This window comes from Desertihabitans brevis (assembly GCF_003327535.1).
In the GTDB taxonomy this organism is placed as follows: Bacteria; Actinomycetota; Actinomycetes; order Propionibacteriales; family Propionibacteriaceae; genus Desertihabitans; species Desertihabitans brevis.
In genome coordinates this window covers 401,035-624,235 of the sequence record NZ_QOUI01000001.1, presented here as the reverse complement: position 1 = coordinate 624,235, position 223,201 = coordinate 401,035, and the positions used below count along the sequence as shown (strand labels likewise).

Annotated in this window: 222 protein-coding genes, 4 tRNA genes and 2 pseudogenes (2 of these 228 running past the window's edge); 112 read left to right on the top strand and 116 right to left on the bottom strand. The window is 73.2% G+C overall.

Going from position 1 to position 223,201, the window contains the following annotated elements; all coding sequences use genetic code 11:
- Both DT076_RS02920 and DT076_RS02915 read right to left on the bottom strand, forming a co-directional pair.
- On the bottom strand, nucleotides 1–398 hold the beginning of the coding sequence (locus DT076_RS02920) for a glycosyltransferase (protein ID WP_114125087.1). 913 nt of this gene lie to the left of the window's left edge; 398 of the gene's 1,311 nt are visible here — the first part of the coding sequence; its start codon is at nucleotides 396–398; its stop codon lies off the left edge, out of view.
- 2 nt (nucleotides 399–400) lie between these two features.
- Entirely contained in the window at nucleotides 401–2,617 is a 2,217-nt protein-coding gene (locus tag DT076_RS02915) for a glycoside hydrolase domain-containing protein (RefSeq protein WP_114125086.1), read from the bottom strand.
- A 255-nt stretch (nucleotides 2,618–2,872) separates the two neighbouring features.
- Here DT076_RS02915 and DT076_RS02910 point away from each other — a divergent pair, with 255 nt between their 5' ends.
- A complete protein-coding gene (locus tag DT076_RS02910; protein WP_114125253.1) occupies nucleotides 2,873–4,885 on the top strand; it encodes an ATP-dependent DNA helicase in 2,013 nt (670 codons plus the stop codon).
- Between the two features lie 16 nt (nucleotides 4,886–4,901).
- Here the strand turns inward: DT076_RS02910 and DT076_RS02905 are convergent, their stop codons facing one another.
- A complete protein-coding gene (locus DT076_RS02905) occupies nucleotides 4,902–5,660 on the bottom strand; it encodes a hypothetical protein (RefSeq protein WP_114125085.1) in 759 nt (252 codons plus the stop codon).
- A gap of 39 nt (nucleotides 5,661–5,699) precedes the next feature.
- Nucleotides 5,700–6,518, bottom strand: a complete 819-nt coding sequence (gene lexA, locus DT076_RS02900; RefSeq protein ID WP_114125084.1) for a transcriptional repressor LexA — start codon at nucleotides 6,516–6,518, stop codon at nucleotides 5,700–5,702.
- A 290-nt stretch (nucleotides 6,519–6,808) separates the two neighbouring features.
- Here lexA and DT076_RS02895 point away from each other — a divergent pair, with 290 nt between their 5' ends.
- The 9 genes from DT076_RS02895 to DT076_RS02855 all read left to right on the top strand — a co-directional run bounded on the left by DT076_RS02895 (nucleotide 6,809) and on the right by DT076_RS02855 (nucleotide 16,337).
- Nucleotides 6,809–7,117 (top strand): hypothetical protein, encoded by a 309-nt coding sequence (locus DT076_RS02895; protein ID WP_114125083.1) that lies wholly within the window; start codon nucleotides 6,809–6,811, stop codon nucleotides 7,115–7,117.
- 140 nt (nucleotides 7,118–7,257) lie between these two features.
- Entirely contained in the window at nucleotides 7,258–7,731 is a 474-nt protein-coding gene (gene nrdR / locus DT076_RS02890; RefSeq protein WP_114125252.1) for a transcriptional regulator NrdR, read from the top strand.
- A gap of 141 nt (nucleotides 7,732–7,872) precedes the next feature.
- The gene (locus DT076_RS02885) at nucleotides 7,873–10,671 is read left to right on the top strand and encodes a vitamin B12-dependent ribonucleotide reductase (RefSeq protein WP_114125082.1); all 2,799 of its coding nucleotides are present in this window, start codon (nucleotides 7,873–7,875) and stop codon (nucleotides 10,669–10,671) included.
- The gene (locus DT076_RS02880) at nucleotides 10,671–11,099 is read left to right on the top strand and encodes a VOC family protein (RefSeq protein ID WP_114125251.1); all 429 of its coding nucleotides are present in this window, start codon (nucleotides 10,671–10,673) and stop codon (nucleotides 11,097–11,099) included. Before DT076_RS02885 ends, DT076_RS02880 begins: the two co-directional genes overlap by 1 nt.
- A gap of 76 nt (nucleotides 11,100–11,175) precedes the next feature.
- Nucleotides 11,176–13,008, top strand: a complete 1,833-nt coding sequence (locus DT076_RS02875) for a DUF2207 domain-containing protein (protein WP_114125081.1) — start codon at nucleotides 11,176–11,178, stop codon at nucleotides 13,006–13,008.
- Nucleotides 13,009–13,059: 51 nt separating this feature from the next.
- Nucleotides 13,060–14,043 (top strand): hydroxymethylglutaryl-CoA lyase, encoded by a 984-nt coding sequence (locus DT076_RS02870; protein ID WP_114125080.1) that lies wholly within the window; start codon nucleotides 13,060–13,062, stop codon nucleotides 14,041–14,043.
- A gap of 14 nt (nucleotides 14,044–14,057) precedes the next feature.
- Entirely contained in the window at nucleotides 14,058–14,990 is a 933-nt protein-coding gene (locus DT076_RS02865; protein WP_233493586.1) for a T3SS (YopN, CesT) and YbjN peptide-binding chaperone 1, read from the top strand.
- A 76-nt stretch (nucleotides 14,991–15,066) separates the two neighbouring features.
- Nucleotides 15,067–15,459: a hypothetical protein gene (locus DT076_RS02860; RefSeq protein WP_114125079.1), complete on the top strand. Its 393-nt coding sequence runs from the start codon at nucleotides 15,067–15,069 to the stop codon at nucleotides 15,457–15,459.
- On the top strand, nucleotides 15,456–16,337 hold the full coding sequence (locus DT076_RS02855; RefSeq protein ID WP_114125078.1) for a universal stress protein: 882 nt from the start codon (nucleotides 15,456–15,458) through the stop codon (nucleotides 16,335–16,337). Before DT076_RS02860 ends, DT076_RS02855 begins: the two co-directional genes overlap by 4 nt.
- Nucleotides 16,338–16,347: 10 nt before the next feature.
- Here the strand turns inward: DT076_RS02855 and DT076_RS02850 are convergent, their stop codons facing one another.
- Nucleotides 16,348–16,785 (bottom strand): hypothetical protein, encoded by a 438-nt coding sequence (locus tag DT076_RS02850; protein ID WP_114125077.1) that lies wholly within the window; start codon nucleotides 16,783–16,785, stop codon nucleotides 16,348–16,350.
- An 89-nt stretch (nucleotides 16,786–16,874) separates the two neighbouring features.
- Nucleotides 16,875–17,264 (bottom strand): VOC family protein, encoded by a 390-nt coding sequence (locus DT076_RS02845; RefSeq protein ID WP_114125249.1) that lies wholly within the window; start codon nucleotides 17,262–17,264, stop codon nucleotides 16,875–16,877.
- Between the two features lie 107 nt (nucleotides 17,265–17,371).
- Between DT076_RS02845 and hrpA the strand changes: the two genes are divergently transcribed.
- From hrpA to DT076_RS02830, 3 genes are all read left to right on the top strand, one after another.
- On the top strand, nucleotides 17,372–21,313 hold the full coding sequence (gene hrpA, locus DT076_RS02840) for an ATP-dependent RNA helicase HrpA (RefSeq protein WP_114125076.1): 3,942 nt from the start codon (nucleotides 17,372–17,374) through the stop codon (nucleotides 21,311–21,313).
- Between the two features lie 69 nt (nucleotides 21,314–21,382).
- Nucleotides 21,383–22,273: a PAC2 family protein gene (locus DT076_RS02835; protein ID WP_114125075.1), complete on the top strand. Its 891-nt coding sequence runs from the start codon at nucleotides 21,383–21,385 to the stop codon at nucleotides 22,271–22,273.
- Nucleotides 22,274–22,307: 34 nt separating this feature from the next.
- Nucleotides 22,308–23,183: an acyl-CoA thioesterase gene (locus DT076_RS02830; protein ID WP_114125074.1), complete on the top strand. Its 876-nt coding sequence runs from the start codon at nucleotides 22,308–22,310 to the stop codon at nucleotides 23,181–23,183.
- A gap of 70 nt (nucleotides 23,184–23,253) precedes the next feature.
- Here DT076_RS02830 and DT076_RS02825 read toward each other — a convergent pair whose 3' ends face one another.
- From DT076_RS02825 to DT076_RS02815, 3 genes are all read right to left on the bottom strand, one after another.
- Nucleotides 23,254–24,210 carry a sigma-70 family RNA polymerase sigma factor gene (locus DT076_RS02825; RefSeq protein ID WP_114125073.1) on the bottom strand — a complete coding sequence of 319 codons (957 nt, stop codon included), beginning with the start codon at nucleotides 24,208–24,210 and terminating at the stop codon, nucleotides 23,254–23,256.
- A 162-nt stretch (nucleotides 24,211–24,372) separates the two neighbouring features.
- Nucleotides 24,373–26,577, bottom strand: coding sequence for a S9 family peptidase (locus DT076_RS02820; RefSeq protein WP_114125072.1), 2,205 nt, complete (start codon nucleotides 26,575–26,577; stop codon nucleotides 24,373–24,375).
- A gap of 33 nt (nucleotides 26,578–26,610) precedes the next feature.
- Entirely contained in the window at nucleotides 26,611–27,438 is an 828-nt protein-coding gene (locus DT076_RS02815) for a thioesterase family protein (RefSeq protein WP_114125071.1), read from the bottom strand.
- Between the two features lie 89 nt (nucleotides 27,439–27,527).
- On the opposite strand from DT076_RS02815, the gene DT076_RS02810 reads away from it, so the two are divergent.
- From DT076_RS02810 to DT076_RS02800, 3 genes are all read left to right on the top strand, one after another.
- Nucleotides 27,528–29,009, top strand: coding sequence for a glutamate-cysteine ligase family protein (locus DT076_RS02810; protein WP_114125070.1), 1,482 nt, complete (start codon nucleotides 27,528–27,530; stop codon nucleotides 29,007–29,009).
- Nucleotides 29,010–29,390: a universal stress protein gene (locus tag DT076_RS02805; RefSeq protein ID WP_114125069.1), complete on the top strand. Its 381-nt coding sequence runs from the start codon at nucleotides 29,010–29,012 to the stop codon at nucleotides 29,388–29,390. It begins immediately after the preceding gene.
- A 195-nt stretch (nucleotides 29,391–29,585) separates the two neighbouring features.
- Nucleotides 29,586–30,956 carry an RNA polymerase sigma factor gene (locus tag DT076_RS02800; protein WP_114125068.1) on the top strand — a complete coding sequence of 457 codons (1,371 nt, stop codon included), beginning with the start codon at nucleotides 29,586–29,588 and terminating at the stop codon, nucleotides 30,954–30,956.
- 66 nt (nucleotides 30,957–31,022) lie between these two features.
- Here the strand turns inward: DT076_RS02800 and DT076_RS02795 are convergent, their stop codons facing one another.
- Both DT076_RS02795 and DT076_RS02790 read right to left on the bottom strand, forming a co-directional pair.
- Nucleotides 31,023–31,535: a DUF3817 domain-containing protein gene (locus tag DT076_RS02795; RefSeq protein ID WP_199538899.1), complete on the bottom strand. Its 513-nt coding sequence runs from the start codon at nucleotides 31,533–31,535 to the stop codon at nucleotides 31,023–31,025.
- A 96-nt stretch (nucleotides 31,536–31,631) separates the two neighbouring features.
- Complete coding sequence (locus DT076_RS02790) at nucleotides 31,632–31,817, bottom strand: DUF7455 domain-containing protein (protein ID WP_114125067.1); 186 nt, start codon at nucleotides 31,815–31,817, stop codon at nucleotides 31,632–31,634.
- 310 nt (nucleotides 31,818–32,127) lie between these two features.
- Between DT076_RS02790 and DT076_RS02785 the strand changes: the two genes are divergently transcribed.
- Nucleotides 32,128–34,212: a DNA gyrase/topoisomerase IV subunit B gene (locus tag DT076_RS02785; RefSeq protein WP_233493584.1), complete on the top strand. Its 2,085-nt coding sequence runs from the start codon at nucleotides 32,128–32,130 to the stop codon at nucleotides 34,210–34,212.
- Between the two features lie 136 nt (nucleotides 34,213–34,348).
- On the opposite strand, the gene DT076_RS02780 is transcribed toward DT076_RS02785, so the two are convergent.
- Nucleotides 34,349–34,858 carry a beta-class carbonic anhydrase gene (locus DT076_RS02780; RefSeq protein WP_114125247.1) on the bottom strand — a complete coding sequence of 170 codons (510 nt, stop codon included), beginning with the start codon at nucleotides 34,856–34,858 and terminating at the stop codon, nucleotides 34,349–34,351.
- 130 nt (nucleotides 34,859–34,988) lie between these two features.
- On the opposite strand from DT076_RS02780, the gene DT076_RS02775 reads away from it, so the two are divergent.
- Together DT076_RS02775 and DT076_RS02770 are read left to right on the top strand one after the other, a co-directional pair.
- Nucleotides 34,989–35,762 (top strand): copper homeostasis protein CutC, encoded by a 774-nt coding sequence (locus tag DT076_RS02775; protein WP_114125065.1) that lies wholly within the window; start codon nucleotides 34,989–34,991, stop codon nucleotides 35,760–35,762.
- Complete coding sequence (locus tag DT076_RS02770; protein ID WP_114125064.1) at nucleotides 35,759–36,646, top strand: ROK family protein; 888 nt, start codon at nucleotides 35,759–35,761, stop codon at nucleotides 36,644–36,646. Before DT076_RS02775 ends, DT076_RS02770 begins: the two co-directional genes overlap by 4 nt.
- 20 nt (nucleotides 36,647–36,666) lie before the next feature.
- Here the strand turns inward: DT076_RS02770 and DT076_RS02765 are convergent, their stop codons facing one another.
- Together DT076_RS02765 and DT076_RS02760 are read right to left on the bottom strand one after the other, a co-directional pair.
- Nucleotides 36,667–39,135, bottom strand: a complete 2,469-nt coding sequence (locus tag DT076_RS02765; protein ID WP_114125063.1) for a DNA gyrase/topoisomerase IV subunit A — start codon at nucleotides 39,133–39,135, stop codon at nucleotides 36,667–36,669.
- 107 nt (nucleotides 39,136–39,242) lie between these two features.
- Nucleotides 39,243–40,295: an App1 family protein gene (locus tag DT076_RS02760; protein ID WP_114125062.1), complete on the bottom strand. Its 1,053-nt coding sequence runs from the start codon at nucleotides 40,293–40,295 to the stop codon at nucleotides 39,243–39,245.
- Nucleotides 40,296–40,393: 98 nt separating this feature from the next.
- Between DT076_RS02760 and DT076_RS02755 the strand changes: the two genes are divergently transcribed.
- The 5 genes from DT076_RS02755 (at nucleotide 40,394) to DT076_RS02735 (ending at nucleotide 46,459) form a co-directional block, all read left to right on the top strand.
- Entirely contained in the window at nucleotides 40,394–43,042 is a 2,649-nt protein-coding gene (locus DT076_RS02755) for a GNAT family N-acetyltransferase (RefSeq protein ID WP_114125061.1), read from the top strand.
- 95 nt (nucleotides 43,043–43,137) lie between these two features.
- Nucleotides 43,138–43,731, top strand: coding sequence for a DUF5998 family protein (locus DT076_RS02750; RefSeq protein WP_325048346.1), 594 nt, complete (start codon nucleotides 43,138–43,140; stop codon nucleotides 43,729–43,731).
- Between the two features lie 2 nt (nucleotides 43,732–43,733).
- Nucleotides 43,734–44,885 carry an alkaline phosphatase family protein gene (locus DT076_RS02745; RefSeq protein ID WP_114125059.1) on the top strand — a complete coding sequence of 384 codons (1,152 nt, stop codon included), beginning with the start codon at nucleotides 43,734–43,736 and terminating at the stop codon, nucleotides 44,883–44,885.
- Nucleotides 44,886–44,897: 12 nt separating this feature from the next.
- Nucleotides 44,898–45,596 carry a thymidine kinase gene (locus DT076_RS02740; protein ID WP_114125058.1) on the top strand — a complete coding sequence of 233 codons (699 nt, stop codon included), beginning with the start codon at nucleotides 44,898–44,900 and terminating at the stop codon, nucleotides 45,594–45,596.
- A complete protein-coding gene (locus DT076_RS02735; protein WP_114125057.1) occupies nucleotides 45,596–46,459 on the top strand; it encodes a sulfurtransferase in 864 nt (287 codons plus the stop codon). The genes DT076_RS02740 and DT076_RS02735 overlap by 1 nt, the downstream gene beginning before the upstream one ends.
- 45 nt (nucleotides 46,460–46,504) lie before the next feature.
- Here the strand turns inward: DT076_RS02735 and sepH are convergent, their stop codons facing one another.
- Nucleotides 46,505–47,836: a septation protein SepH gene (sepH, locus tag DT076_RS02730; RefSeq protein ID WP_114125056.1), complete on the bottom strand. Its 1,332-nt coding sequence runs from the start codon at nucleotides 47,834–47,836 to the stop codon at nucleotides 46,505–46,507.
- A gap of 112 nt (nucleotides 47,837–47,948) precedes the next feature.
- On the opposite strand from sepH, the gene DT076_RS02725 reads away from it, so the two are divergent.
- The 6 genes from DT076_RS02725 (at nucleotide 47,949) to DT076_RS02700 (ending at nucleotide 51,965) form a co-directional block, all read left to right on the top strand.
- Nucleotides 47,949–49,073 carry a ferrochelatase gene (locus tag DT076_RS02725; protein ID WP_233493583.1) on the top strand — a complete coding sequence of 375 codons (1,125 nt, stop codon included), beginning with the start codon at nucleotides 47,949–47,951 and terminating at the stop codon, nucleotides 49,071–49,073.
- Nucleotides 49,074–49,210: 137 nt separating this feature from the next.
- Entirely contained in the window at nucleotides 49,211–49,510 is a 300-nt protein-coding gene (locus tag DT076_RS02720; RefSeq protein ID WP_114125055.1) for a DUF4193 domain-containing protein, read from the top strand.
- A gap of 118 nt (nucleotides 49,511–49,628) precedes the next feature.
- On the top strand, nucleotides 49,629–50,099 hold the full coding sequence (locus DT076_RS02715) for a DUF3093 family protein (protein ID WP_114125054.1): 471 nt from the start codon (nucleotides 49,629–49,631) through the stop codon (nucleotides 50,097–50,099).
- A 67-nt stretch (nucleotides 50,100–50,166) separates the two neighbouring features.
- Nucleotides 50,167–50,655, top strand: a complete 489-nt coding sequence (dut, locus tag DT076_RS02710) for a dUTP diphosphatase (RefSeq protein ID WP_199538930.1) — start codon at nucleotides 50,167–50,169, stop codon at nucleotides 50,653–50,655.
- On the top strand, nucleotides 50,652–51,458 hold the full coding sequence (locus tag DT076_RS02705; protein WP_114125052.1) for a DUF3710 domain-containing protein: 807 nt from the start codon (nucleotides 50,652–50,654) through the stop codon (nucleotides 51,456–51,458). The genes dut and DT076_RS02705 overlap by 4 nt, the downstream gene beginning before the upstream one ends.
- 174 nt (nucleotides 51,459–51,632) lie before the next feature.
- A complete protein-coding gene (locus DT076_RS02700) occupies nucleotides 51,633–51,965 on the top strand; it encodes an OB-fold nucleic acid binding domain-containing protein (protein ID WP_233493582.1) in 333 nt (110 codons plus the stop codon).
- A 46-nt stretch (nucleotides 51,966–52,011) separates the two neighbouring features.
- On the opposite strand, the gene DT076_RS02695 is transcribed toward DT076_RS02700, so the two are convergent.
- Both DT076_RS02695 and DT076_RS02690 read right to left on the bottom strand, forming a co-directional pair.
- Nucleotides 52,012–52,710, bottom strand: coding sequence for a potassium channel family protein (locus tag DT076_RS02695; RefSeq protein ID WP_114125050.1), 699 nt, complete (start codon nucleotides 52,708–52,710; stop codon nucleotides 52,012–52,014).
- Between the two features lie 40 nt (nucleotides 52,711–52,750).
- Nucleotides 52,751–53,398, bottom strand: a complete 648-nt coding sequence (locus tag DT076_RS02690) for a potassium channel family protein (RefSeq protein WP_199538929.1) — start codon at nucleotides 53,396–53,398, stop codon at nucleotides 52,751–52,753.
- Between the two features lie 161 nt (nucleotides 53,399–53,559).
- Between DT076_RS02690 and DT076_RS02685 the strand changes: the two genes are divergently transcribed.
- The 3 genes from DT076_RS02685 to DT076_RS02675 all read left to right on the top strand — a co-directional run bounded on the left by DT076_RS02685 (nucleotide 53,560) and on the right by DT076_RS02675 (nucleotide 59,757).
- Nucleotides 53,560–55,548, top strand: a complete 1,989-nt coding sequence (locus DT076_RS02685) for an APC family permease (protein ID WP_114125048.1) — start codon at nucleotides 53,560–53,562, stop codon at nucleotides 55,546–55,548.
- Nucleotides 55,545–56,723 carry a class I SAM-dependent RNA methyltransferase gene (locus DT076_RS02680; RefSeq protein ID WP_233493581.1) on the top strand — a complete coding sequence of 393 codons (1,179 nt, stop codon included), beginning with the start codon at nucleotides 55,545–55,547 and terminating at the stop codon, nucleotides 56,721–56,723. The genes DT076_RS02685 and DT076_RS02680 overlap by 4 nt, the downstream gene beginning before the upstream one ends.
- Nucleotides 56,724–56,808: 85 nt before the next feature.
- Nucleotides 56,809–59,757: an aconitate hydratase gene (locus tag DT076_RS02675; RefSeq protein WP_114125047.1), complete on the top strand. Its 2,949-nt coding sequence runs from the start codon at nucleotides 56,809–56,811 to the stop codon at nucleotides 59,755–59,757.
- A 242-nt stretch (nucleotides 59,758–59,999) separates the two neighbouring features.
- On the opposite strand, the gene DT076_RS02670 is transcribed toward DT076_RS02675, so the two are convergent.
- Nucleotides 60,000–60,302 carry a GIY-YIG nuclease family protein gene (locus DT076_RS02670; RefSeq protein WP_114125244.1) on the bottom strand — a complete coding sequence of 101 codons (303 nt, stop codon included), beginning with the start codon at nucleotides 60,300–60,302 and terminating at the stop codon, nucleotides 60,000–60,002.
- Nucleotides 60,303–60,562: 260 nt separating this feature from the next.
- Entirely contained in the window at nucleotides 60,563–60,991 is a 429-nt protein-coding gene (locus DT076_RS02665; protein WP_114125046.1) for an HIT family protein, read from the bottom strand.
- 98 nt (nucleotides 60,992–61,089) lie between these two features.
- Here DT076_RS02665 and aqpZ point away from each other — a divergent pair, with 98 nt between their 5' ends.
- Together aqpZ and DT076_RS02655 are read left to right on the top strand one after the other, a co-directional pair.
- Nucleotides 61,090–61,884, top strand: a complete 795-nt coding sequence (gene aqpZ / locus DT076_RS02660) for an aquaporin Z (protein WP_114125045.1) — start codon at nucleotides 61,090–61,092, stop codon at nucleotides 61,882–61,884.
- Between the two features lie 212 nt (nucleotides 61,885–62,096).
- Complete coding sequence (locus DT076_RS02655; RefSeq protein ID WP_114125044.1) at nucleotides 62,097–63,353, top strand: nucleoside permease; 1,257 nt, start codon at nucleotides 62,097–62,099, stop codon at nucleotides 63,351–63,353.
- 13 nt (nucleotides 63,354–63,366) lie between these two features.
- On the opposite strand, the gene DT076_RS02650 is transcribed toward DT076_RS02655, so the two are convergent.
- On the bottom strand, nucleotides 63,367–63,741 hold the full coding sequence (locus DT076_RS02650) for a hypothetical protein (RefSeq protein ID WP_114125043.1): 375 nt from the start codon (nucleotides 63,739–63,741) through the stop codon (nucleotides 63,367–63,369).
- 121 nt (nucleotides 63,742–63,862) lie between these two features.
- Here DT076_RS02650 and dxs point away from each other — a divergent pair, with 121 nt between their 5' ends.
- Both dxs and DT076_RS02640 read left to right on the top strand, forming a co-directional pair.
- On the top strand, nucleotides 63,863–65,773 hold the full coding sequence (gene dxs / locus DT076_RS02645) for a 1-deoxy-D-xylulose-5-phosphate synthase (RefSeq protein WP_114125042.1): 1,911 nt from the start codon (nucleotides 63,863–63,865) through the stop codon (nucleotides 65,771–65,773).
- A 147-nt stretch (nucleotides 65,774–65,920) separates the two neighbouring features.
- The gene (locus DT076_RS02640) at nucleotides 65,921–66,958 is read left to right on the top strand and encodes a DUF3048 domain-containing protein (RefSeq protein ID WP_114125041.1); all 1,038 of its coding nucleotides are present in this window, start codon (nucleotides 65,921–65,923) and stop codon (nucleotides 66,956–66,958) included.
- 18 nt (nucleotides 66,959–66,976) lie between these two features.
- Here DT076_RS02640 and DT076_RS02635 read toward each other — a convergent pair whose 3' ends face one another.
- Complete coding sequence (locus tag DT076_RS02635) at nucleotides 66,977–67,852, bottom strand: NAD-dependent protein deacetylase (protein ID WP_233493580.1); 876 nt, start codon at nucleotides 67,850–67,852, stop codon at nucleotides 66,977–66,979.
- Between the two features lie 124 nt (nucleotides 67,853–67,976).
- On the opposite strand from DT076_RS02635, the gene DT076_RS02630 reads away from it, so the two are divergent.
- Nucleotides 67,977–69,185: an MFS transporter gene (locus DT076_RS02630; protein WP_114125040.1), complete on the top strand. Its 1,209-nt coding sequence runs from the start codon at nucleotides 67,977–67,979 to the stop codon at nucleotides 69,183–69,185.
- Nucleotides 69,186–69,336: 151 nt separating this feature from the next.
- Here DT076_RS02630 and DT076_RS02625 read toward each other — a convergent pair whose 3' ends face one another.
- The 4 genes from DT076_RS02625 to DT076_RS02610 are packed head-to-tail and all read right to left on the bottom strand — an operon-like array spanning nucleotide 69,337 to nucleotide 74,667.
- On the bottom strand, nucleotides 69,337–71,478 hold the full coding sequence (locus DT076_RS02625) for a 3-hydroxyacyl-CoA dehydrogenase NAD-binding domain-containing protein (RefSeq protein ID WP_199538898.1): 2,142 nt from the start codon (nucleotides 71,476–71,478) through the stop codon (nucleotides 69,337–69,339).
- Nucleotides 71,475–72,680, bottom strand: coding sequence for a thiolase family protein (locus DT076_RS02620; protein WP_114125039.1), 1,206 nt, complete (start codon nucleotides 72,678–72,680; stop codon nucleotides 71,475–71,477). Before DT076_RS02620 ends, DT076_RS02625 begins: the two co-directional genes overlap by 4 nt.
- A 59-nt stretch (nucleotides 72,681–72,739) precedes the next feature.
- The gene (locus DT076_RS02615; RefSeq protein WP_114125038.1) at nucleotides 72,740–74,065 is read right to left on the bottom strand and encodes an HRDC domain-containing protein; all 1,326 of its coding nucleotides are present in this window, start codon (nucleotides 74,063–74,065) and stop codon (nucleotides 72,740–72,742) included.
- The gene (locus tag DT076_RS02610) at nucleotides 74,062–74,667 is read right to left on the bottom strand and encodes a DUF3000 domain-containing protein (RefSeq protein ID WP_114125037.1); all 606 of its coding nucleotides are present in this window, start codon (nucleotides 74,665–74,667) and stop codon (nucleotides 74,062–74,064) included. Before DT076_RS02610 ends, DT076_RS02615 begins: the two co-directional genes overlap by 4 nt.
- A 110-nt stretch (nucleotides 74,668–74,777) precedes the next feature.
- On the opposite strand from DT076_RS02610, the gene DT076_RS02605 reads away from it, so the two are divergent.
- Entirely contained in the window at nucleotides 74,778–75,458 is a 681-nt protein-coding gene (locus DT076_RS02605) for a TetR/AcrR family transcriptional regulator (protein WP_114125036.1), read from the top strand.
- Nucleotides 75,459–75,521: 63 nt separating this feature from the next.
- Here the strand turns inward: DT076_RS02605 and DT076_RS02600 are convergent, their stop codons facing one another.
- The 9 genes from DT076_RS02600 to glnT all read right to left on the bottom strand — a co-directional run bounded on the left by DT076_RS02600 (nucleotide 75,522) and on the right by glnT (nucleotide 84,581).
- On the bottom strand, nucleotides 75,522–76,505 hold the full coding sequence (locus tag DT076_RS02600) for an ABC transporter substrate-binding protein (protein ID WP_114125035.1): 984 nt from the start codon (nucleotides 76,503–76,505) through the stop codon (nucleotides 75,522–75,524).
- Between the two features lie 55 nt (nucleotides 76,506–76,560).
- Nucleotides 76,561–77,346 carry an ABC transporter ATP-binding protein gene (locus DT076_RS02595; protein WP_114125034.1) on the bottom strand — a complete coding sequence of 262 codons (786 nt, stop codon included), beginning with the start codon at nucleotides 77,344–77,346 and terminating at the stop codon, nucleotides 76,561–76,563.
- Between the two features lie 116 nt (nucleotides 77,347–77,462).
- Entirely contained in the window at nucleotides 77,463–78,266 is an 804-nt protein-coding gene (locus DT076_RS02590) for an ABC transporter permease (RefSeq protein ID WP_114125033.1), read from the bottom strand.
- Entirely contained in the window at nucleotides 78,263–79,096 is an 834-nt protein-coding gene (locus DT076_RS02585) for an ABC transporter permease (RefSeq protein WP_199538897.1), read from the bottom strand. Before DT076_RS02585 ends, DT076_RS02590 begins: the two co-directional genes overlap by 4 nt.
- Nucleotides 79,093–80,184 carry an FAD-dependent oxidoreductase gene (locus DT076_RS02580; RefSeq protein WP_114125032.1) on the bottom strand — a complete coding sequence of 364 codons (1,092 nt, stop codon included), beginning with the start codon at nucleotides 80,182–80,184 and terminating at the stop codon, nucleotides 79,093–79,095. Before DT076_RS02580 ends, DT076_RS02585 begins: the two co-directional genes overlap by 4 nt.
- Before the next feature lies 1 nt (nucleotide 80,185).
- Complete coding sequence (locus DT076_RS02575; RefSeq protein ID WP_114125031.1) at nucleotides 80,186–81,145, bottom strand: NAD(P)-dependent oxidoreductase; 960 nt, start codon at nucleotides 81,143–81,145, stop codon at nucleotides 80,186–80,188.
- 11 nt (nucleotides 81,146–81,156) lie between these two features.
- On the bottom strand, nucleotides 81,157–82,191 hold the full coding sequence (locus tag DT076_RS02570) for a D-2-hydroxyacid dehydrogenase (RefSeq protein ID WP_114125030.1): 1,035 nt from the start codon (nucleotides 82,189–82,191) through the stop codon (nucleotides 81,157–81,159).
- Between the two features lie 55 nt (nucleotides 82,192–82,246).
- Entirely contained in the window at nucleotides 82,247–83,206 is a 960-nt protein-coding gene (locus DT076_RS02565; RefSeq protein ID WP_114125029.1) for an alpha/beta fold hydrolase, read from the bottom strand.
- A gap of 37 nt (nucleotides 83,207–83,243) precedes the next feature.
- A complete protein-coding gene (gene glnT, locus DT076_RS02560; RefSeq protein ID WP_199538896.1) occupies nucleotides 83,244–84,581 on the bottom strand; it encodes a type III glutamate--ammonia ligase in 1,338 nt (445 codons plus the stop codon).
- 178 nt (nucleotides 84,582–84,759) lie between these two features.
- Here glnT and hemE point away from each other — a divergent pair, with 178 nt between their 5' ends.
- From hemE to DT076_RS02520, 7 genes are all read left to right on the top strand, one after another.
- On the top strand, nucleotides 84,760–85,863 hold the full coding sequence (gene hemE, locus DT076_RS02555) for a uroporphyrinogen decarboxylase (RefSeq protein WP_114125027.1): 1,104 nt from the start codon (nucleotides 84,760–84,762) through the stop codon (nucleotides 85,861–85,863).
- The gene (hemG, locus tag DT076_RS02550; RefSeq protein WP_114125026.1) at nucleotides 85,860–87,311 is read left to right on the top strand and encodes a protoporphyrinogen oxidase; all 1,452 of its coding nucleotides are present in this window, start codon (nucleotides 85,860–85,862) and stop codon (nucleotides 87,309–87,311) included. The genes hemE and hemG overlap by 4 nt, the downstream gene beginning before the upstream one ends.
- Nucleotides 87,312–87,622: 311 nt before the next feature.
- On the top strand, nucleotides 87,623–88,306 hold the full coding sequence (gene hemQ, locus DT076_RS02545; protein WP_325048345.1) for a hydrogen peroxide-dependent heme synthase: 684 nt from the start codon (nucleotides 87,623–87,625) through the stop codon (nucleotides 88,304–88,306).
- 114 nt (nucleotides 88,307–88,420) lie between these two features.
- The gene (gene msrB / locus DT076_RS02540; RefSeq protein ID WP_114125025.1) at nucleotides 88,421–88,873 is read left to right on the top strand and encodes a peptide-methionine (R)-S-oxide reductase MsrB; all 453 of its coding nucleotides are present in this window, start codon (nucleotides 88,421–88,423) and stop codon (nucleotides 88,871–88,873) included.
- 45 nt (nucleotides 88,874–88,918) lie between these two features.
- The gene (locus DT076_RS02535; RefSeq protein WP_232822032.1) at nucleotides 88,919–89,785 is read left to right on the top strand and encodes an ABC transporter permease; all 867 of its coding nucleotides are present in this window, start codon (nucleotides 88,919–88,921) and stop codon (nucleotides 89,783–89,785) included.
- A 49-nt stretch (nucleotides 89,786–89,834) separates the two neighbouring features.
- The gene (locus tag DT076_RS19800) at nucleotides 89,835–91,802 is read left to right on the top strand and encodes an ABC transporter ATP-binding protein (RefSeq protein WP_233493579.1); all 1,968 of its coding nucleotides are present in this window, start codon (nucleotides 89,835–89,837) and stop codon (nucleotides 91,800–91,802) included.
- 35 nt (nucleotides 91,803–91,837) lie between these two features.
- Nucleotides 91,838–92,764, top strand: a complete 927-nt coding sequence (locus tag DT076_RS02520; protein WP_114125023.1) for a PPK2 family polyphosphate kinase — start codon at nucleotides 91,838–91,840, stop codon at nucleotides 92,762–92,764.
- On the opposite strand, the gene DT076_RS02515 is transcribed toward DT076_RS02520, so the two are convergent.
- The 4 genes from DT076_RS02515 to DT076_RS02500 form a co-directional block, all read right to left on the bottom strand.
- On the bottom strand, nucleotides 92,745–93,551 hold the full coding sequence (locus DT076_RS02515) for a sirohydrochlorin chelatase (RefSeq protein WP_158548023.1): 807 nt from the start codon (nucleotides 93,549–93,551) through the stop codon (nucleotides 92,745–92,747). The genes DT076_RS02520 and DT076_RS02515 overlap by 20 nt on opposite strands.
- Before the next feature lie 112 nt (nucleotides 93,552–93,663).
- The gene (locus DT076_RS02510; protein WP_233493578.1) at nucleotides 93,664–94,662 is read right to left on the bottom strand and encodes a YihY/virulence factor BrkB family protein; all 999 of its coding nucleotides are present in this window, start codon (nucleotides 94,660–94,662) and stop codon (nucleotides 93,664–93,666) included.
- A 48-nt stretch (nucleotides 94,663–94,710) separates the two neighbouring features.
- Nucleotides 94,711–95,661, bottom strand: a complete 951-nt coding sequence (locus DT076_RS02505) for a zinc-dependent alcohol dehydrogenase (protein WP_147264038.1) — start codon at nucleotides 95,659–95,661, stop codon at nucleotides 94,711–94,713.
- A gap of 43 nt (nucleotides 95,662–95,704) precedes the next feature.
- Nucleotides 95,705–96,031, bottom strand: coding sequence for a DUF3140 domain-containing protein (locus DT076_RS02500; protein WP_114125020.1), 327 nt, complete (start codon nucleotides 96,029–96,031; stop codon nucleotides 95,705–95,707).
- An 85-nt stretch (nucleotides 96,032–96,116) separates the two neighbouring features.
- Between DT076_RS02500 and DT076_RS02495 the strand changes: the two genes are divergently transcribed.
- Both DT076_RS02495 and DT076_RS19280 read left to right on the top strand, forming a co-directional pair.
- A complete protein-coding gene (locus tag DT076_RS02495) occupies nucleotides 96,117–96,917 on the top strand; it encodes a GAF domain-containing protein (RefSeq protein ID WP_158548022.1) in 801 nt (266 codons plus the stop codon).
- A 58-nt stretch (nucleotides 96,918–96,975) separates the two neighbouring features.
- A complete protein-coding gene (locus tag DT076_RS19280) occupies nucleotides 96,976–97,128 on the top strand; it encodes a hypothetical protein (RefSeq protein ID WP_157973856.1) in 153 nt (50 codons plus the stop codon).
- Between the two features lie 4 nt (nucleotides 97,129–97,132).
- On the opposite strand, the gene DT076_RS02490 is transcribed toward DT076_RS19280, so the two are convergent.
- From DT076_RS02490 to DT076_RS02470, 5 genes are all read right to left on the bottom strand, one after another.
- Nucleotides 97,133–97,345, bottom strand: a complete 213-nt coding sequence (locus DT076_RS02490) for a helix-turn-helix domain-containing protein (protein ID WP_114125018.1) — start codon at nucleotides 97,343–97,345, stop codon at nucleotides 97,133–97,135.
- Nucleotides 97,345–97,836, bottom strand: coding sequence for a DUF2975 domain-containing protein (locus tag DT076_RS19275; RefSeq protein ID WP_158548021.1), 492 nt, complete (start codon nucleotides 97,834–97,836; stop codon nucleotides 97,345–97,347). Before DT076_RS19275 ends, DT076_RS02490 begins: the two co-directional genes overlap by 1 nt.
- Before the next feature lie 140 nt (nucleotides 97,837–97,976).
- Nucleotides 97,977–98,051 (bottom strand) — tRNA-Val (locus tag DT076_RS02480).
- A gap of 28 nt (nucleotides 98,052–98,079) precedes the next feature.
- Nucleotides 98,080–98,150, bottom strand: a tRNA-Cys gene (locus DT076_RS02475).
- A gap of 33 nt (nucleotides 98,151–98,183) precedes the next feature.
- A tRNA-Gly gene (locus DT076_RS02470) sits at nucleotides 98,184–98,256 on the bottom strand.
- A 111-nt stretch (nucleotides 98,257–98,367) separates the two neighbouring features.
- Between DT076_RS02470 and DT076_RS02465 the strand changes: the two genes are divergently transcribed.
- The 3 genes from DT076_RS02465 to DT076_RS02455 all read left to right on the top strand — a co-directional run bounded on the left by DT076_RS02465 (nucleotide 98,368) and on the right by DT076_RS02455 (nucleotide 100,474).
- Entirely contained in the window at nucleotides 98,368–99,243 is an 876-nt protein-coding gene (locus DT076_RS02465; RefSeq protein WP_158548020.1) for an aminotransferase class IV, read from the top strand.
- 59 nt (nucleotides 99,244–99,302) lie between these two features.
- Nucleotides 99,303–99,377 (top strand) — tRNA-Val (locus DT076_RS02460).
- 71 nt (nucleotides 99,378–99,448) lie between these two features.
- Nucleotides 99,449–100,474, top strand: coding sequence for a Gfo/Idh/MocA family protein (locus tag DT076_RS02455; RefSeq protein WP_114125016.1), 1,026 nt, complete (start codon nucleotides 99,449–99,451; stop codon nucleotides 100,472–100,474).
- A gap of 53 nt (nucleotides 100,475–100,527) precedes the next feature.
- On the opposite strand, the gene DT076_RS02450 is transcribed toward DT076_RS02455, so the two are convergent.
- Genes DT076_RS02450 through DT076_RS02440 form a run of 3 tightly spaced genes read right to left on the bottom strand, consistent with a single transcriptional unit; the run spans nucleotide 100,528 to nucleotide 102,080 of the window.
- Nucleotides 100,528–101,019, bottom strand: a complete 492-nt coding sequence (locus tag DT076_RS02450; RefSeq protein WP_114125015.1) for an SRPBCC family protein — start codon at nucleotides 101,017–101,019, stop codon at nucleotides 100,528–100,530.
- 28 nt (nucleotides 101,020–101,047) lie between these two features.
- Entirely contained in the window at nucleotides 101,048–101,692 is a 645-nt protein-coding gene (locus DT076_RS02445) for an SRPBCC domain-containing protein (RefSeq protein ID WP_199538895.1), read from the bottom strand.
- A gap of 1 nt (nucleotide 101,693) precedes the next feature.
- Entirely contained in the window at nucleotides 101,694–102,080 is a 387-nt protein-coding gene (locus DT076_RS02440; RefSeq protein ID WP_114125236.1) for an ArsR/SmtB family transcription factor, read from the bottom strand.
- A gap of 83 nt (nucleotides 102,081–102,163) precedes the next feature.
- On the opposite strand from DT076_RS02440, the gene DT076_RS02435 reads away from it, so the two are divergent.
- The 18 genes from DT076_RS02435 (at nucleotide 102,164) to melA (ending at nucleotide 120,030) form a co-directional block, all read left to right on the top strand.
- Nucleotides 102,164–103,366, top strand: coding sequence for a winged helix DNA-binding domain-containing protein (locus DT076_RS02435; protein ID WP_114125014.1), 1,203 nt, complete (start codon nucleotides 102,164–102,166; stop codon nucleotides 103,364–103,366).
- Between the two features lie 130 nt (nucleotides 103,367–103,496).
- Complete coding sequence (gene thrS / locus DT076_RS02430) at nucleotides 103,497–105,503, top strand: threonine--tRNA ligase (protein ID WP_114125013.1); 2,007 nt, start codon at nucleotides 103,497–103,499, stop codon at nucleotides 105,501–105,503.
- A gap of 17 nt (nucleotides 105,504–105,520) precedes the next feature.
- Nucleotides 105,521–106,021, top strand: a complete 501-nt coding sequence (locus tag DT076_RS02425; RefSeq protein ID WP_114125012.1) for a transporter substrate-binding domain-containing protein — start codon at nucleotides 105,521–105,523, stop codon at nucleotides 106,019–106,021.
- Complete coding sequence (locus DT076_RS02420; RefSeq protein ID WP_114125011.1) at nucleotides 106,018–107,007, top strand: cation diffusion facilitator family transporter; 990 nt, start codon at nucleotides 106,018–106,020, stop codon at nucleotides 107,005–107,007. Before DT076_RS02425 ends, DT076_RS02420 begins: the two co-directional genes overlap by 4 nt.
- A gap of 86 nt (nucleotides 107,008–107,093) precedes the next feature.
- On the top strand, nucleotides 107,094–107,660 hold the full coding sequence (locus DT076_RS02415; protein WP_114125010.1) for an HIT family protein: 567 nt from the start codon (nucleotides 107,094–107,096) through the stop codon (nucleotides 107,658–107,660).
- Complete coding sequence (gene pgsA, locus DT076_RS02410; RefSeq protein ID WP_114125009.1) at nucleotides 107,660–108,295, top strand: phosphatidylinositol phosphate synthase; 636 nt, start codon at nucleotides 107,660–107,662, stop codon at nucleotides 108,293–108,295. The genes DT076_RS02415 and pgsA overlap by 1 nt, the downstream gene beginning before the upstream one ends.
- Nucleotides 108,288–109,160 (top strand): phosphatidylinositol mannoside acyltransferase, encoded by an 873-nt coding sequence (locus DT076_RS02405; protein ID WP_114125008.1) that lies wholly within the window; start codon nucleotides 108,288–108,290, stop codon nucleotides 109,158–109,160. The genes pgsA and DT076_RS02405 overlap by 8 nt, the downstream gene beginning before the upstream one ends.
- Nucleotides 109,157–110,311 (top strand): glycosyltransferase family 4 protein, encoded by a 1,155-nt coding sequence (locus DT076_RS02400; protein ID WP_114125007.1) that lies wholly within the window; start codon nucleotides 109,157–109,159, stop codon nucleotides 110,309–110,311. The genes DT076_RS02405 and DT076_RS02400 overlap by 4 nt, the downstream gene beginning before the upstream one ends.
- Before the next feature lie 53 nt (nucleotides 110,312–110,364).
- Nucleotides 110,365–111,174, top strand: a complete 810-nt coding sequence (locus DT076_RS02395; protein WP_114125006.1) for a DUF881 domain-containing protein — start codon at nucleotides 110,365–110,367, stop codon at nucleotides 111,172–111,174.
- A gap of 7 nt (nucleotides 111,175–111,181) precedes the next feature.
- A complete protein-coding gene (locus tag DT076_RS02390) occupies nucleotides 111,182–111,514 on the top strand; it encodes a small basic family protein (RefSeq protein WP_114125005.1) in 333 nt (110 codons plus the stop codon).
- Nucleotides 111,507–112,430 carry a DUF881 domain-containing protein gene (locus DT076_RS02385; RefSeq protein ID WP_233493577.1) on the top strand — a complete coding sequence of 308 codons (924 nt, stop codon included), beginning with the start codon at nucleotides 111,507–111,509 and terminating at the stop codon, nucleotides 112,428–112,430. The genes DT076_RS02390 and DT076_RS02385 overlap by 8 nt, the downstream gene beginning before the upstream one ends.
- Before the next feature lie 149 nt (nucleotides 112,431–112,579).
- Nucleotides 112,580–112,966 (top strand): glycine cleavage system protein GcvH, encoded by a 387-nt coding sequence (gcvH, locus tag DT076_RS02380; RefSeq protein ID WP_114125004.1) that lies wholly within the window; start codon nucleotides 112,580–112,582, stop codon nucleotides 112,964–112,966.
- Nucleotides 112,967–112,971: 5 nt separating this feature from the next.
- A complete protein-coding gene (locus DT076_RS02375; protein WP_114125003.1) occupies nucleotides 112,972–113,493 on the top strand; it encodes an FHA domain-containing protein in 522 nt (173 codons plus the stop codon).
- A 19-nt stretch (nucleotides 113,494–113,512) separates the two neighbouring features.
- On the top strand, nucleotides 113,513–114,241 hold the full coding sequence (gene ftsR, locus DT076_RS02370; RefSeq protein WP_407642700.1) for a transcriptional regulator FtsR: 729 nt from the start codon (nucleotides 113,513–113,515) through the stop codon (nucleotides 114,239–114,241).
- A 59-nt stretch (nucleotides 114,242–114,300) separates the two neighbouring features.
- Nucleotides 114,301–114,801: a bifunctional nuclease family protein gene (locus DT076_RS02365; protein WP_114125001.1), complete on the top strand. Its 501-nt coding sequence runs from the start codon at nucleotides 114,301–114,303 to the stop codon at nucleotides 114,799–114,801.
- A gap of 133 nt (nucleotides 114,802–114,934) precedes the next feature.
- A complete protein-coding gene (locus DT076_RS02360; RefSeq protein ID WP_114125000.1) occupies nucleotides 114,935–115,516 on the top strand; it encodes a MerR family transcriptional regulator in 582 nt (193 codons plus the stop codon).
- 154 nt (nucleotides 115,517–115,670) lie between these two features.
- Nucleotides 115,671–118,616: an aminomethyl-transferring glycine dehydrogenase gene (gene gcvP, locus DT076_RS02355; RefSeq protein WP_114124999.1), complete on the top strand. Its 2,946-nt coding sequence runs from the start codon at nucleotides 115,671–115,673 to the stop codon at nucleotides 118,614–118,616.
- 28 nt (nucleotides 118,617–118,644) lie between these two features.
- Nucleotides 118,645–120,030, top strand: coding sequence for an alpha-galactosidase (gene melA, locus DT076_RS02350; protein ID WP_114124998.1), 1,386 nt, complete (start codon nucleotides 118,645–118,647; stop codon nucleotides 120,028–120,030).
- Between the two features lie 19 nt (nucleotides 120,031–120,049).
- Here the strand turns inward: melA and DT076_RS02345 are convergent, their stop codons facing one another.
- The 3 genes from DT076_RS02345 to soxR are packed head-to-tail and all read right to left on the bottom strand — an operon-like array spanning nucleotide 120,050 to nucleotide 123,051.
- Nucleotides 120,050–121,246 carry a YihY/virulence factor BrkB family protein gene (locus DT076_RS02345; RefSeq protein WP_114124997.1) on the bottom strand — a complete coding sequence of 399 codons (1,197 nt, stop codon included), beginning with the start codon at nucleotides 121,244–121,246 and terminating at the stop codon, nucleotides 120,050–120,052.
- 60 nt (nucleotides 121,247–121,306) lie between these two features.
- Entirely contained in the window at nucleotides 121,307–122,533 is a 1,227-nt protein-coding gene (locus DT076_RS02340) for a pyrophosphate--fructose-6-phosphate 1-phosphotransferase (protein ID WP_114124996.1), read from the bottom strand.
- Between the two features lie 44 nt (nucleotides 122,534–122,577).
- Nucleotides 122,578–123,051, bottom strand: coding sequence for a redox-sensitive transcriptional activator SoxR (gene soxR / locus DT076_RS02335; protein ID WP_407642696.1), 474 nt, complete (start codon nucleotides 123,049–123,051; stop codon nucleotides 122,578–122,580).
- A gap of 75 nt (nucleotides 123,052–123,126) precedes the next feature.
- Between soxR and DT076_RS02330 the strand changes: the two genes are divergently transcribed.
- Nucleotides 123,127–123,531, top strand: coding sequence for a pilus assembly protein TadE (locus DT076_RS02330; RefSeq protein WP_114124994.1), 405 nt, complete (start codon nucleotides 123,127–123,129; stop codon nucleotides 123,529–123,531).
- Here DT076_RS02330 and DT076_RS02325 read toward each other — a convergent pair.
- On the bottom strand, nucleotides 123,515–124,654 hold the full coding sequence (locus DT076_RS02325) for a MalY/PatB family protein (RefSeq protein WP_233493576.1): 1,140 nt from the start codon (nucleotides 124,652–124,654) through the stop codon (nucleotides 123,515–123,517). The genes DT076_RS02330 and DT076_RS02325 overlap by 17 nt on opposite strands.
- A gap of 73 nt (nucleotides 124,655–124,727) precedes the next feature.
- On the opposite strand from DT076_RS02325, the gene DT076_RS02320 reads away from it, so the two are divergent.
- The 7 genes from DT076_RS02320 (at nucleotide 124,728) to DT076_RS02285 (ending at nucleotide 132,890) form a co-directional block, all read left to right on the top strand.
- Nucleotides 124,728–125,348: an L-threonylcarbamoyladenylate synthase gene (locus DT076_RS02320; RefSeq protein ID WP_114125234.1), complete on the top strand. Its 621-nt coding sequence runs from the start codon at nucleotides 124,728–124,730 to the stop codon at nucleotides 125,346–125,348.
- Nucleotides 125,349–125,390: 42 nt separating this feature from the next.
- Complete coding sequence (locus DT076_RS02315) at nucleotides 125,391–127,457, top strand: M3 family metallopeptidase (RefSeq protein ID WP_233493575.1); 2,067 nt, start codon at nucleotides 125,391–125,393, stop codon at nucleotides 127,455–127,457.
- Between the two features lie 65 nt (nucleotides 127,458–127,522).
- Nucleotides 127,523–127,879 (top strand): PRC-barrel domain-containing protein, encoded by a 357-nt coding sequence (locus DT076_RS02310; RefSeq protein ID WP_114124992.1) that lies wholly within the window; start codon nucleotides 127,523–127,525, stop codon nucleotides 127,877–127,879.
- A gap of 70 nt (nucleotides 127,880–127,949) precedes the next feature.
- Nucleotides 127,950–129,386, top strand: coding sequence for a dihydrolipoyl dehydrogenase family protein (locus DT076_RS02305; protein WP_114124991.1), 1,437 nt, complete (start codon nucleotides 127,950–127,952; stop codon nucleotides 129,384–129,386).
- 144 nt (nucleotides 129,387–129,530) lie between these two features.
- Nucleotides 129,531–130,742, top strand: coding sequence for an arylsulfotransferase family protein (locus DT076_RS02295; protein WP_114124990.1), 1,212 nt, complete (start codon nucleotides 129,531–129,533; stop codon nucleotides 130,740–130,742).
- 67 nt (nucleotides 130,743–130,809) lie between these two features.
- The gene (locus DT076_RS02290; protein ID WP_114124989.1) at nucleotides 130,810–132,618 is read left to right on the top strand and encodes a gamma-glutamyltransferase family protein; all 1,809 of its coding nucleotides are present in this window, start codon (nucleotides 130,810–130,812) and stop codon (nucleotides 132,616–132,618) included.
- Between the two features lie 74 nt (nucleotides 132,619–132,692).
- Nucleotides 132,693–132,890 (top strand): hypothetical protein, encoded by a 198-nt coding sequence (locus DT076_RS02285; protein ID WP_114124988.1) that lies wholly within the window; start codon nucleotides 132,693–132,695, stop codon nucleotides 132,888–132,890.
- A gap of 3 nt (nucleotides 132,891–132,893) precedes the next feature.
- Here DT076_RS02285 and DT076_RS02280 read toward each other — a convergent pair whose 3' ends face one another.
- Together DT076_RS02280 and DT076_RS02275 are read right to left on the bottom strand one after the other, a co-directional pair.
- A complete protein-coding gene (locus tag DT076_RS02280; RefSeq protein WP_114124987.1) occupies nucleotides 132,894–133,112 on the bottom strand; it encodes a hypothetical protein in 219 nt (72 codons plus the stop codon).
- A 48-nt stretch (nucleotides 133,113–133,160) separates the two neighbouring features.
- Nucleotides 133,161–133,553: a VOC family protein gene (locus DT076_RS02275; RefSeq protein WP_114124986.1), complete on the bottom strand. Its 393-nt coding sequence runs from the start codon at nucleotides 133,551–133,553 to the stop codon at nucleotides 133,161–133,163.
- Between the two features lie 193 nt (nucleotides 133,554–133,746).
- On the opposite strand from DT076_RS02275, the gene DT076_RS02270 reads away from it, so the two are divergent.
- The gene (locus DT076_RS02270) at nucleotides 133,747–134,370 is read left to right on the top strand and encodes a hypothetical protein (RefSeq protein ID WP_147264036.1); all 624 of its coding nucleotides are present in this window, start codon (nucleotides 133,747–133,749) and stop codon (nucleotides 134,368–134,370) included.
- A gap of 115 nt (nucleotides 134,371–134,485) precedes the next feature.
- Here DT076_RS02270 and vapC read toward each other — a convergent pair whose 3' ends face one another.
- The 3 genes from vapC to DT076_RS02255 are packed head-to-tail and all read right to left on the bottom strand — an operon-like array spanning nucleotide 134,486 to nucleotide 135,654.
- Nucleotides 134,486–134,887, bottom strand: a complete 402-nt coding sequence (gene vapC / locus DT076_RS02265; RefSeq protein ID WP_158548019.1) for a type II toxin-antitoxin system VapC family toxin — start codon at nucleotides 134,885–134,887, stop codon at nucleotides 134,486–134,488.
- A complete protein-coding gene (locus tag DT076_RS02260) occupies nucleotides 134,884–135,093 on the bottom strand; it encodes a type II toxin-antitoxin system VapB family antitoxin (RefSeq protein WP_199538894.1) in 210 nt (69 codons plus the stop codon). The genes vapC and DT076_RS02260 overlap by 4 nt, the downstream gene beginning before the upstream one ends.
- A 30-nt stretch (nucleotides 135,094–135,123) precedes the next feature.
- On the bottom strand, nucleotides 135,124–135,654 hold the full coding sequence (locus DT076_RS02255) for a GNAT family N-acetyltransferase (RefSeq protein ID WP_199538893.1): 531 nt from the start codon (nucleotides 135,652–135,654) through the stop codon (nucleotides 135,124–135,126).
- A gap of 257 nt (nucleotides 135,655–135,911) precedes the next feature.
- Between DT076_RS02255 and DT076_RS02250 the strand changes: the two genes are divergently transcribed.
- Nucleotides 135,912–136,259, top strand: a complete 348-nt coding sequence (locus DT076_RS02250) for a nuclear transport factor 2 family protein (RefSeq protein WP_114124982.1) — start codon at nucleotides 135,912–135,914, stop codon at nucleotides 136,257–136,259.
- A 30-nt stretch (nucleotides 136,260–136,289) separates the two neighbouring features.
- Nucleotides 136,290–137,075, top strand: coding sequence for an SDR family oxidoreductase (locus DT076_RS02245; protein WP_114124981.1), 786 nt, complete (start codon nucleotides 136,290–136,292; stop codon nucleotides 137,073–137,075).
- Between the two features lie 133 nt (nucleotides 137,076–137,208).
- On the opposite strand, the gene DT076_RS02240 is transcribed toward DT076_RS02245, so the two are convergent.
- Genes DT076_RS02240 through DT076_RS02225 form a run of 4 tightly spaced genes read right to left on the bottom strand, consistent with a single transcriptional unit; the run spans nucleotide 137,209 to nucleotide 139,470 of the window.
- The gene (locus DT076_RS02240) at nucleotides 137,209–137,970 is read right to left on the bottom strand and encodes an ABC transporter permease (protein ID WP_114124980.1); all 762 of its coding nucleotides are present in this window, start codon (nucleotides 137,968–137,970) and stop codon (nucleotides 137,209–137,211) included.
- Nucleotides 137,967–138,770 (bottom strand): ABC transporter ATP-binding protein, encoded by an 804-nt coding sequence (locus tag DT076_RS02235; protein WP_114124979.1) that lies wholly within the window; start codon nucleotides 138,768–138,770, stop codon nucleotides 137,967–137,969. Before DT076_RS02235 ends, DT076_RS02240 begins: the two co-directional genes overlap by 4 nt.
- Nucleotides 138,767–139,132 carry a DUF1048 domain-containing protein gene (locus DT076_RS02230; RefSeq protein WP_199538892.1) on the bottom strand — a complete coding sequence of 122 codons (366 nt, stop codon included), beginning with the start codon at nucleotides 139,130–139,132 and terminating at the stop codon, nucleotides 138,767–138,769. The genes DT076_RS02235 and DT076_RS02230 overlap by 4 nt, the downstream gene beginning before the upstream one ends.
- Nucleotides 139,129–139,470 (bottom strand): PadR family transcriptional regulator, encoded by a 342-nt coding sequence (locus DT076_RS02225; RefSeq protein ID WP_114124978.1) that lies wholly within the window; start codon nucleotides 139,468–139,470, stop codon nucleotides 139,129–139,131. Before DT076_RS02225 ends, DT076_RS02230 begins: the two co-directional genes overlap by 4 nt.
- Before the next feature lie 347 nt (nucleotides 139,471–139,817).
- On the opposite strand from DT076_RS02225, the gene DT076_RS02220 reads away from it, so the two are divergent.
- Nucleotides 139,818–140,342, top strand: a complete 525-nt coding sequence (locus DT076_RS02220) for a DinB family protein (protein ID WP_233493574.1) — start codon at nucleotides 139,818–139,820, stop codon at nucleotides 140,340–140,342.
- Nucleotides 140,343–140,364: 22 nt separating this feature from the next.
- Here DT076_RS02220 and DT076_RS02215 read toward each other — a convergent pair whose 3' ends face one another.
- The 9 genes from DT076_RS02215 to DT076_RS02180 all read right to left on the bottom strand — a co-directional run bounded on the left by DT076_RS02215 (nucleotide 140,365) and on the right by DT076_RS02180 (nucleotide 146,094).
- The gene (locus DT076_RS02215; protein ID WP_114124977.1) at nucleotides 140,365–140,880 is read right to left on the bottom strand and encodes a putative immunity protein; all 516 of its coding nucleotides are present in this window, start codon (nucleotides 140,878–140,880) and stop codon (nucleotides 140,365–140,367) included.
- 19 nt (nucleotides 140,881–140,899) lie between these two features.
- The gene (locus tag DT076_RS02210) at nucleotides 140,900–141,304 is read right to left on the bottom strand and encodes a VOC family protein (RefSeq protein ID WP_114124976.1); all 405 of its coding nucleotides are present in this window, start codon (nucleotides 141,302–141,304) and stop codon (nucleotides 140,900–140,902) included.
- A complete protein-coding gene (locus DT076_RS02205; protein ID WP_199538891.1) occupies nucleotides 141,289–141,585 on the bottom strand; it encodes an ArsR/SmtB family transcription factor in 297 nt (98 codons plus the stop codon). The genes DT076_RS02210 and DT076_RS02205 overlap by 16 nt, the downstream gene beginning before the upstream one ends.
- A 47-nt stretch (nucleotides 141,586–141,632) precedes the next feature.
- A complete protein-coding gene (locus tag DT076_RS02200) occupies nucleotides 141,633–144,023 on the bottom strand; it encodes an ATP-binding cassette domain-containing protein (RefSeq protein WP_114124975.1) in 2,391 nt (796 codons plus the stop codon).
- 132 nt (nucleotides 144,024–144,155) lie between these two features.
- Nucleotides 144,156–144,608 carry a pyridoxamine 5'-phosphate oxidase family protein gene (locus DT076_RS02195; RefSeq protein ID WP_114124974.1) on the bottom strand — a complete coding sequence of 151 codons (453 nt, stop codon included), beginning with the start codon at nucleotides 144,606–144,608 and terminating at the stop codon, nucleotides 144,156–144,158.
- Nucleotides 144,605–145,039 carry a VOC family protein gene (locus tag DT076_RS02190; RefSeq protein WP_199538890.1) on the bottom strand — a complete coding sequence of 145 codons (435 nt, stop codon included), beginning with the start codon at nucleotides 145,037–145,039 and terminating at the stop codon, nucleotides 144,605–144,607. Before DT076_RS02190 ends, DT076_RS02195 begins: the two co-directional genes overlap by 4 nt.
- Nucleotides 145,040–145,049: 10 nt before the next feature.
- Nucleotides 145,050–145,493: a helix-turn-helix transcriptional regulator gene (locus DT076_RS02185; protein WP_114124972.1), complete on the bottom strand. Its 444-nt coding sequence runs from the start codon at nucleotides 145,491–145,493 to the stop codon at nucleotides 145,050–145,052.
- Between the two features lie 26 nt (nucleotides 145,494–145,519).
- Entirely contained in the window at nucleotides 145,520–145,669 is a 150-nt protein-coding gene (locus DT076_RS19270; RefSeq protein WP_158548018.1) for a hypothetical protein, read from the bottom strand.
- Nucleotides 145,666–146,094 carry a ChaB family protein gene (locus DT076_RS02180; protein WP_114124971.1) on the bottom strand — a complete coding sequence of 143 codons (429 nt, stop codon included), beginning with the start codon at nucleotides 146,092–146,094 and terminating at the stop codon, nucleotides 145,666–145,668. Before DT076_RS02180 ends, DT076_RS19270 begins: the two co-directional genes overlap by 4 nt.
- A gap of 133 nt (nucleotides 146,095–146,227) precedes the next feature.
- Here DT076_RS02180 and DT076_RS02175 point away from each other — a divergent pair, with 133 nt between their 5' ends.
- Both DT076_RS02175 and DT076_RS02170 read left to right on the top strand, forming a co-directional pair.
- Nucleotides 146,228–146,671, top strand: a complete 444-nt coding sequence (locus DT076_RS02175; RefSeq protein ID WP_114124970.1) for an SRPBCC domain-containing protein — start codon at nucleotides 146,228–146,230, stop codon at nucleotides 146,669–146,671.
- A complete protein-coding gene (locus DT076_RS02170; RefSeq protein WP_114124969.1) occupies nucleotides 146,668–147,693 on the top strand; it encodes a hypothetical protein in 1,026 nt (341 codons plus the stop codon). The genes DT076_RS02175 and DT076_RS02170 overlap by 4 nt, the downstream gene beginning before the upstream one ends.
- A gap of 53 nt (nucleotides 147,694–147,746) precedes the next feature.
- Here DT076_RS02170 and DT076_RS02165 read toward each other — a convergent pair whose 3' ends face one another.
- Genes DT076_RS02165 through lpdA form a run of 5 tightly spaced genes read right to left on the bottom strand, consistent with a single transcriptional unit; the run spans nucleotide 147,747 to nucleotide 151,308 of the window.
- Nucleotides 147,747–148,163 carry an NUDIX domain-containing protein gene (locus DT076_RS02165; RefSeq protein WP_114124968.1) on the bottom strand — a complete coding sequence of 139 codons (417 nt, stop codon included), beginning with the start codon at nucleotides 148,161–148,163 and terminating at the stop codon, nucleotides 147,747–147,749.
- Complete coding sequence (locus tag DT076_RS20210) at nucleotides 148,160–148,288, bottom strand: hypothetical protein (RefSeq protein ID WP_267896793.1); 129 nt, start codon at nucleotides 148,286–148,288, stop codon at nucleotides 148,160–148,162. Before DT076_RS20210 ends, DT076_RS02165 begins: the two co-directional genes overlap by 4 nt.
- On the bottom strand, nucleotides 148,285–148,872 hold the full coding sequence (locus tag DT076_RS02160) for an HhH-GPD-type base excision DNA repair protein (RefSeq protein ID WP_114124967.1): 588 nt from the start codon (nucleotides 148,870–148,872) through the stop codon (nucleotides 148,285–148,287). Before DT076_RS02160 ends, DT076_RS20210 begins: the two co-directional genes overlap by 4 nt.
- 41 nt (nucleotides 148,873–148,913) lie before the next feature.
- Nucleotides 148,914–149,909, bottom strand: coding sequence for a hypothetical protein (locus tag DT076_RS02155; protein ID WP_114124966.1), 996 nt, complete (start codon nucleotides 149,907–149,909; stop codon nucleotides 148,914–148,916).
- Between the two features lies 1 nt (nucleotide 149,910).
- On the bottom strand, nucleotides 149,911–151,308 hold the full coding sequence (gene lpdA, locus DT076_RS02150; RefSeq protein WP_114125229.1) for a dihydrolipoyl dehydrogenase: 1,398 nt from the start codon (nucleotides 151,306–151,308) through the stop codon (nucleotides 149,911–149,913).
- A 117-nt stretch (nucleotides 151,309–151,425) separates the two neighbouring features.
- On the opposite strand from lpdA, the gene DT076_RS02145 reads away from it, so the two are divergent.
- Nucleotides 151,426–152,952, top strand: coding sequence for a helix-turn-helix domain-containing protein (locus tag DT076_RS02145; protein ID WP_114125228.1), 1,527 nt, complete (start codon nucleotides 151,426–151,428; stop codon nucleotides 152,950–152,952).
- Nucleotides 152,953–153,075: 123 nt separating this feature from the next.
- Here the strand turns inward: DT076_RS02145 and DT076_RS02140 are convergent, their stop codons facing one another.
- Together DT076_RS02140 and pdxY are read right to left on the bottom strand one after the other, a co-directional pair.
- Nucleotides 153,076–154,386 carry an HNH endonuclease gene (locus DT076_RS02140; protein WP_114125227.1) on the bottom strand — a complete coding sequence of 437 codons (1,311 nt, stop codon included), beginning with the start codon at nucleotides 154,384–154,386 and terminating at the stop codon, nucleotides 153,076–153,078.
- Between the two features lie 220 nt (nucleotides 154,387–154,606).
- Nucleotides 154,607–155,482: a pyridoxal kinase PdxY gene (gene pdxY / locus DT076_RS02135; RefSeq protein ID WP_114124965.1), complete on the bottom strand. Its 876-nt coding sequence runs from the start codon at nucleotides 155,480–155,482 to the stop codon at nucleotides 154,607–154,609.
- Nucleotides 155,483–155,517: 35 nt separating this feature from the next.
- On the opposite strand from pdxY, the gene DT076_RS02130 reads away from it, so the two are divergent.
- The 4 genes from DT076_RS02130 to DT076_RS02115 all read left to right on the top strand — a co-directional run bounded on the left by DT076_RS02130 (nucleotide 155,518) and on the right by DT076_RS02115 (nucleotide 158,668).
- Nucleotides 155,518–155,973: a PGPGW domain-containing protein gene (locus DT076_RS02130; protein ID WP_114124964.1), complete on the top strand. Its 456-nt coding sequence runs from the start codon at nucleotides 155,518–155,520 to the stop codon at nucleotides 155,971–155,973.
- A gap of 5 nt (nucleotides 155,974–155,978) precedes the next feature.
- Nucleotides 155,979–156,761 carry a glycerophosphodiester phosphodiesterase gene (locus DT076_RS02125; RefSeq protein ID WP_233493573.1) on the top strand — a complete coding sequence of 261 codons (783 nt, stop codon included), beginning with the start codon at nucleotides 155,979–155,981 and terminating at the stop codon, nucleotides 156,759–156,761.
- Nucleotides 156,762–156,787: 26 nt separating this feature from the next.
- A complete protein-coding gene (locus DT076_RS02120; RefSeq protein ID WP_199538889.1) occupies nucleotides 156,788–158,158 on the top strand; it encodes an MFS transporter in 1,371 nt (456 codons plus the stop codon).
- 147 nt (nucleotides 158,159–158,305) lie between these two features.
- Nucleotides 158,306–158,668 carry an RNA polymerase-binding protein RbpA gene (locus DT076_RS02115; RefSeq protein WP_114124963.1) on the top strand — a complete coding sequence of 121 codons (363 nt, stop codon included), beginning with the start codon at nucleotides 158,306–158,308 and terminating at the stop codon, nucleotides 158,666–158,668.
- 54 nt (nucleotides 158,669–158,722) lie between these two features.
- On the opposite strand, the gene DT076_RS02110 is transcribed toward DT076_RS02115, so the two are convergent.
- Nucleotides 158,723–159,259 carry an FxsA family protein gene (locus DT076_RS02110; RefSeq protein WP_114124962.1) on the bottom strand — a complete coding sequence of 179 codons (537 nt, stop codon included), beginning with the start codon at nucleotides 159,257–159,259 and terminating at the stop codon, nucleotides 158,723–158,725.
- The gene (locus DT076_RS02105) at nucleotides 159,256–160,062 is read right to left on the bottom strand and encodes a polyprenol monophosphomannose synthase (protein ID WP_233493572.1); all 807 of its coding nucleotides are present in this window, start codon (nucleotides 160,060–160,062) and stop codon (nucleotides 159,256–159,258) included. Before DT076_RS02105 ends, DT076_RS02110 begins: the two co-directional genes overlap by 4 nt.
- Nucleotides 160,063–160,204: 142 nt before the next feature.
- Here DT076_RS02105 and DT076_RS02100 point away from each other — a divergent pair, with 142 nt between their 5' ends.
- A complete protein-coding gene (locus DT076_RS02100) occupies nucleotides 160,205–160,726 on the top strand; it encodes a glycine cleavage system protein R (protein ID WP_114125223.1) in 522 nt (173 codons plus the stop codon).
- Complete coding sequence (locus DT076_RS02095) at nucleotides 160,723–161,301, top strand: peptide deformylase (RefSeq protein ID WP_233493571.1); 579 nt, start codon at nucleotides 160,723–160,725, stop codon at nucleotides 161,299–161,301. Before DT076_RS02100 ends, DT076_RS02095 begins: the two co-directional genes overlap by 4 nt.
- On the opposite strand, the gene lnt is transcribed toward DT076_RS02095, so the two are convergent.
- Nucleotides 161,292–162,929, bottom strand: a complete 1,638-nt coding sequence (lnt, locus tag DT076_RS02090) for an apolipoprotein N-acyltransferase (protein WP_147264035.1) — start codon at nucleotides 162,927–162,929, stop codon at nucleotides 161,292–161,294. The two genes, DT076_RS02095 and lnt, sit on opposite strands and share 10 nt — an antisense overlap.
- Before the next feature lie 10 nt (nucleotides 162,930–162,939).
- Complete coding sequence (locus tag DT076_RS02085) at nucleotides 162,940–163,371, bottom strand: hotdog domain-containing protein (RefSeq protein ID WP_114124960.1); 432 nt, start codon at nucleotides 163,369–163,371, stop codon at nucleotides 162,940–162,942.
- Between the two features lie 154 nt (nucleotides 163,372–163,525).
- On the opposite strand from DT076_RS02085, the gene DT076_RS02080 reads away from it, so the two are divergent.
- Nucleotides 163,526–164,962 carry a KamA family radical SAM protein gene (locus DT076_RS02080; RefSeq protein WP_114124959.1) on the top strand — a complete coding sequence of 479 codons (1,437 nt, stop codon included), beginning with the start codon at nucleotides 163,526–163,528 and terminating at the stop codon, nucleotides 164,960–164,962.
- A 21-nt stretch (nucleotides 164,963–164,983) separates the two neighbouring features.
- Here DT076_RS02080 and DT076_RS02075 read toward each other — a convergent pair whose 3' ends face one another.
- Complete coding sequence (locus DT076_RS02075; RefSeq protein ID WP_114124958.1) at nucleotides 164,984–165,424, bottom strand: Lrp/AsnC family transcriptional regulator; 441 nt, start codon at nucleotides 165,422–165,424, stop codon at nucleotides 164,984–164,986.
- Nucleotides 165,425–165,487: 63 nt separating this feature from the next.
- Between DT076_RS02075 and DT076_RS02070 the strand changes: the two genes are divergently transcribed.
- Both DT076_RS02070 and DT076_RS02065 read left to right on the top strand, forming a co-directional pair.
- Nucleotides 165,488–166,453, top strand: a complete 966-nt coding sequence (locus tag DT076_RS02070) for a 5'-3' exonuclease (protein ID WP_233493570.1) — start codon at nucleotides 165,488–165,490, stop codon at nucleotides 166,451–166,453.
- 294 nt (nucleotides 166,454–166,747) lie between these two features.
- On the top strand, nucleotides 166,748–167,191 hold the full coding sequence (locus DT076_RS02065) for an HNH endonuclease (protein WP_114124956.1): 444 nt from the start codon (nucleotides 166,748–166,750) through the stop codon (nucleotides 167,189–167,191).
- A gap of 3 nt (nucleotides 167,192–167,194) precedes the next feature.
- On the opposite strand, the gene metW is transcribed toward DT076_RS02065, so the two are convergent.
- Together metW and metX are read right to left on the bottom strand one after the other, a co-directional pair.
- Nucleotides 167,195–167,845 (bottom strand): methionine biosynthesis protein MetW, encoded by a 651-nt coding sequence (gene metW / locus DT076_RS02060; protein WP_233493569.1) that lies wholly within the window; start codon nucleotides 167,843–167,845, stop codon nucleotides 167,195–167,197.
- A complete protein-coding gene (gene metX / locus DT076_RS02055; RefSeq protein ID WP_114124955.1) occupies nucleotides 167,842–169,011 on the bottom strand; it encodes a homoserine O-acetyltransferase MetX in 1,170 nt (389 codons plus the stop codon). Before metX ends, metW begins: the two co-directional genes overlap by 4 nt.
- 145 nt (nucleotides 169,012–169,156) lie before the next feature.
- Between metX and DT076_RS02050 the strand changes: the two genes are divergently transcribed.
- Nucleotides 169,157–170,206 carry a VIT1/CCC1 transporter family protein gene (locus tag DT076_RS02050; RefSeq protein WP_233493568.1) on the top strand — a complete coding sequence of 350 codons (1,050 nt, stop codon included), beginning with the start codon at nucleotides 169,157–169,159 and terminating at the stop codon, nucleotides 170,204–170,206.
- Between the two features lie 12 nt (nucleotides 170,207–170,218).
- Here the strand turns inward: DT076_RS02050 and DT076_RS02045 are convergent, their stop codons facing one another.
- Both DT076_RS02045 and DT076_RS02040 read right to left on the bottom strand, forming a co-directional pair.
- Nucleotides 170,219–170,695, bottom strand: coding sequence for a PPOX class F420-dependent oxidoreductase (locus DT076_RS02045; RefSeq protein WP_114124954.1), 477 nt, complete (start codon nucleotides 170,693–170,695; stop codon nucleotides 170,219–170,221).
- Nucleotides 170,692–171,939 (bottom strand): APC family permease, encoded by a 1,248-nt coding sequence (locus DT076_RS02040; protein ID WP_233493567.1) that lies wholly within the window; start codon nucleotides 171,937–171,939, stop codon nucleotides 170,692–170,694. Before DT076_RS02040 ends, DT076_RS02045 begins: the two co-directional genes overlap by 4 nt.
- 251 nt (nucleotides 171,940–172,190) lie before the next feature.
- Here DT076_RS02040 and DT076_RS02035 point away from each other — a divergent pair, with 251 nt between their 5' ends.
- Both DT076_RS02035 and DT076_RS02030 read left to right on the top strand, forming a co-directional pair.
- Nucleotides 172,191–173,492, top strand: a complete 1,302-nt coding sequence (locus DT076_RS02035; RefSeq protein WP_158548017.1) for an MFS transporter — start codon at nucleotides 172,191–172,193, stop codon at nucleotides 173,490–173,492.
- A gap of 55 nt (nucleotides 173,493–173,547) precedes the next feature.
- A complete protein-coding gene (locus tag DT076_RS02030) occupies nucleotides 173,548–174,462 on the top strand; it encodes an alpha/beta fold hydrolase (RefSeq protein WP_233493566.1) in 915 nt (304 codons plus the stop codon).
- 16 nt (nucleotides 174,463–174,478) lie between these two features.
- Here DT076_RS02030 and DT076_RS02025 read toward each other — a convergent pair whose 3' ends face one another.
- The 3 genes from DT076_RS02025 to DT076_RS02015 form a co-directional block, all read right to left on the bottom strand.
- Nucleotides 174,479–174,805, bottom strand: a complete 327-nt coding sequence (locus tag DT076_RS02025; protein ID WP_199538887.1) for a DoxX family protein — start codon at nucleotides 174,803–174,805, stop codon at nucleotides 174,479–174,481.
- A gap of 59 nt (nucleotides 174,806–174,864) precedes the next feature.
- Nucleotides 174,865–176,232, bottom strand: a complete 1,368-nt coding sequence (gene ilvA / locus DT076_RS02020; protein ID WP_233493565.1) for a threonine ammonia-lyase IlvA — start codon at nucleotides 176,230–176,232, stop codon at nucleotides 174,865–174,867.
- 143 nt (nucleotides 176,233–176,375) lie between these two features.
- The gene (locus DT076_RS02015; protein ID WP_147264034.1) at nucleotides 176,376–179,354 is read right to left on the bottom strand and encodes a S8 family serine peptidase; all 2,979 of its coding nucleotides are present in this window, start codon (nucleotides 179,352–179,354) and stop codon (nucleotides 176,376–176,378) included.
- Between the two features lie 144 nt (nucleotides 179,355–179,498).
- Between DT076_RS02015 and DT076_RS02010 the strand changes: the two genes are divergently transcribed.
- Complete coding sequence (locus DT076_RS02010) at nucleotides 179,499–179,984, top strand: SSI family serine proteinase inhibitor (protein ID WP_158548016.1); 486 nt, start codon at nucleotides 179,499–179,501, stop codon at nucleotides 179,982–179,984.
- A gap of 27 nt (nucleotides 179,985–180,011) precedes the next feature.
- On the opposite strand, the gene DT076_RS02005 is transcribed toward DT076_RS02010, so the two are convergent.
- The 6 genes from DT076_RS02005 to DT076_RS01980 all read right to left on the bottom strand — a co-directional run bounded on the left by DT076_RS02005 (nucleotide 180,012) and on the right by DT076_RS01980 (nucleotide 185,131).
- Nucleotides 180,012–181,094, bottom strand: a complete 1,083-nt coding sequence (locus DT076_RS02005) for a Gfo/Idh/MocA family protein (RefSeq protein WP_114124950.1) — start codon at nucleotides 181,092–181,094, stop codon at nucleotides 180,012–180,014.
- Complete coding sequence (locus DT076_RS02000; RefSeq protein WP_114124949.1) at nucleotides 181,091–182,281, bottom strand: Gfo/Idh/MocA family protein; 1,191 nt, start codon at nucleotides 182,279–182,281, stop codon at nucleotides 181,091–181,093. Before DT076_RS02000 ends, DT076_RS02005 begins: the two co-directional genes overlap by 4 nt.
- Nucleotides 182,282–182,359: 78 nt before the next feature.
- Nucleotides 182,360–182,953 (bottom strand): methyltransferase family protein, encoded by a 594-nt coding sequence (locus tag DT076_RS01995; protein WP_114124948.1) that lies wholly within the window; start codon nucleotides 182,951–182,953, stop codon nucleotides 182,360–182,362.
- Nucleotides 182,950–183,336, bottom strand: coding sequence for a hypothetical protein (locus DT076_RS01990; protein WP_114124947.1), 387 nt, complete (start codon nucleotides 183,334–183,336; stop codon nucleotides 182,950–182,952). The genes DT076_RS01995 and DT076_RS01990 overlap by 4 nt, the downstream gene beginning before the upstream one ends.
- A gap of 89 nt (nucleotides 183,337–183,425) precedes the next feature.
- A complete protein-coding gene (locus DT076_RS01985; RefSeq protein ID WP_114124946.1) occupies nucleotides 183,426–184,307 on the bottom strand; it encodes a DUF1206 domain-containing protein in 882 nt (293 codons plus the stop codon).
- The gene (locus DT076_RS01980) at nucleotides 184,304–185,131 is read right to left on the bottom strand and encodes a helix-turn-helix domain-containing protein (protein WP_114124945.1); all 828 of its coding nucleotides are present in this window, start codon (nucleotides 185,129–185,131) and stop codon (nucleotides 184,304–184,306) included. Before DT076_RS01980 ends, DT076_RS01985 begins: the two co-directional genes overlap by 4 nt.
- Nucleotides 185,132–185,231: 100 nt before the next feature.
- Between DT076_RS01980 and DT076_RS01975 the strand changes: the two genes are divergently transcribed.
- Nucleotides 185,232–185,999, top strand: coding sequence for an SDR family oxidoreductase (locus DT076_RS01975; RefSeq protein ID WP_114124944.1), 768 nt, complete (start codon nucleotides 185,232–185,234; stop codon nucleotides 185,997–185,999).
- A 70-nt stretch (nucleotides 186,000–186,069) separates the two neighbouring features.
- Here DT076_RS01975 and DT076_RS01970 read toward each other — a convergent pair whose 3' ends face one another.
- The 3 genes from DT076_RS01970 to DT076_RS19140 all read right to left on the bottom strand — a co-directional run bounded on the left by DT076_RS01970 (nucleotide 186,070) and on the right by DT076_RS19140 (nucleotide 188,664).
- Nucleotides 186,070–187,542 carry a DEAD/DEAH box helicase gene (locus DT076_RS01970; protein WP_114124943.1) on the bottom strand — a complete coding sequence of 491 codons (1,473 nt, stop codon included), beginning with the start codon at nucleotides 187,540–187,542 and terminating at the stop codon, nucleotides 186,070–186,072.
- A 97-nt stretch (nucleotides 187,543–187,639) separates the two neighbouring features.
- Nucleotides 187,640–188,275, bottom strand: coding sequence for a sialidase family protein (locus DT076_RS01965; protein ID WP_114124942.1), 636 nt, complete (start codon nucleotides 188,273–188,275; stop codon nucleotides 187,640–187,642).
- A 146-nt stretch (nucleotides 188,276–188,421) separates the two neighbouring features.
- Nucleotides 188,422–188,664 carry a hypothetical protein gene (locus DT076_RS19140; protein ID WP_147264032.1) on the bottom strand — a complete coding sequence of 81 codons (243 nt, stop codon included), beginning with the start codon at nucleotides 188,662–188,664 and terminating at the stop codon, nucleotides 188,422–188,424.
- 129 nt (nucleotides 188,665–188,793) lie between these two features.
- On the opposite strand from DT076_RS19140, the gene DT076_RS01955 reads away from it, so the two are divergent.
- Both DT076_RS01955 and DT076_RS01950 read left to right on the top strand, forming a co-directional pair.
- Nucleotides 188,794–189,789 (top strand): dihydrodipicolinate synthase family protein, encoded by a 996-nt coding sequence (locus DT076_RS01955; protein WP_114124940.1) that lies wholly within the window; start codon nucleotides 188,794–188,796, stop codon nucleotides 189,787–189,789.
- On the top strand, nucleotides 189,786–190,526 hold the full coding sequence (locus DT076_RS01950; protein WP_114124939.1) for a FadR/GntR family transcriptional regulator: 741 nt from the start codon (nucleotides 189,786–189,788) through the stop codon (nucleotides 190,524–190,526). The genes DT076_RS01955 and DT076_RS01950 overlap by 4 nt, the downstream gene beginning before the upstream one ends.
- A 30-nt stretch (nucleotides 190,527–190,556) precedes the next feature.
- Here the strand turns inward: DT076_RS01950 and DT076_RS20205 are convergent, their stop codons facing one another.
- From DT076_RS20205 to DT076_RS01940, 3 genes and pseudogenes are all read right to left on the bottom strand, one after another.
- Complete coding sequence (locus tag DT076_RS20205; RefSeq protein ID WP_267896792.1) at nucleotides 190,557–190,682, bottom strand: hypothetical protein; 126 nt, start codon at nucleotides 190,680–190,682, stop codon at nucleotides 190,557–190,559.
- 377 nt (nucleotides 190,683–191,059) lie between these two features.
- Nucleotides 191,060–191,389: pseudogene (locus DT076_RS20405) on the bottom strand (exo-alpha-sialidase); the annotation flags it as partial.
- 795 nt (nucleotides 191,390–192,184) lie between these two features.
- Nucleotides 192,185–193,021 carry a helix-turn-helix transcriptional regulator gene (locus tag DT076_RS01940; protein ID WP_199538922.1) on the bottom strand — a complete coding sequence of 279 codons (837 nt, stop codon included), beginning with the start codon at nucleotides 193,019–193,021 and terminating at the stop codon, nucleotides 192,185–192,187.
- 230 nt (nucleotides 193,022–193,251) lie between these two features.
- Here DT076_RS01940 and DT076_RS01935 point away from each other — a divergent pair, with 230 nt between their 5' ends.
- Nucleotides 193,252–194,196, top strand: coding sequence for an SDR family oxidoreductase (locus tag DT076_RS01935; protein ID WP_114124936.1), 945 nt, complete (start codon nucleotides 193,252–193,254; stop codon nucleotides 194,194–194,196).
- Here the strand turns inward: DT076_RS01935 and DT076_RS01930 are convergent.
- Nucleotides 194,183–195,793, bottom strand: coding sequence for a flavin monoamine oxidase family protein (locus tag DT076_RS01930; protein WP_114124935.1), 1,611 nt, complete (start codon nucleotides 195,791–195,793; stop codon nucleotides 194,183–194,185). The two genes, DT076_RS01935 and DT076_RS01930, sit on opposite strands and share 14 nt — an antisense overlap.
- A gap of 328 nt (nucleotides 195,794–196,121) precedes the next feature.
- On the opposite strand from DT076_RS01930, the gene DT076_RS01925 reads away from it, so the two are divergent.
- Nucleotides 196,122–196,760 (top strand): Rid family hydrolase, encoded by a 639-nt coding sequence (locus DT076_RS01925; RefSeq protein WP_114124934.1) that lies wholly within the window; start codon nucleotides 196,122–196,124, stop codon nucleotides 196,758–196,760.
- Nucleotides 196,761–196,836: 76 nt separating this feature from the next.
- Here the strand turns inward: DT076_RS01925 and DT076_RS01920 are convergent, their stop codons facing one another.
- The 4 genes from DT076_RS01920 to DT076_RS01905 all read right to left on the bottom strand — a co-directional run bounded on the left by DT076_RS01920 (nucleotide 196,837) and on the right by DT076_RS01905 (nucleotide 199,809).
- Nucleotides 196,837–197,235, bottom strand: coding sequence for a pyridoxamine 5'-phosphate oxidase family protein (locus DT076_RS01920; protein WP_114124933.1), 399 nt, complete (start codon nucleotides 197,233–197,235; stop codon nucleotides 196,837–196,839).
- 117 nt (nucleotides 197,236–197,352) lie between these two features.
- Nucleotides 197,353–198,183 (bottom strand): CPBP family intramembrane glutamic endopeptidase, encoded by an 831-nt coding sequence (locus tag DT076_RS01915; protein WP_114124932.1) that lies wholly within the window; start codon nucleotides 198,181–198,183, stop codon nucleotides 197,353–197,355.
- Nucleotides 198,180–199,181 (bottom strand): hypothetical protein, encoded by a 1,002-nt coding sequence (locus DT076_RS01910; protein WP_147264031.1) that lies wholly within the window; start codon nucleotides 199,179–199,181, stop codon nucleotides 198,180–198,182. Before DT076_RS01910 ends, DT076_RS01915 begins: the two co-directional genes overlap by 4 nt.
- Entirely contained in the window at nucleotides 199,174–199,809 is a 636-nt protein-coding gene (locus DT076_RS01905; protein WP_114124930.1) for a TetR/AcrR family transcriptional regulator, read from the bottom strand. The genes DT076_RS01910 and DT076_RS01905 overlap by 8 nt, the downstream gene beginning before the upstream one ends.
- A gap of 211 nt (nucleotides 199,810–200,020) precedes the next feature.
- On the opposite strand from DT076_RS01905, the gene DT076_RS01900 reads away from it, so the two are divergent.
- The 3 genes from DT076_RS01900 to DT076_RS01890 are packed head-to-tail and all read left to right on the top strand — an operon-like array spanning nucleotide 200,021 to nucleotide 203,350.
- Nucleotides 200,021–200,728: a hypothetical protein gene (locus tag DT076_RS01900; RefSeq protein WP_114124929.1), complete on the top strand. Its 708-nt coding sequence runs from the start codon at nucleotides 200,021–200,023 to the stop codon at nucleotides 200,726–200,728.
- 58 nt (nucleotides 200,729–200,786) lie between these two features.
- A complete protein-coding gene (locus tag DT076_RS01895) occupies nucleotides 200,787–202,721 on the top strand; it encodes a sensor histidine kinase (RefSeq protein ID WP_147264030.1) in 1,935 nt (644 codons plus the stop codon).
- A complete protein-coding gene (locus tag DT076_RS01890) occupies nucleotides 202,718–203,350 on the top strand; it encodes a response regulator transcription factor (RefSeq protein WP_114124927.1) in 633 nt (210 codons plus the stop codon). Before DT076_RS01895 ends, DT076_RS01890 begins: the two co-directional genes overlap by 4 nt.
- Nucleotides 203,351–203,384: 34 nt before the next feature.
- On the opposite strand, the gene DT076_RS01885 is transcribed toward DT076_RS01890, so the two are convergent.
- The 5 genes from DT076_RS01885 to DT076_RS01865 all read right to left on the bottom strand — a co-directional run bounded on the left by DT076_RS01885 (nucleotide 203,385) and on the right by DT076_RS01865 (nucleotide 208,141).
- Entirely contained in the window at nucleotides 203,385–204,614 is a 1,230-nt protein-coding gene (locus DT076_RS01885) for an RNA polymerase sigma factor (protein ID WP_114124926.1), read from the bottom strand.
- Entirely contained in the window at nucleotides 204,611–204,961 is a 351-nt protein-coding gene (locus tag DT076_RS01880; protein WP_233493564.1) for a YciI family protein, read from the bottom strand. The genes DT076_RS01885 and DT076_RS01880 overlap by 4 nt, the downstream gene beginning before the upstream one ends.
- A gap of 43 nt (nucleotides 204,962–205,004) precedes the next feature.
- Entirely contained in the window at nucleotides 205,005–205,610 is a 606-nt protein-coding gene (locus tag DT076_RS01875) for a dihydrofolate reductase family protein (RefSeq protein WP_114124925.1), read from the bottom strand.
- A gap of 57 nt (nucleotides 205,611–205,667) precedes the next feature.
- Nucleotides 205,668–206,519: a CPBP family intramembrane glutamic endopeptidase gene (locus DT076_RS01870; protein WP_158548014.1), complete on the bottom strand. Its 852-nt coding sequence runs from the start codon at nucleotides 206,517–206,519 to the stop codon at nucleotides 205,668–205,670.
- Between the two features lie 989 nt (nucleotides 206,520–207,508).
- Entirely contained in the window at nucleotides 207,509–208,141 is a 633-nt protein-coding gene (locus DT076_RS01865) for a TetR/AcrR family transcriptional regulator (RefSeq protein WP_114124923.1), read from the bottom strand.
- Nucleotides 208,142–208,192: 51 nt separating this feature from the next.
- On the opposite strand from DT076_RS01865, the gene DT076_RS01860 reads away from it, so the two are divergent.
- Nucleotides 208,193–208,693: an NAD(P)H-binding protein gene (locus DT076_RS01860; RefSeq protein ID WP_199538886.1), complete on the top strand. Its 501-nt coding sequence runs from the start codon at nucleotides 208,193–208,195 to the stop codon at nucleotides 208,691–208,693.
- A gap of 252 nt (nucleotides 208,694–208,945) precedes the next feature.
- On the opposite strand, the gene DT076_RS01855 is transcribed toward DT076_RS01860, so the two are convergent.
- The gene (locus DT076_RS01855; protein ID WP_199538885.1) at nucleotides 208,946–209,908 is read right to left on the bottom strand and encodes an NAD(P)-dependent alcohol dehydrogenase; all 963 of its coding nucleotides are present in this window, start codon (nucleotides 209,906–209,908) and stop codon (nucleotides 208,946–208,948) included.
- A gap of 160 nt (nucleotides 209,909–210,068) precedes the next feature.
- On the opposite strand from DT076_RS01855, the gene DT076_RS01850 reads away from it, so the two are divergent.
- Genes DT076_RS01850 through DT076_RS01830 form a run of 5 tightly spaced genes read left to right on the top strand, consistent with a single transcriptional unit; the run spans nucleotide 210,069 to nucleotide 213,187 of the window.
- Complete coding sequence (locus DT076_RS01850) at nucleotides 210,069–210,677, top strand: TetR/AcrR family transcriptional regulator (protein WP_114124922.1); 609 nt, start codon at nucleotides 210,069–210,071, stop codon at nucleotides 210,675–210,677.
- Between the two features lie 55 nt (nucleotides 210,678–210,732).
- Nucleotides 210,733–210,972: an NADPH-dependent FMN reductase family protein gene (locus tag DT076_RS01845; protein ID WP_114124921.1), complete on the top strand. Its 240-nt coding sequence runs from the start codon at nucleotides 210,733–210,735 to the stop codon at nucleotides 210,970–210,972.
- Between the two features lie 36 nt (nucleotides 210,973–211,008).
- Nucleotides 211,009–211,728 carry a helix-turn-helix domain-containing protein gene (locus tag DT076_RS01840; protein ID WP_114124920.1) on the top strand — a complete coding sequence of 240 codons (720 nt, stop codon included), beginning with the start codon at nucleotides 211,009–211,011 and terminating at the stop codon, nucleotides 211,726–211,728.
- Between the two features lie 57 nt (nucleotides 211,729–211,785).
- Entirely contained in the window at nucleotides 211,786–212,604 is an 819-nt protein-coding gene (locus tag DT076_RS01835) for an alpha/beta fold hydrolase (RefSeq protein WP_114124919.1), read from the top strand.
- A 1-nt stretch (nucleotide 212,605) separates the two neighbouring features.
- Nucleotides 212,606–213,187: a dihydrofolate reductase family protein gene (locus DT076_RS01830; RefSeq protein WP_114124918.1), complete on the top strand. Its 582-nt coding sequence runs from the start codon at nucleotides 212,606–212,608 to the stop codon at nucleotides 213,185–213,187.
- Between the two features lie 363 nt (nucleotides 213,188–213,550).
- On the opposite strand, the gene DT076_RS01825 is transcribed toward DT076_RS01830, so the two are convergent.
- The 4 genes and pseudogenes from DT076_RS01825 to DT076_RS01810 all read right to left on the bottom strand — a co-directional run bounded on the left by DT076_RS01825 (nucleotide 213,551) and on the right by DT076_RS01810 (nucleotide 221,248).
- Nucleotides 213,551–217,669 (bottom strand): dsDNA nuclease domain-containing protein, encoded by a 4,119-nt coding sequence (locus DT076_RS01825; protein WP_114124917.1) that lies wholly within the window; start codon nucleotides 217,667–217,669, stop codon nucleotides 213,551–213,553.
- Nucleotides 217,670–217,765: 96 nt separating this feature from the next.
- A pseudogene (locus tag DT076_RS01820) lies at nucleotides 217,766–219,012 on the bottom strand (IS256 family transposase).
- Between the two features lie 290 nt (nucleotides 219,013–219,302).
- A complete protein-coding gene (locus DT076_RS01815; RefSeq protein WP_114124916.1) occupies nucleotides 219,303–220,451 on the bottom strand; it encodes a DUF262 domain-containing protein in 1,149 nt (382 codons plus the stop codon).
- Nucleotides 220,448–221,248 carry an FRG domain-containing protein gene (locus tag DT076_RS01810; RefSeq protein ID WP_114124915.1) on the bottom strand — a complete coding sequence of 267 codons (801 nt, stop codon included), beginning with the start codon at nucleotides 221,246–221,248 and terminating at the stop codon, nucleotides 220,448–220,450. The genes DT076_RS01815 and DT076_RS01810 overlap by 4 nt, the downstream gene beginning before the upstream one ends.
- Before the next feature lie 266 nt (nucleotides 221,249–221,514).
- Between DT076_RS01810 and DT076_RS01805 the strand changes: the two genes are divergently transcribed.
- Complete coding sequence (locus DT076_RS01805; RefSeq protein WP_199538884.1) at nucleotides 221,515–222,588, top strand: tyrosine-type recombinase/integrase; 1,074 nt, start codon at nucleotides 221,515–221,517, stop codon at nucleotides 222,586–222,588.
- Nucleotides 222,589–222,608: 20 nt separating this feature from the next.
- Here the strand turns inward: DT076_RS01805 and DT076_RS01800 are convergent, their stop codons facing one another.
- On the bottom strand, nucleotides 222,609–223,061 hold the full coding sequence (locus DT076_RS01800; RefSeq protein ID WP_199538883.1) for a very short patch repair endonuclease: 453 nt from the start codon (nucleotides 223,059–223,061) through the stop codon (nucleotides 222,609–222,611).
- Between the two features lie 41 nt (nucleotides 223,062–223,102).
- Nucleotides 223,103–223,201 carry the 3' portion of a DNA cytosine methyltransferase gene (locus tag DT076_RS01795; protein ID WP_114124913.1) on the bottom strand. Its footprint extends 1,170 nt past the window's final position, so only the last 99 of its 1,269 coding nucleotides appear in the window; the start codon falls outside the window, past its right edge; its stop codon occupies nucleotides 223,103–223,105.

The following is a 223,201-nucleotide window of genomic DNA, read 5'->3' as shown; positions in this document are numbered from 1 at the left end:
GCGGCGTCGCTGACCGCCACCGTGTGCGGGCTGAGGTACAGCGACATCGCCACCGTCGGGACACCGTCGGTGAACAGCTCGACCAGCCGGCCGGTGAGCCCGGCCAGGTGCCGGCCGTCGGGCACCCGGTAGTCGCCGACGGGTTCGGGCCGCTCCACCGTGATCCCCGGGCTGTAGGGGCTGACGGTCTCCAGCGGCTTGAGCGGCAGTCCGCTGGCCTGCAGCCGGTCCAGCGTCCAGGTGACGATGCGGACATCGGTGAACCCGCGCTGCAGGGCCACCTCGGCCAGGCAGCGGGCCTCACCGGAGTGCCCGCAGATGACCGGGTCGGCGCGGACGACGAGGACGAGCCGGCGTCCGGCCGGGTCGCTGGGCAGGACGGGGACGGGAGCGGACACGGTCACCTCCGGGAGGGGTCGGGTGGGCGGGGGTCGGACGTCGAGGGCGGGCGGTGCTGCCGGCCCCAGCCACTCGGCTCGTGACCGAGGGTGAACACCAGCTCCGAGGCCTCCCGCAGCTCCGCCGCGCTGAGCCAGGCCCGCTCCAGCGGCCGGCCGTCGAGGGTGACCGACTGCACGTGGTCGACCCGTCCCGGGCGTGGCGGGGTGAGGCCGCGGGCGTGCACGGCGAGCTCGGAGTCCTCCAGCACGAGGCTGGCCGACGGCACGGCCGGCGGGTGCAGCAGGAACAGCGACTGCCCCGGTGCCGGGAACAGCCCGAGGGTGGCCCACACGTACCAGGCGCTCAGCCCGCCGGAGTCGTCGTTGCCGGGCAGCCCGCCGCGCCCCGTGCCGAACTGGGAACGCAGCACCTGCTGCACCACCTCCGCGGTGCGGTCGGGACGTCCGGCCCAGTGGTAGGCCCACGGGGCGTCGTAGTCGGGCTCGTTGTTCAGCCCCTCGAAGCGGCCCAGGGCGTAGCCGGCCTGCAGCTCGGCGCTGGTCGGCCCGACCCCGGGCTGACGCACCGGCGGCTGGCCGAACCCGAAGAAGCGGTCCAGCATCGCCACGAACGGCGTGTCACCGCCGGCCAGCTCGATCCGGGCCCGCATGTCGTGCAGCAGCCGGAAGGAGTAGTTCCAGCGGCCGCCCTCGTAGAAGGTGGAGTCGACCAGCAGCCCGGTGTCGGGGTCGAAGGCGTTGATCCAGCCGCCCGCCAGACCGGAGAGCTGCCGGGCCAGGGCGCGGTCGCCGACCCGGCGGGCCACCGCGGCGGTGGCGTGGTAGGCCATCGCCAGGTCGAGGGTGTGGCTGATCGGGTGGGCGACCTGGTGCAGCAGGTAGTCCTCGCCGTAGGTGCGGCGCAGCTCGGCCTCGAGGTGGACCAGCGCCCAGTCCCAGTCGATGCCGGGGACGTCGCGCTCGCAGAGGTCGGCCAGCAGCAGGTGCGCCAGGGCGCTGGCCTGCCGGGAGAACCGGTCGGCGCCCTTGGCCATCCGGTAGCCGATCGGCAGGTTGCCCTCCTCCTCGCAGACGGTGAGCAGGGAGACCGCGAGGTCGGTGGCGCGTTGGGGGAACAGCAGGGTCAGCAGCGGCAGCTGGGTGCGGTAGATGTCCCACATCGTGCAGACGTCGAAGACCCACGGCCCGTCCCCGGTCCAGCCCGGCGCCTCGTCGGGGGCGAAGCAGGGTTTGACCAGCGAGTGGTAGAGAGCGGTGGCCAGCACCGTCTCCTGCTCCGCGCTGACCGGCTCCACCTGCACCCGCCCGAGGTGGCTGCGCCAGGCGTCCTCGGTGGCCCGGCGGCGCCAGCCGAACGCGGTCACCCGCCGGCCGAGGTCGGCGTCGTGGTTGGCCCGGGCCTGCTCGCAGCCGCGCAGCGACCAGCCCATCCTCACCTCGACCACCTGGTCGGACCGGCTGGGCCCGCTCCACACCATCCCGAAGGGGCGCAACGTGGTCGGCCGGATCCCGTCCAGGTCGAGCCGGGTGCCACCGGGCATCAGCCGCCGGTCGTACCACAGCAGCTGCCGCCAGCCCGGGGCGTGCACCTGCACGTGGGTGGCCAGCGGGACGCCCTCGACGGTGATCTCGCCCTCGGCCACACCGGGGGCCAGCATCGCCAGGTGGGCGCGGAGCGGGACGGTCCGGCTGTGCGGCAGGGCCAGCCCGCCGATCGAGGCGTCGACCACGACCCGCGCGCGCTCCGAGGCCGGGAAGACGTAGCGGTGCACCGCCGACTTCGGACCGACGGTCAGCTCGCAGCGGATGCCCGAGCCCAGGGTGCCGGCCCAGTACCCGGGGCGGGCCACCTCGTCGCGGACCGGCCAGGTGGTGCCCAGGGCGTCCAGCGGCTCGAGCATGGGGGTCACCCGGAAGTAGTTGTAGTACTTGCGGATGGCGCCGGTCCCGGACTGCTGGAAGTGGGTGAACCCGCTGGCCACGACCTCGTCGTGGACGGTGCGCGGGACGCCCTCGGTGTTGAAGTCGTAGCGGCCGTAGCCGGTGGGGTAGGCGCCGGAGTAGGGGCACACCGAGACCATCCCGAAGGGGTGGGTGGCACCGGGGTGGGTGTTGCCGATCTGCGGCTTGGGCCACCACCAGGTGGCAGCCAGGCCCTCCGGCGGCGGCAGCCGGGTCGCCTCCGTGCCGATGAACGGGTCGACGGCGTCGTGCACCCTCGCCTCCTCCCGCCGTGGTCGGTCGTCGTCCTCGACGCTAGGTCGGCCACGTTGCAGCGGTGTGTCCGCCGGAGGTCCACCCGGTGACGTCCCGCGTCCCGGCGGCACGCTGTGGAGAACCCGCCCGTGCCTGGCTGGGCCGGATACGGTGAACGGGTGCCTCCCACCTCCACGACGTCCGCCGGTCACCGCGACGTGCTGCAGGCCGCGGTCGGGGGCATCGGCGGCACCGCGCGTCCCGGCCAGCAGCAGATGGCCGACGCCATCGCCTCGACCCTGCGCACCGGCCAGCACCTGCTCGTGCAGGCCGGTACCGGCACCGGTAAGTCGCTGGGCTACCTCGCGCCGGTGCTGGCCCACCTCACCGAGCACCCCGAGGAGCGGGTGGTCATCGCCACCGCCACGCTGGCCCTGCAGACCCAGCTCGCGCACAAGGACATCCCGGCCGCCCTGGACGCGGTGGAGCAGGTCACCGGACGCCGGCCCCGCCACGCCGTCCTCAAGGGACGCTCCAACCACGCCTGCCTGCTGCGGGTGCGCGACGGCGTCGTCGACGAGCAGGAGGCGCTGGTCACCGGCTCCGACCTGATGGCGATGGTCCAGGACGCGCCGTCCGGCAGCGGGCCCACCGGGGCGGAGACCGTCCCGGTCACCGGCGGCACGGGCTCGGGCGGCTCGGCCGTCGGCGCCCAGGTGGTGGCGCTGCGGGAGTGGGCCGAGCAGCAGGCCGAGCAGGGCGGCCTGGCCGACCGCGACGACGCGCCGAGCCACAGCCCGCGGGCCTGGGCGCAGGTGTCGGTGCCGGTCCGGGAGTGCCTGGGAGCCGCACGCTGCCCGTGGGGCGAGGTCTGCTTCGTGGAGAAGTCGCGGGAGCGGGCGCGGGAGGCCGACCTGGTGGTCACCAACCACGCCCTGCTGGCGATCGACGCCATGCACGGCGGCACCGCCATCCCCGAGTACTCCGCGGTGGTCATCGACGAGGCCCACGAGCTGGTGGCCCGGGTCACCGGGGCGGCCTCCGGCGAGCTCAGCCCGGCGCAGGTGGAGCGGGTGGCCAAGCGGTGCCTGACCTGGCTGGACGACGACCTGGGCGGGGAGTTCCTCGACAGCGCCGACACCCTGCGGATCGCCCTCGACGCGGCGGTGCCGGAACGGATCACCGATCCCGGGCACGGCTGCGTCGACGCCTGCCGCCGGGTCCGCGACGTGGCCCGTCGGGTGGTCTCGGTGCTGGGCAAGGGCGGCCAGGGCGCGTCGCAGGCCACCGACGAGCCGGAGAAGCGGCAGGCCGCCGCGGTCGCCCAGGAGGTGTTCGACCTCGCCGAGCGGATGGCCGCGCTGGCCGAGGCCGACGTGGTCTGGGTGGTCGACCGCGAGCGCGCCGGCCGCGAGCTCCGGGTGGCGCCGCTCAGCGTGGCCGGGCTGATGCGCAGCCACGTGCTCAGCCAGCACCCCACCGTGCTCACCTCGGCCACCCTGCAGCTCGGCGGCAGCTTCGACGCCACCGCCGGCTCGGTCGGGCTCTGGCCGGGGGAGCGCACCGACGACCCCGACCCCGGAGAGCCGGCCGAGGACGCCCTGAGCTGGCGCGGGATCGACGTCGGCTCGCCGTTCGACTACCGGCGCCAGGGCATCCTCTACCTGGCCCGCCACCTGCCACCGCCGCGGCGGGACGGGATCAGCGAGGAGACCCTGGCGGAGGTGGCCGAGCTGGTCTGGGCGGCCGGCGGACGCACGCTGGGGCTGTTCGCCTCCCAGCGCTCGGCCGAGGTGGCCGCCGACCACGTCCGGCGCCAGCTCAAGGACCACACCGTCCTCTGCCAGGGCGAGGCGAACCTGCCCGAGCTCACCCGTCGCTTCGTCGAGGAGCCGGCCACCAGCCTGTTCGGCACCGTGTCGCTGTGGCAGGGCATCGACGTGCCCGGCGACACGTGTGAGCTGGTGATCATCGACAAGCTGCCGTTCCCGCGCCCCGACGACCCGCTGATGCAGGCCCGCCAGCAGGCGGTCACCGAGCGCGGCGGCAACGGCTTCATGCAGGTCGCCGCCACCCACGCCGCGCTGCTGATGGCCCAGGGGGCGGGACGGCTGATCCGCCGGGCCAGCGACCGCGGGGTGGTCGCCGTCCTCGACCCGCGGCTGGTCACCGCCCGCTACGGCAGCTTCCTGCGCTCGTCGATGCCGCCGATGTGGTCGACCACCGACCGCGAGGTGGCCGTGCAGGCGCTGCGGCGGCTGCAGGAGGCCCGGGGCGAGCAGGCCTGACCGGTCGCACCCCGGGTCAGTCCCGCACCGGCTCGTCCCAGGGCGCGGTGCAGAAGAGCACCGACCACGGGCTGCAGCCGATCCCGCGCTCCGGGAGCACCGTGCGGGTGGTGACCACCGCCACCCAGTCCTGGCCGGGTTCCAGGTCCTCCAGCGCGAAGGTCTCCCCGGCCGTGCCGTCGGCGCCGGCGGTGCGCAGCTGGTAGCACCGGTCGTCGGCCACCGCCGCCGCCGGGACCCACAGCGTCTCGACCTCCGGCAGGTCCGCCTCCGACCGCTTCCGCAGCGCGACGCAGCCGTCGGGCAGCGGCGAGGAGGTGGGCTCGCCGAAGTCGGCCGCGGCCAGCCGGGCCACCAGGGCGTCGGCCGCGGCCCGGTCGGCCACTGGGTGGAGGTCGATGCTGCGCACCGAGCAGGTCTGGGTGTGCTCCTGCACGATCCAGCCCGCGTCGCGGGTGCCGAGCTGGCACTCCAGCGCGAGGTGGCTGTGGCGCGGCGGTGGCCCGCCTGCGGCCGCCACCGCCGCCCGCTGGCGGTCGCGCAGCGCCCTCACCTCCGGCTCGGCGACCGCTCGGCCGTCGCGCACCTCGGCGGCGACCTCACGGGCGAGTCGGGCCTGCCGGACCGAGCCGACCACCCCGTTGCCCACGTAGGCCAGCACCGGCAGGGCGAGCAGGACGGCCAGCACGACGAGCACCACCCGGAGCACCCGTGCCCAGCGCGATCGCGGCGCCGGGACGGACGGGTGGGCGGACAGCTGGTCGGGGCTGGGCACGGGGCGACGCTAGCCGCTCGCCGGGCCAACCCGGGCGGCTCAGACCCGGCGCAGCACCGTGACGACCTTGCCGAGCACGGTCGCCTCGTTGCCGTCGATCGGCTCGTAGGCCGGGTTGTGGGGCAGCAGCCACACCTGGCCCGGCGTGCGCTTGAAGGTCTTGACCGTGGCCTCCTCGCCGATCAGGGCGGCCACGATGTCACCGTTCTGGGCGTCGGGCTGCTGCCGGACGACCACCCAGTCGCCGTCGCAGATGGCGGCGTCGACCATCGAGTCACCGCGCACCTCGAGCATGAAGAGGGTCCCGTCGCCGACCAGCTGCTTGGGCAGCGGGAAGACGTCCTCCACGACCTCCTCGGCCAGGATCGGGCCACCGGCCGCGATCCGCCCGACCACCGGCACCGGCACGGCGGCGGGGAAGGCGTCCGACACGCCGGTCTCGTCCCCGGCGTTGGCCAGCACCGGCGCCTCGTCCGGTGCGGTGCCCACCGACGGCCCGCCGGGCAGCAGCACCTCCATCGCGCGGGGACGGTTCGGGTCGCGCCTCAGGTAGCCCTTGGCCTCGAGCACCTTGAGCTGGTGGCTGCCGCTGGAGGAGCTGGCCAGACCGACCGCGTCGCACACCTCCCGGATGCTCGGCGGGTAGCCGCGGCGCTCCACCGACTCCTTGATCACCTCGAGGATCCGGCGCTGGCGGGGGGTGAGGCCGTGGACGTCCTCCGGGCCGTCGGGCAGGGACGTGACGGTGGCCCCGGACTCGGCCAGCTGGGCGGCCACCATCTCGGCGCTGGGACGTCCGCGTCGACGTCCGCCGGGGCGGGTGCTGGGGACGGGCGGCTCATCGGTGCTGCGGACCATGGAGCAGACGCTACGGCTCCTGCGCGCACCAATCAAACACCTGTTCGACCTCGGCGCGTCGCGCTGCGCGGTCGTCCCGACGGCGCCCGGCAGGGCCAAGAGCCGGGCTCGGGACGTCGTCGCGCGAGAACTGTCAGTGCCTCCTGGTGGAGTTCTCGACGTCGGCCGACGGACCGACCGGTGGGCCTGCGAACACGTGTTCGAACACGCCGGGCGAGGTCGTTGGCACACACGTTCGAATCGAGTAGACAGGGGTATCGAACATGGGTTCGACGCACCGAGGAGGCAGCATGAGCACCACCATCGTGACCGCCGGTCCGCTGACGGAGTCCGCGCTGCGGGTCGCCCCGCCGGTCCGCCGGCGCCGGGTGCGTCCGCAGAGCCGGGTCCGTCCCACCGGGGCCGGTGCGCCGGAGCTGCGCACCCCGGCCCGGGCGCCGCGGGCCTGCCGGGTGTCGGCGCCGGCCCCGGCTACGGCCACCGGGAGCGACTGGCACCTGACCGCCCGTGGGGTGGCCGTGGTCACCGCGCTCACCCTGGCGACCTTCGTGCTCGCGGTGGTGGCGATGGTGGGTCGCTTCCTGGTGGTGACCGGCTGACTCTGCGCCGGGGTGACGACCGGCAGGATGTCCGGGCTTGATCTAGGGGCGAGATCGCCCTAAGGTCACTACATGTAGTGGTCACACGGATGTGATTCCGCTACAGGTAGATCCAGGCCGTCGATCCCGGGGGAGTGGTCGTGCACTGTCCGTACTGTCGCAACACCGACTCCCGGGTGCTCGACTCCCGGGTGAGCGATGACGGCACCAGCATCCGGCGCCGTCGCCAGTGCCCCGAGTGCGGGCGTCGGTTCACCACCGTCGAGCGGATGCAGATGATGGTGGTCAAGCGCTCCGGCGTGGTCGAGCCGTTCAATCGCGACAAGGTCGTCAGCGGGGTGCGCAAGGCCTGCAAGGGCCGACCGGTCAGCGAGGACGCGCTGGCCCAGCTGGCCCAGACCGTGGAGGAGACGCTGCGGGCCGCGGGGAACCCCGAGGTCCCCGCCGACGAGGTCGGCCTGGCCATCCTGCAGCCGCTGCGCGAGCTCGACCCGGTGGCCTACCTCCGCTTCGCCAGCGTCTACCAGAAGTACGAGTCCGTCGACGACTTCGAGGCCGCGATCAGCGAGCTGCGCGGCGCGCCGACGGCTGCCGGGCCCGTCCAGGGGCCCTGACCGGGACACGGGTCGGGGCGCCCCGCGTCGAGCAACGCCCCGACCCGTCGGTCCGCCGCTGCCCGCGGCCGCAGGCGCCCGCCTCCACCACCTGGGGAGGGCCCCGTTGTCCCACCGTCCGACGGCGCCGAGAATGGGCGGGTGACCGACACCAGCCGTCCGACCACGACCACCGGCCTCCGGGTGCCGAGGGTGTTCTCCACCGAGGGTGTGCACCCCTACGACGAGGTGACCTGGGAGCTGCGCGACGTCGTCCAGACGAACTGGCGCACGGGCGAGACGGTCTTCGAGCAGCACGGCGTCGAGTTCCCCGACTTCTGGAGCGTCAACGCCGCGACCATCGTCACCACCAAGTACTTCCGCGGGGCGGTGGGCACCGAGCAGCGCGAGCACAGCCTGCGTCAGCTGCTGGACCGGGTGGTCGACCGCTACGCCGCCGCCGGTCTGGAGCACGGCTACTTCGCCGGCGAGGCCGACGCGGCGGTGTTCGGCGACGAGCTGCGCTGGCTGCTGCTGCACCAGTACTTCAGCTTCAACTCACCGGTCTGGTTCAACGTCGGCACCAGCTCCCCGCAGCAGGTGAGTGCCTGCTTCATCCTGTCGGTCGACGACACCATGGACTCGATCCTCAACTGGTACCGGGAGGAGGGGCTGATCTTCAAGGGCGGCTCCGGGGCCGGGCTCAACCTGTCCCGGATCCGGTCCTCGAAGGAGCGGCTCAGCTCCGGCGGCACCGCCTCGGGGCCGGTCTCCTTCATGCGCGGGGCCGACGCCTCGGCCGGCACCATCAAGTCCGGCGGGGCCACCCGGCGGGCGGCGAAGATGGTGGTGCTCGACGTCGACCACCCCGACATCGCCGACTTCGTCGCCACCAAGGCGCGCGAGGAGCAGAAGATCCGCGCGTTGCGCGACGCCGGCTTCGACATGGACCTCGGCGGTGCCGACATCACCAGCGTCCAGTACCAGAACGCCAACAACTCGGTCCGGGTCAGCGACGCCTTCATGCGCGCGGTCGAGGAGGACGGCACCTTCGACCTCACCGCCCGCACCGACGGCCGCACCCTGGAGACGGTCCGGGCCCGCGAGCTCTTCGCCTCGATCGCGCAGGCGGCCTGGGAGTGCGCCGACCCGGGCCTGCAGTACGACGACACCATCAACCGCTGGCACACCAACCCCGAGAGCGGGCGGATCACCGCGTCCAACCCCTGCTCGGAGTACCTCAGCCTGGACGACAGCTCGTGCAACCTCGCCAGCCTCAACCTGCTGGCGTTCCTGCGCCCGGACGGCACCGTCGACACCGGGTCCTTCGTCGCAGCGGTCGAGCTGGTCACCACGGCGATGGACATCTCGATCTGCTTCGCCGACTTCCCGACCGAGGCGATCGGGCGGAACACCCGCGACTTCCGCCAGCTCGGGCTGGGCTATGCCAACCTCGGCGCCCTGCTGATGGCCAGCGGGCACGGCTACGACAGCGACGGCGGGCGCGCACTGGCCGCCAGTCTCACCGCGCTGATGACCGGGGCGGCCTACCGGCGCTCGGCCGAGCTGGCCCGGGTGGTCGGGCCCTATGCGGGCTACGCCCGCAACGCCGAGGCGCACCAGCGGGTGATGGGCCAGCACCGCGATGCCTGCACCGCCCTGACGACGCTGTCCGACGTCGACGGCGCGGTGCACGATCGGGCCGGGCGGGAGTGGGCGCAGGTGCTCGCCCTGGGGGCCGAGCACGGCTTCCGCAACGCCCAGGCCACCGTGCTCGCCCCGACCGGGACGATCGGCTTCATGATGGACTGCGACACCACCGGGGTGGAGCCGGACTTCTCGCTGGTGAAGTTCAAGAAGCTCGTCGGCGGCGGCTCGATGCAGATCGTCAACGCCACCGTGCCGCGGGCGCTGCGCACCCTGGGCTACGACGAGGAGACGGTCGAGGCCGTCGTGGCGCACGTCGCCGAGCACGGCCACGTGGTCGACGCCGCCGGGCTGGCCCCGGAGCACCACGAGGTCTTCGACTGCGCCATGGGCGTCCGGGCGATCGCGCCGATGGGGCACGTGCGGATGATGGCGGCCGTCCAGCCATTCCTCTCCGGCGGGATCTCCAAGACGGTGAACCTGCCCGAGGACGCCACCGTCGACGACATCGCCGAGGTGTTCACCGAGGGCTGGCGGCTGGGGCTGAAGGCTCTGGCGGTCTACCGCGACAACTGCAAGGTGGGCCAGCCGCTGACCACCGGCACGCCGACGGTGCGCACCGCCGACCCCGAGCCGACGCCGGAGACGCCGGCCGAGGTGCGCCCGGTGCGCCGGCGGCTGCCGAAGTCGCGGGCCAGCCGCACCACCTCGTTCTCCGTCGGCGGCGCCGAGGGCTACATGACCGCCGGCAGCTACGACGACGGCGGGCTGGGCGAGATCTTCCTCAAGCTCGGCAAGCAGGGCTCCACCCTGGCCGGGGTGATGGACGCCTTCTCGATCGCGGTCTCGATCGGGCTGCAGTACGGCGTCCCGCTGGAGACCTTCGTGCAGAAGTTCACCAACCTGAAGTTCGAGCCGGCCGGGATGACCGACGACCCGGACATCCGGATGGCGCAGTCGATCATGGACTACATCTTCCGCCGGCTCGCCCTGGACCACCTGAGCACCGAGCAGCGCACCGAGCTCGGCATCCACACCGCGCGGGAGCGGGCGCGCCATGTCGAGACCGGCTCCTACGACCCGCCGGTCGAGGAGCTGGCCGCCGATGCCGCACCCGAGCCGGCAGCACCGGCTCCCACCCCGGCTCCGGCGAGGCCCGACCCCTCCGCCGCGCACACCACCACCGAGCTGGTCGAGTCGCTGTCGGGCCGGACGGTCGACGCGCCGTTGTGCTACGTCTGCGGCACCAAGATGCGGCCCAGCGGCTCCTGCTACGTGTGCGAGGGCTGCGGCTCCACCAGCGGGTGCAGCTGATGGAGCAGCGGCTGAGCCTGGTCACCCTCGCCGTGGACGACCTCGAGGCGGTGCGCCGGTTCTGGGTCGAGGGCATCGGCTGGCAGCCGATGACCGACGAGCCGGGGGAGGTGGTGATGTTCCAGGTGGGTGAGCACCTGCTGCTCTCGCTCTGGGACGTCGGCCACTTCACCGCCGAGGTCGGCCCACCGGTCCGCGGGCCGGGGGCGTTCCCGATCACGCTGGCGCACAACCTCGGCAGCCCGGAGGAGGTGGACGCGGTGCTCGCCCTGGCCGAGCGGGCCGGCGCCCGCACCACCGCGGCCGAGCACCGCGACTGGGGTGGCTACTCCGGCTACTTCGTCGACCCGGCGGGGTTCTCCTGGGAGATCGCCTGGGCCCCGGGGGAGATCGGCGCGCTGGTGGTGCCGCCTGGCCGGCCCGGCTGAGCGGACCGCCGGACGGGGGCGAGGATGGTGACAGCAGTCATCGCGGAGCGGCCCCCGAGCGAGGTTGAATGACCCCATGCGCGCCACCCGGTCGACCGTCCTCATGCTGCTCGCCGCCGTGCTGCTGCTCCTGCTGCCGACCGCCTCGGCCCGGGCCGAGTCGGACGGGGACTGGAGCTACCCGCGCTACGACGTCACCGCCGAGCTCGCCGAGGACGGCACCGCGCAGGTCACCCTCGACTTCGACTACGACCTCGGCAGCGACCCCGGCCACGGGCCGCTGCTCGGCCAGGCCGTCCGCACCGAGGTGCAGGGCGACCCCGACCACTACCGCAGCCTGCCGATCACCGACGTCACCGCCACCCGCGACGGCCGGCCCGAGCCGGTGCAGACCGAGACCGACGGCGGCGTGCTGCAGCTGCGGATCGGCGACGAGGACGTCGAGCTGGAGGGTCTGCACACCTACACCGTGACCTTCACCCAGCGCGGCCTGGTCAACCCCGAGGCCGCCGGGTCGGGGCTGGACGAGCTGGCCTGGAACGTCCTGGTCGACCAGTCCCTGCCCGTGCAGGACGTCACCGTCACCGTCACCGGGCCCGACGACGTCCAGCAGGTCGCCTGCTTCGCCGGGGACGCCGGCAGCCGCACGCCCTGCGCCACCAGCAGCGCCGACGGCCCCATCGCCACCTTCGGCCACCCCGCGGTCGAGGAGGGCCAGGGCCTCACCACGGTCGCCGGCTGGCCCGCCGGCACCTTCACCGCGGAGCCGATCCTCATCCCGCGCCGCCACCTCGGCAACCTCTTCCCGCTCACCCCGGTCACCGGCGTCCTCGGCTCGCTGGTGGCCGTCCTCGGCGTGGTCGGCCTGGTGCTGCTGGGCCGCCGTGGCGCCGACGAGCGCTACGCCGACCTCACCCCGGGCCTGATGCCGGTGGGCGGCGAGCCCGTGCGCACCACCCGCGGCCGCAGCGGCGCCCCGGTGGCGGTCCGCTTCACCCCGCCCGAGGACGCCCGGCCCGGGCAGATCGGCACCCTGCTCGACGAGGTCGCCCACGACCGCGACGTCACCGCCACCATCGTCGACCTCGCCGTCCGCGGCCACCTGGTGATCGAGGACGTCGCCGCCGAGGCGGAGAAGCCGCCGAAGGGCCCCGACCGCTGGCGGCTGCGCCGGCTGGACGCCGACCGGTCCGGGTTGCAGCGCTACGAGCAGGACCTGCTGGACGGCCTGTTCGCCGACGGGTCGCCGGTGCTGCTGTCCGACCTGGGCGCCTCCTTCGCCACCCTCAAGGCCAAGGCCCAGCGCGACCTGTACCGCGACGTCACCGAACGCGGCTGGTTCCACGGCGACCCCAGCCGGGTCCGGGCCACCTGGGTCGGGTGGGGCATCCTCGTCGCGGTCGCCGGGGCGGTGCTCAGCCTGGTGCTCGCCTTCGCCGTGTCCTGGGGGCTGGTCCCGCTGGCGCTGGTACCGCTGGGCATCGCGCTCGCGGTGCTGTCGGTGCGCATGCCGACCCGGACCGCCGAGGGCTCGGCGGTGCTGGAGCAGGCCCGGGGGTTCAAGCTGTACCTCGGCACCGCGGAGGCCGACCAGATCCGCCTGGAGGAGGGTGAGGACATCTTCTCCCGCTACCTGCCGCACGCCATCGCCTTCGGCGTCGCCGAGCACTGGGCCGGCGTCTTCCGCGAGCTGGCCGAGCGTGGTGTGGTGCTGCCCGACCCGGTCTGGTACGTCGGCGGCTACCACGGCAGCCTGCTGCTGGCCCCCTCCTTCGCCAGCGACCTGGCCTCCTTCTCCGCCGACACCAGCGCGGCGATGACCGCCGCCTCCACCGCCTCCTCCGGCGGCAGCGGGTTCAGCGCCGGCGTGGGCGGCGGAGTGGGTGGCGGTAGCGCCGGCGGGTGGTGAGCGGCCCCACCACACCCCGACGCCGCTGCCGGCGGTCGTAGGGTCGGGACCATGGAGCCGTTCCCCGACCCGTACCCGGGCCCGGCCACGCCGCCGGAGGTGCGGGTGTACGAGGTCGGGCCGCGCGACGGCCTCCAGGCCGAGCGCGCCGTCCTCACCCCGGAGGTCAAGATCGCCTTCGTCCGCCGGCTGCACGCCGCCGGACTGCCCACCATCGAGGCGACCAGCTTCGTCTCGCCGCGCTGGGTGCCCCAGCTGGCCGACGCCGAGCAGGTGCTGGCCGGGCTGGGCGACCTGGACGGCCTCCGGCTGCCGGTGCTGGTGCCGAACGTCCGCGGGCTGGAGCGCGCGCTGGCCGCCGGCGCCCGTGAGGTCGCCGTCGTCGTCTCGGCCACCGACAGCTTCGCCCGGGCCAACCTCGGCACCGACCGGGAGACCGCGCTCGGCCGCGCCGCCGACGTCGTGCGGGGCGCCCGCGCGGCCGGGCTGGCCGTCCGCGGTTATGTCTCGATGTGCTTCGGCGACCCCGACGAGGGCCGCGTCCCGGTCGCCGAGGTGGTGCCGGTGGTGCACCGGCTGCTCGAGCTGGGCTGCGCCACGGTCAGCCTCGGCGACACGATCGGCGTCGCCACCCCGGCCCACGTGCGTGCCCTGCTCACCGCGCTGGCCGGCACCACGGACCGGCTCGCGCTGCACGGCCACGACACCTACGGCCAGGCGCTGGCCAACGTGGCCGAGGCGCTCGAGCACGGTGTGGTCGAGCTCGACGCCTCCGCCGGCGGTCTCGGCGGCTGCCCCTACGCCCGCTCCGCCACCGGCAACCTCGCCACCGAGGACCTGCTCTGGATGCTCGGCGGCCTCGGCGTGCGCACCGGTGTGGACCTGGGCGCCGTCGCCTCGACCAGCCTCTGGATGGCCCGCCACCTCGGTCGACCCAGCCCGTCGCGGGTGGTCACCGCCCTCGCCGGTGGTGCGCTACGTTCGCCTGCAGACGCCGATCCGGCGCCCGCCCCCGAGCCGCGACCGAGCACCTGAGGAGACGAGGACGCGTGTCCGAGTACGCAGACTTCGACCTTGACCGCAGCACCGACGACTCCTGGGTCGAGTTCGAGGCCCGCCTCGCCGAGGTGGTGTCGATGATCGACGACACCGCCGACTTCACCCTGGGCTGCGTGGCCGTCGACGACGAGGCGGTGCCCTTCGTCCGCTTCCACAGCCTCGACCGCGACACCCTGCTCGCCGAGGCGGCCAGCAACGCCGGGGTGGGGGAGAAGTACCAGCTCGGGCCGGCCGAGCTGGAGCGGATGGCGGCGCTGGGCTGGCAGGACCCGGTGGCCGAGCCCGAGCACCCCGGGCAGCCGGTCACCGGCAACTTCTGGACCACCGGGGAGCAGGAGCGCTCCGCCGAGCTCGCCGCCCTGGCCGTGCGGACGCTGCGCAAGGTGTACGGCGTCCAGCACCCGGTCTTCCTGGCCCCCGACCAGCTGGCCGAGATCCTCACCCCGCAGGCCCAGCAGGAGGCGGCCAGCGAGTTCGACGCCGAGGACGTCGTCGCCGTCATCCCGGCCGGTGCGGAGCACCTCAAGGCCATGGTCGAGGCCGAGCTGACCGAGATGTTCGGCCACACCCCGCTGCACGACGCCGAGGGTGACATCGCCATCCGGGTCGGCTCGACGATGCTCTTCCTGCGGCTGGTCAACGAGGCCCGCGAGGTGCTGGTGTTCGCCTCGCTGGTGCACGAGGTGGAGGGCCGCTCCCGCGCGGTGGAGGTGCTCAACGACCTCAACTCCGACACCCGGATGGTGAAGTTCCAGCTGGTCCGCGACCGGGTCTTCGTCACCTGCACCGTGCCCGCGCACCCCTTCGTGCCCGCGCACCTGCACCAGGCGGTCACCCTGATGGCCGACGTCGCCGACGGCATCGACGACGAGCTGGCCGACAAGCTGCGCGGGCGCACCACCTTCGGTCCCGACGGCCTCTGATCCGCCGGGGCACCGGCCGCCGGCGGCACCCGCGAGCCTCTTCCTCGATCCGGCGCAGCGCGTCTAGGTTGACCCCATGAGCGCGCACAGCCCACGCCTCGCGCCACCACCGGACCTGCTCGCCGAGCAGCTGTCCCGGGTGGCCGACCAGCTGGCCGAGCAGACGGCGCTGCTGCGGCGGATCAGCCAGCAGCTCGACCGGCTCGGCGCTCCGGTGCCACCGGCGCCGTCCCCACTGCCACCCGTCGTCGCCGGCGCACCCGCCCCGACCGGCGTCCCGCAGCCCGCCCCGGGCCCCGTCGGCCCGACCGCCGTCGCGCCGGCACCGGGCCCGGCCGTCCCGGGCGGTCCCGGCCCGGCGCCCCGACCGCCCGCCCCGCAGGCGGCCGTCCCCTCGATCGATCCCGAGCACCCCGTCCGGGGAGTGCCCCGACCCCCGGCCCGGCCGGGTGCAGGAGGTCCGCGATGAACCGCACAGCCCGTGTCGTGGTCGGCGTCGACGGCTCCGACGACGGCCAGCGCGCCCTGGTCTACGCCTGCCGTGCGGCCCGCGCCCGCGAGGCCGAGCTGCTGGTGGCCCACGCCGTCGACGACGCCGTGCTGGCCGGCGCCTGGGGTGTGGTCTACGACCCGACGCTGCTGCAGCAGGCGGGGGAGACGATCGTGGCCGAGGCGGTCGAGTTCGCCCAGGGGATGGGCGTGCCGGCCGACCGGATCCGCTCCGAGGTCGTCATGGGCAACCCGTCGGGGGTGCTGAGCAAGCTCTCGGAGGAGGCCGACCTGGTGGTCGTGGGCCGGCGCTCGGTCCGCGGCCTGGAGCGGCTGTTCGTCGGCTCCACCAGCGTCGGCGTGGCCGCCAGCGCCACCTGCCCGGTGATCATGGTCTCGGCCGCCACCCACGTCGAGCACACCGGCTCCCTCGGCCGGATCGGGGTCGGCATCGAGCCCAACCCCAAGGCCTCCGTCGCGCTCACCCTCGCCTTCGAGGAGGCCGAGCGGCGGGGTGCGCACCTGGAGGTGGTGCACGCCTGGCAGCCGCCCACCGTCGGCCTGTTCGCCCGCAGCCCGCGCCCGGAGAAGCTGGAGGAGAGCCGCCGCGCCGACGCCGCCCGCGTGCACGAGCTGGTCGCGCCGCTGGCCGCCGCGCACCCCGGCGTCTCCTACAGCGTGACCGAGACGAACGCGCACCCGGTGGACCTGCTGGTGGAGCGCTCGGCCGAGCTCGACCTGCTCTGGCTCGGCGTGCACGAGGGCATGACGGTGGGCGCGGTGGTGCGCGGCGTGATGGCGCACAGCCGGTGCCCGGTCGCCCTGGTGCGCGTCTGCGCCGGCGACCGGAAGGACTGAGCCGGACGCCCTACTCGGCCGGCCGGGCCTCGTGGCCCGGCTCGCCGGGGGTGCGCTCGTCCTCCTTCATCTGCGCCTCGTAGAGGTGGCGCCGCCCGCCGGCCAGGGTGTCGCGGGCCTCCTTCTCCAGCTCGCGGAACAGCGACCAGTACCCGTCGTCGTAGTCCTCGACGATCTGGAAGGTCCAGCGGCCGGCGATGACGTTGCGCCCCACCAGCTCCCGGCGCAGCTTCTCCGCCAGCTCGGTGTGGCCGGCCCGCTCGAGCCCGTCCACCGCCCCCTGCAGACCGATGTCGGCCTTCCCGGTCAGCTGGTGGAAGCTGTAGAGGTGGCCCCGGGCCCGGTCGACGGTCTCCAGCGCCTCCGACAGCGCGCCGAGGGCCTCGATCGTCTGCTGGTCGAGCCCGGCAGGGGGCTGGTGGTCACGGTCACGTCCGTCGCTGCTCATGGCGCCATCCTCACCCGACCGGCCCGCGCACCCGCCACCGGGGTCGCCGGCGACGTCCACGGAGGGGGACGACCGGCGGGTGACGGCCCTCAGCCGGCGGGATAGAGGCAGAAGGGGTGGCCCTCGGGGTCGGCCAGCACCAGGTGGTCGTCGTGGTGGGCGAGCACCGAGGCCCCGAGCCCGACCAGCCGGTCCGCCTCGGCGGCGGTGTCGGCGGCGACCAGGTCGAGGTGCAGCCCGGGACCCCCCGCCGGCTCCCGGTCCTCGACACGCTGGCACCACAGCCGCGGGCCGCCGTCGGACGGCTCGACCAGCACGGTCGGGTCGTCCTCGGTGCTGGTGACACCGGTCGAGCGCAGCCGGGCCAGCTCGGCCTCGTCGTAGGGCGCGACGGCGTAGCCGTCCAGCGCGCCTGCCCAGAAGTGGGCCAGCCGGGCCGGGTGGACGGAGTCGAGGACGACGTCGCGCAGACGGGCCACACCGGCCATCATCGCCCGTCGCCGCCGAGGGCGCCACCGTCCCGGCGCTCCCGCCCCGGCGTCGGCGGCCCGCAGCCCCGCGCCGCGTGATCTAGGCTGGGTCGGCCATGTCCCGACCGCCCCGCCGACGCCCGCGCCGCACCGACGTCATCCCGCGGGAGCCGGCCCCGCTGCCCGAGGGCCTCTCGCTGGAGCTGCCGCCGGAGCTGCCGATCACCGCGATGGCGGGCGAGATCCGCGACGCGCTGGCCGACCACCAGGTGGTCGTGGTGGCCGGGGAGACCGGTTCGGGCAAGACCACGCAGCTGCCCAAGCTGTGCCTGGCGATGGGACGCCGTGCGATCGGGCACACCCAGCCCCGCCGGATCGCGGCCCGCAGCGTCGCCGAGCGGGTGGCCGAGGAGATGGGCACCGGGCTGGGCGAGGTGGTCGGCTACCAGGTGCGCTTCACCCGCCGGTCCTCCCAGGAGACCCGGCTGAAGGTGATGACCGACGGCATCCTGCTGGCCGAGATCGGCCACGACCGGATGCTGCGCCGCTACGACACGATCATCATCGACGAGGCCCACGAGCGCAGCCTCAACATCGACTTCCTGCTGGGCTTCCTCAAGCAGCTGCTGCCCAAGCGGCCCGACCTCAAGGTGGTCGTCACCTCCGCCACCATCGACACCGAGCGGTTCGCCGAGCACTTCGCCGACGCCGACGGCACCCCGGCGCCGGTCGTCGAGGTGTCGGGGCGCACCTACCCGGTGGAGGTGCGCTACCGCCCGCTGCGCGCCGAGGACCGCGACCCCGAGCCCGAGGACGAGGACGGGGAGGCCGCACCGAGCACGGGCGAGGACGACCAGGACCAGGTCGACGGCGTCGTCGCGGCGGTGCGCGAGCTGCAGGCCGAGAGCGACCTGACCGGCGGCGACATCCTCGTCTTCCTCTCCGGGGAGCGGGAGATCCGCGACACCGCCGACGCGCTGGAGGCCCTCGACCTGCCCCACACCGAGGTGCTGCCGCTGTACGCCCGGCTGTCGGCGGCCGAGCAGCACCGGGTCTTCGCCCCGCACACCGGACGCCGGGTGGTGCTGGCCACCAACGTGGCCGAGACCTCGCTGACCGTCCCCGGCATCCGCTACGTGGTCGACACCGGCACCGCGCGGATCTCGCGCTGGTCGGCCCGCAGCAAGGTGCAGCGGCTGCCGATCGAGCCGATCTCGCAGGCCTCGGCCAACCAGCGCGCCGGCCGCTGCGGCCGGGTCGCGCCCGGCATCTGCATCCGGCTCTACTCCGAGCGCGACCTCGCCGCCCGCCCGGAGTTCACCGAGCCGGAGATCCTGCGCACCAACCTCGCCTCGGTGATCCTGCAGATGGCCTCGGCCCGGCTCGGCGACATCACCGACTTCCCCTTCGTCGAGGCCCCGGTCGCCAGCCAGGTCGCCGACGGCGTCCGGCTGCTCACCGAGCTCGGGGCCATCGAGGAGGGCCGCGGCGAGGGCGTCCGGCTGACCCGGGTCGGCCAGCGGCTGGCCCGCCTGCCGCTGGACCCGCGGCTGGGCCGGATGCTGCTCGGCGCGGAGGACCGCGGCTGCCTGCGCGAGGTGCTGGTCATCGTCGCGGGGCTGTCCATCCAGGACCCCCGCGAGCGGCCTGCCGAGCACCGCGAGGCCGCCGACGCCCTGCACCGCCGGTTCTGGACGCCGACCGGGGCCGACGGCGCCGACGCCGGGGCGGGCGAGGACGAGCCCGACCCGGTGCGCTCGGACTTCCTGGCCTGGCTGCACCTGTGGAACTACCTGCGCCGCCGGCGCCAGGAGCTGTCGGGCAACGCGTTCCGCCGGATGTGCCGCGACGAGCACCTCAACTTCCTGCGCATCCGCGAGTGGCAGGACCTGCACGCCCAGCTGCGCGAGATCTGCGGCGAGCTGGGGATGACGCCCAACACCCCCGACGCCGGCCCCGAGGCGATCCACAGCGCCCTGCTCACCGGTCTGCTGTCGCAGATCGGGCTGCTGGACGTCAAGGAGGAGGAGCGCCGCGGCCGTCGCGCCGCCGCCCGCGGCCGGCGTCCGATGAAGGAGTACCTGGGCGCCCGCGGCGTGAAGTTCGCGATCAGCCCCGGCTCGGTGCTGAGCCGCCAGCCACCGCCGCTGGTGATGGCCGCCGAGCTGGTGGAGACCAGCCGGCTGTGGGCCCGCACCACCGCCCCGGTGACGGCCGAGCAGGTGGAGGAGGTCGGCGCGCACCTGGTCAAGCGGCACTACTCCGAGCCGCACTGGTCGGAGCGCTCGGCCAGCGTGATGGCCTACGAGCGGCTGACCCTGCTCGGGGTGCCGGTGGTGGCCCGCCGGCAGGTCTCCTACGGCCGCGTCGACCCGGTCGAGGCCCGCCGGATGTTCATCCAGGCCGCCCTGGTCGAGGGCCGCTGGCGCACCCGGCACCACTTCTTCGCCCGCAACGCCGCCGTCCGCGCCGAGGCCGAGCAGCTGGAGGAGCGGGCCCGCCGCCGCGACATCGTGGTGGACGACGAGACCATCGCCGCCTTCTACGACGCCCGGGTGCCCAGCGAGGTGGTCTCCGGCGCCCACTTCGACCGCTGGTGGCGCACCGCCCGGCAGGAGACCCCCGACCTGCTCGACCTGCGGCTGGAGGACCTGCTGCGCGGCAGCGGGGACGCCTCCACCTCCGACTTCCCCGACACCTGGGTGGTGGACGGCCACGAGCTCGCCGTCGACTACGTCTTCGACCCCGGGTCGGGACGCGACGGCGTCACCGTCACCATCCCGGTCGAGGTGCTCAACCAGGTGCCCGCCGCGCCGTTCAGCTGGCAGGTTCCGGGGCTGCGCGCCGAGCTCGCCACCGAGCTGGTGCGCGGGCTGCCCAAGCAGGTGCGGACCCGGTTCGTGCCCGCCCCCGACCACGCCCGCCGCGCGCTGCAGTGGCTCGGGGAACACCCCGAGACCGCCGACCTGGCCTTCCCCGAGGCGCTCGGACGGGCCCTGCTCGCGCTCACCGGCGAGCGGGTGCCGACCGACGCGTGGAACCCCGACGCCCTGCCGGCCCACCTGCGGGTCCGCTTCGAGATCAGCACCCCTGACGGCCCCCGGCCCGGTCGCGACCTGGACGAGCTGCGCCGCGAGCTCAGCCCCACCGTCGAGGCCACCCTCGACCGGGTCTCGGCCGAGGTGGTCCGCAGCGGGCAGACCCGCTGGACCTTCGGCACCATCGCGCCCGAGCTGCACCTGCAGCGGGGCGGGCACCGGGTGGTCGGCTACCCGGCGCTGACCGAGGAACGCACCGGGGACGGGGCCACCGTCGGGCTGGTGGTGACCGAGTCGCCCCGCCGGCAGGCCCAGCTGCACCCGCTCGGCCTGCGCCGCCTGGTCACCCTCAACACCCCCGACCCCACCCGCTGGGTCGTCTCCCACCTGGCCAATCCCGAGAAGCTGGCGCTGGGCCACAGCCCCTACCCGGCGGTGCCCGCGCTGCTGGCCGACGCCCGGCTGGCCTCGGTGGGCAGCCTGGTCGCCGAGGCCGGGGCGGAGGAGACCCGTACCGAGGACGCCTTCGCCCGGCTCTGCGACCGGGTCCGGGCCGACAACGCCGAGCGGATGCGCGAGGTCGTCTCGGTGGTCTCGCGGACGCTGGCCGCCGCGCAGGCGGTGGCGCGGCTGCTGGAGGCTCCGGCGACCCCGGCGCCCACCCGCGACGACGTCAGCGAGCAGGTGCAGAACCTGGTCTTCCCCGGCTTCGTCGCCGCCACCCGGTGGGACGCGCTGCGCCACCTGCCGCGCTACCTCACCGCCGCCGAGCAGCGGCTGCTGGCGGCCGCGACCGACCCCGCCCGCGACCAGCGCGCGGCCGAGGACGTCCTGGTCTGCGAGGACGCCTACGCCGAGCTCGTGGCCGCCCAGCCCGCCGGTCCGCTGAGCCCCGAGGTGGAGCGGATCGGCTGGCTGATCGAGGAGCTGCGGGTCGGGGTGTTCGCCCAGCGGCTGGGCACCGCGGAGACCGTCAGCCGGCGCCGCGTGCTCAAGGCCGTCGCCGCCGCCCGCGGCTGATCCGACGGCCCGCCCCGTCCGGGCGGGCGCTGGCCGTGCACCCGGCGGCGGCCCACTAGGCTGGGGCCCATGATGGACCCGCGTCTGCTGTACGAGCTGGATCCGGAGCTGTGGGAGCAGATGAGGGGCAAGCGGCCGGTGCTCATCCACCTGCTCGAGGGCTACGTGGACGCCGGCCAGACCGGTCGTGCGCTCAGCCGGCACCTGCGCGCCTCCAGCGAGCACCGGACCCTGGTCCGTTTCGACCACGACGCCCTGCACGACTACCGCAGCCGGCGTCCGGTGATCACCTTCGACACCAACACCTGGAAGTCGGCCACCAGCTTCGCCCTGGAGATCAGCGTCGGCACCGACGCGGCCGGGCAGGAGTACCTGCTGCTGCACGGCCCCGAACCCGACACCCAGTGGGAGCGGGCCGTCGCCGCCCTCAACCACCTGGTGCACGAGCTCGACGTGCGGATGGTCGTCACCGCCTCCGGCGCCCCCGTCGCGGTGCCGCACACCCGGCCCACCCTGGTCACCGGGCACTCCACCGACACCACCCTCATCACCGACAACCCGCGGATGATCGACCGGGTGGACGTGCCGGCCAGCTTCAGCTCCTACTGGGAGCTCGCGCTGGGCACCCACGACCGGCTCGCCCTCGGCTTCGCCGCGCTGGTGCCGCACTACCTGGCCCAGGCCACCTTCCACCAGGCGGTGGTGGCGGTGCTGGAGCGGATCAACCAGTTCACCGGGCTCTCGCTGCCGCTGGGCGACCTGCCCGAGCAGGTCGTCACCAACCTCGCCGACATCAACTCCGAGATGAACGGCTCGCAGGAGGTGCTCGAGGTGGTCGCCACCCTGGAGCAGCAGTACGACGCGATGCAGGCCCGCCCGGAGGAGTACCTGCCGAGCGCGGAGGAGCTGGGTGCGGAGTTCGAACGCTTCCTCGCCGACCGCGAGAAGGACGAGGAGTGAGGACGCCGGCGGGCGGGCGTGGGAGGACGCGCTGATGCCGTCCTCGGTGCAGGAGCTGGTGGCGCTGCTGGAGCTGGAGGAGATCGAGCAGACGCTGTGGCGGGGCAGCCAGCCGGCGACGCTGCTGCAGCGTGCCTTCGGCGGGCAGGTGCTGGCCCAGGCGCTGGTCGCGGCGCATCGCACCCTGCCCGGCGACGCCGACGTCTCGGTGCACTCGCTGCACGCCTACTTCCTGCGGCCCGGACGCACCGACGCCCCGATCATCTACGACGTCGAGGTGCTCCGTGACGGGCGCAGCTTCTCCACCCGGCGGGTGCTGGCCCGCCAGGGCGGGGCGGTGATCTTCACCGTCTCGGCCTCCTTCCACCTCGCCGAGCCGGGGCTGGAGCACCAGGACCCGGCACCCGAGGACGTCCCGCCACCGGAGCGCTGCCCGCTGCTCAGCGAGGCGATGGAGAGCCTCAGCGGGCGCCGGGCCTCGATGTGGCAGGCCGAGTGGGGGGCGCTGGAGGTCCGCTACGCCGGTGACTCGCGCCCCGGCGGGGTGCTCTCACCCGAGCGGCACCCGGCCCGGGCCCGGGTCTGGATCCGGGTGGCCGGTGAGCTGGCCGACGACCCGGTGCTGCACCAGGCCGCGCTGGCCTACGCCTCCGACCTCACCCTGCTCGCGGTCAGCGTGGTGCCGCACCCGGTGCTCTTCGGCGGCCCGGGCCTGCAGGCGGCCTCGCTCGACCACTCGATGTGGTTCCACCGCCCGTTCCGGGCCGACCGCTGGCTGCTCTACGACCAGGTCTCGCCCTCGGCCCGCAGCTCGCTCGGTCTGAGCACCGGACGACTGTTCCAGGACGGTGCGCTCGTGGCCACCGTCGCGCAGGAGGGCTTGATCCGGGTCGTCGACCCGCCGGCCTGAGCCGGGACGCGGACGGGCCCGCCCGGAGGATCTCCGGACGGGCCCGTCCCTGCGCTCGGGGCGGCTGGCCTCAGGCGGCGAGGCTGCCGTGGCGGCGCAGCACCGCGATCGCGTTGCGCTCGATCTGGCGCACCCGCTCGGCGGTGATGCCCCAGACGGCGCCGATGTCGGCCAGCTTGGCCTGGCGGCCGTCGAGCAGACCGTAGCGGCGGCGCACCACGTCGGCGGAGCGGTCGTCGAGGTGGGAGAGCATGCCCTCCAGCCGTGCGGACTCCTCGGCGTCGATGACCACCTCGTCCGGGCCGGGCATCGGCTCGCGGGCGATGAGGTCACCCAGCGCGGTGTCGCCACCCTCCTCGACCGGTGCGTCGAGCGAGACGTGCTCGCGGCCGTAGCGCATGAGGTCGATGACCCGGTCGGGCTCGACCCCCATCTCGTCGGCGATCTCGACCACGTCGGGCTCGCGGCCCAGCCGGCGCTCCAGGGTGCGGCGCACGGCACCGACCTGGTTGACCTGCTCGGCGACGTGCACCGGCAGCCGGACGATCCGGCCCTGCTGGGCGACGCCGCGGCTGATCGACTGCCGCACCCACCAGGTGGCGTAGGTGGAGAACTTGAAGCCCTTGGTGTAGTCGAACTTCTCCACCGCGCGGATCAGCCCGGTGTTGCCCTCCTGCACCAGGTCCAGCAGCGGCATCTGGGCCCGGCCGTACTTGCGGGCCACCGACACCACCAGGCGGAGGTTGGCGGTGACGAAGCGCTGCTGGGCGGCCTGGCCCTCGGCGGCGATCGTCTCCAGCTCCTCGCGGGTGGCCTTGCGGTAGCCCCGGGGGCGGTCCTTGGCCTTGACGGTGCCGTCGAGCAGCTTCTCCGCGTACAGCCCGACCTCGATGGCCCGGGCCAGCTCGACCTCCTCGGCCGCGGTCAGCAGCGGAGTCTTGGCGATGCCGTCCAGGTACAGCCCGACCGCGTCCTTGCCGTCGATCCCGTCGTTGCTGCGGATTCGGCTCTGTGCGTTCGTGCTCACGTGTGGTGCCCCTTTCGTCGTGACACCCCTACAACGCGCGAGGTGCGCGATGTGTTTCCTGGATCGCCCTGAGGGGCCCCTGATCCGGGGGAGGGGCCTGCGGGGTGACCGGGAGACCGGACGGGTGCGACCGTGGTCGTATACCCCTCCGGCGCCCCGGGCTCACACGCCGGGTGTGCCGGTCCCGGTGACCTGGTCGATCAGCCAGGCCTGCTCGAAGGCGGTCTGGCGCCAGGCGTTGTAGCGGCCGGAGACCCCGCCGTGCCCGGCGACCATCTCGGTGCGCAGCAGCACCGGACGGTCGGCGCGGGCCGGTCGTGCCGCCCGCAGCCGGGCGACCCACTTGGCCGGCTCGACGTAGTGCACGCGGGTGTCGTTGAGGCTGGTGGTGGCCAGCACCGCCGGGTACTCGGGTGCCTCCTCGGCCCCGGGCACGTTCTCGTAGGGGGCGTAGGAGGCCATGTAGTCGTACACCTCCGGGTCGGCCAGCGGGTTGCCCCACTCCTCCCACTCGATCACCGTCAGCGGCAGCTCGGGGTCGAGGATGGTGGTGAGCGGGTCGACGAAGGGCACCGCCGCGTGCACCGCCCGGAACACCTGCGGGGCGAGGTTGACCGCCGCACCGATGAGCAACCCGCCGGCGCTGCCGCCCTCGGCCGCCAGCCGGTCGTGGCTGGTCCAGCCCTCGGCCACCAGGTGCTCCGCGCAGGCGACGAAGTCGCTGAAGGTGTTCTTCTTGGCCAGCATCTTGCCGTCGTCGTACCAGCGCCGGCCCAGCTCGCCGCCGCCGCGGACGTGGGCGATGGCGTAGACGAACCCGCGGTCCAGCAGCGAGAGCCGCGCGATCGAGAAGCCGGGGTCCATCGGGATCTCGTAGGAGCCGTAGCCGTAGAGCAGGCAGGGGGCGCTGCCGTCGGCGACCACGTCGGCCCGGTGCACCAGTGAGATCGGCACCCGCGTGCCGTCGGGGGCGGTGGCCCACAGCCGGCGCTGCACGAGGTCCTCGCTGCGGTAGGGCCCGTGCACCGGGTGGTCCAGCACGGGGGCGCGCTTGAGCAGCCGGCGCTCCCCGGTGGCGACGTCGGCCTCGAACACCGAGCTCGGGGTCACCAGCGAGGTGAAGGAGAACCGGAAGCGGGTGCTGCGGTAGTCGGGGTCGCCGAGGTTGGCCACGGTGTAGAGCGGCTCGTCGAAGGTGAGATCCGCACCGGTGCCCAGCGAGCCGTCCGGCCCGCGCGGGATCACGTGCAGCCCGCTGAGCCCGTCGCGGCGCAGCGACACCAGCACGTGGCCGGCGTAGGCGTCCACGTCGACGATCCGGACGCCGGGCGTGTGCGGCAGCACCGGACGCCAGTCCTCGGGGGAGCTGGCCGTCAGCGGCGCCTCGGCCAGCTCGGAGTCCGGGGCGTCGAGGTTGTGCACGACGAGCAGCCGGTCCCCGGCCACCTCGACGTGGTACTCCAGCCCCTCCCGGCGCGGGCTGACCAGCCGCGGCGTCCCCTCGGGGTCGTCGACCGGCAGCAGCCGGTACTCCGAGGTCAGCCGGCTGCCGGTGCCGACCAGCAACCACTGCTCGTCGCGGCTGGTGTCGACGCCGAGCCAGAACCGCTCGTCCTCCTCGGTCAGCACCAGGACGTCCTGCTCGGCCGGCTCACCCAGCCGGTGGCGGAACAGCTGGTGCGGACGCCAGGCGGCGTCGGCGCGGGTGTAGAAGAGGTGCTCCCCGCCGAGCCAGACCGCCCCGGCGGCGGTGTCGGGGATGACGTCGGGGAGCCGCTCACCGGTCTCCAGGTCGACCACGTGCAGGGTGTAGCGCTCGTCGCCGGTGACGTCGGTGCCGAAGAGCAGCCGGCGTCCGTCGGGGGAGAGGGCGAAGGTGCCGAGGGAGAAGAACTCCTGCCCCGCGGCCTCGGCGTTGCCGTCGAGCACCACCTGCTCGCCCGGGAACCCGTCGGCACCGGCGGTGGCCGGGTCGGGCGGGGTGTCGGGGTCGGTCACCGGGAGGCGGCACTGCAGCGGGTACTCCCGGCCCTCCACGGTGCGGCTGTAGTACCAGAACCGGCTCACCTCCTCCTCGCCGACGCGGTGGCGCACCAGGGTCGGCACGCTGAGGTCGGTCTGGCGGGTGCGGGCGGCGATGTCGTCGAACAGGCTCTGCCGCAGCCCCTCCAGCGACGCCGTCTGCTGCTCGGTCCAGGCGTTCTCGGCCTCGAGGTGGGCGGTCGTCGCCGGGTCGTCCTTGGCCCGCAGCCACTCGTAGTCGTCGACGAAGACCCGGCCGTGGTGCTCGCGCCGGACCGGCCGGACGGCGGCCCGCGGCGGCTCGGTGGGCGGGGTGGGGGAGGAGGACGGCACCGGGCTCGACATGCTCCCCACCCTAGGGGCCCGAAGAGTCGCCCCTCAGCCGGTCGCCGCCGGCAGCCGCCGCACCGTGAGCACCTGCTCGGCCCGGCCGACCGGGCCGTGCCGGTCGTGCAGCACCGAGGAGGTGAGCCCCAGACCGGTGGGGCCGACCACCTGCTCGGTGTCGAGCCCCAGCCGGTCCCCGGTGGGGAGGCGGTGCAGGTGCACGGTCAGGTCGGTGTTGGGGAACATCCAGCGCCGCGGGTCGACCCGGCAGCCGAGCCCGTTGGCGGCGTCGACCAGACCCATCAGCCGGGCCAGGTCGGCCACCTCCTCGTCGGCGACCAGCGCCGGACGGGCCCGCAGCCAGGCCCGGTTGCGGCCCTCACCGGGGGCGCGCTCGGCGCGCACGTCGAGGCTGGCGATGAACCCGCCGGGCCAGTACCGGCTCGGGTCGGCCGGCGGCAGCTCCTGCGGGGCGGGCAGCGGCGCGCCCGCGCCACCGGCCACCTCGGCGGTGTCGACCGTCGCCAGCCGCCACACCCGGGCCCGCACCACCGGACGTCCGGCGACCTCGGCGTCCGCGCCGACCAGCTCGATGGTGCGGCCCGGGCGCAGGGTGCGCACCGTGACCGTCGTCTCCAGCGCCGGGATCAGCCCGAGGATCTCGAAGGTCAGCCGGGCCGGCTGCAGCTCCGGGCCGGGCTCGTGCTGCAGCACGGCGGAGGTGAGCAGCCCGGTCAGCGCCGCCATGTGCTGCTCGCCCGGCTGCCAGGCACCCTGGGCGCGCAGGGTCGGGCGGAACGTCGTCGGTCCGGTCCGCCGGTAGTAGGCGGGGGCGTCCGCCTCGAGGGTGGCGGGATCGGGCAGTCCTCGGTCGCTCACGGGCTGCCACTGTAGGCCCGCGCGACGGGTCGGGAGCGCTCGGGAGGGTCGCGTGGCACCACGGTGGCCGGTGCGTGAGGATGGGCGCCATGGGTGCTGACGTCGAAGCCCGGGAGTACAGCCGCGAGGACCGCCGGCGCTACCGCGACAAGGTCAACCTCGACCTCCAGGTGCTCCGCCGGATGCTCGCCGACGGCCGGATCGTCGACGCCGACACCCAGGCCGGACTGGAGGTCGAGTTCTACCTGGCCGACGACGCCGGCGAGCCGGTGATGGGCAACGAGGCGGTGCTGCGGGCCATCGACGACGACGCGTCCTTCCAGACCGAGCTGGGCCAGTTCAACGTCGAGGTCAACCTGCCGCCCCAGCCGCTGCGCCAGGGCGGTCTGCGTGCCTTCGAGGAGCACGCCCGCGAGCGGCTCCAGCACGCCGACCGGCGGGCCCGCGAGGTGGGGGCGCAGCTGGTGATGATCGGCATCCTGCCCACCCTGCGGCCCGAGCACGTGCGGGCGGAGCGGATCTCGGCCAACCCCCGCTACTCGCTGCTGGACGCCCAGATCCTCGGCGCCCGCGGGGAGGACCTGGTGATCGACATCGAGGGCCCGACCGAGCGGCTGCAGCTGGAGTCGGACACGATCATGCCCGAGGCGGCCTGCACCTCCACGCAGGTGCACCTGCAGATCGACCCGGCCCAGTTCGGGGCGGTGTGGAACGCCGCCCAGGCCGTCACCGGCGTCCAGGTCGCGCTCGGGGCGAACGCGCCGTTCCTCTTCGGACGCCGGCTGATGGCGGAGAACCGGATCCCGCTGTTCACCCAGAGCACCGACACCCGCGGGGAGGACCTCAAGGCGCAGGGGGTGCGGCCGCGGGTCTGGTTCGGCGAGCGGTGGGTGGACTCGATCTTCGACCTGTTCGAGGAGAACGCCCGCTACTACTCCGCCCTGCTGCCCGAGTGCACCGAGGAGGACCCGGAGGCCGAGCTGGCGGCCGGGCGGGTGCCGCGGCTGGCCGAGCTCTGCCTGCACAACGGGACGATCTACCGCTGGAACCGCCCGATCTACGACGTCAGCGGCGAGTCGGCCCACATCCGGGTGGAGAACCGGGTGCTGCCGGCCGGGCCGACGGTGGTCGACACCATCGCCAACGCCGCCTTCTTCGCCGGTGTGGTCCGCGGGCTGGCCGACGAGCCACGGCCCGTGTGGCGCGAGATGAGCTTCCTGGCCGCCCGGGACAACCTCGACACGGCCGTCCGCGACGGCTTGTCGGCGGTCGTCTACTGGCCGGGGGCGGGCCAGGTGCGGGTGGCCGAGCTGGTGCTGCGGCGGCTGCTGCCGGTGGCCCGGGCCGGTCTGGTCAGCCAGGGGGTCAGCGAGGCCGAGATCGACCGCTACCTCTCGGTGATCGAGCACCGGTGCCTGCTCGGCCGCAACGGGGCCACGTGGCAGACTGCCAACGTCGCGGCGCGGGAAGCCCGCGGCGAGACCCGGGAGCAGGCGCTGTCGGGGATGCTCGTCGACTACATCGAGCAGATGCACGTGGGGGATCCGGTCCACGCCTGGGAGGGGAGCTGAATGGCCATCGCGGTGGGTTTCACCAGCAAGCCCGAGGGGGTGGCGGCGCTCGAGACGGCGATCGAGGAGGCGCGGCTGCGCGACCTCGGGATCATCGCGGTCGTGCCGGACGAGGCGGACCTGCAGGTCGCCCAGCAGCGGCTGGCCGCCACCGGGGTCGCCCACGAGGTCCGGCCGTGCGAGGAGCTGCAGCCGCTGGCCGACGCGCTGCTCGAGCTGGCCGAGACGAGCGCGGTGGAGTTCATCGTCATCGGTCTGCGCCGCCGGACGCCGGTCGGCAAGCTGCTGCTCGGCAGCAACGCCCAGCGGATCCTGCTGGACGCCCCGTGCCCGGTGGTGGCGGTCAAGGCGGCACCGCACCCACCCGCCGACGGCGGCTGAGACGTCCATCACGCGGGAGGGCCGTCTCCCCGCCCGGACCGGGGTGACACGCCGGAAGGGGGCCCCGGTTGGGGTAGTTTGGTCCGACGTGCCAGACTTCTGGCCAGCGGTGGTTGACAACAACCCTGCCACCGCGCGCCCTCACAACTGTAGGAACCAGCGCACCACCGTAGGAACCAGCGCCGAGAGGTTTTCGTGACGCCATCACACGAACGCACGTCCCCGTCCCTGCCGGCCGCCACCGCGCGAGCGAGTCAGGTGACCACGACGGCCGACCAGGGTCAGGCGACGACGCCGGCCGGGCGCACCACCACCCGCAAGACCGCCGCCGCCAAGGCGCCCGTCAAGAAGGCGGGCGGCCGCAAGCCGGCGGCGAAGAAGCCGGCGGCCCGCAAGACGCCGGCCGAGGGTGCCGAGCCCACCACCTCCGAGGTGGTCCTGCAGGCCGGTGTGGACGTCGAGGTGGAGCTGGACGGCGAGCACGTGAAGCTCACCGTCGCCGGGAAGAAGCGCTCTCTGGACGACGTCGACGAGTCGACCTTCAAGCCCGAGCAGGAGGCCGGCCTGGAGAAGGAGCTGGTCGAGGACCAGGGCTTCTCGCTGTCCGACACCGACGACGCCGACGAGCCCGAGCAGCAGGTGATGGCCGCCGGGGCCACCGCCGACCCGGTCAAGGACTACCTCAAGCAGATCGGCAAGGTCGCCCTGCTGAACGCCGAGCAGGAGGTCGAGCTCGCCAAGCGGATCGAGGCCGGTCTGTTCGCCGACGAGCAGGTCAACTCCTCCGACAAGGCGATCTCGGGCGACCTGCTGGACGACCTCAGCTGGATCATCGAGGACGGCCGGCGGGCCAAGAACCACCTGCTCGAGGCCAACCTGCGCCTCGTGGTCAGCCTGGCCAAGCGCTACACCGGCCGCGGCATGCTCTTCCTCGACCTCATCCAGGAGGGCAACCTCGGTCTGATCCGCGCGGTCGAGAAGTTCGACTACACCAAGGGCTACAAGTTCTCCACCTACGCCACCTGGTGGATCAAGCAGGCGATCACCCGCGCCATGGCCGACCAGGCCCGCACCATCCGGATCCCGGTGCACATGGTCGAGGTCATCAACAAGCTGGCCCGCGTTCAGCGCCAGATGCTGCAGGACCTCGGCCGCGAGCCCACGCCGGAGGAGCTGGCCAAGGAGCTCGACATGACCCCGGAGAAGGTCGTGGAGGTCCAGAAGTACGGCCGTGAGCCGATCTCGCTGCACACCCCGCTGGGTGAGGACGGCGACTCGGAGTTCGGTGACCTGATCGAGGACTCCGAGGCGGTCGTCCCGGCCGACGCCGTGTCGTTCACCCTGCTCCAGGAGCAGCTGCACGACGTGCTGGACACCCTCAGCGAGCGCGAGGCCGGGGTGGTCTCGATGCGCTTCGGCCTGACCGACGGCCAGCCCAAGACGCTGGACGAGATCGGCAAGGTCTACGGCGTCACCCGCGAGCGGATCCGCCAGATCGAGTCCAAGACGATGTCGAAGCTGCGTCACCCGAGCCGTTCGCAGGTGCTGCGCGACTACCTCGACTGAGCATCCCGCACCGCACACGCGCGAGGACCCGCTGCCTGATGGCAGCGGGTCCTCGTGCGTCCGGGGTCAGCCGAAGCGCTCGGCCCACCCGGTGGGCGGTCCGAGCCACAGCAGGACGGCCGTCGCGACGGCCACCAGGACCACGACGACGACCATGCTGCGTACCGGGTGGTCCAGCACCGCCAGCCGCAACCCCTCCAGCCGACCCTCGCCGCGCTCACGCCGCCAGCCGCCGTCCAGCAGCCCCCGGCGCAGCAGCAGCCGGTCGTGCGGCCAGGCCGCCCACGGCACGACCGCGGAGAGCAGGCCGAGCAGCGTGGTCAGCGGGCGCCAGCGCTGGTTCCAGGCGACCAGCACCGTCACCGCGGCGTAGCCGAGGAAGACCACCCCGTGCACCAGACCGCCGCCCCGCACACCCCACTCGGTGACCCCGGTGTACTTGAGCACCATCCCGAGGACGAGCAGCGTCCAGGTCACCATCTCCGCCAGCGCGAAGGTGCGGTGCAGGTCGGCCGGGGTGGCGGCGAGCCCGCTCCGGCGTGAGGTCGGGGCGGGCGGCACGGTGTCGGTGTCGGTCACGGCGTCAGGGTAGGGGAGCGAGCAACCGCCCCGGGGACGACGACGGCCCCGGGCAAGGGTGCCCGGGGCCGTACCGCTCGCTGCTGCCGTCGGCGGTCAGCTCAGCTTGCTGGTCTCGTCGTGGATGTTCAGTGCGACCTGCTTCAGCCGGTCGGCGTGCTCCTTGCCGTGGTGCGCGCAGAACAGGAGCTCACCACCGCTGGCCAAGGTCACCCGCAGGTAGGCCTGGGCGCCGCACCGGTCGCAACGGTCCCCCGCGTTCAAGGCGGTGGCGTCGTCCATCACAGTTGTGCTCACGTCTGGCCTCTCTCTCACTCTGGGTCGGACCCGTCATGGCAACGGAGTCGTTCCCGCCGACCCGTTGACCCAACCACCATCCGGTCCACGTTGTTCCCGGATCCGACGATCCGGGACGACCCTTTCCCGATGGTGCTCGAGTGCTGCCGAGCGTACCCGGCGCGGTCCAGGCCATGCGCGACCCGCCGGGTCGTGACACAGATGTCACCTGCACCGTCGTCGAAGCACCGGCCCGCCCGGGGCCTGGGCGGCGCGCCGACCGGCTGGTGAGGGAGGCGCTGGCTAGGCTGACGTGGTGCCCCGAGGACACGTGACGAAGCCCACCGAGAGCCGCGACTACGAGGCCCGCCACCTGCTGGTGCTGGAGGGCCTGGAGGCGGTGCGCAAGCGCCCGGCGATGTACATCGGCTCCACCGACACCCGCGGGCTCATGCACTGCGTGTGGGAGGTCATCGACAACGCCGTGGACGAGGCGCTGGCCGGCCACGGCACCTCGATCGAGGTGACCCTCGGCGCCGACGGGTCGGTGCTGGTGGTCGACCACGCCCGCGGCATCCCCGTCGACCAGGAGCCCCGGACCGGGCTCAGCGGCGTGGAGGTCGTCTTCACCAAGCTGCATGCCGGCGGCAAGTTCGGCGCCGGGTCCTACAACGCCGCCGGTGGCCTGCACGGGGTGGGCGCCTCGGTGGTCAACGCCCTGTCCTCCCGGCTCGACGTCGAGGTGGACCGTGACTCCGCGACCTGGTCGATGTCGTTCCGGCGTGGCGTGCCCGGCACCTTCGACGGGCCCGGGTCCGACGCCCCGTTCACCCCCGGCGGCGGGCTGCGCCGCACCGGCAAGGTGCGCAAGGGCGTCAGCGGCACCCGCATCCGCTACTGGCCCGACCGCCAGATCTTCGCCCCCGACGCCGACCTGGACGCCACCCTGCTGGGTGACCGGGCCCGCCAGACCAGCTTCCTGGTGCCCGGGCTGGCGCTGACCATCACCGACGAGCGCGGCCCGGAGATCACGGTGGAGGAGCACCGCCACGACGGCGGCATCGCCGAGTTCTGCGAGTACCTCGCCACCGACCCCGCCGTCACCGACGTGCTGCGGCTGCAGGGCTCCGACACCTTCACCGAGACGGTGCCGATGCTCGACGACGCCACCGGCGCGCTCAGCCCCACCGACGTCGAGCGCACCCTCGACGTCGACGTCGCGCTGCGCTGGGGCACCGGCTACGACACCACCGTGCGCTCCTTCGTCAACATCATCGCCACCCCCAAGGGCGGCACCCACCTCACCGGCTTCGAGCGCGCGCTCACCCGCTCGGTGGCCAAGGTGCTCGAGGGCACCCGGCTGCTCAAGGCGGGGGAGGAGGTGACCAAGGACGACACCATGGAGGGGCTGACCGCCGTGGTCACCGTCCGCCTGGACGAGCCGCAGTTCGAGGGCCAGACCAAGGAGGTGCTGGGCACCCCGGCGGCCAGCCGGCTGGTCGCCCGGATCGTGGAGGACGAGCTCAGGGGCTTCCTCACCTCCACCCGGCGCGAGGAGAAGGCCCAGGCCCGCGCCGTGCTGGAGAAGGTGGTCTCGGCCTCCCGCGCCCGGGTGCAGGCCCGCGCGACCCGCGAGGCGCAGCGGCGCAAGAACGCGCTGGAGTCCTCCAGCCTGCCGGCGGCGCTGGCCGACTGCCGCAGCACCGACACCGAGCGCAGCGAGCTGTTCATCGTCGAGGGCGAGTCGGCGATGGGCACCGCCAAGCTGGCCCGCAGCTCGGAGTTCCAGGCGCTGCTGCCGATCCGCGGCAAGATCCTCAACGTCCAGCGCGCCTCGGTCGGGGACATGCTGAAGAACAAGGAGTGCGCCCAGATCATCCAGGTGGTCGGGGCCGGGACGGGTCGCAGCTTCGACCTCGATGCCGCCCGCTACGGCAAGATCATCTTCATGGCCGACGCCGACTCCGACGGCGCCCACATCCGCTGCCTGCTGGCCACCCTGTTCTTCCGCTACATGCGACCGCTGGTCGACGCCGGACGCGTGTTCACCGCCGTGCCGCCGCTGCACCGCTTCGAGCTGACCAACCCGCGCAAGGGCCAGGAGCGCTACATCTACACCTACTCCGACGCGGAGTACCAGCGGAAGGCGGCCGAGCTCACCAAGAAGGGCATCCGCTTCGCCGAGCCGCAGCGCTACAAGGGGCTGGGGGAGATGGACGCCGACCAGCTGGCCGATACCACGATGAACCCCCGGCACCGGGCGCTGCGCCGGATCACGGTGGACGACGCCGCCGCGGCCGAGCGGGTCTTCGAGGTGCTGATGGGCGACGAGGTGGCCCCGCGCAAGGAGTTCATCGTCGAGGGCGCCTACCAGCTGGACGCGGAACGCATCGACGCCTGACGGCGGGGGCGCATCGACGCCTGACATTGGTCCGGCGAGGGCCCGAAGGCCCTCGCCGGCACGCACGAGTGTGCCCTACCGGAGCCGGGTCGCACCCGTGCACCGGCTGAGAAGATGCTGTGGCTGCGGGGCGGGGTCAGGCGACCCGGGTGAGCAGCCCGCTGTCGACGTCGAGCAGGAACCCGCCGACGCTGGCCCGGCCGGCGACCAGCGGGTGCTCGCGCAGCGTGGCCAGGTCGTCGGCCAGCCGTGCGTCCTGGTCGGGGTCGGCGCCGATCGCGAGGTCGGAGGCGTCCAGACCGCTGCGCTCGGTGATCCGGGCCCGCAGGTCGTCGTCGGTGCCGCTGGCCATCGCGCAGCGGGTGTGCGGGACCACGAGGATCCGGGTCACCCCGAGCAGGTGGACACCCAGGACGCAGCCGACCAGGGCGTCGGGGGTCAGCCGTCCGCCGGGGGTGCGGATCACCTTGGCGTCGCCGCGCTCCAGCCCGAGCATCGGCAGCGGGTCGATCCGGGAGTCCATGCAGGTGACCACCGCCACGCCGGCGCGGGCCACGCCCTCCAGCGGGGTGCGGTCCTGCCGCTCGGCGTAGGCCCGGTTGGCCTCGAGCAGGTCGTCGAAGGTGTCGTCACCCGGTGCAGCCATGGCGGTCACCGTACCCGGGCCGGTCGCGGGTGCCGGCACGTCGTCGCAGGCCGGACACCAGCCGTGCCAGACTTCCCGCGCGTCCCGCGGCCCGCCGACCGGTGGGCCGGCGCCGAGCCGGAGGAGCACGATGACGACGACCGCGAACCGGGTGCCCGACGTCCCGGAGGCCGAGCGCGTGACCGCGGTCGAGCTCGCCGTGCAGGACCCGGCCGGGATCGCGGTGGCCGCCGCGGTCGGCGCGGACCGGCTCGAGCTGTGCACCGCGCTCGCCCTCGGTGGGATGACGCCCTCGGCCGGCCTGGTGGAGACGGCGGTCGCCTCTGGCGTGCCCACGCACGTCCTCGTCCGTCCGCGCGGCGGGGCCTTCGACTACACCGCCGAGGAGGTGCGGCTGGTCCGAACCGACGTCCGGCGGGCGGTCGCGGCGGGGGCGGCCGGGGTGGTGGTCGGCGGGGTGCGCGCCGGCGCGGTCGACACCGAGCTGGTCCGTTCGGTGGTGGAGTGCGCCGCCGGCGCCGAGGTCACCTTCCACCGGGCCTTCGACGTGCTGGCCGACCCCGACGGCGCGCTGGAGCAGCTGGCCGCGCTGGGCGTGCACCGGGTGCTGACCTCGGCCGGCGCCGCCCGCGCCGCTGACGCGCTGCCCGGGCTGGAGCGGCTGGTGCGCCGCTCGGACGGGCGGGTCCAGGTGATGGCCGGTGGCGGCGTCGACCCGTCCAACGCCGCCCGGGTGGCCGCCACCGGGGTGGCCGCCGTGCACGCCTCGGCCAAGCGGACCGTGCGGGAGGACGTCGCGGTGCCGCTCGGCTCGGCGGCGCCCGCAGGAGAGAGCGGCTACGACGTCACCGACGAGGCCCTGGCTCGCGGGATCGTCGCCGCCGTGCGGGGGGAGCGCGGGTGAACCTCCTGGGCATCGACCACGGCGGAACCAGCACCAAGCTCCTGCTCGTCGACGACGACAGCGTGGTCGACCGGGCCACGGTCGCCACCGGCTCCTTCGCCGACCTCGACGAGCTCGCCGACGGTCTGCTCGCCTTCCTGGCCGGACGTCCGGTGGACAGGTTCGGGCTCACCGTGGCCGGCACCCTCGACCCGGTCACCCAGGTGGTGCTGAGCAGCGCCAACCTGCGCTGGCTGGACGGGCTCGCCCCGGCGGCGCTGCTGGCCGAGCGGCTCGGCGTCCCCGGGACGGCCGTCCAGGACGGGGCGGCGGCCGCCACCGCGGAGGCCCGGCTGGGCGCCGGTCGGGGCGCGGAGGACGTCTTCGTGGTGGCGCTGGGAACCGGGATCGCCGGGGCGCACGTGATGGGCGGCCAGGTGCGGGCCGGGGCCGCCGGCGGGGCCGGGGAGATCGGGCACCTGGTGGTCACCGACGGTCCGCTGTGCAGCTGTCGTCAGCGCGGCTGCCTGGAGACCGCGATCGGCGGGGTGCAGCTGGGGGCGCGGTGGCTGGAGGCCGGCGGGGTCTGGTCCGGCCCGGGCGCCCCGACGGCCCGGGAGGTGGTGACCGCGGCGGAGGGGGGCGACCCGACCGCGGTCGCCACGCTGGCCACGGCCACCGACGCGCTGGCCCGCGCTCTGCTGCACCTGCTGGCCCTCGTGGACCCAGGACTGCTGGTGGTCGGCGGCGGGGTGGCTTCCGCGCCGCGGTGGACGGTGGAGCCCGCCGTGCGGCGGCTCCGGGAGCTGGCCACCTTCCACCGGGTGCCGGAGGTCCGGCTGGCCGAGCTCGGTTCCTGGGCCGGCGCCCACGGCGCGGTGCTGGCGGCCGGCGCGGTCGGGTAGAGCACCCGGGCCGGCGGGTATCAGTCGGTGGGCCGGCTGCCCAGACCGTCGATCGGCTGGCTGACCGGCTGGCCCGAGGCGTCCCGGCGCGGGTCGACCGCCGGCAGCTCGACCGGGCTGCCCGAGGCCGCGGCCGCCGCCGGGTGCTCCCCGACCCAGGCGGCGACCAGTGCGTCCTCGCCCTTGAGCAGCCGCATGCAGCGCATCCCGCCGGTGGCCCGGCCCTTGCCGGGGTAGGCCGCCAGCGGGGTGACCTTGACCGACCCGGTGTCGGTGCCGGGCAGCGCGCTGGAGCTGCCGGCCACCGTGACCACCGACGCCCCCGGGCCGTCCCCGGTGGTCGACGCGGCGCCGAAGAACAGCACCCGCGCCCCGGCGGTCAGCTTGATGCCGGCGATGCCGCCGCCGCTGCGGCCCTGCGGGCGCACCGCGGAGGCGGGGAAGTGCAGCAGCTGGGCGTCGGTGGTGACGAAGACCAGCTCCTGGGTGTCGGGGTCGCTCAGCTCCACCGCACCCACCACCTCGTCGCCGTCGCGCAGCCCGATCACCTCCCAGGCGTCACGGCCGAGCACCTCGGGGTTGACCCGCTTGACCACGCCCTGACGGGTGCCCAGCGCCAGCCCGGGGGAACCCGGGTCGAGGGTGGTCAGGCAGAGCACCGACTCCCCGGGCTCGAGCACCACCAGCTCGCTCAGCGGCACCCCGCCCTGCAGGTTCGGCGCGGCGGCGGTGCTGGGCAGCTGGGGCAGGTCGAGGGCCTGCACCCGGACCAGCCGGCCGGCGGAGGTCACCACGCCGAACTCACCGCGGGCGGTGGTGCGGATCCGGCTGGTGATGACGTCGTGGGTGGCGCGCCCGCCACCGGTCGGCCGCTGCTCCTCCCCGCCGTCGGCGGCCGCAGCGGTGCGGGCCACCAGCCGAGAGCTCGACAGCAGCACCCAGCACGGGTCGTCGGCCACCTCGAGCGGGGCGGCCGCGGTGGTGGCGGTGACCCCGCTGGAGGCCAGCAGCACCGTCCGCCGGGGGGTGCCGAACTCCTTGGCGACCGCCGCCAGCTCGTCCCCGACGGTCTGGCGCAGCACCGACTCGTCCTCGATGATCCGGGTCAGCGCCTCGATCTCGGCGCCGAGCCGGTCCCGCTCGGACTCCAGCTCGATCCGGGAGAACCGGGTCAGCCGGCGCAGCTGCATCTCCAGGATGTAGCTGGCCTGCGGCTCGGACAGCTCGAAGATCTCCATCAGCGAGGCCCGCGCGGCGGCGGCGTCGTCGGAGCGGCGGATCACCGCGATCACGGAGTCGATGTCGAGGATGGCGACCAGCAGGCCCTCGATCAGGTGCAGCCGCTCGGTGGCCTTGTCCCGGTCGAAGCGGGTGCGGCGCAGGGTGACCTCGAGCCGGTGGTCGAGGTAGACCCGCAGCATCTCGGGCAGGCTGAGGGTCCGCGGCTGGCCGTCGACCAGGGCGACGGAGTTGATGCCGAACGACAGCTCCAGGGAGGTCGCCCGGTACAGCTGCTCCAGCAGCACGTCGGGGTTGAAGCCGTTCTTGACCTCGATCACCAGCCGGGTGCCGTTGGCGAGGTCGGTGAGGTCCTTGACGTCGGCGATGCCCTGCAGCTTCTTGGCCTGCACCTGCGTCTTGAGCTGCTCCATCACCTTCTCCGGGCCGACGGCCAGCGGCAGCTCGGTGACGACGATGCCCTTGCGCCGCGGTGAGGTCTGCTCGACCCGGGCGGTGGCGCGCATCCGGAACGAGCCCTTGCCGGTGGCGTAGGCGTCGCGGATGCCGTCCAGGCCGATGATCTTGCCGCCGGTGGGCAGGTCCGGGCCGGGGACGAAACGCATCAGGGCGTCGACGTCGGCGTCGGGGTGGCGCAGCAGGTGGCGCAGCGCCTGCACCACCTCGACCAGGTTGTGTGGCGGGATGTTGGTGGCCATCCCGACCGCGATGCCGCTGGTGCCGTTGACCAGCAGGTTGGGGAAGGCGGCCGGCAGCACCGACGGCTCGGACTCCTTGCCGTCGTAGTTGGGGCGGAAGTCGACGGTGTCCTGGTCCAACCCGGCGGTCATCGCGATCGCGGCCGGCGACATCCGGCACTCCGTGTAGCGCATCGCGGCCGGGCCGGCGTCGGGGGAGCCGAAGTTGCCGTGCCCGTCCACCAGCGGCAGCCGCATGAGCCAGGGCTGGGCGGTGCGGACCAGGGCGTCGTAGATCGCGCCATCACCGTGCGGGTGGTAGAAGCCCATCACCTGCCCGACGACGCGGGCGCACTTGACGTGGCCGCGGTCCGGACGCAGGTTCATCTCGTCCATGGTGTAGAGGATCCGGCGCTGCACCGGCTTCAACCCGTCCCGGGCGTCGGGCAGCGCCCGGCTGTAGATCACCGAGTAGGCGTACTCCAGGAAGCTGGTCTGCATCTCGTCGGAGACGTCGACGTCGAGGATCCGCTCGGTGAAGTCGTCGTCCACCGGGGCACTCTTGCGGGGCATGGGCAGCCAGGCTCCTCATCGGCAGGTGATCGGGCAGCACCCGCCATTGTGTCCGCTCGCGGCGCCGGAGCCGTGGTGCAACGCCGCGCGCGGACGGGCGGGGCGCGTCAGGGTGTCGGGCTGGGCTCGCGGGCCAGCACCCGCGAGAGCAGCTCCCACAGCCCCCGGCCGTCGGGGGCACGGACCTCCGGGGCGGGGCCGTGCGGGCCGGAGGAGAGCTGCTCCTCCAGCAGGGTCATCGGCGTGCCGTGGGCGAGCACCTGCTCGACCGCGTTCAGCTGGCGGATGCCGATCGCGCGCACCCGGTCGGGGAACCGGGTGGCGAACTCGTTGTACAGGCTCGGGTCGTGCTGGCCGTCGTCGCCGATCAGCACCCAGGAGATCTCGGGGAAGTCGTGGGCCAGCGCGTGCAGGCAGTTGAGCTTGTGCTCCGGGCCGCTGCGGAACCAGCCGGTGTTGGTCGGGCCCCAGTCGGTGAGCAGCAGCGGCCCGCGCGGGAACTCGTGGTGGCCGAGGAAGCGGGCCAGCGTCGGGGCGGTGTTCCAGGCCCCGGTGGAGACGTAGACCAGCGGCGAGCCCGGACGCTCGGCCAGCAGCTTCTGGTACAGCTCCGACATGCCCGGCACCGGCTGACGGGCCGACTCCTGCAGCACGAAGGTGTTCCAGAACGCCAGCAGCGGCCGGGGCAGCGAGGTCGAGATCACGGTGTCGTCGATGTCGCTGACGATGCCGAAGTCGACGTCGTCCTCGAGGATGCGCACCGGCACCTCCACCGGCGGCGCCTCCTCGGTCTCCACGCTGACCGTCCGCCAGCCCGGCTCCAGCCCGTGCTCGAGGATGCGCAGGTCGAGGTAGCCGTTGCGGCTCACGTGCGCGGTGCTGAACCGGTCCCCGGTGCGCACCGTCACCTTCGCCCGCAGCGCGGGGGCGGTGAGGAAGTTGCGCCAGCCGCGGCGGTCCAGGGTGCGGGCGACGGGCAGTGGCACGTGGTCGGGGTCGGGGGTGAGCACGACCCGGGCCAGCACCCGCACGAAGCGCCGGTTGCCGTAGCCGGTGTAGCCGACCACCCGCTCGCTCCACCCCCGGCCGCGGAGGAGGCCGTTGAGCACGGCGATCAGGCGGTCCTCGACCCGCGCGGCGATGAAGGGGCGGTCCGACATGGGGACGACGATAACGGACCCGGTGCTCACCCGCCGGATGGTCCGGGCGCCGTCGCACGGGCCGGGGGCGGCCGGGCGCCGGCCGCTAGCATGACCGCGTGTCCGGGGACCTGACCGAGCTGCCCGAGGGCTATCCGCAGCAGTGGGAGGCCGACGTCGTGCTCTCCGACGGCGGCACCGCGCACCTGCGCCCGATCCGGCCCGAGGACGCCTCCCTGCTCACCGACTTCTACGGGCGGGTCTCGGAGGAGTCGAAGTTCCTGCGCTTCTTCGCCCCCTACCCGGTGCTCAGCCCCCGCGACGTGCGCCGCTTCACCCAGGTGGACTACGTCAACCGGGTCGCGCTGATCCTCACCATCCGCGGCGAGATGGTCGCGGTCGGCCGCTTCGACCGGCTGGAGAACGACGAGGCCGAGGTGGCCTTCCTGGTGGAGGACTCCCAGCAGGGACGCGGGGTGGGGCCGCTGCTGCTGGAGCACCTGGCCGAGGCCGCCCGGGAGCGGGGCATCACCCGGTTCACCGCCGAGGTGCTGCCGCAGAACCGCGCCATGGTCGGGGTGTTCACCGACGCCGGGTACCGGGTCAGCCGCCAGCTGGAGGACGGGGTGGTCCAGGTCGACTTCCCCATCCTGCCCACCGACACCTCCGTGGGGGTGATGGAGCGGCGCGAGCACCGGGCCGAGGCCGCCTCGATCCGCCGCCTGCTCACCCCCGAGCGGGCCGTCCTGATCGGTCCCGGACGCCGGCTGCAGCGTCTCGGTGACGCCATCGCCGACGGTCCCTTCACCGGTGAGCTGATGGCGCTGAGCACCGACGGCGAGCCGGTGCAGGGGGTGCGGATGATCAGCTCGGTGACCGAGGTCGGCGAGTTCGTCGACCTGGCGGTGGTGGCGGTCGGACCCGACGAGCTCGGCGGGGTGGTGATCGACGTCGCCCACCACGGGGCCAAGGGGATGCTGGTGATGGGCGGTCCCGGTCCGGACCACCCGGGCCGCACCGAGGTGATCAGCCTGGCCCGCGCCTACGGGCTGCGCGCCCTCGGACCGGACACCCTCGGCCTGATCAACACCGACGACGGCGTCCGGCTCAACGCCACCCCGGCTCCGATGCCGCGCACCGGACGGGTCGGGCTGTTCAGCCAGTCCGCCGCGATCGGGGTGGTGCTGCTGTCCTCGGCGCTGGAGCACAACGTCGGGATCGCCAACTTCCTCTCCACCGGCCCCTTCTCCGACGTCACCGCCAACGACGTCATGCAGTTCTGGGAGGACGACGAGCGGACCGCGGTCTGCCTGCTGTCGCTGGACAAGATCGGCAACCCGCGCAAGTTCACCCGGATCGTGCGCCGGCTGGCCCGCCGCAAGCCGGTGGTGGTCTTCGCGCCCAGCCGGTCGCTGCGCTCGGGCCACGAGGCGGAGCTGGCCCGTCCGGGCGCGATGGCCCCGCCGGGGGCCGTCGACGCGCTCTTCCGCCAGTCGGGGGTGATCGTCAGCGAACGCCGCGACGCGATGTACGACCTGGCCAAGCTGCTGGCCCGCCAGCCGCTCCCGGCCGGGCCGCGGGTGCGGGTGGTGACCAACGACCCGACGATGGCCAGCCACGTCACCGCCGCCGCGGCCCGGATGGGTCTGGTGCCCAACGAGCCGGTGACGCTGGACGCCGACGCTGACGGGCACGCCTTCGTCGCGGCCGCCCAGACGGCCCTGGACGACACCAGCAACGACTCGGTGCTGTGCGTCGTGGTGGGCATCTACGACACGGTCGCCAACGACGCCCACGGCCGGCTGTCGGCGCTGGCCGCCACCACCGCCAAGCCGCTGGTCGGCGTGTTCGTCGACTTCACCCGGGTCGCCCGTCGGGCGGCCGGCCACGACGGACCGGGCCAGCTGCCCACCTACTCCGGCTACGGCGACGCGCTGGCCGCGCTCAACGCCGTCTCCGCCTACGCCCACTGGCGGGCGCGCGACCCTGGTGCGGTGCCGCTGCTGGAGCTGGAGGTGGAGGAGGCCCGCCGGCTGGTGCACGACGTGCTCACCGACGCGCCCGGGGGACGCACCCTGACCGACGACGAGTCCGCGGCGCTGCTGCGCGCCTTCGGCATCCGGGCCGTGCCCCGCTACCGGGTGGACACCCTCACCGAGGCGACCCGGGTGGCCGAGCGGCTGGGCTGGGACGTCGTGCTCAAGGCCACCGCGGTCTCGGTGCGCGGACGTCCCGACCTGGCCAGCGTGCACCGCAACCTCGACGACGCCGCCGACATGGCCGAGGCCTGGGCCGACCTGGGCCGGCTCGTCAACGAGCTGGGGCTGGGCACCATGGACGACCAGCACGTGGCCGAGCCGGTGGTGCAGGCGATGATGCCGCCGGGCGTCTCGCTGGTGGTCCGCTCGGTGGAGGACCCCGACTTCGGCCCGGTGATCAGCCTCGGCCTGGCCGGGTTCGCCTCCGACATGCTCGGCGACGTGGTGTTCCGGGTGCCGCCGCTGACCGACGTGGACGCCGCGGCGATGGTGCGCTCGCTGAAGGCCGCGCCGCTGCTGTTCGGCCTCGGCGGCAGCCGCGGCGTCGACACCGGCGCGGTGGAGGACCTGCTGCACCGGGTGGCCGAGATGGCCGACCTGCTGCCCCAGCTCAGCGAGGTCGTGCTCACCCCGTGCCTGGCCTCCACCCGCGGCGTGGCGGTGCTCGGCGCGCGGGTCAGCGTGGTGCCCACCCGCGACGTCCGCGACCCGCAGGCGCGCGCGCTCTGAACGGTCGGAGGATGTCGGGACGCCGTGGAAGGATGGCCCCCATGTCGTCGAGCGCGAGACGTCCCAGCCCGCCGCGGAGCGGGGAAGCGAGGGCGTTGCAGGAGGAGATCGCGGCGAGCGGGTACTTCCCGGCGCTGATCGCCGACGCCGTCACCGGCGGCGTCGGTGAGGAGGAGATCCTCTCCTACTGCCTGCACCTCGAGCCGACCTTCACCCGCGACGAGGTGCACCGCCACCTCACCGTGCTGGTGCTGACGCCCACCCGGCTGGTCCTGGTGCACACCGACGAGGCCCCGGTCGACCCGCGTCCGGAGGGCGACGAGGCCGAGAGCCGCCCCGGCGGGGACGGGCAGGCCGTCCTCTCGGTGGAGTCGATCCGGCTGTCCGGGATCGTCGCGGTGGCGCTGACCAAGGTGGTGGCCGAGCCGGCCCGCTGGCAGCCCGGACGCAGCGGGGTGAGCGAGGCCTGGCTGAACGTCGGCTGGGGCACCATGCGCCGGCTGGAGCTGGAGCCGGCCGGGTGCGAGGACCCGCAGTGCACCGCCGACCACGGCTACACCGGCACTCTCACCCCCGACGACCTGACGCTGCGGGTGAGCGTGGCCGCCGACGGCCAGCAGCGGCTGGACCGCCTGGTGGCCTTCGCCGAGGCGTTGCAGCAGGCCAGCGGCGTCCGGGGTGGGCGCTGAGGGTGGCCGCCACGACCGCGTTGCCGGAGATGGTGCTGCCCGCCTACGGCAGCGCCAGCCTGACCGACCTGCTGCCCACCGTGGCCGCCCGGCTGGGACGTCGGCTGGAGCCGGAGCGCCCGGCTCCGCTGCCGCTGCCGGAGGGCGAGCGCTGGGTGGTGATGCTCGTCGACGGGCTCGGCTGGGACCTGCTGCGCTCCGCCGCGCGGGAGGCGCCCTACCTCGGCGGGCTGACCCGCACCGGCACCGCGATCACCGCCGGCGTCCCGAGCACCACGGTGACCAGCCTCAGCTCGCTGGGCACCGGGCTGCCGCCGGGTGGGCACGGGATGGCCGGCTACATGTTCCGGCTGCCGCACACCGATGAGGTGCTCAACGCCCTGGTCTGGGACTCCGCGGCTGCGCCCCGCGACGTCCAGCCGCGCCCGACCGTGTTCGAGGCGCTCAAGGACGACGTCGCGGTCTCCAGCGTGGCCCCGGCCCGCTTCCGCGGCAGCGGGCTCACCTTCGCCGCCCTGCGCGGTCCGTCCTTCCTCGGGCTGGACGACGAGGGGGACGAGGACCGCCGGATCGAGCTGATCGTCGAGGCGGCCACCACGGCCCGGCGGACTCTGGTCTACGGCTACGAACGCGCCCTCGACCACACCGGGCACGTCGAGGGCAGCCGGTCCGAGGCGTGGCTGCGCCACCTGATCCGGATCGACGCCTACTGCGAGCGGTTGCGCCAGGCGTTGCCCGACGACGTCCGGCTGGTGGTCACCGGCGACCACGGCATGGTCGACGTGGCCTGGGCCGACCAGCTGGTGGTCGAGGACGAGCCGGAGCTGCTGGTCGGCGTGCACCGGCTGGCGGGGGAGGGCCGGCTGCGCCAGCTGCACCTGGCCGACGCCGCCAACCAGCTGGCCGGGGTGACCGCGCGGTGGCGCGACCGGCTGGGGGAGTCTGCCTGGGTGCGCACCCGCGACGAGGCCTTCGACGAGGGCTGGTTCGGTCCCGCCGACGAACGGGTGCGGCTGCGCTTCGGCGACGTGCTGGTGGCGATGCGCGGGCCCGGCGCGGTGATGACCCGCAGCCTGGACCGCGAGCTCAGCCTGCTCGGCATGCACGGGTCGCTGACCTCGGCCGAGATGCGCGTGCCGCTGCTGGTGGACTGAGAGGGGGAGGGCGTGCCCGAGCTGATCTTCTTCACCGGACCGATGGACTGCGGCAAGTCCACGCTGGCCCTGCAGGTGCACCACACCCACACCGCGGGCGGACGGGCGGGGCGGTTGTTCACCAGCCACGACCGCTCCGGCCAGGCCAGGGTGACCTCCCGGCTGGGGCTGGAGCAGAGGGCGCTGGAGGTGCACCCCGGGTTCGACTTCTGGCGCTGGCTCGTCGACGAGCTGACCTCGGGCCGCCGGGTCGACTACCTGGTCTGCGACGAGGCGCAGTTCTACACCGCCGAGCAGGTCGACCAGCTGGCCCGGATCGTCGACGAGCTGCAGCTGGACGTGTTCGCCTTCGGCATCCTCAGCGACTTCCGGACCCGGATGTTCCCCGCTTCGCAGCGGCTGGTCGAGCTGTGCGACCGGATGGAGACCCTGCAGGTGCGCCCGCTGTGCTGGTGCGGGCAGGTCGCCACCCACAACGCCCGGCTGGTCGACGGGGTGATGGTGCTCGAGGGGTCGCAGGTCGCGGTGGGCGACACCCGGGCCGAGCAGGCGATGGCCACCGGGGACCAGACGTCCCCGGACGGGTCGACGCCGGGCGAGCCGGAGGTGACCTACGAGGTGCTCTGCCGGGCCCACCACCGGCGCCGGGTGACGAGCGCGGTCGCCCGTGCCACGCTCAGCCCGGAACCGCTGCCGTTCGAGGAGGTCTGATGGGTGCACGACGCTGGTTGGTCGACGTGGAGGAGCTGGCGGCCGAGCTGCTGCCGCCGGCCGGGGACGCCGACCCGGGACGTCCGCTGGTGCTGGACCCCCGGTGGAACCTCACCGGCCCCGACGGCCGGGAGGAGTTCGAGGCCGGCCACCTGCCCGGCGCCCGCTGGGTCGACCTGGAGACCGGGCTGAGCGGTCACGGCGAGCGCTCCCGCGGCGGTGCCGGTCGGCACCCGCTGCCCACCCCGGCGGTGTTCGAGCAGGCGATGCGCCAGGCGGGCCTGCACGTCGGCCGGCCGGTGGTGGTGGTCGACGGCGGCGCGCTGCTGGCCGCGGCCCGGCTGTGGTGGCTGCTGCGCGACGCCGGGCACGACCGGGTCCGGGTGCTCGACGGCGGGTTCGCCGCCTGGCAGCGGGCCGGGCTGCCGGTGGCCACCGGCGCGGAGCCGCCCGTGCCGCCCGGCGACTTCGTGGCCGGGCCGTCGCGGCTGCCGGTGGTCGACGCCGACGGCGTGGCGGTCGCGCTGGCGCAGGGCCGACCGGTGGTCGACGTCCGGGCGCCGCAGCGGTTCCGCGGCGAGGTCGAGCCCTTCGACCCGGTGGCCGGGCACGTGCCCGGTGCGGTCAACCTGCCGGGGGCGGCGCTGTTCGGCGCGGACGGCCGGATGCTGCCCACGGACCGCCTGGCCGACGCGGTCGGCGACCTCGACGCCGACCCGGTGCTCTACTGCGGCTCCGGGGTGACCGCCACCCAGGGCCTGCTGGCGCTGGCCGAGCTGGGCCGCGAGGACGGCGTGCTGTACGCCGGCTCGTGGAGCGACTGGGTGAGCGACCCCGACCGGCCGGTGGCCACCGGCCGCTGAGCCGGCCCGAGGCGTATGGCCCGGCCGCCCGTCTCCGGACGGCGGTCAGCGCCGGGGCGCCCCGAACATGATCTCGTCCCAGCTGGGGATGCTGGCCCGCTTGCGCCGGCCGCCCTTCTTCGTCGGCGGCGGCTCGACGGCCTCCGCCGCCGGCTCGCCGGGCTGGTCCGGGTCCTCCAGCAGCGACGGCTGCTCCAGGTCGTCGACCGGCGGCTCGCCCGGCGCCGGCACCTCGGCCTCCTCGTGGGTGTCGGTCCGGCGTCCCCGCCGCCGACGCCGCCGTGGCTCGTCCGCCGACGGTGACCCGACGCCCTCGCCGCCCGGGGCGGCCGGGGCGGTGCCGGCTGCGGCAACCGGCTCGGCCGGCTCCGCGGGTCGGTCGTCCAGCCCGGTGTAGATGGTCACCGAGTCCTCCTGGACACCGCCGAGCATCGCGTAGAGGACGTCGAGGTCGGAGCCGTCGTCGGGCACCACGTCATCGCCGGCCGGGGCCGGTACCGGGGTGCGCGCGGCCGGCGGGCCGGCCAGGTCGGCGTCGGGGCCCTGCGGCCAGCGGGGGATCCGCCCGGAGTCGTGCTGCTCGGCCCCCGAGAGCTGGCGCGGGCTGCCGGGCCGCCAGATCGGCCCGGAGTCCTCGCGCCGGCCCGGCTCCTCCTCCAGCCCGCCCCCGGGCAGCAGCCCGCCGCCCTGCAGGGGCGAGCCCGACAGCGCCCGGACCAGGGCCAGCTCGTCGTCGCCGAGGTCCTCGGTGGGCTCGCTGTCGGGGTCGTCGGTGGTGCGCGGACGGGCAGTGCTCAGCTCGCCGAGCAGCCAGCGGGCGTCGTCGTCGACCGCGGTGCTGAACCGGGCCTTGAGGTCGAAGAGGAACTCGCCGCGCCGGACCTCCTCGCCGACGGTCACCGTCCCCGACACCCGCCACTGGCGGTCCTCGGTGCGCCAGGCCTGCCAGGCGACGGCCTTGCCGGGGACCTGGTGGGCCACCAGCCGTTCGGTGACCAGGTCGCGCAGGGTGCGTCCGCTGACCGGCTCCCCGCGGCGCCGTACCGAGGACGACAGCGCGAGGGTGACGACGTGGGTGCGCTCGGCGAGCACGGGCGCGGCGAAGGCCTGGATCCGCTCGACCGGGACGCCCGCGCTCTCGGCGACCTCCTCGGGGGAGGCCCCGGCGCGGATCCGCTCTTGGATCTCGCGAGGTGTCAGTCCACTGTCCATCTGCTTCTCCAGTCGGGCCGCCGGACGATCCTGCCGGAGGGTGGCCCGTAGTGCCTCGACCGCGATGGCCACGTCCTCACCGGAGTCGGTGGTGACGACGAGCTGCGTGCCGTCGGGCGTGAGACCCCGGGGGCGCCCCGTGGTCACCGACCGGCGCGTGCGCATCGACCAGCGCCTCCTCCCATGATGTCGCCCCAACCTACCCGCAGCGGTCCCCGCCGTGTGGGAGGCGCGGTCGGTGCCGGGCCGCCCGGGCGGTCTGGCAGGATGGCTGACCGTGTCCTCCACCGTGCCCCCATCCGGTCTGGAGCCCTACGACGCCGTGCTGCTGGTCTCCTTCGGCGGCCCCGAGGGTCCTGACGAGGTGATGCCCTTCCTCCGCCAGGTCACCGGTGGGCGGGGCATCCCCGAGGAGCGGCTGCAGGAGGTGGCCGGGCACTACCTGGCCTTCGGCGGACGCAGCCCCATCAACGACCAGTGCCGGGAGCTGCTGGCCGCGCTGCGCGCGGAGCTGGACGCCCGCGGCCTGGACACCCCGCTGTACTGGGGCAACCGCAACACCGCGCCCTGGCTGGGCGACACCATGGCCCAGCTCGCCGCCGACGGCCACCGCCGGGTGCTCGCGGTGACCACCAGCGCCTACCCGTCCTACTCCTCCTGCCGGCAGTACCGGGAGAACCTCTGGGACGCCTGGGACGCCGTCCGCGCCGCCGGCACCGAGCTCCAGGTGGACCGGGTCCGCCACTACGCCCAGCACCCCGGCTTCGTCGACGCCAACACCGACGCCGTCCGCGACGCCCTGGCCAAGCTGCCCGACGAGGTGCCGCACCTGCTCTTCGTCACCCACTCCCTGCCCACTGCGATGGCGGCCACCGCCGGCCCGCCGCCGCGCAGCGACAACGGCTCCTACGTCGACTGGCACCAGTCGGTGGCCGAGGAGATCGTCTGGCAGCTGCGCCGCAGCACCGGCGTGGAGCACCCCTTCGACCTGGTCTACTGCTCCCGCTCCGGCCCACCGTCGCAGCCCTGGCTCGAGCCCGACATCAACGACCGGCTGGCCGAGCTCGCCGCCCAGGGTGTCCGCAGCGTCGTGGTCTCGCCGATCGGCTTCGTCTCCGACCACATGGAGGTCGTCTTCGACCTCGACACCGAGGCCCGCGAGACCGCCGACGAGCTGGGGCTGCGGATGGAGCGGGCGGCGACCGCCGGCGTCCACCCGGCCTTCGTCTCCGGGCTGGTCGAGCTGGTGCTGGAGCGGGCGGCGGTGGAGCGGTCGGAGCCGGCCGCCCCCAGCGTCATCGACGGCGGCAGTCCGGGCCTGCTGCGGTGCCCGGCCGACTGCTGCCCGAACCTGCGTGAGCCCGCCCGGCCGGCCCTCTGCCAGGCCCCGGCGGCGGGCTGAGACGGGGCCCCGAAGCGACCTCGGGGACGCCGCGCGGAAGCGGGAACAAAAGGGGTCTCCCCGCAGTTCGGCGCGTGTGATATGCATGCGCTCGTGTTTCTGGCCTCCAGAGCACGGCAACCCCGAGGAAGGAACCCATGGCGACCGACTACGACGCCCCTCGCAAGACCGATGAGGAGATCAGCGAGGACAGCATCGAGGCTCTCAAGACGCGCCGGAACGACAAGAACTCCGGCAAGGTCGACGAAGACGAGGTCGAGGCTGCGGAGTCCTTCGAGCTTCCCGGCGCCGACCTCTCCCACGAGGAGCTGACCGTCCGGGTGCTGCCCAAGCAGTCCGACGAGTTCACCTGTGCGGGCTGCTTCCTGGTGCGGCACCGCAGCCAGATCGCCGAGAAGCGCGGCGACGACGAGTACTGCTTCGACTGCGCCGGCTGAACGGCGCGACACCCCGGCGGGGGGACGTCTGAGAACGGGCGGGTGCGGAGTGTTCCGCACCCGCCCGTCGGCGTCTCCGCGGTTCGCCGCGGCCGGTGGCGAGCACTAGGTTGGCCGGGTGAGCCACCGCGAACGTCTGCTCGTGCCCTGGAGCTGGGTCCTGGTGGCGCTGGCCGCGGTGGCCTCGGTGGCCGTGACCTGCGCGCTGGTGCTCTCCTGGCCGCTGGTGCTGGGGGTCACCGCGGTGGTCTCCGTCCTGGTCGGGCTGCTGCTGTGGCAGCTGTCCAGCCCGGTGGTGGCCGACGCCGCCGGCCTGCGCGCCGGCACCGCCCGGATCGAGTGGCGGTGGGTGGCCGGGGCCCGCAGCCTGGACGCCGCGGAGGTGGAGGACCGGCTGCGTGGACGGGCCGACGTCCGGGCCTGGCGGCTGCAGCGCTCCTACGTCCCCGGCGCGGTGCGGGTCGAGCTGTGCGACCCCGCCGACCCGCACCCGGCGTGGCTGATCTCCAGCCGACGGCCCGAGCAGCTGGCCGCCGCGATCCGCGAGCGGCTGCGGACCGAGCGGGAGGACGACCGCGGTGAGCACTGAGCAGACCCCGTCGGCGGACGCCCGGCCGGGAGCGGCCGCATCTGCGTCATTGGAGGAGGAGCAGCCGGTGGTGCTGGTCCGACGGCTCGACCCCGGCGTCCCGCTGCCCGGGTACGCCCACCCCGGCGACGCCGGGGCCGACCTGGTGACCACGGTCGACGTCGAGCTCGGACCGGGGGAGCGCCGGCTGGTCCCCACCGGGGTGGCCCTGCAGCTCCCGCCCGGCTGGGTGGGTCTGGTGCACCCGCGCTCGGGGCTGGCCGCCCGCTCCGGGCTGACGATCGTCAACGCCCCCGGCACGGTCGACTCCGGCTACCGGGGTGAGATCCAGGTGTGCCTGCTCAACACCGACCTGCGCACGCCGGTGGTGCTGCACCGCGGCGACCGGATCGCCCAGCTCCTGCTGCAGCGGGTCGCCGAGGCCCGCTTCGTCGCCGTCGACAGCCTGGAGGAGTCGGCCCGCGGTGCCGGCGGGCACGGTTCCAGCGGCGGCGTCCGGGCGTGGCAGACTCGGCCCCCGGAGTCCGTCCCGCACCCTCAGGAGAGAACCCGATGATCTTCGGTCGCCGTCGCAAGGCCACCGCGCAGGAGCCGACCGACCCCGGTCCGGAGGAGACGCGGCAGGACGACGCCGAGGAGCTCGCGGCCGACGCGGACGAGACGGCAGCGGCGGCCGAGGCCGACGACGCGGGCACCGACTGGGCCGCGCTGGACCGCTCGCGCAACTGGCGCGAGGACGGGCCCTTCGACATCACCGAGGTCGACCTGGACGCGGACGACATCGAGCGGATCGACCTCGGCGCCCTGGTCATCACCCCGCACCCGGGGATGGAGCTGCGGCTGCAGGTCGCCCAGGACACCGGCAAGGTCGTCGCGGCGATGGTGACGGTGGGGCAGTCGGCGCTCGAGCTGGCCGTCTTCGCCGCCCCCCGCAGCGGCGGGCTGTGGGCCGAGATCCGCGAGGAGGTGCTGGAGAGCACCCGGCGCCAGCAGGGTCGGGCAAGCCTGGTCGAGGGTCCCTACGGCACCGAGCTGCGCCGGCTGGTCCCGGTGCGCACCCCGGACGGCCAGCAGGGCTACCAGCCCTCGCGGACGTGGGCGGCCGAGGGCCCGCGCTGGCTGCTGCGCGGCGTGGTGTACGGCCAGGCCGCCCTGGTCGAGGACCTCACCCCGCCGGCCGACCAGGTGCACGAGATCTTCGCCGGCTGTGTGGTCCGGCGCGGCGAGCAGGCCATCGCCGCCGGGGACGTGGTGGCGATGACGATGCCGGAGGGGATGACCCCGCGGCGGCCCCAGCAGCGCGCCCCGCAGACCCCGGACGGGCCTCCGCCGGGCACCGGGACCGCGACCGTCGGCTGACGCCCGGGCGGTCTGCCGCCGGGCCGCCGCGGGACTGGGCCGATGGCCCCGCGCGAGGCACAATGGGTGGTGGCCACCAGACGGGTGGCCACAGCGATCGAGGTGAGAGTGGGTATGGGCCAGCGGGAGCGTACGGAGCGACGGGGTGCGCTGACGCGCGCCTGGTCGCGCCTGGTGTCCTCCGACGAGGAGCTGGAGTCGGCTGACCTGCAGCAGGAGGTGCGGCAGTGCGGGGCGACCCCGCTGACCGCCTGCACCGACCGTGACCGGGTCACCGCGAGCGGGGCGATCAGCGCCGTCACCCTGCAGCCGCGGGGCAACACGCGGTGGTTGCAGGCCGACCTCAAGGACGGTTCGGGCCTGCTCACCCTGATCTGGATGGGTCGGCGCTCGATCCCGGGCATCGAGCCCGGGGCGCACGTGAAGGTGCAGGGGCGGATCACCACCCTCGACCAGCAGCGGGTGATGTTCAACCCCCGCTACGAGCTGCTGCGCTGTCCCCGCTGAGCCCGGGGCGGCGCCGAGCCGGTCCCGCGCGGGTCGCGGGCCGGGCCTACAGACCGATGGTGTTGTCGATCACCGACGGCCGGACGTGGTCGGGGGTGAGCAGCTCGGCCAGCTCGCGCTCGTGGGCGGGGTCGGTGACGAAGAGCAGCTCGTCGTCGGCCTCCAGGGTGGCGTCGCGCTGCGGTGCCTGGGCCAGGCCGTCGCGGATCACCGCCACCAGCACCACCTGACGGGGGAAGGCCAGGTCGCTGATCCGCTGGCCGACCGCCGGGCTGTTCTCGGGCAGCGTCATCTCCACCAGGTTGGAGTTGCCGCGGCGGAACTGGAAGAGCCGCACCAGGTCGCCGACGGTGACCGCCTCCTCGACCAGGGCCGACATGATCCTCGGGGTGGAGACGGCGACGTCCACCCCCCACACGTCGTCGAACATCCACTCGTTGCGGGGGTGGTTGACCCGCCCGACGGTGCGCGGCACCCCGAACTCGGTCTTGGCGAGCAGCGAGTGCACCAGGTTGACCTTGTCGTCACCGGTGGCCGCGATCGACACGTCGCAGGTGTCCAGCCCGGCCTCCTCCAGCGAGGACAGCTCGCAGGCGTCGGCCAGCAGCCACTCCGCGTCGGGCACCGACTCGACCTTGATCGACCGCGGGTCGCGGTCGATGAGCAGCACCTCGTGCCCGTTGGCCAGCAGCTCGCTGGCGATCGAGCGGCCGACGTTGCCGGCCCCGGCGATCACTACCCGCATGTCCGTCCTCTGCTCGTCGTTCCTGCGCGTCCGGGTCCGCTCACTCCCGCGGCGGCGGCCCGGCGAAGAGCTGCTCCACCTCGGTCAGCCGGTCCTTGGCGACCGCCACGTAGGCGAGGTCGCCGTCCTGGAACAGCGTCTTCGGGCTGGCGACCTGACCCTGCCCCAGCCGGAGCAGGATCGGGATCGGCGTCCGGGCGGCCCGCTGCATGTCGGCGATGGTGCGTCCCACCCACGCCGGGTGGATGCGCATCTCCACCAGCTGCACCTGGCCCGAGACGTCGCGCCACAGCGGCTCCGAGCCCTCGGGCAGGATCCGGCGCAGCACCTGGTCGGCGGCCCAGCGCACGGTCGCGACGGTGGGGATGCCGAGCCGCTCGTAGACCTCCGCGCGTCCGGGGTCGTAGATGCGGGCGACCACGTTGGTGACGCCGAACGCCTCACGGACCACCCGGGCGGCCAGGATGTTGGAGTTGTCGCCGGAGGAGACGGCGGCGAACCCGCCGGCGCGCTCGATGCCGGCCTCGACCAGCACCCCGCGGTCGAAGCCCACGCCCTTGACGGTGTCCCCGTTGAAGGCCGGTCCGAGCCGGCGGAAGGCCTCGACGTCGACGTCGATGACCGCGACCGTGTGACCGCGGCGCTCCAGCCCGCGGGCCAGGCTCGACCCCACACGTCCGCACCCCATGATGACGATGTGCACGCAGTACTCCCACCGGTGACGCCAGGTCCGCGGCAGGCCCCGTGGGCGCTGCCGTGGCCGACGCTACCGCACCCCGTCGGAGGACGTCCGCACGCTCGGCCCGGGGGTGCGGGCGGCGGCGTCGGGCGGGCGTAGTGTCAGCGCCCGTGAAGCTGTCCGACGCGGTCAAGCGGCTGCTGGTGGGCCGCAAGCTGGCCAGCACCCAGCTCGGCGAGACCCTCCTGCCGAAGCGGATCGCCCTGCCGGTGTTCGCCTCCGACGCGCTCAGCTCGGTCGCCTACGCCCCTGACGAGATCCTCATCACCCTGTCCCTGGCGGGCCTGGCCGGCTACGCCTGGGACTGGCGGATCGCCCTGCTGGTCGCCCTGGTGATGCTGGTGGTGATCGCCTCCTACCGCCAGAACGTGCACGCCTACCCCTCCGGCGGCGGCGACTACGAGGTGGCCACCACCAACCTCGGGCCCAGCGCCGGGCTCACCGTGGCCAGCGCGCTGCTGGTCGACTACGTGCTCACCGTGGCGGTCTCGGTGTCCTCGGGCATCCAGAACGCGACCGCGGTATTCCCCTTCCTCGACGGCCACGAGGGGACCGCCGCCGCGGTGGTCATCCTGGTGCTGATGGCGCTCAACCTGCGCGGCATCCGCGAGTCCGGGGCGCTGTTCGCCATCCCCACCTACTGCTTCATGGTGGCCATCCTCGGGATGCTCGGCGTCGGGCTGTTCCGCATCCTCGTGCTGGGGGAGGACCTGCGGGTGCACTCGGCCCAGTTCGGCATCCAGCCCGACCCCGGGTTCGCCGACTTCACCGGGCTGGCGATGGTGCTGCTGCTGGCGCGCGCGTTCTCCTCCGGGTCGGCCGCGCTTACCGGGATCGAGGCGATCTCCAACGGGGTGCCCTCGTTCCGCCGGCCCAAGAGCCGCAACGCCGCCACCACGCTGGCCCTGCTCGGGGCGACCTCGATCACCATGATGCTCGGCGTCATCACGCTGGCCCAGCTGACCGGGATGCGGCTGGTCGACCTCGGCAACTCCGCCTACACGCTCAACGGCGAGGTCGTGGAGGTGGTCGAGCGGACCGCCATCGGCCAGCTGGCCGAGACCGTCTTCGCCGAGTTCCGCCCGGCCTTCTACTTCGTGGTGGCCGCCACCATGGTCATCCTCTTCCTGGCGGCCAACACCGCCTTCAACGGGTTCCCCGTGCTCGGCTCGATCCTGGCCAAGGACGGCTGGCTGCCGCGCCAGCTCTACAACCGCGGCGACCGGCTCGCCTTCAGCAACGGGATCGTGGTGCTCGCGCTGGCCGCGGCCGGGCTGGTGCTGGTCTTCGACGCCGAGGTGACCGCCCTCATCCAGCTCTACGTGGTGGGCGTCTTCCTCAGCTTCACCGTCAGCCAGCTCGGCATGCTGCGGCACTGGACCCGCCACCTGGCGGCCGAGAAGGACCCCGAGCGGCGGCGGCCCATGCTGCGGGCGCGGGCGATCAACGCCGTCGGTCTCAGCATGACCGGGGTCGTGCTCGTCATCGTCGTGGTCTCCAAGTTCACCCAGGGCGCCTACCTGGCGATCCTGGCGATGGCGGTGCTGTTCGTGCTGATGAAGGCGATCAAGCGCCACTACGACTCGGTCGCCGAGGAGATCGCGCTGGAGCCCGGCGAGGCCGGCGAGCTGCCCAGCCGGATCCACGCGGTGGTGCTGGTCAGCAAGGTGCACAAGCCGACGCTGCGCGCGGTGTACTTCGCCAAGGCCGCCGCCCCCAGCACCCTGGAGGCGATCACCGTGGCGGTCGACCCCGAGCGCACCGAGACGCTGCTGCGGGAGTGGGACGAGCTCGACCTGGACGTCCCGCTCAAGGTCATCGACTCCCCGTACCGGGAGGTCACCACCCCGGTGCTCCGCTACGTCAAGGGCATCCGCACCGAGTCCCCGCGCGACGCCGTCTGCGTCTACATCCCCGAGTACGTGGTGGGCCACTGGTGGGAGCAGCTGCTGCACAACCAGTCCGCGCTGCGGCTGAAGGCGCTGCTGCTGTTCACCCCCGGCGTGATGCTCACCTCGGTGCCCTACCAGCTGCGCTCGGCCGGCTCGGCCAAGCGGCGGCTGCGCCAGCCGGTCCGCCGGCGTGGGGTGCTGCGGTGAGCGGCGCGGTGGTCGGCCCGCTGCGGGTCGGGGCGGTCGCCCACGGCGGCCACTGCGTGGCCCGGCACGAGGGGCGGGTGGTCTTCGTCCGGCACAGCCTGCCCGGCGAGCTGGTCGACGTCCGGATCACCGACACCGGTCACGAGCGGTACTGGCGCGGGGACGCCGTGACCGTGCACGAGGCCTCGCCGGACCGCACCGAGCCGCCGTGCCCGGTCAGCGGCCCCGGGCGCTGCGGCGGCTGCGACCTCCAGCACGTCGCGCTGCCGGCCCAGCGCCGGCTCAAGGCCGAGGTGGTCGCCGAGCAGCTGCAGCGGCTGGCGGGGCTGGCCGTCGACGTCGAGGTCGAGCCGGTGCCCGGCGACGAGGAGGGCCTGGCATGGCGCACCCGGATGCGCTACCACGCCGACACGGACGGGGTGCTCGGGTTGCGCCACCACCGCTCCCACGACCTGGAGCCGGTGCCGGTCGGCGGGTGCCCGATCAGCGACCCGCGAGGACGTCCCGACCGGACGGGCTGGGAGCCCGGGCAGGTGGTCGAGACCGCCGTCGACACCGCCGGCTCGGTGAGCACGCTGGTCGACGGGGAGCGGGTGTCGGGGCCGGCGCTGCTGCACCAGCGGGTGGGGGACCAGGAGCTGGCCGTCGCCGCCGACGGGTTCTGGCAGGTGCACCCGGGCGCGGCGGAGACGCTGGTGGAGGCCGTGCTGGAGGGGCTGGCCCCGCAACGGGGAGAGCGGGCCTTCGACCTGTACTGCGGGGTGGGGCTGTTCGCCGTCGCCCTGACCCGGCTCGGGGTGCGGGTGTGGGGGGTGGAGTCGTCGCGCTCGGCGGTGGCCCACGCCCGGCGCAACCTGGCCACGGCCGGCGACACCGCCAGCCGGGTGACCGCCGGACGGGTGGCCCAGGTGCTGCGGCGGCTGCCCGAGCGCACCGACCTGGTGGTGCTCGACCCGCCGCGCACCGGCGCCGGCGGCGAGGTGGTGCGGGCGGTGCTGGCACGTCGTCCCCGCCGGGTGGCCTACGTGGCCTGCGACCCGGCGGCGCTGGCACGGGACCTGCGCACGGCGCTGGACGCCGGCTGGCGGCTGACGTCGCTGCGCGCCTTCGACCTGTTCCCGATGACCCACCACGTGGAGTGCGTGGCGCTGCTGGAGCCGGGTAGCGGGGTCTGAGCCGGCCGCGCGGGTCGGTTCCGTCGTCAGGACCCGAGTGATATCTTGACGTCAAGACAAATCACCACACCGGGAAGTGAGCCGCATGAGTGTGAACAGCTTCGGCGCCAGGTCGACCCTGGAGGTCGACGGCGAGTCCTACGAGATCTTCCGGCTGGATGCGGTCGAGGGTGCGGAGTCGCTGCCCTACAGCCTGAAGATCCTGCTCGAGAACCTGCTCCGCACCGAGGACGGCGCGAACATCACCGCCGACCACATCCGCGACCTGGCCGGCTGGGACCCGGACGCCAAGCCGAGCAAGGAGATCCAGTTCACCCCGGCCCGGGTGATCATGCAGGACTTCACCGGCGTGCCCTGCGTGGTCGACCTGGCCACCATGCGCGAGGCCATGGCCGAGATGGGCGGCGACCCGTCCCGGATCAACCCGCTCGCGCCGGCCGAGCTGGTCATCGACCACTCCGTCATCGCCGACGTCTTCGGCACCGCGGACGCCTTCGTCAAGAACGTCGAGATCGAGTACGGCCGCAACCGCGAGCGCTACCAGTTCCTGCGCTGGGGCCAGGGCGCCTTCGACGACTTCAAGGTCGTCCCGCCAGGCACCGGCATCGTGCACCAGGTCAACATCGAGCACCTGGCCCGGGTCGTCTTCTCCCGGCCCGGTGAGGACGGCCGGAAGGTCGCCTACCCCGACACCTGCGTCGGCACCGACTCCCACACCACCATGGTCAACGGCCTCGGTGTGGTCGGCTGGGGTGTCGGCGGCATCGAGGCCGAGGCCGCGATGCTCGGCCAGCCGGTCTCGATGCTGGTGCCCCGGGTGGTCGGCTTCAAGCTGTCGGGTGAGCTGCCCGAGGGCGCCACGGCGACCGACCTGGTGCTGACCATCACCGAGATGCTGCGCAAGCACGGCGTGGTCGGCAAGTTCGTCGAGTTCTACGGTCCCGGCGTCTCCTCGGTGCCGCTGGCCAACCGGGCCACCATCGGCAACATGTCGCCGGAGTACGGCTCGACGATCGCCGTCTTCCCGATCGACTCCCAGACCACCGACTACCTGCGGCTGACCGGTCGCAGCGCCGAGCAGATCGCGCTGGTCGAGGCCTACGCCAAGACCCAGGGCCTGTGGCACGAGGACGACCGCGAGCCCAAGTACAGCGAGTACCTCGAGCTCGACCTGGGCACCGTGGTGCCCAGCCTGGCCGGGCCCAAGCGCCCGCAGGACCGGGTGCTGCTGAGCGAGGCCAAGCAGAGCTTCCGGGCGGCCCTGCGCGACTACGTCAAGGACGTCGAGCCGGCGGGCGACTCCGTCGACGAGGCCTCGGCGGAGAGCTTCCCCGCCTCCGACACCCCGAGCACCAGCGCGCCGGGTGAGGAGCCCAGCTCCCTGGTCGGGCGGCTGGCCGATCGGGCCAAGGACGCCGCCGGCCAGGTCGCCGAGCGGGTCAGCGGCAGCATCCCGACCGCGGTCGGCGACCGGGCGGGAGCCCTGGCCGACCGCGCCAGGGACGCCGCCGCGCGGGTCGTCAACGAGGTGCAGGGCCGGGTCGGTGACCGGACCCGCAACCCGGTCGAGGTGACGCTGTCCAGCGGCGAGACCTTCACCCTCGACCACGGCGCGGTCACCGTGGCCGCCATCACCTCCTGCACCAACACCTCCAACCCGAGCGTGATGGTCGGGGCGGCGCTGGTGGCGAAGAAGGCCGTGGAGCGCGGGCTCAACCGCAAGCCGTGGGTGAAGACCACGCTGGCGCCGGGCTCGAAGGTGGTCATGGACTACTACGAGAAGGCCGGGCTGACGCCGTACCTGGACAAGATCGGCTTCAACCTCGTCGGCTACGGCTGCACCACCTGCATCGGCAACTCCGGTCCGCTGATCCCCGAGGTCAGCCAGGCCGTCAACGAGCACGACCTCGCCGTGGTCTCGGTGCTGTCGGGCAACCGCAACTTCGAGGGCCGGATCAACCCGGACGTGAAGATGAACTACCTGGCCTCCCCGCCGCTGGTGGTCGTCTACGCGCTGGCCGGCACGATGGACATCGACCTCGACAAGGAGCCGCTGGGCACCGACGAGCAGGGCAACGACGTGTTCCTCAAGGACGTCTGGCCGAGCCAGGCCGAGATCGACGAGGTGCTCTCGGGGGCGATCAACAGCGAGATGTTCTCCGACTCCTACTCCGACGTCTTCGCCGGCGACCAGCAGTGGCAGGCGCTGCCGACGCCCACCGGCGACACCTTCGAGTGGGATCCCGACAGCACCTACGTCCGGCGTCCTCCGTACTTCGACGACATGCCGGCCGAGCCGACCCCGGTCACCGACATCACCGGCGCCCGGGTGCTGCTCAAGCTCGGCGACTCCATCACCACCGACCACATCTCGCCGGCCGGGGCGATCAAGACCGACAGCCCGGCCGGGACGTACCTGGCCGAGCACGGGGTGGAGCGCAAGGACTTCAACTCCTACGGCTCGCGCCGGGGCAACCACGAGGTGATGATCCGCGGCACCTTCGCCAACATCCGGCTCCGCAACCAGCTGGCGCCGGGCACCGAGGGCGGGGTCACCCGCGACTTCACCGCCGGTGGCGAGCAGACCACCGTCTACGAGGCCTCGGTGAACTACCTGTCGCAGGGCATCCCGCTGGTGGTGCTGGCCGGCAAGGAGTACGGCTCGGGCTCCTCGCGCGACTGGGCCGCCAAGGGCACCGCGCTGCTCGGGGTCAAGGCGGTCATCGCGGAGTCCTACGAGCGGATCCACCGCTCCAACCTCATCGGGATGGGTGTCCTGCCGCTGCAGTTCCCCGAGGGTCAGAGCGCGGAGTCGCTCGGGCTGACCGGTGAGGAGAGCTTCGACATCGAGGGCGTCACCGCGCTCAACGACGGCGGCATCCCTGCCACCGTCAAGGTGAGCGCCACCCGCGAGGGCGCCGACCCGGTGACCTTCGACGCGGTCGTCCGCATCGACACCCCCGGTGAGGCCGACTACTACCGCAACGGCGGCATCATGCAGTACGTCCTCCGCTCGCTGCGGAACAAGGGCTGAACCACCCCGCACCATCCCGCACGCCGCGTCCCTCCCCGAGGGGCGCGGCGTGCGCCGTCCCCGGCGTCTGCACCCCAACGCCCTGAGCCCGTCATAGGGCGGGCCTGCGCGCCCAGGCAGCGGACGCAACCCCAAGCGCCCTGAGCCTGTCGAAGGGCGAGACCCGCACTCGTGCAGCCGGCTCAACCCCAACGCCCTGAGCCTGTCGAAGGGCGATCCCTTGCACGGAGAGCCAGCCCCACTCAACCCTGGGCACCCGGCTGTGCTCTGCTCCTGGCCCGAGACAACGCAGGCAACGCATCGAGACGCCCATCGATCAACGCCCGCTTCTTCGCCCGCCGCCATCCCTTGAGCTGCTGCTCGATCGCGTAGGCGTCACCGATGTGCTCGGTCTCGAGCTGCCAGACCAGCCGGACCGGACGGCGGCGCTCGGTGTAGGAGTCGGCGCACCCGGTCGCATGATCGGCCAGCCGTTGGTCCAGATCGCGGGTGCTTCCGACATACAGCGCTCCGTCGGCGCACTCGAGCAGGTAGACCCAGGCCATGCCGGACAGCATCGGCGCGGACGTCCGCCTCGCGCCATGGGGGTTGTGGACAACTCGCTCGCTGCCTCGGCCTTGATCGCCCTTCGACGGGCTCAGGGCGCTTTGGGTTGGGTGGGGTGCTCGGGTGCGGGGCTTTGCCCTTCGACGGGCTCAGGGCGCTTTGGGTTGGGTGGGGTGCTCGGGTGCGGGGGTTCGCCCTTCGACGGGCTCAGGGCGTGGGGTCGGGCGGGTGCCGGGTGTGCGCTCGCACGCCGGCCGGGTCAGGGGGACCGGGGGAGGGCCGCGGCGAGGTCGGCGGCGAGCTGGTCGGCCTCGCCGTCGGCGTAGGACGTCCGAGGCCAGAAGAAGCCGCGCAGGCCGTCCTTGCGGCGGCGGGGGACGACGTGCAGGTGCAGGTGCGGGACGGACTGGCTGACCACGTTGTTGATCGCCACGAAGGTGCCGTGGGCACCGAGCACCTCGGCCTGGGCCCGGGCGACCCGCTGGGCCAGCGTGAGCAGTGGCGCCATCAGCAGGGCGGGCAGCTCGAGCATCGTGTCCACGTGCTCGACCGGGCTGACCAGGACGTGGCCCTTGAACACCGGACGGTGGTCGAGGAAGGCCACCAGCTCCTCGGTCCGGGTGACTACCGCCGCCGACAGGTCACCGGCGACCAGCTGGCAGACGATGTCGGCGGGCGGGACGGGCACGCCCCGATCGTAGGGCGAGCACGCCGCCGCATGGTGCTCCGACGTCCCGGTGGATTGGCCCTACCCAACCCGGATCGCCCGCCACTAGCGTCCGGGGCATGCACACCACACCGCTGCGCGCCCGGCTCGGCGCGGAATTCCTCGGCACCTTCGGCCTCGTCTTCGGAGGCTGCGGCAGCGCCGTCCTGGCCGCCACCTTCCTCAACGACGACGGCGTCCAGCTCGGCATCGGGTTCCTCGGCGTCGCCCTGGCCTTCGGCCTCACCGTCCTCACCGGCGCGTACGCGTTCGGCCACGTCTCCGGCGGGCACTTCAACCCCGCCGTCTCGGTCGGTCTGGCCCTGGCCGGACGTTTCGAGTGGCGCCAGCTGCCGGCCTACGTCATCACCCAGGTGGTGGCCGCCTCGGCCGCCGGCGCCGTCCTGTTCATCATCGCCGTCTCCCGGGAGGGCAGCTCGGTCTCCTCGGTGATGGAGTCCGGGTTCGCCTCGAACGGCTACGGCGAGCAGTCCCCGGGCGGCTACGGCCTGGGCGCGGCGCTGCTGATCGAGATCGTGCTCACCGCGGCCTTCCTCTACGTGATCCTGGGTGCCACCGACGACCGGGCCCCGAAGGGGTTCGCCCCGATCGCGATCGGGCTGGCGCTCACCCTGATCCACCTCATCAGCATCCCGGTCACCAACACCTCGGTGAACCCGGCCCGCTCGCTGGGCGTGGCCTGGTTCGCCGGTGGGGACGCCCTCAGCCAGGTCTGGCTGTTCATCGTCGCCCCGGTGATCGGTGCCGCCATCGCCGGACTCAGCTACGCCTGGCTGACCGGGGCGCGGGGCAAGGCCGTGGACGAGGGCGTGGCCAACAACCCCGAGATCGGGACGGCCCAGCCGGCCAGCTGACCAGGAGCTGCCTTCCGGGGGGCGGACGGTCCGCGCAGCGATCCGGCGATCGACGGCCCGGCCGGGTGAGTCCCGGTCGGGCCGTGGCGCGTCCACGACCGGTGCGCCACCCGTCCGCGCGTCGCGCACCGGGGTGCTGGTCCCGCCGGCTGCCGCGCTCTAGGGTCGCCACCAGCGCCACACCGTCGTGCCGACCAGATGGAGGAGCTCCGATGTCGCACCTGGCCCAGGACCGGCCGTCCACCCTCGCCCCGTCGATGCGTCTGCGGCTGTCGGCGATGATGTTCCTGGAGTTCTTCGTCTGGGGCGCCTGGTTCGTCACCCTCGGCACCTACCTCGCCGCCGAGCTCGGCGCGAGCGGCAGCCAGATCAGCCTGGCCGCCCTCACCCAGTCCCTGGGCGCCATCATCGCCCCGCTGGTCGTCGGGCTGATCGCCGACCGCTACTTCCCGGCCCAGAAGGTGCTCGGGGTGCTGCACCTGCTGGCCGCGGTGCTGATCTTCCTCGCCGGGCGGGCCGGCACCTTCGGCCCGTTCTTCGGCGCCGCGCTGGGCTACATGATCCTCTTCATGCCGACGCTGGCGCTGGTCAACTCCATCTCGTTCAACCAGCTGCGCGACCCCGAGAAGCAGTTCCCGGCGATCCGCGTCTTCGGCACCATCGGCTGGATCGTGGCCGGGCTCATCATCGGCTGGCTGGGCTGGGAGCAGGGCGGACGGCTCGAGCTCACCTTCGTCATGGCCGCGGTCGGCTCGGCGCTGCTCGGCGTGCTGGCCTTCTTCCTCCCCGACACGCCGCCGCGGGGCAAGGGGCAGCGCGGCTCGCTGGGCCAGCTCTTCGGCCTCGACGCGCTGGGACTGCTGAAGAGCCGCTCCTACCTGGTCTTCTTCATCTCCTCGGTGCTCATCTGCATCCCGCTGGCGTTCTACTACAACTTCACCAACCTCTACCTCAACGAGAGCGGCGTGCAGGCCGCGGCGGCGCTGCAGTCGCTGGGGCAGGTGTCGGAGGCGCTGTTCCTGCTCGCGATGCCGTTCCTGCTCAGCCGGTTCGGGTTCAAGAAGACGCTGCTCATCGGGATGCTGGCCTGGGGCCTGCGCTACGTGCTGTTCGGCTTCGGCGACACCGGGTCGCTGTTCTGGATGATCATCGTCGGCCTCGTCCTGCACGGGGTCTGCTACGACTTCTTCTTCGTCGCCGGGCAGATCTACACCGACAAGTTCGCCCCGCCGCAGGTGCGCAGCGCCGCTCAGGGGCTGATCTCGATGGCCACCTACGGTGTCGGCCTGCTGATCGGCTCCTTGATCTCGGGCCCGGTCGTGGACGCCTTCGTCACCGAGGAGGGCGGCCACAGCTGGACCGCGATCTGGCTCATCCCGGCCGGGCTGGCCGTCCTCGTCGCCGTGTTCTTCGCCGTGCTGTTCCGCGAGCAGGCCTCGGTGCGTCCCGAGCAGCCGGTTCGGGTCTGACCCCGGCGGGCCCTCACATCCGGGGGGCGAAGAGCCGCCCGCGCAGCGCCTCCTCGACCAGGAGGACGGCGCGGCGGGTGCGCACCAACCGGGCGGTCTCGCGCTGCCAGCTCTCCGCCGCGGCCTGCACCACCTCGACCGCCACCTGGTCGGCCAGCCGCACCCGGACCCGCGCGAGCCCGTCCCGGCTGGCAGCCAGCTGGCCCTCGACGTACTGGACGGCGAAGGCGGCCAGCACGACCGGGTGCCGGCGCAGCACGGGGTAGCCGCGGTAGTCGGGCGGGCAGGCGTCCAGCAGGAACGCGGTGGCCGTCGTCTCCCACCCCGGGACGCCCGGCGGGCGGACCTGCTCCGGCCAGCCCGGGGGCGCGTAACCGGCTGTGCCCATGTCCCCCTCCTGATCGAACGCGTGTTCGATATCCAGTATGCGTCCGCAGTCCGACCGGCGCCACCGCGAGGTCGGACCGGGGTGCCTGGGCCGGCGGCTGCTGGCACCTAGACTCGGGCCCATGTCGTACCTGGACACCATCCGCGAGCCCGCTGACGTGCGTCGTCTCAACCGGACGCAGCTGCAGCAGCTCGCCGAGGAGATCCGGGAGTTCCTCATCACCAGCGTCAGCCGGACCGGCGGGCACCTCGGGCCCAACCTCGGCGTGGTCGAGCTGACGCTGGCCCTGCACCGGGTCTTCGACTCGCCCCGCGACCCCATCGTCTTCGACACCGGGCACCAGTCCTACGTGCACAAGCTGCTGACCGGACGGGCCGACCGCTTCGACACGCTGCGCCAGTCCGGCGGGCTGTCGGGCTACCCGAGCCGGGAGGAGTCCGAGCACGACTGGGTGGAGAACAGCCACGCCTCCACCTCGCTGTCCTGGGCCGACGGGATGGCCAAGGCCCTCAAGCTGCGCGGCAGCGACGGCACCGTGGTGGCCGTGGTCGGCGACGGCGCGCTCACCGGCGGGATGGCCTGGGAGGCGCTCAACAACATCGCCTACCAGCCCGACCTGCCGGTGGTCATCGTCGTCAACGACAACGGCCGCTCCTACACCCCGACGGTCGGTGGGATCGCCAACCAGCTGGCCAGCCTGCGCACCGACCGGCGCTACGAGCAGGTGCTCGACCTGATCCGGCGCAGCGTCAGCTCGACGCCCCTGGTCGGGCGCACGGCCTACGACCTGCTGCACGGCATCAAGATCGGCCTCAAGGACGTCCTCGCTCCGCAGGGCATGTTCGCCGACCTCGGGCTGAAGTACGTCGGACCGATCGACGGCCACGACGTCGAGGCGGTCGAGCGCGCGCTGCGTCAGGCCAAGCGGTTCGGCGGCCCGGTGCTGGTGCACTGCCTGACGGTCAAGGGCAAGGGGTTCTCCGCCGCGGAGGCCCACGAGGAGGACCGCTTCCACGCGGTGGGCCAGATCGACGCCCACACCGGCGAGCCGCTGTCCAGCATCGTCCCGCATATCTGGACCAGCGTCTTCGCCGACGCGATGGTGCAGCTCGGTGAGGAGCGGGAGGACGTGGTGGCGATCACCGCGGCGATGCTGCACCCGACCGGGCTCAACCGGTTCGCCGCGGCACACCCCGAGCGCACCTTCGACGTCGGCATCGCCGAGCAGCACGCGCTGACCTCGGCGGCCGGTCTGGCCAGCCAGGGCCTGCACCCGGTGGTCGCGGTCTACTCCACCTTCCTCAACCGCGCCTTCGACCAGCTGCTGATGGACGTCGCCCTGCACCGCCAGGGCGTCACGGTCGTCCTCGACCGGGCCGGGGTGACCGGCACCGACGGGGCCAGCCACAACGGCATGTGGGACCACTCCGTGTGCGGCATGGTGCCCGGGCTGCAGCTGGCCGCCCCGCGCGACGCCCCCCGGCTGCGGGACGCGCTGGCCCGGGCCGTCACCGTGGACGACGCACCCACGGTGATCCGCTTCTCCAAGGAGAAGGTGCCCGACGACATCGAGGCGGTGACGCACCGCGACGGCCTGGACGTGCTGCACGCCGACCCCGACGCGCGGGTGCTGGTGGTCGGCTACGGCGAGATGGCCGGCACCGCGCTCGACGTGGCCGCCCGGCTGGGCCAGCAGGGGATCGGCGCGCTGGTGGTGGACCCGCTGTGGGCGCTGCCGGTCAACCCCGCCCTGGTCGCAGCCGCCGCCGAGCACGACCTCGTGATCAGCATCGAGGACTGCGGTGTGGTCGGCGGGCTCGGGTCGCGGCTGCTGCAGGAGATGTCGGCCGCCGGGGTCGGCACCCCGGTGCAGGTCGTCGGCATCCCGCAGGAGTTCCTGGCCCACGCCGCCCGCAAGGAGGTGCTGGAGCAGATCGGTCTGACCGGCCACGCGATCGCCCGCAGCGCGGTGGAGGCGGTCGCCCGGCTCGACGGCAACGTCCCCGAGACCGTCGCCGCCCCGCGCAGCTGACCCCAACCGAGCCGCCGCCCACGCCAGCCCGGGCCCCGGGGCCGGCAGACACGGCACGCGCCGGTCCGGTGATGGACATCGCCGACCCGCTGGCCTTGGATGGGCGCGGTAGGTCGGCGTCACCCCGTCGCCGACGGAAGGGCTCCCATGCGTTCGCAGAACCTCCGCCGGTGGCTCGTGGCCGGTGCGGTCGCGCTGGTCGTCGCCGCTGTCGTGGTCGTCGGCGTGGTGGTCGGGCAGGACCGGCTCGGCTCCGGAGAGGTCGCCAGCACCCCGCCCCCGACGACCGCCGGCGCCCCGACACCGAGCCCCACCCCGACGCCGACGCCCACGCCTTCCCCGACTCCGAGCGCGGACCCGGTCGACCACCTCACCGGTGGCGAGCCCGACGACGGCGAGGTGTTCGCGGTGAAGATCGACAACGTCGCCGCGGCCCGGCCGCAGGTCGGCTTGGGCTCGGCCGACATCGTGGTGGTGGAGGAGGTGGAGGCCTCGCTGACCCGGCTGGTCGCGATCTTCCACACCGAGTTCCCCGAGCGGGTCGGCCCGGTCCGCAGCGCCCGCAACACCGACGTCGAGCTGCTCCCGATGCTGGGTGAGCCGGGGCTGGTCTACAGCGGCGCGAACCGGCTGGTGCAGGAGAACGTGCGGGGCTCGGAGCACCTGACGCCGATCGAGCGCAGCGACCGCGACAGCAGCCGTCCAGCCCCGCACAACGTCGTCGTCGACCTCGGCCAGATCGCCGAGGACCAGGAGGTCGGCACCGCGCAGGACATCGGCTGGCGCTTCGGTGAGCGGGACGCGGTCTGGGACGACGCCGAGGAGTACAGCGACCTCGAGGCCGAGGTGGGCCAGGACGGCTACACCTTCACCCGCAAGGGCGAGCGCTACCAGCCGGCCGTCAACGGCGACCCCTACGTCGACGCCGACACCGGCGAGGCGGTGCTGGCCGACAACGTGGTGCGACTCGAGGTCGAGAACCGCAAGGACACCGAGAGCACCGACAGCAAGTCGATCGTCTCCGAGACCACCGGCACCGGGCGGGCCTGGTTCAGCCGGGAGGGCAAGACCATCCGCGGCACCTGGCAGCGCGACGGCATCACCGAGCCGATGACCTTCACCGACGAGGACGGCGAGCCGGTGCTGCTGCGGCCCGGCCGCACCTGGGTGCTGCTGCAGGGCTGACCTCTCGCGGCCGTCGGCTCAGGTGGTGGCTGCGGCGGGTGCGCCGACGGTGGCGGCCTCCAGCCGGCGGACCAGCTCGGTCAGGCTCGCGCCGAGCGGGGCCCACACGTGCAGCGTGGCCTCGCCGTCACCGCGGGTGCGGCCCTGGTTGACGATGACGACGGGGTAGCCGTGCTTGGCGGCGTGGCGGACGAAGCGGTAGCCCGACATCACGGTCAACGACGAGCCGAGCACCAGCAGCGCCCCCGCCTCGTCGAGCCGGCGGTAGCACTCGGCCACCCGAGGCCGGGGCACGCTCTCGCCGAAGAAGACGACGTCGGGCTTGAGCCGACCGGTGGTGCAGGCCCGGCAGCCCACCAGCTCGAACCCGACCACCACGTCGTCGTCGAGGTCGACGTCCCCGTCGGGGTTGACCCGACCCACCTCGCTGACCAGCGCGTCGAAGCCGGGGTTGGCGGCCTGCAGCCGGGTCTCCAGGTCGCTGCGGGAGCACCGTCGGCCGCAGTCGAGGCAGACGACCACGTCGAGCGTCCCGTGCAGGTCGAGGACGTCCGTGGCCCCGCCCGCCTGGTGCAACCGGTCGACGTTCTGGGTGACCACCGGCCCGACCACGCCGAGCTGCTGCAGCGCCGCGACCGCCCGGTGGCCGGCGTTCGGGGCGGCGGTCGCAATCCGGCGCCAGCCCAGGTGGCTGCGGGCCCAGTAGCGGCGTCGTCCCTCCGCGGACCGGGAGAACTCGGCGAAGGTCATCGGGTCCTGCGAGCGGCGGATGCCGTCGGGACCGCGGTAGTCCGGGATGCCGGACTCGGTGCTGATGCCGGCGCCGCTCAGCACCATCCAGCCCGAGCGCGCGCCGACCGTGGCGACCAGCTCGTCGACGGGGGAGGTCTGCACATCCCGACCCTAGTCAGCCGCCCAAGACCGCCGCCCGATCGCACGCCGCTACCGGCGCCGACCCGGCGCGACGCGCCGGGGGAGGGGCAGCACAGGTGTCTTGACGTCAAGATAGGTTGGTCGGGTGGAGGAGCACCGAAGACCCGCCCGCGAGGTGCTGCGCGGTCTCGTCCTCCCCGTCTTCGTCCCGAGCTTCCTGTTCAGCCTCGGCACCGGCGCCTCGACCCCGGTCATCCTCGTCGCCGCGCTGACCCTCGGCTACGGCCAGGCCGCGGCCGCAGCGCTGGTGGCCTCCCTGGCCCTGGCCGCAGTCCTGGGGTCCGGACCGTCCGGCCTGATCATCGCCCGCACCGGAGAGGTGCGCAGCATGCTGGGCGCGACCGCACTGGCCGTGGTCGGACTGGTGACCTGCCTGGTCACCCTGGCCGCCGGCGGCGACCACCCCGCGAGCCGGCCCGCCTTCGCGGTGGCGGTGGTGCTCATCGCGCTCGCGGAGATCTTCTTCGGCCTGGCCCGGCAGACCCTGGTGGCCGAGCACGTCCCGCCGCACGTCCGCGCCCGGGCGATGAGCACGTTCGGCGGCGTGCACCGGGCCGGGCGGCTGGTGGGGCCGGTGGTGGGCTCCGGCGTCATCGCGCTCACCTCGGTGGCCGGCGGCTTCTGGGTGCAGCTGGTCGCGGTGCTGCTCGCGGCCGCGGTGGTGGTCGCCGTCGGTCGGAGCCCCCGCGGTCGGCTGGCCCCGCACACCACCGCGGGCGACGCGGCGGCCGTGCAGCGGGTGGCCTACCGCTCGGTGGCGCTGGTGCTGGTCGGCGTCCTGGCGCTGGCACTGGCGCGCGCGAACCGGGACGTCCTGCTGCCACTGTGGGGGACCGAGCTGGGGCTGGACGCCTCGCTCATCTCGCTGGTGTTCGCCGCGGTCACCGCGGTGGAGCTGGTGATGTTCGTGCCCGCCGGGACGGTCATGGACCGCTTCGGCCGGGCCGCGGTGGCGGTGCCCTGCCTGCTCGGGATGGCCGTCGGGTTCTGGGTGCTGCCGCTGGGCGGCACACCGGGCTACCTCGTCGGCTCGCTGCTGGTCGGGCTGGGCAACGGGTTGGGTGCCGGCATCGTCATGACGCTCGGCGCCGATCTCTCACCCGAGGGCGGCCGGGCCCGCTTCCTCGGCTGGTGGACCGGGCTGGTCCAGATCGGCCGGGTGGCCGGCCCCGGCATGGTCAGCCTCGGCACCCTCGTCGGCGGGCTCGCGGCCACCGTCCAGCTGACCGGCGCCATCGCCCTGGTCGGAGCGGTCTGGTTCGTGGGGCTGCGGCTGCGCCGCGTCATCCGCTGATCCCGCCGTCGCTGTGGGGCGCTCGCCCTTCGACAGGCTCAGGGCGCTGCGATGGCTTGACCCGCAGAGGGGCCCGCCAGCGCGGACGAGTGTGGCCGACACGCCGCTCCACAGGAGGTGCCAACGGCGTGTCGGCCACAGTCGATCCGTCTCAGGCGGGCAGCGAGGCGACGCCCGGGGGCAGGAAGCGGCGGCCGTTGACCCGCTCGGAGACCCCGTTGCGGTCCAGGTAGGGCGTGATCCCGCCGTCGTGGAAGGGCCAGCCGGCGCCGAGCACGAGGCAGAGGTCGACGTCCATCGGGGCGGCCACGACCCCCTCGGCCAGCATCAGCCCGATCTCCTCGGCCAGCGCGTCCTCCACCCGGCGCCGCACCTCCTCGGTGTCGCTGGGGGAGTCGCCGGCGACGAGCAGCGCACGGGTCTCCTCGGACACGTAGGGCTTGCCGTCGGAGCCCCAGTCGTAGAGGCCGGGACGTCCAGCCTCGACGAGGTTGCGCAGGCTCTGCGAGACGTGGAAGCGCTCGCCGAACTCGGCGTTGAGCACCTCGGCCACGTGCAGGGCGACCGCCGGGCCGACCAGCTGCAGCAGCACGAAGGGCGACATCGGCAGCCCGAGCGGGGCGACCGCGCCGTCGGCCACCTCAGCCGGTGTGCCCTCGTCCAGCGCCCGGGTGATCTCGCCCATCATCCGCAGCAGCACCCGGTTGACGACGAACCCGCGGGTGTCGGTCACCAGGACCGAGTTCTTCTTCAGCTGCTTGGAGGTCGCGAAGGCGGTCGCCAGCGTCGCGTCGTCGGTGCGCTCGCCGCGGATGATCTCCAGCAGCGGCAGCACCGCCACCGGGTTGAAGAAGTGGAAGCCCACCACCCGCTCGGGGTGCTGCAGGTCGGCGGACATCGCGCTCACCGACAGCGAGGAGGTGTTGGTGGCCAGCACGGTCTCGGGCGCGACGTGCTGCTCGAGCTCGGCGAACACCGTCTTCTTGACCTCGAGCTCCTCGAAGACGGCCTCGATGACGAAGGAGCAGTCGGCGAAGTCGGCGACGTCGGTGGTGCCGCGGACCAGCGCCCGGTAGCGGTTGAGCTGGTCGGCGCTGATCCGGCCCTTGCCGTGCAGCTTCTCCAGCTCGGCGTGCACGCCGGCGACGCCGCGCTGCACCCGCTCGGCGTCGAGGTCCGACATCGTCACCGGGACCTCCAGGCGGCGCACGAAGAGCAGCGCGAGCTGGGAGGCCATCAGCCCGGCCCCGACCACGCCGACCGCGGTGACCGGACGCGCCAGGTCCTTCGACGGGGCGCCGGCGGGCTTGCGGGCCCGCTTCTGGACGAGCTCGAAGGCGTACAGGCTGGCACGCAGCTCCTCGCTCATGATGAGGTCGGTGAGCGCGGCGTCCTCGGCGGCGAACGCCTCGTCGCGGCTGCGGTGCCGGGCGGCGTCGAGGAGGTCGAGAGCCCGGTAGGGCGCGGGGGCGGTGCCGTGCACCTTCTGGTCGGCGACCGCACGGCCGCGGGCAACGGCGGCGTCCCAGGCCTCCCCGGTGTCGGGCTCGGGGCGCTCCACCTTCACCTCGCCGGTGACGACCCGGGCGGCCCAGTCCAGCGAGCGCTCGAGGAAGTCGGCGGCCTCGAAGGTGGCGTCGACGATGCCCAGCGGCTGCAGGTCGGCGCCCTTGAGCATCCGGTTCTGGTTCATCGCGTTCTCGATGATGACCTTGACCGCCCGGTCGGCCCCGATCAGCCGGGGCAGCAGGTAGGCCCCGCCCCAGCCGGGCACCAGCCCGAGGAAGACCTCGGGGAAGGCGATCGCCGGCGCGCTGGCGCTGACGGTGCGGTACTGGCAGTTGAGCGCGATCTCCAGGCCGCCGCCCAGGGTCAGCCCGTTCATGAAGCAGAAGGTCGGGATGCGTGCGTCGGCGAGCTTGGCGAAGACGCCGTGCCCGATCCGGGCGATCGCGGTCGCCTGCTCCGGCGCGGTCAGCTTGGCCACCCCGCTGAGGTCGGCACCGGCGGCGAGGATGAAGGGCTTGCCGGTGATCGCCAGCATGGCGACGTCGGGACGGGCCAGCGCCGCGTCGACCGCGCGGTTCAGCGCGCCCAGGCTCTGCGGGCCGAGCGTGTTGGGACGCTCGTGGTCCAGCCCGTTGTCCAGGGTGATGAGGACACCGGTGCCGGCGCCGTGCGGCAGCGCGATGTCGCGGCTGAGGGCCCGGGTGACCACCTCGTCGTCGGCGGTCAGCGCGGAGGCGGTGGCGATCAGCTGCTCGAGCTCGGCGTCGTCGAGGTAGGTGGTCACTTGGCGTCTCCTTCGCCGGCGAAGTGCGGGTTCTCCCAGATGACGGTGCCGCCCATGCCGAGGCCGATGCACATGGTGGTGATGCCGTAGCGGACGTCGGGACGGTCGCGGAAGGTGCGGGCCAGGTGGATCATCAGCCGCACCCCGGAGCTGGCCAGCGGGTGGCCCAGCGCGATGGCGCCGCCGTAGGGGTTGACCTTGGTGTCCTCGGCGTCGATGCCGAAGTGGTCGAGGTAGGCCAGCACCTGCACGGCGAAGGCCTCGTTGATCTCGAAGGCGCCGATGTCGTCGATGGTCAGCCCGGTGCGGGCCAGCGCCTTCTCCGTCGACGGGATCGGCCCGACGCCCATCGTCTCGGGGTCGACGCCGGCGAAGCCGAACCCGACCATCCGCATCGCGGTGGGCAGGCCGAGCTCGGCGGCGGTGCCGGCGTCGGCCAGCAGGCAGGCGGTGGCGCCGTCGTTGAGCCCGGCGGCGTTGCCGGCGGTGACCCGTCCGTGCGGACGGAACGGGGTGCGCAGCCCCGACAGCGTCTCGACCGTGGTGCCGGGGCGCGGGTGCTCGTCGGTGGTGGCCAGGCCGTAGCCGTGCTCGACCGAGCGGGTGGCGACCGGCACCAGCGACTCCTGGATGATGCCGTCGGCGTAGGCCTGCTGCACCCGCTGCTGGCTCAGCGCCGCGTAGGCGTCGGCCCGCTCGCGGGTGATGTCGGGGAACCGGTCGTGCAGGTTCTCCGCGGTGGCACCCATCACCAGTGCGGACGGGTCGACCAGCTTCTCGGCCAGGAACCGCGGGTTCGGGTCGGTGCCCGATCCCATCGGGTGGTGCGTCATGTGCTCCACGCCGCCGGCGATGGCGACGTCGTAGCCGCCGAAGGCGATGCCCGAGGCGGTGGTGGTGACCGCGGTCATCGCCCCGGCGCACATCCGGTCGATGGCGAAGCCGGGCACCGACTTCGGCAGCCCGGACAGCAACGCGGTGGTGCGCCCGATGGTCAGGCCCTGGTCGCCGGTCTGGGTGGTCGCGGCGATGGCGACCTCGTCCACCCGCTCCGGTGGCAGCTCGGGATGGCGGCGCAGCAGGTCGCGGACGCAGTTGACGACGAGGTCGTCGGCGCGGGTCTCGGCGTACAGCGACTTCGCCTTGCCGAACGGGGTGCGCACGCCGTCGACGAAGACGACGTCTCGGGATTCACCAGGCATGGGCACATATTACTCACCGGTAACTTGCGGCTGGCAAGGGTGTGCCCGGTCCTGCTGGTTCAGTCGCGACGGCGCCGCGAGCGGCCACCCGGCTCTGCGGGCCGCTCCAGCACCTCCGGGTCGGTCAGCGCGTCGTCGAGCAGCGGTGTCACGACCGGCACCACCAGCTCGCGCTGCCAGGGCCGGGCGCCGCCCTCGGCGAGCAGCGCGTCGACGGCCGCCGCGTCCAGCGGGGACGGCGGGCGCCAGGCCAGCTCGCGGAGCAGGGCCGGGGTCAGCAGGTTCTCCACCGGCAGCTCGTGGCTCTCGGCCAGCGCCAGCACGGCCGGCCGGACCCGCTCCCAGCGGGCGGCGGCGGCCGGGTCGCGGCGGTCCCAGGTGCGCGGCGGCGGGGGAGCGTCGCTGGGCAGGTGCAGCGGCGGCAGCTGGCGCCGGGTCAGTGCGCGGGCCCGCTCCAGCGCCTCCACCCAGGTGCTGCGGTGGCGTACCGCGGTCCGTCGGCGGAATCCGGCGATGCGGTCGACGTCGGCAGGCTCGGGGTGCTCCCGGGCGGCCAGCTCGGCGATCGCGGCGTCGGGCAGCACCCGGCCGGGTGCGCGGTCGGTCCGCTGGGCGATCTCGTCGCGGGCCAGCCACAGCTCGCGCACCACAGCCATCCCGGTCGGCGTCCGCACCCCGTGGATGCCCGAGGTCCGGCGCCACGGGTCGACCCGCACCGGCGCCGGGGTGGCGGCCGCGGCGGCCAGTGCGGCGAACTCCTGCTCGGCCCAGCCGGCCTTGCCGGCCTCCTCCAGGTGGCGTCCCATCACCTCGCGCAGCTCCAGCAGCAGCTCGACGTCGAGGGCGGCGTAGTTGAGCCACTCCTCGGGGATCGGCCGGCGCGACCAGTCCGCCGCCGAGTGCTCCTTGAGCAGCCGGTGCCCGAGCTCGACCTCCACCAGCGCCCCCAGACCCACCCGGGGCCGGTTGAGCAGCCGTCCGGCGAGCTCGGTGTCGAACAGCCGGGTCGGCACCATCTGCACCGCGGCCAGGCAGGGCAGGTCCTGGGAGGCGGCGTGGATGACCCACTCGGCGTCGGCGATCGGGGCGGCCAGCGCGGACAGGTCGACCACACCGTCGACGGCGAAGGCACGCGGGTCGACCAGGTGGGTGCCCGAGCCGGCCCGGCGCAGCTGGATCAGGTAGGCCTCGGCGCCGTAGCGGTAGCCCTGGGCCCGTTCGGCGTCGACGGCGACCGGGCCGTGGCCCGCGGCCAGCGCGGCGATGGTGGCGGCCAGGGCGTCCGGGGTGTCGACCACCGGCGGGACGCCGTCGGCCGGCGCGGTGAGCACCGGCGGGGCCTCGGCCTCGGGCGCGTCCGAGACCGGCCGGTCGACCTCGCTCAACGCGTCGGTCCGGTGGGCCGGCGCTTCGGCATCGCGACCACGCCCTCGGGCAGCGCCGGCAGCCCGGCGGCGGTGCAGAGCAGGTCGCCCCAGGCCAGGCAGTGCGCGGCCAGCCCCTGCCCGGGGCCGACCAGCGGCGTCCAGGAGGCGCGGATCTCGACCTCGGCCCGGGCGCTGCTGGTGTCGGTGGCCAGCGCGCCGAAGGAGTGGCTGGCCACCGAGGTGACCGTGCCGCTGGGTTCGGTGTAGGCCGCGCCGCGCTCGGCCAGCGCTTCCACCAGCCAGCTCCAGCCGACCTCGGCGAGCACCGGGTCGGTGACCATCTCGGGGTCGACCTCGGCGCGGGCGAAGGTCACCAGTCGGAAGGTGCCCTGCCAGGCCGCGTTCCCGGCGGGGTCGTGCAGCAGCACGAGCCGTCCGGTGCCGATCTCGTCCTCGCCCTGGGTGACGTCGGCCGTGACCGCGGCCGAGTGCGGGGCGATCCGCTGCGGGGCCGGCATCTGCTCCACCGCGAGCTCGGGACGCCAACGGACCGAGAGGAGCTCGCGGACCGCCTCGGTGAACTCCACCGGCGCCGGAGCGGGATCAGTGCGTGCAGCCACCGGACCACCGTAATTCAGCCGCCCGCGGGCTGCCGCGCAGACTCGCCGGGTCGGGGCTCGTCCGGCCTCTCACGCCGGTCCTGCGGGAGCGGAGCGCCTAGCATGCTGTTATGGCAGGCACCGGCGGGAGGCCACGGCGCAGCGGGGTCGTCAGCAGCGGTCCCCGGGAGGAGATCCTCACCGTCGCGGCCGCGCTCTTCGCCGAGAAGGGCTTCAGCGCGACGCGGATGTCCGAGATCGCCGAGGCGTCGGGGCTCCGGCAGTCTTCCATCTACTACTGGTTCTCCTCCAAGGACCAGCTGCTGCGCGCCATCATGGAGCAGAACCGCGTGTCGCTGTCGGCGGCCCGGGTGCTCGTCGACCGGGCGGAGCCGGCCGCCGCGAGGCTGTACGTGGTGCTCTACCACGACGTCGTCCAGATGTGCCTGGCACCGCTCAACTTCTACGCCCTCGAGCAGACGGCGCACGAGCAGCCCGAGGAGTTCGCCGACTTCGGGCTGGACTACGCCGAGCTGGTCCGACTGCTGCGGGACGTGGTGGCGCAGGGCGTCGCCGCGGGGGAGTTCGTGGACGTCGACGAGGAGGACGTGGTGCGCACCGCGCTCAGCCTGACCGAGGGCACCCAGCATCGTTTCCATGCCGGCCGTGGCGACGTGGCCGACGTGGCGCGGCGTGCCGATGCCGCCGCCACGATGGCGGTCAGCTCGCTCCTGCGGGAACCGGGGTCGCTGCCCGCGGTGGTGGCGGCGGCGCGGGCGGGTATCGCGGGCTTCGCCGCGACCGGGCCCTGAGCACGCCGAAGGGCCCCGACCGGCGATGCCGTCCGGGGCCCCGGGATCCGACGCGTCCTCGGGTCAGCTCGTGGCGAACAGCGCCTCGAGGTCGTCGGGCACGCTCTGGATGATGCCGTACTCGGCGGAGGCGTCGGCGTAGCGCCGCAACGCGTCGAGGCCGTCGTCGTTGGGGAAGCCGGGCACGTTGACCCGGGCCATCGTCTCGGCGTCGTAGCCCATCTCCTCGACCGCCGCCTCGCGCAGCCGCTCGGGCTCGGCCTCGGCGAGCTCGTTGACCTCGGTCATCGCTGCGGAGAAGGCCGAGACCACCTCGGGGTTGGCAGCGGCGAAGCTGTCGGAGGTGGAGTAGTAGCCGCTGACCTCGCCCGAGAACGACTGCACACCGGGGGACAGGACGCGCTCGAAACCGGCGTCCAGTCCCGGGGTGAGGAACGGCTCGGAGACCCAGATGGCGTCGACGTCCCCGCGCTCGAGGGCAGCGGTCATGTCGGAGAACGGCAGCTGGGTCCAGGTGAGGGTCGAGTCGTCGAGGCCGAGGTCGGCGAAGGCGAGGCGGATGTGCACCTCGCCGATGTTGTGCAGCGTGTTGACGGCGATGTTGGCGCCCTCGAGGTCGGCAGGCTCGGTGATCCCGCTGTCGGGTCGCACGAGCACGCCGTGGTCGTCCTCGTCGAAGGAGCAGCACGGCGCCCAGGCGCTGTGCACGAAGGTCAGTGGCAGTCCGCCGTCGATGGCGGCGAGCTGGCTGACGGTGTTGGAGTAGCCGAACTCGTTGTCCCCGCTCAGCACGCTCGGGATGACGGCGGCCCCGCCGTCGGCGAAGTTCACCTCGAGGTCGAGGCCGTGCTCGGCGAAGATGCCCTCCTCGATGCCGAGGAAGAGCGGTGCGCTGAGGATGGCGTTGATGGTGCCGACACTGACCGGGGTCAGTCCGTCGGGCCCTTCGGCGGCGGCGTCGGGTTCGGTGCTCTGGCACCCCGGGAGCAGGGTGAGGGTCAGCGCCGCGGCGCTGGCGATGGCGAGGCGGATGGCGCGGCTGGGCATGGGCGGTTCTCCTGTCGGTCGTGCGGCGGAAGGTCGGGAGCTCCCGGAGGTGGTCTCAGGCGTCGGCCAGCGCGGCGTCGTGCACCATCTCGCGGATCCGCCCGAACACCTGCGCGCGCAGCTCGGCGAACTCGGGCAACGACTTGGTGACGATCTGGTCGCGCGGGTGCGGCAGCGGGATCGAGACGATGCGGTCGATCCGGCTGGGCGAGCGGGTGACGATGGCGACGCGGTCGCTGAGGTAGACCGACTCGTCGACGTCGTGGGTGACGAAGACGATGGTGGTGCCGGTCTCCTCGCGCACCTTGAGCAGCAGGTCCTCCAGGTCGGCGCGGGTCTGGGCGTCGACGGAGGCGAAGGGCTCGTCCATGATGAGCACCTTCGGCCGGTAGGCGATGGCCCGGGCGATCGCGACCCGCTGCTGCATCCCGCCGGAGAGCTGGAAGGGCTTCTTGTGGGCGGCATCGGCCAGGCCCACCTCGGCCAGCGCCTGCTCCACCGCACGCCTGCGCGACCGGGCGTCGCTGCCGTGCTTGACCAGGGGCAGCTCGACGTTCTTGGCCACGCTCATCCAGGGCATCAGCGAGCGGGCGTAGTCCTGGAAGACCACCGCGAACTCGCGCGGCGGGCCGTCGATCGGCACGCCGTCGATGCTGATGGTCCCGGCGGTCGGCGCGCTGAGCCCGGCGACGCAGCGCAGCAGGGTCGTCTTGCCCGCGCCGGAGGGGCCGACGATGGTGAACATCTCGCCGTCCTGGACGGCGAACGACATCCCGCGTACCGCGGTGAAGCCGCCGTTCGGGCCCGGGTAGGTCTTCTCGAGATCGGTGATGAGGAGCACGTGGTTCTCCCGCTGGAGGTCGGTTGCGTCGCAGTATCGAGTAGGTATTGAAACGGTACGGAGAAGGCGTCTCGGACGGGTGTCGTCCCTATTACCGCTGCGTTTCTTCGGGCGGTTCAGGACGAGACACGCTTGGGGTCGCACCAGCGCAGCAGCAGGCGCTCGAGCGCGGAGTAGGCGGTCGTGAGCAGGAAGCCGAGCACGCCGAGGACGACGATCCCCGACCACATCGTCAGCAGCTGGAAGGTGGCCTGGGCCTGGGTGATGACGTACCCGAGACCCCGCTGCGCCCCGACCATCTCGCTGGTGACCATCAGGATGAGGCTGAGCGGCACCGCGATCCGCACCCCGACGAGGACCCGCGGGAGGACTGCCGGCACCACCACGCCCAGCGCGCGCCGCAGGCCGGTGACGTGGAAGACCCTGGCAGTGTCGAGCAGGGTGGCGTCCAGCCCGCGGGCCCCGTCGGCGGTGTTGAGCAGGATGGGCCACACGCACCCCAGCGCGATGAGGAAGACCTTCATCTCGTCCCCGACGCCGAACAGCATCATCGCGAACGGGACCAGGGCGGTGGCGGGGATCGCACGGACGAACTCCAGCGCCGGCGAGACCGTCTGCGCCACCACCGGCACCTGCCCGATCAGGAGGCCCGCGGCCACCCCGACCAGGACGGCCAGGCCCAGTCCGGCACCGAGCGTGCGCAGGCTCGCGGTGAGGTTGTCGACGCCCTCCGGCGTCGGCCAGTAGGTGGCGGTGCGTTCGAGGATCTCCAGCAGCGACGGGAAGTAGATGTTCTCGCTGCTCCCCGAGACCGCCGACCAGGCGAGGACGGCCACGAGGGCACCCAGGACGCCGAGCGCCACGCGCCCCCGCCCGCCGTCGGCCAGCCGCCGCAGCTCAGTCGTCCGTGTCACGCTCATGCCTGTGCTCCGATCCCGTGGCTGACGAACAGGGCGCGCTCCAGGCGCTTGACGACGGCGTTGATGACGATGCCGGCGACCCCGCTGACGACGATGTAGGCGTACATGCGGGCCGGGTTGCCGACGCTGCGCGACATCGTGATCTCGTGGCCGAGCCCGGGGATGCCGATGATGATCTCGGCCGTCACGACGAGGATCAGCGAGGTGGAGGTGGCCAGCCGGGTCGCCGTCGCGAGGTGCGGCAGCATCGCCGCCAGCTGCACCCAGCGCAGCCGCTGCCACAGCGTGAAGCTGTAGGAGCGGGCGGTGTCCAGCGCGATCGGGTGCGCCGACCGCACGCCCGCGATCGCGGGCACCAGCACCTGCCAGAACGAGGCGAACACGGCCAGGAACAGGGCCGACCGCGCGCTCGTGCCGATGGTCAGCACCACGAGCGGGATGAGCGCGACCGACGGGATCGGACGGAGGAACTCCACGACCGGCCGCAGGAACGCCTCCACGGGTCGGACGAGACCGAGCACGGTGCCCACCGCGGTGCCGAGCGGGACCGCGATCAGCAGGGCGAGCAGCCAGGTGGAGACCGTGCTGCCCAGGGTCTGCCACAACGTGGCGCCGCCCAGCTCGACCAGCAGGGCCGCGGCGGTCTGGCTGGCGGGCGGGAAGTAGGACCCCGGCAGCACACCGGTGCGGGTCAGCGCCTCCTGCAGGGCGACGGCGACGGCGAGGGCCGCCAGCGGGAGGAGGACCGCGCCGCCCCGCAGTCGGCCGCGGGCGGGGCGTCGGCGGGGCACCCGCGGGGCGGGCCGGGCGAGGGTGGGCAGGACCATCATTCGAACTCCAGGTAGCGCTGGATCTGCAGGTTGCCCCGGCCCGCGGCGTACTCCTCGCGGGTGCGGGTGTAGTCGAAGTGCAGGCGCGAGTAGTCGACCATCTTGTTCGCGACCGGGAGCCGCTCGCGTTCGAAGGCGGCCACCGCGGTCGGCACGTCGGGGTGCTCGCGCAGGCACCGCGCCAGGGTCTGGCCGTCGATCAGGGCCTGGTTGGCGCCCTGGGCCATGCCCGGGAACATCGGGTGCGCGGAGTCGCCCACCAGCAGCGCGCGCCCGTCCGACCACCGCGGCAGGTGGCTGCGGTAGTGGGTGATCTCCCGCCCGATCAGGCTGGCGGGCTCGCTCGCGGCGATGATGGCGGGGACGGGCGTGCCGCTCCAGGAGGAGTACACCTCCGAGACCTGCTCGAGCGTCGTCAGTCCGTCGAGGGTGCCGTACCAGTAGGCGTGCGTCGCGTCGATCGGGATCCACCCGAAGTGCCCGGTCGGTCCGAAGACGTCGGCCTGCACGTCGGTGGGCACGCCCGCCTCGGCACAGGCGAACACCCCCCGCCAGCGGTAGAGCCCCGGGTCGGTGAACGCGGGCCGCGCCCCGAGCACCCGGGTGCGGATGCGCGACCCGATGCCGTCGGTGCCCAGCAGCAGGTCTCCGGTGGCGCGGCGGCCGTCGGCGAGGTGCAGGGTGATCTGCTCACCGTCCTGCTGGTAGGTCTCCGCGGTCGCGCCGAAGACGATCTCCTCGGTGTCGAGCCCGGCGGCCAGCATGGCGTTGAGCCGTCGGCGACGGGCACCGGTGATGGGAGCGCCGAGCTCGTCGGGCCAGGACGACACGTCGGTGTCGCTGGTCCTCGTGCCGTCGCTGTCGAGGGTCCACCAGCGGTTCATCGACGCCGCCTCGGCGAGGAAGCACTCGCCCAGGCCGAGCCCCTGCAGCACCCGCACGCCGTTCGGCCAGATGTTCAACCCGACCCCGGCGGTGCGCAGCTCGGCGTCCTTCTCGAACAGCCTCACCCGCCAGCCGTCGCGCTTGAGGTGCAGGGCGCTGGAGAGGCCGGCGACCCCGCCGCCGCAGATCAGTGCGGTGGGCATCTCAACCCCTTCCCGGCGTGCCGTGCGGGGCGCCCGACGGCCCGACGGCCCCGCCCGTGACGGGGAGACCGCTCAGCCGCTCGATCGCGCGGACCAGAGCCGCGTGGTCGAGGGACCCGTCGCCGGCGGCCCGCAGCCCCAGCACCAGCTGGGTCACCGTGCCGGTCAGCGGCAGTCCGACACCGGCGCGTTCGGCCGCTCCCAGCGCGATCTTGAGGTCCTTGTGGTGCAGGTCGAGCCGGAACCCGGGGGCCAGGTCGCCTGCCAGCATCTTGGGCGCCTTGAGCTCGAGCACCCGGCTCGCTGCCAGCCCGCCGCCGAGGACGGCGAGGGCGGCGTCGAGGTCGACACCGGTGCGGCGCAGCAGCGAGAGCGCCTCGGCCAACACCGCGATGTTGCCGGCGACGAGGACCTGGTTGGCTGCCTTCACCAGCTGTCCCGAGCCGACCGGCCCGACGTGTGCCGTCGACCCGGCGAAGGGAGCCACCACCTCCTCCGCTGCGGCGACGTCGTCCGCGGTGCCGCCCATCATCACCGCGAGGGTGCCTGCCACCGCGCCGGACTCGCCGCCGCTGACCGGGGCGTCGACGTAGCGCACCCCGCGCCGGCCCAACCGCGCGGCTGCCGACCGGGCGGTCTCGGGTGCGATGGTGCTGCAGTCGACGACGAGCGTGCCGGGCCGCAGGTGGTCTGCCACACCGTCCGCCGCCGTACCTCCCGGGTCGACCGAGCCGTCGCCGAAGAGGACGGCCTCCACGTCGGGGCCGTCGGGCAGCACGAGGACGAGGGCGTCGCTGGTGGCGGCGAGCTCGTCCGGGGCGGCGGCCAGGCCTCCGGCGGCGACGAACGCCTCGACGGCGGGCGCCGACCGGTTGTGCCCGACGACCTCGTGCCCGGCTGCGACGAGATGGCGGGCCATGGGGGCGCCCATGATGCCCAGTCCGATGAATCCGATCCGCACGATGGACCTCCTCAGTATCCGCGGGACAGGTCGACGAGGTTGCGCAGCGGCCGTCCCTGCGACAACCGGCTGAGGTTGTCGACGAACAGGTCGACCTGCCGGTCGCCGAGCAGCTGGGAGGCGTGCGAGTCGTGCGGGAGCACCGTCGCTCCCGGAGCGGCCCACAGCGGGTCGTCGGCCGGCAGCGGCTCGGTCACGTGGCAGTCGATGAGGGCGCCGCGCAGGTGGCCGTCGTGCAGGGCGGCGGCGAGCGCGTCCGCGTCGTGGATGGCCCCGCGGGCGACGTTGGCCACCCAGCCGCCGGGCTTCATCGCCGCCAGGGCCGTCGCGTCGACCAGCCCCCGGGTGGCCGGCGTCAGGGGCGCCGCGATGACGAAGTGGTCCGCCCGGGCGAGGGCGTCGTGCAGGTGCTCGGTGGTGGTCGTCTCGTCGAACCCGTCGACGGGCTGACCGGTCCGGTTGACCCCGATCGTCCGGATGCCGAGGACCCGGGCGATCCGGGCGGTGCTGGCGCCGATGTTGCCCGTGCCGAGGACCACCAGCACCGTGTCGGAGAGCTCGCGTGCGGGCAGCTCGACCCATGCCCGGGCGGCCTGGTGCCGCCACCGTTCCCGGAGCATCTTCGCGTCGGCGAGCAGCCCCGCGATGACGGTCTCGGCGATCGCTGGCGCCGAGACGCCCGAGGCGTTCGCGAAGGCGACGCCATCGGGTACGACGCCGACGAGGTGCTCGGCCCCGGCGCTCATCGACTGGAGGAGCCGGAGCTCAGGACCCAGCAGCACGTCGAGGCCGGAGCGGGTCAGGATGCCCTGCTCGACATCCAGCGACGGCTTGGAGCCGCTGGTCTCGACCATGATCGCGTGCGGCGCGCGCTCGGGGCCGCGGCCCGCGTTGAGCTGGGAGACGGGCAGGTGCTCCAGCCGGACGTCCGGCGCGGCACCCAGCACGCGGGCGCGTTGCTCGTCGGTCAGCCACAGGCCCTCGTCGGGGTCCTGCGCGTGCTGGACGGCCTTGGGCAGTCCGGCGACGACGACGTTCAGTGCCACGGGTGGGTTCCTCTCGTTGGGTCGGTACGGGTCAGGCGGTGCGGGCCTGGTGGGCTCAGGAGGCAGGGTCGTCGAGGAGGTCGCGGAGGGCCCGGTCGACGACCTGCTGCTCGGCGGCGCGGACGCCGGGACGTCCCGCGACGTGCCCGAGGGGGGACTCGAGCACCCGCAGCTCGCCACGACGCAGGGCGCCGACCTCGCGCTCGTTCTCGCCGACGGTGAAGTACTGGTCGGTGGAGGCGGGCATCAGCAGGGTGCGGGCGGTGATGGTGGCCAGGGCGGCCAGGGTGCCGCCGCGGCCGCGGCCGACGTCGGCCCGCAGCCACATCCGCAGGCTCGCCAGCAGGTCGTCGGCGTGGTGATCCTCGTGGTCGCGGCCCCAGGAGGACAGCACGTCTGCGGGATCCCGGTAGCCGAACTCGCGGTAGAGCCCCTCGGCGAAGAACTCCTCGCTGTAGGCCCAGCCGGCGTAGACCCGGCCGAAGGCGTTGCGCCCGACCCGCGCCCCGGGCTCCGGGTCGGCTCCGAGGGCGGCCGCCACCGACCCGAGGAACACCTCGTTCACCTCGCTGCAGCGCGCGGCCGAGCACAGGGCGAGGACCGCCTCGACCGACGACGGGTGGCGTACCGCCAGCTCCAACGCCTGCATCCCGCCGAGCGACCACCCCGCTGCCAGCCGCAGCCGTCGCACGCCGAGGCTGGCGAGCACCAGCCTCGCTGCCTCCACGCAGTCGCCGGTGGTGAGCTCGGGGACGACGTCGAGGCCGTGCGAGGGCGAGGTCGAGACGCCTCCGCCCAGGTGGTCGACCACGACGACGAGGTGGCGGTCGGGGTCGAGCGGGCGGCCCGGGCCGATCCAGGGGTCATAGCTGTCGTGGTTGCCGGTGTAGTAGCTGAACAGCAGCACCGCGTTGTCGCCGGTCTCGGCGAGCCGGCCGTAGGTGCGGTACCCGATGACCGCCCCCTGCAGCAGCTCCCCGGACTCGAGCCTGAGCTCGTCGACGTGCAGCAGCACGGTGTGCTCCCTCCGGTGTGTGGTGCGGTGAGGCGGGTCAGAAGAACTTCAGGTAGCGGTTGGTCTCCCAGTCGCTGACCGCGGTGGCGTAGGAGCCCCACTCCTCGCGCTTGTAGTCGACGAAGGCCCGCCAGGCCGTCTCGCCGAGCACCTCGCGGACGAAGGGGTCGGCCTCGAAGGCGTCGACGGCCTCCTCCAGCGTTCGGGGGAGCAGCGTCAGCCCGCGCGCGGCGTACTCCGAGGGCGCGACGTCGTAGAGGTTCTCGGTGTGGAAGTGCTCCAGCGGCAGCTCCTCGCGGATGCCCTCCAGACCCGCCGCCAGCAGCAGGGCGGCCGCCAGGTGGGGGTTGCAGGCGGCGTCCACCGCCCGGCACTCGACCCGGCCGCCCCCGAGCGGGATGCGCAGCATGTTGGTGCGGTTGTTGTTGCCGCAGCTGGCGAAGATCGGGGCCCACGTCGAACCGGACATCGCACCGCCACGGACGAGGCGCTTGTAGCTGTTCACGGTCGGGGCGATCACCGCGCAGATGGCGGCGGCGTGCCGGACGATGCCGGCGGCGAAGTGATAGCCGATTTCGCTGAGCCCCGCGCCGCGCGGGTCGGCGTCCGCCGCGAAGAGGTTGCGACCGGAGACGGGGTCGGCCAGGGACATGTTGTAGTGCGCGCCCGACCCGGTGCGGTCGGCGAACGGCTTGGGCATGAAGGAGGCGAACAAGCCGTGCTTGCGGGCGATCTCGCCGGCCATCAGGCGGAAGAAGACGACCCGGTCGGCCATCGTGAGGCCGTCGGCGTAGGCGAAGTCGATCTCGAACTGACCCTGCGCGTCCTCGTGGTCGAAGGAGTAGACGTCCCAGCCGAGGTCGTTCATCGACTCGACCAGCTCGGGGAGCCAGCCGAAGTTGTCCAGCAGGGCCGGGACCGTGTAGCAGGCCTTCTCGAGCACGTCGCGGTCGCTGACGTTCTGCGGGCCGTCGGGCCCGTCCCTGAGCACGAAGAACTCCGTCTCCACGCCGAGGTTGAAGCGGTAGCCGAGCTTCTCCGCCGCGCAGATCTGGCGGCCCAGGATGTTGCGCGAGGCGGCGTCGAAGGGCTGTCCGCCCACGTACAGGTCGGACTGGAAGAGGGCGGTGTCCGGTCGCCACGGAAGGACGATCCCGCGCTCCAGGTCGGGGTGGGCCGACAGCTCCTCGTCGTTCACGTCCTGCGGCAGCCCGTCGACCGCAGCCCCGGTGAAGAGCTCCGAGCCGCCGGCCATGTCGACCAGGTGGTCGATGGGCACGACCTTGCCCTTGAGGTTGCCGTGCAGGTCGGTGTAACCGGCGATCGCGTACCGGACGCCCTCGCTCTCGAGCCGCTGCTTGATCTGTGCTGCCACCGCCACCATCGCGATGCCCTCCCTCTGTTCCGATGCTGTATCGAAACCCTAGGGAGCGCTGATGTCGCTCCTCCTGCGAACGCGTTACGGTCGTGTTCCGTCGCTGCGGACGTGGTGCCCGCCCTCGCGCTGCCGGTTGCGGGCGGGCCGGGCGTGCTCGCCCGACTAGGGTGACCGGGTGACGCACCGCGCAGAGCCCCCGACCGGCGACGAGCCCCCGCTGCTGGCAGCGGCGAGGGGGGTGGAGCCGAGCCGGGTGCCGGTGTGGTTCATGCGGCAGGCCGGGCGCTCGCTGCCGGAGTACCGGCGGGTGCGCGAGGGCATCTCGATGCTCGACAGCTGCGCCCGCCCCGACCTGGTCACCGAGATCACGCTGCAGCCGGTGCGCCGTTACGACGTCGACGCGGCCATCTTCTACTCCGACATCATGGTGCCGCTGAAGGCGATCGGGGTGGACCTCGACATCGTCCCCGGCACCGGGCCGGTGATCGCCTCCCCGATCCGCTCCGACGCCGACCTGGCCCAGCTGCGCGACCCCCAGCCCGGTGAGCTCGACCACGTCGCCGAGGCGGTTCGGCTGCTGGTGGCCGAGCTCGGCGACGTCCCGCTGATCGGCTTCTGCGGGGCGCCGTTCACGCTGGCCAGCTACCTGGTCGAGGGCGGGCCGAGCAAGGACTACAGCCGCACCAAGGCGATGATGGTCGGCGCGCCGGAGCTGTGGCGGGAGCTGATGGAGCGGCTGGCGCGGATCTCGGCCGCCTTCCTCACCACCCAGGTGCGGGCCGGCGCCCGGCTGGTGCAGGTCTTCGACTCCTGGGCCGGCGCCCTGGCCCCGGCCGACTACCGCGCCTCGGTGCAGCCGCACACCGCGACGGTGCTGGCGGCGGTGGGTGAGCTCGGGGTGCCGCGGATCCACTTCGGGGTGGGCACGGGGGAGCTGCTCGGTGACCTGGTCGCCGCCGGAGCCGACGTGCTCGGGGTCGACTGGCGGGTGCCGCTGGACGAGGCCTGGCGCCGGGTCGGCGGCGGCGTGGCGGTGCAGGGCAACCTCGACCCGGCCCTGCTCGGCGCCCCCTGGCCGGTGCTGGCCGAGCGGGTCCGCGAGGTGCTGCGGGCCGGCGGACGGGTCCCGGGCCACATCTTCAACCTCGGCCACGGCGTCCCACCCGCGGCCGATCCCGACGTGCTGGCCCGCGTCGTCGAGCTGGTGCACGCCGAGGGGCTGGCCCTGCGCGAGGCGGGGGCCGAGCGGGTGGCCGACGAGGCCGCCCCGGTGCGGTGAGCACGCCGCCGGACGTCCCGGCCGGGACGGGAGCCGGGCTCCGGGTCGCCGTGGTCGGCGGCGGGGTGTCCGGTCTGGCGGCGGCCTCCGCGCTGCTCGGCGCGGGTACCGAGGTCGTCGTGCTCGAGCAGGCGGAGCGCTGCGGCGGGAAGGTGCTCGGTGGCGAGCTGGACGGGCTGCGGCTCGACCTCGGTGCGGAGTCCATGCTGCTGCGCGGACGTCCCCGGGTGGCGGAGCTGCTCAGCCGGCTGGGGCTCGACGACCGCCTGACCACCCCGACCGCCGAGCGCTCGGCCCTGCTCTCCGACGGGCGCGCGGTGCCGGTGCCGCCGTCGCTGCTCGGGGTGCCGAGCGACCTGGAGCCGCTGCGCGGGCTGCTCAGCGAGGACGGCTGGCGGCGGGCGGCCGAGGAGCCGGACCGGCCGTTCGAGGTCCCGGCCGGCGACGTCGCGATCGGGACGCTGGTGGCCGACCGGTTCGGCGCGGAGGTCGCCGACCGGCTGCTCGAACCGCTGCTCGGCGGCGTCTACGCCGGACGCTCCCGCGAGCTGTCGGCCGCCGCGGTCAACCCCCGGCTGTGGTCCGCCCTGCGCACCGGCACGTCGTTGCTCCGCACGGCCGCCGCGCTGATGCCTCCACCGGGCACCAGCACCGGCTCCCCCTTCACCGGGGTGGTCGGCGGGGTGCACCAGGTGGTGCGGGCCCTGGTCGAGGAGCTGGGGGAGCGGGTCCGCACCGGGGTGACGGTGCGCGGGCTCGAGCCGCAGCAGCACGGCTGGCGGCTGGAGCTCGCCTCCCGCCGGCACGAGGACGGCGCGGTGCGCGCCGACGAGCGGGCAGACGCGTCCGAGCAGCTCGAGGTGGACGCGGTCGTGCTCGCCGTCCCGGCCCCGGCTGCCGCCCGGCTGCTGACCGGCACCGCCGCAGCGACACCGCTGGAGAGCATCCGCTACGCCTCGCCGGCGGTGCTCGCCCTGCACGTCGAGGGCGTCCGGCCGCAGGGCTCGGGGCTCCTCGTCCCGCCCGGCGGCTCACCGACCATCAAGGCCATCACCCACAGCGACCGCAAGTGGGCTTGGCTCGCCGAGCGCGTGCGGGAGCGGTGGGGCGACGGGCACCACCTGGTGCGGGTGAGCCTCGGCCGCGCCGGCGAGGAGGCGGTGGTGCAGCGTCCGGACGCCGAGCTGGCCGCCGCCACCGTGGCCGAGCTGCGCGAGCTGCCCCGCTGGGACGGCGTCACGGTCCACGGCTGGCGGCTGCAGCGCTGGGGCGGGGGACTGCCGCAGTACGCGGTCGGCCACGTCGACCGGGTCGAGCAGGTCGAGCAGGCGGTGGCCGGGCTGCCCGGCCTGGAGGTGTGCGGGGCCGCCTACCGGGGGGTCGGCGTCGGGCCCTGCCTGGAGTCCGGGCTGGAGGCCGCCGATCGCGTGCTGGCCATGGCCGGCTGAGGGGGCTCGTCCTTCGACAGGCTCAGGACGCTGGTTCGGGTTGGGCGGTCGGGTGTGGAGGGGCTCGTCCTTCGACAGGCTCAGGACGCTGGAGTGGGGTTGCGCGGTCGGGTGCCGACGGGCTCGTCCTTCGACAGGCTCAGGACGCTGGGGTCGAACCGCACCGTGGGCACCGACCCCACGACAACGCCCTGAGCCTGTCGAAGGGCGATCATCTCCCCGGCGGCGCGACGGTTTCGCCGCAGGTCACCCCCGGTGGCACAGTGGGCACGCGCCCGCACCCGGCGGGTCGGGAGAAGGAGGACGCTCCGGTGTCGGTGCCGATCGAGCAGGCCGAGGAGATCAACGCCACCATCCGCTACGTCATGTACTCGGTGTTCCGCCGCGAGGCCGGCGCCACCGGGGACGCGCAGGCGGCGCTGGAGGCGGTGGCCGCCGCGACCGAGGGCGGCGACCTGACGATCCGCGGCTGGTACGACCTGGCCGGGCTGCGTGCCGACGCCGACCTGATGGTGTGGTGGCACGCGCCGTCGTCGGACACCCTGCAGGACGCCTACCTGGCCTTCCGCGGCAGCGAGCTGGGCCGGGGGCTCACCCCGGTCTGGTCGCAGATGGGGCTGCACCGGCCGGCGGAGTTCAACCGCGGCCACGTGCCCGCCTTCCTCTCCGGGCACCCTGCGGGGGAGTACCTGTCGGTCTACCCCTTCGTCCGCTCCTACGAGTGGTACCTGCTGCCGGAGGAGGAGCGCCGGGCGATGTTGCGCGAGCACGGCGAGCTGGCCCGTCCCTACCCCGACGTGCTGGCCAACACCGTCTCCTCCTTCGCCCTCGGTGACTACGAGTGGCTGCTGGCCTTCGAGGCCGGCGAGCTGCACCGCATCGTCGACCTGATGCGGGCGCTGCGCGCGGCCGGTGCGCGGCGCCACACCCGCGAAGAGGTGCCGTTCTACACCGGACGGCGCCGCGAGCTGGCCGAGGTCGTCGCCTCCTGGTGACGGCTGGGGCGGGCGGGTACCGTCCCCGACACGCCCGGACGGCGGCGGGGAATCTGTGACGGTGCCCACCGCGTTGTACCGAGGCTGCACGACCACCAGACCAGGAGGACGACCATGACCCAGAGCTCCGACCAGCAGACCACCGACGTCGCGGCCGGCGTCGGCAAGGTGGTCCGGTCCGAGGCCGAGTGGCGCGCCATGCTGAGCCCGCAGGAGTACCACGTCCTGCGCGAGGCCGGCACCGAGCGCCCGTTCACCGGCGAGTACACCGACACCACGACCGAGGGCGTGTACCGCTGCCGGGCCTGCGACGCCGAGCTGTTCCGCTCCACGACGAAGTTCGACTCCCACTGCGGGTGGCCGTCCTTCTTCTCCCCGCTGGCCGAGGACCGCGTCCGCTACATCGACGACACCTCCCTCGGGATGACCCGCACCGAGGTCCGCTGCGCCACCTGCGACTCCCACCTGGGGCACGTCTTCTCCGGTGAGGGCTACGCGACGCCGACCGACCTGCGCTACTGCATCAACTCCGTGGCGCTGTCGCTGCAGCCGGTCGAGGGGGCCTGATCGTCTAGACTCCCACTCCGGGTCACCGGGGCCCAGGACCGAATGATGGGGATTGCACGGGAGATGACGGTGGCCCAGGACGAGCTGCAGCCGGACCTGCACCGCGTGGGCGCACGGCCCCCGCTGTGGTCCTACCTGCGCGAGGCCTGGCACCGCCGCGACTTCGCCTACGCGATGGCGCGCTACAAGGTGCAGGCCAGCAACGAGCGCAACCGTCTGGGGATGCTCTGGATCGTCCTGCAGCCGATGCTCAACGCCGCCATCTACGGCACCATCTTCGGCATCCTGCAGGGCGACAACGCACCGGAGGACTTCGTCCCCTTCGTCGTCATCGGGGTCTTCCTCTTCAGCTTCTTCACCGGATGCATGACCAGCGGGGCGAAGTCGATCACCGGCAACGCCTCGCTGGTGCAGTCGTTGTCGTTCCCCCGCGTCACCCTGCCGATCTCCATCGTGCTGCAGCAGCTGCTCAACCTCGTGCCGACGCTCGGCGTCATGGTCGTGCTGCTGCTGGTTCTCGGGCACTTCCCGCGGGTGGAGTGGCTGCTGATGCTCCCGCTGCTCGTGCTCTACGTCCTCTTCTGCACCGGCGTCGCGTTGATCGGGGCCCGGCTGACGGTGCACGTCCGCGACCTCACCCAGTTCCTGCCCTACATCAGCCGGATCTTCTTCTACACCTCCGGCGTGCTCTTCGATCCCGAGCGCATCCTGTCGAGCCTGCCGTGGCTCCGCGCCATCTACGACTACCACCCGATCCACGAGGTGCTCAGCCTGGCCCGGAGCTTCCTGATGGGCTACGAGGGCGCCCAGCCGATCTACTGGGCCTACTTCGCCGCCTGGTCGGTCGGGATGCTGGTGGTGGGGCTGCTGTTCTTCTGGGCGGCCGAGGAGCGGTACGGCCGTGGCGACTGAGCGACGATCCGGTCGGCGGCGGGGAACCCCGCGCCGAGGTCGTCGCTCGGTGGCGGCGGCCGTCAGCGCCGCGCTGCTGGGCGTCCTCGGGCTGTCCTGGACGGCCGTCCCGGCGGTGGCCGAGGAGGTCGAGTTCACCCTCGACGACCCCGACGTCGAACGCTCCGCCGGACTGGCCAGCGACCCCGCCAACGACCGTTACTGGACGGTCAACGACTCGTCGGAGGAGGCCGAGGCCTTCGCGGTCGCCGAGGACGGCGAGGTCGAGGGCCGGGTGGTGTTCGGCGCCGAGGTCTCCGACCTGGAGGCCGCCGCGTACACCGACGCCGGGCTGTACCTGGCCGACATCGGCGACGACGAGCAGGAGCGCGACTTCGTCACCGTCTACCGGCTCGCCAGCCCCGAGGTCGGCGGCAACAGCTTCTACAACGCCTGGGACCTGCAGTACGAGGACGGGGAGTCCCACGACGCCGAGGCGATCGTCGTCACCGAGGACGAGGAGCTGCTCGTCATCACCAAGGAGGAGGACGGCGGCATCTGGGCCCCCACCGCCGAGCTCACCGGCCAGGCGATGAACACCCTCGAGCGGGTCGGCGACGCACCCTCCTTCGTCACGGACGCCACCGCGCTGCCCGACGGCACCCTCGCGCTGCGCGACTACGGCGCCGTCACCGTGGTCGACCCCGACGACGACTACGCCGAGGTGGCCAGCGCCGTCCTGCCCGAGCAGGAGCAGGGCGAGACGATCACCACCAGCCTGGACGGTGAGGACCTGCTGGTCGGCTCCACCGGCGCCGGGGCGGACGTGCTCCGCGTACCGGTCCCGACCGAGCTGGACCCGGCCGTCCCGGCCGGCGGGCCCACCCCTGTCCCGCCCACTCCCACGCCGAGCGGCGGGGGCACCCCCACCGACGAGACCACCCAGGCCCCGCCCACCGAGGGTGACGCCGGCGCCGCCGGTGGGCTGCCCGCCGTGGGCGACGTGCTGCGGATCGGCGTGCCGGTGCTGCTGGTGCTGGCGGCCGCGGGCGTCGGCGTCGTCCTGCTCCGCCGGCGGTCACGGCCGCAGCCGCGGCGGGTCTCCGGCCCGCAGCACGGCTCACCGGCGGAGGACACCCAACGGCTGCCGGCCGTCCCGGCGGGGGAGCCCGCGACAGGCCGGTTCGCCATCGTCGACCGTCCCGGGCGCGACGACCGCGACCCGGGCTCGCCGCGGCGCGCGCTCGAGCCGGCGCCGGCGGACGCGGCCACCGGGAACGGCACGCTGCTGCCGATCCCCAGCGACATGGGCTCGGCGGCGGTGATCGTCGACGACGTGCACGTGGAGTACAAGGTGTACGCCAGCGGCAAGGCGCTCGACAAGGCCGGCCGCAAGCTGCTCACCCGCACCCGCGGGGTGCGGACCGTGCACGCGCTCAAGGGCGTCTCCTTCACCGCCGAGAAGGGGGAGTCGATCGGGATCATCGGCTCCAACGGCTCGGGCAAGTCGACGCTGATGCGAGCCATCACCGGTCTCACCCCGCCCAGCCGCGGCGCGATCTACGCCTCGGCCCGGCCCAACCTGCTCGGTGTCGGCGCCGCGCTGCTGCCCGACCTCTCCGGTGAGCGCAACATCGTGCTCGGCGGGCTCGCGCTCGGCTTCAGCAAGGAGGAGATCGCCGAGATGCGCGACGACATCGTCGCCTTCGCCGAGCTGGAGGACTTCATCGAGCTGCCGATGCGGACCTACTCCTCGGGCATGCAGCAGCGGCTGAAGTTCGCGATCGCCGCGGCCAAGCAGCACGAGATCCTCATCGTGGACGAGGCGCTGGCGGTGGGGGACAAGAAGTTCCGCGAGCGCAGCGAGAGCCGGATCCGCGAGATCCGCGAGCAGGCCGGCACGGTGTTCCTGGTCTCGCACTCGATGGGCTCGATCCGCGACACCTGCAACCGGGTGATCTGGCTGGAGAAGGGCGTCCTGCGCGAGGACGGCGACCCCGACGAGGTCATCAAGGCCTACGAGGGCTGGAAGAAGTAGCCCCGTCCGGCGCGCCGCGGTGCAGACTGACCCGCATGACCGCCGACGAGACCGCCTACCAGCCGCCCGAGACCCCGCTCAGCCAGGTGCTGCGCCTGCCCGACGGCCCGGTCGACCTCGCCAGCCACGACCCCCGCGCCACGCCCGGCTACCCGGGCCAGGGCAAGAAGGACGCCGACGCGGTGCGGCTGGCGATCGAGCCGGAGCTGTCGGAGCTGCAGGAGCGGCTGTACGCCAGCGGCCGGTCGGGGGTGGAGGGGACGCCGTCGGTGCTGGTGGTGCTGCAGGGGATGGACACCTCCGGCAAGGGCGGGATCATCCGGCACGCGATCGGCATGGTCGACCCGCAGGGCGTGCAGCTCAAGGCGTTCAAGGCGCCGACCGAGGAGGAGCGCGCTCACCACTACCTGTGGCGGATCCGCACGGCGCTGCCGCAGCCCGGGATGATCGGCATCTTCGACCGCTCGCACTACGAGGACGTCCTGGTGCCGCGGGTGCGGGGCGAGCTGGACGAGGACGCGGTGGGCCGGCGGCTGGCCGAGATCGCGCAGTTCGAGCAGGAGCTGGTCTCCGGCGGCACCCGGCTGGTCAAGTGCTTCCTGCACATCTCGGCCGACAAGCAGCTGGAGCGGCTGATGGAGCGGCTGGACAGCCCCGACAAGCACTGGAAGTACAACCCCGGCGACGTCGACTCCCGCCGCGACTGGCCGGCCTACCAGCGGGCCTACACCGAGGTGCTGGGCGCGACGTCGACCGCGACCGCGCCCTGGTACGTCATCCCGGCCGACCGCAAGTGGTACCGCAACTGGGCGGTCGCGCAGCTGCTGCTGGAGCAGCTGCGCGCCCTCGACCTGCAGTGGCCCCGTGCCGACTTCGACGTGGCCGTCGAGAAGGAGCGGCTCGCCGCCACCCGTGACGTCGCCGGGGTCTGGACCGCCGTGCTCAGGCGCCGACGACGCTGAGCCGCGGACGCTCCTCGGTCGCGGCCGCGGGGCGGGTGTCCTCCTCGAAGGTCACCAGCTCCATCGCCGCCACCACGTAGCGGGCCAGGGCGAGGTCGAGCAGCTCGGGCTGGTCGCCGAAGGGCAGGCTGACCGCACGGACGCCCAGCGCGCGGGCGGCCTCGGCCTGGGCCTGCCAGACGTCGTCACCCACCAGGTGCCAGGAGCCGACGGCGATGTGGCGACGTCCCTGGGCCCGCAGGTTGTTCACCGCGGCCACCAGCGCGCCGGCGCCCTCGGTGTCCTGGGCGACCACGCACGGCAGGCGGTGGTGCTGCGACCACTGCCGCGCCCGGCGGCCGAGGATGGCGGTGCTGCGGACCTCGTCGGTGCTCGAGGCGGCCAGCACCAGGCCGTCCAGCTCGGTGGCGTGCACGCGGCGCAGGGCCTCACGCAGCTGCCGGTCGACCAGGGTGAGCAGCTGCGCGCCCGGTCCGAGCGGCTCCGAGGCGGTCACGGCCAGCCCGGGGTGGGCGGCGCGGACCTTGGCCAGCAGCGCCTCCACGCGGTCGTCGACGCCGAAGGCCCGGCAGATGTCGAGGGGGACGAACACGATCTCCTGCACGCCGGCCCGCGCCAGCTGGCCCACGACCTGCGGACCGCTCGGCGGGCAGTGGTCGAGGAAGGCCACGTGCACGTCGAGCGCCGGGCGCATCGCCTTGATCCCCTTGCGCATGCAGTGGGTGACCTGGGCGACACCCGGGTCAGAGCTACCGCTGGCGAGCAGGACGAGGGCAGGGGCCGACATGACAGTCCTTCCTGGAACAGGGTCTTGCGTGCTGAGACAGCGCCGCTGCCGCACACTCTTGTGCTGGCGCTCCTGACTGGCAAATCCAAATCCCAACATGTGGGAAGCCATATCAAGATGCGGACGAATCGGACACCTGTCGATCTGGGGCGGCGCCATCGTGAAGTCCCGAGAGGTGCGGCCACACCTTGTCCACCGCCGCGTTGAGGGCCGCGCCGAGCAGCACGGCGATGGACACCAGGTACAACCACAGAAGCACCGCGATGGGTGCCGCCAGCGGCCCGTAGACCGAGGCGGTGCCGGTGGTGCGGCCCAGGACGGCCCGGAGCAGCGCGCTGCCGCCCAGCCACAGCAGCACGGTCAGCCCGGCTCCGGGCAGGTCGCTGCGCCACCGGCTGCGGTGCGGCACCGCGAGGTGGAAGACGGTCGCGAGCATGCAGACCGAGAGCAGCAGCACCACCGGCCAGTAGAGCAGCCCGACCGCGCCGAGGGCGTCGGGTAGTGCGAGGTCGATCAGCGAGGGCCCGGCCAGGATCAGCGGCAGCACCACCACGCCGACCAGCAGGAACACGAGGTAGGCCAGCACCGACAGCAGCCGGGTGCGGACGATCCCGCGCTCGCCGGCCATCCCGTACATGATGGTGATGGTCTCGATGAAGACGTTGGTCGAGCGCGACCCGGCCCACAGCGCGAGCAGGAAGCCGACCGAGACGACGTCGGCGCGGCCGCTGGCCAGGACGTCGTCGAGGGTGGGTGCGATGACGGTGCTCACCGCGTCGCCCGTGAGCGCGGCCGAGGCCAGCCGGAGCAGGTCGGCGCGGAAGGTGCTGACGGCGTCCACCTCGAAGACGCCGGCCACGAAGCCGACCGCACCGGCCAGCCCGAACAGCATCGGCGGCAGCGACAGGATCGCGAAGAAGGCGGCTTCGGCGGCCAGCCCGGTGAGCCGGTGGGTGAAGGCGACGGCCAGCGTCTGCCAGACGACCCGGAGCGCTCCGGAGGCCTCGCCGACCCGCTGCACCAGCGACCGCACCAGCCGGGCCCGGGCACGGAGGCGCCCGAGCAGCGTGCGACGGCGCTGCCGCACGGGGTCGGGCACGGAGTGCGGCACGTCTGCAGCGTAGGGCCGTGCCCGCGCCGAGGCACGGTGCCGGGCCGGTCAGGGGCGGATCAGCACCTTGACCCGGGCCGGGTCGGCGCTGGCGGCCAGCTGGTAGGCCCGCGGCACCTCGTCCAGGCCGAGGACGTGGGTCACCACCGGGGCGAGCGTGTCGGCGTGGCGGCGGACGTGCTCGACGCCGGCGGCGAGGAAGCGGGTCCAGTGCTGGGTGGTGCCGGTGTGCAGCACGACGTTGCGTCGGAAGACGGTGCGCAGCGGGAAGGGGTAGTCGTCGGTGTCGGGGACGCCGAAGACGACGAGCCGGCCGTCCATCCCCACCAGGTGGCAGGCGTCGACGAAGGTCTGGGTCTGGTGCCCGACGGCCTCGAAGACGAGGTCGAAGCGGGCCCCGTCGGCGACCAGCACGTCGGAGGTCGTCCGCACCACCTCGGCCACGCCGAGCCGGGCCGGCAGGTCGCCCCGGTCCAGCGGGTCGACGCCGGTGACCCGGGCCCCCTGGCTGGCCAGCACCGAGGCGGCCAGCAGCCCGGTGCTGCCCAGTCCGATGACGCAGACGCTGCGGCCCTCGACCGGCCCGACCCCGCGGAGCGCGCTGAGGACGGTGCCGGTGGGCTGGGCCAGCACGGCCACCTCGTCGGGCAGCTCCTCGGGCAGCGGGACGGCGTGCGCGGCCGGCAGCACCTGGCGCTGCCGGAGCCCGGTGTGCGTGGTCGACATGGCGAGCACCCGGGTGCCGACCGGCAAGCGGTCCGAGCCGCTGGCCAGCACCCGTCCGACCAGCTCGTGGCAGGGGAACGCGGCCGCCGGCAGGGTCTCGGGGACGTCGGCGTCACCGGTGTAGCGCGGGATGTCGGAGCCGCAGATCCCGGCCAGCAGCAGCTCGATGAGCACCTGGTCGCGGCCCACCGCGGCGGGGTCGGGGTCGGGGACGCTGCCGCGTTCCATCGTCCTGGGGGCGGTCAGGTCCCAGCTCCAGCAGCGTTCCGGCATGCGGCCCACTGTGGCAGCCCGGGCGCGGCGGTGCCCGGTGGGGTCACTTCAGCGGGTCGTGGCCCCAGTTCATCAGCGAGTACCGCCACCTGGTGTCGGTGACGTCGCCGTCGGGGCGCTGGGCCAGGTGGCGTTTGACGTAGCCGTTGACCTTGCGCATGTGGTCGAAGTCGTCGTCGGTCAGGTCGCCCTTCCTGGTCCGCAGCAGCTCGACGATCCGGCGGCCGCTGCGGTGCCCGGTCGACTCGCCGCCCTCGGACTGGCCGACGCTCTTCGACTCCTCGGTCTCCAGCCACTCCTCGAGCTCCTTGGGCGTCATGTTGACCGCCTCGTCGAACCCGTCGCGGGTCTCCTCGTCGTCCTCGTTCATGGCCCTGCTGTTCCCCCGGACGGCGCGCCCACACCCGGACGTCCGCGGCTGCCGGTTGTCGGTGGGGTGGCCCATACTCGGGTCCGTGACCGAGGTGACCCCCCGCACCCGCCGCACGACCTGGCTCGACGTGCGCGCCTGGCTGGCCGGCAGCGTCCAGGAGCACAGCCTTCTGGTCTCCACCCTCACGATCGGGCTGGCCTGGGTGGGCTCGGTGATCGGCATCGCGCTCTCGGAGGAGGTCGGGCCCCGGCCGTGGCTGATCGCCGCCGTGGTGGTGCTGGGGCTGGGTGTCGCCGTGCTGGAGGTGCTCAACGCCTGGGCCAAGCGCCGGGCCGACGAGGCCCAGCGGGGAGCGGCGGCCCGTCTCGGGGTGGCGGTGAAGGACGCCCTGCGCCCGGTGGCCGAGCTGATGGCCCAGATGCCCGGGGCCGGCGCGGAGGACCGGGAGCGGCTGCTCTACCAGGTCTCCCAGCAGGCGGCCTCGGGGCTGTACCTGCTGTTCGAGGTCGACGGGGTGCGGTCGGTGGTCTACCGGCTCGACCCCTCCGGTGACGTGCTCACCCACCTGGCCTACCACGGCCGGGGTGAGACGCCGGGCTCGTTCGAGCGCCGCGACGACCCGCCGGATCCGGCCTTCGAGGCGCTGGTGCAGAACCGGACCCGGGTGGTGCACGACACCGGCGCCGAGCCGGGGGAGCGCGGCCGCGAGCGTGGCTATCGGACCTACATCGCGGTGCCGGTGGTCACCGGCGCGACGCCCTACGGGATGCTCACGGTGGACGCGCCCGAGCCGCACTCCTTCACCGAGACCGACGTCGCGGTAGCCGAGTTCACCGCCGAGATGCTGGCGGTGGCCTTCGCCACCGCGGCGCCGCAGCCGTAGCTGTCGGATGCCTCTGGCAGCATCGGCGTAGCATGGACGAGCAGCAGGAGGAGGTCCGATGTCCTTCACGGTGAAGAACCCCAAGGTGGTGGCTCCGCGGAGCCTGTCCGAGGCCGAGGTCCGGCGCATCCGCCGCGAGGCGCGCGAGCAGGTCCGCGCTGAGGAGCGCACCCTGATCCGGCGCCAGATGCAGGTTCGCCCGGCGTCCTGACGCCTCAGTCCCCGTCGGGCTCCCAGCGCAGCAGGTCGCCGGGCTGGCAGCCCAGCACCTCGCACAGCGCGGCCAGGGTGGTGAAGCGGACGGCCTTGGCCCGTCCGTTCTTCAGCACCGCCAGGTTCGCCGGCGTGATGCCGACCCGCTCGGCCAGCTCGCCCACCGCCATCTTGCGCCGGGCCAGCATGACGTCGATGTCCACGACGATCGGCATCAGATCACCTCGTCCAGCTCCGAGCGCAGGTGCTCGGCCTCGGTCCGGGTGCTGACGGCCTGGGCGAGCAGCGCGCGCATCACCCACACCAGCATGGCCACCGCCGCCACCGAGGCGGCCAGCCCGCCGATCACCAGCACGATCCCCGGCGCCACCTCGGTCGGGGCCAGCACCGCCCCGAGGGCGAGCAGCAGCCCCGCGGCGACCGCGAAGGCGACGATGATGACGTGCACGTAGCGGAACGCGGCGGAGGTGAAGACCGTGCCGCGGCGCACCAGCGTCAGGAGCTGCCACACGCACACGACGACCACCTGCCCGCAGAGCACCCCGAGCACGAGGATCGTCACCACCGCCGTCCGCAGCCAGCCCGGCGCGCCGGCCTCGGCCATGTCCACCCCGAGCAGCGGGGCGAGCACCCCCTGCAGGTACAGCGACCCGCCCAGCAGCAGCACCGCCAGCACCCGCAGCACCACGATGGTTCCCTTGCCCATGATCGTCCTCTCGATCGAATGTCGGCTGAAATCTATCGAGAAACGAGAGGTGGGGCAAGAGCCGTCGCTGGGACGAGAACCGGGAGGGGAGACGACGAGGGCCCCGATCCGGCGTCTGCCGGTCGGGGCCCTCGTCGAGCTGGTGGGCGATACTGGGTTTGAACCAGTGACCTCTTCCGTGTCAGGGAAGCGCGCTACCGCTGCGCCAATCGCCCTCGTGTGGAGTCGTCCTCCGAGGTGGTGAGGTGGGTACGGGATTCGAACCCGTGTACACGGATTTGCAGTCCGTTGCCTCGCCTCTCGGCCAACCCACCGAAAGTGGTAGACCTCCAGTGGAGACCACTCCGAGCGGACGACGGGATTCGAACCCGCGACCCTCACCTTGGCAAGGTGATGCTCTACCAGCTGAGCCACGTCCGCATGTTCCCCGCTCCAGCCCGTCCTGCCGGCCTCGTCGAGGTGCGGGTAGAACCATACCGACATCGCTGGTGTTTGCCAAAACGTCACCGGCGGCGCGGCATGATGGCCGTCATGACCGTGCCCGGCGAGCCCGACCAGACCCTTCCCGACACCAGCCCAGCACCCCGTCGGGTCTGGGTGGACGACCGGCTGCTCGAGGCCGACGAGGCCAGCGTCTCGGCGGTCGACCACGGCCTGGTGGTCGGTGACGGGGTCTTCGAGTCGCTCAAGGTGACCGCGGCCGGGGCGTTCGCGCTCGGCCGGCACCTGGCGCGGATGTCGCGCTCGGCCGAGGCGCTCGGTCTGCCGGCCCCCGATCCCGACCGGGTCCGCGAGGCGGCCGATGCGGTGCTGGCCGACCGGCCCTACGAGCTGGGGCTGCTGCGGATCACCTGGACCGGGGGAGCGGGGCCGCTGGGGTCCCAGCGCGCCTACGGTCCGCCCACCCTGGTGCTGGCCGACACGCCGGTCGAGCCGGCACCGGCCTCGACCTCCGTCGTCACCGTGCCGTGGACCCGCAACGAGCACGGGGCGATGACCGGGGTGAAGACCACCAGCTACGCCGAGAACGTCCGGGCGCTGCGGCACGCCTACGACCGCGACGCCACGGAGGGCCTGTTCCTCAACACCGTCGGGCACGTCTGCGAGGGGACCGGGTCGAACCTGTTCTGCGTGCTCGACGGCGAGGTGGTGACCAGCCCGCTGGCCTCGGGCGCGCTGGCCGGGATCACCCGCGAGCTGCTGCTGGAGTGGGCCGACGTCACCGAGCGCGACCTCACCCTGGCCGAGGCGCAGCGTGCCGACGAGGTCTTCCTCACCTCCTCACTGCGCGACGTGCAGGGCGTCCATCGCTGGGACGAGGTGACCTTCGACGCCCCGGGTCCGGTGACGCGGCGTCTGCAGCAGGTCTTCGCCGAGCGCTCGGCGGCCGATCCGGACCCGCGCTGAGCGGGCCCTGACGTCGATTGGCGTCGGCCCCGGAGCTCATGTACCTTTGGGCGTCGCAAGGGCGATTGGCGCAGTGGTAGCGCGCTTCGTTCACACCGAAGAGGTCACTGGTTCGAACCCAGTATCGCCCACCAGCACCAGCTGCGGCCCGACCGGGACCACCGGTCGGGCCGTTGTCGTGTACCCGACGGTGGGAGGCAGGCAGATGCGCGTCGTGCAGGTGGGTCTGGGCGGTTTCGGCCGCAACTGGGCCCGTGAGGTCGTCCCGAGGGTCCCCGAGGTCGAGGTGGTCGCGACCGCGGACGTCTTCGAGGGGTCGCGCGCCGCGGCGCTGGCCGAGGGGCTGACCACCGAGGACCGCTGCTTCGCGACGACGGAGGAGGCGGTGGCGGCCACCCGTCCCGATGCGGTGCTGGTGACGGCCAGCCTGGTCGGCCACGTCCCCGCCACCCGGGCCGCCCTGGAGGCGGGCTGCCACGTGCTGGTGGAGAAGCCGTTCGCGCCCAGCGTCGCCGAGGCCGAGGAGCTGGTGGCCCTGGCCGAACGGCAGGGACGGGTGCTGGCGGTCAGCCAGAACTACCGCTTCTTCCCCGCGCCGCAGACGGTGCGCGAGATCGTCGCCGACGGGCGCTACGGCCCGCTGCACGGCATCACCATCGACTTCCGCCAGTTCTCCGGCGCGAACGGGGTGGCCACGCCGCACCACGCCCTGGACGAGCCGCTCCTGGTGGACATGTCGATCCACCACCTCGACCTGCTGCGGACCGTGCTCGGGCGCGACATCACGGCCATCAGCTGTCGTACCTGGGACCCGGAGTGGTCGATGTTCTCCGGCCCGTCGGAGGGGGTGGCGCTGATCGAGAGCGGGGACCTGGTCACCAGCTACCGCGGCAGCTGGGTGAGCAGCGGCGAGCGGACCACCTGGGCGGGGGAGTGGCGGATGGACTTCGCCCAGGCCGAGGTCTGGTGGACCAGCCGGGGCGACGGGCCGGAGGGCTGGCGCCGCGACGAGGTCCGGGTCCGTCGGCTGGGCGAGGTGGAGACGCTCACCCTGCCGCGGGTGGAGCGGACCGACCGCACCGGCTCGCTCACCGAGTTCGCCACGGCGATCGCCGAGGGCCGGGAGCCCCACATCTCCGGTCGGGACAACCTCGGGACGCTGGCGGCCACCTACGCCGCCGTCGAGGCCGCCCGCACCGGCGAGACGGTCCGGGTCGCTGCTCGTACCTGAGCCGGTCCGGCGTCGAGCGATCACCCCGGTGCGTCGCCGCGCTCCCGGGCGGCTCAGCTCCTCGGGTCGCGGACGTCCTTCCCCTGCTCGGCGAAGGCCTTGAAGTCCTCCAGGTGCTGCTGGGACTGCCGGCGGAAGGTGCCGCGCAGCAGACCGCTCGCCAGCCGCATCAGCAGGTGGTCGAACCGGTACTCGCTCTCGCTCTCCCACAGCGTCGTCCCCGGACCGGTCTCGGTCAGCCGGTCGCGGGCGGCGTTCCACATCCCGCGGCCGACGATCTCGCGCTCGAAGCGCACGACGGCGCCGGCGGGGATGTCGTGCAGGTTCGCCGGTTCCCGGTGGGTGACCGTCTCGGTGGCCTCCATCGTCTGCGTCCCCGACCGCAGCACGACCCGGGACCTGGTGCCGACCGCGCCGTGCACCCCGGTCACGGGCTCGTGCACCACCAGTCCCCGCAGCCAGCTCGGCAGGTGGATCGGGTCGGCCAGCAGCTGCGCCACCCTCTCCCGCGGCAGGGCGATCTCGATCGAGTTCGTGTACTTCACGGCACACCTTCCTCCGGTGCGGTCCGGATCACTCCGGGTCGGGCACGTAGAAGCGGGTGGTCGCCTCGACCGCGGCGGCGACCTGCTCCGGCTCGCCACCGGCGGCCAGGTGCGCCTCGCCCCAGGCCGCCGCGCTGCGCCGGGCGAACTCACGTCCCTCGGGAGACGTCTCGAACTCCTCGTGGTCGACGACGTCGCCGCCGGCCAGCAGCCGGGACAGTCCGAGGAGGGCCAGGTCCCAGCCGACGCCACCGGCGCCGGGACCGTAGGTCGGGAAGGAGGGGTCGGCGAGGACCGCCGCGTGCACCAGCTCGAGCTCGGTGCCGCCGTCCGGGCTGGCGGACAGCCGCACCTCCACCTCGCTCGTGCCGGGCCAGGCGTCGGCCTCGGGGCCGTAGAGCCAGGACACCGTGAGCACCTGCGGCGGCTCGCACCGGAGGATCTCGCCGTGCTCACCGCCGTCCAGCTCGTACCTCCCGCCGGGTCGCAGGTCGCCGGAGACGGGCTTGAGCCAGCGACGCAACCGCTCGGGGTTGGTGACGGCGTCCCAGACTTCGTCGACCGGTGACCGGTAGTGGCGCCGCAGCTCGACGGTGTAGGCCTCGCCGGCGGGCACGCTGCCCTGGCCCATCACCCGGCGCGCAGCCCTCAGCTCCTCCAGTACGTCCCTCATGTCAGCTTCCCTTCTCGGTCGACAGGTCCGGCCCGGGCCCGGGCTGGTCAGGTGCCGGCTGCGTCCGGGCGGCACGTCTGCCCCGGGCCAGCTCGGTCTCCAGGGCGTCGAGGTGCTGGTCCCAGATCCGGCGGAACCGGTCCAGCCACGCGTCGACCTCGCCCAGCGGCGCCGGCTCGACGGCGTAGACCCGGCGGGCGCCGTCCGCCTTCACCGAAGCGAACCCGCTGTCCCGCAGCACCCGCAGGTGCTGCGAGACCGCCGGCTGGGAGATCCCGAACTCGGCCCGGATCACCTCGGTGATCGCGCCGGAGGTCTGCTCGCCCTCGGCGAGCAGCTCCAGGATCCGCCGGCGTCGCGGATCACCGAGGACGTCGAACGCGTGCACGAGCACGAGGGTACCGGCGCCTACTTATATAAGTCCAGAGCAATGCTCGCGGTGGTGTCGGACGGCTGTGGTTGGCTGCTGCCGTGCCTACCCAGCGGGACGTCCAGCCCGTCCGGACCATCCCCGACGCCGAGCGCCGGGCCCGCCTCGCCCGCCGGCACGGCGTCGATCCCGCCGCCCGGCTCCCCGACCCGGTCGCGGCGACCGAGGCGATGACGGTGCTGCACGCCACCGAGCCGGCCACCGTCCACCTCTCGGTGCACGCCCGGGTGCAGGACGTCACCGTCGACGACATCGAGCACGCGCTGTACACCGAACGCAGCCTGGTCAAGCAGCTGGCGATGCGACGCACCCTGTTCGTCTTCCCCCGCGACCTGCTGCCCGCGGCCTGGGGGAGTGCGAGCGCGCGGGTCGCCGTCCAGCACCGATCGCGGCTGGTCAAGGACGTCGAGCAGGGCGGGATCGCCGTCGACGGCGCTGCCTGGCTGGTCGCCGCCGAGCGGGCCGTCCTGGCCCGGCTGGCCGACGGCTCGGCCCACGGGGCGAAGGAGCTGCGCGAGGCCCTGCCCGAGCTGGCCGGGCGGATCGGCGGGCAGACCGACAAGAAGTACGACATCTCGATCGCCATCGCCCCGCGGGTGCTCACCCAGCTCGCGGTCGAGGGACGGATCGTCCGCGGCGTCAACGGCGGGCACTGGCGCACCTCCCGCCCACGGTGGACGTCCATGGCCTCCTGGCTGGGTGAGGTGCCGCCGCCGTGGCCGGCGGCCGACGGCTACCGCGAGCTGGTCCGACGCTGGCTGCGCACCTTCGGCCCCGGCACCGAGGCCGACCTGGTGTGGTGGCTGGGCAGCACCAAGGCCGCGGTCCGCACCGCACTGGTCGAGGTCGGCGCGGTGACCGTCGCGCTCGAGGACGGGCGCCCCGCCTTCCTGCTCCCCGACGACGTGGACCCGGTCGGCCCGGTCGAGCCCTGGGCCGCGCTGCTGCCCGTCCTCGACCCCACGGTGATGGGCTGGAAGGAGCGCGCCTGGTACCTCGGCGACCACGGCCCGGCGCTGTTCGACACCAACGGCAACGCCGGCACCACGGCCTGGTGGGACGGCCGGGTCGTCGGCTGCTGGGTGCAGGACGAGGACGGCGCGGTGCGGGTGGTCGCCCTGGAGCCGCTCCCGGCCGAGGCCACCGCCGCCCTGCAGGCGGAGGCCGACCGGCTCACCGCCTGGCTGGCCGGCGTCCGCGTGCTCACCGTCTACCCCTCACCCGCCATGGTCGCCGCGCGCTGAGGCGGGGCCCGCCCCGGCGACCCGCGGGGCGGGTGCGGCGATATCGGCTCCGGCGACCGTGCCGGGTGCGGCAAGATGGTCGCTGCCCACCGGCGCCCGCCGGGAGCCCACCGAACGGAAGGTCGAAGCAGTGTCTGGACGTCTCATCCTGGTCCGCGACGGAGAGCGCAGCGAGCAGGAGCTGGGGACGACCACCACCGGGCTCGACCTCTTCGGCGACGACCGCGCCGTGGTCGCGATGCGCGTCGGCGGGCAGACGGTCGACCTGGCCACCGAGCTCGCCGACGGCGACGAGGTGGAGCCGGTCCTCGTCGGCTCGGAGGAGGGGTTGTCGATCCTGCGCCACTCCGCGGCCCACGTCACCGCCCAGGCCGTCCAGGCGCTGTTCGCCGAGGCCCGCCTCGGCATCGGCCCGCCGATCACCGACGGCTACTACTACGACATCGACATCCCCACGCCGTTCACCCCCGACGACCTGCAGGCGATCGGCAAGGAGATGACGAAGATCGTCAAGGAGCGCCAGCGCTTCGTCCGCCGCGAGGTCAGCGACGCCGAGGCCGCCGAGGAGCTGGCCGGCGAGCCGCACAAGCTCGAGCTCATCCAGCTCAAGGGCAGCGCCAGCGACGACGACGGCTCCAGCGTCGAGGTCGGCGCCGGCGGGCTGACGATCTACGACAACGTCCGCCGCGACGGCAGCGTGGCCTGGAAGGACCTGTGCCGCGGCCCGCACGTGCCGCACACCGGCTACCTCGGCAACGGCTGGGCCGTCACCCGCAGCTCGGCCGCCTACTGGCGCGGCGACCAGGCCAACGCCCAGCTGCAGCGGGTCTACGGCACCGCGTGGCCGTCGAAGGAGGAGCTGAGGGCCTACCAGACCCGGCTGGAGGAGGCGGCCAAGCGCGACCACCGCAAGCTGGGCCGCGACCTCGACCTGTTCTCCTTCCCCGACGAGATCGGCTCGGGTCTGGCGGTCTTCCACCCCAAGGGCGGCATCCTGCGCCGGGAGATGGAGGACTACTCCCGGCGCCGCCACGCCGAGGCCGGCTACGAGTTCGTCAACACCCCCCACGTCACCAAGGGCGAGCTGTTCGAGATCTCGGGCCACCTCGGCTTCTACGCCGACGGGATGTTCCCCCCGATGCACCTCGACGAGGAGCGCCACCCCGACGGCAGCATCCGGCGGCAGGGCCAGGACTACTACCTCAAGCCGATGAACTGCCCGATGCACTGCCTGATCTTCCGCTCCCGCGGCCGCTCCTACCGGGAGCTGCCGCTGCGGATGTTCGAGTTCGGCAGCGTCTACCGCTACGAGATGTCCGGCGTGGTGCACGGGCTCACCCGGGTGCGGGGGATGACCCAGGACGACGCCCACATCTACTGCACCGAGGAGCAGATGCAGGGCGAGCTGATCTCGCTGCTGCAGTTCGTGCTCAACCTGCTGGCCGACTACGGCCTGGAGGACTTCTACCTCGAGCTGTCCACCCGCGACCCGGAGAAGTCGATCGGCACCGACGAGGAGTGGGAGCGGGCCACCCAGGCGCTGCGCAACGCCGCCGAGGCGTCCGGGCTGGAGCTCGTGCTCGACCCGGGCGGTGCGGCGTTCTACGCGCCGAAGATCAGCGTCCAGGCCCGGGACGCGATCGGGCGCAGCTGGCAGCTGTCCACCATCCAGGTCGACCTCATGCTGCCCGAGCGGTTCGGGCTGGAGGTGACCGGCTCCGACGGCACCCGGCAGCGTCCGGTGATGATCCACCGCGCCCTGTTCGGCTCCATCGAGCGCTTCCTCGGGGTGCTGGTCGAGCACTACGCCGGCGCCTTCCCGCCGTGGCTGGCCCCGGTCCAGGTGGTCGCGATCCCGGTGGCGGCCGAGTTCGACGGCTACCTCGGCGAGATCGCCGACCGGCTGCGCGCGCAGGGGATCCGGGTCGAGCTGGACACCTCCGACGACCGGTTCCCCAAGAAGATCCGCAACGCGCAGAAGGAGAAGGTGCCCTACATGCTCATCGCGGGCGGGGACGACCGCGACGCCGGTGCGGTCTCCTTCCGCTACCGCGACGGCACCCAGAAGAACCAGGTGCCGGTCGACGACGCGGTGGCCGAGATCGTCGACGCGGTCCGCCAGCGGGTGCAGGTCTGACGGCGGGGGTGCGGAGGGTGGTGGTGCGGCGTCTGCCTGCCCTGCCGCTGGTGGCGGTGCTGCTCTGCCTGCTGGCCGGGTGCGGGGTCGGCATCCCGTCCGACCCCGACCAGTCGCTGGAGCGGATCCGCAGCACCGGCCAGCTGCGGGTGGGGGTCTCCCCGCACCCGCCGTTCACCGACTTCCCCGACGGCCTGGACGCCCCGCCCACCGGCACCGAGGTCGACCTGGTCACCGGCTTCGCCGAGCAGCAGGGCGCCCGCCCGGTGTGGACCCCGGGCGGGGAGGAGCACCTGGTCGAGCTGATGAAGGACCAGCAGCTCGACATCATCATCGGTGGCCTGACGTCGCAGACGCCGTACTCCACCGACGTCGGGGTCACCCGTTCCTACCTCACCCGCGAGGAGCCCACCTCCGACGGCGGCACCGGCAAGCGGTCCTACGTGATGGCGGTGACGATGGGGGAGAACGCCCTGCTCACCGAGCTCGAGCACTACCTGGACGAGGTGCAGCCGTGAGTCGGCACGACCTCGGTCACCCGGCCCTGCCCGAGGAGCGCCGGCGCGACGTGCGCCGCGCCGTCCGGCTGGAGGTGGTCAGCCTCGGCTACCTGCTCACCTGCGTCGCCGTCGTCGCCGCCACCATGGGCAACTCCCAGGCGATGAAGGCCGCCTGGATCGAGGACCTGCTGTCGCTGATCCCGCCGACCGCCTTCCTCGTCGCCGTCCGGGTGGCCCGCAAGCCGCCCGATCCTGAGCACCCCTACGGCCACCACCGGTCGGTCGCCACGGGGCACCTGGTGGCCGCGGTCGCGCTGCTGACGATGGGGCTGTACCTGCTCTACGACAACGTCACCAAGCTGGTCACCGCCGAGCACCCCTCGATCGGCACCGTCCAGCTGCTCGGGGTCACGTTCTGGCAGGGGTGGCTGATGGTGGCCGCGATGGTCTACACCGGCGTCGGGCCCGTCATCCTCGGCCGGCTCAAGCTGCCGCTGGCCGAGCGGCTGCACGACAAGGTGCTGCACGCCGACGCCGACATGAACAAGGCCGACTGGATGACCGCCGGCGGCGCCGTCCTCGGCGTCATCGGCATCGGGCTCGGGCTGTGGTGGGCCGACGCCGTGGCCGCCCTGGCCATCTCGGTCAGCGTGCTGCGCGACGGCTGGCGCAACGTCCGCCACGCCGTCGACGCCCTGGTCGACGCCCGCGCGCACACCGTCGACGACACCGAGCCGCACCCGCTCAACGAGGCGGCGCGGCAGCGGCTGGCCGAGCTGGACTGGGTCCGCGAGGTCGGCATCCGGGTGCGCGACCAGGGTCACGTCTTCCACCTCGAGGCGTTCGTGGTGCCGCACCAGGAGCAGGTCGGCGTCGCGCAGCTGGAGGGCGCGGCCCACCTGCTGGAGGAGCTGGACTGGAAGATCCACGACGTGGTCGTCACCGTGGTCAGCGAGCTGCCCGAGGGCAAGGTGTTCGTCACCCGGGGCGACAACCGCTCCTGAGCCGGCGACCAGGCGCGGCCGCCGAGGACGCCGACTCCAGTCCGCGTGTCGGTCCGGGCGGCGCGGCGCGTCTAGGATCGGTCGACATGAGCGAGACCGGTGCCGACGACCGCGCCGTCGGGGTGCCGGACGCCTTCCAGCGGCTGTGGACCCCGCACCGGATGGTCTACATCGGCGGGGAGAACAAGCCCGCCGACGACTCCGCCGAGCAGTGCCCCTTCTGCCTGGGCGGGGAGTCCGACGACGAGGCCGCCCTGGTGGTGCACCGGGGCGAGCACGCCTTCGTGGTGCTCAACCTGTACCCGTACTCGCCGGGCCACCTGCTGGTCTGCCCGTACCGCCACGTCTCGGACTGGACCGAGGTGACCGACGCCGAGCGCGACGAGACCAGCCGGCTCACCCAGACCGCGATGCGGACCGTGCGCCGGGTCAGCGCCCCGCACGGGTTCAACCTCGGCATGAACCAGGGCGCGGTGGCCGGGGCCGGGATCGCGGCGCACCTGCACGCCCACGTGGTGCCGCGCTGGGCCGGTGACGCCAACTTCCTGCCCGTCGTCGGCCGCACCAAGGCGGTGCCGCAGCTGCTGGGTGACACCTGGCGGCTGCTCCGCTCCGCCTGGGGCGATCTCGACCCGCGCCCCGACGCCACCTGATGCTGCAGCACCTCCGCTCGGGCTGGGCGGCGGCGATGCGCCCGCCGGCGACCCTGCTGCTGCGTCTGGGCGTGCACCCCGACGTCGTCACCTGGACCGGCACCACCCTCACCGTGGCGGTGGCCTGGACGTTCCTGCCCCTGGGCTGGCTCTGGCAGGGCGCGCTGCTGCTGGCGCTGCTGGTGCTGTCGGACGGCGTCGACGGCCAGATGGCACGGATGTCGGGACGTTCGACCGCCTGGGGCGCCTTCCTCGACTCGACCCTGGACCGGATCGCCGACGGCGCCCTGCTCGGCGCCGTCGCGCTGGTGCTGGCGCTGCGCTCCTCGCCCGGCTGGGCCGCGCTGGCGATCTGGGCGCTGGTGGCCGCCCAGGTGACCTCCTACATCGCCGCCCGCGCGCCGTCGGTCGGGCTCACCACCTCCGCCGGGCTGGCCTCGCGCGCCGAACGGCTGGTGCTGCTGCTGGCCGCCCTGCTGCTCGACGGCCTCGGGGTGCCCGGCGCGCTGCCGGTCGGGGTGGCCCTGCTGGCGGTGCTCAGCACCATCACCGTCGGGCAGCGGCTGCACGCGGTCCAGCGATCGGTCGCCGCGGCCGGCACCGGGACCGAGCCGGGGGACCGCGCCGGTGGCTGAGCTGCGCGACGCCGTCAACCGGACCCTGCTCGCCGGTGGCTGGCGGGCCGGCCCGCTGCTCGGCCGCCGCGGCCGGGCCGCCGTCGCCGCCACGGGTGGACGGGTGGTGGCCCGGCTGGCCGGGACGCCGGTGGAGACCCTGCGGCACAACCTGTCGGTGGTCACCGGGGCGCCGGCCCCCGACGCGCTGGTGGAGCGGGCGCTGGCCTCCTACACCCGGATGTGGACCGAGGTGCTGGCGCTGGCGTCCTGGACGCCGAACCAGGTGCGCAGCCTGGTGCTCACCGACCCGGTGGGGGAGTCGGTGCTCCGGGCCGCGCACCGCGGTCGCGGGGCGGTGGTGGCGCTGCCGCACCTGGCGAACTGGGACCTGGTCGGCGCCTGGGCCTGCCTCAGCGGTCTGCCGGTGACCACCGTGGCCGAGCAGCTGGCCGAGGCCGAGTTCGGCGCCTTCACCCGGTTGCGCACCGCGCTGGGGATGGAGGTGCTGTCCCACCGGGACCCCCGGGCGCTGGCCCGCCTCACCGCCGCGGTGTCCGAGGGCCGCGTGGTGTGCCTGATGGCCGACCGGCTGATGGCCGGTGCCGGGATCGCCGTCGACTGGCCCACCCCCGACGGACCGCGGCCCGTCCGGCTGCCGCCGGGGCCCGCGCTGGTCGCCCGCCGCTCCGGCGCGCTGCTGATCGGGCTGGCCTGCCACTACGAGGGCGGGCGGATGCGGATGCGGTTCAGCGAGCCGGTCGAGCCGCACCCCGGGCGCGACGGGTTGACCCGGATGACCCAGCAGCTGGCCGACTTCTTCGGTCGCGAGATCACCGCGCACCCCGAGGACTGGCACATGCTGCAGCCCTACTTCGGGCGATGAGCCCGCCTCCTGGCCGCGACGGCCTGCGGGTCGGTCTGGTGTGCCCCTACGCCCTCGACACCCCCGGTGGGGTGCAGAACCACGTGCTCGGCCTGGCCGCCTGGCTGCAGTCGGAGGGCCACCGTCCCACCGTGCTCGCCCCGGGGGAGGTCCCGCCCGAGCTGCACCGTCGGTACGGCAGCCCACCGGTGACCTCCACCGGCCCCGCCCGCTCGGTGCGCTGGAACGGCTCGGTCGCCCGCGTCGGCCTCGACCCGGGCACGGCCCGCGCCGTCCGGCGCTGGGTCGCCGGCGCCGCGGTCGACCTGCTGCACCTGCACGAGCCGCTCGCCCCGTTGGTGTCGTGGACCGCACTGGCGGCAGCCCGCACCCCGGTGGTGGCCACCGTGCACACCTCCACCCCGCGCTCGCGCAGCATGCTCTGGGCCCGCCGGACGTCCAGCCGGCGGCTGCGCCGGCTGGACGCCGTGGTGGCGGTCTCCGAGGCCGCCCGCCGGGTGGTCGTCGAGCACCTCGGCGTGGACGCCACGGTGATCCCCAACGGGCTCGACCTCGGCACGGTCCCCGGCCGGCGCAGCACCGCCTGGCGTCCGCGTCCCGGCGCGGGCGGCCGACCGCGGCTCGCCTTCGTCGGGCGGCTGGACGAGCCCCGCAAGGGCCTGGACGTGCTCATCGCCGCCTGGCCCGGGATCCGGGCGCGCTGGCCGGACGCGCAGGTGGCGGTGGCCGGCGCGGGCACCCGGCGGCTGCCGGCGGGATGGACGTCCCTGGGCCGGGTCAGCGACGCGGCCCGTGGCGAGCTGCTGGCCTGGTGCGACGTCTTCATCGCCCCGCACCGGGAGCGGGAGAGCTTCGGACTGGTGCTGCTGGAGGCGCTGGCCTCCGGCGCGGAGGTGGTGGCCGCCGACCTGCCCGCCTTCGTCGACGTGCTCGGCGACGGGCCCGGGCGGCACGCCCACCTGTTCCGCACCGGCGACCCGCACGACCTGGTGCGGGTCCTCGGCTCCGCCCTCAGCGGCGGGCGGACGGACGGTGCGGTCGCCCCGCCGGAGCGGCGGGTGGCGGCGGTGCGGGCCCGCTACGACTGGTCGGTGGTCGGCCCGCAGGTCGTGGACGTCTACCGCGCGGTGCTGGCGTCCGGGTCGCGCTGAACCGCGCGTGCCGGACCGCCCGCACCGGCGGACCAGGCGACTACCCTGGGTCGGTGGCCGCACCCAGCGACCGGCCGGACCGCAGCATGGACCTGCTCAACCAGGTCCTCGCCGAGCCGATGGACCCCGACTACCGGCGCGTCTCCGCGCGCCCGGGCCCGGTGCCGCGCTCGCGCCTGCTGCTGCTGGTCGTCGCCATCGGCTGCGGGATGCTGTTCGCCGCCGGCTCGGTGCAGAGCACCCGCGGGGCGCCGGCCGCGGCCGTGGAGCGCCAGCAGCTGCTGGACCGGATCGCGGCGGAGGAGCAGCGCCACGACGAGCTGCACGCCCGGATCGAGCAGACCGCCGGCGAGGTGGGGGCGCTGCGCGACGCCGCGCTCGGTGACGACGCGCAGGCCCGGGCGCTGGAGCGTGAGATCGAGGCCGCCGCCGAGCAGGCCGCGGCCCGTCCGGTGCGCGGACCGGGGGTGGTCGTGGTGGCCGACGACGCGCCGGGCTCGAGCGGGCCGTCCGACGGCCGGCTGATCGACCTCGACCTGCAGCAGCTGGTCAACGGGATGTGGACGGCCGGGGCGGAGGCGATCGCCATCAACGGCCACCGGCTCAGCCCGCTCACCCCGATCCGCAACGCCGGCGACGCCATCACCGTCGACTACCGTTCGCTCAGCCCGCCCTACACCGTCGAGGTGGTCGGCGACCCGCGCACCCTGCCGGCCCGCTTCGCCGAGTCCATCGGCGGCCGCTGGTGGGACCATGTCCGCCAGAACTACGGGGTGAGCATGACCACGACGTCGTCGGACGAGCTGGAGCTGCCCGCCGACCCGACCCTGCGCGTCCGGCACGCCCGGGCCCGAGAGGAGTGAGCGCGCCGTGCTGGCCATCCTCGGACTGATCCTCGGCATCGTGCTGGGTCTCGTGCTGGAGCCCACCCTGCCCGGTGCGCTGCAGCCGTACCTGCCGATCGCCATCGTGGCTGCCCTGGACGCGCTGTTCGGCGGGGCCCGGGCGTGGTTGGAGGGCACCTTCACCGACAAGGTGTTCGTGGTCTCCTTCGTCTCCAACGTGCTCATCGCCGCGGTGATCGTGTGGATCGGCGACCAGATCGGGGTCGGCTCGCAGCTGTCGACCGGGGTGGTGGTCGTCCTCGGCATCCGCATCTTCACCAACGCGGCCGCCATCCGCAGGCAGCTGTTCCATGCCTGAGCCCCGCGCCCGCCGGGCCGTCCCCGGCGTCTCCGACCCGATGGCCCGCCGGTCCAAACGGCGGCGCGAGCGGCAGGCCGCCCGCGAGGGCGACCCGGTGGAGACCGAGCAGGAGGCCCGCCACGCCGCCCCGGCCGGGTCGGCGTCCGGCGCCGACGGCCCGGGCGACCCAGCGGCCGCCGGCCGCGCCGCCCGCCTGCGGGGGTTGCTGACCGCGCTGCTGCGCCCCAGCCGGCACCAGCTGGTGCTGGGCGTCGTGCTCGGGCTGGTGGCGATGGGCGTGGTCGTGCAGCTGCGGGCCCAGGGTGAGCAGGAGGGCTTCACCAACGCCCGCCGCGCCGACCTCATCCAGCTGCTCGACGGGCTGTCGGCCGAGACCCGGCGGCTGGAGGACGAGCTCAGCGCCCTGGAGAACACCCGCCAGGAGCTGGAGTCGGGTGCCGGGGCCGAGCAGGCGGCCCGCGAGGAGGCCGCCCGGCGGCGCGACGAGCTGGCCATCCTGGCTGGCACCGCACCCGCCGAGGGGCCGGGCATCCGGCTGCGGATCACCGACCCCGAGGGCAAGGTCGGCTCCCAGGTGATGCTCAACGCGGTGGAGGAGCTGCGCGACGGGGGCGCGGAGGTGATCGAGATCAACGACTCGATCCGCGTGGGCGGGTCGACCTGGTTCGCCGACGGCCCCGACGGGCTGCTGGTCGACGGCCAGGTGGTCACCACCCCGATCACCGTCGAGGTGGTCGGCGACCCCATCGCGCTGGAGGGGGCGGTGCGGTTCCGCGGCGGGCTGGTCAGCCAGATCAGCGGCCCGCAGGTGGGCGGCGACGTCCGGGTCACCCAGTCCGACCTGCTGGAGATCGACAGCGTCCGGCCGGCCGAGGACTTCCAGTACGCCGAACCGGTCGAGCCGCCGGGCTGAGCCCCTCCCGACGGGCCCGTCCCGACGGCCCGCGTGGCGCGGCGTGGTCGGTGGCTTCGATCTCGACGTGACGGTTAGGGTGATCGGTGAGCGTGGCTCCGCCCCGGAGCGGGGGTCGGCCACGACGACCGCCGACCGAAGGAGCGCAGATGCCCGGCTTCCCCGAGGACCTGAAGTACACCGCCGAGCACGAGTGGGTGCGGACCGGCAACGCCGGCGTCGTCCGGGTGGGCATCACCAGCTACGCCGCCGAGCAGCTCGGCGACATCGTCTACGTCTCCCTGCCCGAGGTGGGTGAGGCGGTCGCGGTCGGCGACGCGGTCGGCGAGCTCGAGTCGACCAAGAGCGTCTCCGACGTCTTCGCGCCGCTGCCCGGCGTCGTCTCGGCGGTCAACCCCCAGCTCGACGAGGCACCCGAGACGGTCGGCGGCGACCCCTACGGCGACGGATGGCTGTTCGAGCTGGAGCTCGACGAGGACGCCGACCTCGACACGCTGCTGGACGCCGACGGGTACGCCGCCGAGACGGGAGCCTGACCACGATGGTCTACTGCCACCACTGCGGACACCAGAACCCGCGCGACGCGAACTTCTGCGCCCGGTGTGGCGAGAGACTGAGCAAGCTCGAGCCGGAGCCGGGCCGGGAGTCGCCGGTGGACGGCGACACCACCACCGTCATCGGCATGGTCGGCGAGGAACCGGACGCCCCCGAGCTCGACCCCGAGCAGCAGGCCGCCCTGCAGGCGCTGCCGCAGGGGTCGGCGCTGCTCATCGTGCAGTGGGGGCCGGGGGCCGGCTCGCGCTACCTCATCGACTCCGACACCCAGACCATCGGACGCCATCCGCGCTCCGACGTCTTCCTCGACGACATCACCGTCTCCCGCCACCACGTCACCCTGCAGCGCTCGGAGGGTCGGGTGGTGGTGACCGACCAGGGCAGCCTCAACGGCACCTACGTCAACCGCAAGCTGATCGAGGGGCCGACCCCGCTCAACCCCGGCGACGTCCTGCAGATCGGCAAGTTCCGGATGGTCTACCACGTCAGCCCCCGGGGGCTCTCCTGACCGTGCCCGAGGCCACGGACTGATGGCCGCCCAACGCAGCATCGGCCAGGTGCTCGCCGTGCTCAAGGCCCAGTTCCCCGACGTCTCCATCTCCAAGATCCGGTTCCTGGAGTCGGAGGGGCTGGTCGCCCCCGAGCGCGCCCCCTCGGGCTACCGCAAGTACTCCGAGGCCGACATCGAGCGGCTGCGCTACATCCTGCGCGTGCAGAAGGACCACTACCTGCCGCTCAAGGTGATCCGGGAGCACCTGGAGCAGATGGACCGCGGGCTCGCACCGCCCCCGATCCCCGACCCGCGGCCGGCCGGTCCACCCCCCGGGCCCGGGGCCGCCCAGCCCGCCGCGGAGACCCGTCCGGGGGCGGCCGGCCATCAGTCGGCCCAGCCCCGCGCGTCGCAAGGACCGGTGCGGCTCTCCCGGGCGGAGCTGCTGCGGCGCAGCGGGCTGAGCGAGGCCGTCCTGGTGGAGCTGGAGCGGCAGATGATCGTCACCCCCCGTCGCGGTACCGGGTTCTACGACCGTGACGCGCTCACCATCGCGGTGGTCGCCCGCAAGCTGTCCGACTACGGCATGGACGCCCGGCACCTGAGGGCGTTCAAGATCGCCGCCGACCGGGAGGCCGGTCTGGTCGAGCAGGCGGTGGCCCCCTTCCAGCGCCGCGGGGCGGCCGGGCGGGAGGCGGTGGTCGAGGTGGTGAAGCTGGTCAGCGTCGCGCACTGCGCCCTGCTGCGCAGTGCGATGGAGCGCTGAAGGGGCCATGGAACGCTGAGCGGTCGGGATCGGCCGGGGCCGGGGCGTAGGGTTGCCGCATGCGCGAGCTCGACGTGGTCGGAGTACGGGTGGAGATGCCGCAGAACCTGCCGATGGTGCTGCTGCGCGAGGTCGGTGGGCACCGCTACCTGCCGATCTGGATCGGGGCCGGTGAGGCATCGGCGATCGCGAACGCGCAGGAGGGTGTGGTGCCGCCCCGGCCGCTCACCCACGACCTGTTCGCCGACGCGTTGAAGGCGCTCGGGCACCGGCTGGTCGCGGTGCACATCACCGAGCTCACCGACCGCACCTTCTACGCGGTGCTGAAGTTCGAGGGCACCGACGTCAGCGCGCGGCCCTCGGACGCCATCGCGCTCGCCCTGCGCACCGGCGCGGAGATCCACTGCGCCGACGCGGTGCTCGACGAGGCCGGGATCGAGGTGCCCGAGGAGGAGGATGACGAGGTCGAGAAGTTCCGCGAGTTCCTCGACCAGGTCAGCCCCGAGGACTTCGAGACCGAGGGCGGGCCCGGGGCACCGGGGGAGCGGCCGCCGTCCTGACCCACCCTCGACCCGTGCCTGAGGGTTCGGGTCCCGGTGCCGCCCGGTCGCGTGTCGGGACGGGTCCGCCTCTGGCGGCTGGCTAGCGTCCGACGTACTGTTCGACTGGATCAGCACTGGGAAGTGAGGCACCGTGAGCAAGACTCCCGAGCGTGACACCCCGACGCCCACCCCCGAGGTGGGTGCTCAGGAGCACCTGTTCGACGGCAACTTCTCCCCGCTGCCCGAGGACGAGGGTTTCCGCGGTCCCGCCGCCTGCAAGGCCGCCGGGATCACCTACCGCCAGCTCGACTACTGGGCCCGCACCGGTCTGGTCACCCCCGAGGTGCGCGCGGCCAGCGGGTCGGGCAGCCAGCGGCTGTACAGCTTCCGCGACATCCTCATCCTCAAGGTCATCAAGAACCTCATCGACGCCGGCATCTCCCTGCAGCAGATCCGCAAGGCCATCGAGCACCTGCGGGCCCGGGGGGTGGAGGACCTGACCGAGGTCACCCTGATGAGCGACGGCGTCACCATCTACGAGGCGGTCTCGCCGACCGAGGTGGTCGACCTGCTGCGCGGCGGCCAGGGCATGTTCGCGATCGCCCTCGGTGGCGTCTGGCGCGACCTCGAGGGCACCCTGCTCGAGCTGCCGAGCGAGCACATCCAGGAGGGTGCCCGCCAGCACGAGGGCGACGAGCTCGCCGCCCGCCGCCGCGCCCGCGCGGCTGGCTGAGCACGCGCCGCGCCCGCGCGGCTGACCCTCGCGGCCGACGGGCACCCGGCCGTCGGCGTGCCCGCTGCCGGCCCGCCGTCTAGGGTGGTCGGGCCACGGGAGGGGAGAGCCAGCCGCTGACCCGCGGGACCCCGACGGTGGCAGGGAGAGCGAGATGGCCATCGTGACCGACAGCCCCGCCCCGTCCGCCACCGCGGACGCCGGGGACGTCCTGACCGCCACCGCCGACGGCTTCGCCGCCCGGCACATCGGGGTGGGCCCGCAGGACCGGCAGCGGATGCTCGACGTGCTGGGGCTGTCCTCGGTGCAGGAGCTGGTCGACCGGGTGCTGCCCGAGCAGATCCGCACCCGCGCGCCGCTGGCGCTGCCGCAGCCGCTCAGCGAGGACGGCGCCCGCGTCGCCCTGGCCGAGCTGGCCGCCCGCAACCGACCGTGCACCGCGATGATCGGCCTGGGCTACCACGGCACCCTCACCCCGGCGGTGATCCGGCGCAACGTGCTGGAGGACCCGTCCTGGTACACCGCCTACACCCCCTACCAGCCCGAGATCAGCCAGGGCCGGCTGGAGGCGCTGCTGAACTTCCAGACCGTGGTCTCCGACCTCACCGGGCTGCCGGTCGCCGGGGCGAGCCTGCTGGACGAGCCGACCGCGGCAGCGGAGGCGATGGCGCTGGCCCGCCGCTCGGTGAAGAAGGGCCAGGTGTTCCTGATGGACGCCGACACCCTGCCGCAGACCATCGCGGTGGTGCAGACCCGCGCCCGCGCGCTCGGGATCGAGGCGGTGGTGGCCGAGGGCGACCTGGTCACCGCGTTGCAGACGACCGACGCGTTCGCGGTGCTCGTGCAGACGCCGGGGGCCAGCGGTGCGCTGCGCGGGTTCGAGGAGCTGTCGGCGGTCGCGCAGAAGGCCCACGACAACGGCGCCCTGGTGGTGGCCGCCTGCGACCTGCTGGCGCTGACCATCACCGCCGACGTCGCCTCCTGGGGCGCCGACATCGCCGTCGGCAGCAGCCAGCGCTTCGGCGTCCCGCTGTTCTACGGCGGCCCGCACGCCGCCTTCATGTCGGTGCGCGAGGGGCTGCAGCGCTCCCTGCCCGGACGGCTCGTCGGGGTGTCGGTGGACGCCGACGGCACCTCCGCCTACCGGCTCGCCCTGCAGACCCGCGAGCAGCACATCCGTCGGGAGAAGGCGACCTCCAACATCTGCACCGCCCAGGTGCTGCTGGCCGTGACGGCCGCCATGTACGCCGTCTACCACGGCCCGGACGGGCTGCGCCGGATCGCGACCCGGCTGCACACCGACGCCACCCGGGTGGCCGCCGCGCTGCAGCAGGCCGGGTTCGAGCTGGCCCACACCAGCTTCTTCGACACCCTGCAGGTGCGGGTCCCGCACCGCGGACGCCAGGTGGTGGCGGCCGCCCGGCAGGCCGGGCTGCACCTGCGTCCGGTCGACCCCGACACCGTCGGCATCAGCATCGGCGAGGACACCGGGGAGCACGAGCTGCAGGCGCTCTGCGAGGTCTTCGGCGCCACCTTGTCCGAGCGCACGAGCGGCGACCTCGCCGGGCAGGTGCGCGAGCGGGAGTTCCTCACCCACCCCGTCTTCCGCACCCACCGCTCCGAGACGCAGATGCTGCGCTACCTGCGCTCGCTGTCCGACCGCGACTTCGCCCTCGACCGGGGGATGATCCCGCTCGGCTCGTGCACCATGAAGCTCAACGCCACCACCGAGATGGAGCCCATCTCGCTGCCCGGGTTCGCCGACCTGCACCCCTTCGCCCCGGTCGAGGACGCCGGCGGCTACCGCGACCTGGTGGCCACCCTGGAGGAGTGGCTGGCCGAGGTCACCGGCTACGCCCGGGTCTCGGTGCAGCCCAACGCCGGCAGCCAGGGCGAGCTGGCCGGGCTGCTGGCCATCCGCGCCTACCACCGCTCGCGCGGCGAGCACGAGCGGGTGGTCTGCCTGATCCCGTCCTCGGCGCACGGCACCAACGCCGCCTCGGCGGTGATGGCCGGCATGTCGGTGGTGGTGGTCCGCTCGACCGCCGAGGGCACCGTCGACCTGGACGACCTGCGCGCCAAGATCGAGGCCCACCGCGACCGGCTGGCCGCGATCATGGTCACCTACCCCTCCACCCACGGGGTGTTCGAGGAGACCATCACCGAGCTGTGCGCGGCGGTGCACGAGGCCGGCGGCCAGGTCTACGTCGACGGCGCCAACCTCAACGCGCTGCTCGGGCTGGCCAAGCCGGGTGAGATCGGCGCCGACGTCAGCCACCTCAACCTGCACAAGACCTTCTGCATCCCGCACGGCGGCGGCGGTCCGGGGGTGGGGCCGGTCGGCGTCCGGGAGCACCTGGCGCCCTTCCTGCCCACCCATCCGATGACGGACGTCCCCTCCCTCGACGGGCACGCGGGTGACGGGGCGGCGCCCGCCGTCGGGCCCGTCTCGGGGGCGCCGTACGGCTCGGCGGGGATCCTGCCGATCTCGTGGGCCTACATCGCCATGATGGGCGCCGACGGCCTGCGCGCGGCCACCGAGCAGGCGGTGCTGTCGGCCAACTACGTCGCCGCCCGGCTGGCCCAGCACTACCCGGTGCTCTACGCCGGCCGCGGCGGGCTGGTGGCCCACGAGTGCATCCTCGACCTGCGGCCGCTGACCAGGTCCAGCGGGATCACCGTCGACGACGTCGCCAAGCGGCTGGTCGACTACGGCTTCCACGCCCCCACGATGAGCTTCCCGGTGGCCGGCACGCTGATGGTCGAGCCCACCGAGTCGGAGGACCTGGCCGAGATCGACCGGTTCTGCGAGGCGATGATCGGCATCCGCCGCGAGATCGCGCGGGTGGAGACGGGGGAGTGGAGCCGGGAGGACAACCCCCTGGTCAACGCCCCGCACACCCTGGCCCGGGTGACCGCCGACGAGTGGACCCACGCCTACTCCCGCACCGTCGCCGGCTACCCGACCGGGCGCCGCAGCGGCCCGGTGGCCGAGGGCCGCGGCGACAAGTACTGGCCGCCGGTGGCCCGGATCGACCAGGCCTACGGCGACCGCAACCTGGTCTGCTCCTGCCCGCCGCCGGAGGCCTTCGAGAGCTGATCTCCCCCGACCGCTACGGTCGGGGGGCATGACGACGACGTCCCCACCCACCATCGCCATCATCGGAGCCGGCGGCTTCGTGTTCCCCTTCCGCCTGGTCGGTGACCTGCTGAGCTTCCCCGCGCTGCGCTCGGCCCGGCTGCACCTGATGGACATCGACGCCGGCCGGCTGGCCCCGGTGGCCGCGGCCGCCCGCGAGCTGGTCGACCACCACGGCCTGGACGCCACGGTGGTGGAGACCACCGACCTGCGTCAGGCGCTGGGCGGGGCCGACTTCGTCATCATCACCTTCCAGGTGGGCGGGGTGGAGGCCTACCGCCACGACGTGGAGATCCCGCGCCGTTACGGGGTCGACCAGACCGTCGGCGACACCCTCGGCCCGGGCGGGGTGTTCCGGTTCCTGCGCTCGGTGCGGGCCTACGACGAGATCGTCGAGGCGGCCGGCGAGCTGTGCCCGGACGCCACCGTCATCAACTACGCCAACCCGATGGCGATGGCGACCGGCTACCTCAACGCCCGCGGGCTGCGGACCGTGGGGCTCTGCCACAGCGTGCAGGGGACCACCCGGATGCTGGCCCGCACCCTGGGGGTGCCCTACGAGGAGGTCTCCTACCGCTGCGCCGGGATCAACCACCAGTCCTGGGTGCTGGAGTTCCGCCGCGGCGCGGAGGACCTGTACCCGCGGCTGCGCGAGACGATGCTGGTTCGGCACCGGCCCGGACGCGACGCCGGTCAGCTGCGCGCCGACGCCGGGAACCACTCGGGCGCGGCGGAGGCGGCCAGCACCTACGAGGGCGGCAACGAGCAGGTCCGCACCGCGCTGATGGAGACCTTCGGCTACTTCCAGACCGAGTCCAGCCACCACGCCTCGGAGTACGTGCCGTGGTTCCGCAAGGACCCGGCGGTGGTCGCCGACTACATCCCGCAGCGCTGGGACTACTACGAGATCTGCGCCGCCCACGACGGCGGCGGGGAGGTGCAGCAGCAGCTGGCGCGGCTCAAGGACGAGCTGGCCCCGTCGGTGGAGTACGGCGCCGCCATCGTCAACGCGGTGGTCACCGGCACCCCGACGGTCGTCTACGGCAACGTCCCCAACGGCACCGGGCTGATCTCCAACCTGCCGCCGGAGGCGTGCGTCGAGGTGCCCTGCCTGGTCGACGCCGGCGGCGTCCAGCCCACCGCGCAGGGGGCGCTGCCGCTGCAGCTGGCCGCGCTCAACCGCAGCAACATCGCCGTGCAGACGCTGGCCTTGCAGGCGGCGCTGGAGGGTGACCGGGAGGCGGTGCTGCACGCCGTCGCGCTGGACCCGCTGGCCGGGGCGCTGTGCACCCTGCCGCAGCTGCGCGCGATGACCGAGGAGCTGCTGCAGGCCCACGCGGCCTACCTGCCGCCCGCGCTCCAGCCGGCCGGCTGAGACGGCGCCCGGACGCCGGTCAGCGGCGGCGGCGTCCCAGCCGGGAGGCCACCAGCGAGCCGAGCCCGATCCCGGAGGCGGCGCCGAACACCCAGCCGACCGCCGAGGCGATCCGGGTGGAGCGCACGGCCACCGTCTGGGGCACCTTGACGTCCTCGGAGGGGTAGCTGACGTCGAGCTGCTCCGGCCCGATCTGCACCCGCTCCCGGCGGGCCCAGTCGACCCGGGCGGCGTAGGGGTTGCGCCCGCGCCCGCCCGGGGCGGCGTGCGCCGGCTCGGGCATCGGCTGCACCACCGGTTCGAGCTCGATCTCGGGGTCCGCCTCCAGCGGGGCGTCGGCGTCGGAGCGCTCACCGGCGAGCGCGCGCTGCTCCGAGGTGGCCACCCAGGCGGCCAGGAAGAGGATGAGCCGGGCGAAGAGGTTGAGGAAGAGCATCAGCAGGATCACCGGGCCGAAGACGCTGAACGCGGCGTTACGGGTGAAGAGCCCCACGATGGTGCTCGACAGGTACGTCAGCACGGCCAGCCCGACCGAGCCGAAGACGCACCCCTTGAGCACGGCCGGGGTGCGCACCCGGGTCTGCGGCAGCACCCGGAAGAGGAAGGCGAACAGCACCAGCCCCAGCACCAGCGAGCCGAGCAGCGGCACCAGCCGGAGCAGCACCGTGATGCCGGGGACGCCGTCCAGCGCGAGCCAGCCGATGACGGCGTCGGCCAGCCAGGTGGCGACCGAGGAGAGCGCGATGGTGGCCGTCACCATCACGATCAGCCCGACGAGGATCGCGATGTTGACCAGCGTCTCGAGGACGATCATCCGCTTGGCCTCGAGGTCGCCGAAGCGCGGCCGCCACTGGGCGCGCACGGCCGTCTTGAGCTGGGCCACCCAGTTCACGCCGGCGTACAGGGCGGTGGCGCCGCCGACCCCGACGATCGCTCCGGCCCCCGCCAGGCCCTCGTCCAGCACCGGGCGGAGGGCCTCGGTGAGCCGCGGCCCGAAACCGGAGAGGATGTCGTCCAGCGCGGCCCGCAGCTCGTCGGCGAAGAGCAGCCCGATCAGCCCGAACGCGATGGCGACCACCGGCACCAGCGCCAGCACCGAGTAGTAGGTGATCGAGCCGGCGAAGGCGCTGCCCATCCGGGCGGTGAAGCGGGTGTTGGCCCGGATCAGGTGCGCCACCCAGGGCTGGGAGGTGATCTTCTTCAGCAGCTCGCCCATGCCGCCGACCCTATCGACGCGCGCTGGACCGACGGGGGGCCGAGGCGGTGCCGGACGCGCTCAGTGCCCGGCGGCCGGCGCGGGGGTCGGTGCGGGCTGGCCGATCGAGGCGAGCATGGCGGTGAACCAGCCGGTGGTGATGTCGAAGGGCTTGCCGCCCTTGATCCGCTCGAACTCGATCGCCCGCAGCTCCTCGCCGCGCTCCTCGTCCTGGCCGATCACCCCGGACTCCCCACGCAGGGCGCAGTCGACGGCGAGGTCGGTCATCGAGCGGATCAGCTCCAGGTCGGCCTGGTTGGCCGCGGCCGAGCGCGAGTAGTAGCCCGACTTCTGCACCATCACCTTCTCCGCGCCGAGCTTGGCCGCGAACTGCTCGGAGAACCAGGCGCCCGGGTTGATCTTGTCCAGCTTGACGTGGCCGAACGGGTCGCGGGCGACCTCCTGGCCGGCGGCCTCCAGCTGGGCCACGATCGACTCCAGCCCGGCACCCTCGGAGAGGAAGATGGTGACGTTGCCGACCGTGTCCATCACCGAGCGCAGCCGCTCGGCCTCGGCGTCGACGTCGACCTCCGCCTCGGGCACGTAGACGGCGTGGACGTCCCACGCCTCACGGCTCAGCCCGATCTCGGGCAGCCACTCCCGGCCGTCCAGCCACTCCCGGTAGGCCTGCGCGGTGGCGGCGGTGAGCCACCCGCAGTTGCGGCCCATCACCTCGTGCACGATGAGCATCCGCGAACCGGAGTTGTGCTCGGCCACGATGTTCTGGGCGAACCGGGCGCCCATCGAGGCGGCGGTCCAGGCGCCCAGGGACTGCTTGATCGGGACGACGTCGTTGTCGATCGTCTTGGGCAGCCCGACCACGGTCAGCCCGTAGTCGTGCGCGGCCAGGTAGGCGGCCAGGTCGGCGGCGGTGGTGTTGGTGTCGTCACCGCCGATGGTGTGCAGCACGTCGACGCCGTCGGCGGCGAGCCGGTCGGCGGCCACCTTGAGCGGGTCCTCGCCCTCGGCGACCAGACCGCGCTTGACGAGGTCCTTCGCGTTGGTCAGCTTGACCCGGCTGTTGCCGATCGGGGAGCCGCCGTACTCGTGCAGCAGACCGGCCTTGGCCCGGACGGAGTCGGTGACGGTGATCGAGTCGCCGGAGAGCAGGCCCTGGTAGCCGTGCTTGTAGGCGATGATCTCGACCTCTGGGGCGATCTCGGTGTAGCGCTGCACCAGCCCGCCGATGGCGGAGGAGAGGCAGGGGGCGAACCCGCCGGCGGTGAGCAGAGCGACCTTCGTGACCATGGAAATCGTGACCCTTCGTCCGTGGTGTGCGACCAGCCAGCACCCTAGTGCCTGTCGGCGGCCCGTCCGCGCCCCGTGGCCTCCAGCCGGACCGCACCCGGACCCTGGTCGGCGAGTGCGTCGTCGGGGTTGCTCAGCGCGCAGGAGTCCAGGCTGAGGCAGCCGCAGCCGATGCAGCCGTCGAGCTGGTCCCGCAGCCGCTCCAGCCGCTCGATCTGCTCGTCCAACCGGCTCCGCCAGGCCTGCGACAGCCGGGCCCAGTCGGCCCGGGTGGGGGTGCGGGAGGCGGGCAGTGTCGCCAGCGCCTCGCCGATCTCCTCCAGGGTGAGCCCGACCCGCCGGGCCGAGCGGATGAAGGCGATCCGGCGCAGCGTGGTGCGCCGGTAGCGGCGCTGGTTGCCGGTGTTGCGGGTGCTCTCGATCAGCCCGCGCTCCTCGTAGAAGCGCAGGGCGGTGGGGGCGACACCGGAGCGTTCGGCGACCTCACCGATGGTGAGCTCGTCCCTCGGGCTGCGCATGGGCATCACGCTAGCCGTCCACAGACCCGGCCGGTGCCCCTCGCGCACCGCGCCCGAGGACGGCAGACTGCGGGCATGCGGACGGACGAGCGCGGCCAGTCGGTCTCGCTGCTCGTCCTGGTCGTGCTGGCCGGGCTGTTCCTGGTCGCCGGCCTGGTCGTCGACGGCGGCCAGCAGGTGGCCGCCACCCGGCGCGCGGAGGGGGTGGCCGCGGCGGCCGCCCGGGTCGGCGTCGATGCCGGCGCCGGCCCGCTGGTGGCCTCGGCCGACCGGTCCGCCTCGGCCGCCCGGGCCCGCGCCGCGGCGACGGCCTACCTCGCCGACAGCCCCGGCGTCAGTGGGCGGGTGGTCGTCCGCGGCGGCACCGTCGAGGTGCGCACCACCAGCACCGAGCCCACCGTCTTCCTGTCGCTGATCGGGGTGGACGAGGTCTCCGGCGAGGGGGCGGCCACCGCCCGGCTGTTCACCGTGGGCCGCTGACCGAGCGTCCCATCCGGGTGACCGCCTCGGTGATGATCGCGGGGGAGGTCGCGAGGTTGATCCGCGCGAACCCCGCCGTCCGCGGGCCGAAGGCGGCGCCGTCGTTGAGCGCCACCCGGGCCTCGTCGAGGAAGTGGCGCGCCGGGTTGGCCAGCCCCAGCTCCCGGCAGTCCAGCCAGGCCAGGTAGGTGCCCCGGCTCAGCCGGTGGCGTACCGCGGGCAGGTGGTCGGCCAGCAGCCGGTCCAGCAGCTCCCGGTTGGCCTGCAGCTCGGTGCGCAGCTGCACCAGCCAGTCCCGGGCCCCGGTGAGAGCGGCGGTGTGCGCCCGCAGCGCGACGTGGCTGGCGGCCCCGCGGGTGCTCTCGTAGGACAGCGCCCGCAGCTGCTCCAGCTGCTCGGGGCCGGCGATGATCAGCGCCCCCTTCAGCCCGGCCAGGTTCCAGGCCTTGGACGCCGACACCAGGCTGATCGCGTGCTCGCCGCCGGGGACGTCGAGCAGCGGCACGAACCGCTCCCCGGGCCCGACCAGCGGTGAGTGGATCTCGTCGGCGAGCAGCAGCACGTCGTGGCGGCGGGCCAGCTCGGCCAGCCGGGTCAGCTCCTCGCGGGTGTGCACGACGCCGGTGGGGTTGTGCGGGCTGCTCAGCAGGTGCACCGCCACGCCCTGCGCGTAGGCGGCCTCGTGGGCGTCCAGGTCGAGGCGGCCCTCCTCGGTCAGCGGGACGTCCACCAGCTCGGCCCCGGCGTTGCGCACCACCGCCCAGAACGGGGCGTAGACCGGGGAGTTGATCACCACCCGCTCGCCCGGACGGACCGCCTGGGCGAGGAGCATCGCGATGCCCTGCATGACGTCGGGGGAGAGCACCGCCTGCCGCGCCGGGTCGAAGGTCCAGCCCCACTCCTCGGCGGCGAAGACGGCGAAGGCCTCGGCGTAGGCGTTGCCCTCGGGGTAGCCCGTGTCGCCCTCGGTGACGACCCGCAGCAGCTCCTCCCGCACGGCCGGCGCCAGCGGGGTGTCCATCTCGGCCACCCACAGCGGCAGCACGTCCTCGGGGTAGCGGCGCCACTTCATCGAGGTGCGGCGGTGCAACGTCGTCAGGTCGAGGGAGAGGATCGGTTCCACCCGCCCGACAATAGGGGCCGGGCCCAGCCCCGACCCTGGACTTCCGTCGGTCGGGCACGCGACGATGACCGGCATGGCCCGCTACTTCGACGTCCACCCCGACAACCCCCAGCCCCGGGCCATCGGCCAGGTGGCCGACCTGATCCGCGGTGGCGGTCTCGTCGCCTACCCGACCGACTCCTGCTTCGCCCTGGGCTGCCAGCTCGGCAACCGGGAGGGGCTGGACCGGATCCGCGCCATCCGCCACCTCGACGCCGCCCACCACTTCACGCTGGTGTGCTCGACCTTCGCCCAGCTGGGCCAGTTCGTGCAGATGGACAACGACGTCTTCCGGGCCGTGAAGGCGGCCACGCCGGGGCAGTACACCTTCATCCTGCCGGCCACCAAGGAGGTGCCGCGGCAGATGCTGCACCCGAAGAAGCGCACGGTGGGCGTGCGGATCCCCGCCCACGTCACCACCCAGGCGCTGCTGGACGAGCTGGGCCAGCCACTGATGTCGAGCACCCTGCTGCTGCCCGACCAGGAGGCGCCGATGACCGAGGGCTGGATGATCACCGACGAGCTCGGCGCGCAGCTGGACGCGGTGCTCGACTCCGGCGACTGCGGCACCGAGCCCACCACCGTGGTCGACCTGTCCGGGGACGAGGTGGTGATCGCCCGCCGCGGCGCGGGCGACCCGTCCCCGTTCGAGTGAGCCGGCTGGGCGCTCGTCGGCCGACGGCCTAGGGTCGGCCGGGTGACCGTGCCCACTGAGACCCCCAACCCGCTGCTGACCCCGAGCGAGCTGCCCTACCAGCTGCCGCCCTTCGCCGAGATCACGGTCGCGCACTACCGGCCGGCGCTCGAGCAGGGGATGGCCGAGCAGCGGGCCGAGGTGGCCGCCATCACCGCCGACCCCGAGCCGGCCGGGTTCGACAACACCCTGGAGGCCCTCGAGCGCTCCGGGACGCTGCTGCGCCGGGCCACCGCGGTGTTCTCCAACCACGTCTCCAGCGACGGCGACGAGTCGCTGCGGGCGCTGTCGGAGGAGCTGCAGCCGCTGCTCAGCGAGCACCAGGACGCGATCATGCTCGACCGGGCCCTGTTCGCCCGGGTGGACGCCGTGCACGCCGAGCTCGACGAGCTCGACCTCACCGAGGAGCAGCGCGAGCTGGTCCGCCGCTGGCACCGCGACATGACCGAGGCCGGGGCGGCCCTGGACGAGGACGCCCAGCAGCGGTTGCGGGAGATCAACTCCCGGCTGGCCGTGCTGTCCAGCCGCTTCCAGCAGCGGGTGGTCGCGGCGATGAAGGACGGGGCGGTGCCGGTCACCGACGAGGCCGAGCTGGACGGCCTGGACGAGGGCGCCCGCACCACCGCCGCCCGGGCCGCCGAGGCCGCCGGCCACCCCGGCGGCTGGCTGATCACCTGCACCAACTACACCAACCACCCCTGGCTGGCCCGCCTGCACTCCCGCCCGCTGCGCCAGCGGCTGTTCGAGGCCCAGACCGGACGCGGCGGGCCCGGCCCGCACGACACCGAACCGCTGGTGCTGGAGCTGGTGCGGCTGCGCGCGGAGCGGGCCGCCCTGCTGGGCTTCCCCGACCACGCCTCCGTGGTCACCGCCGCGGGCACCGCCCGGACCCCGCAGGCGGTCCGCGACCGGTTCGACCCGATGGCCCGCGCCGTGGCCGCCAACGTGGCCGCGGAGAAGCAGGCGCTGCAGGAGGAGGTCGAGCGGCACTGCACCGAGACCGAGACCGAGCCGTTCGCGCTGCGTCCCTGGGACTGGGCCTACTACACCGAGCGGCTGCGCCAGCGCCGCTACGCCCTCGACCTGGACGGCCTGCGCCCGTGGTTCGAGGCCGAGCGGGTGCTGACCGAGGGCGTCTTCGCCGCCGCCACGCTGGTCTACGGGCTCACCTTCACCGAGCGCACCGACCTGCGGGGCTACCGCGACGACGTCCGGGTCTTCGAGGTGCACGACTCCGACGGCAGCGGGCTGGGTCTCTACCTGCTCGACCTGCACACCCGCGACACCAAGAACGGTGGCGCCTGGATGAACTCGCTGGTGCTGCAGAACCGACTGCACGACGAGCGTCCGGTGGTGGTCAACAACCTCAACGTCAGCCCGCCAGCACCGGGGCAGCCCACCCTGCTCACCCTGTCGGAGGTCACCACCCTCTTCCACGAGTTCGGCCACGCGCTGCACGCGCTGCTCTCCGACGTCACCTACCCCCGCTTCTCCGGCACCCGGGTGCCGCGGGACTTCGTCGAGTTCCCCAGCCAGGTCAACGAGATGTGGATCCAGCACCCCGACGTGCTGGCCCGCTACGCCCGCCACGTCGAGACCGGGGAGCCGCTGCCCGCCGAGCAGCTGGCGCGGCTGGGAGAGGCCGCCACCTTCAACCAGGGCTTCCTCACCGCGGAGAACCTCGCCAGCGCCCTGCTCGACCAGGAGTGGCACGCCCTGCCCGCCGGCACCGAGATCACCTCGGTGGACGCCTTCGAGGCGGAGGCGCTGGCCCGCATCGAGCTGGACGAGGAGTGCGTCCCGCCGCGCTACCACTCCCGCTACTTCGCCCACGTCTTCGCCAACAGCTATGACGCGCGCTACTACTCCTACCTGTGGTCGGAGGTGCTGGACGCCGACACGGTGGCCTGGTTCGACGAGCACGGCGGGCTGAGCCGCGAGAACGGCGACCACTTCCGCCGCGAGCTGCTGTCCCGCGGCTCCTCCCGCGACCCGATGGACTCCTACCGCGCCTTCCGCGGCCGCGACCCCGAGCAGGGACCGCTGCTGGCCCGGCGGGGTCTGGCCTGAGCCGCTGGGTACTCTCTGACCGCCGCGGTACGCGCGGCGCTACCCCGAGGGCGAGGAGCTGGGTGATGGTGAGCATCGAGGACCTGCGCGACTGGGTCGACCTGGCGGTGGTCGACCCGGCGGAGTCGAAGATCGGCACCCTGGAGAGCATCTACTTCGACACGGCCACCGACGAGCCGGCCTTCGCTGCGGTCAAGACCGGTCTGCTCGGCGGCAACCGGCTGCTGTTCGTGCCGCTGGACGGGGCCACGGTCTCGCCCAGGCACGTCAAGGTGCGGGTGCTGAAGAAGCTGGCCAAGGACGCTCCGTCGATCCCGCAGGACGGCCCGCTCGAGGCGAGCATGGAGCCCGAGATCTACGCCCACTACGACATGCCCTACGCCACCGGCGCGGGCGGGGAGCGCAAGCTCGGCCGACGCTGAGCCCGCCGCTGCGCCGCCGCTCGGGAACGGCTAGCGTCACCCGCGACAGGTCGTCGAGCAGGGGGTTGTCATGGCGGGTGCAGCGGAGTACGACGTGGTCGTGGTCGGGGCGGGCTCGACCGGGGAGAACGTGGCCGGGCAGGCCGTCGCCGGCGGCCTGAGCGCGGTGGTGGTCGAGGCGGAGCGGGTCGGCGGTGACTGCTCCTACTGGGCCTGCATGCCGTCCAAGGCGCTGCTGCGCAGCGGGTCGGCGGCCCGGGCGGCGCGCCGGGCCCCCGGGCTGGAGGTGCACGGGCCGGCGGTGACCGACGTGCTGGCCCACCGCGACCAGATCGTCTCGCACTACGACGACACCTCCCAGGTGCAGTGGCTGGACTCCGCCGGGATCGACCTGGTCCGCGGGCACGGCCGGCTGACCGGTGAGCGGGAGGTCACCGTCACCACCGCCGACGGCGAGGAGCAGGTGCTGCGGGCCCGGCACGCGGTGGCCCTGTGCACCGGCAGCGCCGCGCTGGTGCCGCCGCTGCCCGGTCTGGCCGAGTCCGAGCCGTGGACCAGCCGGGACGCCACCTCGGCCCGTGAGGTGCCCGGACGCCTGCTGGTGGTCGGCGGGGGAGTGGTGGCGTGTGAGATGGCGCAGGCCTGGAACGACCTCGGCGCCGAGGTGACGGTGGTGGCGCGCTCGGAGCTGCTGTCCTCGATGGAGGACGTCGCCGGCCGGCTGGTGCGCGAGGCGCTGACCGAGTACGGCGTGGACGTCCGCACCGGGGTCGACGTCAGCGAGGTGCGCAGCGGCCCCGACGGCATCCAGGTGCACCTGGGCGACGGCTCCGTCGTGGCCACCGACCGGGTGCTGGTGGCCACCGGGCGCCGGCCGCGCACCGACGACCTCGGGCTGGAGACGGTCGGGCTGGAGCCCGGCTCCTGGCTCGACACCGACGACACCCTGCGCGTGCTCGGCGCGGACGGGCCGCTGCCGTGGCTGTACGCCGTGGGCGATCTCAACCACCGCGCGCTGCTGACCCACCAGGGCAAGTACCAGGCCCGCGCCGCCGGCGACGTCATCGTGGCCCGGGCCACCGGCGCGACGGTGCAGGAGCAGCGCTGGGGCGCCCACGCCGCCACCGCCGACTCCGTGGCCGTGCCGCAGGTGGTCTTCACCGACCCCGAGGTGGCCAGCGTGGGACTCACCTCCGCGGCCGCAGCCCGGGAGGGGATCGAGGTCCGGCTCGTCGACTACGACCTGGCCTCGGTGGCCGGCTCGGTGGTGCACGCGCAGGGCTACCAGGGCTGGGCCCGGCTGGTGGTGGACCCGCAGCGCCAGGTGCTGCTCGGGGCGACCTTCGTCGGCCAGGACGTCGCCGAGCTGCTGCAGTCGGCCACCATCGCGGTGGTGGGCGAGGTCCCGCTGCACCGGCTGTGGCACGCCGTCCCGGCGTACCCGACGATCAGCGAGGTGTGGCTGCGGCTGCTGGACGGGCTGGGGCGGGACACCGCGCTGGCCTGAGCCCGCGCACGAGGCCCCGTCCGGTCGAGAAGCCGACCAGGGTCACGTCGCGCAGGTCGAGCTCGGGGAGCAGGCCGTGCAGGTCGTCGGCCAGGATGTCGTCGTCGTATCCCGGCGTCCGCCGGGATACGGCAGACTGGGGCGATGCCACAGACACGTCCCGGGCAGCGCGCGCTGACCCGTCGCACCCTGTTCGGAGTCGGAGCCGTCGGCGTGGCGGGCGTCGCGGTCGGCGCGGTCGGCGTGGACGTCGCCCACGGCGGACCGGTCGGCCGGGGGATCGCCGCCACCACCGAGCCGCTGCGCAAGCGGCTGGCCGGCCCGATGAAGGTCATCACCTCCCGCGACGGCCTGGCCGAGGGCGACCTCTTCGTCACCGACATGGGCGAGAACGCGCGGCTGCTCATCCTGGACGACGCCGGCGAGGTGCTGTGGGAGCGCTCCGGCGCCGGTTCCTACGCCGACTTCCGGATGCAGCGCTACCAGGGACGCGACGTGCTCACCTGGTGGGAGTCCTACGAGGTGGAGGGGGCGCGTCCGTACGCCAACGGCGACTGCATCATCGCCGAGCTGGACGGCACCGAGGTCGCCCGGATCGGGGCCCATGGCGGGCTGGCGCCGGACGAGCACGAGTTCTTCCTCACCGACCGCGACACCGCCCTCATCGTCAGCTACGTCGAGCACCCCGCCGACCTCACCCGCTGGGGCGGGCTGGACGACGACCTCATCGTCAGCGGCGTGGTCGAGGAGATCGACCCGGCCACCGGGGAGGTGCTGTTCCACTGGGACTCCGTCGACCACGTCGGCTTCGGGGAGAGCTTCGCCGGCGTGCCGCACGAGCCGGAGCAGCCGTGGGACTACTTCCACATCAACTCCGTCGAGCCCACCCCCGACGGCCACCTGGTGGTCTCGGCCCGCCACACCTGGGCCATCTACAAGATCGACCGGCAGAGCGGAGAGGTGATCTGGCGGCTGGGGGGCAAGGAGAGCGACTTCGACGTCCCCGACGAGGCCACGTTCGCCTGGCAGCACCAGGCCACCTACGAGGACGAGTCGCTGCTGCGGCTGTTCGACAACGGCAGCGACGGCACCGCGCTGCGCCACCCCTACAGCCAGGTGCTGTGGCTGCGGCTGGACGAGGAGGACCGCGCCCTGCGGCTGGAGCGGGCGCTGCGCCACCCCGAGGGGCTGCAGGCCCCCTCGATGGCCAGCGCGCAGACGCTGCCGAACGGCAACGTGCTGGTCGGCTGGGGATCGGCGCAGCGGCTCACCGAGTTCTCCCCGACCGACGAGGTGCTGCTCGACGCCACCCTGACCGAGCGCTCCTACCGGGTGTACCGCCACGTCCGTCCCTGAGCCGCGGCCGGCCGGCACTCTTGCCCGACGCGGCTAGCCTCCGTCAGGACGGCGGAGGGGAGCGCGTATGTCGCGTCGGATCGTCCTGGTGGTGGGAGGGGTCGTGCTGGCGACCGCCCTGGTGGTGCTCGCCGCCGTCCTCGCCGACCGGGACGACACCGCCGGCGCCCCGCCGCCGACCCCGGGTCCGTCCGCCGCTGCTCCAGGAACCCCTCGGCCGTCACCGACCCCCACCCCGAGCCCGACGCCGACGCCCGAGCCGGGTGCGGAGGCGGTCGTCACCAACGACGCCGCCGCCACCGGGGCGGCGATGGACGTGCTGGCCGACGGTGGGACGGCCGCCGACGCCGCGGTCGCCGCGGCCGCGGTGCTCAGCGTGGTCGAGCCCTACTACTCCAACGTCATCGCCGGCGAGACCGCCGCGCTGTGGTACGACGCCGAGCAGGGGTCGGTCAGCAGCCTGCAGGGGGTGGGCTGGGTGGGGGAGGACTTCGACCGCGGGGAGTACCGCAACCGCGGCGTGAGCGGGTTCGGCATGCACCAGGCGCTGGTGCCCGGCTCCTGGGACCTGTGGATGAGGCTGCTCGCCGAGCAGGGCGAGCTCGGGCTGGACCGGGTGCTGGCGCCCGCGATCGAGCTGGCCGGAGAGGGGTTCGAGGCCTCCAGCAGCCTGGCCGCCCAGGCCCGGGTCTACCGCGCGGCCGGCGGCATGAACAACCCGGCCGAGGCGGTCTACGCCCCCGGCGGCACCCTGGTGGACGAGGGCGACACGGTCGTCCAGGAGGACTTCGCGGCGACCCTGCGCTCGCTGGCCGAGGCCTACACCGCCGCCGGGGACCGCGCGTCCGGGATCGAGGCGGCCCGGGCGCTCGTCTACGAGGGCGAGCTGGGGGAGCGGCTGGTCGCGGAGGTGCGCAAGGGCGGCGGCTGGATCACCGAGGGCGACCTCCAGCGCTACCAGGCGGTGGCGGGGGAGTCGATCACCCTGGACTGGGACGACGAGACGACCGTGCACCAGGTGCCGCCGGGCAGCCAGGGGCTCACCATGCTGATGGCGCTCAACACGCTGCGCACGGCCGACCTCTCCGAGCGGGACGAGGCCGACGCCACGCACCTGCAGATCGAGGCCCTCAAGCTGGCCCTGGCCGACCGGGAGGAGTTCGTGGGCGACCCCGGGTTCACCGACGTCCCGGTGGAGGAGCTGCTCGACCCGGCCTACGGCGAGCGGCAGCTGGAGCGGATCGACCTCGGTTCCTCCCTCGACGCGCCGGTCGAGCCCGGCCTGGACAACACCACGACCTTCCAGGTGGTCGACGGGGACGGGAACGCCGCCGCCGTCACCAGCAGCACCGGCTACCAGTTCCTGCAGGCCGGCGGCACCGGGATCATGATGAACAACCGGATGCGCTACATGACCGACCGCGACCCCTCCAGCCCGAACTACATCGAGCCCGGCAAGCGGGTCCGCTACACCGGCAACCCGTGGATGGTCACCACGCCGGACGGGCTGTCGCTGCTGGGCGGCAACATCGGCGGCGACACCCAGGCCCAGGTGCAGACCCAGCACTTCATCGACGTCGTCGAGCTGGGGATGAGCCCGCAGGAGGCGGTCGCCGCCCCGCGGTTCGTCACCCAGTCCCAGCCGAACAGCGTCGTCCCGCACGGGATCGCCGACCGGGTGCGGATCGACCAGAGCACCGACGCCGAGGTGCTGTCCAGCCTGCGCTCCCGCGGGCAGCGGCTGCAGGTGACGTCGGGCCCGGGGCCCTTCGGCACCGGCTCGCTGATCCGGCTGAGCGGGGACCGCCGCGAGGCCGAGCTCGGCGTCGACCCGCGGTCGTGGACCGCCGACGGACGCACCCGGCCACCACCCTGAGCCGGCGCGGCGGTTTGATGATCAACATCGCGGGTACCCCAGGGGAGTAGCAGCGCTGCGAAAGGAGGCACCCCATGACGCTCCAGGACGTTCCTGGAAGTCAGACTCCGGAGGACCCGCGCGCCGACGAGGTCGCCGAGCTGTTGTGGGTCCCGTTCACCCGCTGGGAGTTCGTGGCCGAGCGGGAGAACCTCGACGTCGAGCTCGGTCCGCCCGAGCCGTGGGAGGACCGGTCCGCGCTCGAGGACGACCCGGACACCTTCACCTGGTGACGCTCAGACGTTCAGCGCGTCGCTGAGCGGCGCCCCGCTGAGCCGGATCAGCAGCCGTCCCAGCACCGCGCAGGCGACGGTGACGGCCAGCACGACCCAGCTCGGTGACGTGCCGTGGGCCAGCAGCCACACCGCCGCGGCGACGAACAGCAGGGTCATGCTGAGACCGAACCAGAACAGCAGCGCGCCCAGCAGGGCCAGGACCCGGCGACCTCTTCCCACCCGCTCGACCCTAGCGGCCGACCCGGTCGTCCCGGCCTGGCCGCGGGCTCAGCCGTCCAGCTCGGCGGGGGAGCGCAGCACGCAGAACTGGTTGCCCTCGGGGTCGGCCAGCGTCACCCAGCCGGTGCCGGGGCCGTGGATGCCGCGGTGGTCGGCCACCTCGGTGGCGCCCTGGGCGAGCAGCCAGTCCACCTCCTCGTCGCGGGTGCGCTCGCGGGGACGGACGTCGAGGTGGATCCGCTTGGCCGGCAGCTCGGCGTCGGGCACCTCGATGAAGAGCAGCCGGTGCCCGGTGCCGGGGTCGAGGATCATGCACTCCTCGTGACCCGGCGCGTTCGGGTCGTCGGGGAGGTCGGAGTAGTCGAGCACCCGCTTCCACCACTCCGACAGGGTGTAGGCGTCGTGGCAGTCGATGGTGGTGTGGGAGAGGACGACGGTCATGCGGCGAGGATGCCGCGTCGCACGCTGGCGAGGGAAGCAGTTTCCGGGCCGACCCGGTGGTGCACGTGGCTCAGGGATGTCTGCCGCCTCACGAGGTCGGTTCGGGACCAGCCGGTACAAGACGCGGGTGGGTGGGTACGGCAGAGGTCATCGCCGGGAGACACCGGCGCACGGTGAGAGAGCAGGCACGGCCATGAACGAAGCCATGGGGACCGGTGACCGGAGCACCGAGGGGAGTCACGACCCCGACCGCACCACGGCGACGGGGCGTCGGGCCGTCGTCGACCGGGAGAAGGAGCAGTACGGGGGGATGAAGTTCGGCGCCTGCTTCTTCGGCTGGCTCACCGCCACCGGGACCGCCGTGCTGCTCACCGCGCTTCTCACGGCAGCCGGGGCCGCCGTCGGGCTCGCCCAAGAGGTGGACCCGGCCGCGGCCGCCCAGGACCCTCAGACGGTGGGTCTGGTCGGTGGCATCGCGCTGCTGGTCGTCGTGGTGGTGTCCTACTTCGCGGGTGGCTACGTCGCCGGCCGGATGGCCCGGTTCGACGGCGCCAAGCAGGGGCTGGGGGTGTGGCTCTGGGCGCTGATCATCGCGGTCCTGGTGGCGGTCCTGGGGCTCATCGCCGGCAACCAGTTCGACGTGCTGGCCAACCTCAACGGGTTCCCGCGGCTGCCGGTCAACGAAGGCAGTCTGACCGTCGCCGGCATCGTCACCGCGGTGGCGTTGGCGCTCGCTGCGCTGCTGGGAGCTGTGCTCGGCGGGTTGGCGGGGATGCGGTTCCACCGCAAGGTCGACAGGGTCGGCCTGGGCGCCTGACCACCGCCCGCTCGTCCTGCGGTACCGAATGACCACGGTGCAGGGGATGGGCGCCCGAACGACCTCTCACGACTCACGACCACCGATTGTCATAATGTCGCTTATCGGACAGGCATCAGTCGAGCAGGGACACCGTGCGCAGCCCGCAGTGGACGGCGAGGACCTCGAAGTCCCGGTCCCGGTGCAGCACCGGCACATCGAGGCGGATCGCGGTGGCGGCGACCAGGCAGTCACCCAGGCTGCGCACCGTGTCGCCGGCGCGACGGCAGGTGCGCTGCAGGGCTGCGGCCCGCAGGCTGTCGACCACCGGCACGGCCGGTTCGAGCTCGAAGGCCTCCAGCATCCGCCGCCGTGCCGCGGCGTCCGCCTCGTTCGTCGGACCACTGAGCAGCTCGAGCAGGACCGTCTCGGTCACGACGATCCGGTCGCCCGTCCGGATCATGTGCTCCAGGTGGTCTCCGGCGGTCGACGGGCCGGGACGCAGGAACTCGATCCAGACCGACGTGTCGACGATCACCCGTCGACCACCCAGCCTGCTTCGACCTCGTCGTTGGAGAGCTCGACGCCGCTGCCGCGCATCGCCAGCACCTGCTCCCGGGTCAACGGCGTGGCCACCAGCTGCCGCAGCGCGAAGTCGACCGCGCTCTTCTTCGAGTCCAACCGGTAGCGCTGCATCACCGCGGCGACCAGGTCGTCGTCCAGGTCGATGTTCGTCCGGGTCATGACACCACCGTACACCTCAAGGTGTATACGTCAGAGGTCGAGGGCGGTGTAGATCGAGTCGCCGTGCACCGGGTCGGCGTCGACCCGGCCGGTCTCGACGAAGCCCAGCTTGGCCAGCACCCGTCGGGAGGCGGTGTTCCACTCCCGCACGGTCGCCCAGACACGGCGCGGCTCGTGCTCGCGTACCCAGTCCAGCACGGCCCGGGCGGCCTCGGTCGCCAGGCCCTGGCCGTGCACCCGGCGCAGCAGCTCGAACGCCAGCTCGGGCTGACCCTGGAGGTCGCCGCGGCCGGCCACCAGCCCGCAGTAGCCGACCACCTCGCCGCTCCCCCTGGTCTCCAGCGCCAGCAGCCCCGGACGCGGCAGCCCGCGGTCCTCGCGGATCCACCGCTCGAGGTCGGTCAGGCTGGGTCGGCCCTCGGCGTCGATCCGCCGGGACGCCGGCACGCGCGGGTCGCGCTCGGCCCACAGCTCGCGCTGCACCCGCGCCTCCTCCGGCCGCCACGGCCGCAGCAGCAGCCGCTCCGTCTCCAGCCGCACCCGTCCCGTCTCCTGGTCCACCGCTGCCTCGCTCTCCCCGGCCAGTCTCTCCCAGCGTCCGCCGCAGCTCGACCGAGGCCTGGACACACCACGCCGCTGCGGGCTTTCGCGCACCGGAGCTGTCGCCGGTGTCACGCGGAGTCACGAGGTAGCGCTCCCGCACGTCCGGACACCGTCAGTGCGTTCCTCACCACAACACCGCTCCGGTCTGGACCCTCTCCCGGGGGGAGACTCCAGTGGTTGACTCCCCCGTCGCGCGAGAGACCAGGCTCGGGGACATGGAGACCAACACCACCATCGACCAGCTGCCCACCACGATCCGTGCCTTCCTGCAGGCCCAGGAGGCTCGTGACGCCGACACCGCGCTCGCCCTGCTGACCCCGGGAGCGGTGATCACCGACGTGGGTGAGTCCTTCAGCGGCGAGGACTCCCTCCGGCGCTTCGTGAGCGAGGCGGGAGCGGAGTTCACCTACACCAGCACGATCACCAAGGTGGTTCGCGACGGAGCGACCTGGGTGGTCGGTCACCACCTCGAGGGCAACTTCCCGGGCGGTACGGCGGACCTGGACTACAGGTTCGCCCTCGACGGTGAGCGGGTCGAGCGGCTCGACATCGTCGCCGGCTGACCGGCCTTCTACAGGAGAGCGAGGGAAGACATGTCACTGGCAGAGCGCGACCGTCTCGACCGTCGCACAGCGTTGGTCACCGGAGGCTCGAGGGGCTCCGGCAAGGCCGTGGTCGACAGGCTCCGGGCGATGGGCGCCGACGTCTGGGCGACGGCCCGGACGATGCCCGAGGGGTACGACCGCGCCGACCGCTTCATCGAGGCAGACACGTCGACGACCGCGGGTGTCGAGGCGGTGGCGGCTCGCATCGCCGAGGCCGGCGCGCTCGACATCCTGGTCCACGTGGTCGGCGGTTCGTCGACGCCGGCGGGTGGGTTCGCGGTCATCACCGAGGACCAGTGGCTCGCCGAGCTGAACCTCAACCTCCTCGGGGCGGTGCGCCTGGATCGAGCGCTCCTCCCGGCCATGATCGAGTCGGGTCGGGGGGTGGTCGTGCACTTCGGATCCATCCAGCGCGACATGCCCCTCTACGACGCCTCGTTGGCCTACGCGTCGGCGAAGGCTGCGCTACGCACGTACAGCAAGGGCCTCGCGAACGAGCTGGCGCCCCGCGGGGTACGGGTCAACACGATCAGCCCGGGCGGGATCCAGACCGAGGCCTACGAGAACTTCGTGGACACCATCGCGGACGGGAACCAGATGACGCGCGAGGAGGCGAGGCAGCACATCTTCGACTCCCTCGGCGGGGTCCCGCTGGGCCGGTTCGCGAGCACCGAGGAGATCGCCGACCTGGTCGGCTTCCTGGTCTCGGACCGGGCCTCTGCGATCGTGGGCGCGGAGTACGTGATCGATGGCGGGACGGTCCCGACCGTCTGAGTCGTCGACGTCGGGGTGCTGGAGCTGGGGCGGGGCCTCGATGCTCGGGCGTGCCGGGTTGCTGCTGGGACCTGGGCGCGCCGAGGTCCTGCACCGGCTCGCGGCACAGGACCAGGGCTCGGACGGGCGGGACTCACCCCGTCCGGCGGCGGTACGTCACGACGGCGAGGACGTAGGCCAGCACCAGCAGCCCGACGCACCAGGCCAGCGCCACCCACAGGTCTCCCCCGACCGGCTGCCCCTCCAGCAGGGCGCGGATCGAGTTGACGATGGAGGTCACCGGCTGGTTCTCGGCGAACCAGCGCACCGGCCCGGGCATCGTCGCGGTCGGCACGAAGGCCGAGCTGATGAAGGGCAGGAAGATCAGCGGGTAGCTGAACGCGCTCGCCCCGTCGACGCTCTTGGCCGACAGCCCGGCGATGACGGCGATCCAGGTCAGCGTCAGGATGAAGAGCGCGAGGATCCCCGCCACCCCCAACCACTCCAGCGGGCCCGCCGGGGAGCGGAAGCCCATCACCAGGGCGACCGCCACCACGACGGCCAGCGAGATGAGGTTGGCCACCACCGAGGTGAGGACGTGGGCCCACAGCACGCTCGACCGGGCGATCGGCATGGAACGGAACCGCTCGACGATCCCGCCCTGCAGGTCGAGGAACAGCCGGTAGGAGGTGTAGGCCACCCCCGAGGCGACGGTGATGAGCAGGATCCCGGGCAGCAGGTAGTTGACGTAGGGGACGCCGCCGGTGTCGATGGCGCCGCCGAAGACGTAGACGAAGAGCAGCATCAGCGCGATCGGCATCACGGCGGTGGTGACGATGGTGTCGGGGCTGCGGGCGATGTGGCGCAGCGAGCGTCCGGTGAGGGCGCTGGTGTCGCTGAGGGCGTGGCTGGTCATGACGGGTCCTCCGTCCCGGGAGTGGTGCCGACGCCGCGCGGGGCGCCGGAGCCGGTGATGGCGAGGAAGATCTCCTCGAGGGTGGGCTGCTTCTCGACGTACTCGACCTTCGGTGCGGGCAGCAGCCGCTTGAGGTCGGCCAGGGTGCCGTCGGCGATGATGCGGCCCTCGTGCAGGATCGCGATCCGGTCGGCCAGCTGCTCGGCCTCGTCGAGGTACTGGGTGGTGAGCAGCACGGTGGTGCCGCCGGCGGCGAGCTCGCGGACCGCGTCCCAGGCCTCGATCCGCGCCTGCGGGTCCAGGCCGGTGGTCGGCTCGTCGAGGAAGATCACCGGCGGGTCGCCGATGAGGCTCATCGCGATGTCGAGCCGCCGCCGCATGCCGCCGGAGTAGGTGGCGGCCCGGCGTCCGCCGGCGTCGGTGAGGGAGAACCGGGCGAGCAGCCGGTCGGCCACCGCACCCGGGTCGGGCAGGTGGCGCAGCCGGGCCACCAGCACCAGGTTCTCCCGGCCGGTCAGCACCTCGTCGACCGCGGCGAACTGCCCGGTGAGGCTGATCGAGCCCCGTACCGCCGACGGGTCGGCCACCACGTCGTCACCGTGGACGGTGACCGTGCCGGCGTCCGGTGTGAGCAGCGTCGACAGGATCCGCACCGCGGTGGTCTTGCCGGCGCCGTTGGAGCCCAGCAGGGCGACGATGCTGCCCCGGGCGACCTCCAGGTCGACCCCGCGCAGCACCTCCAGCTCCTTGAACGACTTGCGCAGACCGCGCACCGAGATCGCGGGAGCCACGGTGCTCATCGGCTCTGCTCCCGCTCCGCCTCGGCGACGACGGCGCTGAGCCGCTCGCGCTCCTTGTCCAGCCACTGCCGGCCGGTGTAGGCGGCGGCGAACTCGTCGGCGAAGCCGGCCGGGTCCTCCCCCACCACGCCGCGGACGGGCGTCTGGTCGGCGACCGCCCGCTCCCAGAGGTCGGCGAAGTCGCTGAACATCGTGACGAGGGTGTCGCCGTCGACGTAGCCCGCCGACTGAAGGAGGTAGCGCTGGTAGGCCTTGGCCGTCCGGCGGTAGGGCTCGGGCAGGGCGTCCATCCGGGCGACGGCCTGCCGGTACTGCTTCTTCTGCTCCAGGGACCCGGTGAGGGTCTCGATCCAGCTCTTCACTGCTGTGTCCTTCCGTGGTGGTGGTGGAACTGCTCGAGACGCTCGGCGAGGAAGGTCCAGGTCTCCCAGAACTCGCTGAGCTGGTCCCGTCCCTTCGCGTTGAGCGTGTAGACCTTGCGCGGCGGGCCCTTGGCCGACGGCACCTTCTCGACGTCGACCAGACCCCGCTGCTCGATGCGCACCAGCAGGGCGTAGATGGTCCCCTCGGCGATGTCGGTGAACCCCTGCTCGCGCAGCCACGAGGTGATCTCGTAGCCGTAGGCGGACCGCTGCTCGAGGACCGCGAGGACGATGCCCTCCAGGACGCCCTTGAGCATCTCCGCGTCACGCCTGCCCATCCGGACCTCCCCCTTCCCCATTACCTAGCGTTGATGACTACCACTAGACAATAACGCTGAGTACTAGTAGGTGTCAACGCTGAGTACCGACCCTTCTGTCAGGGTGCCGATCTACGGTGCCGCCATGACCAGAACCGTGCAGGGAGAGCAGCTCCGCGGGGCGCTCGTGCACCTCGCCGACCTCAGCGGCCTGGAGATCCGCGACTGCGAGGTCAGCGGGCTGCGGGTGGTCGACTGCTACGGCAGCGACGTCTACCTCGGCGGCGACTTCGGGGCGTCTCGTCGTCAACGACGTCGACGTCACCGCCTACGTCGAGTCCGAGCTGGACCGGCAGCACCCGTTGCGGGTGCTGGCCCGCGAGGCCTCCACGCCGGCCGAGCACCGCGCCGCCTGGCAGGCGGTCGAGAGCATGTGGGAGACGACGCTGGCGCGGGCCCGCCGGCTGCCGGCGTCCGCGCTGCACGAGCGGGTGCGCGGCGAGTGGTCCTTCGTCGAGACCCACCGCCACCTGCTCTTCGCCGCCGACGCCTGGATCGGCAACGCCGTGCTGGAGGAGGCTGCGCCCTACCACCGGCTGGGCTACCCCGCCGGTGGCACCCCGCCCGAGGTGTGTGCCGCGCTCGGGCTGACGCTGGACGCGACACCGACGCTGGAGGAGGTGCTGCAGGCGCGCAGGGCGCGGATGGCCAGCGTGCGCCGGCTCGTCGAGGACCTCACCGAGGCCGAGCTCGACCGGGTCTGCACCCGCAAGCCCGCCGACCCCTATCCCGACGGCGAGTACCTGGTGCGCCGCTGCCTGCGGGTGGTGCTCAAGGAGGAGGTGGAGCACCACCGGTACGCGGTCCGCGACCTGGCCGTGCTGGAGGGCTGAGCCCGCTGCGGTGGGCGGGGCCTCAGCAGTCGAAGGCGTCCCAGCACAGGGAGTTGCGCCGGCGCTGGTCGTCGAGCACCAGCTCCCGGACGGCCTCGGGCAGCTGCTCGCGCTGCCAGCGGCACTCCGCCCGGCCGGCGGCCAGGCCATCCTCCCCCGGCACGGTGGCCCGGACGGCCTTGATGGCGTAGGCGGCCGCACCGAGGTCGTGCGCGGCGACGTGGGCGACCGCAGCCGCCTGCCCGGCGGCGTAGGCGGCGTGCCGCGCCGGCCCGCGCAGGTCCCGGGCGGCGCCCATGGCGTGGCCGCCGGCGGCCCGTGAGGCCATCATCCCCACCTCGCCGCGTACCCAGCCCCGCACCTGCTCCAGCGCCTGGCGCGGACGCGGGTCGTCGGGCCGGACGGCCTCGAACAGCGGCAGCACGTGCTCGGCGCAGGTCGCCGCCCAGAGCGCGAGGAGGTGGTGGTGGGCGTCGGTCAGCGTGCCGCCGCGACGGAGGGTGACCAGGCGCAGGTCCTTGTCCGGGGAGAGGATCACCCCCGGCCCCGCTCGCGGTTCACGCGCCCACCTCTGGAGCGCGGGGCTGCACGAGCTGGACGAGGTTGCCGCAGGTGTCGTCGAGGACGGCCACCAGCGCGGTCCCGAGATCGGTTGGCGGCTGGGTGAAGACCACCCCCAGCCCGGTCAGCCGGTCGTGCTCGGCCTGCAGGTCGTCGACGGTCAGCTGCAGCAGCGGGACGCCGTCCTCGGCCAGCGCGTCACGGTAGGGCCCGACCGCCGGGTGCCCGGCCGGCTCCAGCAGCAGCTCGGGGCCCTCGGGAGCCTCCGGCGAGACGACGGTGAGCCAGGAGTCCTCCCCCAGCGGCAGGTCGTGGCGCAGGACGAAGCCCAGCACCTCGGTGTAGAACGCCAGCGCCGCCCGCTGGTCGTCCACGTAGAGGGTGATCAGGTTGAGGCGCACGGGGTGGTCTCCTCGGGCAGGGGCCAGCGGCCGGCGATCTCGGCCAGCGGGGCACGGTCGAAGTGGTGCAGCTTGGTCCGTCCGCGGCGTTCGGTGACGACCAGCCCGGCCGACTCCAGCACGGCCAGGTGCTGCGAGACGGCCTGGCGGGTGAGGGTGCGCTGGTGCCGGGTGGCCAGCGTGGTGCAGATCTCGAACAGCGTCTGGCCGTCACGCACCGCCAGCTCGTCGAGCACGAGCCGCCTGGTCTCGTCGTCCAGGGCGCGGTACACGTCGGCCATGCCGGGCAGCATAGGCAGGCCGGCGCCGCCCAGCCACCGGCCCGCGCTCACGCCCCGATGTAGGCCGCCAGGTGCTGACCGGTCAGCGTCGAGCGGTCGGCGACCAGGTCGGCCGGGGTGCCCTCGAACACCACCCGGCCGCCGTCGTGCCCGGCACCGGGGCCGAGGTCGATGATCCAGTCCGCGTGGGCCATCACCGCCTGGTGGTGCTCGATGACGACCACCGAGCGGCCGCCGTCGACGAGCCGGTCCAGCAGGCCGAGCAGCTGTTCGACATCGGCCAGGTGCAGCCCTGTGGTGGGCTCGTCCAGGACGTACACCTCGCCCTTCTCCCCCATCTGGCTGGCCAGCTTGAGCCGCTGCCGCTCGCCGCCGGAGAGGGTGGTCAGCGGCTGGCCGAGGGTGAGGTAGCCCAGCCCGACGTCGGCGAGCCGCTGCAGGATGGTGTGCGCGGCCGGCGTCCGCGCCTCCCCCGTGGCGAAGAACGGCTCGGCCTCGGCCACCGACATCGCCAGCACCTCGCTGATGTCCTTGCCGCCGAGGCGGTACTCCAGCACCGCCGGCTGGAACCGCTTGCCCTCGCAGACCTCGCACGGGGTGGACACCCCGGCCATCATCGCGAGGTCCAGGTAGATCACCCCGGCGCCGTTGCAGCTCGGGCAGGCTCCCGCGGAGTTGGCGCTGAACAGCGCCGGCTTCACCCCGTTCGCCTTGGCGAAGGCCTTGCGGACCGGCTCCAGCAGCCCGGTGTAGGTGGCGGGGTTGCTCCGCCGGGAGCCCTTGATCGCGCCCTGGTCGATGGTCACCACGCCGTCGCGACGGGCCACCGAGCCCGAGACCAGCGAGCTCTTTCCCGAGCCGGCGACGCCGGTGAGCACGACCAGCACCCCGAGCGGGATGTCGACGTCGACGTCGCGGAGGTTGTGGGTGCTCGCGCCGCGGACCTCCAGCGCGCCGGTGCGGCTGCGGACCGACGGCTTGAGCCGGGCACGGTCGTCGAGGTGCCGGCCGGTCAGCGTGCCGCTGCGGCGCAGCCCGGGGACATCGCCCTGGTAGACGATCTCCCCGCCGGCGGTGCCCGCGCCGGGCCCGAGGTCGACCACGTGGTCGGCGATGGCGATGGTCTCGGGCTTGTGCTCGACCACCAGCACCGTGTTGCCCTTGTCGCGCAGCCGCAGCAGCAGCTCGTTCATCCGCTGGATGTCGTGCGGGTGCAGCCCGATGGTCGGCTCGTCGAAGACGTAGGTGACGTCGGTGAGCGAGGAGCCCAGGTGGCGGATCATCTTCGTGCGCTGGGCCTCACCGCCCGACAGGGTGCCGGCGGGCCGGTCGAGGCTGAGGTAGCCCAGGCCGATCTCGACGAACGAGTCCAGCGTCTCGGTCAGCCCGGCCAGCAGCGGGGCCACCGACGGCTCCTCCAGACCGCGGACCCACTGAGCGAGGTCGCTGATCTGCATCCGGCAGGCGTCGGCGATGCTGATCCCCTTGATCTTGGACGAGCGGGCCCCCTCGTTGAGCCGGGTCCCGTCGCACTCGGGGCAGTCGGTGAAGGTCACCGCGCGGTCGACGAAGGCGCGGATGTGCGGCTGCATCGCCTCGCGGTCCTTGGACAGGAAGGACTTCTGCATCCGCGGGATCAGACCCTCGTAGGTGACGTTGATGCCCTCCACCTTGATCTTGGTGGCGGGCTTGTGCAGCAGCGCGTCCAGCTCCTTCTTCGTGTACCGCCCGATCGGCTTGTCGGGGTCGAGGAAGCCCGACTCCATGAAGATGCGGCCGTACCAGCCGTCCATGCTGTAGCCGGGGATGGTCAGCGCACCCTCGCGCAGCGACTTCGTCTCGTCGTACAGCGCGCTGAGGTCGAAGTCGGTGACCGAGCCCATCCCCTCGCACCGCGGGCACATGCCGCCGGTGATCTCGAAGTCGCGGCGCTCCTTGATCTTCTGCCCGCCCCGCTCGATGGTCACCGCACCGGCCCCGCTGATCGAGGCGACGTTGAACGAGAAGGCCTGGGAGGAGCCGATGTGGGGCTCACCGAGGCGGCTGAACAGGATGCGCAGCATCGCGTTGACGTCGGTGGCGGTGCCCACCGTGGAGCGCACGTTGGCGCCCATCCGCTCCTGGTCGACGATGATCGCGGTGGTCAGCCCCTGCAGCAGGTCGACGTCGGGACGGGCCAGGCTCGGCATGAACCCCTGCACGAAGGCGCTGTAGGTCTCGTTGATCAGCCGCTGCGACTCCGCGGCGATGGTGCCGAACACCAGTGAGCTCTTGCCCGAGCCCGAGACGCCGGTGAAGACGGTGAGCCGGCGCTTGGGCAGGTCGACGCTGACGTCCTTGAGGTTGTTCTCCCGCGCCCCCTGCACCCGGATCAGGTCGTGGCTGTCCGCGGCATGGGGTGCTGTCGGTCGGGCGTCGGTGCGGGTGGCGGTGTCCATCTGTCTCCTCCTGCCAGGCCGACGGGGCGTCGCCGGCGTCGCCTGGGGTGATCTAACCAGTTCGGGCAGCCGGCCGGGGCCCGTTCGAGCGGGTCGAGCGGAGGGTCCGGTGCCGGCCGGTGCGGGCGTGGGTCAGACGAGCCAGCGGCCGTCGCGCATCAGCTCGCGTCCGGGCAGCTCGTCGACCTCCCGCCAGGCCTGGATGCGGCGCGGCCGGACCCGGAACCAGCGGTAGGAGCCGCCCTCCCGGCGCGGGTCGAAGCCGGCGCGGGCGGCGAAGCGGTCGGCCTCCCCGGCCGGCAGCGCGTCGAGGTCGAGCACCTCCACCTCGCCGTCGACGAGGGTGACGTCGCGGGTGGGCCCGAGCCCCAGCCGGGCCACCCCGCGGGCGGCGAGGTTGCGGCCGGTGGCGCTGCCGAGGCTGGTGGCCAGCAGGATCGTCTCCCCGTCCCAGTCGAAGGACAGCGGGACGAGGTGCGGGGTCTGGTCGGCGGAGGCGGTGGCCACCCAGAGGTCGACGTCGGTGCGCAGCCGGTGCTCGGTGTCGCTGCGGCGCCGGGCACCGGGCCGTGGACCGGCCGTCATGCCGGCGAGGCCGGGTCCTGGGCGCGGACCTCGAAGATGCGGATCATGCTGCCGGCCGGGTCGCGGAAGGCGCAGTCGCGCGTGCCCCAGGGCTGGTCGGTGGGCTCCTGGACGACCTCGGCGTCGCCGGCCTGCAACCGCTGGAAGGTGGCGTCAAGGTCAGGGGTGGCCAGGTTGATGCCGGCGTAGGTGCCCTTGGCCATCATCTCGGCCACCACGCGGCGCTCCTCCTCGGTGATCCCGGGGTCGGCGAAGGGCGGGTGCAGCACGATGCTGGTGCCGGGCTGGCCGGGCGGGCCGACGGTGAGCCAGTGCAGACCCTGGTACTCGACGTCGTTGCGCACCTCGAAGCCGAGGGTGTCGCGGTAGAAGGCCAGGGAGGCCTCGTGGTCGGTGTGCGGCAGGAAGGCCTGGTGGATGGTGAGTTCCATGGCCCTCACGCTAGGGCCGTGCCGGCCCGGGTGCTTCTCGATTCCTGACCGGTCGGGTGACCCGCTTGACCAGGCAGGGCGCCATCCCGGCGACGGCGTCGCCGGCGGTGGCCCGGTACACGCTGGGCGGGACGCCGACCAGCTCGGTGAACCGGGTGCTGAAGGTGCCCAGCGAGGAGCACCCGACCGCGAAGCAGACCTCGGTGACGCTGAGGTCGCCGCGGCGGAGCAGCGCCATCGCCCGCTCGATCCGGCGGGTCATCAGGTAGCTGTAGGGCGACTCCCCGTAGGCCGCCTTGAACTGCCGGCTCAGGTGCCCGGCGGACATGTGGACGCCGCGGGCGAGCGCCTCGACGTCCAGCGGCTGGGCGTACTCGCGGTCGATGCGGTCCCGCACCCGCCGGAGCAGGGCCAGGTCGCGCAGCCGCTCGCTGCCGGGCGGAGTGGTGCTCACCCGCCCGATGGTGCCAGGTCGGGCCGTCAGCCCTCGACCGGATCGTCCTTGGCGGCCTGGTCCCCCGGTGCCTGCTGCGGGTCGTCCTCCCGCCGCTCGCCGGTCGGCCGCTCCTCCGGCGGTGCCGTCATCGTCGGCTCGGCGTCCTGGTCCTGCTCCTCGTCGTACTGGCTCACCGCTGCTCCTCCCGTGCCTTGCGCGTGGAACGGTCGTTGGCCTTCTGGATCGCCTCGACCAGCTCGTCCTTGGTCATGTCGGAGCGTCCGGAGACGTCCAGCCGCCGGGCCACGTCCATCAGCTCGTCCTTGGTGGCGTTCGCGTCGACCCCGCCGGCGGTCTCCCGGCCGGTGTCGCGACCGCCCTCGGCCTGGGCGTCCGACGGCCCAGGCTCGTCCTTCGGCTCCCAGTGGTCACCCACCTTGTGGTGGGTGTGCTTGAGCGCGGCGTAGCCGACCTGGTGGGCGCGACGTTCGTCGTCGTACTCCTCGGCGGCGGAGTCGTGGGCCTTGGCGAAGGTCCGCTGGGCCTTGTCCCCCGAGCGCTGCAAGGTGCTCGGCAGCTCGTCCTCGATCGGCTTCCCGTTCTTCCCGGTCTTCGGCACGATGTCCTCCGTTCTGGGCGACGTCACCGGTGGCCTACCCGGGTCCGTCCTCCGGAAACGTCCCGACCCGGCGGGCTGTGGACGGGGGACGCGCCACGGTGCCGTACCCGGCCGGTTCTGGCAGGGTTGGACCGTGCCCCCGCAGATGCCGATCCGGCTCGACCTCGAGCTCCCTGTCGCGCCGACGGACGCCTTCGACGCCTACGTCGACCTGGGCTCGTGGTGGGACCCGCGCTACACCTCCGACGCGACGACCTTCAGCGGCGTCGCGGTCACCCCCGGCCCGGGCGGGGAGATCCGCGAGCTGCACGCCGACGGCTCCTCCCAGCTGTGGGGCACCATCACGCTCTGGCAGCCCGGTACGGCGCTGAGCCACAGCTTCGTGCTGGCCCACGACACCGGGGTGCCCAGCCAGGTGCTGGTCACCTTCACCGCGCGGCCGGGCGGGTCGCTGCTGCGGCTGCAGCACGGCGGCTGGAACGAGGACAACGCGGCCGACCGCGACCGCTTCACCGACTGGGCGAGCGTGCTCGCCGGGCTGCCGGCCCGGGTGCGCCGCGGGCGGAGCCTGCGATGACGACGTCCCCCGGCGCCGGCACCCCGCCACCGGCCGACATGCCGGCGTTCGAGCCGCCGCCTCCGCCGGACCCCGGGCCCGAGCAGCTCGACCTCGTGCCGGACCCACCGGTGCGGCGCGCCCGGCGCGGACGGCGCGGTCTGCTGCTCGGCGGTGGTGGCGTGCTGCTGGTGCTGCTCACCGCGCTCCTGGCCACCTGGTGGCTGACGGTGGGCCGTCCCGGCTCGGCGCTGGACCAGGTCACCGACGTCCCGCCGGCCGAGGCGCCCGGGCCGTCGCACCCGCTGCTGCTCAGCCAGCTGGAGGCGGCCGGGCTGCACTGCGTCCGCGAGCTCGCCGAGCCCGAGGTGCACGGCTGCTACGCGCTGCCGCCGCACGGCTGGACCTACGTGCAGTGGAGCCACGACGGCGACGAGGCGCAGGGGCTGTCGCTGACCATGCCGCGGGCCGATGTCAGCGGTGACGTCCCACCGCCGCTGCTGGCGGCCGTCGCGCTCGCGGTCGGCCTGAGCAGCACCGAGCTCGACCAGCTCGCCGGGGCCGCGGCCGAGGTGGCCGGCGCCGAGGCGGGCGAGGTCCGTCCGGTGCTGACCCGGCCGGCCGACTTCGAGGTGTGGACGCTCGGGGCCGACCTGCGGATCGCCTTCGCCAACGCCGGTCCCCCGCTGGGCAGCATCCCGGCCGCCGACCTGGGGCTCGACCCGGCGGCCGCGGTGGAGGTGCTGGAACGCGACGGGCTGACCTGCGACCCGGCCACCGACGCGGCGCTGGTCAGCTGCGGGGGTCATGGGGTCGACCTCACCCTGGAGGGCGACGCCGACGGCCGGCTGGTCGCGGTCGGCGCCGGGCCACCCGACGAGGCTCGTCCGTACCTGCGCGCGCTGCTCCGCGAGCTGCCGGCGGACGACCGGGAGGCGGTCGAGGGCCTGCTGGAGGTCGAGGCGCCCGTGGTCGCCGCCGAGCACGGGTGGGTCGTGGTGGCCACCGGGGACTGGCTCTGGCTGCGCGGAGCCAGCTGGTGACGTCGACCCGCTGCTCGTGACCCGACCGGGTCGGCGGGGGCGGTCCGATCCGCTCAGCCCAGGACGCCGGTGAGCCGCCGCACGAGGGGCAGGTCGCCCTCGAGCCAGGGCACCGAGAGCAGCTCCGGTGCCGTCAGCCAGCGCACCTCGTCGTGGTCCGGCCCCGGCGCGACCACCTCGGCGGTGACCGCCCACCACACCCGCAGCAGCGAGCCGTTCGGCAGCGGCCAGCCGCCGTCAGGCCCGGGCAGCTCCGCACCGAAGGTGACGCCGGTGAGGCCGAGCTCCTCGTCGAGCTCGCGGGCCAGCGCCGCCAGCGGCGGCTCGGCGGGCTCCACCTTGCCCCCGGGGAACTCCCACCAGCCGGCGAGCGCGCCGTGGCGCCGCCGGGCGGCGAGCAGCCGGCTGGGTCGGTGGAGGTCGTCGGTGAGTGCGGCCCCGACCACCAGGGGGAACCCGTGGCCGGTCATCGGGACACCCCGTGCGTCACGGTGAGCGCCCGGCTGCGGCGGGTCGTCGACCCGACCAGCAGCACCACCAGCGCGGTCGCCACGGCGGCGGCCAGGCAGGAGGAGTCGGGCAGCGCCGCGGTCACGACGCGGGGGTGCGGGCCGCCTTGGCCGCGGCCTTGACCTGCTTCTTGGTCTCGCGGACCTTCTGCAGGGACGGCTCGTCGACGACATCGGCGACCGAGCGGAACCCGTCCTGGCCGTACTCCCCGGCCGCCTGCTGCCAGCCCTCGGGCCGGATGCCGTACTGCTTGGCCAGCAGCGCGACGAAGATCGACGCCTTCTGCCGCCCGAAGCCCGGCAGCGCCTCGATCCGGCGGCGCAGCTCCGCGCCGTCCTCGACGCCCTCCACCAGGTGCACCGCGCTGCCCTGCCACTCCGCCACCAGCGCCTGGCAGACCTGGTGCACCCGGGCGCCCATCGACCCGGGGAACCGGTGCACGGCGGGACGCTGGGAGCACAGCGCGACGAAGTCCTCCACCGGCATCGCGGCGATCGCGGCGACGTCGAACCGGCCCCCCATCCGCTCCGCGATCACCCGCGGCCCGCTGAACGCCTTCTCCATCGGCACCTGCTGGTCCAGGGTCATCCCGATCAGCAGGGCGTCGAGGTCGTCCGACAGCAGGGCATCGGCCTCGGGGTCCCCGGTCAGCCAGAGTGAGCGCGCCATGGGGTCATCCTGCCCGACCGCACCGGCGGGCGCAGCCGTCCTCACTCGTAGAGGACGTACTCCGGGCGCGGGTCGAGCGCCATCACCTGCTCGGGGGTCATCAGCTCCGAGCCGCCCTCGGTGTCCTCCTCGTAGAACAGCTTGAACCCGGCGTGGACGCCGTCGGGCAGCGTCTCCACGATCGCCTCGTAGGTCTCCACCTTGGCCCCGGGCGGGCCGAGCCCGTCGATGGAGGCGATGGCGACGACGCCGTCGTGGCGGCCCAGCTCCTCGGGGTCCTCGACGATGTCGACCCGCAGCTGGTGGTACAGCATCACCTTCTCGGGCAGCCGGTGCTCGGCCACCAGCTCCGACATCCAGCCGGCGATCTCGTCGAGCTCCTCCCCGCTGGTGGAGCCGTACACCCGGCCCGGCACCTCGTCGTCGTCCACGGCCCACTCCGGGTCGAGGGCGACGCCGACGTCGGGCTCGCGCAGCCACCCCTCGTAGTGGCGGACCTCCTCGGCCATGTCGGCGCGGCCGGGCTGGATGTTGAGCAGCAGCATCGCGTCGTGACGCCGGGCGGCCTCGAGGTGGTCGGCGATGACGTCCTCGTCGATCCGCGTGCGGTAGGAGCCGTCGTCGCCCGGCGTGCTGTGCACCACGGTGGCGATCAGCTCGAGCACCGGGGTGATGCGGCGGTCGTCGCCGTCGTAGTCCTCGCCGATCTCCTTGATGTCCTCGACCCGGTCGTCGAGGTCGCCGACACCGAGCCGGCCCAGCGCCGGGGCGCCGGGATAGCCGGAGAAGCCCACCAGCCGGGTCCCGGGGAACAGGTCGGTGCCGCCGCCGGGCAGCTCCGGTGTGGGCGTCGGGGTGGGCGTGGGCGTCGGGGTGGGCGTCGGGGTGGGGGTGGGAGCGGCGGTTGTCGAGACCGGGCCGGGGTCCGGAACCCGCTCCGCGCCCTCCTGCGCCGGGGGCCCGGTGCAGGAGGTGAGCGCGGTCGACACCGATGCCGCCGTCGCGGCGGCCAGCAGGCCCAGGCGACGGCGGCGCACGTCAGAGGTTGATCATGTGCCCGGCGATGCCCTCGACCGCTTCCTTGAGGGCCTCCGACAGGGTCGGGTGGGCGTGGATGTTGCGGGCCACCTCGTGCGCGGTGAGGTCCCACTGCTGGGCGAGGGTGAGCTCGGGCAGCAGCTCGGTGACGTCCGGGCCGATCATGTGGGCACCCAGCAGCTCGCCGTGGGTGGCGTCGGCCACCACCTTGACGAAGCCGGTGGCGTCGCCCAGGCCGTGGGCCTTGCCGTTGGCCGAGAACGGGAACTTGGCGACCTTGACGTCGTAGCCGAGCTCCTTGGCCTTGGCCTCGGTGTAGCCGAACGATCCGATCTGGGGCTGGCAGTAGGTGGCGCGCGGGACCATGTCGTAGTCGATCGGCATCGTCTCGGCGCCGGCGATCGTCTCGGCGGCGACCACACCCATGGCCTCGGCGGTGTGGGCCAGCATCAGCTTGGCGGTGACGTCGCCGATGGCGTAGATGTGCGGCACGTTGGTGCGCATGAAGTCGTCGATGGCGATGGCGCCGCGCTCGGTCAGCTCGACACCGGTGTTCTCCAGCCCGTAGCCCTTGGTACGGGCGGCGAAGCCGATCGCCTGCAGCACCTTGTCGGCCTCGAGCACCTGCGACTCGCCGCCGTCGGCGGGGCTCACGGTGACCTTGACCTTGTCGCCGGAGTCGTCGATGGCCTCGACCTTGGTCTTGGTCATCACCTTGACGCCGAGCTTCTTGTAGGCCTTGGCCAGCTCGGCGGACACCTCGGGCTCCTCCAGCGGCACCATCCGGTCGAAGAACTCCACGATGGTGACGTCGACGCCGTAGTTGGCCATCACGTAGGCGAACTCGACGCCGATGGCGCCGGCACCGGCGATGACGATCGAGCCGGGCAGCGAGTCGGTGACGATCTGCTCCTCGTAGGTCACCACGCGCTCGCTGAGCTGGGTGCCGGGCAGCAGCCGGGTGGTGGCGCCGGCGGCGATGATCGCGTTGTCGAAGGTCACCGTCTCCTCACCGCTGTCGGTGCGGACGCGGATGGTGTTGGCGTCGGTGAACTCGCCCCAGCCGGTGTACTCGGTGATCTTGTTCTTCTTCATCAGGAAGTGCACACCCTTGACCATCCGGTCGGCGACCCCGCGGCTGCGCTTGAAGGCGGCGCCGTAGTCGAAGGTCACGTCGCCCTGGATGCCGAAGGTCTTCGCGTCCGCGGTGAAGATGTGGGCCAGCTCGGCGTTGCGCAGCAGCGCCTTCGTCGGGATGCAGCCGACGTTCAGGCAGACACCACCCCAGTACTTCTCCTCGATCACGGCGGTCTTCAGCCCGAGCTGCGCGGCCCGGATGGCGGCGACGTACCCACCGGGGCCTCCCCCGAGGACGACGACATCGAAGTGTGCGGTCATGGCCGACACTCTAGCCACGTCCGCGCGGCCTCCCGGACCGCCCGCGGAGGACGTCCGGACGGCGACTCTCCGAGACGGGAGCTTGAGATATATCGCATGTGAGTTACGGTGGCGGACGTGACTGACACCTCGCTGGACCGCATCGGCAGCCTCATCCGCGACGCCCGCAAGCACCGTGGGCTCACCCAGAGCGAGCTGGCCGGTGTGCTCGGCACCAGTCAGAGCGCGGTGCACCGGATCGAGGCGGGCAACCAGAACCTCAGCCTCGAGATGATCAACCGGATCGCCAGCGCCCTGGACCGTGAGCTGATCAGCGTCGGCGGCGGACCGACCCACCTGCGGATCCGTGGCGGCACTCCCCTGTCGGGTTCGATCCCGGTGCGCTCGTCGAAGAACGCCGCGGTCGCCGTGCTCTGCGCCTCGCTGCTCAACCGCGGCACCACCAAGCTCAAGGGGATCGCGCGGATCGAGGAGGTGAACCGGATCCTCGAGGTGCTGACCAGCATCGGGGTGGAGGCCACCTGGTCCGACGACCGGACCGACCTCACCCTGGTGCGGCCCGAGCACCTCGACCTGGCCGCGATGGACGTCGAGGCTGCGCGCCGGACCCGCAGCGTCATCATGTTCCTCGGTCCGCTGCTGCACTTCTACCCGCACTTCGAGCTGCCCTACGCCGGCGGCTGCGACCTGGGGGCCCGCACCATCGAGCCGCACCTGCAGGTGCTGCGGCGTTTCGGGCTGCACGTCAACGCCACCGAGGGCTTCTACCACTGCGACGTCGACCGGACCGCCGGCGACCGCAGCATCGTGCTGACCGAGCGCGGCGACACCGTCACCGAGAACGCGCTGATGGCCGCGGCGATGACCCCCGGCGTCACCGTGCTGCGCAACGCCAGCCCGAACTACATGGTCCAGGACATCTGCGCCTTCCTCACCACCCTCGGGGTGCAGATCGAGGGCATCGGCACCACCACCCTCACGGTGCGCGGGGTCGACTCCATCCACGCCGACGTCGAGTACGCGCCGTCGGAGGACCCGATCGAGGCGATGAGCCTGCTGACCGCGGCGACGGTCACCGACTCCGAGCTGACCATCACCCGGGTGCCGATCGAGTTCCTCGAGATCGAGCTGGCGATCCTGGGCGAGATGGGGCTGCGCTACGACCAGGGGCCCGAGTACCTGTCGGAGAACGGCCTGACCCGGCTGTGCGACCTGACGGTGCACCCGTCGACCCTGCGGGCCCCGATCGACAAGATCCACCCGATGCCCTTCCCCGGGCTGAACATCGACAACCTGCCGTTCTTCGCGGTGATCGCGGCCGAGGGCGAGACGATGATCCACGACTGGGTCTACGAGAACCGCGCGATCCACCTGCTCGAGCTGAACAAGCTCGGGGCCAACGTGCAGCTGCTCGACCCGCACCGGCTGATCGTCAAGGGCCCGACCCGGTGGCGCGGCCAGGAGGTCGTCTGCCCGCCGGCGCTGCGTCCGGCCGTCTGCCTGCTGCTGGGCATGCTGGCCGCGCGTGGGGAGTCGGTGCTCCGCAACACCTACATGATCAACCGGGGCTACGAGGACCTGCCGCTGCGGCTCAACGCGCTGGGTGCCGACGTCCAGGCCTTCAGCGACCAGTACACCCGCTGACCAGCTCCCGCAGGGAGCAGAGGGCCGGGCAGGGAACCTCCTGCCCGGCCCTCGCTCGTCGGCGGTGGGGCCGGGCCCTCAGGTCGCGGGCACCAGCACGGCCTCGTCCGGAGGCAAGGGCGGTCACGGCGATCGCGCCGGCGGGGCGGACGCGTCGGTGCCCTCCAGGAGCGGCGGCGCGACGGAGACGTAGCGGTGCCCGGTGGGTGTGGTGGTCTGCGTGGTGTGCCGCGGCCCCGGTCGCGCCCGGGCGGTGAACCCGGGCGCCTCCTTCGCGTAGTTGCAGGCCTCGCAGAGGCCCTGACCGTTGCTCAGCGAGGTGGGGCCGCCGTCCGCGACCGCCCTGATGTGGTCGGTGGTGCGGATGGGCGCGTCGCACCACGGGGTGCGGCAGCGCTGGTCCCGGAGCCGGACCAGCTGGGCCAGGCGGCGGGGGAACCGACGGGCCCTCGAGTCCGCCGCCACCAGGTGACCCGCCCCGGGCCGGACGTAGAGCCGACGCACCCAGGTCCGCTCCCCCACCAGCTCCCGGGCGAGGTCGCCCGGGATGGGTCCGTACCCGTCGAGGTGGGCACTTCCCGACGCCGTCCCGAGCAGGACGTCGTCGGTGACCACGACGTGCAGGAGCACGTCGACGTCGTCCACCCCGACATCCGGACCGGGCTCGAGGGTGCCACGGTCCTGAGCACTGGCGGCCGGGGTCGTCGGCTGCGACCAGGCGAGGGGCGTCCGGCCGAGCACGCGGTCGACCAGGGTGTCAGCCATGATCTGCCCACGTCCGCGGCCGTCGCCGGTGGCGATGAGGGAGTCGGCCTCGCGGCTGAGCGTGGCGACGACCGCGACACCATCCTTGACCGGCAGCAGCGCGGAGAGCTGGCTCATCAGGTCCGGCGCGGGACGGAGCGACACCCGGCGCTCGGACTCGCCCCGGCGACGCCGCACCACGGCGGACTGGGGATCCAGCCGGTAGGACAGCCGCTGGGCGGTTGCGACCAGCTCGCGGTCTCCCATGCTCTCCAGGCGGTCGGGGTCGGCGGCCAGCTCGGCATCGACCCGTTCGCGGTCCTCGCGGCTCAGACCGCCCGTCTCGCGGGCGACCAGGGTGGCCCGCCACTCCGAGATGCGGCCCCGACGGAACGCCTCCGTGGTGTGCGGGAGCTCGGCAGGCAGAACCTTGGCCAGCCCCAGGTGGTGCCGTCCGCGGGCCGGTGACTCGCGGCGGGCCAGCGCGACCTGGGCGGCCACGCCTCGTCCCTGCCGCTCCTCCGGCAGCCCACGCCGCTGCTCCTCGGCCCGGACCGAGCGGTCCAACGCGAGCGCGGCCCGTCCCTGCAGCGCCTCCGCGGCGCACTTGAGCTCCTCGAGGTGCCGGAGCAGGTCGACCAGCTCGCCGTCGTCCTGCCGGTCCAGCGCGCGGTCGCTGGTGCGTGCCATCGTCTGCACCCAGGCCGCGACGAGCGCCGGACCGGCCGGTGCCTCAGGCGGGAGCGCCATCGGCGGCGCTGGTGCATCATCGAACATGTGATCGATATTACGTCTGGGGAGGCGATGATCGGGAGGCGCCGAGGGCGATCTGTGGACAACGCTCGCGGCATTGGAGCGCCTGTGGACGACCGGACTCCGATCCCTCGTGCGGCTGGTCGGGGGCGGCGGCTCAGCGCAGCCGCTCGACCTCGAAGCGGTGCGTCGGCGCCACCAGCTCGTCCTGGGCGGCCACCAGCTGCAGCTCGCCCTTTCCGGCGGCCGCGGTCTGCTCCAGGACGCCGAACACCCGGGCCGCGGTCGTGCCCAGGGCGGTCGGCAGGTCGTCCCCGGCGAGCAGGCAGGACAGGAACATCGCGCAGGTCAGGTCGCCCGAGCCGGTGAAGACCCGCTGCAGCAGCGGCGTCCGCACCAACCAGGCGCCCTCGCCGTCCACCGCCACCATCTGCAGCTCGTCACCGGGCTGGTCGGGCAGCACCATGCTCGTCACGAGCACCGTCTGGGGGCCCGCAGCGCGCAGCCGGTCCGCGGCGGCCAGCACCTCCTCCAGCGTGGTCGTGGGCTTCCCGCCGCTGAGGAAGTCCAGCTCGTAGTGGTTGGGGGTCACCACGTCGGCCCGCGGCAGCACCCGGTCGCGCATCAGCTCGGGGATGCCCGGACGCACGTACATCCCCCGGCCGACGTCGCCCATGACCGGGTCGCAGCAGTAGATGGCCCGCGGGTTGCGCTCCTTCACGGTGGCGACCACGTCGAGGATGGTCAGCCCCATCTCCTCGGCCCCCTGGTAGCCCGACAGCACCGCGTCGCACTCCGGCAGCACGCCGAGCGCGTCGATGCCCTGCACGACCGCGGCCACGTCCGCCGGGCTCAGCAGCGGGCCCTGCCACGACGGGTAGCCGGTGTGGTTGGAGAAGTGCACGGTCAGCACCGGCCACACCTCCACACCCACCCGCATCAGCGGGAAGGTGGCCGCGCTGTTGCCCACGTGCCCGTAGGCGACGGAGGACTGCACGGAGAGGATCGAGGTCACGGGCCGGCTCGCTGACATGGGAGCCATCATGTCGCAGCACTAGACTCCGCCGCATGCTGGCCGACGCCCAACGCGACTCCGGCGTCGACGAGCCCACGCGGCCCGACCGCTGGGCCTGGCGGGCGCGACTGCGCGAGCGCCGACACACCCGGATCACGTTGCGGGTCTGCGTCGGGGTGCTGGGCACCCTGCTGATCGTGGCCGGCGCGATCACCGGCCCGCTGCCCGGTCCCGGTGGCATCCCGCTGGTGCTGCTCGGTCTGGCGGTCTGGGCGAGTGAGTTCCGGTGGGCGCACCGGCTGATGGCCCGGTTCAAGCAGGTGGTGCGCTACTTCGCCCGCTGGCCCCGCCGGCGCAAGGTGCTCGCGGTGGGCGTCGGCGTGCTGATCGGCTGGTCGGCCCTCTACGGCGGCCTGTGGCTCAACGGCATCCCCGCGTGGCTACCGGAGTGGGTCCGCGAACCGCTGGACCGGCTGCCCGCGATCACCCCCGAGGGCCACCTGCGGTGACCCCGGTGCGCGCCGGGCGACCGGCCAGCCCCTTCCCGCCCGGCGGGTTCGTCGCCATGGCGCACCGCGGTGGCGCGCTGCTCCGGGCCAACCGGGGCCGGGAGAACACCGTGCACGCCTTCACCGAGGCCACCCGGCTGGGCTACCGCCACCTCGAGACCGACGTGCACACCACCGCCGACGGCGTCCTCGTCGCCTTCCACGACACCGTGCTCGACCGGGTCACCGACGCCACCGGCGAGATCGCCGGGCTGCCCTGGGCCGAGGTGCGCCGGGCCCGGGTCGGCGGGCAGGACCCCATCCCCACCCTGGACGAGCTGCTCGAGACCTTCCCCGAGGCCGTCCTCAACCTCGACATCAAGGCGCCCGGCGCCGTCGCCCCCCTGGCCGAGACGCTGCGCCGGCACGCCGCCACCGGCCGGGTCTGCGTCGGCTCCTTCAGCCTCCGCCGGTTGTCGGCCTTCCGCGCCCTCGCCGGGGCGTCGGTGGCCACCTCGGCCACCCAGCTGGAGGTGGTGCTCACCCGCCTCGGGCTCCCCTTCGCCGGCCGCGGCCCCGCCGTCGCACTGCAGGTGCCCGTGCGGCACCGGATCCTCGGTGTGGACGTCCCGGTCGTCACCCGCGGCCTGGTCGAGCGCGCCCACGCCGCCGGACGCCAGGTGCACGTGTGGACCGTCGACGCCGAGGACGAGATGCACCGGCTGGTCGACCTGGGTGTCGACGGTCTGGTCAGCGACGCCATCGATACCTTGAAGCGCGTCCTGACCGCCCGCGGCCTGTGGGCCTGATCCAGGACCCGACCCGAGGAGACGCCGTGACCGAGCCGCCCGACGCCCCCAGCCGCCGCGCCGACGCCCTCACCGCGGGTGCCCGCAGCCTCCTCTCCTCCTCCGTCCCGGTCCGCCGGCTGCTCGCCTGGGCCAGCTTCGACTGGGGTGCGGCCTCGTTCCAGGCGGTCATCACCTCCTTCGTCTTCGCGACCTACCTCGCCGACGCCGTGGCCACCGAGGACGGCGCGGTCTGGATCACCGTCACCAACGCCCTCACCGCAGTGGTCGTCGCGCTCGGCGCGGCGGTGGTCGGCCAGCGAGCCGACCGGCTCGGGCAGCGCCGGCGGACCCTGCTGGTGCTGACCATCGGCGTCTGGATCTGCATGGCGCTGATGGCGCTGGTGCGGCCCGACCCCGGCTACCTCCCGCTGGGGCTGGTGCTGCTCGGCCTGGCCGGGATCTTCTCCGAGATCGGCAACGCCAGCTACTACGCGATGCTCCAGCAGGTCTCGACCCCCCGCAACGTCGGCGCCGTCTCCGGGTTCGGCTGGGCGATGGGCTACGTCGGCGGCATCGTGCTGCTGCTGGTGGGCTACTTCGGCTTCATCGCCCCCGAGGTGGGGTGGTTCGGCGTCACCGGTGAGGACGGCATGGACGTCCGGGCCGTGGTGCTGGTCTCCACCTTGTGGTTCGTCGTGTTCGGGCTGCCCCTGTTCCTCGCCGTGCCCGAGACCACGCCCGACCACACCCTGCCCCGGCTCGGGCTCGTGGGCAGCTACCGGGTGCTGGTCCGCGACCTGATGCAGCTGTGGCGGGTCGACCGCAACGCGGTGCGGTTCCTCCTCGCCAGCGCGCTCTACCGGGACGGCCTCGCCGTCATCTTCAGCATCGGCGCGGTGCTGGCGGTCAGCGTGTACGGCCTGTCCGCCGGCGACGTGCTGATCTTCGGCGTGGCCGCCAACGTGGTGGCGGCCGTCGGGGCGCTGGTCGGCGGCCTGGTCGAGGACCGGGTCGGGCCGCGGCTGGTCATCCTCGTCTCGGTCGCCGCCCTGTGCCTCGTGGGCCTGGTGCTGCTGGTCGTCTCCGGTCCCACCATGTTCTGGGTGTTCGGGCTGGCGCTGACGCTGTGGGTCGGGCCGGCCCAGGCCTCGTCCCGCGCCCTGCTCACCCGGCTGGCGCCGCCCGGTCACGAGGGACAGCTCTTCGGGCTGTACACCAGCACCGGTCGCGCGGTCTCCTTCCTGGCACCCAGCCTGTTCGCCCTCTTCGCGACGATCGGCTCCGAGCGCACCGGCATCCTCGGCATCGTGCTGGTGCTGCTCGCCGGCGGCGCGGTGATGCTCACCGTGCGCAACCCGCGCCGTCCCGCCGAGGCCGCCGACCCGGCTGCCCCGCCCGCCGTGACGACTTCCTGAGCCCCTCCCCACGACACCCCGCGGACGCTGGTTGAGACCTGCCTGAGTGGGCACACTGGAGGTGGCGGGACTCCCCGACCGGTGCGGGACCGGGAACAACCGCGGCCAGCGGGCCGTTGTGAGGGAGACCGACGGGAGGAGCACATCATGGCCGATCGAGCACTGCGGGGTTCGGGGCTGGGAGCCAAGAGCTTCGAGGACGAGTCGGGGATCGAGTTCGCCGCACGCCAGGAGATCGGGTTCGACTGCACCCGCGGCCACCACTTCACGGTGACGTTCGCGGCCGAGGCCGAGCTCCCGACGCTGTGGGAGTGCCCGCGCTGCGGGTCCGAGGCCAAGCGGTCCGACGGTGTCGTGGCCGAGGTCAAGGAGGGCAAGCCGGCCCGCACCCACTGGGACATGCTGCTGGAGCGCCGTTCGATCTCCGAGCTGGAGGACCTGCTGGCCGAACGTCTCGACCTGCTGCGCCAGGACGACGACCAGCGGGCGACCGGGCGTCACAGCGCCTGATCCCCACGCACGCGCGAAGCCCCCGGGACACCCGTCCCGGGGGCTTCGTCGTGCTCAGCCCTCCTCGACCTCGCCGCGGATCACGGTCGGGTCGTCGCGCCGCGGCGGAGGGCCGTCGACGACCTCACCCTCCACCGTGTTGGCGGGGTCCATCCGGGCCCGCACCAGGTCGACGTCGACACCCAGCCGCCGGGCCCGCGCCCGCGCCCAGCGGTCGAGCCAGCGGACGGTCAGCCCCCGGGTCGGCGGCAGCAGCAGCCACAGCCCCACCAGGTCGGTCACCAGCCCCGGCACCACCAGCGCGATGCCGCCGAGCAGGATCAGCCCGCCGGAGGCGATCTCGTCCGAGGGCGGCTGCCCCGACTGCAGCGTCCTGGCCAGCTGCTGCCAGTTCCGCCGTCCCTGCCGGGTCGCGAGCACCACGCCGAGCACCATCCCCAGCAGCACCACCAGCAGCGTCCACCAGCCGCCGATGAGCCCCACCAGCTGGATCAGCAGCCAGACCTCCAGCACCGGCAGACCCAGCACCAGCACGGGCACCAGCACCCGCCACCCGGAGGGGCGGCGGGTCTGCGCGGTCGGGACGCTCATCGCCGGGCCGCCACCCCGGCGCCCCGGCTGCGCCCGGCCAGCGCGCGCAGCTGGCCGGCCCGGTGCCCGATCCCCCACAGCGTGGTGCGCAGCAGGGCCTCGATGACGATCGCCTGGCTCATCTTGGAGTCGCCGCGCTCGCGCTCGACGAAGGTGATCGGCACCTCGCGGACGTCGAACCCGGCCTTGAGCGCCCGCCAGGCGAGGTCGACCTGGAAGCAGTAGCCGGCCGAGGCGACGTCGTCCAGGCCGATCCCCCGCAGGGTGCGGGCGTGGAAGGCGTTGTAGCCACCGGTGGCGTCCCGCAGCGGCACACCCAGGCAGAGCCGCGTCCACAGGTTGCCACCACGGGAGAGGATCTTGCGCGAGAGCGGCCAGTTGACGACCTTCCCTCCGGGGATCCAGCGCGAGCCCTTCACCATGTCGGCGCCGTGCTCCAGGGCCGCGAGCAGCCGCGGCAGCTGCTCGGGCTGGTGCGAGCCGTCGGCGTCCATCTCGACGACGACGTCGTAGCCGTGGTCGAGCGCCCAGCCGAAACCGGCCAGGTAGGCCGCGCCCAGCCCTTCCTTGCCCCGGCGGTGCAGCACGTGCACGTGGTCGTCGTCGGCCGCCAGCGTGTCGGCGATCCGGCCGGTTCCGTCGGGTGAGTTGTCGTCGGCCACCAGCACGTGCACGTCCGGGGTCGCCGCCCGCACCCGCGAGACGATCAGCTCGACGTTGTCGGCCTCGTTGTAGGTCGGGATCACGACCAGCACCCTCGGCTTCTCCGGTGGCGTGGCGGGGTCGGGGCTGTGGTCGGACAACGATCCTCCTCGTCTGGGCTGCGGCCCATCTTCCCTCACCACACCGACCGACCGAAGCCGACGCGGCCCTGAGCGGTCCCTGAGCCCGCCCGTCCGCGGGCGCGGACTGGCGGGTCGCCGTGGTCTCGCTAGGGTGGCGGCCGTGACCGACCTGCTCGCCGTGACCGTGATCGGCTCCGACCGCCCCGGCATCGTCGCCGACGTGACCGCGGCGCTGGCCGGGCTGGAGGCCAACCTCGAGGACTCCACCATGACGCTGCTGCGCGGCCAGTTCGCGATGGTCGTGCTGGTGCACACCTCGGCTCCGGTCGCCGCGGTGGAGCAGGCGCTCGCTCCGGTCATCGCCGACGGCACGCTCGGGGTGGACGTCCGTCCGGTCGCCGACGTCGACTCCCAGCCGGTGCTGGGCGCGGACCACATCCTGCACGTCAACGGGGCGGACCGTCCGGGCATCGTGGCCGGCATCACCGCCTCGCTGGCCGCCCACGGCGTCAACGTGGTGGGGCTCAGCACGCGGCTGGCCGGCGAGCTCTACGTGCTCACCGCCGAGGTGGTGCTGCCCGACGGCGTGGACGAGCTGGCCGTCCGCGCCGACCTGGACCAGGCCGCGCAGGCCTGCGGTGTGCACGTGCGGCTGGTCCCGGTGGAGACGGACGAGCTGTGACGCACGCGGTCGGGCCGGACGAGGACGCCGGGGACGACAGGGTGGCCTGGACCATGCCGGAGCTGCCGCCGGGCACCGTCCGGGAGGTGGTGCGGGCCCCCGCGGAGATCCTCGCCACCGCCGGCGCCGAGGTCGACCCGACCGATCCGGCGACGGTCGCGCTGGCCGCCGACCTGCTCGCCACCCAGGCGGTCTCCCCCGGCTGCGTCGGCCTGGCCGCCCAGCAGGTGGGCGAGGCGCTGCGGGTGTTCTCCGTCGACGTCACCGGGCACCCGAAGACCCGCACCTGCCACGGCGCGTTCGTGCTCTGCAACGCCGAGGTGCTCTCGGCCAGCCGCAAGGGCAAGGGCCGCGAGGGCTGCATGTCGGTCCCCGACCTCACCGGCGACGTCGCCCGGGCCCGCCGGCTGACCGTCCGCGGGCAGCTGCCGGTCACCGGGGAGTGGGTGGAGATCGAGACCGACGCCTTCGAGGCGGTCTGCCTGCAGCACGAGATCGACCACACCGAGGGCCTGCTGTTCCTCGACCGGGTGGTCGGGCCGCAGGCCGTGCACCGGCGCCAGACCTACCTCTGAGCCGGCTCCCCGCGGGCGGCCCGCCGGCGCCACAGCGCCACGGCGATCCCGCCGAGCAGCAGCACGGTCGACGCCACGCCGATCGTCGGGCCCAGCTGCATCGCCGGGGTGGTGGTCGTGCGCAGCGGCATCGTCCAGCTGTGCGAGTCGGCGGTGAACTCCGCCGTCTGCCAGACCACCGAGCCGTCGGCGCCGATGAACCCGGACGCGCTGCTGGTGGTGGCCACCGCGATCTCGCGCCGGCTCTCCATCGCCCGCACCCGCGTCATCGCGAACTGCTGGGGCACCTCGACCGTGCCGCCGTAGGTGGCCTGGTTGCTCTGCACCACCAGCAGCTGCGCACCCGAGCCGACCGTCTCGGCGACGGTGCCGTCGTAGGCCACCTCGAAGCAGATCAGCGTGCCCACCCCGACCGGCTCCCCCGCCACCGGGACGGTCATCAGCCCGTCGGAGGTGCCGGCCACCGACTGGGCACCGACCATCTGCAGCATCGGCACCAGCGGCAGCAGCACGTCGCGGAAGGGGATGTACTCCCCGAACGGCACCAGGTCGCGCTTCTCCATCCGGTCCAGCACCCCCTGCTCGGGGTCGTACCAGAGCGCGGAGGTCTGCCGCTCGTCCGGCCCCGGCCCCTGCAGCACCGCCCCGACCTGCACCGGGCGGTCGGCGATCTGCACCGACAGCTCCACCGTGCGCCGGGTGGTCGGGTCGACCAGCGGGTCGATGTCGGTGGAGTTCTCCGGCCACAGCACCATGTCGGGCATCGCGATGGTGCCGGTGCGGGCCCGGGCCATCAGCGTGATCGTCTCGCTGAGGTGGTTGTTGGTGACGGTCCGGGCGCGCCCGAGCGCGGCCACGCCGACGCCGTCGACGTTGCCCTGCACCAGCCCGACGGTCACCTGGCGCCCGCCGGCCGGGGCTGCCGGCACCCAGCCGCGGAGCAGCTGCCCGGCCAGGCCGAGGACCAGCGCGGCCGCGAGCACCACCGCCACCGGACGCCATCGCCCCCGCCCCCGCCGGCCGGACGGTCGCCGCAGCCGCAGCACCAGCCAGGCCAGCGCCTGCCCGCCGAGCGCGGTGAGGAAGGACACCCCGGCCACCCCGACCAGCGGGTACAGCCCGGCCAGCGGTGCATCGACCATCGTGTAGCCGAGCCGGCTCCAGCCGAAGCCGTCGAAGGGCACCGAGGAGTAGACCCACTCCACCACGACCCACGCGGCCGCGGCGACCGCGGGCCAGCCCGGGACGGACCGCAGCCGGTGCACCAGCACCGCCAGCAGCCCGTAGAAGGCGGACTCGAAGGCGACCAGGGCGACCGCGACCGGCACCGCGATCACCGACACCCAGCCGACGCTGAGCCCGAGGAAGACCACCCCGAAGAGGTAGCCCAGCCAGAACCGGCGCCGTGGGGCGGTCTGCACCACCACGGTGAGCAGCGCCACCCCGACCAGGGTCAGCGGCCACCAGCCGAGCGGGGCGAACCCGGCGGCGGCCAGGGCGCCGGCGCCCAGCGCGGCCGGCACCCGCCACCACGGGACGTGGGGGCGTCGTGGGGCGGGCGGGGCGTCGTCGGCGGCATCGGGCGTCCCCGGTCGCAGGCTGGTCGGGGCGGTCCCCGTCGCGGTCATGGTGCGTCCCTCACTCGACGACGACGGTGCCGGTGGCGCGCATGACGACCAGCGGCTCCTCCAGCACCCGGGCCGCGGTCGAGGTCGTCGCGTGCCGGCGCAGCTCCTCCGGCGCCACCGCGCGGCAGACCACCCGTGCCTCGAGCGCGATGGCCCGGCTGGTGTTGCCGATCCGGGTCAGCGTGGCCTCGGCCTCGAGCACGTCGCCGGGGTGCACCGGCTCGAGGAGGTCGACCCCGGAGTAGCCCACCAGCTGGCCCTCGTCGCCGTCGGTGCGGATGCACATCTCGATCACCGCGTCCTCGAACATCCGCAGCGTGTAGGAGGCGTCGAGGACGCCGCCGGCCGCGTAGCCGGCGCCGCGGGGCACGTAGCGGCGGTGCACCACCGACATGCCCAACCGCGGGTCGGTCGTCGACTGCTGCTGCACCGCCACGTCCATCCTCCGGCTCCCTCGCTCCGTCCGGCCGAGCCTACCCGGCGGCACCGGCCGTCCGGACGCACGCGAATTCTCCCGTGCCATCGTGCGCGGACCGCAGATGCTGGCGTAGTGTCGCATCGACACCGCAGATCATCGAAGCGAGGCGGCATCCGACATGACGACTTCCAGCGCCGGCGACCGAGCCGGGCTCGCGCAGCCGTACGAGTACCGGCGGGTCGAGCTGGTCGAACCCGACTGGCGCCGCCTGCCGGGCTGGCGGGAGGTGACCACGCAGCAGTGGCGCGACCCGCAGTGGCAGCGGGCCCACTGCGTCAAGAACGTCGCCCAGCTGCGCCAGGTGATGGGCGACCTGCTCGACGACCGGGTGTACGACGACCTCGCCCGCGACCAGCGTGAGCGGGCCACCATGTCGATGCTGCTCCCCCCGCAGATGCTCAACACCGTCGTCCCCGACCGCCAGCCCGACGCCGAGGCGTTCCTGGCCGACCCGGTGCGGCGCTACATGCTGCCCGTGTTCTCCGACCGGCGCAGCGACTGGCCCTCGCACCCGATGGCCAGCCGGGACAGCCTGCACGAGCACGAGATGTGGGCCGCGGAGGGGCTCACCCACCGCTACCCCACCAAGGTGCTGGCCGAGGTGCTGCCGACCTGCCCGCAGTACTGCGGGCACTGCACCCGGATGGACCTGGTCGGCAACTCCACCGAGCAGGTCACCAAGCTGAAGTTCCTGACCCGTCCGCAGCAGCGCCTCGACGCGATGCTGGACTACCTGCGCCGCACGCCCCAGGTGCGCGACGTGGTGGTCTCCGGGGGCGATGTGGCGAACATGCCCTGGCCGCGCCTGGAGGCGTTCCTGGGCGCCCTGCTCGAGATCGACACCATCCGCGACATCCGGCTGGCGACGAAGGCGCTGATGGGGCTGCCGCAGCACTGGCTGGCCGACGACGTCCGCGCCGGGGTCGAGCGGGTCAGCCGGACCGCCCGGGAGCGTGGCGTGATGCTCGCGGTGCACACCCACGTCAACGCGGCCCAGTCGGTCACCCCGCTGGTGGCCGAGGCGGCCCGCGGCCTGCTCGCGGCGGGCGTCCGCGACGTCCGCAACCAGGGGGTGCTGATGGCGGAGGTCAACGACGACGCCGGCGCGCTGCTCGACCTCTGCTTCGCCCTGCTCGACGGGGCCTCGGTGACGCCCTACTACTTCTACATGTGCGACATGATCCCGTTCGCCGAGCACTGGCGGGTGCCGCTGGCGCGGGCCCAGGAGCTGCAGCACAACCTGCTCGGCTACCTGCCCGGGTTCGCCACCCCGCGGATCGTCTGCGACGTCCCCTTCGTCGGCAAGCGGTGGGTGCACCAGGTGGCCGAGTACGACACGACGCGCGGGATCAGCCTGTGGCGCAAGAACTACCGCACCGGGCTGGAGGCCGACGACGCCGCCGCCCTCAGCCGCGAGTACGCCTACTACGACCCGATCCACACGCTGCCGGAGGAGGGGCGGCGGTGGTGGCGCGAGCACAGCGCCCTCGACCTCGAGGCCGAACGCCGGGCGGCGCGCAGCTCCCGCGACCTGGCCCTGCTGCAGTCCTCCTGAGCGGGCTCCCCGAGCCCCGGCTCAGCCCTCGAGGGGTCGCTCCTCGTAGGGGATCGACAGCACCAGGGTGGTGTGGGTGGTGACGTTGCCGGTGGTGCGCAGGCGGAGCAGCAGGTGCTCCAGCTCCAGTGGCGTGCCGACCTGCACCTTGAGCAGGTAGTTGGCGTCGCCGGCGATGGAGTAGCACGAGACCACCTCGCTGATCGGCGCCAGCCGCTCGGGGATGTCGTCGGGCTGACCCGGGTCGAGCGGGGTCACCTCGACGAAGGCGGTCAGGGTGCGGCCGAGCGCCTCGGGGTTGATCCGTGCGGTGTAGCCGGAGATCACCCCGCGCTGCTCCAGCCGCCGCACCCGCTGCTGGGCCGCGGAGGTCGACAGCCCGGTCGCCCGGCCGATGTCGGTGTAGGACATGCGGCCGTCACCCGAGAGCAACGAGAGGATCTGCCGGTCGATCTTCTCCATCCGCGCACTCCTCCACCGCCGTCGTCGGCACCACAAGTCCGCACATCGTGCCAGTATCTGGGCGTGGCCGAGCCCAGGATCCTGCTGATGGACACCGCATCGTTGTACTTCCGTGCCTTCTACGGCCTGCCCTCCTCGCTGACCGACGCCTCCGGGCAGCCGGTCAACGCCGTCCGCGGTCTGCTCGACTTCATCGCGAAGTTCGTCACCGACTACCGCCCGACCCACCTGGTCTGCTGCTGGGACAACGACTGGCGTCCGCGCTGGCGGGTCGAGCTGCTCCCCTCCTACAAGACGCACCGGGTGGCGGAGGCCACCACGACGGTGGTCGGGGCCGGCGGGCAGGGAGCGGAGTCCGGGGTGGCCGAGGAGTCGCCGGACGAGCTGACCCCGCAGGTGCCGGCGATCCTCGACGTGCTGGCCGCGCTCGGCATCGCCGTGGTCGGCAGGGACGGCTACGAGGCCGACGACGTCATCGGCACCCTGGCCACCACCGCCGCCCGGGACGGGTTCGCCGTCGACGTCGTCACCGGCGACCGCGACCTGTTCCAGCTGGTCGACGACCAGCAGGGCATCCGCGTGCTCTACGTCGCCCGCGGGGTGGCCAGGCACGAGCGGGTGGACGACGCCTGGGTGCGGGCCAAGTACTCGGTGTCCCCGCAGGCCTACGCCGACCTGGCCGTGCTGCGCGGGGACACCTCCGACGGCATCCCCGGCGTGGCCGGCATCGGGGAGAAGACCGCGGCCCAGCTGCTGGCCCGCCACGGCACCCTCGACCAGGTGCTCGCCGCCGCCAGCACCCCGGACGGCGGGGTGACCGCCGGCGTCCGTGCCAAGCTGGGTGCGGCCATCGACTACCTGGCGGTGGCGCCCGACGTGGTCCGCGTCGTCCGCGACCTCGATCTCGGGGTCGGCTGGGACGACCTGCGGCTGCCGGCGGGCCCGGTCGAGCCGGAGCGCTTCGCCGAGCTGACCGAGCGGTGGTCGCTCGGTGGCAGCGCCGAGCGGATCACCCGGGCGCTGGGCTGAGGGTCCCCGGCCGGACACCCACCCGACACCGACCTGTTACCGATATGACGGTGACACGGGCGGTGCGCCTGCTTACTCTGTCCCCAGCAGACCACGACACGCGCGAGCGCGGGGCGACAGCACGGGAGGAGGGCAGGCCGATGGAGACGACCTCTCAGCACGCCAGCATCCTCCCCGGTCTCGAGGCCCGGGTCCGCAGCTGCGACGGATGTCTGGGCTGATCCCCGTGATCGCCCTCCCCTGCCGTCCTGCGTCGTCGCCGGGCGGCTTTTTCTTTCTCGGAGGGAGGCGGCCATGAGCGGGGTGCTCGTCCTCAACACCGACAACACGGCCCTGCACACCGTGTCGGTCAAGCACGCCATCGGCATGCTGGTGCGTGAGGTCGCCGTGGTCGAGGAGGCCCGCGAGAACCACCTGATCGGGCCCTACCCGTGGCCGCTGGTGCTGCGGCTGGTCCGTTACGTCAAGACCGCTTTCATGTACGCCCGCGGGCCCGGCTGGACCAAGCGGGGTGTGCTGCGCCGCGACCGGCGCACCTGCGCCTACTGCGGCGGCTTCGCCGACACCGTCGACCACCTGGTCCCGCAGTCCCGTGGCGGGCCGAACAGCTGGCTCAACACGGTGGCGGCCTGCGGCGCCTGCAACGCGCTCAAGGCCGACCGGACGCCGGGCGAGGCCGGGATGGCGCTGCGGTTCCGGCCCTACGCGCCGTCGCGGGCCGAGCTGGCGCGGCTCTGAGGATCAGGACGTCCGCGCGAGCAGGTAGACCGCGGCGCCCGACAGCAGGTTGGCCAGCGCCGGCGGGTAGCCCGCCACCCGCCCGGCCTCGTCCAGCAGCACCCGCGACTCCACGGCGAACCCCAGGCCGGCCAGGAACTCCTCCAGGTCGACCAGCGTGGCGTTGTGGATGTTCGGCGTGTCGTGCCAGTCGTAGGGCATCTGCCGCGACATCGGCATCCGACCGCGCAGCAGCCGCCACCGGTGGCTCCACAGCCCGAAGTTCGGCACCGCCACGATGCAGCGCGGGGCGATCCGGCTCATCTGGGCCAGCACCTCGGCCGGACGCCGGGTGGCCTGCAGCACCTTCGACAGCACCACCACGTCGTAGGAGTCGTCGCCGAACTCCCCCAGCTGCTCGTCGACGTCCAGCTCGATCACCGACACCCCGGAGCGGATCGCCCGACGCACCGCACCGGGGTCGACGTCGACCCCGGTGCCGGTGCAGCCGTGCCGGCGCTGCAGGTGGCCGAGCAGCTCACCGTCGCCGCAACCGAGGTCGAGCACCCGGCTGCCGTCGGCGATGAGGTCGGCCACCACCGCGAGCTCGTCGCGCAGGTGCAGGTGCCGCGACGGGCCGCGGCGGCGTCCGGGGGTGCGCGTCGGGATGGTCACCGCGACCCCCGCAGCGTCCCGCTGGTCCGCACCGTCTCGTGGGTGCGCTCCAGGGCCCGGTCGACGAAGGCGCGCACCGTCTCGTGGTAGTCCTCGATCTCCAGCAGGAAGGAGTCGTGGCCCCACACCGAGGCGATCTCGCGGAAGCTCACCGGCACCCGGGCCGACTCCAGCCGGCGGACGATCTCGCGGGAGTGCTCGGTGGCGAAGCGCCAGTCGGTGTCGAAGGAGACCACCAGCGCGCGGGTGCCGGCCTCGGCCACCGCCCGTGGGTCGTGCTCGCCGAACGGCTCGAACCAGTCCATCACCCGGGTCAGGTAGAGGTAGCTGAGCGCGTCGAAGCGGGTGAGGAAGGTGTCGCCCTGGTGGCGCAGGTAGCTCTCCACCGCGAAGTCGACCCCGAACCCCGGTCCGGTGGTCTCCGGGTCCTGGATGCGACGGCCGAACTTCGCCGCCATCGCCTCCTCCGACAGGTAGGTGATGTGGGCCAGCATCCGGGCGATCGACAGCCCGGCGGCGGGGTTCGTCCCGTGCTCGGTGTAGCGGCCGTCGTGGAAGTCGGGGTCGCGCATGATCGCCTCGCGACCCACCGCGGAGAAGCCGATGTTCTGCGCGCTGAGCCGGCTGGAGGCGGCGATGATCACCGCGTTGTCCAGCTGCTCGGGGTGGCTGAGGGCCCACTGCAGCACCTGCATCCCGCCCAGCGAGCCGCCCACCGCGGCCAGCAGCCGTTCGATCCCCAGGTGGGCCAGCAGGGCCCGGTGCACGGTGACGAAGTCGGCCATCTGGAGCAGCGGGAAGTCCAGGCCGTAGGGCTCGCCGGTGGCCGGGTTGGTCGAGGCGGGCCCGGTGGTGCCCTGGCAGCCGCCGAGCAGGTTGGCGCACACCACGAACAGCCGGTCGGTGTCGAGCGGCTTGCCCGGTCCGATCATCGTGTCCCACCAGCCCGGGCGGCGGTCGCCCTCGCGCCAGCCGGCGGCGTGGGCGTCCCCGGTGAGGGCGTGGCAGATGAAGACGGCGTTGTCGCGCTGCTCCGACAGGGTGCCGTAGGTCTCGTAGCTGACGTCGACCTCGAGCAGCTGCTCCCCGCCGGCCAGCACGAGCGGGTGGTCGCGGTCGAACAGCCGGACCTGCTCGGTCCGCACCTGCCCGATCTGCCGCTGCATCCCTGCTCCTCCTGCCCCCGACGTCTGGGACGACCGTCGACCCCGTGACCCTAGGCGGGCCTCCCAGACCGCCTCGGCTCTTCCACCATCCGGTCAGGACGGCCCGGTGCTGGCGCTCTGGAACACTGTCGAGGTGGCTGAGAGGGTGACGACCGCACGGGACCTGCGGCGGTGGCGCCGCTACCTCGCCGAGGAGCAGGCCGAGGCACGGGTGTACCGCCGGCTGGCGCGTCGGCGCCACGGTGAGGACCGGCGGATCCTGCTGGAGATCGCCGAGGCGGAGGGGCGTCACGAGACGCACTGGCGGGCGCTGCTGGGCGACCGGGTGGGACGCCCGGTCCGGGCCGGGCTGCGCACCCGGATGCTGGGCTGGCTGGCCTCCCACGTCGGCTCGGTGTTCGTGCTCGCGCTGATGCAGCGGGCCGAGCAGCGCTCCCCCTACGAGACCGACGAGCACGCCACCGAGCAGATGGTCGCCGACGAGCACATCCACGCCGAGGTGGTGCGGGGGCTGGCGGTGCGGGGCCGCCAGCGGATCTCCGGCACCTTCCGGGCGGCGGTGTTCGGGGCCAACGACGGGCTGGTCTCCAACCTGGCGCTGGTGCTCGGCATGGGGGCCACCGGCGTGGGGCCGGGGGTCGTGCTGGCTGCCGGGGTGGCCGGTCTGCTGGCCGGTGCGCTGTCGATGGGTGCCGGGGAGTTCGTCTCGGTGCGCTCCCAACGCGAGCTGCTGGCAGCCTCCACGCCCAACCCCGACACGACCCGGCACCTGCCCGGCCTCGACGTCGACGCCAACGAGCTCTCGCTGGTCTACCAGGCCCGCGGCGTCCCGGCCGCCGAGGCCGATCAGCACGCCGCGGAGGTGCTGGCCGGTCTGCGCTCGCTGGAGGTCGGCGAGGAGGCCTCCCACGAGGAGATCGGCAGCGCGCTGGGTGCGGCGGTCTCCAGCTTCTGCTTCTTCGCCTCCGGCGCGCTGGTCCCGGTGCTGCCCTGGCTGATCGGCGCCACCGGCTGGGTGGCGGTGGCCTGGTCGGCGGGGCTGGTCGGGCTCGCGCTGCTGCTCACCGGCTCCGTCGTCGGGCTCCTGTCGGGGGTCTCGCCGCTGAAGCGGGCGCTGCGCCAGCTCGCGATCGGCTGGGGCGCCGCCGCGGCGACCTACCTGCTCGGGCTGGCGTTCGGGACCTCGGTGGCCTGACGGCCGGCTGGCCTAGGCGTCCAGCCGGGCGGCCACGTCGGCGGGGAACCCGCCGGTGGCGATCGGCCCCCACCGGGCCGGGGTGATCCGGATCAGCGACTTGTCCTGCACCCGCATCGCGGCCCGGTACTCGTCCCAGTCGGGGTGCTCGCCGCTGATGCAGCGGAAGTACTCGACCAGGGCGTCCTCGGCGTCGGGCATGTGCAGCACCTCGGCCTCGCCGTCCACCTGCACCCAGGCGCCGCCGAAGTCGTCGGAGAGGACGCAGACGCTGACGCGTGGGTCGCGGGCGGCGTTGACCACCTTGGCCCGGCCCGGGTAGGAGGAGATGACGATCCGGCCCTGGGCATCCACCCCGCCGCTGACGGGGGACAGCTGGGGCTCGCCGTCGCGGCGGCGGGTCACCAGCAGCATGTGGTGGCGGGGACGCACGAAGTCGAGCATCTCCTCGCGGCTGGCGGTGGTGCTGGTGGCGATGGTGCGGCTCATGGCGCGACCCTACGCCGCACCAGGTGGACGCCGACGCCCACACCCAGCACGAGCAGCCCGGCGAGCACGGACGTCCACGGCAGCGAGACGGCCAGTGCGACGCACCCGACGGCACCGACGGCCGCGGTGACCCGGGTCACCGGGTGCGGGCCCAGCGTCCAGGCCGAGAGGTTGGCCAGCAGGTAGTACACGAGGATGGCGAAGGAGGAGAAGCCGATCGCCTCGCGCAGGTCGACCAGCAGCACCAGCACCACCACCACGGCCCCCACCGCCAGCTGCGCGCGGACCGGCACCTGGCGGCGCGGCTCCACCCGCGCCAGCGCCCGGGGCAGGTCGCCGTTGCGGGCCATCGCCAGGGTGGTCCGTGAGATGCCGAGCACGACGGTGAGCAGCGCGCCGGCCGCGGCCAGCACCGCCACCACCCGCACCACCGGCACCCAGGCGGCCAGGTCGAGGGCACGGACGGCGTCGGCGACGGCGTCGGTGCTGCCGGCCAGCCCGTCGACACCGAGGGTGCGCACCAGCGCCCAGGCCAGCGCCGCGTACACGGCGACCGTGACCAGCAGCGCGATCGCCACGGCACGCGGGATGGTGCGCCCGGGGTCGCGCACCTCCTCCCCCAGGGTGGCCAGCCGGGCGTAGCCGGCGAAGGCGAAGAAGAGCAGCCCCGCACCGCCGAGGACGCCGAGCGGCCCGGGCCCGTCCGCCGGATCGCCCGCGGACGGGTCGCCACCGGCCGCGAGCGGGGTGAGGGCGGCCGCCAGCACCACCGCGACGAGCACCGCGAGGACGACCAGCACCCCGGCCAGCGCCACCCGGGCCGAGCGCTGGACGCCGACCACGTCGAGGGCGACCACCACCACGGTGGCCAGCAGGGCGACCTCGCGCTGGTGCTCGGGCCAGGCGTAGGCGCCGACGGTCCAGGCCATCGCAGCGCAGGAGGCGGTCTTGCCGACCACGAACCCCCACCCGGCCAGGAACCCCCACAGCGGTCCGAGCTGGGCGCCGGCGTAGACGTAGGTGCCACCGGAGCGCGGGTGGTGCACCGCCAGCCGGGCCGAGGAGAACGCGTTGCACCAGGCCACCAGCGCGGCCAGCAGCAGCGCCAGCCAGAGCAGGCTCCCGCTGGCGGCGGCCGCGGGCGGGAACGCCGCGAACACGCCGGCGCCGACCATGGCGGCGAGTCCGACGCCCACCGACTCGAGCAACCCGAGCCGGCGGGCCAGCACCGTCGATGCGCTCACCGGCGGCCTCCTGCGACGGCTCGGGCGGTGCTGGGGTCGCTGACGGCCTGGACGGGGTCGGGCGGCACGAGCACGAAGGTACGCCATCGCGGGGACGTACCGGCCCGCGGCCCGACCGCATGCCGCTGCGGCGGTGGTGGTCGCGGGTCCAGATCCGGGGCGCCGTCGCACCGCCCCGGGCGTCCGGGGCTACCGTGAGGCATGCCCTCGACCCCGCGGACGCCGCCTCCTCCCCGGGCGCGGTGGTGGCGGTGACGGCGACGACACGCGCGGACGCGGGCCGCAGGTCCGGCTCGGTGCTGCGGATGGTCGTCACCGACCGCTTCTACCTGGCCGCGGTGGCGAGCCTCTTCTTCGCCGGGGTGGGTCTGTCGGTCGCGATGCCGCAGCTGTCGCTGTTCCTGGTCCAGGAGCTGCACACCTCGCTGGAGGTGGCGGGGCTGTTCTTCCTCACCCAGCTCGGCGCCCCGGTGCTGGGCTGGGTGGTCGGGGCCTGGTCGGACCGGCTCACCGACCGCCTGTGGCTGTTCCGGCTCGGGGCCGTGGTCGGGCTGGTCGGCTGGGTGGCGCTGGCGCTCAGCACCTCGGCGTGGATGGCCTTCGTGCTCAACCTCACCGTGCTCGGGTTCTCCGGGGCGACCGGCTCGCTGATCTTCGCCGCGGTCCGCGACCAGCTCACCCACCACCCGACCGGCGTGGACAACCGGGTGATGTCGACGGTGCGGCTCGGGTTCAGCCTCGGCTTCATGACCGGGCCGGTGCTGGGCAGTGTCCTCGGCAGCGCGCTCGGGCTGCGGGCCTCGATGCTGGCCGCCGGCGTCTTCACGCTGCTGCAGGTCGTGCCGATGCTGGGGCTGAAGGTCGCCCGGGCCACGGTCGCCGCCGATCCGGCGCCCGCCCCGGCGACCGGGCCCGGACCGGCCACCCGTCCGACCCGGGCCCGTCTCCGTCGTCGGCGCAGCGGCAGCACCGGGCTGGGTCCGCTGCTGGCCTTCCTCGGCCTGGGTGTGCTGGCGATGAGCGGGGACACCGTGAAGTTCGCCTACCTGCCGATCTACATGGAGCTGCAGCTCGGCACCCCGGACTGGCTGCGCGGGCTGGTCATCTCGATGCAGTCGGTGGGCATGCTGTTCTTCATCCCCCTGATGGGGGTGCTCGCCGACCGGTTCGGCGCCCACCGGCTGGTGGTGGTCAACGTGCTGCTCGGCGTGCTGGCCAACCTGGGCTTCATGCTCGGTGGGCACGAGCTGGTGCTCATCGCCGCCACCCTGCTCAACTCCGCGATGTGGGCCACCCTCGGCGGCATCGGCATCAGCGTCGCGCAGGAGCTCTACCCCACCGGCGTCGGCATGGCCTCCTCGCTCTACTTCTCCGCCATGCGCTTCGCCGCCGCGATCGGCGGCATCGCCGGCGGGCTGGGGGTCGGCTGGTTCGGGGTGCCTGGGGTGTTCGTGGTGCCGGCGGCGCTGTGCGTGGTCTCGGCCGCGGGCCTGGCGGTGCAGGCGGTGCTGACCTCCCGCGCCGCGCGGCAGGGCGCCCCCGTGACGGCCTGAGCCGGCCCCGGACCGGGGCCGGGCCGGTCCGAGGCCGCCGCCTACGATCGGGGACGTGGAGCGCGAGGCGAAGGTCGGTGACCTCACCCTGGTCTACGAGACGTTCGGCGAGCCGGAGCACCCGCCGCTGCTGCTGCTCTTCGGCCTCGGCGGGCAGATGGTCGGCTGGCCCGACGCGTTCTGCCAGCGGCTGGCCGACCGCGGGTTCCACGTCATCCGCTTCGACCACCGCGACATCGGCGGCTCCGAGGTCGTCCCCGGCGACCCGGTCCGACCGCTGCGCACGCTGCTCGGCCTGGACGAGCTGCCCTACACGCTGGAGGACCTCGCCGACGACGCCGTCGAGCTGCTGCGGGTGCTCGGCCACGGCTCCGCCCACGTCGTCGGGGTGTCGATGGGCGGCATGATCGCCCAGCTGGTGGCGATCCGGCACCCCGGGCGCACCTGCTCCCTCACCTCGATCATGTCCACCACCGGACGCCGCACCGTCGGCTTCCCCACCCGGCTGGACCTCGTCCGCGGGGCCGGCCAGACCGCCCCGGACGACCTCGAGGAGTACCTCACTCGCTCGGTGGCGCGGCTGCGGGTGCTCGCCGCGAAGGGCTTCCCCTTCGACGAGGAGGAGATCCGCGACATGCTCACCCGCAGCTTCGAGCGCGGGCTGCGCCCCGAGGCCGCCGTCCGCCAGCTGATGGCGATCCTCCGCGCCGGCGACCGGACGTCCGCGCTGCGCGAGCTGGACGTCCCCACCCTGGTGGTGCACGGCACCGCCGACCCGCTGGTGCACGTCTCCGGTGGACGGGCCACCGCCCGCGCCGTGCCGGGGGCGGAGTACCTGCCGATCGAGGGGATGGGCCACAGCCTGCCCGTCGGCACCTGGGACGCCGTCGTCGACGCCATCGCCCGGACCGCCGCCCGCAGCGCCCGACCGCCCGCCCGCGACGCCGGCCGGCAGCCCTCGGTCTCCTGAGGCCCGGGCGGCACGGTCAGAGCAGGAACGCGTGCAGCCGCGTCGCCACGCAGAGCACCAGCATGCCGGTGGCGTTGACGAGGAGGTTGCGACCGAGGTCGCGGGCCCGCACGTGCATCGTGATCGCGACGACGAAGGAGAGCACCAGCGCGACGGTGGTGACCAGACCCGGGTACGGCACCCAGATGCCGGTCACCAGACCGCGCGCTGCGGCCGTCTTCAGCGGCGCCAGCACCCACCACCAGCGGCGTGGGAAGGCCACGTCGTCCAGGCAACGGGCGACGAACGGCACCGGTCGCAGGCACATCCCCGCGTCGCCGAGCTGGACCAGGGTCAGCACCACACCGGCCACACCGGGTCGGGCAGCACGCTCACGGACCCGACGCCACGCCGGGGGGCGCACTAGGCCAGGAAGCGGGTCACCGGGGTGTCCGGCGGCAGGTGGGTGACGTGGATCGGGCTGGCCTCCATCCGGGCCAGCAGCGCCGCCAGCTCGGCCGGGTCGCCCAGCTCGATTCCGACCAGGGCCGGGCCGACCTCGCGGTTGTTCCGCTTGACGTACTCGAACAGGGTGATGTCGTCGTCGGGGCCGAGCACCTCGTCGAGGAAGAGCCGCAGCGCCCCGGCCTGCTGGGGGAAGTCGACCATGAAGTAGTGCTTGCGGCCCTCGTGCAGCAGCGCCCGCTCCTCGATCTCGGCGTAGCGGCTGAGGTCGTTGTTGCCGCCGCTGACCAGGCACACCACGCTCTCCCCCGGCTCCAGCCCGAGGGGGGTGCGCAGGGCGGCGGTGGCGAGCGCGCCGGCGGGCTCGGCGATGATCCCGTCCTCGGAGTAGAGGTCGATCATCTCCACGCAGACCAGTCCCTCCGGCACCGTCACCACCCGGTCCAGCCGGTCGCGGACGAGGTCGAGGCACAGCTCACCCACCCGGGCGACCGAGGCGCCGTCGACGAAGGTGTCCACCTCGGCCAGGGTGGTCGGGTGCCCGGCCCCCAGCGCCGCGGAGAGGCTGGCCGCACCGTGCGGCTCGACCGCGACCACCCGCGTCCCGGGGTGGTGCTCGGCCAGCCAGACGACGCTGCCCGCGACCAGCCCGCCACCGCCGACCGGTACCACCAGGACGTCCGGCGCCCGGCCCAGCTGGTCCACCACCTCGCGCACGACGGTGCCCTGCCCGGCGACCACCCGGGCGTCGTCGAAGGGCGGCACCAGCACCGCGCCGTCGCGGGCGGCGTCCAGGCGGGCGGCCTCGGCAGCCTCGTCGAAGTAGCCGCCGGAGACGATGATCTCGACCCACTCCCCGCCGATCGCGGCCACCCGGCGGCGCTTCTGCCGCGGGGTGGTGCGGGGCAGGTGGATCCGGGCGCGGACGCCGAGGGCGGCGCAGGCGAAGGCCACCCCCTGGGCGTGGTTGCCGGCCGAGGCGCAGACCACGCCGCGGCCCACCTCCTCGGCGTCCAGCTGGGCGATGAGGTTGTAGGCGCCGCGGACCTTGTAGGAACGTCCGGCCTGCAGGTCCTCCCGCTTGAGGAGCACCTCGCAGCCGGTCAGCGCCGACAGCCGCGGGTGCGGCTGCAGCGGGGTGCGGAGGACGGTCCCCTCCAGCCGGGCGGCGGCGTCGTCGACGTCGGCGGCGGTGACGGAGGGGCGGCGGAGCTCGGGCACGACCGGCATCATCTCGCGGGCGTGCCCGGACGCCGCACCGGGACCGAGATCCGGCGCCTGCTCCGGCCGGGCTCGGGAGCGGCGGCCGGAGATCTTGCGCAGCACCTGCGTGAGCCGGGCCTGGTTCGCCGGCTTCTGCAGCTCCCGCCGTCCGCGCTCGACGGCCCGCCGGCCCTGCGGCGGGCTCAGGAGACGTCGGATCTGGTCGGGAGCGCCATGGTCGGGATCCTCTCCACGGCCGGGCGGGCTCAGTTGACGGTGAGGACCGTCCCGGAGCCGTCCAGGTACTCCACCCAGCCGAGGTAGGGGCTGGTGCCGTCGACCCGGTTCCAGCGGGCGGTGACGGTGATGGGCTCGCCCACCTCGGCGGTCGGGTCGGCCGGGGTGACCCGGAGCCGTCCGTCGGCCGAGTCCTCGGTCACCACCGCGCCGCGGTGGGTGAAGGCGGTCGAGCTGGTGCCCGGCGCGTTGGCGAAGTTGACCACCTGGCTGATGTAGCGGCCGGGCGCCGGTGCGGACAGCACCACCGTCTCGTCCGCGGCCGCGGTGGCCGACCGCGCCACCAGGGTGGCCGTGCTGCCCTGCACGCGGTACACGTACAGGTCCAGGTCAGCGCGTTGGGCCGGGGTGCGGGTGGTGAACTGCGCCACCTTGGCGCCCTCGGCGACCGTGGTCTCGTACTGCGACGCCGCCCCGGCCGGCAGCGTGCCGTTGCTCGCCGCGCCCTGGGCCAGGCCGTAGGCGCGGATCGGGAAGCGGCCCTCGACGCCGGGCTGCACCTCGAACCGCAGCTGACCGTTGCGCCCGCTGCCGGCCACCGACTCCGGCGCCAGCAGGGCCCGCGGGGTCACCGCGATCGGGCTGCGGATCGTCGTCCCGGCCCCCGACCAGGTCAACGAGCCGGTGGCGGCCTCGTCGAAGTCGACCGAGTGGTTGGTGAGGGTGACCGTGAAGGTCTTGGTCTGCCCGGCGCTGTCGAAGTTGAGGATCGACGGGGTGACCTCGACGTCCAGCCCGGGCACCGAGGCCTGGGCGCGGTAGAGCCCGGGCTCGACCGCGGTGACGCGGCGGGTGACGGTCTGGGTCCTCAGCAGCGAGCCGACCGCGATCGACGGGGTGTTGTAGTCGCTCGGGTCGACCGCCTCCACCCCGGTGCCGGTGCGGACGCCGATGCCCTCGAGGAAGGCCAGCCAGTCCTCGTCGGCGGAGTCGTAGACCAGACCGGGCTCGAACATCCTCGTCGGGGTCAGCTCCCCCGCGCCCTGGACGAACGGGTCCGTGACCGGCTGGTCCTCGGCGTCCACCAGGTCCTCGGCGGTGGTCATCAGCGCCGACTTCACCTGCATCGGCGACCAGGTGGGGTGCACACCGTCGCCGTAGTGCAGCGCCGCGGCGCCGGCGACGTGCGGGGCGGCCATCGAGGTGCCGGAGTAGAAGTCGAAGTCGCGTCCGGAGTTCGACGGCGGGGCGACCGCGGCGAGGATGCTCACACCGGGGGCGGCGAGGTCGGGCTTGACCAGGTCGCCTCCGGTCGCGGTGGACGGCCCGCGGCTGGAGAAGCCGGCGATCTGCGGGTGGGGCATCGTGTCGCCGGCGAGGTTGCCCGGCTCGAGCGTCGCGGTGGCGCCCGCGGTGGCGGCGTAGGCCTTCACGTCGGCCGAGGCGGGCGGGTTGAGGTGCACGGTGGGCACGCTGTGCAGGTCGCCGTCGAGGCTGAGCTCGGTGAGGTTGACCAGCACCATGCCGATGCCGCCGACCCGCTCGACCTCGGCCGACTTGGCCACCCGGTCGACGACGCCGCGGTCGCACACGACGATCGTGCCGGTCGCCTTGGCCGGGTCGAGGGTGCCCGGCGCGCACAGCGCGGCGTCGGCGTCGGTGGCGGCCGCGGTCTTCACCTCGACGGCCACCTCCAGCGGGGCCGGCCCGGTGGGCTGGTCGACGGTGGTGCTGATGCCGCTGAACCGCTGGCCGTCGCCGAGGACGACGGTGCCCTCGTAGGGGGCGACCGTGCTCGCCGCGACGGTGGTCACCCAGGGGGCGGTGTTGTCGAGGGTGGACGCCCCCGGGCCGCTGTTGCCGGCCGAGGCTGAGACGAAGATGCCGGCCGAGGCCGCGGAGAGGAAGGCCAGGCTGATGGGGTTGTCCACCGCCGACTCCGAGCCGCTGCCGATGGAGTAGTTGATGACGTCCACCCCGTCGGCCACGGCCGCGTCGATGGCCTCGACGATGTCGGAGGTCCACCCGCCGGTGGTCTCCTCGGTGGTGCCCTCCCACAGCACCTTGTAGCTGGCGATCGCCGCACCGGGGGCCACCCCGGAGACGGTGCCGAAGTCGTTGCCCTCCACAGTGGCCGGGACGTCGGCGTTGCCGGCGGCGGTGGAGGCGGTGTGCGAGCCGTGACCGCCGCCGTCGCGCGGGGAGAGGTAGTCGTTGCGGTACGCCTCGGGGACCGCGGCCTCCCAGCCGTCGGAGAAGGAGCGGGCGCCGACCAGCTTGGTGCTGCAGAGGTCGGCGGTGAACTCCTCGCCGGTCTCGCACTCGCCGGTGAAGGTGCTGCCGTCGGACTTCGCCATGACGATGTCCTCGCCGTCGCGGTAGGCGCGGTACGGGTCGTCGTCGCCGGGCTCGGTGGCGCTGAGCTCGTCACCGGCGAAGGACGGGTTCTCCGGCCAGATGCCGGTGTCGAGGACGCCGACCACGACACCGCGACCGGCGGCGTCGGTGCCGCCGAGGCTCTCCCACACCCCGCCCGGGCCCGAGAGCCGCAGGTAGTCCACCGAGTTCTTGTCGTCGGTGGGCTTGTGCAGCTGGTCCTTGCTCACCGCCAGCACGCCCGGGGTGGTCTCGAGCTCGCGGGCCTGGTCGGCGGTCATGGTGGCCGCGAAGCCGTTGAGGCTGACCGCGTAGCGACGGGTCGGCTCGACGCCGACCCGCTCGGCGGCCTCGTCCTGGCGCTCCTCGAGGTGGCGGCGGTACTCCCGCGCTGCGGAGGAGGTGGTGTCGACCCGGCGGCCCTCGGTCGGGCGGGTGCGGGCGATGCCGTCGGTGCCGCCGTCGTAGGTGGCCAGCGGCTCGTCGGTCAGGGTGACGATGTAGCGCCCCGACGCCGGGACCGGCAGGTCGGAGGGCGGCACCGCGGCCGCGGGCGAGCCCGTCAGCACGACGGCGGCGGCGCAGGTGGCGGCCGTCAGCCCGAGCAGGCGACGGCGGGGTGAGGTTGGCACAGGCTCTCCAGGGGGGTGGCAGGAGGTGGGTGCCCGGTCGGGGTCCGGCCGGGAAATAGGGTGAACATCATCGCGTCCGGCGCCCGTGGGAAGACCATCTCTCCGGCGTGGCGACCGGGACGCCCCAGATCTGAGGAGGGACTCGTGCGCATCCACCCCTGGCGGATCGGCCTGCTGGTGCTGCTCGTGGTCGCCGCCTGCGTTCCGGGCGCGCCCGGGCCGGCGCCGCAGGCCACCCCGTCGGCGCAGGCGTCGGACAGCCCGAAGCCGTCTCCCCCGCCGCCCACCGTCGAGCCCACCCCGACGCCCGGCGGGGGCGCGGACGAGCTGGTGGTGCAGGTGGACGACGGCAGCGGGCAGGTGACCACCTGGACGTTGCGCTGCGACCCGCCGGGCGGGGACCACCCCGACCCGGAGGCGGCCTGCGCCGCGCTGGAGCAGCACGCCGACGCGCTGCAGCCGGTGCCCGCCGACCGCCAGTGCACGATGCAGTACGGCGGCCCGCAGACCGCCACCGTCACCGGCAGCTGGCGCGGCCAGCCGGTCTCCAGCCGCTTCGCACTGACCGACGGCTGCGAGATCGCCCGGTGGACGGCGCTGACCGGGCTGCTGCCGCCCGCCGGCTCCTGAGCGCGGCGGGCGGCGACCCGTCCCGGCTCAGCCCCGGTTGGAGAGGTCCCGGGCCTGGTTCTGCGCGGTGATGGCGATCTCGATCGCCTTGAACGCGTGGGCCTGGCCCATGGCGTCCTCGGTCCGGTTGAGGCAGTCCAGCACCAGCCGGCCGAAGAACGGGTAGCCCACCGTCCCGGTGACGTTGAAGTGCCGCTCCTGCTCGCCGTTGGCCAGGAACAGGTGCCCGGGGCCGTCGGAGGTGGCGAGGTTCATGTACTTGCGCTGCTCGATGTAGCCCTCCGTACCGAGGATGAAGGTGCGCCCGTCGCCCCAGGTCTGCAGGCCGTCCGGGGTGAACCAGTCGCAGCGCAGATAGCCCACGGCCCCGGTGTCGGTGACCAGGTGGGCGTCGCCGAAGTCGTCGAGCTCGGGGTGCTCGGGGTGGGCGTGGTTGGCGATCGTGCTGCTGACCACCTCGGCGTCGGTGGAGCCGGTGTAGTGCAGGATCTGGTCGACGTTGTGGCTGCCGATGTCGGTGAGGATGCCGCCGTAGCGGGCACGCTCGAAGAACCACGCCGGACGGCTGGGCGCGTTGAGCCGGTGCGGGCCGAGCCCGATCACCTGGATGACCTTGCCGATGGCGCCCTGCTCGATGAGCTGCTCGGCGAACACGGCCGTCTCGACGTGGACGCGCTCGGAGTAGTAGACGGCGTACTTGCGCCCCGTGCGGGCCACCGCCTCGCGGGCGGCGGCCAGCTGCTCGAGGGTGGTCAGCGGCGCCTTGTCGGTGAAGTAGTCCTTGCCCGCCTCCATCACCCGCAGACCCAGCGCGCAGCGCTCGCTGGTCACCGCGGCACCGGCCACCAGACCCACCTCGGCGTCGCCGAGCACCTCCTCCTCCGAGCGGGCCACCCGCACGTCGGGGAACCGCTCGCGGAACTGCTCCACCTTGGCCGGGTCGGGGTCGTAGACCCACTTCAGCCCGGCGCCGGCGCCGATCAGGCCCTGGCACATGCCGTAGATGTGGCCGTGGTCCAGCCCGATCGCGGCGAAGGTGAAGTCGCCCGGCTCGACGACGGCGGCGGGGACGGGGGCGGGTGCGTAGGTCCCGCCGTCTGAGGCGCTCATCGGCTCTCCTTGTCGTTGTCCTGGGTGTCTGCGGTGGGGGCGCCGGAGACGCTGATCGCCCCGGCCTGCTCGGCGACCGAGGCCGTCTTGGTGAAGAAGCGCGGGGCCCGCTCGGTGAGGGTGCCGGGCAGCGACCAGGGGTCGTCGGCGGCCAGCGGCAGGTCGACCGTGCGGCGCTCCACCCCGGCGCGGTAGATGGCGGTGATGAGCTCGATGGTGCGACGGCCGTCGTGCCCGTCGACCACCGGCCGGCGGCCCTGCTCGATCGCGGTGAGGACGTCGTCGACCTGACCCGTGTGACCGGTGTGGGCCAGCGGCGGCTGCTCGGCGGCCAGCGTCCGCAGCCGCTCGACCAGGGCGGGGTCGCCACCCGGCACCGGGAACCCGTTGGGCTGGGTGACGTCGGCGACCACGTCGCCGTCGAGGGCGATGCTGGCCGCGCGGCCCTGGACCACCATCTGCTGGCGCTCGCCGTGGTCGACCACCGAGCTGGTGACGGTGGCCAGTGCCCGCTGGTAGGACAGCACCGCGACCGACAGGTCCTCGATCTCGGCGTTCTCGTGGGCGGCGTTGGTGAGCACCGCGGTGACGGCCTGCGGGGCGCCCATCAGCCACAGCAGCAGGTCGATGTGGTGGACGGCGTGGTTGAGGGTGCAGCCGCCGCCCTCCTGCTCCCAGGTGCCGCGCCACCACAGGTCGTAGTAGGGCAGCCCGCGCCACCACGCCGAGGTCACCTCGACCCGGGAGACGGGCCCGGCCAGCCCCGAGTCGAGCGCCGCCTTGAACCGGACCACGTCGTCGCGGAAGCGGTTCTGCGCCACCGAGGAGAAGAGGGCGCCGCCGGCCTGCTCGGCGGCGAGGATCGCGTCGCAGGCGGCCAGCGAGGGCGCCATCGGCTTCTCGCACAGCACGTGGACGCCCGCGCTCAGCGCGTCGACGCTGATCTGCTCGTGGGTGGACGGCGGCGTGCAGACGCTCACCAGGTCGACGTCGCCACGTTCGAGCAGCTCGGTGTGCGAGGCGTGCACCCGGGCATCGGTCAGCCCGAAGCGCTCGCGGGCCGCCTCGGCCTTCTGCGGGACGATGTCGGCCAGGGCGACCACCTGGCAGCGGTCGGGGAAGGACCGGTAGGCCTCGAGGTGGGCTGGGGAGATGTTGCCGGTGCCGATGACGGCGACCTTGATCACGCTGCGACTCCTGCTCTTCGTCGTGCGGGGGCGGGCGGGCCCGGCCTGCACCGAGCGGCGCGGACCGGCGCGCCCACGCTAGTGGACCGGTGGCTGCCGCCGTGCCAGGCCCGCCCGGCGAGACCCAGGGCGCGGTCGAGTGCGGGCCCGCGGGCGGAGCGCGTGCGGCAGCCACAGCGGGACGGCCGCGCGGTAGTCCTCGAACTGCTCGCCGAAGCAGGAGCGCAGGAAGCGCTCCTCCGACGGACGGACCAGCCGGTGCCAGGCCACCGCACCGACTGGCGGCACCAGCAGGTAGCTCGGCGAGCCGACCGCCAGCGCGACGCCGAGCGCCTGGGCGACCCCGCTCACCGCCATCGGGTTGCGCACCCAGCGGTAGGGGCCGTCGGCCACCAGCCGGGCGGCGGCGTCGAAGGGCACCGGCGTGCCGCCACCCCCGGCCATCGCCACCGCGGACCGGATCCCGAGCGCGCTCGCCGCCAGCAGCAGCCCACCGCCCAGCACCCGTCCTCCCGGCACCCGCACCCGGCCGATCCCGGCAGCACGTTCCAGCCGGCGCAGCACCGCGGGCAGCGCGACCAGGGCGAGGAACCACACGAGCACCATCCACGCCAGCGTCCTGACCAGGTGCCGCCGGGCCGATGCCGGTCGCGCCGTCCGGTAGACCCTCACGTGGTCTCCACCTCCCGTCGGGCGACCACCCGCAGGCAGACCGCGGTGGCCGCGGTGGCCGCGGCCATGGCGAGCAGCCCGAGCCAGCCCTGGCCGCCGCCGAGGACCTGCCCGACCGTCATCGCCGTGCCGTACCCGACGGCGCCGAGGACGAGCCCGGTCAGCACCGGGGCCGCCGGGTGGGCGGTGGTGACCAGCCGGGCGGCGGCCAGCGAGGCGAGGCCGAGGACGACGTCGGGCGGCAGGTAGGCGTCCAGCAGCGCCGGGTCGCCCAGCTCGAAGAGGGCGCGGACGTCGGGCCGGAGCGCGAGCAGCGCCCACCACAGTCCGACGGCGACGCCCTGGGCCGCGAGGTAGGCGGCGGCGAGGCGGCGGGCGGTCACCGGCCCATGATGGCGTGCCGACCCGCCCTGGCGCCCGCGCGACCTCCCGGGGGTCAGTCGCGCCCGCCGCACGAGCCCACCGTCCCGGGTCAGCGGTGCCGGGGAGCCCGGGCCCAGCCGAAGCAGTACAGCCCGTAGGCGGCCAGCCCGAGGGCGACCAGCGTCAGCAGCACCCCACCGTGCACCTGGGCCCGCACCGCCCGCAGGGCCAGGTCGAGCCCGCCGGCGCGTTCGGCGTCGGAGGTCAGCACGGCCGCCACCAGCAGGCTGGCGACCACCAGGTAGGCCACCCCCTTGGTGACGTGGCCGACCACACCCAGCAGGAGGCCGACCGGGCCGGGCTCGCGGCTGAGGTCCTCGCGGAAGGTGCGTCGCAGGCCCTTGATCCCGGCGGCCACGCCGAAGCCGGCCACGCCCGCGGCCACCAGCAGCACCAGCCCCACCCCGACCGGGTGGTCCAGCAGCCGGGCGGCGAGGTCCTGGCCCCGCTCGCGGGCGGTGCCGGGACGCGCACCGGCGGCGACCCGGACCGCGGTGGCGGCCAGCACCAGGTAGAGCAGGGCCGTGCCGAGCGCGGAGGCCTTGCGACGGACCCGGGTGAAGCCGTGCGCCTCGCGGTGGCCGAGCAGGGCCTCGAGCACCTTCCACAGCGCCAGCGTGACCAGACCGACCGCGATGGCCCCGAGCAGGACGACCCCCAGCGGCTGGGTCGCCACCTCGGCCATCGCACCCGTGCTGGAGGCCTCCTGCCGACCGACGCCGAGCGCCAGCTGCAGCGCCACCACCGCGACCAGCAGGTGCACGACGCCGTAGGCCACCAGCCCGATCCGCACCATCGCGCGGTAGACCTGCACCTGCCGCAACGCCCGGGCGGCCTGCTCGGCCCGCTCCCCGGCGTGCCCGAGGCGGTCGCCGACGCCGGCGGCGCGGCGTCCGTCGTCAGCCACCGCGCCGCCCGGGCCGTCGCTCAACCGCGGTCACCAGCCGGCGTGGCCGCCAGCGAGCCGAGCAGCCGCAGTGCCGCGGCGCTGCCGGAGCCGGGAGCGGCGGAGTAGACGACGAGCTCCTGGCCGGGGCTGGCGCGGACGTCGAAGGTCTGCAGGGTCAGGGTGAGCGCACCGACGTCGCGGTGGCGGAACCGCTTGCGCTGCAGGGTCTTGCCGCGGGCGTCGTGGTCGGCCCACCGCCGGGCGAACTCCGGGCTGGCCTTGAGCAGCTCGGCCAGCACCTGCTGCACCCGCGGGTCGTCGGGGGCCTCACCGTGGCTGAGCCGGAACGCGGCCACCGAGCCACGGACCACCTCGTCCCAGTCGACGTAGAACGTGCGTGCGGCGGGATCGGTGAAGACCAGGTGCAGCAGGTTGCGGGTGGAGCTCCAGGAGTGGAACAGCGCGTCGGCGATGGCGTTGGAGGCCAGCACGTCGTAGGCCCGGTTGTAGACCACGGCCGGGTTGTCCGGCCAGCCGGCGACCAGCTCCTGCAGGGACTCCTCGACCCGGTCGGTGACCGCCGCACGCGCCCGCGGGGCCAGCCCGGCCACCCGGAACAGGTGCAGGCGGGCGTCCTCGTCGAGCCGCAGCGCCGAGGCCAGGGCGTCGACCACCTGCGCGGACGGGGTGCGTTCGCGGCCCTGCTCCAGGCGGACGTAGTAGTCGACGCTGACACCGGCCAGCAGCGCCACCTCCTCCCGGCGCAGTCCCGGGACGCGGCGCCGCCCGGTCGGGGGCAGCCCGACGGCGTCGGGGGTCACCTGGGCACGACGGGAGACCAGGTAGCGACCGAGCTCGGAGACCATGAACGCAGCGTAGGACGCGAGCGCACCCCGAGGGTGGGTGCGGTGCTCCCCCGAACAGCGCGGCCTCCCGCCGCGCCGTCGGGGCGACCACGGTGGAGCCATGGACACGAACCAGACCCCGACCCCCGCTCCCGCTCCCAAGGTGGTGCTCGTCACCGGGGCCAGCAGCGGCATCGGCGAGGCCGTCGCCGCCGGGCTCGCCGGACGCGGGCACCACGTGGTCGCCGGCGCCCGCCGCACCGACCGCCTCGACGCCCTGGCCGACCGGGTCGCCGAGCCGGCCGCCAGGGCCGGCGGCAGCCTGCACACCGCCCGCCTCGACGTCACCGACCGCGAGGACGTGGCCTCCTTCGTCGCCGACGCCCGCGCCCGCCACGGGCGGGTCGACGTCTTCGTCAACAACGCCGGCGTGATGCCGTTGTCCCGGCTGGACGCGCTGCTGGTCCCGGAGTGGGACCAGATGATCGACGTCAACGTGCGCGGGCTGCTGCACGGGATCGCCGCGGTGCTGCCGGTCTTCACCGAGCAGGGCGGCGGGCACCTGCTCACCGTGGCCAGTGTCGGCGCCCACGAGGTGGTGCCCACGAGCGCGGTCTACTCGGCCACCAAGCACGCCGCGTGGGCGATCACCGAGGGGCTCCGCCAGGAGTCCGACCCGAGCCTGCGGGTGACCACCATCTGCCCCGGCGTGGTGACCTCGGAGCTGGCCGGCACGATCACCGACCCGACGGCCGCCGAGGCGATGCGCACCTACCGGACCCACGCCATCGAGCCGGGCGCCATCGAGGCCGCCATCGCCTACGCGATGGACCAGCCCGACGACGTCGACGTCAACGAGATCATCGTCCGCCCCACCCGTCAGCGCTGATCGCGCGATCCGCCCCGGACGCACCGCGGGCCGCCCCCGACGCGAGGTCGGGGACGGCCCGCGGGTCGTCTCAGCGGGTGCGGGTGCGTCGGCTGAAGTCGGCCGCGCTGTGGCCGCCGGCGTGCGCCGCCGGGCTGGCCCCGTCACGGCCGCCGCCGGAGCGGGGACGCCGACGGCGACGCGAGCCGCCCTGCGCCGAGCCACCCTGGGCGGAGGTGCCGCCGGAGCGTCCCGCCGGGGTGGGGCCGGAGGTGCCGCGCTCCCCCGCGGGCCGGCTTCCGCCACCGCGGCGCGACCGACCGCCACCCGAGCGGCGTCCGGACGGCTGCTGAGGCTGCTCCTCGGGGGTGGGCAGCACCAGCCCGCCGGGCACCAGGGACCGCTCCCCCGGCGCCAGCTCCTGCAGGATCGGGTGCGTCGGACCGGGCACCTTCGTGGTGGTCGGGCGGATCTTCGCCGCGCGGGTGAGCGCGCGGACGTCGGCGACCTGGGCGTCGGTCATCAGGGTGACGACCACGCCCTCCGCGCCCGCCCGGGCGGTGCGCCCCGAGCGGTGCAGGTAGGCCTTGTGCTCGGCCGGCGGGTCGGCGTGCACCACCAGCGCGACGTCGTCGACGTGGATGCCGCGGGCGGCGATGTCGGTGGCCACCAGCGTCTGGGCCCGTCCGGAGTGGAAGGCGTCCATGTTGCGGGTGCGGGCGTTCTGGCTGAGGTTGCCGTGCAGCTCGACCGCGGGCACGCCGTTGCGGTTGAGCTGGCGGGCCAGCGCCTTGGCGCCGTGCTTGGTGCGGGCGAAGACGACGGTGCGTCCGGGGGCGCTGGCGAGGTCGGTGAGCACCGGCAGCCGCTGCTCGCGCGGCAGGTGCAGCACGTGGTGGCTGATCGCCGGCGCCGCGGTGGCCGGGCCGTCGGTGGAGTGGGTCACCGGATCGGTGAGGAACCGCTTGACCAGCACGTCGACGCCGCCGTCGAGGGTGGCGGAGAAGAGCAGCCGCTGCGCGTCGCGCGGGGTCTGGTCGAGCAGCCGGCGGACCGCCGGCAGGAACCCGAGGTCGGCCATGTGGTCGGCCTCGTCGAGGACGGTGATCTCCGCCTCGGCCAGGCTGCAGGCGCGCTGGGAGATGAGGTCCTCCAGCCGGCCGGGGCAGGCGAGCACGACGTCGACGCCGTTGCGCAGGCCGGTGACCTGCGGGTTCTGCCCGACGCCGCCGAAGACGGTCAGCGTGCGCAGCCCGGCCACGTCGGCCAGCGGCTGCAGGGCGGCCTGGATCTGGCCGACCAGCTCGCGGGTGGGAGCGAGCACGAGGGCCCGGGGCGCCTTCGGCTTGCGGCGCGTGCCGGAGGCCATCAGCCGAGCCACCAGCGGCAACAGGAAGGCGTAGGTCTTGCCCGACCCGGTGGGACCGCGGCCCAGGACGTCGCGTCCGGCCAGCGAGTCGGCCAGCGTGGCGGCCTGGATCGGGGTGGGGGTGGTGATGCCGCGGCCGGCCAGGACGGCGTCCAGGGACGCGGGCAGGCCGAGGCGGGTGAAGGCAGTGGTCACAGGTTTCGCATTCTGCGTCCCGCCAGACGGTACGAACGACACCGCACGGTTCGCGCGGGAGTGAAGCTCTGGGAGCGGAGGAGCAGGGAGCTCGACGTCACCGGACGTCCGGGGCGAGACTGGCCGGACGACCGCAGACCAGTCTAGCCGCTCCTCCCGCCGACCGTGCGTGACCACGCCGACGACCGGTCGCGGGGTTCCCGCTTCGCCCCTGCAGACCTCGCCGTTCCGTCCCCAGCTCCTTGTAGAGGATGCGGTCGCGGGCGTCACCGCGTTCCAGACCGGTCTCGTACAGGACGCCGAGGTGCGTGTCGTCGACCATCACCAGGTCGGAGTACCCGGACCGGTCGGAGGTCACCTCGGCCCGTCGCTCACAGCTGCGGCCGCCGTCGGTGGAGACGAAGACCGACAGGCACTTGCGGGCGCGCGGGTGGGTGGGCGCGGCGTAGAGCAGCGTGTTGCCGGCCGCCCGGTAGAGGGGGTTCGACGTGCGGGCCATCGCCCGTGGGACGGGGATCCCCCAGATCCGGCCGTTGAACACGCAGCCACGCCACAGGTCGGGGCTCAGGTTCGCCAGCGCGGGGTACTCCGCCACCGCGTCGCCTGACAACAGCTCGGTCAGGTCGTGGAACTTGGCCTCCATCAGCCGGGGCAGCTGGGCGACGTCGGTCGGCACGTAGACGACGTCGGGCAGGTCGCCGCCGGCCACGGTGGTGTCGAACTTTGTCGGCATAGCTGTCGGAGGTCGGTGACAGCTGCAGCTCCGAGCCCACCCGTGCGTTCATCTCCTGCCAGGACGCGTTCTGCTCCAGCCCCGGCGGGATGGCGGTGGGGATGCTGCTCATGAACGAGATCGGCTGGCCGTCCCCCGGCGGGCCGTCACTGATCCGGGTCGGGTCGGCCGGGTAGCGCAGGAACCCGTCGAGCAGGATGTCGTCGCCGGGCAGGTCGGGCTGGACCGAGCCGAGCCTCGTGCAGGGTCGGGAGCTCGACCTGCTCGTTCAGCTGCTGCTGCTGACCGGCGTCCTGCTCCTGCTGGCAACCACTCGTCAGACCGCTGACGGCGGCCAGCCCGAGCGCGCCGGCGGTGAGGGCGGATCTGCGGCTCAGGCGGAAGCTCACGGGGATCTCCTTCGATCCGGCGTCGTTGCCGTCACTCCCGCACCCTGACATAGTACGTCCCATGTCAGCAGACATCCCATGTCCGCGATCCTCTGGAGCGACCGCGGCGCCGAGCGAGGAGTCGTCCCGATGAGCCAAGAACCGGTCCGCGGAGTCGTGGTCCCCGTCATCACCCCGCTCGACCCGGATGGTGAGGTCGACGAGGCGTCGATGGCCAGCCAGGTGGAGCGCCTGGTCGACGCCGGCGTCCACGGCGTCTTCGTGCTCGGCACCACCGGGGAGTTCCCGTTCCTCACCGACGCCCAACGGGCGCTCGCCGTCCGGGCAGCCCTGGGTGCGGCCGCCGGCCGGATCCCGGTCCTGGTCGGCGTGGCCGACACCGCGACCCCCCGGGTGCTCGACCACGTGGCGGCGGTCGCCGACCTCCCCATCGCCGGTGTGGTGGTGACCGCGCCGTTCTACGCCGCGACCTCCTCACCGGAGATCCGTCAGCACTTCCGCCTGATCCACCGTGAGGTGCCGCGGCTGGCCGTCTACGCCTACGAGAACCCGCCGCGGGTCAACGGCGCTTCGCTCAGCACCGCCGACGTGATGGCCCTCGCCGAGGAGGGGGCTATCGTCGGGTTGAAGGACTCCTCCGGATCCGACGCGCGGTTGCGGCAGCACGTGCTCGAGCGTCGGCGCCGCAGCCTGGACGACTTCGTCATCCTGACCGGATCGGAGCTCACCGTGGACTGTGCGCTGCTGATCGGCGTCGACGGGGTGGTGCCCGGGCTGGGCAACGTCGACCCCGCCGGCTTCGTCCGGCTCTACGACGCCGCGCGGGCCGGCGACCTCCTCGCCGCGCGGGCCGAGCAGGAGCGCCTGTTCGAGCTCTTCGACATCGTCACGATCGGCACCGAGCAGCCGATGGGTGGCAGCTCCCGGGCGCTGGGCGCCTTCAAGGCGGCCGTTCAGGCCCTGGGCGGGATCGCGCACCGGTGCACCGCCGCACCCGCCGTCCAGCTGGGCGATGCCGACGTCGCCTCGGTCGTCGCGGTCCTCCGGCGGGCCGGGCTGGAACCGTCGCCCCATGCCGCTCCGACGGCCGTCACCGACCCAGCCGGGCTGCTGGCGGCGCGATGAGCACGACCCAGAGCACCTCGCGGTCGAGCGCGGCGAGCAACCAGCGTCGCATCCAGGACCGGATCAAGCAGTACGTGCTCGACCACGGGCTCGCCGCCGGTGACCCGATGCCCACCGAGCCCGTGCTGATGGAGGTGCTCGGGGTCTCCCGCAACGCCCTGCGGGAGGCGATGAAGGCGCTGCAGGCCCTCGGCTTCATCGACATCCGCCACGGTTTCGGCACCTATGTCGGCCAGCCGGGTCTGGACCCGCTCCGCGAGAGCCTCACCTTCCGGATGACCCGCTCCCTCGAGGGTGACCTGGCCGAGGTGCGCAACCTGCTCGACGTCCGGCAGGCCCTGGAGGTCGGGTTCGCCGAGGAGGTCGTCGGCTACTACCGCGACCACCCGACCGACGAGCTCGACCGCCTGGTCAGCGTGATGGAGGCTGTCGGCGCGGTCGGCGGCGACTTCCTGCGGGCGGACCTCGACTTCCACCTCGCCCTCTACGCACCCCTGGACAACCCGCTCAGCACCGACCTCCTCACGGTGTTCTGGCGCGCGTTCCACGAGGTGAACCCGCGACTCCCCCAGCCCGACTACTCCCAGAGCGAGAGTGCCCACTGGCACCGCATGCTGCTCGACGCGCTGGTCGCCGGCGACCCGATGCTGTACATGCAGCGCATGCGCAATCACTTCTCCGGCATCCGCGCCCGGCTCCCGGCAGATCCCCGCGCCGACGGTGCATCCGCAGGCTGACGGCGGCGGGCGGCCGGGAGCGGGCGGGGCTCACCCGAGCCGTTCGGCCGGCATCCCGAGGGCGCTCTGCTCGAAGCTGGTGAAGCGGATCTCGTCGCGGAACCGGACCTCGCCGGCCTCGTGGAGCACCCCGATCCCGCGGCGGGTGCTGACCATGTCGGAGTACCCGGCGTGGTCGGGGTCGATCTCGACGCCGACGGGATCCTCCGACCCGTCCCAGGCCTGCCATGTCCGCCCGTCGGCGTAGGAGCTGCGGACGAACCTCCCCTTCGCGTGGTTGTCGATCTTCGGTCTCGCCGGCCCGGCCAGCAGCGGGCTGAAGCCCTGACGCTCGTAGCGGTGCCGCAGGAGCGGACGTGGATCGAGGGTGCCTGGGCGGTGGAGCGGGTGAAGGCGAACGGTGCCTCCACGTCGTCGTCGGCGAAGCCGTCGCCGTCGGCGTCCTCGGGGTCGGTACCGACGAAGGACAGCTCGCCGTCGACACTGACCGCCTGCACCAGGTCGGACACCGAGGTCTCGGGGTCGTCGTAGGGGCCCGAGCGGGCCACCATCGTGACGTGGCCGTCGTCGTCCTCGGCGATCGTCGGTTCGACCAGCGGGATGTCCTGCAGCTGGTACTTCACCGATGCGCCGCTGCGCCAGGTGGTGCCGTGGTCGTCGCTGTAGACGATGCGCGCGCCCTGGATGTCGTTCTCGGTCTTGTAGGTCACGGGCACGAGCGGACGGCCGGCGTGCGGCCCACGGGTCAGCTCGATCCCGTGGCCGGGACCCGTCGCGTACCAGTCCTCGGGCCCGGTCGGCGGTTTGACCTCCTCCGACAGGTCCCGCGGGGCCGACCACGTGCGCCCGTCGTCGGTGCTCACCTGCACCTGCGGGGTGCGGGGTCGGATCGTGCTCGCGGTGGGCTGGGAGGGGTCGTGAACAGGAAGACCGGTCCGGTGGAGTCCGCGACGACGGTCGCGTTGCCGACGCTGCGCGCCCCCTCGGCGTTCCGGAGCACCACCTCGGAGTCGCTCCAGCTCCGCCCGCCGTCGACCGAGCGCCGCACGCCACGTCGAAGACGCCCGAGTCCGCGCAGCTGAGGTTGCGGCGCTCGGCGAAGGCGAGCAACGTGCCCTCGCTCGTGCTGGTGACCGCCGGGAGCCGGAAGCAGGTGTCGTCGTCGGGAACACCCTGGGTGCTGACCCACAACGGCTCGGTGCGGAACTCCCCGGTCGGTGGTCCCGCTGTCTCGGCCCGGGCCGTCGGAGGGTCGCCGAGGGCGTGCCCGACGGCCAGGACGACCAGGGAGAGGAGGACCGCGGCGCTGCGGGGGATGCGTGATCTCATGCTTCTTCCATCTGTGTGGGGTGGTCGAGCCCACGCGGGCAGCGCGCGGACCCGTCTGGCGCCTGCAAGGGCAGCGGCACCCGTCCGGGGCCGTGGCCGGTGTCGGAGGTCCCAGCGATCGCCTCGCCTCCGTTGGCGAGGGGCCGGAAGGTCGACAGGACAGGACCGGGACGCGACGGCGTGCCGCAGCTGCGGGGTGGTGGATCGGGCGTTACCGGTGGGACGGGTCCTCAGCCGGCGTCACCCTCAAGCGGTGGCGCTGACATAGGACGTCCCATGTCTGCAGGGATGTGCGTGGGATCACCCTGCAGCAGGCCCCAGCCGCGCGCTCAGCCGACGGGAGCGGTGCCGACCACCGACAGCAGCTGCAGCCGCTCGGCGCTCTCGCTGCCCGGGACGGCGGTGTAGACCAGCAGCAGGTGCGACTGCTCCGGGTCGACCAGGGTCTGGCAGGTGAGCTCCAGCAGCCCGACCTCGGGGTGGACGAAGCGTTTGACCTCCTGGGGGCGCACCCCGACCTCGTGGAGGTCCCACAGCCGGCGGAACTCCTCGCTCTCGGCCAGGAGCCGCTCGGCGTACCAGGCTGCCCGGGACCGCGGCCCGCGGTGGGTCACCCGCTCCCGCAGCCCGGCGGCGTAGACCCGGGAGAGGTGGTCGTGGTCCTGCGGCGCGTAGCGCGCCCGGGTCGCCGGGTCGGTGAACCAGCGGTAGCCGAGGCTGCGGTCCGGCCCGGTGCGCAGGGCGGCGTCGCCGGTGAGGGCGGCGGCCAGCGGGGTCTGGCGCAGCGTCTCGCCGAGCTCGGTGACGATCTCGGCCGGGGTGTCGGTCAGCCGGTCGAGGATGCGCTGCAGCCCGGGGCTGATGTGCTCGCTGTCCGCGCCGCGGGCCGGCGGGTGCTGCCCGGCCAGCCGGAACAGGTGGTCGCGCTCGGCCAGCGAGAGGTGCAGGCCCTGGGCGATCGCGGCCAGCATCTGCTCCGAGGGCTGCGGCCCGCGCTCCTGCTCGATCCGGGCGTAGTAGTCGGTCGACATGTGGCACAGCACCGCGACCTCCTCCCGGCGCAGCCCGGTGGTGCGCCGGCGCAGCCCGCGGGGCAGGCCGACGTCCTCTGGTTGCAGGGACTCCCGCCGTCGGCGCAGGAACGCGGCCAGGCCGCTCCGGTCCATCACGTGGCACCTCCTTCCCCCCGTTCCTACCGGACGGCGGGCCCGCGAACCACGGATCGTCACTCCCCCTCTCCGCCGGACGCCCGACGCCGCGGCCCTCCTGGCCGGCAGGACGCGGAGCGGGGACCCGCGGACCAGCAGTCCCTGGATGCCTCCCCGCCGGGGCGGCAGCGTGGACCACGTCCCTGGGCGCCCGTCACCGGACGGACGTCCCGAACGAAGGAGTCCCCATGTCCCGCACCCCGCTCGACCTCACCGTCCCCGACCTGTCCGGCCGCCGCGCCGTCGTCACCGGCGCCAGCGACGGCGTCGGACTCGTCCTCGCCACCCGGCTGGCCGCCGCCGGTGCCGAGGTGGTGATGCCCGTGCGCAACCGGCGCAAGGGCGAGGCCGCCGTCACCCGCATCCGCGAGCAGCAGCCCGACGCGCGGCTGGTGCTGCGCGAGCTCGACCTGTCCTCCCTCGCCTCGGTCGCCGCGCTGACCCGCGCGATGGTGGCCGAGGGTGAGCCCGTGCACGTGCTCATCAACAACGCGGGCGTGATGACCCCGCCGGAGCGGCAGACCACCGTGGACGGCCACGAGCTGCAGCTGGGCACCAACCACCTCGGCCACGTCGCGCTCACCACCGGCCTGCTGCCGCTGCTGCGCGCGGGCCGGGCCCACGTCACCACCCAGATCAGCGTGGCGGCCCGCTCGAACGGCATCCACTGGGAGGACCTGGACTGGGAGCGCTCCTACTCCGGCTTCCGCGCCTACAGCTCCTCCAAGATCGCGGTCGGGATGTTCGGCCTGGAGCTGGCCCGCCGCAGCGAGGCCAGCGACTGGGGCATCACCAGCAACCTCTCCCACCCCGGCGTCGCGCCGACCGGGCTGCTGTCGGCCCGGCCCGAGGTCGGTCGTCCGCGCGACACCCCGCAGGTGCGTCTGATCCGGCTGCTGTCCCGTCTGGGCGTCGCCGGCACCCCGCAGACGGCGGCCCAGCCGGCCCTCTACGCGGCCACCTCCCCGCAGGCCCGCTCCGGAGCCCTCTACGGTCCGAGCCGGTTCGGCGGGGTCAGCGGTCCGCCGACCGAGCAGGCGCTCTACCCCACGCTGACCGACGTCGGCGAGGCCCGCCGGGTCTGGGAGACCTCGGCGGACCTCGTCGCGCGGGCGGGCGTCAGGACGTCATGACCCGGGTGTGCAGCGCCTGCACGGCGTAGCGCGCGGCCCAGAACGCGCCGTGCTGCCAGGCCGAGATCTCCGACATCCAGTCCCCGGCGAAGTAGACCTGCCCCTCCCCCTGCTGCAGCTTCTTGAAGCCGGCGGAGGTGGTGTTGGGGAAGGCCCAGGCGCCCTCGATGTAGGGCACCTTGTGCCAGGCGATGGAGAAGGAGGTGTCGAGCTCGGTGCGGTACTTCGTGCCGTGGATCTTGACCCCCTGCTCGACCGCCCGGCGGGCCCGCGCGGACGGGCTGAGGTCGCCGTAGGCGCGGGCGTTGGTGCCGGTGTTGTAGTAGCCGACGATGAGCCCCTTGCGCTCGCCGTAGCCGTAGGAGGGGTACCAGACGTGGGCCAGGTCCATGTCGGTCTCGGTGATGCCGCCGTAGATGCGGTGGTCGTCCTCCCACCAGCGCGAGCGGTACTGCAGGCCGATCTTGCCCGCCGGGGAGCCGGTGGCGAACTCGCCGAGGGCGGCGTCCACGGTGCTGCCCCAGTTGGTGTCCCACGTCCGCATCAGCCCGGCCGGGGCGGTGACGACGGCGAAGTCGGCCTCGATCCGGCGCTCCTTGCCCTTGCTGGTGTACGTGACCCGGACGCCGTCGGCGGTGTTCTGCACCCCGGTGACCGGGGAGCTGAGCTGGACGTTCTCCTTGCCGATGGCCTTGACGAAGTACTGGTAGGTGACGTCCATGCCGCCCTTGGGCTGGAACATCAGCATCGACTGCTCCCAGTTGATCTCGAAGGGGAAGTACGAGCCCACCTTCGAGGCCAGCACCTCCGACAGCGAGCCCGGCCCGGCCAGCGGGGTGCCGTGCTCGTTCCAGGCCGAGGGGTAGACCTCGTAGCCGCGGTTGGCGCCACCGGTGTAGGTGCCCTGCGGGGTGAGGGAGCCCCAGCTGCGCAGGAAGGCGCGCAGGTTCTCCTTGTCGGCGGCGGTGAGCTTCTGGTCCAGCGCGCCGGAGTCGGTGGCGTAGGTGAGCAGCTCGGAGGTGTAGCCGAAGACGTCGGCCTTGGCGGTGCGGTAGCGGACCGGGTTGCCGGGGGTGGCGCCGGTGCGCTCGTTGTAGATGTAGGCGTCGGCGTTGGCGTTGGTGAACACCTCGAACGGGACGCCCAGCTCGCGCAGGTAGTCCATCGTCACCATCCACTGCGCGATCCGGCCGGCGCCGGCGTTGAGGTAGATGCCGTCGTCGAAGCGGGCGACCTGGCGCACGCCGTCGGTGTCGGTCTCGGCGTCGCCGCCGCGGATGGTGAGGGTGCGCCCGCCGACCCGGTGCCGGGCCTCGAGGACGGTGACGGCGTAGCCGGCCTTGCGCAGCTCGTAGGCGGTGGCCAGACCGGCCGGGCCGGCGCCGACCACGACGACCTTCTTCGCCTTGCGCCCGGTGGTGCTGAGGTCGCCCTTGCGCGGGGGCGTCCAGGACTCGTTGCGCGGCTGCGCGGCCGCGGTGGGGGCCAGACCGAGGGCGCCCATCGCAGCGAACATCACCCCCGCGCTGGTGGTGGCGCCGACCGCCTGCAGCAGCTGGCGGCGGGAGACGGCGGGGATCAGCTCATCGGTGCTCATGGGGACCTTTCCGGGGCGGGCCTGGCGGTCGACGTCCCGGGCGTCCGTGCCGGGTCGCCGCCAGTGCTGGCCCGGACGCTAGGGAGGCCCTGTGTCGATCAGCGTCCGCGGTGTTCCGGCTGGGTCACCGTTCGGCGGTCCCGGTAACCGTCGTGTGACGCCGCCGGGACGCGCCTGCTCGAGCGCCGTGGACGGACCCGGGATCGTCACCTGGCGTCACGGCCGCGAAACGCGGCGTGGCTAGCGTCCCGGGCACCCGGACGCCTCTTGCGTCCGGCTCCCTCGCCCGGACGCCACGGCGGCGTCCGCGACCCGCCTGGAGGCACCCATGAAGACCCCCACCAAGATCGCCCTCGCCGTCGCGCTCACCGCGGCCGTGGCCGTCCCCGCCACCGCCGCCGCCGACGGCCGGCTGTTCAAGCCGCGCCCCACCGAGGCGCACTCCTTCGTCACCGGAGACACCCCCTCGATCGCCGACGGGGTCGCGATCGGGCGGATGACCGACTGGTACAAGTCGTCCGGGCTGGGGCCGCGGGCGATGAACACCACCGCCGGGGCGAGCGCCGAGGAGCGCTACATCCCGACCGACGTCTTCCCCGGCGGCGAGCTGCCCGCCGGCGTCACCCTCACCGAGGCCCAGGGCATCAACGTGCTGATGCGGATCGGGGAGAACCTCGAGCGGGCCGGGCTGGACTACGACGACGTCATCTCGATGCGGGTGTTCCTGCAGAACCCCGACGGTGAGGAGGCGATGGACTTCGCCGGCTGGAACCGGGCCTACCGCCAGTTCTTCGCAAACACCAACCTCTCCACCGGCAAGACGATGGACGTGCAGCTGGGCACGAAGACGGTCAAGCCGATGGTGGTCAACGAGGCCCGGCCGTCGCGGTTCGCCCTCGAGATCGAGAACCTGCCGGTGGACGGGTGGCTGGTCGAGGTCGAGGTGGACGCGGTCTACCCGCGCTGACCCCCGCCCCGACCAACACGGTCGCACGAGCAGCTGCGACGGGGCCGGCCCCCGTGCAGGGCCGGCCCGTCGTCGCTCACTCCTCGGAGTAGTCGTGGGCCACCCACGAGGTGGGGCGGATGACGAAGGCCACCAGCCCTTCCCGCATCGGGTACGGCTCACCGGTGTAGGCCTTGGAGATCTGGTCGACGACCTCTAGACCGCGCTCGCCCTCGAGGCGCTCGACCACCTCGCCGCGGACGCTCGCGTGGCTCAGCGGGTTGCCCGGCACGGTGACCGACAGCGCCACCCGCGGGTCGCGGGCGATGTTGCGGTCCTTGACCGAGCCCTCCTCGGTGAAGATCACCAGGTCGCTCTCGCCGTGGCGGTCGACCCACAGCGGCACCGTGCGCGGGCCGCCGTCCTTGCCGATGGTGGCCAGGTGCGCCACGGCGTCGGTGGTGAAGTACCCCGCCGCCTCGGACCAGTCCGTCATCGTCCTCTCCTCCTGCTCGTCGGTACCACCCGCCTGAGGCGACGGGTCCTGCAGCGACGAACCGCCGCGCCGGGCGGGTTCTTCCCCGGGCTGCGCGACCCGGACCACGGGGCGGGTTCACCGTGGCGCGCGGGCACCGGGGGCCACGAGGCGGGGAACACCGGTGGTGGAGACGAGGACGGCCGCGGCGGCGAAGGGGATGGCGCCCAGCGCGAGCCCGGCCGCGCCGGTGCCACCGACGAGGTGGACGGCCTCGTGCGTGAGGACGAGCTGTGATCCGGTCTGGAACGCGGTGTGGAAGCCGATGGGCATCCACACCGACCCGGTGGTCGCGCGGAGGTAGCCCAGACCGATCCCCATCGCGAGGAAGAGGGAGAGGTCGGCGGGGTGCCAGGTCTGCCGGAGGACCCCGGCGAACACCGTGAACAGCACGGCCTGGGCGATGATGACCCACCAGCCCCGGGTGACCGCGGCCACCGTGGTGGTGACGTGGCCGCGGAAGACCGCTTCCTCCGGGAGCGCCTCGGTGAGCAGCACCGCAAGGAGCAGCAACGGCACGGTCCGGGCGAGCTCGGCGGCGGGGACGGTGACGGTCAATGGCGTGCCGAGGAGCGCGAGGACGACGAACGTCGCGGCGGCGGGGACGACCCAGACGAGGGCGCCCCAGACGGCGAGCCGCCAGCCCGCCCGGATGCTCGTCAGCCCGGCATCGCCCAGGGGCTTCCCCTCCCTGCGGGTCGCCACCAGGACCGCGGCGAGGGCGACGGCACTGATCACGACACCGGCGACGATCCTGGTCGCCAGCGTTCTCGGGTCGGAGGGGCCCTGCGGGGCGGGCAGCAGCCCCGCCAGGATCGTGAGGGCAGCTCCGAGAGGCAGCACGGTGAGGGCGATCCGCCCCGCGACGGAGGCGAACCGGTGGGACGGCGGTCGGGACGAGGTGGTCATGTGCTGCTCCCCCGGTACCGGTGGGCGAGTGCGTGGTAGGCGCGTTTGGGCGTCCAGGTGCCGTCGGCATGGGCGGAGACGACGCCGTAGCTGGCGAGGTCGAGGTCTCGTCCGGGCTGGTCGGAGGTGGTGAGGGCCGGCTCGCTGAAGCCCCAGACGAAGGTCCCGTCCACCTCGCAGCGGTCGAAGGTGTCGAGGAGCTCGGTGAGGTAGTCGGCCTGCTCCTGCTCGTCGCGGCGCAGGTGCCGGGGCACGGTCGGCTCGCCGCGCCCGCGGAGCACCCCGGCCGCCGTGGAGGCGCGGGCCGCGGCGCCCCGGTAGGTGCAGGAGCCGAACTCGAAGACGTACACGGGTCGGCCGTGCCGGTGCGCGTGCTGCACCAGGGCCCGGGTGTCGTCCTCGAACCGCCAGGCGTTGCGTGCGTCCCGGTAGCGGTCGGCGCCGACGACGTCGAAGACGGACCAGTCGGGGCGCTCCCAGTCACCCGCGCCGTAGGAGACGGGCCCGGCGAAGCGCTCCCGGGCGTCGCCGACGAGGTCGCCGAGCAGGCGCCGGAGCCGCCGGTTCGCGATCGGCAGCAACGGCGACGTCACCGCCATCAGCATCGCCCTGGTCCAGAAGGTGGGCCCGGGGAGCAGGCCCGGCGTCGACAGCGTGAGCTCGCAGCCCACCACCAGCCCGGCCGCGGCGCCCGCCGCGCGGAGCCCCTCGGCGGTCGTGGCGGCAGCCTGCACCGCCTCGCGCAGCTCCTCGACAGGTCGGTCGAACGGGCGCGGCTGGAGCCAGACCTCCAACCCCTCCTCCGCCGCGATGCCGGCGGCCACGCGGAGCCGTCCGGGATCGCTGGCCATGACCAGCACGGCGTCGCAGCCGAGCTCTCGCCGGATGGCCCGGAGGTCGCGGCGGGCACCCTGCTCGGTGAAGCGCGGGTTGCTGTCGAAGACCGTCTCGTAGAGCACACCGGCGTCGTAGCCGATGCCTCGTAGCGGCTCAGTCATCCTGGGCCCGCAGTGCCCTGAGCAGGTACGGCACCACCTGCGCCCGCAGCTCGCCCAGGTCGGCGCCGGGGTGGCGTTGGACCAGGGTGATCGCGTGGTCCAGCACGCTCTCCGTCAGGCCCGTCGCGACCTCGATCGGCATCGACCGGAAGGTGCCCTCGTCCATCCCGGCACGCAGGATGCTGCGCAGCAGGGCGGTGTCCGCGTCGTCGGCGACGAGGTAGAGGGGCGTCCCCTCGGCGGTGCGGTGCGACACCGCGATCTCCACCGCCGCGGCGACCGCCTGACGGTGGACGTCGACGTGCGCGAGGTAGGCATCGGCGTACGCCTGCAGCCGCGCGGCGGGCTCCGAGACCCCGTCGACCGCTGCCACCACCTGCTCGTCGAGCGCGGCGAAGACCGTCTCGACGAGCTCGAGCAGCAGCGCCTCCTTCGCGGAGAAGTAGTAGACCACCGCGCTCTTGGCGATCCGGGCGCGCTTGGCGATCTCGGCCAGCGAGGCGCGGTGGTAGCCGAGCTCGTTCACGGTGGCGACCGCCGCGTCGATCAGCTGCTGACGACGAGCCGTCTCGATGAAGGTCCGCGAGTTCGCGGAGCCGGGCACCGATCCCTCGAATCTAGAACGCATGGACTGATATTAGAACGCTCGGTCTGATCGCGGTAGACCCTTCTCCACGGCCGGCGCCGCCTCGGACCAGTCGCCCCTCCTCTTCTCCTCCCGTCGTCTGCTGCCCATCGGAACGGGCCCTCGCCTGGGCGAACCGTCCGTCCGGTTCTTCCCCGACGGTCGGGACGCCCGACCCTGGTGACCCGGGAACGGCCGCGGCGACGCTGCCGGCATGACCTCAGCCACGCTCCCCTCGCCCGCCGCGTCCTCCGCCGCACCGTCGTCCCGGCCCGCCGTCCTCGCCGGCTCGGTCGGCATCGTCGCCTTCGTCGCCGGCCAGGCGCTGTTCCCCGTCCTCGGACCCGACGTCGAGAGCGCCTTCGCCGCGATGCTCGCGCTCCGCGAGCAGCTCCTCCTCTCCCGGCTGCTGACCGCGGCCGGGGCCTTCCTGCTGGTCGCGAGCGTGCCCCCGCTGCTCGCGCTCGCCCCGGTGCGTGGCCGTCGGCTGCTGCTGGTCGGGCTGGCGCTGCTCGCCACCGGCACCTTCTTCAACGCGGTCAGCCACACCGTCCAGGGCTACGCCGCGTGGGCCACCACCGCGCCGGGGGTCGACGCGGCCGCCGCGATGCCGGCGCTGCTGCACCTCGACGCCGGACTGGCCGGGCTGCCGGTGTCGTACTGGTCGGTGCCGGTCTTCGGCCTCGGTGTCGTGCTCACCGGCGTCGCACTGCTGGTGGCCCGCACGGTGCCGCTCTGGATGCCGGTGCTCCTGCTCCTCGGCGCCGTGCTCGCCTTCGCCACCGCCGGCCTGGGACCGGTGGTCGCGCTCACCCAGGCCCCGCTGGCCGTCGCCCTCGTCGCGCTGCTCCTCACCTCCGGGCGCCGGAGCGGCCGGTCGGGCCTTGTGGTCGCTCCGTCCAGCGTCCACGCTCAGGGGTGATGGGCACCGCCGCAGACCGGGGAGGCCACGCCGTCGGGGCGTCGGTCCTCGCCGGCGCGTGCGCGGCGGCTGCCCTGGGTGCGCTCGTCCTCGGGCCGCCGTCTCCGCGTTCCGCGCCCTCGACTCCCACCTCGCCGAGGACGCCGCGAACGCGGTGGCCTGGTCGGTGGTTGGCGGCGTGCTGGCCCGCCGGGCGCCCGGGGCCGGCATCCTCCCGCTGGTGCTGCTCGTGGCCGCCGTCTCCGCCTCCGCCGCGGTGGGCACCGGCTGGGAGCTGACCGGGGCGCCCGGGGCGCAGGTCGGCGCCTGGTGGAGCGGCTGGACGTGGCTGGTCGGGGTGGTGCTGCCGCTGACCCTGGTGCTGCTGCGGGCCAGCCGCGACGGGCCGCTCACGCGCGTCGAACGGGTGGTCACCGTGGTCGTGCTGGCCGGGTTGGCGGTCGCCTGCACCGGGATCGCCCTCGGCTGGGCGCCGCCCACGGCGCCGCTCCCGACAGAGCAGGTGGTCACCGGCCCGGCCGCCCTCGCCCCGGTCCTCGTCCCGACCGGGATGGTCGGCCTCGCGGTGGCCGCGGTGGCCTCGGTGACGGTGCTCGCCGTCCGGCTGCGACGGGCCGAGCCGTCCCGGCGGCGCCAGCTGGCGCCGGTGCTCGTCGGCGCCGCGGTCACCCTGCTCGGGCTGGTCCTCGGCGCTCTGGTGCCCGCGGTCGCCCCGCTGGTGCAGGTCGTCACCACGCCGGCCCTGCCGCTGTCGGTCGGCCTGGCGGTGCTGGGGTTCCGGCTCTACGACGCCGAGGGCGTGCTGAGGCGTTCGGTCGTCCTCGCCGGCTCGCTGACGCTGCTCATCGGCGGCTACGCCGTCGCGGTGGCCGGGCTCACCGCGGTGGTGGGTGGGCGGGCCGGCGCCGGGGTGGCGGTCGTCCTGGCGGTCGCGCTCGCACTGGCCTTCCTGCCGTTGCTGTCCGGGCTGCAGCGGGTGGTCTCCCGCGCGCTGTACGGCGACCGGGACGTCCCGCAGCGCGCCCTCCGTGCGTTGTCGGCCGGGCTCGAGGGGGCCGCCGACCCCGCCACCGCGGTCCGCGGCGCGGTCGAGGCGCTGCTGCCGGCGCTGCGCGTGCCGTGGGCGGCGGTGGTGGTCGACGGCGCCACCGTCGTCGAGGCCGGGGTCCGTGGCCCCGGAGCACCGGCCGCGCAGGAGGTGCCGCTGGTGCACCTCGGCCACCGCGAGGGCGCGCTGCTCGTCGCCGCCCGCTCCGCGGTCGACCCGCTCGGCCCCCGCGACCTGGACCTGCTCACCGACCTGGCCCGCCCGGTCGCGGCCGTGCTCGCCTCGGCCCGGCTGCTGGCCGATCTCCGCCGCTCGCACCGGGCCCTGCTGCTCGCCCGGGAGGAGGAGCGGAGGCGGGTGCGCCGCGACCTCCACGACGACGTCGGGCCGCTGCTGTCGGCGATCCTCACCCAGGCCGACGTGGCGGTGCTGGCCCTCGACCGCACCCCGGAGGCCACCCGCGACCGGCTGCTGCGGCTGCACGCGGTGGGACGTCAGGCGCTGGCCTCGCTGCGTCGGGTGACCCAGGACCTCGGGCCGCTGGCCGTGGACGACCTCGGCCTCGGTGGCGCGCTGCAGGAGGTGGCGGCCGACCTCTCCGGCGACACCCTGCGGGTGGTCGTGGAGGCCGACCCCGACCTCGAGCTGCCGGCGGCCACCGAGCTCGCCGCCTACCGGATCGCGGCCGAGGCGATGGGCAACGCCGCCCGCCACGCCGGCGCGACCGAGGTCCGGGTGGGCGTGCGCGGGGAGGACCGGACGCTGCGGGTCACCGTGGTCGACGACGGGCACGGCTTCGACCCCGCGGCCGCGGCCCCAGGTGTCGGGCTGGTCTCGATGCGCGAGCGGGCCACCGACCTCGGCGGCGTGCTCGAGGTCACCAGCGGAGCCACCGGTACCCGCGTGGAGGCCGCGCTCCCCCTGCCCGAGGTGGTGCTGACGTGAGGGTGCTGCTCTGCGACGACCACCCGGTGTTCCGTGACGGGCTCCGGCTGCTGCTGGAGGAGCTGGGGGTCGAGACGGTCGCCGAGGCCGGCACCGGGGAGGAGGCGCTGGAGGCGGTGGCCCGGACCGCGCCCGACGTCGTCGTGATGGACCTGCACCTGCCCGGCATGGGTGGCCTGGAGGCGATCCGGGTGCTGTCGCGGCGGCACCCGCAGGTGCGGGTGCTCGCCCTCACCATGCTGGAGGAGGACGCCACCGTCCTGGCCGCGCTGCGCGCCGGCGCCTCGGGCTACCTGCTCAAGGGGGCGGGGCACGCCGAGATCCGGCTCGCCCTCGACGCGGTGGTCGGCGGCAGCCTGGTGGTGGGCGCGCCCGTCGTCGACCGCGTGCGGGCGAGCCTGGGGGCCGGTGCGGCCCCGGTGCTGCCGCAGCTGACCGGGCGTGAGCGGGAGGTGCTGGAGCTGATGAGCCGGGGACGCTCCAACGAGCACATCGCGGAGGTGCTGGTGCTGTCGGTCAAGACCGTCCGCAACCTGGTGTCGAACATCCTGGCCAAGCTCGGGGCGGCCAGCCGCGCGCAGGCGGTCGCGATCGCCCGCGACGCGGGTCTCGGACGGCCGCCCGGCTGAGACCCCACGCAGCGGCGTCCCGCCGGAGCCGCGCTCAGCCCAGCTCTGCCAGCCGGGCACCCAGGTAGGCGGTCTCGGCGCTGTTGCCGGCCAGCTCGAGGGCCCGGCGGTAGGCCGCCCGCGCCGGCCCGGTCCGGCCGAGCCGGCGGAGCAGGTCGGCGCGCGTGGCGTGGTAGGCGTGGTAGCCGTCGAGGGCGTCCCCGAGCCGGTCGACGACCGGCAGCGCCGCCCCGGCACCGTCCACCTCGGCGAGGGCGACCGCGCGGTTGAGGGCGACCACCGGGGACGGGTCGAGCCGGACCAGCTGGTCGTAGAGGGCGAGCACCTGCGACCAGTCCGTGCTCGCGGCGTCCGGGGCGGAGGTGTGCACGGCGTTGATCGCGGCCAGCAGCTGGTAGCGGCCCGGGGCGACCCCGCTGGCCAGCCGTTCGCGGACCAGCCGGTGGCCCTCGGCGACCAGGGCGGCGTCCCAGCGTCCGCGGTCCTGCTCGGCCAGGACCACCAGCCGGCCGTCGGCGGCCACCCGGGCCGGGCGGCGGGCCTCGGTGAGGAGCATCAGCGCCAGCAGGCCGGCCACCTCGCCGTCCTCGGGCAGCAGGGCCCGCAGCAGGCGGGTCAGGCGGATCGCCTCGCCGGTGAGTGCGGGACGCACCGGGTCGGTGTCCGGGCCGGTGGCCAGGTAGCCCTCGTTGAAGACGAGGTAGAGGACGGCGAGCACCCCGGAGACGCGCGCGGGCAGGTCGTCGGCTGAGGGCACCCGGTACGGAATCCCCGCCCCTCTGATCTTCGCCTTGGCCCGGGTGATCCGCCGGGCCGTCGCGCTCTCGGTGAGCAGGAAGGCCCGGGCGATCTCGGCGACGGTCAGCCCGCCGAGCATCCGCAGCGTCAGCGCCACCCGGGTCTCTCTCGCCAGCGCCGGGTGGCAGCAGGTGAAGACCAGCCGGAGCCGGTCGTCCTCGACCGCCCCGACGGGCTCGGCGGCGTCCTGGGAGCACATCGGGGCCTCCCTGTGCTTCTCCTCGCGCCGCTGCTCACGGCGGATCCGGTCGATCGCCTTGCGGGTGGCGGTGGTGGTCAGCCAGGCGCCGGGGCGGTCCGGGACGCCGTCGGCCGGCCAGCGCTCGACGGCGGTCGCGAAGGCCTCGGCCGCGGCCTCCTCGGCGACGTCGAGGTCGCCGAAGCGCCGGGTGAGGGCGGCGACCACCCGCGCCCACTCCTCGTGGTGGGCGCGGGCGACGGCCGCCCTCGGGTCGCTCCCGCTCACAGGAAGGGCCGCACCTCGATGCGGCGCCGGCAGGCCCGGGACGCCTCGGCGGCGAGCCCCAGGGCGCCGTCGAGGTCGGGCGCCTCGATGACCCAGAAGCCGCCGAGGTGCTCCTTGGACTCCAGGAACGGCCCGTCGGTGACCACCGTCTCCTCCCCGCGGCGGTCCACCACCGTGGCGGTGCCGGGGGCGTCGAGCCCGCCGGCGAAGACCCAGTAGCCGCCGGCGCGCAGCCGTTCGTCGAAGGCGTCGATCGCGGCCGCCTCGGAGGAGGTGGCCGAACCGGCCGGGTCCGCGCGGAGACCGCCGGGCAGGAACTCCTCGACCACGGTCATCAGGTACTGCACGAGGCCATCCTCTCCCGCTGCGGGGCGCCCGGCGAGAGCCCGTTCACGCGGCGTAGCGGGGACGGCCCGCCGGCCGGTACACGTGCAGGGTGATGCCGTTGGAGACCGGACCGGCCTCCACCAGCTCGAGGGCGGCGTCCGGGCCGTCGGCGGGGAACAGCCGGGTGCCCTGGCCCACCACCACGGGGTAGGTCAGCAGGACCATCTCGTCGACCAGCTGGTGCTCGAGCAGCCAGCGCAGCAGCGTGCCGCTGCCGTGCACCTGCAGCTCGCCACCGGGGCGTGCGCGCAGCTCTGCCACCGCGGCGGCGAGGTCGCCCGACAGCACCGTGGTGCCCGCCCACGACGGCTCGGGGAGGGTGCGGGAGACGACGTACTTGGGTCGCTCGTTGAGGGCCCGCCCGATGGGGCTGGCGGCCATCTCCGGCACCACGCCCCACGAGGTGGCGAAGATGTCGTAGGTGCGTCGGCCGAAGAGGAACGCCTCGGCCCGCTGGTAGATCCCGCCGAGGAGCTCCTCGGCCCGGGCGTCGAACAGCGGCAGCGCCCAGCCCCCGCGCCGGAACCCGTCCCGGCGGTCCTCCTCGGGCCCGCCGAGGCCCTGCATCACCCCGTCGACCGAGATGTTGGTGATCGTCGTCAGCTTCATGGTGGTCGTCCTCCCGGGGCCCGGGCCCCTCGGTAGCCACCCCCGTCGGGCGGCCGCTCACCCTGTCGACGAACGGCCTCGCCCGGATCGGACACCCGATGTCACGACGGAGGGGATCCCGGTGGTGGAGACCAGGACGGCCGCGACGGTGAAGGGGACGGCCCCCAGGGCGAGCACCGCCGCGCCCGAGCCGCCGACGAGATGGAGGGCCTCGTGGGTGAGGACGAGCTGTGATCCGGTCTGGAAGGCGGTGTGGAAGCCGATCGGCATCCACACCGACCCGGTGGCGGAACGCAGGTAGCCCAGCACGACCCCCATCGCCAGGAAGAGCGAGAGATCCACCGGGTTCCAGCTCTGCCGCAGGAGCGCTGCGAACACCGTGAACGACCCCGCCTGGACGATCGTCCCCCACCAGCCCTGCAGGACCGCACCCAGCGCGGTGGTGACGTAGCCCCGGAAGACCGCCTCCTCCGGGAGCGCCTCGGTGAGCAGCACGGCGAGGAGCAGCAGCAGCACGGTCCGGAGGAGCTCGCCGCCGGGGACGGTGACGGTCAAGGGCATGCCGAGGAGCGCGAGGACGACGAACGTGGCGGCGGCGGGGACGGCCCAGGTGAGCGCGCCCCAGACGGCGAGCCGCCAGCCGGTCCGGAGGCTCGTCAGGCCGGCGTCCCGCACCGGGCTGCCGTCCACCCGGGTGATCGCCAGCAGGACCGTGGTGAGGGCGACGGCACTGATCACGACACCGGCGGCGATCCTGGTGATGAGCGTGATCGGGTCGGAGGGATCTTGCGGAGCGGGAAGCAGCACCGTCATGGTCGTCAGGGCTGCACCGAGCGGGAGCACGACGAGGGCGACCCTTCCCGCGACGGGGACGAGCCGGTGCGGCGGGGCGGGTGAGGAGGTCGTCACGCGTCGCCACCCCGGACCGCTGGGCGAGCGCGTGGAAGGCGCGTTTGCGGGTCCACGTGCCGTCGGCGGAGGCGGCGACGATGCCATAGCTGGCCAGGTCGAGGTCTTGTCCGGGTTGGTCGGAGGTGGTGAGGGCGGGCTCGCTGAAACCCCAGACGAACGTCGCATCGACCCCGGAGCGGTCGAAGGTGTCGAGGAGCTCGGTGAGGTAGTCGGCCTGCTCCTGCTCGTCGCGCACGAGGTGCCGGGGCACGCTCGGCTTCCCGCGGCCGCGGAGCACCCCGGCCGCGGTGGAGGCCCTGGCGGCGGCGCCGCGGTAGGTGCAGGTGCCGAACTCGAACACGTAGACGGGTTTCCCGTGCTCGTGCGCCCGCTGGACCAGGGCCCGGGTGTCGTCCTCGAAGCGCGAGGCGTTGCGCGCGTCGCGGTAGCGGTCGGTGCCGACGACGTCGAAGATCGACCAGTCGGGGCGCTCCCACTCCCCGGCGCCGTAGGAGACGGGTCCGGCGAACCGCTCCCGCGCGTCGCGGACGAGGTCGCCGAGCAGGCGCTGCAGCCTCCGGTTCGCGATCGGCAGCAGCGGGAACGTCACCGCCATCAGCATCCCCCTGGTCCAGAAGGTGGGCCCGGGAAGCAGGCCGGGCGTCGACAGGGTCAGCTCGCAGCCCACCACCAGTCCGGTCGCGGCTCCGGCCGTGCGGAGCTCCTCGGCGGTGGTGGCGGCGGCGCGCACCGTCTCGCGCAGCTCCTCGACGGGCCGGTCGAAGGGGCGCGGCTGGAGCCAGACCTGCAGCCCCTCCTCCGCCGCGATGCCGGCCGCTGCTGCGAGCCGCTCGGGGTGGCTGGCCATGACCAGCACGGCGTCGCAGCCGAGATCGACCCGGATGGCCCGGAAGTCGCGTCGTGCCCGTTGCTCGGTGAAGCCGGGGTGGTTGTCGAAGAACTTCTCGTACACCACACCGGCGTCGTAGCCGATGCCTCTGAGCGGCTCAGACATCCTGGGCCCCCAGGGCGCGGAGGAGGAAGGGGACCGCCTCGGCGCGTAGTGCAGCCAGGTCGGCGTCCGGGTCACGCTGGACGAGGGTGATCGAGCGGTCCAGGACGCTCTCGACCAACCCGGTGGCGACCTCCAGCGGCATCGACCGGAAGGTGCCGTCGTCCATGCCGGCGCGCAGGATGCTGCGCAGCAGGGCGGTGTCCGCCTCGTCGTCGAGGAGGTAGAGCGGTCTGCCCTCGGCGGTCCGGTGCGAGACCGCGATCTCCACCGCCGCAGCGACCGCCCGGCGTCGGGTGTCGACGTGCGCGAGGTAGGCATCGGCATATCTCCCCAGTCGCGCCGCAGGTCCCTCCACCCGCTCGACCGCCGCCGCCACCTCACCACCGAGTGCGCCGAAGACCGTCTGCAGGACCTCGAGCAGCAGCGCCTCCTTCGAGGAGAAGTAGTAGACCACCGCGCTCTTGGCGATCCGTGCGCGCTTGCCGATCTCGGCCAGCGAGGCACGGTGGTAGCCGAGCTCGTTCACGGTGGCGATCGCCGCGTCGACCAGCTGCTGACGACGAGCCGTCTCGATGAAGGTGCGCGCGCCGCGTGGCTCCTGCGCGGCACCGGCGTCAGAACGCATGGACTGATTCTAGAACAGTCGGTCTGACACCCCGCCCGGCTGTTCGTCCGAGTGGAGGAAGTCATGCCTGTTCTGGTCGTGGACGCCAGCGGTGCTGTCGGCGGTGCTGTCGTCGCCGGCTTGCTGGAGCGAGGCGCAGCGGTGCGGGCGAACAGCCGCACGCCCGAGAAGTTGTCGCTCCCGGAGCAGGTCCAGGTGTTCGGAGCGGATCTGGACGATCCGACGTCCTTCGCTGCGGCGCTGGAGTCCGTCGACCGGGTGTTCCTGTACGCCGATCTCGCAGAGCCGGAGGCGCTGCTCGCCGTCATCGCCCTGACCGCCGAGACCCTCATCGGCGAGAAACCCGTGCTGACCGGTCCCGCACGGCTGACGTTGCGTGAGCAGGTGACCACGATCGGCGAGGTGATCGGGCGGCGGGTGTCGGTGATCGAGCAGACCGAGGCGGAGTCCTCGGCGCTGCTCTCGCGGCACGCGCCCGACGAGTGGGTTCGTCAGATCATCAAGGACTGGCGCGAAGCCGTCGGGGCCACCCCGGTCATCTCGGACGAGTAGATCCGCATCACCGGCCGGCCCTCGCGCACGTTCCGCGCCTGGGTCGCAGACCACATCGACCTGTTCCGCTGGGCTGCGGACGCCGTCGAGTGCTCGAGACCAGGCAGACGGGTCCCTGCTCGGGTCCGCAGCGATCGCCACCGGCACAGGACTCGAAGAGGGCCTGGAGACCACCGTCCGTACGGATCCGGGGGCATCCCGATGCCCCACAGCGCGGATGCGTCGAAGCACGGCCGCTGTCCTGGTGGTCTCTCACGCCCCGGAGTCCCCTCGAGGCTGCCCGATGCCCACCACGACCTTGCCGTGGACTCCGCCGGACTCGAGTGCGGCGTGGGCGTCGGCGATCTGCTCCAAGGGGTAGACGCTGTCGACGACCGGGCGCAGGTGTCGCGCCTCCGCGATCTCCCTCAGCTCTCCGAAGAGTGCGCCGGTGGGATGGCCGAGGAAGAAGCGGATGCGCCGAGGTCCGAAGATCCCCGACGCGGCGATCGCGCCGAGGCTGCGCCATGGGCGGTCGAGGTCGAAGGCGATCGTGACCATCCGGCCGCCGGGCGCGAGGCGCCTGCGCAGCCGCCAGAGGTTCGTGCCGCGGGTGTCGAAGATGACGTCGAACCTGCCGAGATCCTCGATCGGCGTCCGGTAGTCGATGACCTCCTCGGCGCCCAGCGAGCGGACGAAGTCGGCACTGGCCGGGTGCGCCAGAGCCGTCACGCGCGCGCCGAGCATCACACCGATCTGGACGGCGATGCTCCCGACGCCACCGGCGGCGCCACGGACCAGCAGCTGTTCCCCGGCTTGCAGGCGCACCTTGTTCCGGAGGCCGACGAGAGCGGTGGCGCCACCGGCCAGCAGGGTGACGGCCTCGGTCGACGTCAGGTGCGGCGGCCTGCGAGCGAGGCGCCACCTCTCGACCACGAGGTACTCCGCCGCCGAGCCGACCGGCCCGCGCTCGTCGACGGTGCCCCAGACCCGATCCCCGAGGGCGACATCGGTGACCCCGTCCCCGAGAGCGACGATCTCGCCCGCGAAGTCGATGCCCGGGAACGACGGGAACCTGGTGCGAGCGATCCGCTGGAGTCTGCCTTGGCGCTGCGCGATCTCACCACCGTTGACGGAGGTCGCCTCGACGCGGATGAGCACCTGTCCCCGCGCGGGCACGGGCCGTGGCACCTCCACGACCTCGAGCACCTCGGGTGGGCCGAACCGGCGGAACACCGCCGTCCTCATCGTCACCGGTGTCGGCTTCGTCATGCGTGGTCCTTCCGTGTCCGGATCTGGGGATGACGCGACGCTATGACCCGGAGCGGCCCCACGTGACCCTCCTACGATCAAGTGAGGGGCAGCGACCAGGAGGTCTCTCGGATCGGAGGCGACGATGACCGCATCCCGCCCGCGCAGGGACGCCCAGCGGAACAGGACGAACCTCCTCGGGGCAGCCCGTGCCGCGTTCGTCCGCGACGGGTTGGACGCCTCCGCCGCCGCGATCGCCCGGGCGGCAGGAGTCGGCACCGCGACGCTGTATCGGCACTTCCCCACCCGCAGTGACCTCGTCGACGCTGTCTTCGGGGAGGAGGTGCGGCACTGCCTCGCGCTGTGCGAGGAGGCGACGGCTGCACCCGACCCCTGGCGGGGGCTCACCCGTGCGCTGGAAGCAGTCGTCGCCCTCGAGCTCGCCTCGCCCGGCTTCGCCGGAACCCTGCTGGCCGAGCGCCGCTCCACCCCGCTCCTCGAGTCGTTCGACCGGGAGGTGCGGCGGGGGTTCGTGACGCTCGCTGCGCGGTTGCGGAACGAGGGAGCGGCCAGGGCCGATCTCACGGGCGCCGACCTGCTCATGGTGCTCACGGCGGTGCGCGCGATCGTCCTGACCGACCGGGCGACCGCCACGCGCAGCGCGACGCGGTTCATCGCCATCGCGACGGCGGGCTTGCGTGAGGCCCGCCCCGCCCCGCGGACGGCCGCGAGCAGGACCAGAGAGAGGCCGTGATCAACTGACAGCCGACGGCGAAGAGTCCGCAGCACCACCACGGCCGGGCGAGCGGGTGGCCGTCATCATCGGCAGCACCCGACCATCTCGGACCTGCCCCGACATCGCCCGCTCGGTCCTCGACACCGCGCAGGTTGGCAGCCCCGTGCACCCGGGCCTGATCGATCGTGCCGATGTGCACCTGCCCTTCCTCGATGAGCCGCTGAGGCCCGCGCTCGGCATGTACCAGTACGAGCACACCCGCACCTGGGGCGACAAGCCGACCAGCGACGTCTGGAGGCCCTGCGCGCGCTGACGGAAACGACTTGCGGGCAGTGAGAGATTCAGCACGATGGCGATCGAGAGCGAGCACCGCGGGTCGGACTCCCCGTACGTCGCGCGCGTGTGGCGCGGCCGGACGACCGGGGCCGGGGTGATGACCTCGATCGCGACCTCGACCTCAGAGCTGGTCTTCTGGGAGGACCACGGCGTCGTCCACGCGGCGGTGCGAGGGCCCGAGACGGTTCCGACCTCGGTGCCCATCGAGGCCGGGTCGGATTCGTTCGGCATCACCTTCGCGCACGGTGCGTCGTTGTCGCACCTGTCTGCCGCGGCCCTCGTCGACTCCGGCGCGGCGGCCGAGCACGTGGCCGGTCGCAGGTTCGTGCTGGCCGGCGAGGAGTGGGAGATTCCCGGGTTCGACGACGCCGAGCAGCTCGTGCAGAAGCTGGTGCGGTCCGGTGTGCTGACCCGCGACCCGCTCGTCGACGACGTGGTGTGGGGCGGTGCCGCGAGGGTCGGGACGCGTTCGGTGCAGCGCCGTGTCGCCGCCTCGACGGGCCTCACCGTCGGCGCGATCCGGCAGATCGAGCGCGCACGCGGTGCCGCGGCCCTGCTCCGGGAAGGGGTCCAGATCCCGGAGGTGGTGCACCGCCTGGGCTTCTACGACCAGGCGCACCTGGCGAGGGCTCTCCAGCGGTTCATCGGCCGCACCGCCACCCAGCTGCGACGCGGTGGCGCGGAGGACGTCCTGTCGCTTCTGTACAAGACCGACCAGCAGGCGCGTCCCTAGCGTGGTGGTCATGCGGCAGACAGCCGCACGTGACACTCTCCGGAAGGAACCACCACCATGGTCGACGGCACTGTCCGCTCCGCCGACGGCACCACGATCGCCTACTCGGCGTGGGGCGACGGCGATCCGGTCGTCATCATCGACGGGGCCACCGCCTACCGGGCCACCACGCCGGAGAACGCGGCGACGGCGGAGCTCCTGGCCGACCGGTACCGCGTGATCAACTACGACCGCCGAGGTCGGGGTGGCAGCGGCGACACCACGCCGTACGCGGTCGAGCGGGAGTTCGAGGACCTCGCGGCGGTTCTCGAGCAGGCCGGCGAGGGTCGGCCGGCGACCGTGTTCGGCTGGTCGTCGGGGGCGCTGCTCGCCCTCAACGCCGTTCACGCCGGGGTGCCGGTGGCGCGGCTGGCCCTGTTCGAACCGCCCGTCGTCGTGGACGGCTCGCGACCGCCGCTGCCCGCGGACTACGTCGAGCGCCTGGACACGGCCGTCGCCGACGGCCGCCCGGGTGACGCCGTCACGCTGTTTCTGACCGCCGCGATCGGCCTGCCCGAGGAGGTGGCCGCCGGCATGCGCGCGGACCAGGACACCTGGTCGCGGCTGGAAGCCATCGCGCCGACGATCGCCTACGACGGCCGCCAGCTCGGCGACACCGTGTCGGGCCGCCCCCTGCCCGCCGGCCTGTGGGACCGGGTCGATGTGCCCGTCCTGGTGCTGCACGGTGATGCCACCTGGCCCTTCCTCACCGCCGGCGCCCGGGCCGTCGCCGGCATCCTCCCCACGGCGACCCTCCGGGCGATCCCGGGAGAGAACCACAGCACCACCCCCGCCGTCCTCGCCGAGGCGCTGCGCGACTTCATCGGGAAGAGCTGACATGGGGACCATCGTGGTGACGGAGTTCATCTCCCTCGACGGCGTCGTGGAGGCCCCCGGCGGTGAGCAGTTCAGGTACCCGAACTGGAGCTTCGAGTTCGATCGCGGGCCTGAGGGCGAGCGCTTCAAGGAGACGGAGGCGCTCCAGTCGTCGGCCCTGCTGCTCGGGCGGGTCACGTACGAGGGCTTCGCGCAGGCCTGGCCCCAGTACACGGGCGAGCTCGCCGACAAGTACAACAGCATGCCGAAGTACGTCGTGTCCCGCACGCTCCGCGACCCCGGATGGACGAACACGACCGTGCTCGGCGGAGACCTCGCCGAGGAGGTCGCCCGGCTCAAGGCGGAGGTGGACGGCGAGATCTCGGTCCCCGGCAGCATCCAGCTCGTCCAGGCCTTGCTCGCACACGACCTCGTCGACGAGATCCATCTGATGGTGTTCCCCGTGGTGCTGGGGTACGGCCGCAGCCTGTGGGGACCGACGCCCGACAAGACCGCGTGGCGGCTGAGCGAGGCGGTCACCTACGGGGAGGGCGTGCTCGTGACGGTCTACCAGCGCGTACCCTCCGGCTCGGCATCGCAGTGACACCGGACGACGGACCGCCCTCGCCGACACGTCGGCGAGGGCGGTCCGTCCTGCTCTGACCAGCGCTTGCGCCAGTCGATCGGTCGGGCTGACAGGATTCGAACCTGCGACCCCTTGACCCCCAGGCGCCTGGACGGCGTCGTCGAAGCCGAAGTCCGCGTGATTCCGGGCCTCAGATCATGCAGAGCACGTCACGAGATGCATGGTTTGCATGATTCTGGTCCCCTTTTGGTCCCCGTGCGAAAGACTACGGGCGAGGCTGAAATGGGCTCCATCCATCGTGCTGACCATCGGTGACACCACTGCGTCCGACCCAATCAGTTGACCCGGACAAGCGGTCCTGACCATCTCGACGCGGCGCGCTCACGAGCTCGATGCCTGCTCCTGCATGTGTGCAACGCGTTCATCCGCATTCTCAAAATCGTCCTCGATGTCGGCAATGACAACCGCTGTGCCATAGACGACTGCAGCATCGGTGCCGGGTGTGGCCGCCTGGTTCGCATCAAGCAGTAGCGGGCTTTGCAAACTCGCGATCTCTTCCCACCCCGACCGGCCTTGGTCGGCCGCGTCCTTTGCGGTGGACAGGTCATCGGTGATCGCCGCGCCGATGGTCGTCAAGATGTTGCTGAGCGCGGCGACGTATTCGGTTCCCGCATGAGCGGAGGTGAGTTCGTCGAGTTGCGTTCTGACGGCAACAAGACCGTCCCAGGAATCTCCGAGAACCTGGCCTTCCTCGTCGGGGATCAGGGTGAGCCCACGAATCGCAATGATCGCAGCAATCGATGAGAGACGACGACCTTGCTGGAGATAAGTCCCATAAGGGCCGGAAATTGGTGTCGCAGCGATCTCGCCTGCAAACGCGGAAGGCGCTTCGCGATCCCCGAGCGGCAGCACCCCCTGATGTGCAACTTGGAAGATCGAGGCGGGAAGGTACCCGTGGTCTGTGCGCAGTCCAATCCAGATACGGCGGTCGGGTTGTTCGGCAGCATCGCGTGCTGCATCCGTGAGGGCCGCAAGAGCGTTTAGGTGAGTGAGGAGGGTCGCTCCTTCCACAGTTATCGCTAGATCTCCGGGTGGCCAACTCATCATCGTGCGGTCGGAGGGGCTTGGGTCTACGGTGACCTCGAACCCTGCGTTGGCGAGTGCGTGTCGCAGTCGTTCAGCCTCGTCCTTCAATGCTGTGAACGAGCGTTCGGTCGCGGCAATAGCTGCGGCGGAGATCCGAGTTGTTCCCGTGTGTCGCCCAGCAGCCGCCCGCATGGACGCGCGGATCGATGTATCCGCTCCTGCACTGGCAGACGCGACTATGCGCAGCTGGCGAAGAGAGTCGAGTAGCTGAGCGCAGTCCGGCGGATCGGGGAGGTAACGGTACCGGTCGAGTTCGATCAACGCTTCGACCTTGGGCATCAAGCTGTCGAGAAGCCCGGCTGCCGGAACGGGTCGTCGCTCGGCTATAGCGGCTCGCGCGAGGTCCGGGATAACGTACTGAAGCAGCGACCGTGCGACGGTAACTGCAGCGCTTTCATCGGGATAGTCGCCAAGAGCGCCCGGCACCTCATCGGTGTAGGCCTCTGCTGCAGGCGCATCCATCTCCGCAAGCAGTGCCGTCGCTGCCTCGAATCGACGAACGGTCGCTTGTGGGACGGCCCGATCACCTAGGTGGGCGATGGTGGCTTCAGGGAGAAGATCGATCAGCGCCCGGAGCGCATCAGCCTCGGCCGCGAGTTTGGCGGTTAGTGTCCTGGCGCCATATTGCCGAGCCAAGGCCCGAGCCTGTGCTCTGTTGTCCGAGACTTCGAGCGTGTGCGGCAGGTTTTCCCGCGGAATCGCTTTGTCGACCAGTGGGTAGTCACCGACTTTGATCAGACGCCCGAAGGCATCGACGGCGCTGACCCTTGCAATCATCGCCGTAGGTGCGAGAGCAAGAGCGAGTCGGCAAACTTCGACGATCGCCGCATTCTGGTCTGGCTGCAACTCTTCATCGATGAAGATCCACTTACCATCGACGCCGTCTTCGACGCGTTCCAGCGATGCCAGCCACGGCTTCTCTGTTGCGATTCGATGCAAGAGAAGCTGCTCGCCACCGGCTACGGTGACAGCGCGTTCGGCGAGTTCAGGCGCCAGGCGGCGTAGTGCTTCCGTCATATCCGCTGCTTGATGCAACGGCCATACCTTCAGTCGTTCACCGATTGCATCTGTTGCGGCCTCTAGAACCGTCGTGTCAGAACCGCGAAGCACCGTGAGCGCCTGTAGGAGGAGCGGCCCTGCGTCATCATCCTCAACCGCGGCCGTCACGAGTTCACCGACCAGCTTCGGGTCGAGTGTTCGCCAGAGAGGTTGCAAATCCGGATCGGTCGCGACACTGCGAAGCCGCTCGACCGCAGTGGCGATCTCGGGTTTGAAGAGCTCTTCGGTGCCGGGGCGTCGCTGGGTGCGAGACATCGTGAACGCGGTGACGGCATTGCCTGCATCGACGCCACATTCATCGAGAATGTGTTTCCAATCGCCTGCCCGCCGCCGCAGTCCATCGGCGCGGAATGCAGAGGCAACTGCGATGAGCACCGGAAGGGCGCGGTCGCGTGAGACGCGGGCCGTTGCCGCTTGAATCATCGTGACCGAGTCGGCCCCCGAGTCGAGTGCCCGCCGAAGGAATCGCGCAAGTTCAGCACTCGACACGAGCGCGACTAGACGCTCAAGTGTCTCGCGTTGCCCGAAGGGATGACTGGCCTGCGCGAGCGCGCCGGAGCGGATTTCGTGCAGCGGCCGCAGGAGATTGCCGGAGTCCTCAACGACGAGATGCTCGTCGATTAGCCGACGGGTGGCGGCTGTGAACACGCCATCGCTAACCTCCAGCGCAGACTGGATCGCATTCGCAGGAACGGCCACTCCGTACTGGTTGGCGCATGATGCAATCCGGAGGATCTCAAGCTCGAGATGCCTGTCCTGGTCAGCCTCGCGCGCTCGGACTTGCGCAGCGACCACGGTGGCGAGGTTCTCGCCTTCGGTGAGCAAAGTGACGTACTCGAGAAGAAGGCCGCCTGCCCGCTCGGCTGGCTCCCGCCAGCCGACCCACGAGGTGAGGCCGTCGGCCCGATAGTCACGCCAGAGCAGCTCTGCGAAAGCGTCATCAAGCATCGGCGTAACCGCAGCGACGGTCGACAGCAGAGGAACCGGAAAACGATCCTCTTCACGGATCGAAACTATAGTGACCACGTTCGGCAGATCTGCAAGCCGCCGCAGCAGGCGGTCAAGTAGCCCTGGGTCATGGCGCCCCGCGTCATCAATCAGGATGCCGATCGGAGCATAGACGCTCGGTTGCAGGGACTCGATGCGCGCAACTAGTAGCGCAACCGCATCACGACCGGTGCGTCCCACGGGCACCAACGAGTGGACCTGCTGCCAACGATACGACCTACGGGTACCGTGCACTGCGGCGTAAGCAAGCGCGCTCTTACCGCTACCGCTCGGCCCCGCGATGACTGCCAAGCGACGGGCCTCGGCCATTTCTATCACCCGCTGAGTGAGGTCAGGACGAGGAACAAGCAGGCCGGCAGCAACATGAGGAGCTCCCACGTGCGCGCCCTGACGTAAGTCCGATCCGTCCGCTGACGTTTCCCAATCGATCGCCTCGCAAACCCCCAAGGCCCTTGCCTCATCGAGCAGCTGGAGATCGACGGTCGCCAGCACATGATCAACGATGCTGTCAACACCTGCTATGCCTACGACCGCGCGGTTCGCTATGTCCCCATCAGCGTTGGCGTCGCTCGCCCGGCCAATCTGAGTGCAAATCGTCGCCACGATGATCTCCGCGACCGACTCCGGGACATCCCTCGCCCCGGTGACGAGACTAACCGCTCGCTGGTGTGGGTCAGGACAGACAGCGACAGAGAGCGAGGCTGCAAACGCTGCGTTGGCCTCAGCGTCTCCCAAGGAGATATTGGCCAACTCGCCGGATAGTTCGAGCCCTGCAGCTTGGCCCGCCTTCAGGAGCTCACCCTCCCACCCGGCCACAGGAATACCGGTTACCGGCCGCTCAATGAGGAGTGTTGTTGCAGTCGACAGTCCGGCGTCTCTGCGCTTCGCCCACGCCTCCGCAACAGAGCGGAGGTTCTTACGCAGATCTGCCGCGGAGAAGTTGCCGGCGCTTTCGCGCCGAGACTTGACTTGAATGAACAATGACCGGCCCGCGCATTGGACCGAAATATCGTCGTACCCCTCCGGAACTACCTCCGCGGTCGCCTCGCCTTCGCACCACAGCGTCAGTACGACCAGCGCAGCAACGAGATCCTGATAGCGAAACCCGCGACCGGCGCGAGCGCCGGAACGAGAGGCGGCCCACAAATCAGCCGGTTGTTCTGTCTCCGCCTCGGCCGACGACGGTGTGACAAGTGCTGATCGCGCGCGGTGATCTCCCAGGCGTTGCTGTGCGTCGCTGCGTCGACGCGCCTCAGCGCTCGCGCGGTCCGAGCGTCGACGAGTCATGCCTTGATGGTATTGGCGACCTCCGACTCGCCTCCTTTGGGAGACGGTCGGGTCAAGTCCCTGGTGGTGGTGTAGCGCTGCGTGTTCCTTGGGGTGTCAGGCGGTCAGCGCGGGTAGGTCATTGGCGTCGATGTTGGGTTCGGTGGTGGGCACGATGTTCACGCGGGAGCGGGTCAGGACGTCGAGTCCGAGGTAGCGGCGGCCTTCGGCCCACTCGTCTGTCTGCTCGGCGAGGACGGCACCGACGAGCCGGACGATGGCTTCGCGGTTGGGGAAGATCCCGACCGCGTCGGTCCGCCGGCGGATCTCCTTGTTCAGCCGTTCAGTGGGGTTGTTCGACCAGATCTGGGTCCAGATCTCCTTGGGGAACGCTGTGAAGGACAGCAGATCGGCTCGAGCGCGGTCGAGGTGTTCGAACACGGCGGGCAGCTTCTGCTCGACGTAGTCGAGAAGGCGGTCGAACTGGGCGTCGACGGCGGTGGCGTCGGGCTGGTCGTAGACACTGTGCAGCATCGCCTTGACCGCGGGCCACATGCTCTTGGGGGCGACGCCCATCAGGTTGAACGCGTAGTGGGTGCGGCAGCGCTGCCAGGCCGCACCGGGCAGGTTCGCTGAGATCGCCTCGCGCAGCCCGGTGTGGGCATCAGAGGTGATGAGCCGGACACCGGCCAGGCCGCGAGCGACGAGGTCGGCGAAGAACTCGTTCCACGCCGCCCCTGTCTCGGCGGTGGCGACCCGCATTCCGAGGACTTCGCGGTGACCGTCGCCGTGACGCCGGTGGCCAGCAAGACGACGGCGTTGATCACGCGGCCACCTTCGCGGACCTTCATCGTGAGGGCGTCGGCGGTGACGAACGTGAACGGTCCGGCCTCGCCCAGGGGCCGGTGGCGGAAGTCTTCGACGACGGAGTCGAGATCGGCGGCCATCCGAGAGACCTGCGACTTCGACAAGCCATCGATACCGAGCTGCTTGACCAGCTTGTCCATCCGGCGCGTGCTGACCCCGGCGAGGTCGCAGTCCGCGACGACGGTGATCAGCGCTGACTCTGAACGCTTACGCCGTTCGAGGAGCCACTCGGGAAAGTAGGTGCCCTTGCGCAGCTTCGGGATCGCGACATCGATCGTGCCGACGCGGGTGTCGAGGTCGCGATGGCGGTAGCCGTTGCGCTGTGCGGCACGGCCTGGGCTGGGCCGTCCCCACTCCGCACCAACGACCGCGTCGGCATCGGCGGACAACAGCGCGTTGATGATCGACTGCAGCAGCGATCGCATCAGATCAGGGCTGGCCTCAGCCAGGGCTTCGCCAAGCAGGCCAGCGGGGTCGACAATGTGAGGAGCGGTCATCGTGATGGTTCCGTTCGAGAGAGCTGTGAGAGGTGAACTCGAAGGATCACGCGGTGGCCGCGCCCACGTCCACGCCAGGGGACGATTTCGGCGACCGCGCTACACCACTATCGGGGACTCAACTGACGGTCGAGGAACACCCTCGCGGGCACGTGCTCGACTGTCCTCTCCTCGATGCTTATGAAGCAACCGCACGAATAGCACCAGGACTCAAGCCGCTGATCCATAGCGGGCACCTGTTGTCGAACCGCGTGGTCTTCCGTCAGCCAAGTCTGCGAGTGCACGGTTCCTTAGCTCTCGTCGCCGTCGGGAACTTCAGCGCTCTCCCCGACTCCGTCGAGTCCGACAAGGGGGTCTTCGTCAGTTCGAGTTGTCAGGAAGGCACCGAGTATCTGGGCCCGTCTTTCGAGGGCCTTTCCGTCGTTCGTGGACTGAACGAACACGTTGTACTCCCGAAGGCGGACATTGGCCGGTCGCGGGTACCCAGCCGCGTCTTCGGCGAGGCGAGAGGCCTCACGCCGGAGGTCTTCAAACTCCTGAAGCTTCTCTCGATCCGCGGCTGCCGCAACCACTGGATCCCGGAAGACGAGGTAATAGACGACGACCGTGCCGATCGATGCGAGGAGCGGGTCGTTGTCCACGAAGGCAGGAAGCATGCGATCAAGCGTTGCCGTCGCGGCCGTCTGGTACTCGCGCATCTTGGTCTTGCTGATGCTCGGATTGTCTCCATGCGTCGCTACGAACAGTCTGTGGAGGGTGTCAGCCTTCGTATCAGAGAGGCGATTCCTCGTATCTAGCTGATGCTCGATCGCTAGGAACTTCGCCCCGAGCTCACGGTACTTGTATCGTGCGTTCTTGATCGGGGAACGGCTGAGAAGAAGACCGTGACGGGCGAGCTCGTTCGCCGATTCGCGAGTTGCCCCGGAGATCGCGTTACGGCGCTCGGCAGCGTTCAAAGAGGATGACGCGTTGAGTCTCTGGAACATCTCCTCGATCAGGTCGCCGCTGTCAGATGTGACGCTGACGATCGGGAGCTCGTAGTCAAGGAAGCGCTGCGCGACCGTGGGATACCGTTCCTGAAGCTCGGTGAGAGTCAGCCGTTCGGCTCGTACGTTTTCATCCTCGAAGTATCGGAAGTCATCGGCCAGCCTCAGCTCGCCGGACAGAAAACTGGTGATGGCTTCGAGACGTTGCTTGCCATCGATCACCGCGTACTGGTACGTGAGGCCGGCCGGTGTAAGACGGCGGCTGGACTCCTTCTCGAAATAGAGCTTGGGAACATCGAGTCCGTTGAGGATCGAGTCGATCAGCCCTGCACGAGTATCGATTCCCCAGATGCCGCCTTCGCGTTGATACGGCGGGTTGAGGTCGACTACGTCCTTCATGCGCCGGAACTTTGCGACCGTGAGCTCCGGAATCAGTGCGGTGCGAATCTTCATGCGGCGTTCCTGCCGTAGACGGCCTTGATGCGCTTCGCGATCCGGTCGAGGTCCCTATAGATCGAGACTTCGTTGAAGCCGAGCACACCGAGCTGCTCTCGGAGAGCCGCCTTGCTGGCCGTCGGAACGATGAAGGATTGAAGCGACCGAGCCTTCCGCAGAGGTTCTTGATCGGCTCCGGGCGACGGCAGCTGAGTCAACGTGAATGTTCCCGTCTGGAATCGAATCCGGTCGAAGATCAGCGGAGCAACGACGGCTCTCGGCTTCCGCCTGTTCTCGCTGTCGCGACCAGGCAGGTAGTCCTTGAGCGTGATGTCAGAGTCCGACAGCAGGTGAGGATGTCCCCCGTCGGCATCCCCGGCCTCTTCGTTTAGGTCGTTTGGATGGATGAGGAAGAACTCGCCATCCACTTCGTCGATCGCCCCAGAGGGATTCGGCTCGCTGGCGAAGAACAACGCGACGAGGGGGCTCTGCGACCAGTCGAGAAGCCGTGTTGGAAGTGCGTGGTGCTGTGCAAATGTTGTCCAGCCCCACTCGTCGAATGCATATTGCAGGCCCGCAGTGGCGGCTTCCTGACGAAACCGGGCCAGCATGACGCGTTCATTTTCACGGTGCTCCGGCTTCCTGAACGCCGAAGCCTGAAGCTCCCAAGTATGGTCGCGGTGGCCGCGATACCAGACCTCGCGTCCATCTGCGGTGATGGGTTCGAGAACCTGCATCAGATCCTCGACGCTGGCGATGGTCCGGCGTTCAGGCGAGGCGGCAGCCGACTCACCGGCTTCGACGTCAACGGTCACGTTCGTCAAGTTATCAGCCGCCAGGCTCCTCGCTGTGCAGCGCGTGCCGGCCCGTCCGGGGGCGGTGCCCTCGGTAGCGTGGCGGATCGTGCTGAAATCATGCCCTCCCCGCTGTCCTCTTTCGGAGTGCCGATCCTGCTGTTCGCTTCATGGGTAGGCCGCGGACTCCGATCGGAACGTGCGGGAAGGTCCATGTCGGGACGACAGACTCGGGGCGCTTTGTTGCGAGTGCCAGGTATCGGGATTGGGATGGCGCCAGCCGCCAGGTGTCGGCGACAGCGGACAGCCCGGCTTCCGCCGAGCGGGCACTGAAGGCGAAGCTGTCGAAGAGGTCGTTGTTCCAGCCGGGTCCATCCGAGCTCACGCCGGACAGCGGCTTTCCCGCGCTCGTCGACTACTGGTTGGCGGACATGGAGTTGGAGGGTCGCCTCTCGTTGACGACCATGCAGCTCTACGAACGGAACATGCGAGGGCTGGTGACTCCCGCCTTCGAGAACCTCACCCTCCGGGAGGTCGGTGTCGCCCGCTGCGACTGGTTCCTGAAAGGGCTGGCGCGGGAGAGCCATAGCAAGGCGAAGCAGGCGCGGGTCGTTCTGCGGTTGGCGCTCGGACTCGCGGTGCGACATGAGGTCCTGCCACGGAACCCGATGGATCATGTGAGCCGCCTGCATCGCGAGCCGAATCTCCCGGAGGCGTTGACACCGAAGGAGGTCGATGCGGTACGTGCGGCCGTCCGGCATTGGGAGTCGGGTCTGAGCAAGTCGGGTCCCCGGCCGGACGGTCAGCTCGGCGCCATCATCGAAGTCATGCTGGGCACGTCGGCACGCATCGGGGAGGTGCTGGCACTGCGGCGTCGAGACGTGGATCTAGCCTCATCGCCTGCGACGACGCGAATCGCCGGGACCATCGTCAGCCGCCGCGGCGTGCCGACGATCAGACAGGACCATCCGAAGACGGCGCGCTCGCGCAGGGTCGTCGCGTTGCCGTCGTTCTCGGCAGAGGCGCTGCGTTCGAGGCTCGCACAGCGAGGCAGGATCGGGGACGACGACCTCGTGTTCGCGACCCGAGACGAGACGCCGCTGACGACGAACAACGTCCGTCGCCAGCTCCGGCACGTGCTGGATCTCGCGGGCATCGAAGGGGTCACGCCTCACATGTTCCGACGCACTGCGGCGACCGCGATCAACGAGCGCGCGGGCGTCGAACTGGCGGCCGCACTACTCGGGCATACGGATCCGAGGATCACACTGCAGCACTGCATCCGCCGAAGCGAGGCGGTCGATCCGATCACTGCGACCCTGCTGGATCACGCATTCTCGAAGGATCGACCGTCACGCTGAGAAAACGACAGCCGCTGGCGTCATGGGCCGCTTGCGGCAGGTGCTGAAACCGATCGGTCTCCTACCTCGGAGCTGATGGCTGCCACGACACTTGCGGTCCCCTCGTGCTCCCAGAATCGGAGAACGATCCAGCCGGCCTCCTGAAGGGCGAGCGTCGCTTGTGCGTCGCGTTCCTTGTTCCTGGCGAGCTTCGGCTGCCAGTAGTCGGAGTGAGCGATGGGGATGACGCCATGTGTCGGGCATCCGTGCCAGAAGCAGCCGTCGAGGTACACGGCGATGCGTCTCCGGGTGAACACGATGTCGGCCCGCGAGCGAAGGCCATGAAGCGGCGCGACGTCCACCCGATAGCGGAGACCTCGCCGGTGGAGTTCGCGGCGCACACGGAGCTCGAGCGACGTGTCACGGCCGCGGTTGGAGCGCATCGACTTCGCGGTGCCCGGGGTCGACGCCCATGACTCCGTGATCGCTGTCATGTGTTCGACGCTACCTCGGTCTTCGAGGTCGAGCCCCGGAATCAGGCAATCGCTGCCGTTCGTGCGGTCGGTATGCGAGCCTCTGCGTCGAGGTCGTCGACGACTTCGGTCGTGCCAGCGCTGTCTTCGGTCTGTTCTTC

Excerpts from the sequence above, each read along its gene's own strand:
- DT076_RS02910 (WP_114125253.1), top strand. The coding sequence starts at position 2,873 with ATGGCCGACGCCATCGCCTCGACCCTGCGCACCGGCCAGCACCTGCTC.
- lexA (WP_114125084.1), bottom strand. The coding sequence starts at position 6,518 with ATGGTCCGCAGCACCGATGAGCCGCCCGTCCCCAGCACCCGCCCCGGC.
- DT076_RS02895 (WP_114125083.1), top strand. The coding sequence starts at position 6,809 with ATGAGCACCACCATCGTGACCGCCGGTCCGCTGACGGAGTCCGCGCTG.
- DT076_RS02880 (WP_114125251.1), top strand. The coding sequence starts at position 10,671 with ATGGAGCAGCGGCTGAGCCTGGTCACCCTCGCCGTGGACGACCTCGAG.
- DT076_RS02875 (WP_114125081.1), top strand. The coding sequence starts at position 11,176 with ATGCGCGCCACCCGGTCGACCGTCCTCATGCTGCTCGCCGCCGTGCTG.
- DT076_RS02870 (WP_114125080.1), top strand. The coding sequence starts at position 13,060 with ATGGAGCCGTTCCCCGACCCGTACCCGGGCCCGGCCACGCCGCCGGAG.
- DT076_RS02860 (WP_114125079.1), top strand. The coding sequence starts at position 15,067 with ATGAGCGCGCACAGCCCACGCCTCGCGCCACCACCGGACCTGCTCGCC.
- DT076_RS02855 (WP_114125078.1), top strand. The coding sequence starts at position 15,456 with ATGAACCGCACAGCCCGTGTCGTGGTCGGCGTCGACGGCTCCGACGAC.
- DT076_RS02850 (WP_114125077.1), bottom strand. The coding sequence starts at position 16,785 with ATGAGCAGCGACGGACGTGACCGTGACCACCAGCCCCCTGCCGGGCTC.
- hrpA (WP_114125076.1), top strand. The coding sequence starts at position 17,372 with ATGTCCCGACCGCCCCGCCGACGCCCGCGCCGCACCGACGTCATCCCG.
- DT076_RS02835 (WP_114125075.1), top strand. The coding sequence starts at position 21,383 with ATGATGGACCCGCGTCTGCTGTACGAGCTGGATCCGGAGCTGTGGGAG.
- DT076_RS02830 (WP_114125074.1), top strand. The coding sequence starts at position 22,308 with ATGCCGTCCTCGGTGCAGGAGCTGGTGGCGCTGCTGGAGCTGGAGGAG.
- DT076_RS02820 (WP_114125072.1), bottom strand. The coding sequence starts at position 26,577 with ATGTCGAGCCCGGTGCCGTCCTCCTCCCCCACCCCGCCCACCGAGCCG.
- DT076_RS02810 (WP_114125070.1), top strand. The coding sequence starts at position 27,528 with ATGGGTGCTGACGTCGAAGCCCGGGAGTACAGCCGCGAGGACCGCCGG.
- DT076_RS02805 (WP_114125069.1), top strand. The coding sequence starts at position 29,010 with ATGGCCATCGCGGTGGGTTTCACCAGCAAGCCCGAGGGGGTGGCGGCG.
- DT076_RS02790 (WP_114125067.1), bottom strand. The coding sequence starts at position 31,817 with ATGGACGACGCCACCGCCTTGAACGCGGGGGACCGTTGCGACCGGTGC.
- DT076_RS02780 (WP_114125247.1), bottom strand. The coding sequence starts at position 34,858 with ATGGCTGCACCGGGTGACGACACCTTCGACGACCTGCTCGAGGCCAAC.
- DT076_RS02775 (WP_114125065.1), top strand. The coding sequence starts at position 34,989 with ATGACGACGACCGCGAACCGGGTGCCCGACGTCCCGGAGGCCGAGCGC.
- DT076_RS02765 (WP_114125063.1), bottom strand. The coding sequence starts at position 39,135 with ATGCCCCGCAAGAGTGCCCCGGTGGACGACGACTTCACCGAGCGGATC.
- DT076_RS02760 (WP_114125062.1), bottom strand. The coding sequence starts at position 40,295 with ATGTCGGACCGCCCCTTCATCGCCGCGCGGGTCGAGGACCGCCTGATC.
- DT076_RS02735 (WP_114125057.1), top strand. The coding sequence starts at position 45,596 with ATGGGTGCACGACGCTGGTTGGTCGACGTGGAGGAGCTGGCGGCCGAG.
- sepH (WP_114125056.1), bottom strand. The coding sequence starts at position 47,836 with ATGCGCACGCGCCGGTCGGTGACCACGGGGCGCCCCCGGGGTCTCACG.
- DT076_RS02720 (WP_114125055.1), top strand. The coding sequence starts at position 49,211 with ATGGCGACCGACTACGACGCCCCTCGCAAGACCGATGAGGAGATCAGC.
- DT076_RS02705 (WP_114125052.1), top strand. The coding sequence starts at position 50,652 with ATGATCTTCGGTCGCCGTCGCAAGGCCACCGCGCAGGAGCCGACCGAC.
- DT076_RS02695 (WP_114125050.1), bottom strand. The coding sequence starts at position 52,710 with ATGCGGGTAGTGATCGCCGGGGCCGGCAACGTCGGCCGCTCGATCGCC.
- DT076_RS02690 (WP_199538929.1), bottom strand. The coding sequence starts at position 53,398 with ATGGGGTGCGGACGTGTGGGGTCGAGCCTGGCCCGCGGGCTGGAGCGC.
- DT076_RS02675 (WP_114125047.1), top strand. The coding sequence starts at position 56,809 with ATGAGTGTGAACAGCTTCGGCGCCAGGTCGACCCTGGAGGTCGACGGC.
- DT076_RS02670 (WP_114125244.1), bottom strand. The coding sequence starts at position 60,302 with ATGGCCTGGGTCTACCTGCTCGAGTGCGCCGACGGAGCGCTGTATGTC.
- aqpZ (WP_114125045.1), top strand. The coding sequence starts at position 61,090 with ATGCACACCACACCGCTGCGCGCCCGGCTCGGCGCGGAATTCCTCGGC.
- DT076_RS02655 (WP_114125044.1), top strand. The coding sequence starts at position 62,097 with ATGTCGCACCTGGCCCAGGACCGGCCGTCCACCCTCGCCCCGTCGATG.
- DT076_RS02650 (WP_114125043.1), bottom strand. The coding sequence starts at position 63,741 with ATGGGCACAGCCGGTTACGCGCCCCCGGGCTGGCCGGAGCAGGTCCGC.
- dxs (WP_114125042.1), top strand. The coding sequence starts at position 63,863 with ATGTCGTACCTGGACACCATCCGCGAGCCCGCTGACGTGCGTCGTCTC.
- DT076_RS02640 (WP_114125041.1), top strand. The coding sequence starts at position 65,921 with ATGCGTTCGCAGAACCTCCGCCGGTGGCTCGTGGCCGGTGCGGTCGCG.
- DT076_RS02620 (WP_114125039.1), bottom strand. The coding sequence starts at position 72,680 with ATGCCTGGTGAATCCCGAGACGTCGTCTTCGTCGACGGCGTGCGCACC.
- DT076_RS02605 (WP_114125036.1), top strand. The coding sequence starts at position 74,778 with ATGGCAGGCACCGGCGGGAGGCCACGGCGCAGCGGGGTCGTCAGCAGC.
- DT076_RS02600 (WP_114125035.1), bottom strand. The coding sequence starts at position 76,505 with ATGCCCAGCCGCGCCATCCGCCTCGCCATCGCCAGCGCCGCGGCGCTG.
- DT076_RS02590 (WP_114125033.1), bottom strand. The coding sequence starts at position 78,266 with ATGAGCGTGACACGGACGACTGAGCTGCGGCGGCTGGCCGACGGCGGG.
- DT076_RS02585 (WP_199538897.1), bottom strand. The coding sequence starts at position 79,096 with ATGATGGTCCTGCCCACCCTCGCCCGGCCCGCCCCGCGGGTGCCCCGC.
- DT076_RS02580 (WP_114125032.1), bottom strand. The coding sequence starts at position 80,184 with ATGCCCACCGCACTGATCTGCGGCGGCGGGGTCGCCGGCCTCTCCAGC.
- msrB (WP_114125025.1), top strand. The coding sequence starts at position 88,421 with ATGACCCAGAGCTCCGACCAGCAGACCACCGACGTCGCGGCCGGCGTC.
- DT076_RS02535 (WP_232822032.1), top strand. The coding sequence starts at position 88,919 with ATGGGGATTGCACGGGAGATGACGGTGGCCCAGGACGAGCTGCAGCCG.
- DT076_RS02520 (WP_114125023.1), top strand. The coding sequence starts at position 91,838 with ATGACCGCCGACGAGACCGCCTACCAGCCGCCCGAGACCCCGCTCAGC.
- DT076_RS02515 (WP_158548023.1), bottom strand. The coding sequence starts at position 93,551 with ATGTCGGCCCCTGCCCTCGTCCTGCTCGCCAGCGGTAGCTCTGACCCG.
- DT076_RS02505 (WP_147264038.1), bottom strand. The coding sequence starts at position 95,661 with ATGCCGGAACGCTGCTGGAGCTGGGACCTGACCGCCCCCAGGACGATG.
- DT076_RS02500 (WP_114125020.1), bottom strand. The coding sequence starts at position 96,031 with ATGAACGAGGACGACGAGGAGACCCGCGACGGGTTCGACGAGGCGGTC.
- DT076_RS19280 (WP_157973856.1), top strand. The coding sequence starts at position 96,976 with ATGTCCTTCACGGTGAAGAACCCCAAGGTGGTGGCTCCGCGGAGCCTG.
- DT076_RS02490 (WP_114125018.1), bottom strand. The coding sequence starts at position 97,345 with ATGCCGATCGTCGTGGACATCGACGTCATGCTGGCCCGGCGCAAGATG.
- DT076_RS19275 (WP_158548021.1), bottom strand. The coding sequence starts at position 97,836 with ATGGGCAAGGGAACCATCGTGGTGCTGCGGGTGCTGGCGGTGCTGCTG.
- DT076_RS02465 (WP_158548020.1), top strand. The coding sequence starts at position 98,368 with ATGACCGTGCCCGGCGAGCCCGACCAGACCCTTCCCGACACCAGCCCA.
- DT076_RS02455 (WP_114125016.1), top strand. The coding sequence starts at position 99,449 with ATGCGCGTCGTGCAGGTGGGTCTGGGCGGTTTCGGCCGCAACTGGGCC.
- DT076_RS02445 (WP_199538895.1), bottom strand. The coding sequence starts at position 101,692 with ATGAGGGACGTACTGGAGGAGCTGAGGGCTGCGCGCCGGGTGATGGGC.
- DT076_RS02415 (WP_114125010.1), top strand. The coding sequence starts at position 107,094 with ATGAGCGAGACCGGTGCCGACGACCGCGCCGTCGGGGTGCCGGACGCC.
- pgsA (WP_114125009.1), top strand. The coding sequence starts at position 107,660 with ATGCTGCAGCACCTCCGCTCGGGCTGGGCGGCGGCGATGCGCCCGCCG.
- DT076_RS02400 (WP_114125007.1), top strand. The coding sequence starts at position 109,157 with ATGAGCCCGCCTCCTGGCCGCGACGGCCTGCGGGTCGGTCTGGTGTGC.
- DT076_RS02385 (WP_233493577.1), top strand. The coding sequence starts at position 111,507 with ATGCCTGAGCCCCGCGCCCGCCGGGCCGTCCCCGGCGTCTCCGACCCG.
- gcvH (WP_114125004.1), top strand. The coding sequence starts at position 112,580 with ATGCCCGGCTTCCCCGAGGACCTGAAGTACACCGCCGAGCACGAGTGG.
- DT076_RS02375 (WP_114125003.1), top strand. The coding sequence starts at position 112,972 with ATGGTCTACTGCCACCACTGCGGACACCAGAACCCGCGCGACGCGAAC.
- DT076_RS02365 (WP_114125001.1), top strand. The coding sequence starts at position 114,301 with ATGCGCGAGCTCGACGTGGTCGGAGTACGGGTGGAGATGCCGCAGAAC.
- gcvP (WP_114124999.1), top strand. The coding sequence starts at position 115,671 with ATGGCCATCGTGACCGACAGCCCCGCCCCGTCCGCCACCGCGGACGCC.
- melA (WP_114124998.1), top strand. The coding sequence starts at position 118,645 with ATGACGACGACGTCCCCACCCACCATCGCCATCATCGGAGCCGGCGGC.
- DT076_RS02345 (WP_114124997.1), bottom strand. The coding sequence starts at position 121,246 with ATGGGCGAGCTGCTGAAGAAGATCACCTCCCAGCCCTGGGTGGCGCAC.
- DT076_RS02340 (WP_114124996.1), bottom strand. The coding sequence starts at position 122,533 with ATGGTCACGAAGGTCGCTCTGCTCACCGCCGGCGGGTTCGCCCCCTGC.
- soxR (WP_407642696.1), bottom strand. The coding sequence starts at position 123,051 with ATGCGCAGCCCGAGGGACGAGCTCACCATCGGTGAGGTCGCCGAACGC.
- DT076_RS02330 (WP_114124994.1), top strand. The coding sequence starts at position 123,127 with ATGCGGACGGACGAGCGCGGCCAGTCGGTCTCGCTGCTCGTCCTGGTC.
- DT076_RS02320 (WP_114125234.1), top strand. The coding sequence starts at position 124,728 with ATGGCCCGCTACTTCGACGTCCACCCCGACAACCCCCAGCCCCGGGCC.
- DT076_RS02310 (WP_114124992.1), top strand. The coding sequence starts at position 127,523 with ATGGTGAGCATCGAGGACCTGCGCGACTGGGTCGACCTGGCGGTGGTC.
- DT076_RS02305 (WP_114124991.1), top strand. The coding sequence starts at position 127,950 with ATGGCGGGTGCAGCGGAGTACGACGTGGTCGTGGTCGGGGCGGGCTCG.
- DT076_RS02295 (WP_114124990.1), top strand. The coding sequence starts at position 129,531 with ATGCCACAGACACGTCCCGGGCAGCGCGCGCTGACCCGTCGCACCCTG.
- DT076_RS02290 (WP_114124989.1), top strand. The coding sequence starts at position 130,810 with ATGTCGCGTCGGATCGTCCTGGTGGTGGGAGGGGTCGTGCTGGCGACC.
- DT076_RS02285 (WP_114124988.1), top strand. The coding sequence starts at position 132,693 with ATGACGCTCCAGGACGTTCCTGGAAGTCAGACTCCGGAGGACCCGCGC.
- DT076_RS02275 (WP_114124986.1), bottom strand. The coding sequence starts at position 133,553 with ATGACCGTCGTCCTCTCCCACACCACCATCGACTGCCACGACGCCTAC.
- DT076_RS02270 (WP_147264036.1), top strand. The coding sequence starts at position 133,747 with ATGAACGAAGCCATGGGGACCGGTGACCGGAGCACCGAGGGGAGTCAC.
- DT076_RS02260 (WP_199538894.1), bottom strand. The coding sequence starts at position 135,093 with ATGACCCGGACGAACATCGACCTGGACGACGACCTGGTCGCCGCGGTG.
- DT076_RS02250 (WP_114124982.1), top strand. The coding sequence starts at position 135,912 with ATGGAGACCAACACCACCATCGACCAGCTGCCCACCACGATCCGTGCC.
- DT076_RS02245 (WP_114124981.1), top strand. The coding sequence starts at position 136,290 with ATGTCACTGGCAGAGCGCGACCGTCTCGACCGTCGCACAGCGTTGGTC.
- DT076_RS02240 (WP_114124980.1), bottom strand. The coding sequence starts at position 137,970 with ATGACCAGCCACGCCCTCAGCGACACCAGCGCCCTCACCGGACGCTCG.
- DT076_RS02235 (WP_114124979.1), bottom strand. The coding sequence starts at position 138,770 with ATGAGCACCGTGGCTCCCGCGATCTCGGTGCGCGGTCTGCGCAAGTCG.
- DT076_RS02225 (WP_114124978.1), bottom strand. The coding sequence starts at position 139,470 with ATGGGCAGGCGTGACGCGGAGATGCTCAAGGGCGTCCTGGAGGGCATC.
- DT076_RS02205 (WP_199538891.1), bottom strand. The coding sequence starts at position 141,585 with ATGGCCGACGTGTACCGCGCCCTGGACGACGAGACCAGGCGGCTCGTG.
- DT076_RS02200 (WP_114124975.1), bottom strand. The coding sequence starts at position 144,023 with ATGGACACCGCCACCCGCACCGACGCCCGACCGACAGCACCCCATGCC.
- DT076_RS02195 (WP_114124974.1), bottom strand. The coding sequence starts at position 144,608 with ATGACGGCCGGTCCACGGCCCGGTGCCCGGCGCCGCAGCGACACCGAG.
- DT076_RS02190 (WP_199538890.1), bottom strand. The coding sequence starts at position 145,039 with ATGGAACTCACCATCCACCAGGCCTTCCTGCCGCACACCGACCACGAG.
- DT076_RS02170 (WP_114124969.1), top strand. The coding sequence starts at position 146,668 with ATGACGACGTCCCCCGGCGCCGGCACCCCGCCACCGGCCGACATGCCG.
- DT076_RS02165 (WP_114124968.1), bottom strand. The coding sequence starts at position 148,163 with ATGACCGGCCACGGGTTCCCCCTGGTGGTCGGGGCCGCACTCACCGAC.
- DT076_RS02160 (WP_114124967.1), bottom strand. The coding sequence starts at position 148,872 with ATGGCGCGCTCACTCTGGCTGACCGGGGACCCCGAGGCCGATGCCCTG.
- lpdA (WP_114125229.1), bottom strand. The coding sequence starts at position 151,308 with ATGACCGCACACTTCGATGTCGTCGTCCTCGGGGGAGGCCCCGGTGGG.
- DT076_RS02140 (WP_114125227.1), bottom strand. The coding sequence starts at position 154,386 with ATGGCACGCACCAGCGACCGCGCGCTGGACCGGCAGGACGACGGCGAG.
- pdxY (WP_114124965.1), bottom strand. The coding sequence starts at position 155,482 with ATGTCAGCGAGCCGGCCCGTGACCTCGATCCTCTCCGTGCAGTCCTCC.
- DT076_RS02130 (WP_114124964.1), top strand. The coding sequence starts at position 155,518 with ATGCTGGCCGACGCCCAACGCGACTCCGGCGTCGACGAGCCCACGCGG.
- DT076_RS02115 (WP_114124963.1), top strand. The coding sequence starts at position 158,306 with ATGGCCGATCGAGCACTGCGGGGTTCGGGGCTGGGAGCCAAGAGCTTC.
- DT076_RS02110 (WP_114124962.1), bottom strand. The coding sequence starts at position 159,259 with ATGAGCGTCCCGACCGCGCAGACCCGCCGCCCCTCCGGGTGGCGGGTG.
- lnt (WP_147264035.1), bottom strand. The coding sequence starts at position 162,929 with ATGACCGCGACGGGGACCGCCCCGACCAGCCTGCGACCGGGGACGCCC.
- DT076_RS02085 (WP_114124960.1), bottom strand. The coding sequence starts at position 163,371 with ATGGACGTGGCGGTGCAGCAGCAGTCGACGACCGACCCGCGGTTGGGC.
- DT076_RS02080 (WP_114124959.1), top strand. The coding sequence starts at position 163,526 with ATGACGACTTCCAGCGCCGGCGACCGAGCCGGGCTCGCGCAGCCGTAC.
- DT076_RS02075 (WP_114124958.1), bottom strand. The coding sequence starts at position 165,424 with ATGGAGAAGATCGACCGGCAGATCCTCTCGTTGCTCTCGGGTGACGGC.
- DT076_RS02065 (WP_114124956.1), top strand. The coding sequence starts at position 166,748 with ATGAGCGGGGTGCTCGTCCTCAACACCGACAACACGGCCCTGCACACC.
- metX (WP_114124955.1), bottom strand. The coding sequence starts at position 169,011 with ATGCAGCGGCAGATCGGGCAGGTGCGGACCGAGCAGGTCCGGCTGTTC.
- DT076_RS02045 (WP_114124954.1), bottom strand. The coding sequence starts at position 170,695 with ATGAGCCGCACCATCGCCACCAGCACCACCGCCAGCCGCGAGGAGATG.
- DT076_RS02005 (WP_114124950.1), bottom strand. The coding sequence starts at position 181,094 with ATGAGCGCCTCAGACGGCGGGACCTACGCACCCGCCCCCGTCCCCGCC.
- DT076_RS01980 (WP_114124945.1), bottom strand. The coding sequence starts at position 185,131 with ATGGTCTCCGAGCTCGGTCGCTACCTGGTCTCCCGTCGTGCCCAGGTG.
- DT076_RS01975 (WP_114124944.1), top strand. The coding sequence starts at position 185,232 with ATGGACACGAACCAGACCCCGACCCCCGCTCCCGCTCCCAAGGTGGTG.
- DT076_RS01965 (WP_114124942.1), bottom strand. The coding sequence starts at position 188,275 with ATGCCGACAAAGTTCGACACCACCGTGGCCGGCGGCGACCTGCCCGAC.
- DT076_RS01955 (WP_114124940.1), top strand. The coding sequence starts at position 188,794 with ATGAGCCAAGAACCGGTCCGCGGAGTCGTGGTCCCCGTCATCACCCCG.
- DT076_RS01950 (WP_114124939.1), top strand. The coding sequence starts at position 189,786 with ATGAGCACGACCCAGAGCACCTCGCGGTCGAGCGCGGCGAGCAACCAG.
- DT076_RS20205 (WP_267896792.1), bottom strand. The coding sequence starts at position 190,682 with ATGGTCAGCACCCGCCGCGGGATCGGGGTGCTCCACGAGGCCGGCGAG.
- DT076_RS01940 (WP_199538922.1), bottom strand. The coding sequence starts at position 193,021 with ATGGACCGGAGCGGCCTGGCCGCGTTCCTGCGCCGACGGCGGGAGTCC.
- DT076_RS01935 (WP_114124936.1), top strand. The coding sequence starts at position 193,252 with ATGTCCCGCACCCCGCTCGACCTCACCGTCCCCGACCTGTCCGGCCGC.
- DT076_RS01930 (WP_114124935.1), bottom strand. The coding sequence starts at position 195,793 with ATGAGCACCGATGAGCTGATCCCCGCCGTCTCCCGCCGCCAGCTGCTG.
- DT076_RS01925 (WP_114124934.1), top strand. The coding sequence starts at position 196,122 with ATGAAGACCCCCACCAAGATCGCCCTCGCCGTCGCGCTCACCGCGGCC.
- DT076_RS01920 (WP_114124933.1), bottom strand. The coding sequence starts at position 197,235 with ATGACGGACTGGTCCGAGGCGGCGGGGTACTTCACCACCGACGCCGTG.
- DT076_RS01915 (WP_114124932.1), bottom strand. The coding sequence starts at position 198,183 with ATGACCACCTCGTCCCGACCGCCGTCCCACCGGTTCGCCTCCGTCGCG.
- DT076_RS01910 (WP_147264031.1), bottom strand. The coding sequence starts at position 199,181 with ATGACTGAGCCGCTACGAGGCATCGGCTACGACGCCGGTGTGCTCTAC.
- DT076_RS01905 (WP_114124930.1), bottom strand. The coding sequence starts at position 199,809 with ATGCGTTCTAGATTCGAGGGATCGGTGCCCGGCTCCGCGAACTCGCGG.
- DT076_RS01900 (WP_114124929.1), top strand. The coding sequence starts at position 200,021 with ATGACCTCAGCCACGCTCCCCTCGCCCGCCGCGTCCTCCGCCGCACCG.
- DT076_RS01875 (WP_114124925.1), bottom strand. The coding sequence starts at position 205,610 with ATGAAGCTGACGACGATCACCAACATCTCGGTCGACGGGGTGATGCAG.
- DT076_RS01865 (WP_114124923.1), bottom strand. The coding sequence starts at position 208,141 with ATGCGTTCTGACGCCGGTGCCGCGCAGGAGCCACGCGGCGCGCGCACC.
- DT076_RS01850 (WP_114124922.1), top strand. The coding sequence starts at position 210,069 with ATGACCGCATCCCGCCCGCGCAGGGACGCCCAGCGGAACAGGACGAAC.
- DT076_RS01840 (WP_114124920.1), top strand. The coding sequence starts at position 211,009 with ATGGCGATCGAGAGCGAGCACCGCGGGTCGGACTCCCCGTACGTCGCG.
- DT076_RS01835 (WP_114124919.1), top strand. The coding sequence starts at position 211,786 with ATGGTCGACGGCACTGTCCGCTCCGCCGACGGCACCACGATCGCCTAC.
- DT076_RS01830 (WP_114124918.1), top strand. The coding sequence starts at position 212,606 with ATGGGGACCATCGTGGTGACGGAGTTCATCTCCCTCGACGGCGTCGTG.
- DT076_RS01825 (WP_114124917.1), bottom strand. The coding sequence starts at position 217,669 with ATGACTCGTCGACGCTCGGACCGCGCGAGCGCTGAGGCGCGTCGACGC.
- DT076_RS01815 (WP_114124916.1), bottom strand. The coding sequence starts at position 220,451 with ATGAAGATTCGCACCGCACTGATTCCGGAGCTCACGGTCGCAAAGTTC.
- DT076_RS01800 (WP_199538883.1), bottom strand. The coding sequence starts at position 223,061 with ATGACAGCGATCACGGAGTCATGGGCGTCGACCCCGGGCACCGCGAAG.